Consider the following 230686-nt stretch of genomic DNA (forward strand, 5'->3'; position numbering starts at 1 on the left):
CACCAACACGAAGAACGATCCGAACGCGGTGTTCGCCGGCAGCGTGCCGTATCTGAAGCTGGCGGGTGTCGTCCTGGGCGGCTGGCAGATGGCGCGCGCGTTGCTCGTGGCCGCTGAAAAACGCGCCGAGGATCCGTCGTTCTACGGCGCGAAGATCGCGACCGCGCAGTTCTATGCCGAGCACGTGTTGCCGCTGGCTTCGGCGCTGGAGGCGTCGATTGTCAGCGCGAAGGGTGGGGAGAGTGTGCTGGCGTTGTCGGACGATCAGTTCTGATACTGCCTGTTTCTCGAGTCAGCTAGTAGAAGGAGAAGGCTCGTGCGTAAAAAGACAAACGGCGCCTTGTGGGCGCCGTTTGTCTTTGTCAGGCCGGTCTGTCTGCGATGACGAACCGGCTCAACCGCTCGCGAAGCGTTAAAGCATTAAACCTTATGCATAAGCCGGGCGATGCGCGCCGCCGGTTTCGCCGAGATAGCGATGCACCGACAGATCGTCGGCCTTGATCACCGGCTGCTTGCCTGACATCACGTCGGCCAGCAGTTGACCCGAGCCGCACGACATCGTCCAGCCCAGCGTGCCGTGACCCGTGTTCAGGAACAGGTTCGGCACGGGTGTGCGGCCGACGATCGGCGTGCCGTCCGGCGTCATCGGACGCAGGCCGGTCCAGAAGGTGGCTTTCGACGTGTCGCCACCGCCCGGGAACAGATCGTTCACGCACAGTTCCAGTGTTTCGCGGCGCGCCTCGCGCAACGATTTGTCGAAGCCGACGATCTCGGCCATGCCGCCGACACGAATCCGGTCGTCGAAGCGGGTGATCGCGATCTTGTAGGTTTCATCGAGCACGGTCGAAACCGGCGCTGACGCTTCGTTGACGATCGGTGCGGTGATCGAATAACCCTTGAGCGGATAGACCGGAATCTTCACGAGGCCGGACAGGAATTTCGTCGAGTACGAACCGAGCGCCACGACGAACGAATCCGCGCGCACCAGTTCAGCGCCGCATTGCACGCCGGCGATGCGGTCGCCCGCCATGGCGAGCGCGTCGATCGGCGTGTTGTAGCGGAACTTGACGCCCAGTTCTTCGGCCAGCGCGGCGAGGCGCGTGGTGAACATCTGGCAGTCACCGGTTTCGTCGCCCGGCAGGCGCAGACCGCCCGTGAGCTTGTGCGAGACCGCGGCGAGTGCCGGTTCGGCCTGCGCGAGTTCGGCCGGCGACAGCAGTTCGTACGGCACGTTGGCTTCCTGCAGCACGGCGATGTCTTTCGCGGCGCCGTCGAACTGCTGTTGCGTGCGGAACACCTGCAGCGTGCCACCTGTGCGGCCTTCGTACTGGATGCCGGTTTCGGCGCGCAGCGCCTGCAAACACTCGCGGCTGTATTCGGCGAGACGGACCATGCGGCCCTTGTTCACCGCATAACGGGACGACGTGCAGTTCTGCAGCATCTGCCACATCCATTGCAACTGGAATTGCGTGCCGTCGAGGCGGATTGCCAGCGGCGCGTGTTTCTGGAACATCCACTTGACGGCCTTTAACGGCACGCCCGGCGCGGCCCATGGCGACGCGTAGCCCGGCGATATCTGGCCCGCATTGGCAAAGCTGGTTTCGAGCGCAGGGCCGGCCTCGCGATCGATCACCGTCACTTCATGACCGGCACGCGCCAGATAATAAGCACTCGTCACCCCGACGACGCCACTGCCCAAAACGACGACTCGCATAACTGCTCCAGAGAAAGGTCTGAGGGCGGCGCGCTCGTCGATTCGTTGAATTCGTTCGATTAACGAGGTGTAACGCGGATCGCCCAGTGTTAACCGCTATACTATTAACAGTCAGGCAGGTTTTGTTATTGTATTTTCAAGATTTTCAGCAAAAACACTATGCGTACACAGCGCCAACCGGTCCGGGCTCTCGACAAACTCGATCACAAGATCCTGCGGCTACTGCAACAGGACGGCCGGATGGCAATGAAAGACCTCGCGGAACAGGTCGGGTTGTCAGTTACGCCGTGCATCGAGCGCGTCAAGCGGATGGAGCGCGACGGCGTGATCATCGGCTATCACGCCCGGGTGAACCCGGCTGAGCTGGGTGCTGCGCTGCTGGTGTTCGTCGAGATCACGCTCGATCACAAAAGCGGCAACATGTTCGACCAGTTCCGCCGCGAGGTGCAGAAGATCCCAGAGGTGCTGGAGTGCCACCTCGTGTCAGGCGATTTCGACTATCTGATCAAGGCGCGTATCGGTGAGATGGCCGATTACCGCAAACTGCTGGGGGACATCCTGCTGCAACTGCCTGGCGCCGTGCAGTCGAAGAGCTACGTGGTGATGGAAGAGATCAAGGAAACGCTGACGATTGCGGTTGGCGATTAGTTGGCCACGAAGGTCCTTAGCTGGGCTCGACAAACGGCGTAAACACTGTATATTTATACAGGTGTTTTGCGCCGTTTCTCGTTTTTTACGTGCTCCAGCCGTGACCGATTCCAACCCCGACCCCGACTTCGCGAACGAATTTCCGATCGCTCCGCCCGCGCCTCGCAAGGGGCGCGGCGCGGTAACGAACATGCAGGGCCGCTATGAAGTCGACCAGCGCGAAGGGGTGGACGACGGCTGGGTTTCGTCGTCCGAGGAAGACGGCGAGCCGAAGGTATTGCGCACGCAGGTGTTCGAAGAGCGGGTCAAGACCATTCTCACGCGCAATGCGTCGCCGGATATTCCGTTCAGCGTGTCGTTGAACCCTTATCGGGGCTGCGAACATGGCTGTATCTACTGCTTCGCGCGGCCGACACATAGTTATCTGGGGCTCTCGCCCGGTCTCGACTTCGAAAGCCGCATTTACGCGAAGATCAACGCGCCGGAATTGCTCGAGCGCGAGTTGTCGAAAAAGTCTTATGTACCCGAGCCGATCGCACTCGGCGTGATTACCGACGCCTGGCAGCCGGCCGAACGCGACTTGCGGCTTACACGGCGGGTGATCGAAGTGCTCAGCGAGCGGGAGCATCCATTTGCGGCGATCACCAAATCGTCGCTGATCGAGCGCGATATCGATCTGCTCGCGCCTATGGCGGCGCGCGGGCAGTTCATGGCGGCCATTACTATCACCACGCTGGATGCGGATATTGCACGCACGCTCGAGCCGCGTGCGGCTACGCCTTCGCGTCGATTGCGCACCATCCGTACGCTGAGTGAGGCGGGTATTCCCGTTGGCGTGAGCATCGCGCCGGTGATTCCATTCGTCACCGAGCAGGACATGGAGCGGGTGCTGGAAGCCTGTGCCGAGGCGGGCGCATGCAATGCAAGCTACATCGTGTTGCGCTTGCCGTGGGAAGTGGCACCGCTATTCAAGGATTGGCTCGCGGCACATTTCCCCGATCGTGCTGACCGGGTGATGAGTCGCGTGCGCGATATGCGGGGTGGGAAAGACTACGACTCGAACTTCTCCACTCGCATGAAGGGAGAAGGGTTGTGGGCAGACTTGCTGAAGCAACGCTTCCATAAGGCGGCGCGGCGGCTCGGGTTAAACCGGCGCGATCGCGGCATTCTGGATATGTCGCACTTCCGCCGGGTCGAGTTGGCGCGTGCGGAACCGCCGCCGCGGGACAATCCGCAATTGAGGCTTTTTTAGCGCGATGCGCGGCGGCAGCTTACTGCGACAGCGCTTTGGCGGCCTGAACCTGACTTTCGAAGTAAGTCTGAAACGAGATTGCGAGGCCCGTCATCAGCAGGAACGCACCGATCAGCAGCGAAAAAATCACGATGAAAATGACAGTCCAGCCCGAGCGGCTTTTGCGCTGGGTTTGCGGGTTGAACTGTGCGTCCCATTTTTCATCCGGACGCAGGCCATAGACGATCGCAGCCAGAAAAGCGGAAAGCAGCGAAACGGCGCCGAAAAAAGCCAGTACCCAGCCGAGCATCGAGGCCCGCTCGCTCGCCACCACCAGCATGGCGCCGGGAATCCCGATCAGCGTGCCGAGCAGATGAGCCCAGCCGTAAATGTCGCGCATGCCGTACAGATAGAAGCGGTGAGCACCGAGGCTGCCGAAGAAGAATGCGAGCGCAGCGGTAATCGTCTTGGATCTGAAATGCGAGGAAGTCGAAGCAAGGGTGGACATGGAGGCGAGAGCAGAGTGACAGGCGGCCGAAAGGAGCGGTGCGCCGGTGGGCGCGGACCGTCGGGCATTCTACGCCACGCCGTGTGGTGGTGCTCACGTGACAGGTGAGCGCGTCGATGGTTAAGGCGCGGAGTAGGTCACTCGGTAAACCGCGCCGGCGTAATCGTCGCTGATCAGGAGTGAACCGTCAGGCATCGGTTGCACGTCGGCCGGGCGGCCCCATACCGTTTCGCCGGGCTGCAGCCAACCCTCGGCAAAGACTTCCTGGCGCGCGTTGCTGCCGTCCGGGTTGGTGATCACCCGCACGACACGGTAACCGACCTTTTTGCTGCGATTCCACGAACCGTGTTCGGCGATAAAAATATTGTCCCGATAGGCGGCCGGAAACATCGAGCCGGTGTAAAAGCGCATGCCGAGCGAGGCGACGTGCGCCCCGAGTTTGACAACCGGTGGCGTGAAGGCGCTGCACGGATGATCTTTGCCGAATTCGGGGTCGGGCGTGTCACCGCCATGGCAGTAGGGAAATCCGAAGTCCATGCCGGCGCGTGGCGCGCGGTTGAGTTTGTCGTCCGGTACGTCGTCGCCCATCAGATCGCGGCCGTTGTCGGTGAACCACAGTTCGTGCGTTACCGGGTGCCACGCGAAGCCGACCGTGTTGCGAATGCCGCGCGCCACGACTTCATAGTGGCTGCCGTCCGGGTTCATGCGGCCAATCAGTCCAAAGCGGTCACGGTCTTTCAGGCAGACGTTGCAGGGCGCGCCTTGCGGCACGTACAGCTTGCCATCCGGTCCGAAAGCAATGAATTTCCAGCCGTGATGCGTTTCGGTCGGCAGTGTGTCGGTGACGACGGCCGGTTTGGGCGGGTCGTTCAGGTGAGCGTCGATCGCGTCGAAGCGTAGAATTTTCGACACCGCGGACACATACAGCGCGCCGTCCCGCCATGCGACACCGGCCGGCGTTTCCAATCCGGACGTAATCACGTGACGTGCTGTCACGTGCCCATCGCGCAACTCGAGCGCGTAGACATGGCCGTCAAGGCTGCCTATATAAAGGATGCCTTTCGGCGAGAGCGCCATACCCCGCGCGCTGGGTAGCGCGTCCGACAGAACTTCGATATGGAAGCCCGGCGGCAGTTTGATACGCTCGATCGGCAACGCGGCCAACGCCGGCAGGGCGGTGGCCGCAAGCAACAACGTTGCGCCGACTCGCAGGGTCTGAACGCGGGAGGCGCCCGAAAGGCCGGCAACTAGCGAAAATCCGGTGATTCGCCGAAAGACGGCGCGTGAAACGGAAAAAAACGCAGGTGGCAGCAGGAGTTTCATGGGCGCTCCGTCAGGTAATTCGGGCGTTTCGGCGCGGTCCAAGCCCCCCGCCTGTATGGCCGGCGCAACCCGGTCACTCAGTTTATCCCCGTAAGTGTTTGTTATGGCGTCGGTTTCCCGCTATAATCGCGTGTTTCAGTCGTTCCGCACCCCGGTTTTCAAGGATTCTAATATGGTCATCATCCGCTTGGCTCGTGGCGGCTCCAAGAAGCGCCCGTTCTACAACATCGTCGCAACCGATTCGCGCAACCGTCGTGACGGCCGCTTCATCGAACGCGTTGGCTTCTACAACCCGGTCGCTACGAAGGGTGAGTCGCTGCGTATCGCTCAAGACCGCCTGACGTACTGGCAAGGCGTTGGCGCACAACTGTCGCCGACCGTCGAGCGTCTCGTGAAAGAAGCGCAAAAGGCGCAGCCGGCTGCTTAATGGTAGCTAGCGGGCGTATCGTCGTCGGTTCGGCCGGCGGCTCGCGCAGCTTGCGTGAGCAGTCCGATGCGCGAGTTTTACTGAAGCAGACGTCGAAGTCGGCAGCGAGGTGTTCTTATGTCTGAGCGTGATTCCGGCGGTTCAGGTAGCGTAAAGGCAAAAGCGGCGGCCCCGCGCGCGAAGACGTCTGGTCAGGCGCCGTTCGGTGCATTCGTCCGCAAGCCGGTCGAAGGGGCCGAAGGCAAGGCGAAAGCCAAAGTTGCAAACGCCGCTTCCAGCGCAGCAGAAATGCGGGCGGAAACGGTGGAAAGCTGGCCGGCCGACGCGGTCGAGGTCGGTGCAATCGTCGACGCTTACGGCCTCAAAGGCTGGGTCAAGGTAGCCGCGCATGCGGATGCCGGACATGGCGGAGACGCGTTGCTAAGCGCAAAGCGCTGGTGGTTGCTGAAAGGCCACGAGCGCAAGTCGGCGCCGTCTTTACAGGCAAAAACGCATAGCGACAGTATCGTTGCCCATCTGGGCGGCGTCACTGACCGCGATGTTGCACTGGCACTGCGCGGCACGCGCGTTTACATCAGCCGCAGCGAATTTCCGGCCCTCGGGGCCGATGAATTCTACTGGGTCGACCTGCTCGGCCTGGATGTGGTGAACGTTGCCGGGGTCCACCTCGGCAAGGTTGCAGACATGATCGACAACGGTGCGCACTCGGTGTTGCGCATCGAATATCCGGATACCGACAAAAGCGGTAAGCCGGTCACCGGCGAGCGTTTGATCCCGTTCGTCGGCGTCTTTGTCAAAACGGTGGATCAGGCGGCGAAGCAGATCATCGTCGACTGGGAAGCCGATTACTAAATAATTTCGCTGACTGGAGAGAGCGATGCAGTTCGATGTCGTGACGCTCTTTCCTGACATGTTTCGTGCGCTGACCGACTGGGGTATCACCAGCCGTGCGGCGAAGCAGGAGCGCTACGGGTTGCGTACGTGGAATCCGCGCGATTTCACCACCGACAACTACCGCACAATCGACGATCGCCCCTACGGCGGCGGCCCCGGCATGGTCATGCTGGCCAAGCCTCTGGAAGACGCGATCGGTGCGGCGAAGGCCGCGCAGGCGGAGCAGGGCATCGGCGCGCCGCGCGTCGTGATGATGTCGCCGCAAGGCGCCACACTGAATCACGATCGCGTTATGCAGTTCGCGGCTGAACCCGGTCTGATCCTGTTGTGCGGGCGCTATGAAGCGATCGATCAGCGTTTGCTCGACCGTGTTGTCGACGAAGAAGTCAGTCTCGGCGACTTCGTGCTGTCCGGCGGCGAATTGCCTGCAATGGCTTTGATGGACGCGGTGGTGCGTCAGTTGCCCGGCGTGCTGAACGACTCGCAATCGGCGGTGCAGGACAGTTTTGTCGACGTGTTGCTGGATTGTCCGCATTACACGCGCCCGGAGGAATACAACGGCGTGCGTGTGCCTGATGTGCTGCTCGGCGGCCATCATGCGGAAATCGAAGCGTGGCGTCGGCGTGAGGCTTTGCGTAACACGTTGAACAAGCGGCCCGATCTGATCGTGAAGGCCAGAAAGAACAAGATGTTGAGCCGTGCCGACGAGGCATGGCTTACGAGTCTCGCAAAGGAAGCGTCGAAGGCGTAAAGCCTCGGTCTTTCGAGCGGACATAGGCGGCGCCGCACATGCGTGTACGGTGCCAGATGTGAACCCATCCTCTATCGGGGCCGTAGCCAAGTGTTTTCACGAGGCAGGTACGAACGCCGACAAGATGGACTTAGGAGTCAGTGATGAATCTGATTGCAATACTCGAGCAGGAAGAAATCGGCCGCGCCCTCGGCGAGAAGACCATCCCCGAATTCGCCCCCGGCGATACGGTGATCGTCAGCGTGAACGTGGTTGAAGGTACGCGCAAGCGTGTTCAGGCTTACGAAGGCGTTGTGATCGCCAAGCGTAACCGTGGTCTGAATTCGTCGTTCATCGTCCGCAAGATTTCGTCGGGCGAAGGCGTCGAGCGTACGTTCCAGACGTACTCGCCGTTGCTGGCAAGCATCGTCGTGAAGCGTCGCGGCGATGTGCGTCGTGCGAAGCTGTACTACCTGCGCGACCGTTCGGGCAAGTCGGCTCGGATCAAGGAAAAGCTGGTCGCCAAGAAAGACCGCGCTGCTCCGGAAGCGTAAAAGCTGTAAGAAAAAGCACCCTCGCGGGTGCTTTTTTGTTTGCCAGGTCAAAATAGCGGCATGTCCCCTATCCGCTCATTCCGAGAGACCCGTTGATCCGCCCCGCCTTTGAGCCTGAAACTCTGCCTGTCGAAGCGACGGGTGCCGATCTGCCGCCGGTGGTTGCCGGGCGCCTGACGCCCGATGGTCTGCGCGGGCGGTTCGAGCAGCGTCTCAGCTGGACGCCTGAACCGATTATCGAAGCGCCCTGGCGCGATAAGCACGTCGATCCGCGCGTGGCCGCCGTGCTGGTGCCGCTGGTTGTGCGCGACAACGGTCTCACCGTGCTCCTGACTCAACGTGCCGACCATCTGAACGACCATGCCGGCCAGGTGAGCTTCCCCGGCGGCCGCCACGAGCCGTTCGACGCCGACGCGACCGCCACGGCATTGCGCGAGGCGCAGGAAGAAGTCGGTCTCGATCCGTCGCGCGTTGAAATTCTCGGTGCGTTGCCCGACTATCTGACGGGCACCGGGTTTCGCGTGACGCCCGTCATTGGTCTTGTGCATCCCCCTTTCACGTTGAAAATGGATGCACTTGAAGTAGCCGACGTCTTCGAAGTCCCGCTCGCGTTTCTGATGGACCCCGCGCATCACGAGGAACGCGTGTTTCGTTACGAAGGCGGCGAGCGGCGCTTTTTCGCGATGCCCTATCCGCGGGCTGCGTCGGCGCAGACGGAAGATCGCGAGGGTCAACCGGGCGGCCATTATTTCATTTGGGGCGCAACGGCGGCGATGCTGCGCAACTTCTATCGCTTTCTCGCGGCGTAAGCCACGGCGGTCTGTGCAGTTGTTGGGTGTTTGTCAACGTCTGCGCTCAGTCGCATCCGACCCTGTGCTATCGTTATAAAACAATCGTAAAACTCGAAAAGCACGGCGCATCGCATGACTTTTTTCTCCGTATTGCTGGCTCTGATCATTGAACAGGTGCGCGCGCTGTCGCCGAACAATCCGGTGTCCGCGCTGCTTCAATACCATGCGGAGTCGGCGGCGCACGGATTCGATGCCGGCAAGCCCAGACATGGCCTGCTCGCGTGGCTTGTGGTGGTGGTGCCGTGGACGCTGGCTGTCGCGCTTGTCTACTACGTGCTTTACCACATTCACTTTGCACTGGCCTTCCTGTGGAACGTCGCCGTGCTGTACTTCACGCTCGGCTTCCGGCAGTTCAGCCATTACTTCACCGACATCCACCTCGCGTTGAACAACGACGATGTGCCGCGCGCGCGTGAAATCCTGAATGAATGGACCGGGCTCGACACTGTCGACATGCCCGTTAGCGAAATCGTGCGCCATACGCTGATTCATGCGGTGGTGGCCTCGCATCGGCACGTGTTCGGGGTGTTCTTCTGGTTCCTGATTCCGGTCGGGCCGGCGGGCGCGGTGCTGTACCGGATCGCCGAGTACCTGGCGCGCACATGGGCACGGCCAGTCGACGACCGCACGGTCGCGTTTTCGAGTTTTGCGCAGCGGGCCTTTTTCGTGATCGACTGGGTTCCGGCGCGGCTCACGTCGCTGGGTTTCGCGATTGTCGGCAATTTCGAGGACGCGATTTATGCGTGGCGCAACCACGCGCGCCAGTGGCCGGATGCGAATGACGGCGTGCTGCTGGCTGCGGGCAGTGGGGCGCTTGGCGCGCGTTTGAGTGGGCCGCTCGCTGAGCAGTCGAGCCTCGACGCGCTCGCCACAGGCGACGGTGGCCCGATGCAGGTCGGTGACGATTGCACGCCGCGCACGCTGCAATCGGCAGTGGGTCTCGTGTGGCGCGCGGTGGTGCTATGGATGATTTTGTTGTTGATGCTGACGATCGCGGTATGGCTCGCGTGAGTCAGCGCGCCGCTAACGCGATGCAATAAAAAAAGCCGGGTTCTTACCCGGCTTTTTTGCGCTCACCGCAGTGGCCTCACTACCTGCCACCCGAACCCGACTGCGTCACCCATCCAGCGGATCCCGTGCCGTTCCGCACTGCCAGCACACCGTGAACTGCGCTTCGAGCGTCTCCCCACACTGATGGCATCGCCATGAAGGCGAACCTGGCGCTGGTCCATGCGCAGCTGCGTCGATCAATCGTCGCGCCATCGCCTCGTCGCGTTCGTCGACAAGCCACAACTCCGGCGCGCACTGATCTGCCGGAATATCGCCGAGCGCGCCGTTCAGGTAACGGTTGTGCAACTCGCAAGCGATGCCCGCCGTCTCCAGCACATTGACCCAATGCTGTCCGATGATCAGATTCGGCGCGCGCATCAGTTTCATCGTGAATCCGTGGGTTGAAAGCGACGCGCGTTAGCGCACGATCTGACTGGCTTCATGCACGAGTTGCGCATACAGTGCATGCCGTTCGCGCCGGATCCGGCCATCGGCAACCGCTTCGAGAATCGCGCAACCCGGCTCCTGCAAATGATGGCAATTGTAGAAGCGGCAGTTTGGCAGCAACGGCCGGAACTCGGGAAATGCGCGTTCGAGCCTGCCTTCGGTCAGGTGATGCAGACCGAATTCCTGGAAACCCGGCGAATCGATCAACGCGCCGCCGTCGGCACCGGGTAAAGGATAGAGCCGCGTGAAGGTGGTGGTATGCCGGCCGCTGTTCAGTGCGGTCGAGATCTCACGGGTGGCGACTTCGGCATCTGGAATCAGCAGATTCACCAAGGTCGATTTGCCCATGCCCGACTGGCCGAGCAGCAGCGTCGAATGACCTTGCAGATGTTCCAGCAAAGCAGGTCGTGCGGTATCAGGTTGCGTCTTGATCGAGACTTCGACCACGGTGTAGCCGAGCGCACGGTACGGTTCAAGCCGTTTGCGCGCGCCCTCCAGCGCACCGGTCACGTCGATCTTGTTGAGCACGATCAACGGCTTCAGTTCGTTCGCTTCGGCGGCGACCAGCGCACGGCCGAGCAGGTCTTCGCTGAAATGCGGCTCGGTCGCGAGCACGATCAGCAACTGATCCAGATTCGCGGCAAACAGCTTCGACTTGTACTGATCCGAGCGATACAGCAGATTGCGACGTTCGCCGATCTCGACGATCACGCCCTGATCCGCTGAAGTCGGCTCGTAAATCACGCGATCGCCGACCGCCACCTCGCTGCGCTTGCCGCGCGGGAAGCACTGGAGCATCGGGCCGCCGTCTTCCGGGGCGACCAGGTAGTGGCGCCCATGCGCGGCAATCACGAGCCCGCCTACGCGGGTGCTGGACGGCGCGCGCGGCGCTTTCGGGGAGCGGCCGCTCATGCGTGCCGCAGCAGGCGGTCGATCCGCTGCGACGCCGGCGGATGCGAGTAATAGAACGCGGTATAGATCGGATCGGGCGTCAGGGTCGACGCGTTGTCCTCGTATAGCTTGACGAGCGCGTTGACGAGGTCTTGCGCATCGGTTTGCGTGGCGGCGAAGGCGTCGGCTTCGAACTCGTGCTTGCGCGAACTGAGGCTGCCGAGCGGCGTGACAAAGAACAGGAACACCGGCAGCGCGAGGAAGAACAGCACCAGCGCGAGGCCGCTATTGCCGCCGATCAGCGACGGCCGCACGCCTAGTCCTTCGTAGAACCACACGCATTGCGTCAGCCAGCCGAGCAGGGCGAGCATCACGAGACTGATCGCGAACGTGACGATCATCCGTTTGATCACGTGACGGCGCTTGAAGTGACCGAGTTCGTGCGCGAGCACCGCTTCGATCTCGCTGCCCGACAGGCGCGCGATCAGCGTGTCGAAGAACACGATCCGCTTGGCCGCGCCGAAGCCGGTGAAGTAGGCGTTGCCGTGTGCCGAACGGCGGCTGCCGTCCATCACGAACAGGCCCTTCGCGGCGAAACCGCAGCGCTGCATCAGTGCTTCGATGCGGCTTTTCAGCGCTTCGTCCTTGAGCGGTTCGAACTTGTTGAAGATCGGTGCGATAAACGACGGATACAGCACCAGCACGAGCATCTGGAATGCGACCCAGACGATCCACGTCCACAGCCACCACAGGCTGCCGGCCTGGTTCATCAGCCACAGCACGACGAACAGCAGCGGCAGGCCGAATGCGGCGCCGAGCAGCAGGCCCTTGAGACGGTCGAGGAAGAAAATACCCTTGCTCATCCGGTTGAAGCCGAAGCGCTGCTCGACCACGAATTGCCGGTAGTACTCGAACGGCAGATCGATCACGCCGGTGATCGCGATTACCGCTGCGACCAGTACGATCTGGCCGACGTAGCCGCGGCCCAGCCAGTCCGAGATCGCCAGATCGAGTGCCTGAACGCCGCCCAGCAGCGTCAGTCCGATCAGGACGGCAGCGCCGACGACGACCTCGATCATCGCCAGCCGTGTGCGTTCGATGGTGTAGTCGGCGGCGCGCTGGTGCGCGGTGAGCGCGATGGTGCCGGCAAACTGGCTCGGCACCTGCTCGCGATGGCCGGCGACGAAGCGGATCTGCCGCGACGCGAGCCACAGTTTGGTGCCGACCATCGCCACGACGGCGACGACGAACAGGACGGTGAAGTACAGGGTGGGCATCCGGGGATTCCGTGGTAACTATGCGAGAATTATATGTTTCTTCCCGCCTCGTGGCGGGAGGGTAAGTCCAAAACTGGACAAAACCGGCCCAGGCCGGCACAAACCAATCTCATACGAACAATCGGCGCGGCCATTCTGCTTCCTGCGAAGCGATTTGCCGGGCCCTCAGGGTTGCCCTCATGACTGACATCCTCGCATCCACCGAACCGCCGTCGCTCGTGCGCAGCGACATGAATCTCGTCTGGCTGGACATGGAAATGACCGGGCTCGAACCGGACACCGACCGCATCATCGAAATCGCGGTGGTGGTGACGAATTCGACGCTCGACCGGTTGGTCGAAGGGCCGGTGCTGGCGATTCATCAGAGCGACGAAACGCTCGCCAGAATGGACCAGTGGAACCAGAACACGCATGGCCGCTCGGGCCTGATCGACCGGGTGAAGGCGTCGACGGTGAGCGAAGCCGATGCTACCGAGCAGATTCGCGAGTTTCTTGGCGCTTATGTGCCGCCGGGCAAGTCGCCGATGTGCGGCAATTCGATCTGCCAGGACCGCCGTTTCATGGCGCGCTGGATGCCGGATCTGGAGCGCTTCTTCCATTACCGCAATCTCGACGTCAGCACCCTGAAGGAACTGTGCCGCCGCTGGCAGCCCACGATCTACAAGGGCTTCCAGAAACGCGCGATGCACACGGCGCTGGCCGACATCCACGAATCGATCGACGAGCTGAAGTACTACCGCGAGCACTTCCTGATTCCGGCGGCGCCGGACGCAGCGGCTGCGGAGTAATACCGCTGCGGCCCGGGGGCCGCGGCGGCGAAAGTCATGCTGTCGCGGCTTCGGCGATGCTTGCAGTGCAAATACACGGCCACCGCCGCAGCTTCGGCCTCAAGCCTGCTGGGGCGCGCGTACTGCGTTTTTCGGCCGGAACGCTTTCACCACATCGGCATTCGTTTCCACATACGGGCCGCCGATCAGGTCGATGCAATAGGGCACCGCGGCGAAAATGCCCGGCACCTTCACCGCGCCGCCTGCTTCGGCGTCGCGCAGCCCCTCCAGCGTTTCCTTGATCGACTTCGGCTGGCCAGGCAGATTGATGATCAGCGCCGCGTGTTCCGCAGTTTCGCGAATTACCGCCACCTGACGCGACAGAATCGCGGTCGGCACGAAATTCAGGCTGATTTGCCGCATCTGCTCGCCGAAACCCGGCATTTCCTTCGTCGCAACCGCGAGAGTCGCTTCCGGCGTCACGTCGCGGCGCGACGGGCCGGTGCCACCGGTAGTCAGCACCAGATCGCAGCCGGTTTCGTCTACCAGTTCGACCAGCGTGGCGGAGATCGTGGCCGCGTCGTCCTGAATCAGGCGCGTGACCACCTGAAACGGCGAACTCAGGGCGGCGCCGAGCCATTCCTGTAGTGCCGGAAGGCCTTTGTCCTCGTACACGCCGGTGGATGCGCGGTCGCTGATCGACACGAGGCCGATCACGATTTCATCCGGATGCTGACGTACTGCCTTATGCGTCGCGGTCGTCATCGTCGTCTTCCAGAGCATCTTCAGCATCGGAATCGGTGTCGGCAGACGGCCCGTCGGCGTTCTTGATCCATTGGAACAGCTCGCGGAAGTAGCGCGGCGGCTTGCTTTGCTGCGCTTCCTTGCGGGCATTGCGGATCAGCGTGCGACCCTGCTGCGGATCGGCGTTCGGGTGCTGGCGGATGAATTCGGTCAGCGCGGCGTCGTCGGCGAGCAGTTTCTCGCGGGTGCGCTCGATCCAGTGCAATTTGGCCGTTTCCGCCTTGTTGACGCCGTTATAGGTGTCGAGCGCGGTGCGCAGCGCGGCGGTTTCTTCTTCCAGCAGCGAGCGCATCACGCGCCCGACGTACTGCACCTGGCGGCGCTTGCCTTCGTGGTCGGTGATGCGGCGCGCCTCGCGCACGGCGTCGTCGAGCTTTTCGGGCATCGGCATGCGCTTGAGCGCGTCTTTGGGCAGGGCGATCAGCGCCGAGCCCAGTTCCTGCAGCTCGTGCATTTCGCGCTTGAGCTGGGACTTGCTGGGACGGTCGTAGCCGTTCTCGTCGACTTCCGGCTCGGCGGATTCGATGGGTTGAATGCGGGTTTTGCGTGTCATACCGATATTGTAGCGTGCCGCGCCCTTCGAACCCGCCGTGCTGCTGTGCACAAGGCTTCTGGCGGGGTTTTTCGCATGCACGGCCAGGCCGGCTCCAGCACGAAACCGGAGCCGGGCCACGACGGCGTCACACGGCGTCACAACCACGTCACGACGGCGCCGCAACCAGGCCGAGGCAACGCAAGGCTCAGCGAATGCCAGGTACAGCTTCGCGTACCTTGCTATGATCGCGGGATGCGTGACTACGCAAATGAGCAGGCAAATGAGCACGTGAATGGCGCCCGTAAAATGCGAGCGCATGCGTGTGGCATGGGCGAACACACAGGGCCGCTCGGCCCCGAACAGGACGGCAACGACAATGGCAGCAGACATGGACGTCAAGCAGCGCTTTTTTCCGCATACCCAGGATGAACTGAAGGAAATCGCCTCGGACATCCTTCGTCACGCGAAGTCGCTCGGCGGTACCGACGCGGCAACCGAGATTTCCGAAGGCGACGGTCTGTCCGTCTCCGTGCGGCGCGGCGAAGTCGAAACGATCGAACACAATCGCGACAAGATGGTCGGCGTGACGGTGTTCATCGGCAACAAGCGCGGCAATGCGAGCACTTCGGACTTTTCGTCGCAGGCTCTGAAGGACACGGTCGCGGCGGCGTACAACATCGCCCGCTTTACGGCTGAAGACGATTGCGCGGGTCTCGCCGAAGCCGACCTGCTCGAAACCGCACCACGCGATCTCGATCTGTATCACCCGTGGAATCTGACGGCCGACGAAGCGGTGGAAATCGCCCGCCGCTCGGAAGACGCCGCTTTCGCCACCGATCCGCAGATCAAGAACTCTGAGGGCGCGAGCGTCTCGGCGCAGCACTCGCAATTCGTGCTGGCCACCTCGCGCGGCTTTCTCGCGGGCTATCCGTACTCGCGCCACTACATCGCCTGCGCGCCGATCGCCGGCAGTGGCCGCAACATGCAGCGCGACGACTGGTACACGTCGACCCGCAGCGCGTCCGACCTCGCCGACCCGGAAGCAGTAGGCCGTTACGCGGCGCAGCGGGCGTTGTCGCGCATCGGTGCGCGCGGGCTCGATACGCGCAAGGTGCCGGTGCTGTTCGAAGCGCCGCTCGCCGCCGGGATTCTCGGCGCGTTCGTTCAGGCCACCAGCGGCGGCGCGCTGTACCGCAAGACCTCGTTCCTCGTCGATAGCCTCGGCAAGCCGGTGTTCGCGCCGCACATCCAGGTGGTCGAAGATCCGCACGTTGCGCGGGCCATGGGCAGCGCGCCGTTCGACGAAGAAGGCGTGCGCACCAAACAGCGCTCCGTGGTGAAGGACGGTGTGGTGGAAGGCTACTTCCTGTCCACCTACTCGGCGCGCAAGCTCGGCATGCAGACCACCGGCAACGCCGGCGGCTCGCACAATCTGTCGCTGCGCAGCTCGAAGACACGTCCGGAAGACGACTTCGAGGCAATGCTGAAGAAGCTCGGCACGGGTCTGCTGCTGACCGAACTGATGGGGCAGGGCGTGAATTACGTGACGGGCGATTATTCGCGCGGCGCGTCGGGCTTCTGGGTCGAGAACGGCAAGATCCAGTATCCGGTCGAGGAAATCACCGTGGCGAGCACGCTGCAGGAGATGTTCCGCCATATCGTCGCGATCGGTGCGGATACGATCACGCGCGGGACCAAGGAAACGGGCTCGGTGCTGATCGAACGGATGACGATCGCGGGCCAGTAAGCGCTCGGCAACAGCGTTGAAAGCAGCGCTGAAAACAGAAACGCCACGCAGTTGCATGCGTGGCGTTTTTTTATGCGTGTGGGGCGGCGGGAGGCGAAAGATGAATGCGCGAATCCCGGCGCCAGATGCATGAACCGTCAGTTAGTCAGTCAGTCAGGCAGGTGCGGCGCGTGACCTTCACGCGCCCTTACGCTTATAAGTCACGAAGGCGTAATCGAAGTCGTTCGGTGCATCCGCGCGATGGGTTTCATGCGCGACTTCTTCCCATTCGTTTTCATCGAGCTCCGGGAAGGTGGCGTCGCCTTCGAAATCCGCGGAGATTTCGGTGACGATCAGCTTGTCTGCCTGACGCAAGCCTTCCGCATACAGTTGCGCGCCGCCGATCAGAAACGCTTCCGGCGCCTGGTCCTGGGCGGCGAGCTTGAGCGCGTCTTCGAGCGTGGTGGCTGCGTCGCAGCCCTGAAAGCGCCGCGTGGCGTCCCGTGTCACGACAATGTTGCGGCGTCCCGGCAACGGCCGGCCGATCGATTCATGCGTCTTGCGGCCCATGATGATGGGCGCGCCCATCGTGGTGCGCTTGAAGAACGCGAGGTCTTCGGGAAGTCGCCAGGGCAACTGGTTGTCGCGGCCGATCACGCCGTTATTGGCGCGAGCGACGATCAGGGTGAGCGTCGTCATCGAATGGAAAGGGGAACGTAACCGGGATGATTCTACCTGAGGCGAAAAGGGGCGCCCCGGTCGGGTGCCTGGTCAGGTGTCCCCGACCAGGCGCTCCTGGCTACGCGTCCCGCTCATTCGTGCGCGGGCTCATCGGCGGCGAGCGCCTCAAGCGCCGCTTTCTCGTCGGCCGCGCTGGGATCCCGCAAGCCGTGCTGACCCATTAGCCGGTATAGCGTGACGCGCGAAATGTTCAGATCGATCGCCGCCTCGTTCAGCCGGTGGCGATGCCGCAGCAGCGCCGCTTCGATCGCGCGCTTCTCGGCGGCTTCGCGTGCCTGCGAGAGGCTCATGGTCTGTTGCCCGGTGAATTGCGCGAGGTCGAGGTCGTCGGCGGAAATCAGCTTGTTTTCCGCCATCACGATCGCGCGGCGCACCCGGTTGATCAGTTCGCGCACATTGCCAGGCCAGCTGTAGTTGTACATCGCCTCGATCGCAGACGGCGTAAAGCCGCGGATCTTGCGCGCGCTGTCGGTCTTGAACTTGTGCATGATGTGATGCGCAAGAATCTCGATGTCCTTGCCGCGAGCGCGCAGCGGTGGTTCGTCGACCCGCAGCACGCACAGACGGTGAAACAGGTCGGCGCGGAATCGTCCTTCGCGCATCGCGATTTCGAGGTCCACGTGAGTCGCCGAGATAATGCGCACGTCCACCTGGATCGATTCGCGGCCGCCGAGCCGCTCGATCTTGCCTTCCTGCAGAAAGCGCAGCAGGCTGGCCTGACTTTCCATCGGCAGATCGCCGATTTCGTCGAGCAGCAAGGTGCCGCCGTCCGCGGCCTCGACCCGGCCGATCTTGCGCTGGTTCGCGCCGGTGAACGCACCGCGTTCGTAACCGAATAGTTCGGACTGCAGCAGATGATGCGGAATCGCGCCGCAGTTGATGGCGATGAACGGCGCCTTGCGGCGCGGCGAGCGTTCGTGGATCGCCAGCGCGGTGAGTTCCTTGCCGGTGCCGGATTCACCCGAGATAAACACGCTGGCGTCGGTATTGGCGACTTTGCGGATGGTGCGGAACAATTGCTGCATCGCTTCGCAGGTACCGACCATTTCGTCTTCGTCGTCGGCCGCGGTGGGCGCGGCAGGCGGGATCTCATCGGCATCGCACAAGGTCACCATGCCGAATGCGTGGCTGACGAGATAGTCGATCGTGGCGTTGGCTACCGGCGTCTTGACGTAGTCGAAGCAGTAGTGGCGGATCAGGCGGCGCACGCCCGGGTCGGCGAGGCGCTCCGGCGTGACGAGCGCAATCCAGCCAATCTGCTGTTGACGCAGGCTCGCTTCGAGGCCGCCCAGGTCGCGCGGCGCAAAGCTCGCCAGGTCGGCGATGCCGGCGCACACCACGTCGGGCTTGAGCAGGCGCGTAACCTCATGCGCCGAGCGGGCCACCAGCACGTGCCAGCCACGGCTCTGCAGATGGGCGCTCAGCGTCTCGTCCGGCGTGCGCGCGACGTAGAGCAGGGTCCGCTCGGTCTGCGCGTGCGGCAGACCGCCTCCTTTTGCGGCGGAAGAGGGCTCATGCAAGCGCTCCACAACAGCCTCCTGAGGACGCACCAAAGAGACTTCCGATGGGCGCCCCCCGAGGACGCCCGTTGCTCGTGTCACAGGACCTTCCGGCGCCCGGGCAATCGACAGATGAGCGCCGGAGGGCGGTGTAACGCTGCTCAGATGGGGTGATTCGCGCACGATCAGCCTCGTATCGTTGGCACGTCAAAAAGTGTAGGGAAAGCGCACACCGATCACGAAGTTCGGCGTGTCGGGCGTGAGGCCCACCGACACCGAACCGTTGATCGTCAAGTGCTTGTTCACTACGTGATTCAGGCCGAAGGTCAATGCGGCCGCCGTGGTTTCGCTGCCCGGCACCTTCGAATAGGTTCCGCCTGGCGCCTTGGTTTGCGATTCGGGTTCCAGCGCCATCGTGTACGAGATGCTGGCCGAATCCTTGTCCGAGAACGCGAGCGCGACGCCACCGCCGAACTGCACGACGTCGCCGATCTTGACCGTCGCCGGCTCGGTCTGGCCGATCACCGACGAGATGTCCGAGAACGAGCGGGCAATGTTGTAGGTGTACGAAACGCTGCCGAACAGCACGACCGGATCGTAGGTCTTCAATACCGACAGACCCGCTGTGATGTTCCAGAAGCCGGTGCCGGTGGGCAGCTTGGTGGGCGCGACGAGGTTGGTGTTGTCGGCATCGACCTGTTGCAGCTTGATGCCGAACGGCGACGTGCCGGTCGGCGCCTTGATGCGCAGGCTGCCCACCAGGTCCGGCAGGCTGTTGGTTTCCTTCAGGATCTGGTAGTAGATCCCGAAGTTGACGTCGCCGATGGCGCTCGAATTCGCCGAGGCGTCCGAGACCGTATTGGCGGCTCCGCCGGCGCCGCCGACGATAAAGTTGCTGTGCCGGTAGACATAGGGCACGTCGACGTCGACGCTGATGCGGTCGGTCAGACCGTAGCGCGTGTCGAGGTCGGCCATCACCTGGTGCGACTTGGTTTCGCCGAGGTTGATGTTGCCGAGGAAAATCGCATCGAGCGCGAGGAAGCCGGACAGTTGCAACTGGCGGCGGTCGTAGTAGGTATCGCTGATGCCCCAGTCCATGGTCAGCTTGTGCTCGAACAGCGGCGTGTGCTGCTGGTTCTGCACCACCGCGTCTTCGGCTTGCGTGCGCACCGGCTGCGCGGCTTTCTGGGTCTGGCCGACCGCGCCGCTGCCGTCGGTCGCGGCAGGCAGGCTGCCTCCGCCGCTGTTGTCCGGCACCGGCGGATTGACCGGCACGCCTGTCGCGGTGCCCGTCGCGCTGCCGGGCGCGGGGGTGCCGGGGTTCACCTGAGCCAGCGGCGGCAACGGCACAGGCAGGCCGTCCGCGCCGGGTTGCTCGGCGACCGCGGCGTCGCCGGTCGGCTCGCCGTAGCCCGGCGCGCCGCGGCCGCGCTGCGCCATCTCGAGATTCGTGACCTGTCGTTCGAGTGAGACGATCTGCTTTTGCTGCTCGCTGACGACACGCATGAGCGTGTTCAGCCGGTCTTCAACCGATTGATCGGCGAGCGCCTGCGCGCTGGCCCCCTGCGATAACGCGAACAGCATGACTGCGGCCGGAATGGCCGCTAACGCCATGCGTGGCGTACCGGTCCTTGAGAATCTGATCATTTTTGTTCCCCCGGTATTCTGACCGTGCGTCGCATGTCTCCTATGCTTCGCACGGTCGTTTTGGTACTGCTGTGATACTTGGTCTTGGTCCTGAGCGGGTGGCGGCCCGTGTTATCTCCTTACGGTGTTTTGCAGGGCTTGTAGGACACCCAACTGGCGCAGCATCGAGGCCGACATCTGCTGTGTCTGCAAATGCAGTTGCAACTGGTTGGCGACTTGCTGGTTATTGCCTGCGATCTGCAAGAGTTGGGCGATCATCCCGGCTTGTTGCGCGCTGCTCGGCGCGATGCTTTGCGTGGCGATACCGGCCGGCGTTTGCAGTGCGATCGAAATTCCGCCGTTGGCGAGACTGACGGAGGCCTTTATCGAGCCGTTCGCATTGCTGGCGGCAGCCGAGCTTGCGTTGTTATAGGTACCGCCGGTCAGACTGCCCGGCGAGGCGTCGAAATCGATCAGTGCCTGGTTGGTGCCGAGGTTGCCGTTGCCGGCCACCTGAGCGATCTGCGAGACGCCGTTGACGCTGACGTTCTGCCCGCCGCTCGCGCTGGCGTTGTGGTTGGCTCCGCTACCCGATGGCGCGTTCGGGCTGGTCACGGAGGCCGATGAATTGAACTGCACGCTCGGCGTGTTGAGGGCGTTGGTGACGATGGCGAGCGCGCCTGAGGCGACAGCGGTGGCGCCGTTCGGCAGCTGCCATTGCGACAGCAGGTTGATGACGACGCCCGAGATGATGTCCCCGACAATTCCCTTGCCGGTCTGGCTGGCGAGGATGGTGTCGTCGACGGGTTGCAGCTTGAGGGCGCCGACGTCTTCAAACACCGTCGGCGCCTGCTCGGCAGCCTGCGCGGCGGATGCGAGGCCGCACGTCGTGACACACAACGCACAGCCAATGGCGATTAAGTTTCGGTCCATGATGAGTTAGAACAACTCTGCCTTGATCAAACCGTATTCAACAAAGGGAGTCGCAGCCGTGCCGTTTTCCAGCGCGCGTTCGCGCAGCTTGAGCGCGAGCGACTCGTTGCCTTGCAAGAGCGGAGAATCCTCCTTGAATGGCTTGCCGACGACCGCGAACACGAGGCCGTTCCACTTCTTGACGAAGTCGTCTTCCATGACGATGCGGTTGCCGAGGGCGGGGTCGGCAATGAAGATGCGGCCGTCTTCCGCGTGCTTGACGATGACGAAGTGCTCGTAGCCGTCGCTGTTCATCAGCACGAGCACGGGAATCTGCAGGTGATAAAGCGCTTCGGCCGTGACACGGAAACCTCGGCCGCGCAGGCCGATCGTTTCGACGAACTTCTTCATGTCGAGCATCGAGAAGCCGTTCTTGACCACCACCTCGGGTGTCGAAAACACCATCATGCGGCGGATCATTTCGGTTTCGGGAATGTCGATGCCGTAGCCGTACTTCAGCAACGTGGCCAGAGCGGCCGAGCCGCAGCTGTAGTCGTAACGCTGCGAAACGATGTGGTTGTAGCGTAGCTCGCGAATCGAGCGCACGTTCACGTCGAACGGCACGCCCGCTGCGGCATTCATGGAAAGGGCACTCTGCGCGTGACCCGTTTGTGACAGCACGAGTCCAGCGAAGAGCGCCGCAAAAAAGCCATGCGTTGCCCTGCTCACCCCGAACATGGTCTATCCCCCCCTGGGGAGACACCGGTCAGCCCGAAGGCTGACCGGTTGTCTTCCTGCTATACAGCTTTAATTACTGATTACGGACTGCTGATTACTGATGCGACACGCTGGCAACTGCGAGGCCGTTGTGTTGCAGGTTGCCTACACCCGACGCGATATTCACACCGATGTTGCCGTCAGCGTGGTTGAGCGCACCCGAGCCGAGCATCGCCGAGCCGGTGAACTCGCCAGTGACGCCTGCTGCAGCGGTCTGACAGTTCTGGTCGCTGGCGATGACTTCGCCACCTTGCATGCCGCCATGCCGGCCCGCCGTGCTGCTGTCGGTCGTAGCCGATGCTGCCAGGCTGTTGTTTTGCACGTTGCCCGCACCCGAAGCCACGTTCACGCCGATATTGCCCGTCGCATTGGCCAGCGCGTTTGCGCCGACGGAAGCCACAAAGTTGAAGTCACCCACTGTCGCCGAGCCGCTCGAGGCCTGGGTCGAGTAGATCTGGGCGCTGCCGAACACGGGGCCGACATCCATGTTCGACAAGGCGGCGTCGTTGGACTGGGCGTTGTTTACGCCGGTGGAGATGTTGACGCCGATGTTGCCGCTTGCGGTATCCAGCGCATCCTTGCCGATGCCGGCGGACATCGTCGTCGGCTTTTCGGTGTCGATGTACTGGGTCACAGAGCCGGTCACCGTGACGGTGCCCTTGTTGTCTTCATAGTTGTGAGCCCATCCGTAGGCGTGGCTGCCTTCCGAGTAGCTTTCGCTCACCTTGCCGCCATAGCCGCTGCGGGTTTCCGTCGCCGTACTCTGGCTGGCCGCTGCGTAGCCGCCATACGCCACGCCGTAGCCGGCTGCCTGCGCTTCGAGCCCGGCACCGAAATTGTTCGCGACATGGGTGTTCAGCGCGCCGGCGAAGCCTGCTGCGATACCGCCGACGATCACGCCAGGGCCGACGCCGAGACCGGCGATAACGCCCGCGGCGAGGAAGCCGTTCGCGGAGGCATGCGTATTTGCGTAGTTGTAGCCGTTGTATGAGGCTTCGATGCCGGTCGCGAAGCCGCCGCCTGCGATAAACCCGGCGCTCGACGAAGCCGTATTGGTTTGCGTGTTGCTCTTGTCATAGGCCCACGCGTTGGTGCTATACGACTGGCTCACGCCCCAGCCGCCACCGCCGCCGCTTGCATTGTTCCAGCTTTTGGAGGCGTTGATGGACGTGGTCACCGCACCGGCGGTGTAGCTCTGCGGCGGCGTCTGCATGTTGACGCCGGCGACGCTCACGTTTTGCGTATTGTTGACCGTGGCGCCGGAGCTGCTCGATACGTTGACCCTGCCGCGCAGCGTGATGAAGCCGAACTCGCCGATGTCGGTGTAGATGTTCGTTGCCGTAAAGAGCTCAGCCGGGTCGCAACCGGCCGTGCATTCGGCGTAAGCCGAGCTTGCTGCCATCGTCGACAGGACAGCCGCTGCAATGATAGTGCGCTTCATGATGACGCTCCGATAAAGAGTGTGGCTCGTTAGAAAAAGGTGCCCGCCGGGGGACGGAGCACAAAACTGTTTGAACTGACGTTACCTGAGCCGGCAGTCTGGTTGATCTGGACGATTCCACTGACGCTCTTGAGCGCGTCCGCACCGATGGACACCTCGCGCGCGTCGTGGTTATTGCCAGACTTTCCCAGCCCGCCTCCCTTGGCGGTCGTAGCGGATAGCACCCCATCCGCTACGATCTCCGCTTCAACCGGTCCAGAACCGATCACGGCGCTGTTCCGCTGAAGATTCCCTACACCCGCCGACTGATTCACTTCGATAAGGCCAGAGGTGTTTGAAAATGCGTTATTGCTGATCGTGCTTTTCGCAGCCGTCGTTTTGGCGTTGGTGGACGCGCTCTGCGAACTGCCGATCAGATTGAAAGGGATTTGCCCGTTGGTGAGCACACCCTGATTTGCTTGCACGTTGTCCAGACCCGCCGCCTCGTTGATGGCGACGACCCCAGTTGCACCATTGACCGCGCCGTTGCCGATCACCGACTGCACGTCGACGAGCGCGGACGGCGTTTGAGCGTGTGCCGCGACGCTCGCAAGGCCTAGGAAGGCGCAGAGCATCAGGGGCCAGCGCGGCTGCTTGCGTGACGGAAGGCGCTTCGCTGCCGGTGCGTGTGTGGTCTTCATTTCATCGCTCCCAACGCAGCGCCGAGGGGTGCGAGGGCACCGTTGACCGACTGGGCGATCGAGCTGCCGATTCCGCCGGCGCCGCCGAAGCTGGCGCCCGCGCCAACCGGGACGGTGTTGCCGGCCCCTGCGAGCATGTGCTGGATGCCGTTTGCGCCGACCAGCGCCGGCATGAAGCCGTTGCCGGCGATGCCGCTGGTGCCGTGCGCGCCGTTCAGGTCGAGATCGCTCGCCATCGCGCCGATCGCGCCGTCGAAGGCTGCGCTCGGGAAGGTTTGGACCTGCACCGAAATCGGATCCTGGCTCTTCGGCACCGGCACGAACGCATCGCGCGGTGTGATGTCACGCTCGATGATCAGATTGCCCGGCTGGGTCGCCTGCTGCGCGGCGGCACTCGTGACGGCACCCGCAGCGAGCACGCCGAGCAGCGCGGACAGCAGGGCCGCGCGTGGGCGGCGGCTGCTCGGCATCTGGGTTGAGGCGTTCATGTCAGCTCCTTGCTGGCGGACGATCGGCCGGTGCGGTCTTGGGCAGCGAACGGATCGCCGCGCTAATTTCTCTGATAGCTTGTGACGTTGCCTTGCGCAGAGCGGGCGACGTCGACGGGCACCGGCAACTGCGACGGCGGAGCAATTTCGTCCCACAGCGTCACGCCGTTGCCGCCGCTGTTGAAGCTGCGCATCATTTGCGGGGTGGCCGCGACCATCAACATGCCGCTGAAGCCGCCGCGCTGACTGGACAGCGCCTGGTCGTCCAGCACGAGATCGCTCACGGACGCGGTGTCGGCGGCAATGCTCAGCGCGTTGCCGGCCAGATCGCTGCGCGACGTGGCGCTGTCGATCGTGTCGGCTGCCTTGTTGTCCGCCACCGCGTTGTCCATCGAAGCGGCGCTCGCCGTATGGATGGCCGCCATGTCCGGCGTTGCCACCGCTGCGAGCGTCGTGCTCGCGAGGGTGGCGGAACCGGTATCGGCGGTTTCGGCCACCGTGGCGGATTGAGGCAGGGTGAATTCCTGTGCATTGACGCCGGCGGGCAGCACGATCAGGACCATCGCGACGGCGCACAGTGCGGCGCAAGGTGCAATGCTGTTCAGGTCGATGCGGAAAGCGAGTCGCATGATGTGTCTCCTTGGTGCACAGCATTTAGCGAAACGTGTGCCATGAGTCGCAATCCATTGATGCGTCTGGAGGCGACCCGCATACCGCGGAGAAAGAACTGAGAAATCGGACAAAAACGTTTCAGTGCTGAAACGGCAGGCAGAAAATACCTGTAATTCGTTAAATCGGACGGTATGAACTACCTTGGGGTGAACGCCAGGAAAAGCGCTTCCACAATGCTTTTATTCGTAAGTTGAATAAGATTGGATCGCCCGCCCGGCCTTGCTGAGAAAGGAGTCCCCGATTAAATTCGCATAATTGTTTTCCAAGTGGCGCGTGTATAGTAAGCTCTCGAAAACAGCTTCAGATTTAAAAAAGCCCGCTAACGGGCCGTCTCAAACACACACGCCGCTTTCTTGGGGATCAGCTGTCCGCACGGAATGGAATGACCGTTCGGGTTTTGCTATTTCGCGAATCCCGAATGAGTCAGCGTGTCTGAACCGCGGTTCAGGTGCGTACGTCATCCTTAACGTTCGTTGACGAGAGGATCTGAATAATGGAACCCGCAACGCGGCAACTGATTTACGTTTCACGCGATCCGAGCGCGGAACTGAATACACGCTTCAATCAGCGCGGCTGGCATGTCGAAGTCGTGGGATCGGCGCGCGACGTGCGCCGTGCTGTTCGCGCCGGCATGGCGGCGGGCGGCCTGCTCGACCTGTCTAGCGAATTTCAGCCACACGAAATCGCCGCTTTCGAGTCCTGTCTGACCATTCCGAATGTTGGCTGGGTTGCGGCCACCACACCTGGGCAACTGCAGGACGCGGCCTTGCGCCGGCTCGTACGGGACTATTGTTTCGACTATGTAACGGTGCCTTACTCAGGCGACAGGATCGTCGATTCGGTGGGGCATGCGTACGGCATGATCTCGCTGGGAGAGCCGGCATCGAATGACGGCTCGCAAGGCGCAGAAGGCGAAATGGTCGGTTCGTGCGACGCGATGCTCGCGCTGTTCCGTTCGATTCGCAAAGTGGCGATGACCGACGCGCCGGTATTTATCTCGGGCGAATCGGGCACGGGCAAGGAGCTGACCGCGGTCGCGATCCATGAACGCTCGGCGCGCCGCAATGCGCCTTTTGTGCCGATCAACTGCGGCGCAATTCCGCCACATCTATTGCAATCCGAACTATTCGGTTATGAGCGCGGCGCGTTCACTGGCGCCAGTCAGCGCAAGATCGGCCGGGTGGAAGCGGCCAACGGCGGCACGCTGTTTCTCGATGAAATCGGCGATCTGCCGCTCGAAAGCCAGGCGAGCCTGCTGCGTTTTCTGCAGGAACGCAAGGTGGAGCGGCTGGGCGGTCACGGTTCGATCGACGTCGACGTGCGCATCATCTCGGCCACGCACGTGGATATGACGGCGGCGATGATCGAAGGGCGGTTCCGCTCCGATCTATATCACCGCCTGTGCGTGCTGCAAATCGACGAACCGCCGTTGCGTGCACGTGGTAAGGATATCGAACTGCTTGCGCGGCATATGCTGGAACGTTTCAAGAAAGATGCAAGCCGCCGTCTGCGCGGTTTCGCGCCCGACGCCATCGCGGCGCTGCATAACTACGGCTGGCCCGGCAACGTACGCGAGTTGATCAATCGCGTGCGGCGCGCGATCGTGATGTCGGAAGGGCGCGCGATCACGGCACGCGATCTCGAGTTGGCCGAATATGTGGAGATCGTGCCGGTGTCGCTCGCCCAGGCGCGCGAAGCGGCCGAGCGTCAGGCAATCGAGCTCGCGCTCCTGCGCCATCGCGGCCGTCTCGGCGACGCTGCCCAGGAACTCGGCATTTCGCGCGTGACACTGTATCGCCTGTTGTGCTCCCACGGCATGCGCCATATGGAAGGCGAACCGCTGGCTACCCCGCACGGCGAGCTGCCGGCCTCGGTGCCGCATCTCTAGCAGGCTTTCCCGCCGATATTTTCTGCGCCGCGCGCCCCAATCGGGCGCCGCGCGGCTGCGCTTGTTAAAATCGGGTTTTCCGCTCACTCTCCGTGGCGCATGCTCCCGACTGAAGGGCGCGCTGCGTCGAAGGAACCCGCATGAAACAATATCTCGACCTCGTCCGCACGATTCTCGACACCGGTACGTGGCAGGAGAACCGCACCGGCATTCGCACGATCAGCATGCCGGGCGCCATGTTGCGCTTCGACCTCCAGCAGGGCTTTCCCGCCGTCACCACGAAGAAGCTGGCGTTTAAATCGGCAGTTGGCGAACTGGTCGGGTTTCTGCGCGCTTCGCGCAGCGCCGCGGATTTTCGCGATCTGGGCTGCAAGGTGTGGGACGCGAACGCCAACCAGAATCCGCAATGGCTCGCCAATCCGTATCGTCAGGGCCCGGACGACCTCGGCGACGTGTACGGCGTGCAGTGGCGCCAGTGGCCGGCTTACAAGGTGCTGGACGCAGGCGCCGGCGCGCAACTGGCCGACGCCACCGCGCGTGGCTTCCAGGTGGTGACGGAGTTCGACGAGGACGGCAGCCGCAAAGTGCTGCTGTACAAAGCGGTCGACCAGTTGCGGCAGTGTCTCGACACGATCATGCAGAACCCCGCCGACCGTCGAATTCTGTTTCATGGCTGGAACCCCGCCGTGCTGGATCAGATCGCGCTGCCGGCTTGCCACCTCCTTTATCAGTTCCTGCCGAATGTCGCGCGCCGTGAGATTTCGCTGTGCCTGTACATTCGCAGCAACGATGTCGGCCTCGGCACGCCGTTCAATCTGACTGAAGGCGCAGCTTTGCTGCATCTGGTTGGCCGCCTGACGGGCTACACGCCGCGCTGGTTCACGTACTTCATCGGCGACGCGCATATCTACGAGAACCAGCTCGATATGTTGCAGCAACAACTCACGCGCGAGCCGTACGAAAGCCCGGCCTTTGCGATTTCGGACCGCGTGCCGGACTATGCGAAAACCGGCGTGTACGAACCGGAATGGCTCGAGAAAATCGAACCGTCGGATTTCTCGCTGATCGGCTACCGTCATCACGAACCGCTTACGGCGCCGATGGCAGTCTGAGTAGGGTCAGAGCGCCGGCTTGCAGTCTGCTCAAAGAAAAACCCCCGCGAGGTAAGTCGCGGGGGTTTTTTTATTGCCGCCTTCCGACGGTCACGTTGCGCGCGCATCTAGCCGCGCGCGTCATCGTTAGCTTTTGTGATGCTCGTCACGATTGGCGCTGCTCGAGTGCTGCTCCTCATGCTGGGGATGCGGCTCCGGGCGCGGCTGCTGCACCTGCTGCGGACGCGGTTCGGGGCGTGGCTGCTGCACCTGTTGCGGACGCGGTTCGGGGCGCGGCTGCTGCACCTGTTGCGGACGCGGTTCAGGACGCGGCTGCTGTGCCTGTTGCGGCTGCGGACGATATTCCTCACGCGGTTGCTGCTGCGGCTGGGCGTGTACTTCAGGCGCACGCGGCGGTTGCGCTTCCGGCTGACGCTGGGCCTGTTGCTGCGGCTCAGGACGGCCCTCCGGCTGACGTGCCTGCTCTTGCGGGGCGCCATGTTGCTGCGCCTGCTGAGCCATCGGCGCATGCGGCTGCGTCCATGCCGGCTCACGCCGTGCTTCCGCACCCGCTTGCTGACCCGTTTGCCCCGGCGCACCGTGCTGCTGTGCGTAAGCGTTCGGGTTGGCGCCGTTAGCTTGCGGCGGGTGCGGCACGCCATTCGACTGACGTGCTGCTTCGCCGGGCTGCTCGTGCAGATTGGCCATTTGCGGCGGCGTGCCCGGCCGGGCTTGCGGTTCGCCGCCACGCTGCGGTTGAGCGTTCGGCGCTGCGCCGGGCCGCTGACCGGCCTGTTGCATGCCCTGTTGCATGCCATTAGGCGCACCCGGTGCTGCACCCGGCATCCGCCCGGCCATATGCGATTGCACGACCCGCACGTTCTGCACCGGCACGGCTCCTGGAGCGCCCGCCATGTGCGCCGGCACCGAGGTTCGCACGATCGGCTCTCCCGCGCCCGGCACCCGTCCGCCGCTCTGCGCAAAGCGCTGCGCGAGCGTGTCGTGGTACGCAGCCGGTACGGCCGGGCTGCGCGTGGCGACGACCGGGCGCGCCATCACGGCGGCCGGCGGACGATAGTTCGCGTTACGCAGGCCCGGCCCGAAGCTTTGCTTCACCGGCGCGATCCCCGGACCGCCCGGATTGATCTGCGCGTTGCGCCATTGTTGCGGATCGACCTTCTGCGCGAAGCGGCCAACCGGTTGACCGTGCACGAAAGCCGTCGCCGGCACCGCGGTTACGCCACCCGGCGCGCGATAGTTGATGTACGTATTGTGAATGTTGGTCACATTCACATTCGTCACGTTGATGTTGCGGTTGTAGTTGTTGACAACCGTCGTGTTGTTGACGCGATTGTAGTAACCCGGGCTCCAGTTATTGTGGCCACCCCAGTTCGGGTGCCACGGCTCGCCAGGGCCAAGCGGGAACCACGCGACACCGGCTGCGACAGCGCCGCCAATCGCCAGACTGACCCCCCAGTTGACTCCGCCGCCGCCACCGCCCACGAAGGCAACCAGTGCCGGTGCGTAGACCGGCGGCGCGCTGACCACGATCGGCCCAGGCACCCACGCCCACGAGTCGTCGACGTAAGCCCAGCGGCCATAGTGGTAGGGTGCGAAACCCCACGGCGCGTCGTCTACCCAGGTCCAGCCCCACGGTGCCTGCCATACCCAATGGCCGTCGTGATACGGCGCCCAGCCGGCCGGGGTTGCGCGCGGCACCCATACTTCACCGTACTGCGGGCTGCTCTGCCACGTGCCGTTGGCGTCGAGATCCTGATAGCCGGGGATGTCGCGCGACACGTAGCGTGCCGACACCGAGCGGTCTTCCGCTGCGTCGCGGCTTGCCGCCCATTGGTCGAACGGGTCGAGACCGGGTGCGCCGTTGTCGGCGACCTGTTGCAGGTTGGTGCCGGCAAAGCGGATCTGCTGACCTGCCGCGACCGGCACCTGACCGCTGTCGCCGTACACCGTCGCGCTGCCGCTGCGTACGGTGACGGTGGTGCTGCTGCCGTCCGGCGCGACGTCGACGCGATAGTCGCCAGGGCCGCTCAGGCCGAGCGCCAGATTCGGCGTGTCGATTTCATAGGAGGAACCGGGCGCCAGTTCGCGCACCCGCGTCGACAACGTGCCCTGCGCGACTTTCAACTGCGCGCTGTTGTCGTCGAGATTGAGGATGTCGAGGCTGGTGGACTGGTCGAGCCGCAGCGCGGTCGAGCCGATATGCAGTTCGGAGCGCGCATTCTGATCGTTCCACAATTGATCGCCCGTGGTGAGCGGGCGATTGATTTGCGCGTACGACCAGTCGGTTGCGCCGGCCGGCTCGGTGGTCACGGCGCCGGCCGTATAGTTCAGACGCGCCACGCGCCCCGGCGGATCGGTATTTTGCGTCGCTGCGCCCGGCGGTGCCTGTTCGGCTTCCTGTGCAAAGGTGGCTTGCGCGGCGAACAGAAATGCCGCGGCAGCGATCAGCGTGTAGCCGGTCATCTGGCGTTTCGAGTGTTGGGGTGTGGTCACTGTTCTCATGGTTTATCTCCGACGGACGCGGCATTGTGCCGCAACCGTGAGAACCACTCTACCCGTACGGATTGTTTCAAGGCCCCCAGTTTTGTAAGGCTCTCTCGCGAGCGTGTAACAAAAGGTCTCGATAAGGCGTTTCGTAAGCTGATAGAACAAATTTTGTAATTACGTCAATCAGTTAGGCGCGACTCAGGCGGCGAGGAACGCGTCGAAATGACGGTGGCCCGCGGGGGTGATTCGCAGGATTCTCGGGCGCTCCGTGCGCTCGACCCAGCCATGCGTCGACCATGAATCGAGCAGTGCCGCGCCGAGCGCGCCACCCAGGTGGGGACGCCGTTCGCTCCAGTCGGGACAGGTACAGGCGAAGCGCCGGCGGCGGCTCTTCTGGGCGGACATGTCGATGCCCCAATCGGCGAAGCGCGCGGCGCCGTTAGCGGTGGCTTCAAGCGACGAACCGTGCAGCGTCAGCAGACCGCCCTCGACCATCCGCTCGAACACCCGCACCGACAGTTCTCCCGCCATGTGGTCGTAGCAGGTGCGGGCGTAGCGCATGTCGACTGGCACGGTGCGCACCGGACGCGGCACCGCCCGCTGCGGCGCGCTGACCTGTGCGACGTTGGCGAGTGCTTCGATCGACGCCGCGATATCCGGCGAGGCGATCCGGAAGTAACGATGCCGGCCGCGCACTTCGAGCGCGAGCAGGCCACCGTCAGTCAGGCGCGCCAGATGAGCGCTGGCCGCCGACGGCGAGAGCCCGGCGATCATCGTCAGTTCGCCGGCCGGGCGGGCGCTGCCGTCCATCAGCGCCCACAGCATTGCGGCGCGGCCGGGGTCGGCGAGCAGCGCGCCGATACGGCTCAAGCCTGGAAAATGGTTTTGCTCGTCTGCGAGGTTCGCGGGCATCGTGCGTCTCCGGTTGGTGGCGCGGGCAGAGCGCCATGCAGTCCACTCTATAGGGTTGCTGCATTCGATGTTTCAGCTTAGCGTGAATTGTCGAATGCAGTGGCTACGAAAACCTGGCGGCGATCAAGGCCGGGCAGCGTGTGCATCATGGCCGCTTCAAGGCCGCTTCAAGGCCGCTTCTGAGCCGTCTCGGGCGGCCAGGCTAAAATCGAAGCCTGTCCTTGCAGGAACACGCTGTCATGAAATTTCTTCTTGCCGCCACTGCCGCGGTTCTGCTGTTCAGCGCATGCGCGCAGGGCGGTTCGGGTTCGAGCTCGGGTGCGGGTACGGGCAGCATCACGATGTACGGCACGATCGACGAGGGCATTACCGTCCACAAGTAGTCCGGAGGCGGCTGCGGCCGCTTTTTCAGGCGGATGAGTGCCGTGGCTGGAATTGATGCATCATTGGCATTCCTGCCATCACCGGCCATGTGACGATCTGGGCATCGCCACTTTCGCCGACCGAGGCCTACCGATGCCGCCCGCTGCTTCTTCCCCACCTTCCACCGCTGCCCCCTTTGCCGCCAGTCAAACCGGCTCCGGCCATTCAGATCCCAACGGCCGGCGCGCCGCGCGCGTGCTGGCGATCTGCCAGGCGCTCTATACCTCGTCTGTCTCAATCGATCTGACTTTGACGGGTCTGGTCGGCTACACGCTTGCCGACGACAAGGCGCTCGCGACACTGCCGTTCTCGCTGATCACCGTCGCTGCCGCGTTGACCACGATCTTTGCTTCGTTCCTGATGGCACGCATCGGCCGGCGCGCGGGCTTCGTGCTGGGCGCGGGCGTCGGCGCACTGGGCGGGGCCGTCTCCGTCTGGGCGATCTTTCATCACAGTTTCTGGGCGTTCTGTACGGGTACAGCGACAGTCGGTGTGTTTCAGGCGTTCGCGCAGTATTACCGGCTGGCGGCCGCGGATGCCGTCGGCATCGAAGGTAAGAGCCGGGCGATTTCAACTGTGCTCACCGGCGGCGTGGTGGCCGCTGTCTGCGGGCCGCTTCTCGCCGCCTGGAGCAAGGACTGGCTCGCGCCGGTCGCTTTTGCGGGCTCCTATGCGCTGGTCACGGGCTTCGGGCTCGTATCGATCGCGATGCTGGCGCTGCTGTATCGCGACGCCGCGCCGCACGCGAGCGCGGCCCTGACTCACGAAGCGGCCCGGCCGCTCGGCGAAATCGTCCGGCAACCGATTTTTGCCGCGGCACTCGCCAACAATGCACTCGGCTACGCCGTGATGATGTTCGTGATGACCGCGACGCCGATTGCGGCGGTCGCGTGCGGCCACACGATCGGCGACGGCGCCGAGATCATTCAATGGCATCTGGTCGGCATGTTCGCGCCGTCGCTGTTTTCCGCGCGACTGATCCAGCGCTTCGGCGTGCTGCCGGTGATCGGCGCGGGGATCGTGCTGTCGGCGATGTGCGGCGTGCTGGCGTTGCGCTCCACCGATCTGCCGCACTTCTATGCGGCGCTCGCGTGTCTTGGCGTGGGTTGGAATTTCATGTTCGTCGGCGGATCGACGCTGCTCGCGCAATCGTACCGGCCGTCCGAGCGCGCCAAGACGCAGGCCACCAGCGAGTTCACGACCTTTGCGTTTTCCGCGTTGGGCTCGCTGTTCGCCGGGCAATTGCTGGCGCGCTTCGGCTGGGCGACGATCAACGCCGCGATTTTTCCGCTGCTCGGGATCGCGGCGTTGGCCACGCTGGGCTATGCGTGGTCGAGCAAGCGGCAACTCGCAAAAGGGGTTTCCTGATGGTTGCACGTCATATCGTTTTCGCGGTGGCGCCTGAACTCGTGTTGCTCGATGCCTGCGGTCCGCTCGAAGCGTTCTGGCGTGCCGAGTTGACCATGGCGGCTGCGGCAGGCGCTGCGACCCGTACCACAAACTCAGTCGGCAACCCTGCCGGACCAGTTGCCTATCGCACGACCGTTGCGTCGATCGACGGTGGCGTGTTGCAAACTTTCCCGGGCCTGCCGGTTGTCACGGAACGGCTCGATTCGCTCGACGACCAGCCGATCGACACGTTGATCGTCCCGGGCGTTCCGATCGACGAGGCCTGCACCTTGCAGCCGGAACTCGTCGCGTGGATCCGACGCCGTGCGCCGCAGGCGCGGCGCGTGTGCTCGGTCTGCACGGGCGCTTTCTATCTGGCGGCCGCGGGCCTGCTCGACGGCCGCCGCGCAACCACCCACTGGCGCGAGGCGCCGCATCTGGCGCGCCGTTTCCCGAACGTGCAGGTCGATGCCGACCCGATCTTCATCCGCGACGCGGGGCGCGGGGAAGATGAGAGCGTCGTCTGGACATCGGCGGGCGTCACGGCGGGTATCGATCTGGCGCTCGCGCTGATCGAAGAGGATGTCGGCCACGCGGTCGCGATGCAGGTGGCGCGGCGGTTGGTGGTGTTCATGAAGCGGCCCGGCGGGCAGTCGCAATTCAGCGCCGCGTTGGCGGCCCAGGCTTCGGCGCGCGGACCATTCGAGGCGCTGCATAGCTGGATGGCGGCCAATTTACGCGACGATCTGTCGGTCGAGCGCCTGGCCGCGCGCGCGCGGATGAGCCCGCGGACTTTCGCGCGGCGCTACGTCGACGAGGTCGGCCGCACGCCGGCCAAAACCGTCTCGGCACTGCGGCTGGAGGAAGCCGCACGGGTGCTCGCCGAATCGCACCGGCCGCTCAAGCGGATTGCGCTCGATTGCGGCTTCGGCAGCGAACAGAACTTGCGGCGCGCATTTGTGAGGCGTTTCGGCGTGTTGCCGCTCGAGTATCGGGAGCGGTTCGAGTCAGCGGTCGCGCCACGGCGCGAATGAAAGCTCGACGAAAGCATGGCGGCCGCCCCGGCGGAAATTCCGCAAGATAACCCGGTCCGACTCGCGACGGAGTCAATATTGCGCTCGTATAATCGCCTCCTTTAATGCATCCGATTGACCGGAGTCAAGATGAGCACCCCTGCCTTAGCGCCGCTGGACCGTTCCGAAACCACCTTTCGCTTTCTCGCCGAACCCAGTTCGGTCAACTTCGGCGGCAAGGTGCATGGCGGCGCGTTGATGAAGTGGATCGACGAGACCGCCTATGCGTGCTCGGCGGTATGGTCGGGGCGCTACTGCGTGACGGTCAGCGTCGGCAATATCCGCTTTCGCCGGCCGATTCTGGTCGGCAACCTGGTCGAGCTGCGCGCGCGGGTCGTGGCGACGGGCCGCACCAGCATGCACATCCACGTGTCGGTGCAGGCGGGCGATCCGAAGGGCGGCGAGCTGTTGCAAACCACGGACTGTCTGGTGGTGATGGTGGCCGTCAACGAGAACGGCCATCCGGTGCCGGTGCCGGCATTCGTGCCGGAAACGGATGAGCAGAAGCGCCTCGCCAAGTACGCGATGGACGTCAAGGAAGCGCTCGACGCGATCGTCGAGCTGAAGCCGGAAGAAGTGGCGCAGGGAAAGGTTTAAGCCGCGCCGGCAGGCCGCGCGATCGTTGCATTCGCGGCCTGCTGTACAACCCGCGTCGGGAAACCGGTCACCGGGCCCAATGCCGCCCGGTGACGTAGCCGGTCATTTGGCCGGATGCCCGACCATATCCTTCGGCCGTACCCATTCGTCGAACTGCTGCCCGGTGACATAGCCGAGCGCGAGCGCCGCCGCCTTCAACGTGGTGCCTTCCTTATGCGCTTTCTTCGCGATCTGCGCGGCCTTGTCGTAGCCGATGTGCGGATTGAGCGCCGTCACCAGCATCAGCGATTCGTTGAGCAGCGTATCGATACGCTCGCGATTCGGCTCGATGCCCACCGCGCAGTTGTCGTTGAAGCTGTGCGCGCCGTCGGCGAGCAAACGGATCGATTGCAGCACGTTGTGCGCGATCATCGGCCGGAACACGTTCAATTCGAAGTTGCCGCTCGCGCCGCCGATATTCACCGCGACGTCGTTGCCGAACACCTGTGAGCACAGCATTGTCAGGGCTTCGGATTGGGTCGGATTGACCTTGCCCGGCATGATCGAGCTGCCGGGTTCGTTTTCCGGAATCGACAGTTCGCCGAGCCCGCAGCGCGGACCGCTCGCGAGCCAGCGGATGTCGTTGGCGATCTTGTTCAGGCTGGCCGCCACCGTCTTCAATGCACCGTGCGCGAACACCAGTGCATCGGCCCCTGCCATGACTTCGAATTTGTTCGGCGCGGAGACGAACGGCAAACCGGTTAGCTTGCCGATCGCGGCCGCCACGTTGTCCGCGAATTGCGGATGCGCGTTCAGGCCCGTGCCGACCGCCGTGCCGCCCTGTGCGAGTTCGTACAGATGCGGCAGCGCCGACTCCAGATGACGGAGGCCATGATCGAGTTGCGCGACGTAGCCGGAGAATTCCTGGCCGAGCGTCAGCGGTGTAGCGTCCTGCAGGTGCGTGCGGCCGATCTTGACGACGTCGGCGAAGGCTTTGGCCTTGCTGTCGAGCGTATCGCGCAGCGTTTTCAGCGCCGGCAGCAGATGCTTGACGATCGCGTAGGCAGCGGCTACGTGCATCGCGGTCGGAAAGACGTCGTTCGACGACTGGCCACGATTCACGTCGTCGTTCGGATGCACTTTGCGCGCTTCGCCGCGCTCGCCGCCGAGCAGTTCGCTCGCGCGATTCGCGATCACCTCGTTGAGGTTCATGTTGGTCTGCGTGCCGGAGCCGGTTTGCCAGACCGCGAGCGGAAATTCCTCCGGATGCTTGCCGTCGATGATCTCGTCGGCCGCTTGCATGATCGCCTTCGCCTTGCTCTCGTCGAGTACACCGAGACCCAGATTGACTTCCGCGGCGGCGCGCTTGATGACGGCTAGCGCGGTGATCAGTTCGGGCGACTGTTTCTCCGACGAAATGCGGAAATTCTGCAGTGAGCGCTGGGTTTGCGCGCCCCATAGACGAGCGTTCGGTACGGCGATTTCGCCGAACGTGTCGCGCTCCATTCGTACGTCTTCAGTCATGGTTCAACTCCGCTTCTCAAAGTGGTGCGATCAAAGTTGTGCGTTAACCGGTAATAAGGAGAATAGACCGGTTAGCGCGTTCCGGTAAAAACCCGCTTGCGGATCGAAGATATAGGTACGGCGCGTGCCGTCCTCGACGTCGGTCCAGACCAGAGGCGAAAGGGGCGCGCCGATCGAGCGCAGATAGGCGAGTTGCGCCGGATCGGCTAGCGTGACGCGGTAGCTCGCGTCGGGCGCGATGGCGCGCTCGAAGATTTGCGCGACCTGTTCGGCAAGCGCGGGGCTATGGATGACCAGCGTCTGCTCAGTGTTCAGATTGGCCGAGCGCGGATCGAGATTCATCGAGCCGATCACCAGAATCTTGCGGTCGATCACGTAGGTCTTGGCATGCAGGCTGGCGCGCGAGTGAGATCCGGTGAAGCGGACGCGAGCCGTATTCTGCTGCGGTTTGAATTCGTACAACTCCACGCCCTGTTGCAGCAGCGGCACGCGAAAAGGACTGTAGCCCGCTTGCACGGCTACCGCGTCGGTTGCGGCGAGCGAGTTGGTCAGCACGGCGATGCGCACGCCGCGATGCGTGAGTTCGCCGGCCGCCTTGACGCCGCTCTCGTGCGGTACGAAGTAGGGCGAAATGATCAGAAAGTCTTTCTGTGCGTCGCGCATCAGTTCGGCGAGGCGCTGCATCGGCGGACTGACGTAGTCCGGCGACGGATGTTCGATTTTCTCCGGCAGGTCCGCCTTGAATTCAGCGGGTGCCCACGTCAGGCCGAGTTGATCCTGGGCGATCTGCGAGGCGAGCGGTGTGGCGTTCAGCGGCTTCGCGTTGTAGGGGTCGGCGTTGGTGCGCCAGTGTTGGCGTAAATCGTCGCGTGTCTGGTCGAGCTCTTTCGCATCGAACTTCTGTTTGTTCAGCACCTGCAGCGGATAGGCGATGCTGCTGTTCCAGTAGTCGTCGAAACTCGCGGAGACGTCGGCGGTAATCGGGCCGGCGGCGAGCACGTCGAGGTCGCGAAACTGCAGCGTTTCGCTGGCGCTGAAATATTCGTCGCCGAGGTTGCGGCCGCCGACGATCGCCAACTGGTTGTCGGTGATCATCGACTTGTTGTGCATGCGTCGCGTGAAATGATCGATCTGCGTGAACAGGTTGGTGGTGCGTTGGAACACGCCCTCCTGCGCGCTGCCGAACGGATTGAAGACGCGGATCGCAATGTTGGGATGCGAGTTCAGACCCGCCATCGTGCGGTCGATGTCCTTGAAGTTCAGATCGTCGACCAGCATGCGCACCCGCACGCCGTGATCGGCCGCGTAGAGTGCGGCGCCGAGCAGCAGCTTGCCGGTGGTGTCCTCATTGGCGATGTAGTACTGCATGTCGAGGGTTTTCGTCGCCGCGCGCGCGAGGGCAATGCGCATCTGCAAGGCGTCGGTGCCGCTCGGCAAGAGCCGGAAACCGGACTCGTTCGGATGCGCCGCTTCGAGCGGCGCGAGGGCCGTGCGAAGCGGCGTTGACTCGGTGACCGGCAGTGCGTGGGTGACGGGGCGCTCGAATGCGGTGGCGGGAGGCTTGGCGGCGCAAGCGGTCAAACATGCCGCCGCGCAGCACAGCAGGAAGAAACGTATCGTTGTCCAGCCATCCCGCGATTCCCTACTGAAACTTCCTGCGCGGCGCGGCGCGTCCTTCGGCGTGGAGGGCTTCCCCATGGGCGTGCTCAAAGCGGACTTGCGATGCAGTGCGGTCTGATTCTTGTCTTGATGCCACGACACGCTGTTTCTCCCGTTGGCAGGCCTCTCATGGCGGCAGCGCGTGTGGCTTGATCGCGCTGCCGAGAAATGCATTCTAAGGGGAATCAGACGGGCGGGCTTTCGTTCCTGGCTTTGACGGTAACGCGGGACCTTGGTCTGCTTGCCTGCGTGATGGTGTCGGGCCGGTGTCGGACCGGTGTCTGACGGTATCTGCCGGCACGCTGTGAACGTGAGGGCAGATACCGTCAGATAAAGCCAGCGGCGTGAGAGCCGTGGCGCCCCGGCCGCCGCCGGGTTGTAACTTGCTGGTCGCTTGCGGGTGCTTATCCGCGTTCGGCGTTCAACGCGCGCTGGCCATCTGGGTGCGTCGACCCTTTCGCGGGACGTCCCGCCCAGTAACCCGCGAGCAGCGAGCCTGAGAGGTTGTGCCATACCGAAAACAACGCGCCCGGCAACGCTGCGATCGGCGTGAAATACAGCTTGCCGAGCGTCGCCGCGAGTCCCGAATTCTGCATGCCCACTTCGATAGCGAGCGTGCGGCAGACGGCTTCGTCGAAGCCGAGCAAGCGGCCGCCCCAGTAACCGCCGAGCAGACCGATGCCGTTGTGCAGCACGACGCCCAGCATCACCACGAGGCCCACCGACGCGATGCTCTTCTGCGTGCCGCCGACCACCGCGCCGATGATCAGCAGAATCGCCACCATCGAGATCAGCGGCAGGATCGGTTCGACCTTGCGCACCGCCTTGTTGAACAACTGGTTGACGACGAGCCCGACCACGATCGGCAACGCGACGATCTGCAGGATGCTCATCAGCATGCCGTGCACGTCGACGGCAATCGATGCGTCCACATAAAGACGCGTGAGCAGTGGCGTCGCGAATACGCCGACCAGTGTCGACAATGCGCTGATCGTTACCGACAGCGCCACGTCGCCGCGTGCCAGATAGATCATGACGTTCGACGCCGTGCCGCTTGCCACGCTGCCCACCAGCACCATGCCGGCGGTCAGATCAGGCGGCATGCGCAGTGCCTTGGCGATAACCCACGCAGCGAGCGGCATCACGAGGTAATGCAGCACGATGCCGGCGATCACCGGCGCGGGGCGCGTGAAGACGCGCTGGAAATCGGCCACCGAGAGCGTGACGCCCATGGCCAGCATGATGATCGTCAGCAGCGTGGTGACATGCGGCGCAATGCTGGTGAACGAGGCCGGCGAGGAGTATGCGGCGATCGAGACGAGCACGGCCCAGAGCGGAAATAAACGGGTGACGCGGGCAAGCATGACGGGTGGTCCCTGGTTGTGTTTTATGGCGAGAATTGAAGGTCGGCCGAACGGCACGCGGCAAGAAGCGGTGCATGTTCGAGGTGCTGTTCGCGAGAGCGGTATGCCCCGACGTCAGGTGTCGAGCCGTCGGGTGACGCGGGCCTTCGTGAGGCGCGCGAGTGGCGTTACGCGGGTGCGCGCAGTGTCGCCAGAGTACGCATTTTACCGTTGACGGCAGCTTTTCCGGGAAACGATGGTTGCGGGCGCAACCATCCGGGCGTTACCTGGACCTGGTTCAGAGCGGCTCGCTCCAGGCTCAGGCGGACTTCACGTCAAACTCAGGCCGAGGTGGCCGGCGGCGCGCCTGGCGTGACCGGCACGCGCCGCAAGCTTAGCTTGTGAAAGCGCAAGGTCATCAGCAGCGCCACGCTTGCGAGGCCGGCCGCGAGACCCCACCACAAACCGCGCGCGCCTAGCCCGAAGTGAAAGGCCAGCACGTAGCCGGTCGGAAAGCCGATCACCCAGTACCCGAACGTCGCGGCGATCATCGGCACGCGCGTGTCCTTCAGGCCGCGCAGGCAGCCTGAGCCGACCGTCTGCATGCCGTCGACGATCTGGAAGATCGCGGCCACGCCGAGCAGCGAACTCGCCAGCGTGACCGTGGCCGCGTTGACCGGGTCGTCGAGATGCAGATACAGGCCCACGATCCAATGCGGTGCCGCGATCAGCACGATGCCCGACAGCGTCATGAAGCCGACGCCGAGCGCGAGCGCGACGAAACCCGCGTGGCGCGCGGCGAGCGGCTGCCCTGCGCCGGACCAGTAGCCGACCCGCACATTGGCTGCCTGTCCGATCGCGAGCGGCACCATGAAGGCGACGGACGCGACGTTCAACGCGATCTGATGCGCGGCCAGTTGCGACTCGCCGAGCAGGCCGACCATCAGGCCGGTGGCGAGGAACAGGGTCGACTCGACACCGTAGGTAATCGCGACCGGCCAGCCGATGCCGAATAGCTCGCCCATCAGCGGCACGTTCGGCCGGGTGGCGACGACAAAGTGTTTATAGCGTGGCCGCAGATGCAACAAGGCCATCAGCACGAGCGCGCTCAGCCAGACGGTGATCGAGGTGGCCGCGGCCGAACCGAGAAAGCCCAGGCGAGGCAACCCGTAGACGCCATGAATCAGCCCGTAGTTGAGAAAACCGTTGAGGAACACGCTGACGAGCGACACCCACAGGAGCCGTTTGGCCGCGCCGATGGCCGGCAGGAACGAGCGCATCAGGCCGACGCCGATCAGGCTGCCGAGCGAGCCCCAGCGCAGCACCGCCGCGTATTCGCCGACGTTGTGCGCAAGCAGCGCGGGTTCGCCGAACGCCAGCAGGATCGGCGTGGCGAACGACAGCAGGAAGAACGCCGGCACCGAGAGCAGGACGGATAACACGAAACCGGTCCAGTAGATGTGCGGTACGCGGCCTTCGTCCTGCGCGCCGCGCGCATGCGACACGCTCACGCTGACGGAGGTCAGCACACCTTGCAGCAGCGTGACCACGACGAAGAACAGATTGGCGCCGAGGCCGCCGGCGGCAAGCGCGTCGGGGCCGAGCGAGCCGAGCAGGATCGTATCGGTCACGCCCATCGCCATTTGCGACAGTTGTGCGATGGCGAGCGGCGCCGCGAGCCGGGCGGTATCGGCGGCGTGGCGGGACAAGGTCGGCGGCCGGGCGGCCACCCGGGTGAAGCCGGATTGAGTCATGGAGCGCCTGGAGGCGGAAGGGATGACAGCGTGGCGGCGGGCATAAGCCGCACGGCGCATGCGACTCCCGCGGCTTGCGTGCCGCCGGCGGGGTGGCGCGTAGGCGGCTCACCGGGGCGTAGGGCGGCTGTCAGCCGATTGTTTGTCTGTCGAAACTGACAGCTTATTGCTTCAGCACGGGGATGTCGATGGAGGAAGCACGATTTTGGTGCGTGCGGTCTTCCGAGTTCTCGGAATAGTTTTCAGACTCCGCGTGCGTCAGGCCTCGTGCACCGCAATTCGCGTATCGCCGAGCAGCACGACCTGGCCCGCGCGGATTTTGCAGGTTTTACGCGTTTCGACCCGGCCGTCGACGGTCACCGCACCGTCCGCGACCATCATTTTTGCAGACCCGCCACTGTCGGCAAGCCCCGTTATCTTCAGAAGATTGTGCAGTTCGACGTAGTCGCCGGTCAGTGTGAAATCGAGGTTGGGCATGACGTTTGCGCGTTGAAGCAAAGGGTTCGCATCATAAGCCAGAAGCTTGACTTGAATGAAAGTCCCGGTGGGTTTGGACCTTGCACCGCCAATTGCAAGCAGTTGTTATGTGAATGTTGTACTTTTGTCAGAAAATGAAACGTTCCGTAACACTGGTCGTACATAACGAACTTCACTCGTAAAGTGCGGGTCTGTAGGAAAGCCTGCTGAATTTTTCCAGCAGCGAATAGACCGGGCGAGGTGGGCATGAATCGCTCATCCCTATGCAGCACCGGATACGGCGCCCGTGTCACAACAATTTTAGAGAGGATTTCGCCATGACTCAGATTCGTACGCTCCTGATCGGTACCGCCCTGACTGCTTTTGCCGCTACCGCTGCTTTCGCGCAGACCGCGCAACCGGCCGCGGGTATGAATGGCCAGGCACAAGTCCAGACCCAGGGTGCCGTTGACGCGCCCGCAGCACCGGCCGCGCAGGGTGTGCAGCCGGTCACGCCGGCGCCGACGCGCCTGACGGCATCGGGTTCGACCGATCCGCTGGTTCAGAAGCGCGATGCCAACGCGCAGGCTAATGCCGAATACAAGGCGTCGAAGAAGGCGTCCAAGACCGAGCTGAAGCAGCAGCAAAAGGCTGCCAAGTCGCAGTACAAGGAGCAGGTGCATGACGCCAAGATCAACCAGAAGGCTGACAAGCAGACCGCCAACAACGAAATGAAGATGAACATGCAAGGCCAGGCTGCTGCCCAGGACAACGGCGCCGACGTGAAGCACTAAATCCACACGTCCTCTGCGGCCCGCTTCACCCAGCTTTCTGCGGAGTGAAGCGGGGCTGTGCAAGCTGTCTGATTGACCCGCATTCCCGTTGTACGGAGGTATCGCATGAACATCACCCAGCCGATGAAGAACCGGATTTACGCCGCGCTGATCGCCGGTTGCCTGTCGTCAGTCGCGTTCGCGCAGGCGAGCGGGCCGGCCGCCGCGCCGGTGACCCACGCCGACAAGAAAGCGGCGAAGGAACAGTCGAAGGCTGACAAGAAAGCCTCGGTGGCGCAAGTCAAGGCCGACAAGAAAAAGACCGATGCCCAGGCCGACGCCGACAAGGCGAACGCCGATGCCAGTCTGAAGGACGCGAAGAAGCAGTAAGAGTGTTTCGATGGGAGGCAAGGCGTCGCGAACGCGTTGCCCGACGCCGTCGCCAAAATGGCCCGGAGCGCGTGTGCGCCCGGGTCATTTTTTATGCTTGCTTTGCTTGGTCGACCGGCCGCGACGCTCATTTCGCAAGACCTCGCGGTGCCTGGCGTTGTTGTTAAAAAGGGTCGCTTGTCTCAGTGGGTTGTATGGATATACAGTATGCGTCGCCGCGTCCACTCCCTCTCAGGCCCGAATCCATCGTGCTCTCCGTCGCTGAATCTCCGTCACCGGTCGATGCCGATTCCGGGACCCATTCCCATCCTGATACCGCCGACTGGCTGGCCAAACTCAACGACGCGCAACGCGAAGCCGTCGAATACGGCGCCGATAGTCCCAACGCGCCGCCCGGTGCGCTGCTGGTAATAGCGGGGGCGGGTTCCGGCAAGACCAATACGCTGGCGCATCGGGTCGCCAATCTGGTGGTGAAGGGCGCCGATCCGCGGCGTATTCTGCTGCTGACCTTCTCCCGCCGCGCTGCGCTCGAAATGACCCGCCGCGTCACGCGCATCGCCGGCGCGGCGCTCGGTACGCGGGCTGCGTTGGCGCAAGGGCTGACGTGGTCCGGAACCTTCCATAGCGTCGGCGCGCGGCTCTTGCGCGAATACGCGGACCTGATCGGCCTCGCGCCCGCCTTTACGATCAACGACCGTGAGGATTCCGCCGACCTGATGAATCTGGTGCGCCACGAGCTCGGTTTGTCCGCGAAAGAGCGGCGCTTTCCGGCCAAGGGCACCTGCTTTGCGATTTACTCGCGCGTGGTGAACACCGGCGCGTCGCTCGCCGACGTGCTCGACAGCGCGTTCCCCTGGTGCCGCGAGTGGGAGGCCGATCTGCGCAGGCTGTTCGCGGCATACGTCGAGGCCAAGCAGAAGCAGAGCGTGCTCGACTATGACGATCTGCTGCTCTACTGGTCGCATATGGCCGCCGAGCCGGCCATCGCGGCCGATCTGTCGGCGCGCTTCGATCACGTGCTGGTTGACGAGTATCAGGACACCAATCGCCTGCAGGCGTCGATCCTGCTCGCGCTAAAACCCGACGGCCGGGGCCTGACCGTGGTCGGCGACGACGCCCAGTCGATCTATTCGTTTCGCGGCGCGACCGTGCGCAATATTCTGGATTTTCCGGCGCACTTCGATCCGCCCGCGAGGCAGATTACGCTTGAGCGCAATTACCGCTCGACCGAGCCGATTCTGGCGGCGTCGAATGCGGTGATCGAGCTGGCCAGCGAGCGCTACACGAAGAATCTGTGGACCGACAAGGCCTCGGCGCAGCGCCCGCGTCTGGTGACCGTCGCCGACGAAGCAGATCAGGCGCGCTATATCGTCGAGCAGGTACTCGAAGCGCGCGAGCAAGGCATGAAGCTCAAGTCACAGGCGGTGCTGTTTCGCGCGGCTCATCACAGCGCGGCGCTCGAGATCGAATTGACCCGCCGCAACATTCCGTTCGTGAAGTTCGGCGGCCTGAAGTTTCTCGATTCGGTGCATGTCAAGGATGTGCTCGCCGTGCTGCGCTGGGCGGAGAATCCACGCGACCGCGTCGCCGGTTTTCGGGTCGTGCAATTGCTGCCGGGCGTCGGTCCCACGACCGCCGCGAAGGTGCTGGACGAGGTCGTGGCGCGGGCGGGTGCCGGCAATCCGGTCGACTTCGCCCAGAGCGCCGCTGGTGCGCTGGCTGCCTTTGCGCCGCCCGCCCGCGCGCGGGAAGACTGGCATCCGTTCGTCAAGCTGATGTCGAGCGTGTACGGGCGCCAGACGCCGTGGCCGGCCGAGTTCGAAATGGTGCGGCGCTGGTACGAGCCGCATCTCGAACGCAATCATGAAGACGCGGCGATCCGTCATGCGGACGTGCTGCAGATGGAAAGCATCGCGGGCACGTACCCGTCGCGCGAGCGTTTTCTGACCGAGTTGACGCTCGATCCGCCAGACGCCACCAGCGACGAATCCGGCGTGCCGCTGATCGACGAGGACTACCTGATCCTGTCCACGATTCATTCGGCGAAGGGGCAGGAGTGGCGCAACGTGTTCGTCTTGAATGGCGTCGATGGCTGCATTCCGTCCGATCTCGGCACCGGCAGCGAAGAGGAAATCGACGAGGAGCGCCGCCTGCTATACGTGGCGATGACGCGCGCGAAGGAGGACCTGCATATCGTCGTGCCGCAGCGTTTTTACGTGCACAACCAGACCCATCTGGGCGACCGTCATGTATGGGCGTCGCGCACCCGGTTCATTCCGGCGCATCTGATGCCTTTGTTCGACGCCTATGCGTGGCCGCGTGTGCCGGTGCCGAGCGCGCCGACGGCAGCGGGGCTGGCCGCGGCGGCGCAGGCGAAGATCGAAATTGGCGCGAGGCTCAGGAAGATGTGGGACTGAGCCGGTTTTTACTGCGATTACCGTGACTGCCGCTGTTGTTGCTGCTGTTGCGGCGCCGGACGCGGCGGCACAAAGAAATTGCGCAGCCATGCGGCGAGGCGTGAGAACACGTCATACGGTTCTTCGATGAAAATCTCCGGCTTCAGCAAGCGCAGGTACTCCATGATCTGCTGCGCTTCCTGCTTCTGGAACGAGCCATGCGAAATTCCCAGGCGCAGCAGCCCGCGCAACTCACCGAGCTTTTCGCGCGCCGTGCTGCCCACGCTCGTTTCGCACGCCACCTTGGCTTCGTAGACACGTTGACGCAGCGATTCCACCAGACGCCAGGCCGGCGTCTGCATGATTTCCTCGAGCGCCTGGATGTCCTGCGCCGCGCTTTTGATCTGGGCCGCGAGCGGATCGATCAGTGCAGCGTCGCCTTCCGCTTCCTTGACGATGGCCGCGGCCCAGTCGCGGCAGTGCTTGGCGAGCTCTTCAGGCGTCCATTCCGAGCGGGCCGCAAAGCCGAAACCGAATTCCTCCGCCTGCCGCATCAGAATCGCCACGACGTCGGGGAACTCCTTGTCCAGCGTGCGTTTCGCCCATGCGTACTGGCCGCCTTGCAGCATCCGCTGAACCGCGTGCTCCGTCAGCGGCACCATATTGTCGAGCAGCTTGGCGCGCAAAAAGTCCTCAAACGACGGCGTCGCGAACTGCGGATCGAGCTTCAGCGAAACCCGCAGAAACGCTTCGAAGTCCTTGCGCAGCGTCGCAATGGTCTCGTCTTTGAGCGTGAGGGTGATTTGACCCATGTGTTATCCCGTTTGGTCCTGCCGCGCGGCCTCGTCGCATCGCCCGATCGCATCCGGGCCCAGTGAGACGCGACGCCAAATGCCGGCGCGGTTGATTCCTGCCTGTTGCCGCGTAACCAGCGGGGGGTATCCCGATGAGCGGACCTCGACTGCATATCGGCGGAATTAAGGGAAACTTAAGGGTAGGCGACGTTTTGGCGGCGGCTTTAGAGGGATGCGCCGCCAGAGCGCGCGGGGCATGCCTATTTCAGCACGACGCCTTGCCAGACAAAAAAGACCGTCAGGCCGACCGCGATGGTCAGGAGTGGCCGCCGCGTCAGCGCGCTGACCGCAATGGCCGCCAGCGCCCCGACCAGCTGTGGATTGCGCCAGGTCAATTCGGCCTGGGTGCCGTGCGGCGAGACCGCCATCGGGACGATGATCGCGGTCAGCACGGTAACGGGGACGAAACCGAGCGCGGTGCGCATGAGCGGCGGAAAGACCAGCCGGTCGCCGAGTACGAAGACGGCGGCGCGGATCACCCACGTAATCGCGGCCATGCCGAGGATCAGAACGACGTAGTTCATCGCGACGCCTCCATGGTTTCCTGCGAGGGTTGGCGCGGGGTTCCCCGCGGGGTTTCCCGTCGAATCGCCTGCGAGTTATCGCGCGAGGCGTCCGGGGACGATTCACGATTTCCCTGCGCGCCTCGCCCAAATCGTGGCGCCGACAGCAGGACACCGATTGCCACACCCGCGAACACCGCGCCAAGCAGGCCGAGCTTGTACGGCCAGGCTTGCCAGAAGAAAGCCAGCGTACCCGCGGTGACCGCCGCCGCGATATAGCGCAGCGCGACGAGTTGCGGCACGACGATCGCGATGAAGGTCGCGACCATCGCGAAGTCGAGCCCGAGCGACTGCAGTCCCGGAAAGGCTGCACCGAACAGCAGGCCGGCGACGGTCCAGATTTGCCAGTTCAGGTACATGGCCAGACCCGCGCCAAAGAAATAGTGCGGGCCGACGGTGCCGGGCTCCCGGTGCCGGTAATGCTCCCACGCGACCGCGAAGACTTCGTCGGTGAGCAGCGCGCCGAGCGCCCAGCGCCAGCGCGCGGACAGATGCGCGACGTGCGGCGCGAGCGTCGCGCTGTACAGCACGTGACGCAGGTTGACGACGAGCGTGGTCGCCCAGATCACCGCAAAGCTGGCGTGGCCGGCGATCAGGCCTAGCGCGATGAATTGCGCCGAGCCGGCGAATACGACGAGCGACATCAGTTGTCCGTGCCATAGATGCAGCGGGCCGGATGCGACGAGGGTGCCAAAGATCACGCCGAAGGGCGCCGCGCCGACCATCATCGGGATGATGTCGCGCGCGCCGGCGGTGAATTCTTTTAAGTGGCCTGTGCCCGAGGGCTGACCGGGGTTGGAATGGGTCAATCTTGCCTCCTTGATTGGGCAAGCATAGCGACCGCAGGCGGCTGGCGCTTGTACGTTCTTGCGGTGGGAGATGAGGCGGTGCGGATCGTGTGCTTCCGGCGCTCAGGCTGCGTTGGCGGCGATTGCGCGGATGGGGCCTGAATGCCGGGGCGCTGCCGGGGTTTGAGTGCCCCAAGGGCGCTTCGCGTCAGGTTCCTTGCCAGCGTCCTGGCGGCACGCCGAACATGCGCCGGAAATGGCGCGTGAAATGGCTCTGATCCGTGAAACCGGAGGCCGCGGCGACCTCCGTGACGGAGACGCCGGCCCGTAGCGGTGCGAGCGCGCGTTGCAAGCGCACCTGATTGCGCCATGCATGCGGCGGCAAGCCGGTTGTCTGCGTGAAAAGGCGGGCCGCGTGAAAGGACGACAACCCCGCGGCCTGTGCGACTTCGGCGAGCGTAACCGGCTCGGCGAGGTCGCCTGTCAGGCGCTCCTGCATTGTCGCGACACGGGCGTCGTCGGTGGCGGGGCGCGACGCTCCCGGACGCGATTGGGCGTACCGGACCAGCAAGGTGGACAGCGCGTCGAGCATCGCGGCTTCGGCGGCGAGCGGGTCGTCGCCGGCCTCCAGCAAACGGTGCGCGCGCGCCAGCCGCCGCGCCAGATCGGGATCGCGGATCACACCCGGCGCAAACCACGGCAACGCTTGCGGTTTGCCGGCGACCTCGCTGGCGAGGTCGTGGATGAAGGGCACAGGCGCGTACATCACGCGATACCGCCAGCCTGCCTCGATAGCTTTCGACCCTGTATGCAACTCGCCGGGATTGATGATCGGCACGCTGCCCGCTTCGGCGACATAGTCCGAGCCCAGATACCGATAACACTCCGCGCCCGCGACAATCACCGGAATCGTGTACGCATCGTGCCAATGCGGCGTGAACTCGTGATCGTGATATTCGGCCGTGAGCAGATCCGCGCCGGGCAGAAGCGGCGTGCGCCAGTAGCGGGCGGAATCCTGGAAGTGATGGGCGGTCATGGTGAAAGTCCGTGGTCCGGCAAACCAGCTGCTGGCGGGCATACCGGTGGCCGGCAGGCCGGTCGGCTGGACCGCTTAGTGTAGCGCGGCGTGGCCGCCGCGGGTGCCGTCACGCATCTGACCCAAGCCTTTACGCAGTGAGTTTTGCCGTAGGCTCCAGCGCTTACTTGACCGGGATCGTCGTGCCGGCCGGCATCGCCACGGCGGTCACGCTGTTTTTCGCGCTGCCGCTCACGACCCGGTCGCTATAGGTCATGTACACGAGCGTGTTGCGCTTCGTGTCGACCACGCGCACCACATGCAGCGATTTGAAGATCAGCGACATGCTCACTGAGAACACGTCGGCCTGCTTTTTCACTGGCCCCGTGAAGTGAATCTCGCTGACCTGGCGGCAGGCGATCGACGCTTCGGTCGGATCTTCGGCGATGCCGAGCGTACCCTTGACGCCGCCGGTGCGCGCCCGCGACACGTAACAGGTCACGCCCTGGACCAGCGGGTCGTCATAGGCTTCGACGACCACGCGGTCGGAGCCCGTGACGCGGAAGTTGGTATTGACGCTGCCCACTTCTTCGCTGTGTGCCGGGGACAGCAGCAGGGCGGTGGTGGCTGCAAGCGCGATGCGCAACAAGGTCGATTTCATGATCTGGCCGGGAAAGATGGAGGGATTGAGCGCGAGGGGGCGTTGCGCCGATAAAGCAGCATCGTATAACGGCGTGGGTGTCAGAGGGCCGGTGCAAATGCCCTGGATCGTGCGCTATTTTCCAGCTGGAGAAAAAGGGCCGACCCCCGAGTTCAGCCACCTGATCCGGGGTTGACGCAGGCAGCGCCAGGAGGTTTGATCAAAACGTGCAGCCAAAACAAAAAGGCCCGCACGAATGCGGGCCTTCTAAATTTTTTGGCTCCTCGACCTGGGCTCGAACCAGGGACCTACGGATTAACAGTCCGGCGCTCTACCGACTGAGCTATCGAGGAACAGCAGTACAACTTGATCTACATAAAAAAGCCCGTATTGGTTAACGGGCTTTTGCAATTCTTGGCTCCTCGACCTGGGCTCGAACCAGGGACCTACGGATTAACAGTCCGGCGCTCTACCGACTGAGCTATCGAGGAACAGAACAACAAACAGCAGAGAAGCGAAATTGTAGGGGCAGCTTAGGAGCCTGTCAATACCTTGCGTTCATCTCGATTCGGGTCGAATCAGGCAAGGCGGCAGGCAGGGCGCGCCGCTCAGCGTGCGAGCAGGGCCAGCTTTTCCTTCACGTCCTTGAATTCATCAGCTTCCGGCAGCGGTGCTTTGGTCTTGGTGATGCTCGGCCAGTTCTTCGCCAGATCGGCATTCAGCTCGATGAAGTTCTGCTGGTCGCCCGGCACGTCTTCTTCGGCATAAATGGCATTCACCGGGCACTCGGCCACGCACACGGCGCAGTCGATGCATTCATCGGGGTCGATCGCGAGGAAGTTGGGACCTTCGCGAAAGCAGTCCACCGGGCACACATCGACGCAGTCGGTATAGCGGCACTTGATGCAGCTTTCGGTCACAACGTGAGTCATTCAGGCAGCTCCTGCATGCGGAATCAGGGGAGGCGAAACGCCAAAAGCGCTATTGTAACGTAACGTCAAGAGCCGCATATGGCATCGCACAACGGCTTTTATACGTTTTTGTGATTAGTTTATGGGGTCCGGCACAGCCGCCCGGCGGCACGCTGAATCCGGGCGCATTCGGGTAACATGCCGTCAGACCGGTGCGCACGGGGCGCGCCGCACGCGCATGGGTTGACGTGTCTGGTCGAGCCAAGCCTTCCGTTTTACCTGCAGTCCAGTTCGCGCCATCATGATTATTACTTCGCTGCTCGACACCGATCTGTACAAGTTCACGATGATGCAAGTGGTGTTGCATCACTTTCCCGCGGCGAATGTCGAGTACCGGTTTCGCTGCCGCACGCCGAATGTCGACCTCGTGCCGTACATCGGCGAGATTCGCGAAGAAGTGCGCAAGCTGTGCGATCTGCGCTTCGCCGACGACGAACTCGATTACCTGCGGCGCATGCGCTTCATCAAGGGCGACTTCATCGAGTTTCTCGCGCTGTTCCATCTGAACGAGAAATACATTTCGATCGAGCCGTCGCCGAAGGGCAATGGCGAAATCGACATCGAGATCAAGGGGCCGTGGCTGCACACGATCCTGTTCGAGATCCCGATGCTCGCGATCGTGAACGAGGTCTATTTCCGCAACACCCAGCAAAAGCCTGACTACAGCGAAGGGCGCGGCCGTCTCGTCGAGAAGATCAAGCTGCTGGGCGCGCGCCCGGAATTCGCCGACTGCAAGATCGCCGATTACGGCACACGCCGCCGTTTCTCGAAGCAATGGCACGAGGAAGTGATCCTCACGCTGAAAGACGGCCTGGGTGAGCAGTTCGCCGGCACCAGCAACGTCTTCTATGCAATGAAGCACAGTCTCACGCCGCTCGGCACGATGGCGCATGAATACCTGCAGGCATGTCAGGCGCTCGGTCCGCGGCTGCGCGATTCGCAGATCTATGGCTTTGAAATGTGGGCGAAGGAATATCGCGGCGACCTGGGTATCGCCCTGTCGGACGTGTACGGCATGGAGGCGTTCCTGCGCGACTTCGACATGTACTTCTGCAAGCTGTTCGACGGCGCGCGCCACGATTCCGGCGACCCGTTCGACTGGGGCGAGCGCCTGCTCAAACACTACGAGGCGAACCGCTGCGACCCGCGCACCAAGATCCTGGTGTTTTCCGACGCGCTCGACATTCCGAAGGTGCTGCAACTGTACGAGCGTTTCCGTGGCCGCTGCAAGCTGGCCTTCGGCGTAGGAACCAATCTGACCAACGATCTCGGCTATAACCCGTTGCAGATCGTCATCAAGATGGTTCGCTGCAATGGCCAGCCGGTCGCCAAGCTGTCGGATTCGCCGGGCAAGAACATGTGCGAGGACAAGGCTTATCTGGCGTATCTGCGCCAGGTGTTCGGTATTGCGCAACCCGAGGAAGATGGCGCTGCGAAGTGACGCCGCGCCATCCCGGCCCATGGGCGACTCATGGGCCGATACCTCACGGAGATCGCGCTCGCGGCGGGCTTGATACGCGGCGCCAGGCCGTTCGGCCAGGGTGTTCGCGCGCAGGGTGGCCGGTATAATCCTCGCCATATCGCACGGCTGTCGACACGAGGATTTCGCATATGGATACATCGATTGCCCGCCGTAACATCCTGGCGCGCATCCGCGCGGCGCAAGGGCGCGAGCCTGAGCCGGCCGCTTCCGAGCGCGAGGCGGCCGCTGATTATCTGGCGCGCCATCCCCAAGGTCCGCGTCCCGAGATGCCGGCCGATCTGACCACGCGTTTCATTGAAGAAGCGCAAAAAATGGCAACCACGGTCGATACGGTCGAAACGCTCAGCGAGGTGCCTTCAGCCGTGCATCGCTACCTCACCGAACATGCCTTGCCGCTGCAGGCGATCGCCTGGCAAACACTACAAGATCTGCAATGGGCCGAAGCCGGGCTCAGCGTCGAATTCCGCAAGCCCGAAGACGGCGACGTGGTCGGCATCACCGGCTGCTTCTGCGCGACCGCGGAGACAGGCACCCTTGTGCTGCTGTCCGGGCCGCAAACCTACGCATCGGCTGGCTTGCTGCCGGAAACGCATATTGCGATCGTGCCGGCTTCGCGCATCGTCTCTGGGCATGAAGATGCCTTCGCGCTGATCCGCAGCGAACGCGGCGAACTTCCGCGTGCGGTCAATTTCGTCTCCGGGCCCTCGCGTACCGGCGATATCGAACAGACTATCGTGCTTGGCGCGCATGGACCTTACCGGGTCCATGCGATTGTCGTACGCGGCGCCTGAGCGCGGTGCACGTCGGCGTATCTTCACGGCGCGAGCCGCCGCCGTTATAACAAGGACTTCAAAGATATGAAACGACATGCCGTAGGGGCGAGCATGGTGCTTGCCGCCGCACTGACATTGGCAATGTGGCCTCAACTGGCCGCGGCAGCCACGCTCGACGGCGCGACGTTGTCGGCGCTGTGGGGCTTGCCGTTTGCGGGCGTGTTGTTGTCGATCGCGGTGTTCCCGCTGGTCGCGCCGGCATTCTGGCATCACCATTTCGGCAAGATCGCAGCAGCGTGGGCGCTGCTGTTCCTGGTGCCGTTTGCGCTGACCTTCGGTACCGGCATTGCATTCGGCACGCTGGTCCATGCATTGCTCGAAGAATACATTCCGTTCATCGTATTGTTGACGGCGCTCTACACAGTCGCGGGCGGCATCTGCGTGCGCGGCAATCTGCACGGCACACCGCGGCTGAATACCGCCATTCTTGCGCTGGGCACCTTGCTGGCCAGCATCATGGGAACGACCGGCGCGGCGATGCTGCTGATTCGCCCTTTGCTGCGCGCCAACGACAATCGCAAGCATGTTGTTCACGTGGTGGTGTTCTTCATCTTTCTGGTCGCGAACGCGGGTGGCTCCTTGTCGCCACTCGGCGACCCGCCGCTCTTTCTCGGCTTTCTGCAGGGTGTCAGTTTCTTCTGGACCACCACGCATCTGGCGTTGCCGATGCTATTCGTCTGCGTTGTGCTGCTCACCGCGTTCTATGCGCTGGATTCGTACTATTTTCATCGGCGTGAAGAAGAGCGCTCGCGCTTTCTCGATCCGACGCCGGATTCGCCGCCGTTGGGTATCGACGGCAAGATCAACTTCGTGCTTCTTGTTGCGGTGATTGCGCTGGTTCTGATGAGTGGACTGTGGAAGTCGGATGTCGTGTTCGATGTCTTCGGTACGCATGTCGCGTTGCAGAATGGCGTGCGCGATGTCGCGCTGATCGGCGTCACTCTGCTTTCGCTCGCGTTGACGCCGCGCGCCGCACGCACGGGCAATGACTTTAACTGGGCGCCGATCGAAGAAGTCGCCAAGCTGTTCGCCGGTATTTTCGTGACGATCGCGCCGGTCATCACGATCCTGCGGGCCGGCGAGGCGGGTGCGTTTGCCGGTATCGTCCATCTGGTCAATCCGGCCGGCCAGCCGCACGACCTGATGTACTTCTGGGCGACCGGCCTGCTATCGTCGTTTCTCGACAATGCACCGACCTACCTGGTGTTCTTCAACCTGGCCGGCGGCGACGCGCAGACGCTGATGACCGCCGGCGCCACCACGCTCGCGGCGATCTCGGCCGGGGCGGTGTTCATGGGCGCCAACACGTACATCGGCAATGCGCCGAATTTCATGGTGAAAGCGATCGCGGAGTCGCGCGGTATTCGCATGCCGAGCTTTTTCGCGTATCTCGGCTGGTCGGTCGTGGTGCTCGTGCCCGTGTTTCTCGTCACCGGCTGGCTGTTTTTTTGACGCCTGGTTTCCCGCTTATTTTGACGCCGGGGCCATTGAACCCGGCGCGCTATTCGGAGAATTGCAATGCAGAAGATCCTCGTCGCCCGTCCGATCTTTCCCGATGTAATCGAACGGCTCAAACAGTATTTCGACGTCGACTGGAATCAGGGCGATGTGTTGTCCGCCGAGGCACTGACACGCCGTCTCGCGGATAAAGACGGCGCGCTGACTGCGGGCGATCCGGTCGGTGCGGCGACGCTTGCCGCGGCGCCGCGCCTGCGTGTGGTGTCGAACATGGCAGTGGGCTACAACAACTTCGACATGGCCGCCTTTAATGCGGCCAACGTGCTCGGTACCAATACGCCGGACGTACTGAACGAATCGACCGCGGATTTTGGCTGGGCGCTGATGATGGCCGCGGCGCGCCGCGTTGCCGAATCGGAGCACTGGCTGCGCGCCGGCAAATGGCAGAAGTGGGCCTATGACGGCTTTCTCGGCACGGATCTGTACGGTTCCACACTGGGCGTGATCGGCATGGGCCGGATCGGGCAGGCGCTGGCTCGTCGCGCGAAGGGCTTCAATATGCAGGTGATCTATCACAACCGTTCGCGCGTCGCACCGGAGATCGAGGCGGAGTTGAACGCCGAATACGTGTCCAAGCCGGACCTGCTGAAACGCGCCGATCACGTGGTGCTGGTGCTGCCGTACACGAAGGAAAATCATCACACGATCGGCGCGGCCGAACTCGCGCAGATGAAGCCGACTGCAACGCTGACCAACATCGCACGCGGCGGTATCGTCGACGATGCGGCACTGGTCGAGGCGCTGCGCACGAAACAGATTGCCGCGGCGGGTCTGGATGTCTACGAAGGCGAGCCGAATCTGAATCCGGATTTGCTGACCGTGTCCAACGTCGTGTTGACGCCGCACATCGCCAGCGCAACCGAAGCCACGCGCCGCGCCATGGCGAACCTCGCCGCGGACAATCTGATCGCGGCCTTGGGTGAAGGGCCGCGCGCCGGCCGGCCGCCTAATCCGGTCAACCCCGAGGTCATCGGCAAGGCGCGTTCATGACCATGATTCTGGTGGCGGCCGTTGCTGTGCTGGCGGTCGCCTTGGTCATCGCGTTGGCATTGCTGATGCGCGGCAGCAGTCGCGCTGACGCAAACGAGCAGTTCGAGATTCTCGGCGAGCGTATCGACGCGGCAGCGGATGCGCAGTCGCATGCCTATGAGCGGCTCGAGCGGCAACTGCGTAATGACATCGCCGAAACCGCGCGCGTTTCGCGTACCGAGCAGAGCAGCGGTTTCGCGCAGTTTCAGCAAACACTGGCATCGCAATTCAGCAGTATGACGACGGTGCAGGCCGGCAAGATCGACGGTTTCGCGCAGCAACTCGATACAGTGCGCCACAGCCTGCAACAGCAGGCGCAGCAGGCACGCGATGAGCAGGGACGCACGCTCAAGCAGTTCGGCGAAACGCTGGCCTTGCAGTTGGGCCAACTCACCGAGGCGAACGATCGCCGCTTCGCCGAGGTGCGCGCGACCATCGAGCAGCGTCTGAAAGACATCGAGGCGAACAATTCGACCAAGCTCGAAGAAATGCGCCGCACGGTCGACGAAAAATTGCATGCCACGCTCGAACAACGCCTGGGAGAATCGTTCAAGCTGGTGTCGGACCGGCTGGAACAGGTACATCGCGGTCTGGGCGAGATGCAGACGCTGGCCGCGGGCGTCGGCGATCTGAAGAAGGTGCTTACCAACGTCAAGACGCGCGGCACCTGGGGCGAAGTGCAGCTTGAGGCATTGCTCGAACAATTGCTCACAGCTGATCAATATGCGAAGAACGTCGCGACGGTGCCGAAGAGCGCTGATCGGGTCGAGTTCGCAATCAAACTGCCGGGCCGTGCTGAGACGGGTGCTCCTGCCACGCCGGTCTGGCTGCCGATCGACGCCAAGTTTCCGCGCGAAGACTACGAGCGGCTGATCGAAGCACAGGAACGCGCCGACCCCGTTGCGGTGGAGGAGGCGTCGCGCGCGCTCGAAGCGCGGATACGCGCGGAGGCGCGCACGATCGCGGAAAAGTATGTGTCGCCGCCGCACACCACGGATTTCGCACTGCTGTTCCTGCCGACCGAAGGGCTGTACGCGGAAGTCCTGCGCCGGCCGGGTCTGACGGACCTGCTGCAACGCGACTACCGCGTGACGATTGCCGGCCCGACCACGCTCACTGCGCTGCTCAATAGTTTGCAGATGGGGTTCCGCACGCTGGCAATCGAGAAGCGTTCTAGCGAGGTGTGGCAGGTGCTCGGCGCGGTTAAAACGGAGTTCGGCAAATTCGGCGACGTGCTGGCGAGAACCAAGGCACAGCTTGAAACTGTCACGCGTTCGATCGAGGCCGCTGAAACACGCACCCGCGTGATGGGCCGCAAGCTGCGTGACGTCGAGGCATTGCCGGGGGAAGAGGCGAGCGGGTTGCTCGGCGACGCGCTAACGGGTGTGGACCCGGACGAGCAGTAGAGCTGCATGGTTTTCTGGACTGACTTTTTTCGACACGAAACGAGAGCCGGGCCCGGGCCCGGACGCCGGGCCAGCGCGAGCTCAGGAAGCAGCGTCTGCGGCCAGTCGTTCCAGCGCCTCGCCCGTTAAGCGCACAACGCGCCAGTCCGGCATGACCTTGGCGCCCAGCTTTTCGTAGAAGCTAATGGCCTGCTTGTTCCAGTCGAGCACGGTCCATTCAAAGCGCGCGCATTTGCGCTCGACTGCCAGCGCCGCCAGCCGGGCGAGTATCGCGGCGCCTAGCCCGCTGCCGCGTTGACCCGGTTGAACATAGACATCTTCGAGATACAGCCCGCGCTTGCCGGCGAAGCTCGAGTAATTGTGGAAGAACAGCGCGTAGCCGACGATGTGTCCTTCGTTTTCCGCCACCAGCGCTTCGACGGAGGGCCGCGCGCCGAACAGGGCGTCACGCAAACCGTCTTCAGTCGCGGTGAATACGTGCGTGAGGCTTTCGAATTCGGCCAGCTCGTACGTCAACGCGAAGATAGCGCCCGTATCTTCAGGCGTCGCGGCGCGGATCGTCGCGCTCATTACGCCTCTTCCGGCGCGTCGGTCAGCTGGATTTCGATGCCGCCGAAGCGCGAGGCCACCCAGTTGTACGCGTGGCAGGCGATCCACAGCAGAACGAAGCCAAGAATCGCGTTCAGCAGCAGCGCGCTGAACACCGTGCTCAGTTCGACCTTGCCGTAGCGGATGAACGCCACCAGCACGCCGAGCAGCACGATCGGCACCGAGAATGTCAGGTACACGAGGATAAGCGCTTTGGCGGTTTGTCCCGGTGCAATGAACGAGATCTGTTTTTTCATGTAAGTCAAACCCGTGTGTCTTAGTGGTAATGGGTAGGGCTGCAAAGAAGCCGCAACGGCAGCGTTGCCTCAGGCATCAGATGAGACCGTCGAACAGCATGATATCGACATGCTCGCCCTCGGCAATGTCGGATTCATCGTGCCCGAGAACGATGAAACAATTGGCTTCGCTCATCGAACTCAGCACGCCTGAGCTTTGCGAGCCGGTTGGCGTGACATGCCATTGGCCGTGCGCGTCCTGCTCGGCGACGCCGCGCTGGTACTCGGTGCGCCCGGCGCGCTTGCGGATGAGCTGGCGGCTGGCGGCCCGCAGCAACGGCAGCGCCTGCGGCGTTGCGCCGGACATCAGCAGCAGCGCTTCGCGCACGATCTGGTAGAACGTCACCATCACGGCCACCGGATTGCCGGGCAAGCCAAAGAATAGGGCGGGCAGCCCGAGACCCGGATGGTCGCCCGACCAGACGCGGCCAAAAGCGAGCGGCCGGCCTGGACGCATCGCGAGACTCCAGAACGCGACGTCGCCGAACGTCTGCAGCAATTGCCTCGTGAAATCCGCCTCGCCGACCGAGACGCCGCCCGAGGTCAACACCACATCGGCGCTGGCGGCGGCGCTGCGCAACGCGGCTTCGAGCGCGGCGGGTTCGTCGCGCACCACACCGAGATCGAGCGTATCCATATTCAGGCGCCGGAGCATCGCAAATAGCGTGTAGCGATTGCTGTCGTACACCGAACCCGGGTCGAGCGGTTCGCCGAGTGAACGCAGTTCGTCGCCGGTGGAGAAAAATGCGACGCGCAAGCGCCTCCGCACGTAGATTTCGCCAATGCCGAGCGACGCCAGCAAGCCGAGATCCGACGCACGCATGATGCGGCCGGCGCGCAGCGCGGCATGGCCGCGGGCGAGGTCTTCGCCGGCCAGGCGCCGGTTCGCGCCGGCCTGCACGGCGTTGGCCGCAAAACGGATCGAGAGGGAATCGGTACTGCGCTCGACAAGCTCCTGTGGCACGACGGTGTCGCACTCAGGCGGCATGCAGGCGCCCGTCATGATGCGTACGCATTGTGTCGCGCCGACGTGGCCCGCGAACGGATGACCGGCCAGCGCTTTGCCGACGATCGTTAAAGCGACCGTGGACTCGTGCATCGCCAATGCGGCGCGATTGAACGCGTAGCCGTCCATCGCCGAATTGTCGTGCGACGGGACGTCGATTGGCGAGACGATGTCGGCGGCCAGTACCCGGTCGAGCGCATCGCGCAAGGGCACTCGTTCGACCGCCGTGACGGGCGCGGCCCATTGACGGACGATCGCCTGGGCGGCTGAAACAGGTAGCGCGTGAGGATCGTACTGCGCGACGCAGCGGGAAAATTCGTTAAGCGTGGTCATGGAGGGCTGAGCGTCGCGACCGGGGGCGGGTGTGGCTGGCTGTTGCCGTGAGGCCGGAGCAGGATTTCAACCGGGGCCTCAACAACGCTGGAGGTCGGCGAGTTCTTGTAACGAATTGATATTGTAAAACGCGCGCTCGTCGGCAAAGGCGACTTCGACCGTCTTGTGGCGCGCGTACCACGCGCGCACTTTGCGCTCACCGGCATCCAGAAAGGCCGCAAGGTCGTCTGCGAGACTCGTGCGCAGCAACGCGAAGACAGGGTGGAGCGAGACCTGACCCGCAGTGTCGGTCGTCGTGACGGTGGCGATATCGGCTTGATTCGATTCGAGTGCCTGTGCGAGGCGCTCGGCGAGTTCTGCGGGCAGCCCGGGCGTGTCGCAGGGCGCGCTCAGCATGTAGGCGGTGCCGGCTGCGCGCAACCCGGCAAGCAGCCCGGCCAGCGGTCCGGGAAAACCGGGCAGGGTATCGGCCAGCACCTTGGCGCCGAACGGCGCACCGAGCGTGCTGTAGACGTCAGGGTGACGATTGGCGCTGATCAGCAGGGTGCCGGTCTGCGGCGCGAGCCGCTTCAGCACATGGGCGGCGAGCGGCTCGCCGTGCAGCATTTGCAGCCCCTTGTCGACGCCCCCCATGCGCATGCCGCGCCCACCCGCGAGGACCAGGCCGGTGATGTGTTCGCGGGTCGGATTCATGGATTCGGGCTGTCTTAGCCGCCGATATACGACATTTCGACGCGACGGCCGTCCTGCTCGCGCGGTGCGGCGGCGCCGCTGCCACGTAACTGCGAATAGCGGTCGCGGCGGTCTTGCCAGATTTCGGCGACGGCGGTGGCGATATCGGCGTCGCTCGCCCCGCTGCGCAGCAACGCGCGCAGATCGTGACCCGACGATGCAAACAGGCACAGGTACAGCTTGCCCTCCGTCGACAGACGTGCGCGCGTGCAACTGCCGCAAAACGCGCGTGTCACGCTCGAAATCACACCGATCTCGCCGCCGCCGTCCACGTAACCCCAGCGCTGGGCGGTCTCAGCTGCGCTGTGCGCTTCGAGCGGCGCGAGCGGGAAATGCTCGGCAATGCGCGTCACGACATCGGCGGAAGGCAGCACTTCGGTCATGTTCCAGCCGTTCGACGTACCCACGTCCATGTACTCGATAAAGCGCAGTACTGTGCCCGAGCCTTTGAAGTGACGCGCCATCGGCACGATCTCGCCGTCGTTGGTGCCGCGTTTGACGACCATGTTGACCTTGACCGGCGCGAGCCCCACCGCATGGGCCGCGGCGATTCCGTCCAGCACGTCGGCGACCGCGAAGTCGGCGTCGTTCATGCGGCGAAACAGGGTGTCGTCGAGCGCGTCGAGGCTCACTGTCACCCGGGTCAGGCCGGCGTTTTTCAGGCTGCGCGCCTTGCGCTCCAGCAGCGAGCCGTTGGTGGTCAGCGTCAAGTCGAGGGGGCGGCCTTCCGGCGTGGTGAGTTGCGCGAGCCGTTCGATCAGGTGTTCCAGATTCTTGCGCAGAAGCGGCTCGCCGCCCGTAAGGCGGATTTTCTCGACGCCGTGTGCGACGAAGAGCCGCGCCAACCGTTCGATTTCTTCGAAGCTGAGCAGGGCGCTGTGCGGCAAAAACGCATAGTTCTTGTCGAACACCGCGCGTGGCATGCAGTAGACGCAGCGAAAGTTGCAGCGATCCGTCACCGAGATGCGCAGATCACGCAACGGGCGCGCCAGCGTGTCGTGCAGCACGCCGCTGGGCGCCTGCACGGGGCCGGAAATAACCGGCACCGCGCTGAGATCGGCAACAGGGATGATGCGTCGGGACATGAATTGCTTCGTTTGATGCTTCGTTTTGGGCTGCTAAGGTGCTCTAACCGCTGCTGCGATTGACGCTCAGATCTTCATTCTAGCGGAAATGTACCCGGTCGCTGCCGGCCTCCGGACGCCGTCCGGGTATATGGGGAGTGACATGCAACTTGTAATCCGGGCGGCGCGCGATGCCATAAAACAAAAAGCCCGCCGGTGAAGGCGGGCTTTTTGCATGGGGGCAGTTCGCTTACTGCGGGTGCTTACCGGTTTCCACCATTTGCATCGGCGCGGTTTCGAGCGGCGGCAACGCCTTACGCTCGCGACCTACGCGAACCGGCCTGGCTGCCTGCGCTGCCGCTTCCTGCGCGGCCCGCAGCTTGTCGGCGTCGGTGTTCACCCAGACGAGACCGGCTTGTTCCAGCACCGGCTTCAGGGTTTCCGCCGACACAGCGGCGCTGCGCGGTGCTTGCGGTGCGGCTTCGACTGGCGCCGGGGCGACGATCGCTTCAACTGCCGGAGCAACGGCCGCGACGGCCGGTTGTGCTTCGACGATCTCAGCTTGCGGCGCCGGTTCGGCGGCCGGTGCTTCGACCACGGCCACGGGGGCTGCGGTTTCTACCGGAGCCGGTGCGGCTTGCGTTTCGACGACCGGGGCTACTGCCGGTGTTTCGATCCGCGCTTCAGCGGGGGCTTCGACGCGAGTCTCGACTGCAGTTTCAGCCACAGTTTCGGCATGAGCGACCGGTTCGACGAGCGAAACCGTTTCGCTGACAGCCGGCGCAACTTGCGCGGCTTCGACCGGCGCGGCAGCGGCTTGCGCCACCGGCGCTTCCACAGCTTGCTCGACCACAACCGGTGCTTCCGCGACCGGCACAACCGTTTCCGTCTTCGCCGCCTGCTCGACCGCCAGAGCGGGCGTTTCGGCTACAGCATGCAGTTCGCTGACGACAGCGGTTTGCGTCGCGACAGCAGCGACAACCACTTCCACCGGCTTGACGTCGTTTGCTTCGTTGACTTCAGCCTTGTGCTCGACCGGCTGATGCGCGGTGCGTACCGGTGCTTCGTCGGTCACGTTGGCGGTGTCGCTTTCGCCTTCCGCGACGTCTGCAGCCAGGTTGCCGTTGACGTCTTCTTCGCGCTCACGACGGCCACCACGACGGCCGCGACGGCGGCGACGGCGCTCTTCACCTTCACGCGCCACCGCTTCCTGATCGACCGGCGCACCGTTCTCGCCCAAGGCGGTCTGGTTTTGCGCCAGATCTTCCGCTGTTTGCGCGTCGTTTTGCGTCAGTGCCTCTGCTGCTTCCGGCTGCTGTTTGCGGCGTTCGCCACGTTCAGCACGCTCGCCGCGCTCACGGCGCTCGCCGCGTTCGGCACGCGGTGCACCGTCGACGGTTTCCGCACGGTCGGCGCCACGATTTTCGCGGGCTTCACGACCTTCACGCGGCTCACGAGCCTCGCGCGGTTCGCGGCCTTCACGGGCCTCACGCGGCTCGCGCTGCTCACGGTTAGCACGCGGCTCACGCGATTCACGAGCCTCGCGCGGTTCACGCCCTTCGCGAGTCTCACGACCTTCACGCGGTTCGCGTTCCTCGCGACGCTGCGACGGCTGCTGGCCCTGAGCCTGACGACCGCCACTTGTGCCGTCGCCACGACCCGCTGCATCGCGTGCGCCTGCGCCGCCACGGCGATTGCGGTTGCGATCGCCGCCGTGTTCGCCGGTGCGCTCACCGCGCTCCGTGCGTTCGCCGCGTTGCGGACGCGCCTGCTTCTCAGTGGTAGCCGGTGCGACAGGCGCCGGCGCGGCCGGCTGCATGCCGAACAGATTCTTCAGCCAGCCGATAAAGCCGCCGGTGGCCGGAGTAACAGCGACCGGAGCCGGGGTTGCCGGACGGACCGGCGCGCTCGGGGCCGGCTTCTCAGGCGTGATGCCCTTGACCGCGGCTTCCTGTTTCGGCTTCACTTCTTCAGCGCGCTTGCTGTAACCGGTTTCCGATTCCAGTTCGCGGGCCGCTTCTTCGGCCATCTTCCACGAAGCGCGCGGCTCGTCGAGGCGCGCGTCGTCGTGACGCAGGCGCTCGAGCTTGTAATGCGGCGTGTCGAGGTGCTTGTTCGGGATCAGAACGACGTTGACCTTGAAGCGCGACTCGATCTTGTTGATTTCCGCGCGCTTTTCATTCAACAGGAAGGCGGTCACTTCGACCGGCACCTGGCAATGGATCGCCGCGGTGTTTTCCTTCATCGCTTCTTCCTGAATGATCCGCAGCACTTGCAGCGCGGACGATTCGGTATCGCGGATGTGGCCCGTGCCGTTACAGCGCGGGCAGGTCACATGGCTGCCTTCCGACAAGGCCGGGCGCAGACGTTGACGCGACAGTTCCATCAGGCCGAAACGCGAGATCTTGCCCATCTGGACGCGCGCACGGTCATGCTTCAACGCGTCTTTCAGGCGTTGCTCGACTTCGCGCTGGCTCTTGGCCGATTCCATGTCGATGAAGTCGATCACGATCAGGCCGCCCAGGTCGCGTAGGCGCAACTGGCGGGCCACTTCGTCGGCGGCTTCGAGGTTGGTGCGCGCAGCGGTTTCCTCGATGTCGGCGCCCTTGGTGGCGCGCGCCGAGTTCACGTCGATCGCGACCAGTGCTTCCGTGTGGTCGATCACGATAGCGCCGCCCGAGGGCAGCGGCACCGTGCGCGAATACGCGGTTTCGATCTGGTGTTCGATCTGGAAGCGCGAGAACAGCGGCACGTCGTCGTGATACCGCTTCACCTTGCTGACATTGTCCGGCATCACGATATCCATGAAGGCGCGGGCCTGGTCATGAATTTCGGTGGTGTCGATCAGGATTTCGCCGATATCCGGCTGGAAATAGTCGCGAATCGCGCGAATCACGAGGCTCGATTCGAGATAAATCAGCATCGGCTGGCCGCTCGAACCGCTTTGCGACGCGGCCTCGATGGCGCGCCACAGTTGCATCAGGTAGTTCAGGTCCCACTGCAGCTCTTCGGCGCTGCGGCCAATCCCGGCCGTGCGCGCGATGATGCTCATGCCTTCCGGCAATTGCAGCTGCGCCATGGTTTCGCGCAATTCCTGACGGTCGTCGCCTTCGATCCGGCGCGACACACCGCCGCCGCGCGGGTTGTTCGGCATCAAAACCAGATACCGGCCGGCGAGCGAGATGAAGGTGGTGAGGGCCGCGCCCTTGTTGCCGCGCTCTTCCTTTTCGACCTGAACGATCAGTTCCTGACCTTCTTTCAGGGCGTCCTGGATGCGCGCGGAGCGCATGTCGACGCCGTCACGGAAATACTGACGGGCGACTTCCTTGAACGGCAAAAAGCCGTGGCGGTCTTCGCCGTAGTTGACGAAGCAGGCTTCGAGTGAAGGCTCGATGCGGGTGATGATGCCCTTGTAAATATTGCCTTTGCGCTGTTCGCGCCCGGCGGTTTCGATGTCGATATCGATGAGTTTTTGCCCATCGACGATGGCAACGCGCAGTTCTTCCTGCTGCGTCGCGTTGAACAACATTCGTTTCATTGAACGGCTCCAGAGCGGCTTAGCCAGACCCCCTGGCTGCGCGGTTGTCAGTCGCGAGAGCCAGGCGGGCAGCGGCATGCCGCGCCTTATTGTGTTTTCACAAGCACGCTGGAGCGGGAAAAATGGCGGGAGAATTGCCTGAGAGGGCCCGGCCCCATTAAAAAATGGGCACGGTGCCGCAGGGCACATGCGAACACGGCTTCAAATAACGACCCGACACGCCGCGGGTTCTGCCAGCAGACCTTCATAAGCCTTGCGTCCACTCGCGCCGGTGCGCCAACTGGGCGCGTGACCGGAGGGTCGAAGGCTGCGGTCATGCCGCAGCGGGAAGTTCGCGCAGTCGGCGCGTCTTTTCTCGCTGGGGGTGTCTCGCCTCATTTTGACGTCGCCATGTCTTGTACTTTCTACAAGACGCCTCGGGCGCACGCCGTATTTTCGCAACTCGCAGCTTCTTACAGCAGGGCGTCAGACCGCCCGATACCGAAGCTGAAAGTTAAATTCTTTTTTACCAAAATTCCGTTACCGTCGAAGCCGACCTTGACCGAACGCGCCTGTGGGCGCCGTCCCTGCCGGGTACTGACCTCGTGCGTGCAACATGTTGCATCTCATTTTCAGGGTGAGCAACCAGACCCCGGCGCAAGTAAAATAACGGTTTATCGCTTGCGCCTGCGCAATCCGCCCGAATTCCGGACACTGCGCCGGCCGCCGCAGACTGCTGGGCAAATTATATTCATAATGAAAGAGTTAGGCAAAATATCCCAGAAATCGGTCGCAAGCGACCAGGTCTCGATGATCGAGATCGACGACAGTGCGGCCGGCCAGCGCATTGATAACTTCCTCCTGCGCGTCTGTAAGGGCGTGCCAAAGAGCCATATTTACCGCATCCTGCGCAGCGGGGAAGTGCGGGTGAATAAGGGCCGGATAGACGCGCAGTACCGCCTCGAACTGGGCGATCTGGTGCGCGTACCGCCCATTCGCGTCGCTCAACCGAACGAAGCCATCGCCCAGGCGCCGGTGCCGAGCGCCGATTTCAAAATTATTTTTGAAGACGAGCATATGCTCGTGATCGATAAACCGGCTGGCGTGGCGGTCCACGGCGGCAGCGGCGTCGCGTTCGGCGTGATCGAACAGATGCGCGAAGCACGGCCACAGGCAAAGTTCCTCGAACTGGTGCATCGGCTGGACCGCGAGACCTCCGGCATCCTGATGCTCGCCAAGAAGCGCTCGGCGCTGGTCAATCTGCATGAGCAGATTCGCGAGAACAAAATGGATAAGCGCTACTATGCGTGCGTCCACGGCGAGTGGGCGAGCGACTGGGGCCGCCGCCGCGCGGTCAAGGAGCCGCTGCACAAGTATCTGACTGCGGACGGTGAAAGGCGTGTACGCGTCCAGGCCGATGGCCTTGCGTCGCACACGGTTTTCAATCTGATCGACCGCTGGCCGGAGTACGCGCTGCTCGAAGCGGAACTGAAGACCGGCCGCACGCATCAGATTCGGGTCCATCTGCAACATCTGGAACTGCCGATCGTCGGTGACGCCAAGTACGGCGACTTCGCGCTGAACAAGGCGCTGGCCCGGGCCAACGCCAGGCCGGGCCTGAAGCGCATGTTCCTGCACGCATACCGTCTTAAGCTGACGCACCCGGCAACCGGTGAGCCCGTGCAGTTCGAGGCGCCGCTGCCGGCCGAATGCCGTAGCTTCGTCGCGCAGCTCAATGAATTACGTGAATCACGAAATGGGTCAAACCCGGAGACGACACCGCATGGCTAGAGAGCAATTTGATCTGATCGTCTTCGACTGGGACGGAACGCTGATGGATTCGACCGCGCACATCACGCGCAGTATCCAGTCGGCATGCCGCGACCTCGGTCTGCCGGTTCCCGCCGATGAGGCTGCCAGCTATGTGATCGGCCTCGGCTTGCGCGACGCGCTGCAAATCGCCGCGCCCACGCTCGATCCGGCCGATTACCCGCGTTTGGCGGAGCGCTATCGTTTCCACTATCTGGTGAAGGATCAGACCACCGAGCTGTTCACCGGTGTGCGCGAGATGCTCCAGGACCTGCGCGATCAGGGATATCTGCTGGCGGTCGCGACCGGCAAGAGCCGCGTCGGGCTGAACCGCGCGCTTGATCAATCACGGCTGACGAGCCTGTTCGACGGCACCCGCTGTGCGGACGAAACCTTCTCGAAACCCCATCCGGCCATGCTGCACGAGCTTACACGCGAACTGGGGCAGGATCCGGTGCGCACGGTAATGGTGGGTGACACGACGCACGATCTGCAGATGGCGATCAACGCGGGCGTTGCGGGTATTGGTGTCACATACGGCGCGCACCCTGCGAGCTCGCTGACTGCGCTGTCGCCGAAATTCGTCGCTTCCAGCGTCAGCGCGCTGTCTGGCTGGCTGCGAGAGAACGCATGAGCACGAGTGTGACCGAGGCGGCGACCGAGGCGGTTCGCATTTGCGCATCCGACGAGCTGGTCGACGGCGGCGCGGGTGTGCGGCGCGCGGCGAGGTTCGGCGGCGGCGACGTCGTGGTATTTTTTGTTCGCTATGATGGCCGTGCATACGGCTATCTGAACCGTTGCGCCCACGTGCCGATGGAACTCGACTGGGCTGAAGGGCAGTTCTTCGAATCGTCCGGTTTATACTTGATGTGCGCTACACATGGCGCGATTTATGCGCCTGATACGGGCAAATGTGTCGGCGGCCCGTGCCGCGGCGGCCGTTTGCGTCCCGTCCAGGTCGACGAGCGGGACACACCTGAAGGCCGCGCCGTATTCTGGCTGCCGGACGGGGAACTACGCCCGGTCACGCCCTGATTTTTCTCTTCTTCGACCTTTCCACTGCACCGCATGTCTGACAATTTGACTCCCGAACCGAAGGAACCGTCCTTGACAGGCCGCCCCCGCACGCCTGCCGATGAGCCGGGCTGGGAGCGCGCCGCTCTCGAGCGTATTGCGCTTGCGGCCATCAACGAGCAGCGTGCGGCACGTCGCTGGAAGATCTTCTTCCGCTTTGTGTTCCTGATCGTTCTGCTGGTGGCGGTATGGGGTGCATTCGATTTCTCCGGCGACAAAGTTTCGACCACTGGCCGGCATACGGCAATGGTCACGCTTGACGGCGAAATCTCCGCTGATACGAACGCGAACGCGGAAGATATCAATACCGCGCTGGAAAGTGCGTTCGACGACGCGGGTACGGCCGGTGTGATCCTGCGTTGTAACAGCCCGGGCGGCAGTCCGGTGCAGGCGGGCATTATCTACAACGAGATTCGCCGGCTGCGCGCCAAGTATCCGTCGATCCCGTTGTATGTGGTGGTCGGCGATATGTGCGCATCGGGTGGCTACTACGCGGCGGCGGCGGCAGACAAGATTTACGTGGACAAGGCGAGCATCGTCGGTTCGATTGGCGTGCTGATGGACAGCTTCGGTTTCACCGGTCTGATGGATAAGCTGGGGATTCAGCGTCGTCTGCACACTTCGGGTGAGAATAAGGGCTTTTTCGATCCGTTCTCGCCGGAAACGCCGAAGATGGACGAACATGCGCAGGACATGCTCGATCAGATCCATGCTCAGTTCATTGACGCCGTGCGTCAGGGCCGTGGCAAGCGCCTGCATGAGACGCCCGACATGTTCTCCGGACTCTTCTGGACTGGCCAGAAGAGTGTCGAGCTGGGTCTGGCCGATGGTTTCGGCGATGCGGATTACGTCGCGCGCGACCTTTTCAAGGCGCCGGATATCGTCGACTACACGGTCAAGGAGAGTATTACGGACCGCGTGGCGCGCAAGTTCGGTGCGGCGGTCGGCAGTGGCGCCGTTCATGCAATGGCGCTCGGCGGGAAGATGAGCCTGCGGTGATCGGGTGAGAAAAAGCCCCGTGCGGTCGATTTTTTCGATCGCACGGGGCTTTTTGTTTTGCGCCGCCAGCTTGGGGCTCGGCAGGCTGATCCGCTTGAGGCGCGGCAGCGATCAGGCAGCGATCAGACGGCGATCAGACGGCGAGGATCAGGAAAATTGCCGGCCGCTTGTTCAGATCGATAGCTGGTTTCTTCCTCCAGTCGGCCACGCTGCGGCTGGCGATGGTTTCCGTCTCCAGTGTCAGATCGACGGCGACGCAAACGAGCGTGGAGGGTGCGCACGTTGCCAGCAAGGTATCGAGCAGCGGCTTGTTCCGATAAGGCGTTTCGATAAAAATCTGCGTTTGCCTGGCTTTGCGCGACTGTTGCTCCAGCTCGCGCAGGCGTTTGGCCCGTTCGGTGGCGTCGACCGGCAGATAGCCGTGGAATGCAAAGCTCTGGCCGTTCAGGCCGGAGGCCATCAACGCGAGCAGAATCGAGCTCGGCCCGACAAATGGCACGACCTTGACGCCGCGCTCATGCGCGCGACGCACCAGCAGGGCGCCCGGGTCGGCGACCGCGGGGCAGCCGGCTTCGGATACCAGGCCGGCGTCCGTGCCCACCAACAAAGGCGCGAGCAGCTTGTCGATCTCGCCGGCCGGCGTATTGACGTTCAATTCGCGAATCTCGATTTCCTGAATCGGTTTTTCAGTGCCGACCTTCTTCAGGAAAGCGCGCGTGGTTTTCGCGTTTTCGCCGATGTAATAGTGCAACGACGCGGCGCGCGCGCGCACTGGCGCGGGCAGGACAGCGTCGAGGGCGTCGGCGTCGCCTTCACCGAGCGTGTTCGGGATCAGGTATAACGTGCCGCTCATGATGCCCCCAAAAGTGGATAACCCACTGCGAGCAGCATGCGCGACAGTGCGATCAACGGCAGCCCGACCAGCGCGGTCGGGTCGTCCGAATGAATGGCTTCGAGCAGTGCGATGCCGAGGCCTTCGGATTTGGCGCTGCCCGCGACGTCGTATGGCGTTTCGGCGCGCAGATAGGCGTTGAGCGCGGCGTCTGGCAGATCGCGAAACTGCACGCGAGTGATGACATCGGCGGCTTGCGCCACCCCCGAGCGGCTGTCGAGCAGGCAGAGTGCGCTATGAAACAGCACCTCGCGGCCGCGCATGGCCTGCAACTGGGCGAGCGCCTTGTCGTGCGTGCCGGGCTTGCCGATCTGCAGGCCGTCATAAGTGGCCACCTGATCCGAGCCGATCACGAGCGCGGTTTCACCGGCGCCAAGTCCCTCGGCTACCGCCCGGGCTTTTGCTTCGGCGAGGCGCAGGGCGGTTACTTCAGGCGATTCGCCGGCGAGCGGCGTTTCGTCGATTGCCGGCACGACGACATCGAACGGAATGCGCAGGCGCTCGAGCAGCTCGCGACGATAAGGTGAACTCGACGCCAGGATCAGGCGTGGCGGGCGATTGAGGGAATCTGACATGTGCAACCAACGGCTAGAGAGGCGGGTCGTACGGGCTTGTGCGGGCATCGCACGTGTACGGGCTTAAGTGTTTGACTCGAAAAGACAAAACGGATATGATTTCGGGCTTTTCATCGGTATGCTATTGCACAAGCGGTCGCGCAGGCAGGCACCGCGTGGGCAGTCCGTGTGGTTAACATGCGGCAGCGCATGAGTTCCGCGGGCTGCTTTCAAACCGATGCTTTGCAAACCGATTTACCCCCGGCGAAATCCTTGCCGACGCAGGAGCGCACATGACTCAACATCCTGGCAACCCTGCTGGTCTGTCCGACCCGCACGATATCGATCTGTTCGAATTTGCGCGGAGTGGGCGCCAGGCCGCGGGTGTCGTGCGCGTCTCGCAACTGCCGCGCATGTTAAACGAAGTCCCGGCAGAAGCGCCAGACCGCGATACCGCGTTCACCTGGCAAGCCGAAGGGGCGACGCAGCCGGAATTGCAGGACGACGGCACCGAGGGTCCGCAGCCTTATTTGAGGCTGGCGATTCACGGCGCTGCATGGCTCGAATGTCAGCGGTGCATGACACCGTATTTACAGTCGTTCAATGTCGACGCAACTTACCGGATCGTCAACACTGAGGCGGAAGCCGAAGAGTTTCCGCTCGACGAGGATGAAGTCGAAGTGATCGTAGGCTCGCGCCAGTTCGATCTCATCGACTTGATCGAAGAAGAGTTGCTGCTTTCCTTGCCGCTCGTGCCCAAGCACGAGGTGTGTCCCGAAGTGCACGAGAGCCTCGTCTCTGGTGTGGCCGGTACAGAAGGCGAGGGCGACGAGGCTGCGCCGGACGAAGCTGCTGAGGGTGGTGAGCCCGAACGGCCCAATCCGTTTGCTGCGCTCGAAAGTCTCAAGCGCGGTGAGCCGGGCGACAAGAAGCACTGAACAGTTGCATGGGAGCGCGAAGCGGGCGCATTGGCCATTCGGCCGATGGCGGACACCGGGTCGGGCTGTGTTAGAATTCGGAAAATTTTTAGGAGTTAGTCATGGCAGTTCAACAAAATAAGAAGTCGCCGTCGAAGCGCGGCATGCACCGTTCGCACGATTTCCTGACGACAGCGCCGCTGGCCGTGGAGCCGAGCACGGGTGAAGTGCATTTGCGTCACCACATCAGCCCGAACGGCTACTATCGCGGTAAGAAAGTCGTCAAGACGAAGAACGACTAATCGTTTCACTGCGTTGCGCCCCTTGGCGTTTCGCGTGGCGATCGGCTCGCTTGACATTTTCCCGGCTCGGCAAAAAGGCGGCATTCATCTGCCGCTTTTTTGTGTCGATCGCAATTGGCGCTTTGGCGCTTACTGCGGTTCCATGCAGGGAGCCTGAAATTCGTCGCACTCCATGACAGTAAAGCTCACGATAGATTGCATGGGAGGCGACCACGGCCCGTCCGTGACCGTTCCCGCTGCCGTCAACTTCGTTCGTTCGCATCCTGATGCTGAGCTGTTGCTCGTCGGCATTGAGGGTGCGATTCGTGCGCAGCTGAAAAAGTTGAAGGCTCAGGACCTGCCGGCGCTGACCGTCGTACCTGCTTCCGAGATCGTCGCCATGGACGATCCGGTCGAAGTCGCGCTGCGCAAGAAAAAAGACTCCTCCATGCGCGTGGCGCTGAATCGCGTCAAGGAAAACGAGGCGCAAGCCTGTATTTCCGCCGGCAATACCGGCGCGCTGATGGCGGTCTCGCGCTATGTGCTGAAAACGCTGTCGGGCATCGAACGCCCGGCCATCGCGTTCGCACTGCCCAATCCCGATGGTTACACGATGATGCTCGATCTGGGCGCTAACGTCGACTGTGAGCCGCAGCATCTGCTGCAGTTCGCGGAGATGGGGCACGCGCTCGTGTCCGCGCTCGAAAGTAAGGAGCGGCCCACCATCGGGTTGCTCAACATCGGCGAAGAAGTCATCAAGGGCAACGAAACCATCAAACGAGCCGGCGAACTGCTGCGCGCGAGTACACTTAACTTTCACGGCAACGTTGAAGGCAACGACATCTTCAAAGGCACGGTTGACGTAATCGTCTGTGACGGGTTTGTCGGCAATGTCGCGCTGAAGACGTCGGAAGGTCTCGCGCAGATGCTGACCAACATCATCAAGGAAGAGTTCGGCCGCTCTTGGCTCACCAAGGTCATGGCGGTGCTCGCAATGCCGGTATTGATGCGTTTCAAGAAACGGGTCGATCATCGGCAATACAATGGTGCCGCGTTGCTGGGCCTGCGTGGGCTGGTGATCAAGAGCCACGGCTCGGCGGATGCCTACGGGTTTGAGTGGGCTATCAAACGCGGGTATGATGCCGTCAAAAACGGCGTGCTGGAGCGCCTTGCGCGAGCAATGGAAGAGAATGCAGGTTCTCTCGAACAGGCGGCGCGCGACGCAAGCGGTGCGGGCCACGCAAGCCCGATCGCAGGCCAGCCGGCCGAGCCCTACGCTGCGCAATCCTCGAAGGCATAATGGCTCAATCAACAATTTATTCCCGCGTGCTGGGGACCGGCAGCTACCTGCCGCCCGGACGCGTCACCAATCAGGATCTGGCCGAACGTCTCGCCAGAGAAGGCGTTGAGACCAGCGACGAATGGATCGTTGCCCGCACGGGCATCCACGCGCGCCATTTCGCTGAACCCAATGTCACCACCAGCGATCTCGCGCTGATCGCCTCGCAGCGTGCGATCGAAGCGGCTGATATCGATCCGCAATCCATCGATCTGATCATCGTTGCAACCTCCACGCCCGACTTTGTGTTTCCGAGCACGGCGTGTCTGTTGCAGAACAAGCTCGGTATCAAGAATCACGGCGCGGCATTCGACGTGCAGGCCGTCTGTTCGGGCTTTGCTTATGCGGTTGCCACCGCGGACAGCTTCATTCGCAGCGGTCAGCATCGCACGGCGCTCGTGATCGGCGCGGAAACTTTCTCGCGCATTCTCGATTTCAAGGACCGCACCACCTGCGTGCTGTTCGGCGACGGCGCCGGTGCGGTGATCCTGCAGGCGTCCGAAGAGCCGGGCGTATTGGCTAGCGCTTTGCACGCCGACGGCAGCCACTCGAACATTCTGTGCACGCCGGGCAATGTGAACGGCGGTGTGATCGAGGGCAGCGCGTTCCTGCATATGGATGGGCAGGCGGTGTTCAAGCTCGCGGTCAATGTGCTCGAAAAGGTCGCGGTCGAAGCACTCGCAAAAGCGAATCTGTCGGCCGAACAGATCGACTGGCTGATTCCGCATCAGGCCAATATCCGCATCATGCAAAGCACCTGTCGCAAGCTCGGCTTGCCGCAGGAGCGCATGGTCGTCACGGTGGGCGAACACGGCAATACGTCGGCTGCGTCCATTCCGCTCGCATTTGACGTCGCAGTGCGCGACGGCCGCATCAAGCGCGGCCAGAACGTGCTGATCGAAGGTGTCGGCGGCGGCTTCACGTGGGGCGCGTCAGTTATCCGCTACTGATAGCGGCGACGTTATGGCGGGCGCTCCTCGTGGCGCTCCATTACGCTTGAGCGCGCCCGCCATCAACCGGGCGTGCCACCCACATCTGACAACATCGATTTTGGGGACGATATGAAATTTGCGTTCGTTTTTCCTGGGCAAGGTTCGCAGTCGGTCGGCATGCTCAATGCATTCGCCGATCACGCGATCGTGCGTGAGACGGTTCAGGAAGCATCCGATGCGCTCAATCAGGACCTCGGCAAGCTGATTGCCGAAGGCCCCGCCGAAGATCTGAACCTCACCACCAATACCCAGCCTGTCATGCTGACCGCCGCGTATGCGATTTATCGCGCGTGGCAACAGGCGGGCGGTCCGAAGCCGGCCATCGTCGCCGGCCATAGCCTCGGCGAATACACGGCGCTGGTCGCGGCGGGCGCGATCGCGTTTCGCGATGCTGTGCCGCTCGTGCGTTTTCGTGCGCAAGCCATGCAAACGGCGGTGCCGGTCGGCGTTGGCGGCATGGCCGCGATTCTCGGCCTCGATGACGATACGGTGCGCGCGGTTTGCGCCGAAGCGTCGGTCGCGGGCATTGTTGAGGCGGTGAATTTCAACGCGCCGGCGCAAGTCGTGATCGCGGGTCACAAGGCCGCAGTCGAGAAGGCTTGCGAAGTCGCGAAGGCAAAGGGCGCAAAACGCGCGCTGCCGCTGCCGGTTTCGGCACCGTTTCACTCGTCGCTGCTCAAGCCGGCCTCGGACCAATTGCGCGAATATCTGGCTGGAGTCGACGTGCAAGTGCCGTCAATTCCGGTGCTCAACAACGTCGACGTCGCAGTGGTCAACGAGCCGGCCAAGATCAAGGACGCGCTGGTGCGCCAGGCGGCAGGTCCGGTGCGTTGGGTCGAAAGCGTGCAGGCAATGACGGCGCAAGGCGTCACGCACGTGATCGAATGCGGTCCTGGCAAGGTCCTCGCAGGCTTGACGAAGCGCATCGATGGCAATCTGGTCGGCGCTTCGGTGTTCGACCCGGCTTCGCTCGAAGAAACGCTCAAGCTCGTGACGGCGGCCTGAACGCCGCTTCATACGGCGCAGGCTCGACCTCAAGAACCAATCAGCCCTCCGAAAGGGCATCCGGACTGACAGATGGAAAAGACTCTCGACAAGCAAATCGCAATCGTGACGGGCGCGTCGCGCGGCATTGGCCGTGCGATCGCGATGGAACTGGCGCGCCAGGGCGCGACGGTGATTGGCACGGCAACTAGCGAAAGCGGCGCGGCGGCGATCAGCGAAGCCTTTAACGCAGCCGGTGTGAGCGGCCGCGGCGCGGTGCTCAACGTGAACGACGCTGCCGCAGCCGAAGCGCTGATCGACGGCACCGTGAAGGAGTTCGGCGCGCTGCACGTGCTGGTGAACAATGCCGGCATCACGCAGGATCAGCTCGCCATGCGCATGAAGGACGACGACTGGGACGCGGTGATCGACACCAATCTCAAGTCCGTGTTCCGTCTGTCGCGCGCGGTGCTGCGCCCGATGATGAAAGCGAAGGGCGGCCGTATCATCAACATCACCTCGGTGGTCGGCTCGGCTGGCAACCCGGGGCAGGTCAATTATGCCGCCGCGAAAGCGGGCGTTGCGGGCATGACGCGCGCGCTGGCGCGTGAGATCGGCAGCCGTGGCATCACGGTGAATTGCGTCGCGCCGGGCTTCATCGATACCGACATGACCAAGACCTTGCCGGAAGATCAGCAAACCGCGCTGAAAACGCAGATTCCGCTCGGCCGCCTTGGCAGTCCGGACGATATCGCGCACGCCGTGGCGTTCCTCGCGTCGCCGCAAGCGGGGTATATCACTGGCACGACACTGCATGTGAACGGCGGAATGTACATGTCGTAACCAAATTCGGTTACTATCCGCGCCTTGATGCGTTTGCAAAAGCGTAAGGCGCATGCCTTGACAGGAACCCGATGCGCCGCTTTTTTGCCGGGTCAAACCTGATAAAATGCGCGCACCTGTATTTTTGAACTTCTTTTCCCTTGGAGGGGTAATGGACAATATCGAACAGCGCGTCAAGAAGATCGTCGCAGAACAACTGGGCGTTGCAGAAGCTGAGATCAAGAACGAAGCTTCGTTCGTGAACGACCTCGGCGCCGACTCGCTCGACACCGTTGAACTCGTGATGGCCCTCGAAGACGAATTCGGCATGGAAATTCCGGATGAAGAAGCCGAGAAGATCACCACCGTTCAACAAGCGATCGACTACGCTCGCGCGAACGTCAAGGCCTAAAGTCATTCGCGCCTGCGTTTCTGCGTTGGCGGCGTATGACGCCCTGCCGTGCCGGTTTCCGGCGCCAGCAGGGCTGGCGCTTTTTGCCGCGCCGGTTGCCATGCAGGAGCAAGCGATGTTGACAGCGCATTTTTCCGCGCGATTGCCGAGATAAACAGCCACAGGGCACACAGGGCAAGTTCCTGTGGCCGCTGTGGCTTTTGCTTTTGTCATCTATGAAAAAGGGGTTACCGTGAGCCGCCGTCGTGTTGTTGTTACAGGCCTGGGGCTGATTTCGCCTGTTGGCAATAATGTTGCCGACGGCTGGGCCAATCTGGTCGCCGGCAAGTCGGGTATTGCCAATATCACGAAGTTCGACGCGTCGAACTTTTCGACTCGTTTTGCCGGCGAGGTGAAGGGCTTCAATATTGAGGACTACATCCCCGGTAAGGAAGCGCGCCACATGGATACGTTCATCCATTACGGCGTCGCAGCCGGCATCCAGGCGATGCAGGACAGCGGCCTCGAAGTCACCGACGAGAATTCGGAGCGCATCGGCGTGGTGGTCGGTTCGGGCATCGGCGGCCTGCCGATGATCGAAGTGACGCAAACCGAACTGCTGAACCGCGGCCCGCGCCGTATTTCGCCGTTCTTCGTGCCGGCGTCGATCATCAACATGATCTCGGGCCATCTGTCGATCAAGTTCGGCATCAAGGGTCCGAATCTGGCGATCGTGACCGCGTGTACCACGGGTCTGCACTGTATCGGCGAGGCTTCACGCCTGATCGAATACGGCGACGCCGACGTGATGATCGCCGGTGGCGCGGAATCCACCGTGTCGCCGCTCGGTATCGGCGGCTTTGCGGCGGCGCGTGCGCTGTCGCAACGCAACGACGATCCGGCAACGGCGAGCCGTCCGTGGGACAAAGACCGCGACGGTTTCGTGCTGGGCGAGGGCGCCGGCGTGATGGTGCTCGAAGAGTACGAACACGCGAAGGCACGCGGCGCGAAGATTTACGCCGAAGTCAGCGGCTATGGGATGAGCGGCGACGCCTATCACATGACCGCGCCGCTGGAAGACGGCGACGGCGCGCGCCGCTGCATGCTGGCCGCGATGAAGAACGCGGGCATCAATGCCGATCAGGTGAATTATCTGAACGCGCACGGCACGTCCACGCCGCTTGGCGACCTGGCTGAAACCACCGGCATCAAGCGTGCTTTCGGCGACCACGCCAAAGACATGGTCGTGAATTCGACCAAGTCGATGACCGGTCACCTGTTGGGCGGCGCCGGCGGTCTGGAGTCTGTGTTCACCGTGCTGGCCGTGCATCATCAGGTGTCGCCGCCGACGATCAACATCTTCAATCAGGATCCGGCCTGCGATCTCGATTACTGCGCCAACACCGCGCGGGAGATGAAGATCGACGTCGCGCTGAAGAACTCGTTCGGGTTCGGCGGCACGAACGGCACGCTCGTCTTCAAGCGCGCCTGATCGCCTGATCGTTTGGTGATACGTCAGTCGAAAACGCCGGCTTGCCCGGCGGTTTCCCCCGGATCGGCAACGTTCGACGGAGCGTCGCAACGGATTGCGTTGCGGCCTTCCGCCGCCATGCGCGCCGCTTCGGGGGTGTTCATCCTGATCGCGACGCTGGCTGCCTATCGCTGTTTCGCCTCGCATCTGGGCGGGTGGCAGGCGGTTCCGTTGACGTTTGCCATGTGGGCGCTGCTGATGCTCTGCGCGGTAAAACATGAGCGTGCGCAACCTGTCGCGCTGAAAATCGGCCCGGACGGTCTGTCCGCCTGGGACCGGGCAGGTGGTTTGCTGACGCAGGGCCGCATTGCCGGCTGTTCGCAATGGAGCGGGCGCCTGCTCGTTCTGGCGTTGGCGTCGGACCACGGGCGCTCCCGCACGCTACTCCTTGCCGCCGACGCGCTTCCAGCGCCCGTTTTCCGGGAGCTCGCCGTGCTGGGCCGGCGTGGCGCCGGTGCGTGACTGTAACGACTGTAACCGCTGTTACCGGAGTAACGTGCCGAGTTGATGGGGACGCTACAATGGTCCCCCGCCATGCGCCCTATAGTTAACGGATTTATCAGGTGAGCGAAAAAGAAATTGATCAGGTGCTGGTCGAGCGCGTCCAGAAGGGCGACAAGGCCGCGTTCGAGCTTCTGGTCTCCAAATACCACCGTAAGATTCTCCGGCTGATCTCGCGCCTCGTGCGCGACCCGGCCGAAGTGGAAGACGTCGCCCAGGACGCCTTTATCAAGGCGTACCGGGCGTTGCCGCAATTTCGTGGGGAATCGGCCTTTTATACGTGGTTGTACCGGATTGCCGTCAATACGGCCAAGAATTACCTTGCGACCCAGGGGCGGCGCGCGCCGACTTCGACCGAAGCAGATGCTGAAGAAGCTGAAACTTTCTCGGACGCCGACCAACTAAGGGATATCAACACGCCTGAGTCGATGTTGATGAGCAAGCAGATCGCTGAGACGGTCAATGCTGCGATGGCGGTTTTACCGGAAGAGTTGCGCACCGCCATTACTCTTCGTGAAATTGAAGGTTTGAGCTACGAGGAAATCGCTGAGATGATGGGTTGCCCAATTGGCACAGTCAGATCACGAATTTTCCGCGCTCGCGAAGCCATTGCGGCAAAATTGCGTCCGTTGCTTGACACACCTGAAGGCAAGCGCTGGTAAACACTGGCTCGCCGGGCGGGGCGCGGGTGCAATATCTGGATTAGTGGTGTCACTACGGGGTATTCGTAAGATGGGGAGCATCATGGGGTCGGTCTCGATGCAATCGCAAGCCAGCTCGCGCGGCGAGCGTCTGTCCGCTTTTGTCGACGGCGAGTTGTTCGGCGAAGAGCATCTGAACACGTTTGTTTCTGAACTGAACGGCGAGGATCGTGCCGCCTGGTCGTGCTATCACCTGATCGGCGACGCGCTGCGTTCCGACGATCTGGCGGTCAGCCCGGCGGCGAGCAGCGCGTTCCTGAGCGGGTTTGCTGCCCGTTTCGACAACGAGCCGCACGTGCTCGCACCGGCTGCCATGCCGGTTGCGCGCCGTTTGCTGGCGCTGCGCCGCCGCGTTGTACCGGCCTTTGCTGTTGCCGCTGCCGCTGCCACGCTGACGTGGATCGTTGTGCCGCAACTGCAAGGCGTGCCGGGCGGTCCCGGCGTCGCGCAGGTCGCGTCGCTGCAGTCACATGGCGATTCGCTGCAACGCGTGGCTATGGCATCGGTGCCTGTCGCGACGGTCCAGCCGGTTGCGCAAGACGCCAACATCATTCGTGACGCAAGTCTCGATCAGTATCTGGAAGCTCATCAGCAATTCGCGCAGCAGCCGGTCATGCCGGGCTCGATGCCGCTGATTCGCGCTGCCGCAGTTTCTACGCAAGGCCAATAGTTTGATGCAGACTCCGCGGTTGATTAAAACGACTATCTGGGGGCGGCTGCCGGCATTTCTGTTCTGCGCAGCCGTATTGTTGTCCGCTACACCGCGGGTCTTTGCCCAAACCGACGATCCACTCGTCGCCCGTCGCACGGCTGCCGAGCTGCTCGATCGAATTCATCAGGCCGCCCAGCAGCAGAACTACGAGGGCGCGTTCGTCTATCAGCGCGGCAATTTCGTTCAAACGTCACGGATCTCGCACTACGCAACCCGTACTGACGGCGAATTCGAGCAACTCGAAAGCCTCGACGGCAAGCCGCGCAAAATGCTTCGTCATAACGAAGATCTCTACACGTTCGTACCTGAGCGGCATCTGTGCGTGGTCGAGAAGCGTCAGAACAAGGATTCGTTCCCTGCATTGCTGGCCGTAAGCGGCGAGCAGGTGCTGTCCGTGTACGAGCCGAAGCTGCTCGGCGACGACCGCGTCGCGGGTATCGACAGCCAGGTGATCGAGCTCGACCCGAAAGACGCATACCGTTTTGCTTACAAGCTGTGGGCCGACAAGAAGACCGGCCTGCTGCTGCGCGCGCAAACGCTTGACCCGAACGGTCAGGTGCTCGAGCAATTGTCGTTTTCGCAGATTCGCATCGGCGTGCCGGTCGACAAGACTCCCATTGTCAACGGCATTCGTAATCTGACGGGCTGGACGGTAGTGCGGCCGCCGGTCGAGCCGGTCGATATGGCCGCGCAAGGCTGGCAGATCACGCCGACCGTGCCGGGCTTCCACAAGATTCGCGAGTTGCGTCGCCCCATGGCAGCGCGCGACGCGGGCCAACCGACCATTCCGGTCGATCAGGCAGTATTCTCCGACGGCCTCGCGGCCATTTCGGTGTTCGTCGAGCCGGTCGAGAACAATACTCGCAAGGAAGGGGCGGGCAGCAGTGGCGCCACGCACGTGCTAGTCAAGCGGCGCGGCGACTTCTGGATTACTCTGCTTGGTGAAGTGCCCCAGACCACATTGCAGCAATTTGCGTCTGCCATAGAATATAAAGCTCCGAAGTAATCTTCCGAATCACACGAATCCCTCGGCTTGCTACGATATGACGACTTTCTCGGTGCGCAAATTCCTCGCGACCGCGGTGGTAGTGGCGTGTTTGCCGCTCATGCCGCACACGGCGTCGGCGGCTCCTGCAGCAGCTAATCTGCCCGACTTCACTGACCTCGTCGACAAGGTCGGCCCAGCCGTCGTCAACATTCGCACGACCACGCGCGTGTCGAACAGCGGTACCCGTGGCGGATTGCCGCCAGGCATGGACGACGGCGATATGTCGGAGTTTTTCCGTCGCTTCTTCGGCATTCCGTTGCCACAGTCGCCTCAATCGCCGGGTTCGCCGCGCGGTGGCGATAACGGCGGGAGCGGTAGCGGCGGCAGCCAGGACTCTCCGGATAACAGCGATGCCGAACAGAACAGCGGCGTTGGCTCAGGCTTCATTCTGTCGGCTGACGGTTACGTGATGACCAACGCGCACGTCGTAGACGACGCGGATACCATCTACGTCACCCTCACCGACAAGCGCGAGTTCAAGGCCAAACTGATTGGCGTGGACGATCGGACCGATGTTGCCGTCGTGAAGATCAGCGCCGCCAATTTGCCGACCATCACGATCGGCGATTCGAACAAGGTCCGGGTGGGCGAATGGGTGGTCGCGATCGGTTCGCCGTTCGGCCTCGAGAACACGGTGACGGCCGGTATCGTCAGCGCCAAAGGGCGCGACACGGGCGACTATCTGCCGTTCATCCAGACGGACGTAGCCGTCAATCCGGGTAATTCAGGCGGTCCGCTGATCAATATGCAGGGCGAAGTAATCGGCATCAATTCGCAGATTTATAGCCGTACCGGCGGCTTCATGGGTATTTCCTTCGCGATTCCGATCGACGAGGCGATGCGCGTGGCAGATCAGTTGAAAACCTCAGGTAAGGTCGTGCGCGGCCGGATCGCTGTGGCGATCGGCGAGGTGACGAAAGACGTGGCCGACTCGCTCGGTCTGCCGAAGGCGCAGGGCGCGCTGGTCAGCAGCGTCGAGCCGGGCGGTCCGGCGGACAAGGCCGGCGTGCAGCCTGGCGATATCATCCTCAAGTTCAACGGCCATTCGGTCGACACGGCAACGGATCTGCCGCGCATGGTTGGCGATACCAAGCCGGGCACCAAGTCGACCATTACGATCTGGCGCAAGGGTCAGACGCGCGATTTGCCGGTCACGATTGCCGAGATGCAGCCGGACAAGACCACCAAGGCGGATGATAAAAAGCCGCCGGCGCCGAAGCAGCGCGCCACGAACGTGTTGGGTCTTGCCGTCAGCGATATCCCGGCTGACCAGATGAAGGCGCTGAAGCTGCGCAATGGTGTGCAGATCGACGCGGTAGATGGCCCGGCGGTGCGCGTCGGACTGCAAAAGGGCGACATCGTCTTGCGTGTGGGCGATACGGATATCACGAGCGCGAAACAGTTCGACGAAGTGATTTCGCACCTCGACTCGCAGAAGATGGTCGCGCTGCTGGTTCGTCGCGGCGAGAACACGCAGTTCGTGCCGATTCGCCCGCGCAGCGCCCAGAAATGACGGGGGTGGCGCCGCTCACGCTATACGGGCGCGCGTGGTGCCACCTGTGCGACGAGATGCGTGCCGCACTTGAGCCTTTGCTGGTTGAGTTCGGCGCGCAGGTCGTCGTGATCGACATCGACACCGATCCGGTGCTGGAAGCCCGTTATAACGAACTGGTGCCGGTTCTGGTCTGCGACGGCGTCGAACTGTGTCACTATCATCTTGATGCGGCGCGGGTTCGTGCCGCGCTCGCCGCACGGTTTGTGGCGGCGCCTTCGGGATCCGCGCGTTAGGAGCCTTGCATCTGGCTGGCTTCCACGTATTTGGAGTCCATGCATCTGAAGCCGGATTAAGGGCTCAAACCAGACGCGAACATGCGTCGTTCACACCCCGTTTCACGCCTCTCCTGAGCCGTCTTTTCCGCCCGAGCCTCGCAAGATGCGCCGGGCGACAGCCTTTTCGGCTAAAATAGATAGGTTTTTCACCTACTTACAAGGCGTGCTCCGCTATTGTCCGAGCGCGCCTTTTTTGCTTGATCGGCACTGAATGGATCATATTCGTAACTTCTCGATCATTGCGCACATCGACCATGGCAAGTCGACGCTCGCCGATCGCATCATCCAGATTTGCGGTGGTTTGTCCGACCGCGAGATGGAATCTCAAGTGCTCGACTCGATGGATCTCGAGCGCGAGCGCGGCATCACCATCAAGGCGCAAACTGCAGCACTAACGTACAAAGCCCGTGACGGGCAGATCTACAACCTGAACATGATCGACACGCCGGGCCACGTCGACTTCTCGTATGAAGTCAGCCGCTCGCTGTCCGCCTGTGAAGGTGCGTTGCTGGTCGTCGATGCAAGCCAGGGCGTGGAAGCGCAAACCGTGGCCAATTGCTACACGGCGATCGAGCTTGGCGTCGACGTGATTCCGGTGCTTAACAAGATCGACTTGCCGGCTGCGAATCCCGAGAATGCAATCGCAGAAATCGAAGACGTGATCGGCATCGACGCAACCGACGCCACGCATTGCAGCGCGAAGACCGGCCTCGGTGTGGAAGACGTGCTCGAAGCGCTGATCGCCAAGGTGCCGCCGCCCAAGGGCGACCCGGAAGCACCGCTGCAAGCGTTGATCATCGACTCCTGGTTCGACAACTACGTGGGCGTTGTGATGCTGGTGCGTATCGTCAACGGCACGCTGCGTCCGAAAGACAAGATCCGCATGATGGCGACCGGCGCGCAGTACCCGGTCGAGCATGTCGGCGTGTTCACGCCGAAGTCGAAAAACCTCGAATCGCTGTCCGCCGGGCAGGTGGGCTTCATCATTGCCGGTATCAAGGAGCTGGCCGCCGCGAAGGTGGGCGACACCGTTACGCTGGTGAATCGTCCTGCTCCCGAGCCGCTGCCGGGCTTCAAGGAAGTGAAGCCGCAGGTGTTCGCCGGTCTCTATCCGGTCGAAGCGAACCAGTACGACGCGCTGCGCGATTCGCTGGAAAAGCTGAAGCTGAACGACGCCTCGCTGATGTACGAGCCGGAGGTGTCGCAGGCGCTCGGCTTTGGTTTCCGCTGCGGCTTCCTTGGCCTGCTGCACATGGAAATTGTGCAGGAGCGGCTCGAGCGCGAGTTCGACATGGACCTGATCACCACGGCGCCGACCGTGGTGTACGAAGTCCTGCAGCGCGACGGCACGACCATCATGGTCGAAAATCCGGCCAAGATGCCGGAGCCTTCGAAGATCGAGGAAGTGCGCGAGCCGATCGTCACCGTCAATCTGTATATGCCGCAAGACTACGTCGGCTCGGTGATCACGCTGTGCACGCAAAAGCGCGGCACGCAGATCAACATGCAGTACCACGGCCGTCAGGTGCAGTTGACCTATGAAATCCCGATGGGCGAAGTCGTGCTCGATTTCTTCGATCGTCTGAAGTCGATCTCGCGCGGTTATGCGTCGATGGATTACGAGTTCAAGGAATACCGCGCGGCGGATGTCGTGAAGGTCGACATGCTGATCAACGGCGACAAGGTGGATGCATTGTCCGTGATCGTGCACCGTTCGCAGAGCCAGTATCGCGGCCGCGAAGTGGCGTCGAAAATGCGGGAACTGATTCCGCGTCAAATGTACGACGTCGCGATCCAGGCGACCATCGGTGCGAATATTATCGCCCGCGAGAACATTAAAGCGTTGCGTAAGAACGTGCTGGCAAAATGCTACGGCGGCGATATTAGCCGTAAGAAGAAACTGCTGGAAAAGCAAAAGGCAGGCAAGAAGCGAATGAAGCAGGTCGGGTCCGTCGAGATCCCGCAAGAGGCTTTCCTCGCGATTCTGCGTGTCGAAGACAAATAAGACGAACAACGGAACCCTATGAATTTTGCGCTGATTCTTTTTGTGCTCGTCATTTTGACGGGCGTCGCATGGGTCGCAGACAAACTGGTTTTCATGCCGCAACGGCGCCGTGCGGCGGAGGCTGTGGTCGCCGAGTTTGACCGCCAGCAGGCACGCGTCGGCGAACGTTTCGCCGACGAAAACGCGGCGCAAACACGCGCCCGTCTGCGCGACGACAAACTGCGTCAACCGTGGTGGCTCGAGTATTCGGCGAGCTTCTTCCCGGTGATTCTGGTGGTGTTCGTGGTGCGCTCGTTCGTGGTCGAACCCTTCAAGATTCCGTCGGGCTCGATGGTGCCGACGCTGCTGGTGGGCGACTTCATCCTCGTCAATAAATTCGACTACGGTCTGCGTCTGCCGATCACCAACACGAAGGTCACTGAAGGCCGCCCGCTCGAGCGTGGCGACGTGGTGGTGTTCCGCTACCCGAAAGACGAGTCCGTCGACTACATCAAGCGCGTGATCGGCCTGCCGGGCGACACGGTCGCTTATCAGGACAAGCAACTGACGATCAACGGCAAGCCCGTGCCGGAAACGCCGCGGCCTGACTATCTCGACGAAGAACGCCTCGGCTACGCCAAGCAATTCGAAGAAGATATCGACGGCCGCAAGAACGCGATTCTGAACAACCCGGCCGTGCCGCCGTTCATTGTCGGCGCAGAAGATTATCCGTATCGCGATAACTGCACGTACAACGCACGCGGCGTGATCTGCAAAGTGCCGCCTGGCAATTACTTCATGATGGGCGACAACCGCGATAACAGCGCGGATAGCCGCTACTGGGGTTTTGCGCCGGACAAGAATATTGTGGGTCGCGCGTTTTTTATCTGGATGAACTTCAGCGATCTGAAACGCATCGGCCCATTCCACTGAGCACGCATGCCTTGATTGCACGACACGCCGCGCAGGTGGCCCACACTTAGGGCACATCGGTCGCGGCGTGTTAGCACGCTACTTTAAGAATCTGCGGTAACGTCGCTTCACCACGCTTTTTCCGCTGGCCGTCCCGCGTTTTCGCCGGGGCAGGCGCCCGCGTTATACTCTGCCCATGCCCCTATCTCCGTTGGAAAGCCGTCTGCGCTACGAATTTCGCAATGCGGAATTGTTGCGCCAGGCTTTAACGCACCGCAGTCATAGTTCCACGCATAACGAACGGCTCGAGTTTCTCGGCGACTCCGTCCTGAATTGCGCGGTGGCTGCGCTTTTGTTCCAACGTTTCGGCAAACTGGACGAAGGCGACCTGTCGCGCGTCCGCGCCAATCTGGTCAAGCAGCAATCGCTTTACGAAATTGCTCAGGCCCTCAATATTTCCGAAGGCCTGCGCCTTGGTGAAGGCGAATTGCGCAGCGGTGGCTTCCGCCGCCCGTCGATCCTTGCGGACACGCTGGAAGCCGTGCTGGGCGCGGTGTTTCTCGACGGTGGCTTCGATGCCGCGCAAACGGTCATCAAGCGTCTTTACGTGCCGATTCTCGATCACATCGACCCACGGACGCTCGGCAAAGACGCCAAGACGCTGCTGCAGGAATATCTGCAGGGTCACAAGATCGCGTTGCCTACGTACACGGTTGTTGCAACGCATGGTGCGGCGCACAATCAACAATTTGAAGTCGAATGCACGGTGCCCAAGCTGGACGTCAAAGTGTCCGGTTCTGGCGCGAGCCGTCGTGCCGCCGAGCAGGCTGCGGCCAAGAAGGCGCTTGACGAGGTGATGGCCGCGGCACCTGCCGTGGTTGCCAAGCCTAAGCGTTCGAAAAAAGGCGCTCGTGCTGCGAAGAACGCCGAACAGGAGATCGTGCCCGGTGTGACCGGCGTACAGGCTGCCCTCGATTTGCGCAGCCCGGATCGGAAGAACGAGCGTGGGGCTGGGCGAGGCGAGGCCCGTACTGCGCCGGTGGCTGAGCCCGCTGCTGTGACCTCTGCGCCGCTGGCCGTGATTCGAGCCGCACACGTGGAATACAGCGGACAGGACAAGTCGGAGCGCACGGATAGGTCGGAAAGAGCGGACCGGGCAGCGGCCCACGTGAGTGACAGACCTGCTGACAAAGCAGCGGTGGATAAGTCAGTCGACAAGCCAGCCGACAAGCCAGCCGACAAGCTGGACGCCAAATCCGCTGAAGCCAGATCCGAGGGCGCAAAGCCTGCAGAAGCAAAACCCGCTGACGCCAAACCGGAAGCCGCCGTCCGCATTGCCGACAAACACCGCAGCCGGGACACCACACCCGGCGCAGCCGTGCCCACGCCCGCCGTGCCGGCACCCATCGAACACGAACCCGGCGTAGCCGACGCGGCGCAAACCCGCGTCGCCGATGCGGGCCATTGAATGCCATCGGCACGCCAATCCGCGCGCGTCGATCTGAACTTGCCGTAGCCCGAATATGAACGCTCCCACTCCCACTGGTTTTCGCTGCGGCATGGTCGCGATCGTCGGCCGCCCGAACGTCGGCAAGTCCACGCTGATGAACGCGCTGGTCGGCCAGAAGGTCAGTATCACGTCGCGCAAGGCGCAGACTACCCGCCATCGCATCACCGGCATTCATACGTTTGAAGACGCGCAGTACATCTTCGTCGACACGCCGGGTTTCCAGACCAAACACAGCGGCGCGCTGAACCGCTCGCTCAATCGCGCGGTCACGTCCACGCTGAGTTCGGTCGACGCGATCCTGTTCGTGATCGAAGCCGGCCGCTTTGGCCCGGACGACCAGAAGGTGCTCGACCTGATTCCGCCGTCGGTGCCCACGCTGCTGATCGCAAACAAGCTCGATCGCGTGACGGATAAGGACTCGCTGTATCCGTTCATGCAGCAGGTGAGCGCCCTGCGTCAGTTCAACGAGATCGTGCCGCTGTCGGCGAAGAATCCGGACGACATCAAACGTTTGCTGGCGACGATCAAGCCGTTCCTGCCGGAAGGCGCGCCGATCTACGGCGAAGACGACCTGACCGATCGTAGCGAGCGCTTTCTTGCCGCCGAAATCCTGCGCGAAAAAGTGTTCCGCTGGACCGGCGACGAACTGCCGTACACGAGCACCGTGCTGATCGACAAGTTCGAAACCGAAGGGCGTCTGCGGCGCATTTTCGCGACCATCCTGGTGGAGCGCGATACGCAGAAAGCGATGATCATCGGCCAGAAGGGCGCCAAGCTGAAGCAGATCAGCACCGAAGCGCGCCTCGACATGGAAAAGCTGTTCGACGGCCCCGTGTATCTGGAAACCTTTATCAAGGTGAAGAGCGGCTGGGCTGACAACGAAGCCGGACTCCGTGCGTATGGGTACGAATGACGCGTGGATGACGCTGAATCCCGACGCTGACCCGGACGACGCGGCGCCGGCAGTGCCGGCGCGCGAGCCGTCCAAACCCGCGCGCAGTGCCAAAAAAATTTCCTCGGGTGCCAGAAACACTCAGGGTGCTCAAAGCGCTACCCAGGGCGCCGAAGGCGAGCCGCGCAAAGCGCCCGCACGCCGTGCACCGCGCAGTTCCGCTTCCGATTACCGGGTCGCCGAGCAACCCGCTTTCGTCCTGCATAGCTATCCGTACCGTGAGACCAGTCTGATCATCGACGTGTTGTCGCGCGATCACGGCCGGCTCGCCCTCGTCGCGAAGGGCGCGAAGCGTCCGCACTCCGCGTTGCGCGGCGTGCTGCAGACCTTCCAGCCGCTCGCGTTGTCCTGGTCCGGCAAATCCGAAGTGCGCACGCTGACCGGCGCCGAATGGGTCGGTGGCATGTTGCCTTTAGCGGGCGACGCGTTGCTCTGCGGTTTCTACGTCAACGAATTGCTGGTCAAATTCTGCGCACGTGAAGACCCGCATCCACAACTGTTCCATCACTACGTCGTCACGATGACGCGCCTCGCGCATGACGAACCGCCCGTGCAGGTGCTGCGTTCGTTCGAACGTGTGCTGCTGCGGGAAACCGGTTATGCAATGGCGCTCGATCGCACGGTCTCGCGCAAAGCCGTGCAGGCCGACGGCCGCTATGTATTCGACCCGGAGCGCGGCGTGCGCGAAGCATCCGACGATCTGCCCGCGCAATGGCCGGTAATCGCCGGACAGACCTTGCTCGATATGGAAAAGGACGATTACCATCGAGCGCAGACGGTAGCGCAAAGCAAAACGCTGATGCGCTTTCTGCTCAACACTTACCTTGGCGGCACGCCGCTCGCGACGCGCCAGATACTGATCGACTTGCAGAACTTATGAGCTTCTTTCTTACGTCGCCGAATGTGATTGACCTGGGCGTGAACATCGATCACGTCGCAACGCTGCGCAACGCGCGCGGCACCTCTTATCCGGATCCGATCCGCGCCGCGTTGATGGCCGAAGAGGCGGGTGCCGATGTGATCACGCTGCATCTGCGTGAAGATCGTCGCCATATCGTCGATGCCGACGTGCGCAAGCTGCGTCCGCTGTTGAAAACCCGCATGAATCTGGAGTGCGCGGTCACGCAGGAGATGCTCGACATCGCGTGCGAGGTGCAGCCGCACGACGTATGCCTTGTGCCGGAAAAGCGTCAGGAATTGACGACTGAAGGCGGCCTCGACGTTGCCGGTCAGTTCGAAGCCGTGCGCGCCGCATGCAAGCAACTCGCCGCTGCGAACTCGCGGGTGTCGCTCTTCATCGATCCGGACGAAACGCAAATCCGTGCCGCGCACGAAGCAGGGGCGCCGGTGATCGAATTGCACACCGGCCGTTATGCCGAAGCGCACGATCCTGCCGAGCAACAGCGCGAGTATGAGCGCGTGGTGCGTGCGGTCGAGTTCGGCGCCACGCTCGGCATCAAGGTCAACGCGGGTCACGGCCTGCATTACACCAACGTTCAGCAGATCGCCGCGATCGAAGGTATCGTCGAGTTGAATATCGGCCACGCGATCGTCGCGCATGCGATCTTCGCGGGCTGGGACAACGCCGTGCGCGAGATGAAGGCGATCATGGTCGCCGCGCGTCTCGGCGCAAGCGCGTAACGCCGCGGCGCCGCCCATGACGATCTACGGCATCGGTACGGACATCGTTCAGGTCAGCCGCGTGGCCGCCGTGATGACGCGCACCAACGGCCGCTTTGCGGAGAAAGTGCTCGGTCCGGACGAACTGCGCGTTTATCACGCTCGCCATGCGCGCTCAGCGGCCCGTGGACTCGCATTTCTCGCCACGCGATTCTCGGCCAAGGAAGCATTTTCGAAAGCGATCGGCCTCGGCATGCGCTGGCCGATGACGTGGCGTGCGCTGCAAACGCTCAACAAGCCGAGCGGCGAACCGATGGTGGTGGCATCGGGCGAACTGGCTGAATGGCTCGACGCGCGCGGCATCACGGCGCGTGTAACGATCAGCGACGAACGCGATTACGCCGTGTCCTTCGTGATTGCTGAAACAGGAGCGGTGGTGCAACAGCCCACCGCCCCGCGCGCGCCCGCTAGCGACGAATAAAAAATCTTGAACGCGGCGCACGTCGGCCGTGTCTTTCTTTGCTCTCAGGCTTTTTTCTAGCGAAAACCGATGAAAACCACTCCCGGACCGGTCATGCTCGACGTGGTCGGCACCACGCTGAATCACGACGACAAACGCCGCCTTGCGCATCCGATGACCGGCGGCGTAATCCTGTTCGCGCGCCATTACGAAAGCCGCGCGCAACTGATCGCGCTCACCGATTCGATTCGCGCGATCCGCGACGATTTGCTGATTGCGGTCGACCACGAAGGCGGCCGCGTGCAGCGCTTTCGCACCGACGGCTTTACCGTGCTGCCGGCGATGGGCAAGCTCGGTGCATTGTGGGACAGCGACGTGCTGCACGCCACCAAAGTGACCACCGCGGTTGGTTATATCCTTGCGGCTGAATTGCGCGCGTGCGGCATCGATATGAGTTTCACGCCGGTGCTCGATCTGAATTACGGCCAGTCGCAGGTGATCGGCGATCGCTCGTTTCATCGCGATCCGCGCGTCGTGGCCTTGCTGGCGAAGAGCCTGAATCACGGCCTTGCGTTGGCCGGCATGAGCAATTGCGGCAAGCATTTTCCGGGGCACGGCTTTGCGCATGCGGACTCGCACGTTGCCATGCCGGTCGATGACCGTTCGCTCGAAGCAATTCTGCGCGAGGACGTGGCGCCGTACGACTGGCTCGGCGTGTCGCTCGGCGCCGTGCTGCCCGCCCATGTGGTTTATCCGCAAGTCGACTCGAAGCCGGCGGGTTTCTCGCGTGTCTGGCTGCAGGACATCTTGCGCAAAAAATTGCGCTTTGAGGGCGCTGTATTCAGCGACGATCTCTCGATGGAAGCCGCGCGCCAGGGCGGCACGCTGACGGAAGGCGCGAGCGCGGCGCTGGAGGCCGGCTGCGACATGGTGCTGATCTGCAATCAGCCGGACGAGGCGGAAAAGGTGCTGGATGCGCTGCGCTTCAGGCCGTCGAAGGAGTCGCAGCAGCGGCTTAAGCGCATGCGCCCGCGCGGCAAGGCGCTCAAGTGGAGCAAGCTGGTTGCCGAGCCGCAATATCTGCAAGCGCAGGCCTTGTTGCGCAGCGCGTTCGCATAAATCCACGTGCGCAACCGGTAACCAGCGGACCAGCGTCTCGAGCGTCTGCATCGAGCAAAAAAACGGCGCCTTTTTTAAGGCGCCGTTTTTTATTCAAACCTGGCTAGCCACGCAGCCAGCCCGGCCTCGTCAGTTCAACCGCATCCGTTGCAGCTTGTTATACAGCGTCTTCGGACTGATCCCCAGCAGCGATGCAGCGCGATGGCGCGTCCCGCCGACTGCGTCGAGCGTCGCGCGGATCAGCATTTCCTCGACGTCCGCGAGAGGGGTGCCGACGGTGACCTGCACACGGCTGCCGTTCAGATCGCGTCCGTTTGCCGAGCCCGCTTCATCGGCGCGCAGCGATTCCAGCACGTCACCCGAGGCTTGATACGCCCGGCGCACGCGATCCTGTAACTCGCGCACATTGCCCGGCCACTCGTACGAAAGACACTCGCGCAGGAAATTCGGTCCGACCTGCTTGGCCACCTCCGGCGTACCACGCGAGGTTGCTTCGTGATTCAGTTCATCGACCACGGCTTGCGCGATCAGCGCCGGATCGTCGCCGCGCTCGCGCAACGGCGGCAGCGTGATAGCCGCCGCTTCGAGACGCAGCGCGAGGTCCTGATGCAAGCTGCCGTCGGCAACCGCCGCGCGCGGGTTTTTGCGTGTCGATGCGATCAGCCTGAAATCGGTCACCACCTGATTCGTGCCCCCGACGCGCATGAAGGTCTGCGAATCCAGTGCGCGCAGCAGCGCTTCCTGCTGGGCACGCGGCAGCTCGGCGATTTCTTCGATGAACAGCGTGCCGCCGCTGGCTTGCTCGAATAGCCCCGGTTCGCGCTGGTCGGCGCCGCTGAACGCACCGCGCTCGTGGCCGAACAGCAGACTGTCGAGCGAGCGGTGCGCCGCGAGGCTGCCTGCGCTCCGGCAATCGAATGTGACAAACGGCCCTTTGCGGCGCCGGCTCATGTCGTGCAGCGTGCGCGCGGCAATCTGCTTGCCCGTGCCGGTTTCGCCGGAAATCAGCACGGCGGCTTCGGTCGGCGCGATATGCTCGATCGTGTCGTACACATGCTGGACCGCGCCGCTGCGGCCCAATAATGAGCCGAAACGGCCGAGTTGACGCAGCGACGCACGCAGGGTCTGGACTTCCTCGGTCAGCTCGTATGGACGCGGAATCCGGGCGAGCAGACTGCGCAGACGCGGGATATTGACCGGCTTGAGCAGGTAATCCCAGATGCCATGCCGCAAACCCTCGATCGCACTTTCGACTGTTGCGTTGCCGGTCATCACGATCACGGGCAAGGCGCCACCGGGCGGGTGCGCGGGCAGGTGCTGCAGCACATCGAGCCCGCTGCCGTCCGGCAGATTCAGGTCGACCAGCACGACATCGGGAATAAAGCGTGTCAGCGCGGCCCGGGCCTCGGCGATGGTGGTCGCGGTGTCGACGGAGAAGCCGTCGGCGGCGAGGATGGCGGACAGGCCAGACAGGCTATTGGGATCGTCTTCAACAATCAGGGCATGTGGCATGGCGAGCGCTATTTTTAGATGGACGGAATACCCGGGACGCCGCGCCGGTACTCTGGCGCGCGAACTGGGCGCGATGGCTGGCCGGTAATGTTGTCGGTCGAACGCCGCACCGCGCGAGCAATGTCTGCCACCGCGGCGCAACCGCTGCGGGCCGACTTGCATGGGCGTCGCGCAGATCGTGGGACACGATGTGCACGCAGAGTTGGGGCGATTCGACTCATTTAGTTTTCTGGGTCCTTTGCTTTTCAGTGGATGTCCGCCCTGATGCGATCTGGCGAGTGGGCGGGCACCGGTATTTCCTTCATTCGACAGGTCAGAAATCCCGCTCACCGTCGAAGAAGCGTCCTATCTCAAACTTCACCTTTCTTCAGCGATGTCGTGATTCATGTCGCATCTCAAGAGTTGGGGAAATAAAGCCTTAGTGACCTAAGTCGGAGAGAAGCATGGATTATGCCAAAGCCAATTACTTAAGTTTATCAATGGTTTGTTTGACGCAGAGACGGAAGGTAAACGGAGCGGACAGGCATTTTTTAGAAGATTGCCGGTAAAGTTTTCCTCCACCATACACGGCGGCACAAAAAAGAAAAAGCGCCCAGTGCGGGCGCTTTTTTTGCCATTTTTTTCACTGCGCCGGACTTGGCTCCCGCGCAGGCTGCAGGCGCTTAGGCGCGGCTGCGGTACTCGTGCGTACGCGTGTCGATTTCGATCTTGTCGCCGATGTTGCAGAAAAGCGGCACTTGCAGTTCGAAACCGGTGGTCAGCTTGGCATTCTTCAACACCTTGCCCGACGACGTGTCGCCCTTGACTGCCGGTTCCGTGTAGATGATTTCACGGACCAGCGTGGTCGGCAGTTCGACCGAGATGGCTTTCTCGTTGTAGAACACGACTTCGCAAGCCATGCCGTCTTCGAGGTAGTGAAGGGCGTCGCCCATCATTTCGCCTTCGACTTCGAACTGGTTGTAGTCGGCGTCCATGAACACGTACATCGGGTCGGCGAAGTACGAATACGTGACTTCCTTGCGTTCCAGCACCACGACGTCGAACTTGTCGTCTGCCTTGTACACGCTTTCCATGCCTGCGCCGGTCAGCAGGTTCTTGAACTTCATCTTGACGACGGCGGAGTTGCGGCCCGATTTGTTGTATTCGGCCTTTTGCACGACCATCGCGTCTGCGCCGATCATGACTACGTTGCCGGTGCGGAGTTCCTGTGCGGTCTTCATAAAACTGTCCTGTACGAAATAAGTAGCTTCAACTGTTGCTCAACGGCATACGGCGCAAGCGGATTGGCCTGCAGGGTTTGCCTCGCGAATTAGTCAGGCCAGCTAGCCTGGCGAATCTGCCAGACCAATTCGCGAGACGAATTCGAATTTACCAGACGAATTTGCCAACAAAATCGCTGCGATCGGGTCGCGCTTGTGTCGTCGGCCGTTGGATAACCGCTTATTTTAACTGAGTTTTTGCGAACAAGGCCAGATTTCCGGCGAGGTCGCCTATCAGGGTCAGTTCGCCGGCCCATTCGGCTGCGCGCCGCTTCAACACCGCGCGGTGACGCTGGAATTCCGCCCAGTCAGGCTTGCCGGCGCCGTTCCATGCGTGCCAGAAACGCGCAAGGGCGTTCCGGGCATCGCCGGGCAGGCTGCGCGCATAGTGGGCGAGCGCGGCGTCGAGCTTGGGCAGATGGGCATCGTCGGCTTGCGGGTAGATGTGCCAGACAAAGGGTTTAGCGGCCCATTGGGCGCGCACGAACGAATCTTCGCCGCGCACGAAATTGACGTCGCTCGCCCACAGCAACGGGTCGTAGCCGGCTTGCGCGGTAAATGCGAGCGCGTGGGCACTGAGGCTGCCGCGCTCGGCGTGCGAACCCGCGGTGAACGACGGCAGGCCAAAAAAGCGCGCGACCGCGCCCGAAATGCGGCCTTCCGGCACCAGCAGAACAACCGCTTCGGCGCCGTCGCGCCATTGTTCGAGCAGGCTGTCGGCGGCGGGGTTTTCGTAGGCGAACAGTGAAATGACGGTGGCGGTGGCCGGGGGCGGCGCGCGGCCGGTGGTTTCCAGCCACCACGCCTCGCGCGCCGGTTGCGACGCCTCGAAGGCCATGCGCGCCGCGTCGAGATGTCGTTCTTTCAGCACGCCGCCCGTGCCGGGGCCGAGTCCGGGGAAAAAGAAGGTCTTGGTCAGCGGGTAGCGCGGGTGCGGCGACGGCCGCAGATGGAAATCCGCAACCCAGTCTTCGGCGCTCAGATATTCGAGGTTCAACCAGACCGGCGCGCGCTCACGCCGCGCCATCGCGGCGACATAGATCGGCGGCAACTCGCAGGCGAATGCCTCGATCACGACGTCAGCCACCTCGAGCGTATCGCCCGCATGGGCCGGTTCGCGCCAGTGTTCGATGACGATGCCGCCGATCGCCTGACGCGCGCGATCCAGTGCCAGCGACGGGCACAGTTTCTGGAACGCGTGCAGGTCGTCGACGAATACGCGCACCAGCCAGCCGTGCTCGCTTGCCAGCTGGCGAGCGAGGCGCCAGCACACGCCGATGTCACCGAAATTGTCGATCACCGCGCAAAAGATATCGCAAGCGATCACCGTGGGCGCGGCAGCGGGTTGGGCGGACGGCGGTGTAGCGGAGGACATGGTGGCGTGGGTTTCAGAGTGACACGGGTGGCGTGGAGAGGGCGCAAGGTCTTGCGGGCGGGCGGGCCAGGCGGGTCATGCAATCAGTTCAGCCGCCGGCTCGGCACCGCACCATCGCACCGTTCGATGCAGCAAGGTTCGAACACGCGCGGAATGCTCTAAACTGGCGATTCTAAAGCACTCATCCGCGGTTTCGCGTCTAAACGACCGCTTGGCGCGCAACACGCGGGCAGAGGCTTCGCAACACTGTCCCAGCCAATCGATTCTGCATGACCGAACCCGAAGCAACTGACGTTTTCGAGCCGAAGAAAGTGCTCGCCCAATTGCCGCATCTGCCTGGCGTCTATCGCTATTACGACACGCAGGGCGCGGTGCTTTATGTGGGCAAGGCGCGCGACCTCAAGAAACGCGTCTCGAGCTACTTCACGAAGACGCAACTGTCCCCGCGTATCGCGATGATGGTGACGCGCATTGCGCGCATCGAGACGACCGTCACGCGCTCCGAGGCTGAGGCGTTGCTGCTCGAAAACAATCTGATCAAGGCGCTGGCGCCGCGTTACAACATCCTGTTTCGCGACGACAAGTCCTATCCCTATCTCAAACTGACCGGCCACAAGTTTCCGCGCATGGCGTATTACCGCGGCTCGGTGGATCGCAAGAATCAGTACTTCGGACCGTTCCCGAGTGCGTGGGCGGTGCGCGAGAGCATCCAGATCCTGCAGCGTGTGTTCCAGTTGCGCACGTGTGAAGATTCCGTGTTCAACAATCGCACACGGCCCTGCCTGCTGCATCAGATCGGCCGCTGCACGGCGCCTTGCGTCGGGGCCATCAGCGAAGAGGATTACGCGCGCGACGTTGCCAATGCGTCGCGCTTTCTGCTCGGCCGGCAAGGCGAGGTGATGAACGAACTCGAGCAGAAAATGCATGCGTTCGCGAGCGAGCTGAAGTTCGAGCAGGCCGCGGCGGTGCGCAATCAGATGAGTTCGCTGTCGACGGTGCTGCATCAGCAGGCGATTGAAGTGGGTGGCGACAGCGATGTGGATATTCTCGCGGTCGTGGCGCTCGGCGGGCGCGTGTGCGTGAATCTGGCGATGGTGCGCGGCGGGCGGCATCTGGGTGACAAGGCGTATTTCCCGGCGCATGTGGAAAGCGCCCTGACGATCGGCGAGGGTGGACTTGAAGAGGGCGGCGACGATGAGTTGCTAGCCGATGTCGCGGCTGGTGAAGGCTTGGTGCTGAACGAGGGCGACAACGGCGCAAACGCAGCGTCCGATGCAGGTGACGCGCTCGCGATTGCTGAGGAGATGCCGTCCGAAGAAGCCGATGACGAGGAAGACGAAGACGCTGCGCTCGACGTAGAGACGGATGACGCGGGCGAGTCCGGGTCTGAATCCGGAGCTCCAGCGCCGCGCAAAGGCCGTGCAACTACCGGCGGCATCGAATCTGAAGTGCTGGAGGCGTTCATCGCGCAGCACTACATCGGCAACCGCGTGCCGCCGGTGCTCGTGGTCAGCCACGCGCCGGCCACGCGCGAACTGGTCGACGTGCTGATCGAGCAGGCCGGCCACAAGGTGACGGTATTGCGCCAGCCGCAAGGTCAACGGCGCGCGTGGCTCGCGATGGCCGAGCAGAACGCACGGCTCGCACTCGCGCGCCTGCTTTCGGAACAAGGCTCGCAGCAGGCCCGCACGCGCGCGCTTACCGACACGCTCGGCATGGAGTGCGACGATCTCGCGCATCTGCGTATCGAGTGCTTCGACATCAGCCACACGATGGGCGAGGCGACGCAGGCGTCGTGCGTGGTGTATCACCATCACAAGATGCAGTCGTCCGAGTACCGCCGCTACAACATCACTGGCATTACCCCGGGCGACGACTACGCGGCGATGCGCCAGGTGCTGATGCGCCGATACGAAAAGATGGTGGCGCAAGCGGCCGCGAACGCGGCGGATGAAGCCGCCGAATTGCAAACCGACGCGGCCGTGGACCCGTCGCTCGCGGCGGATGCCGCGGAACCGGCCGCGGCGGGCGGCATCCTGCCGACCATCGTGCTGATCGATGGCGGTAAGGGACAGGTCGAAATCGCGCGTCAGGTGTTCACCGAGCTGGGTCTCGATACCGGCATGCTGGTCGGCGTCGCGAAGGGCGAGGGGCGCAAGGTGGGGCTGGAAACCCTGATTTTCGCGGACGGCCGCGCTCCGCTCGAACTCGGCAAGGAAAGCGCGGCGCTCATGCTGGTCGCGCAAATCCGCGACGAGGCGCACCGTTTCGCCATCACCGGCATGCGTGCAAAGCGCGGCAAGACCCGTCAGACCTCGCGGCTCGAAGAACTCGAAGGGGTGGGCGCGAAGCGGCGTCAGCGGTTGTTGGCGCGTTTCGGTGGGCTGCGTGGGGTGGTTGCGGCAAGCGTCGAGGATCTGGCGAGCGTCGAAGGGATTTCGCAGGCGCTGGCCGAGCAGATCTACCGGCAACTGCACTAATTGCACTGCTCGCGGCACGCCAGGCGGCACGGAGGCGCGGCGGCGAGCGGTCGACGAATGACGCAAAAGCGGCCGGCAAGCAGATGCCAGGCGGCTGATAAGCGTTGCTCCGGCGTTGCGCGTGCCAAGCTCCGCGCGCCGCTTTGCTTGTGGCAGGCCTTGCGACACGGCACAATTGCATCTCCCTTGTCAGACGCTGCGCCTGCCCATGCCGTTTAATTTTCCGATTTTCCTGACTTGGCTGCGGATCGTTCTGATTCCGCTCGTCGTCGGTGTGTTTTATTTGCCTGACATGATGATGAGCCCGGCACACCGCAATCTGGCGGCCGCGACGATCTTCATTCTGGCAGCGCTCACCGACTGGTTCGACGGCTTTCTGGCCCGTAAATGGAATCAGACCTCGGCGTTCGGCGCGTTCCTCGATCCGGTCGCCGATAAGCTGATGGTGACGGCTGCGTTGCTGGTGCTCGTGCAACTCGCCCGGATCGATTCGGCAATCGCACTGGTGATCGTCGGGCGCGAGATCGCCATCTCGGCGCTGCGCGAGTGGATGGCGCAGATCGGTGCGTCGAAGAGCGTTGCGGTGAATTCGCTCGGCAAGTTCAAGACCGTGTGCCAGATGGTCGCGATTCCGATGCTGCTGTTCTACGGGCCGTTGCCGTTCGGCGGTGGTGTGTCCGTCGATACGCGAGTGTGGGGCTTGTGGCTGATCTATCTGGCTGCGTTCCTGACGATCTGGTCGATGCTCTACTACATGAAACTCGCATGGCCGCAGATCCGCGAGCGGGGCGGCGTGGCCTGATTGTGTCTGATCGAAGATCAAGCGAGACGCGAGAGACGCGACGCCTCTACAACTCACGCTTGTTCGAACGTCGCGCAAGCGTGAGTGAAATCTTTTCAGTTAAAGACATTCGCAAAAGGGGTTGACACGTTTCGGTCGTTTCTCCATAATCTCGTTTCTCCGATGCACGCAGTTCGAAACGTCAAAGGCAGCAACGGAGACAGTAAGCGTGTAGTTGCAGTAACAAGGCAGCAGTTAGTAGGGCAAAAGCAGCACAATGCGGGAGTAGCTCAGTTGGTAGAGCGCAACCTTGCCAAGGTTGAGGTCGCGAGTTCGAGCCTCGTCTCCCGCTCCAATTTTTGAAGCAACGCGTTGTTTGGCGAAGTAAAAGTGCAAGGCGTTGTGAAGTAGGGCAATGCGGGAGTAGCTCAGTTGGTAGAGCGCAACCTTGCCAAGGTTGAGGTCGCGAGTTCGAGCCTCGTCTCCCGCTCCAATCATAAGGGGAAGCAGTGCTTCCCTTTTTGTTTGATGGGCCGGTCCTTATGGTGGCTCACCAGACAAATCTGAGAATCTGCAGCTAGATTCCAGTCCGCTTGCGGCGCGATAGCAAAGCGGTTATGCAGCGGCCTGCAAAGCCGTTTAGGCCGGTTCGACTCCGGCTCGCGCCTCCAGTAGTTGATGTAAAGAAAAGCCCCGACTTGTCGGGGCTTTTCTTTTTTCAGTGTCGTGTTATCTCGCACTTGGTGGCCCTGCTCCCGGCCGATATGCAACTGTGTCCAGCAGTGTGCTTTGCTCTGCGCAACGCTATAGTTCGCAGACTCCCCCTCGCATCGACATCATGCGCATCCCGGATACCGAACGCCGCTCCTTCTATCTACGCCTGATCTACGCGCTGTGCCTGTGCGGCGCCACCTGGACGCATCTGCAAGTGGCCCTGGTTCACGGGCTCTGGTGGGACTACGGTGGCGCGGCACCGCTCACGCGAATCTACTGGACGTCGCTGCTCTTCATCGATCCGCTCACCGTGCTGCTCCTGCTATTAAGCCCGCGGGCGGGGCTGATCCTTTGCGTTGCCGTCATCGTGACGGACGTGGTGCACAATTCATGGTTCGCATTCCATCATCCAATCCGTATGGACCTGTATCTTTCGCAGATCGTCTTTCTGCTGTTTGTCATGTTCACGATACGGACTGCCTGGCGCGGAGCCGTGAGACGGTCTGTCGCGCTGCGCACAGTGGATTGAATTGCGCCCGTCCACTTGAGGTTGCATGTACCTACAACTCACCGGCACCAACGTCCGTCTGCTCGGCTCAATGCATCTGTTCCCTGCGACGAGTCGCAGAACGCCGCCATGGATTGCCGAAGCGTATGACTGGGCCGAATCGCTGGTCTTCGAATCGGATCCGCCGACGATTCTGCCGTTTCTGAAGGCTCCTCCGCAGGGTGGTGCCGATCAACTGCAGCCGTTGCTATCCGCCGATGCCTGGAATCAGCTACAAGCCGTGTGGCCTGCAGAAGGGCCGTTGGCGCCGCTCGTCGAGCTGCGTCCGTGGGCCACGCTGATCGTCGCGCCAACATTGTTCCAGCAGGTCGTCGAAGGTGTCGAGCCGCGCATGCTGCGCTCAGCGCTGGCGCAAGCCAAGCCGTATGAGTATCTCGAGACCGCAGAAGACGTGGCGGCATCGCTCGAGTCGATTCCGCTCGAAGCAGTGGGCGCCGCGCTCGGCATGCTGATGTCCGATCTCGGCGAACCGCAGCGCACGCTCGAGCGGATGCACACCGCCTGGTTACACGGCGATTTGCAGGCCGTGCACCAGATCGCCGTCGAGTCGCCGATGTTCAACCTGCCCGGCATCCGCAACGCCATTCTCGATGCACGCAATCGCGCGTGGGCGGCGCGAGTGAAGGAATTGGCCGGACGGCCAGAGCGGATCTTGGTCGTGGTGGGCGCGCTGCATCTGTGCGGGCCCGGTAACCTGATCGAATGTCTCGCACAGCCCGTCGAGCCGGTTTTCGTCGGCAGCTAGAGGGGTTTGCCAGCGACATAGCCTAAGAGCGCCACGCGCGGCATAATTCTCCTTTGCCGCCTTCCGTTAAGGGGCGCTTCCTTTGAAGATTTCCATGACTGAACCGCAGCACACCGCCGCCACGCGACTGGCGCAACTCGAATGGCGCTGGAAAGCGTTCGACGACCTCACGACCGCGGAAGTCTATGCGATGCTGGCCGCCCGCAGCGCCGTGTTCGTCGTCGAGCAGAACTGCGTATATGGCGACATCGACGGGCTCGATTCAGAGGCGTGGCATTTGCTCGCGTTTGGTCCCGGTAGCGCATCCAGCACCAAAAATGCGCCGCTCGCGGGCTATCTGCGCGTGTTGCTGCCGGACGCCGACGACACCGATATCCGCATCGGCCGTGTTCTGACCACCGCGGAATTCCGCGGCATTGGCCTGGGCAACGCGATGCTCGAACGCTCGCTCGCGCATATCCGGGCACAGTGGCCTGGTACACCGATTCGCTTGCATGCACAGGCTCATCTGCAAGGCTTCTACGGTGCATTCGGCTTTACGCCGGTGTCTGAGATTCACGACGAGGACGGCATCCCGCACGTGTGGATGCGCTCGGCCTAACTCAGTCAGATGGGGCAACGGGGATGGCAACCGGACCCGGCGCATGCGCCGACCGGCTGCAAGCGCCGCGGCTTCTTCAACAGATTCGGAATCTCAGCGGTGGCCGCTCGCAGGCGCTGTTGCAGCTTGCGCCAGGCCTTGCGCCGTCTTTACGCGCCGCTCGCCACGCAGACGCCCGCGTGCCGACAGCCGCATCCAGTGACGCAACGCCACCAGCGCGCCGATCACGCTCATCATCGAGCCGGGAATCCACAGCAATAATCCGCCGATCTGCTGATCGCGCATCGGGCTTAGCCACGTGAAGGCGCGCCCGCAAATCGAGTAGATCGGATAAAGCTCGCGCGGCGTAAAGAAGATAAACGCGCCGAGCATGATCTGCGGCGGAATCGCGGCGATCACAACCAGCACGCGCTTGCCGGGCGACAAACGCGCCGGCGGCGCGGGCCGCGGATCGAGCACGAGCCACCAGAACAGCAGACCGTCGATCACCATGCTCCAGTTCATCACGCGATAGAGCCGCCAGTCGAGCATCGCCACGAAATGGATCGGCGACATCAGCCAGAAGTAGATCAGCCCGACGAACAATGTGACCGCAACCACCGGATGCATCACCACGTCGAGCAGCTTGCGTACTACCGGAGTCTCCAGCGCGGGCTGCACGAAGCGCTGCCGCCATCTGAACGGAATGCCCGCGCGCAACGCGGCGCCCGGATACGACAGCGCGATAAAGAACGGGCCGAGGTGATGCAGCACCAGATGCTGCAAGCGATGCATGAAGAACTCATGCTCGAAGAAATAATCGAGCCGCGTATGCAGCGCGACATACAACGCGACCAGCCCGAACCAGAAGGAAATGCGCCGGCGAATCGACAGTTTCGCCTTGTGCGCGCCACGCACGAAAAGGATCGCCGGCACCAGCAAGGCGATCACGACAGTCGGCGAAAACTCCCAGGGGTCGAGCCAGTAGAGCAGATTCATCGCGGCGTGTTACTTGGTCTGGGCGGGTGACTTGACGGCGAACGGCGTATCGAGCGTTTCGCCGTCGGAGAACTTCAGCGTCAGATGCACGGTGTCGCCCGGCGCGATCTTGTGCTTCGCGTCTTCGAGCATCACGTGATAGCCGCCCGGCGCAATCGCCACCTGGCCGTGCGCGGGCACCGTCAGCTTGTCGACCATCACCATCTTCTGCGTCGAGCCGTTCGACACGGTTTGATGCAGCATCGCGTCGCCGTAGTCGTTGCTGGAAATATCGACGAGGTCGACCGGCTTATCGCTCGCGTTCACCAGCGTTGCATAGCCGGCGGCAGGGAGGTTGTTCGGCAGCCAGCGCACCCACGCGTCTTTGACGCTGATCGCGTTAGCACCAGCGGCAAACGCGGCGGACGTGAAACCGCATGAGAGGGCGAGGGTGCAGCTCAGTGCGGCGAACGTTTTGATCTTGATCGACATGAATGAACTCGGGAAAGGTCAGGAACGGTCATCAATGATACGGCGCAGGTCTTGTGCGATCGCATCGGGAGTATCGTGATCGGTGGCGAGCAGGCGCGCGTGGCCCTGTTGATCGAACACGTAGACGGCCGAGCTATGGGTGACTTCGTAGTTGCCGTTGGGGTCGCGCTTTTCCATCTGATAGGCGACCCGGTAACGTTTGGCGAGCGACTCGATCTGCCAGGCGGTGCCGGTCAGGCCTTCGGCGTGTTGCGAGTCGAAGGCGCCCACGTAGTCATGCAAGGCTTTGGGCGTGTCGCGTGCCGGATCGACGGTAATGAACAGGATGCGCACCTTTTGCGCGTCCGGGCCGAGTTTGCCGAGAACCTGCATCAGGCGGCCCATCGTCTCGGGGCAGACATCCGGACAATGCGTATAGCCAAAGTAGACCAGTGAGGTGCGGCCTTTGAGCGAATCACCGGTTACGGGGCGGCCGTCGTCGCCGGTCAGTGTGAAATCGAGATCCGGCAAGTGGCCGGTCACGTTGGTCAACTGGAACGGTTCGTCGGGATGCGTGCAGCCGCTCAGTGCACCGAGCGCGCCCACCATGACGGTTAGCGTGGCCAGGCGCCTAAGCCACGGCCGGCGGGGCGTTACGAGATTCGGCTGGCGGCGGGACGAGATAATGGGGAACAAAGCAGGGTTCAATTACTCGATTGAAGAGCGGCGCGTGACGCTGCCCGTGAATGGACGCAGCGTGGTTCGTGCAAAGCGCGCGGCCCGTCATAGTGTGCAAATATGGTCGTCACTGCAATGGTCTGCGTGGCTGCGACTGTATCGCAAAATCTCCGACGACGTCGCGCAGCGCCCGCAGGCGCGCGCTTTGCGAGGCAATTTGACGCAGGCGGATGAAAGCTGGTTGAAGCCGGATTGTTCTCTTTTTGAACGCAATCGTGAGCGGCATTGGCCGTATCGCCCGGCCGCGCTTAGGTCCCAGCTTACTTTCTCGAAAAATTGACGGATGCGCGGTAAGATGCGCACACTTTTCCGGCCGCAGAAGGCCGAAAGGCAAACTTAACCGATGCAAGCACTTCCGGCTGTCCTGTCTCCAGGTGAGACTGCATTTTTCTTCGACTTCGACGGCACGCTTGTCGAACTCGCGCCCACGCCGGACGGCGTGCTGGTGCAACCGCGCGTGATCGGCTTGCTGACCGAATTGCGCAATCTCACGAATGGCGCCGTCGCGATCGTGTCGGGCCGCGGCATTGACAGCATCGACAGTTTTCTCGGCATGCCCGATCTGCCGATTGCCGGTTTGCATGGCGCCGAGCGGCGCGACGCGAACGGCGACACGCAGCGCATTGGTTTTCACGACGAACGGCTCCTGCGCATGGAGCAGGTGCTCGCGCAAGTCGTCAACGAGCACCCCGGCATGCTGCTCGAGATCAAAGGCGCGGCGCTGGCGCTGCATTACCGTAACGCACCCGACCGCGAGCCGGTGGCACGCGAGGCGACTGAGCGGCTGGTGGCCGATTATCCCGGCTCGTATGTGTTGCAGCCGGGCAAGATGGTCTACGAAATCAAGCCGAAGGATGTCGACAAGGGCCGCGCAATGCGCGCGTTCCTGGATGAACCGCCGTTCGTCGGCCGCACCCCCGTGTTTGCCGGAGACGACCTGACCGACGAGAAAGGCTTTGCCGTCGTCAACGAGCGCGGTGGGCTATCGATCAAGGTGGGCGCGGGCGACACGATGGCGCATACACGCGCCGGGTCGGTCACGGCGCTGCTCGACTGGCTGGAATCGATTGTCGCGGCCGCGCGCGGAGCGTGATGGTGACACCGTATCGCCCAACGACTATGACTTACTGCATCGGGAATCGCGCTTCATGAGCCGACTGATCATCGTATCGAACCGGGTCGCACCGATCTCGGAGGGTGGCCCGGCGGCGGGCGGCCTCGCAGTCGGCGTCTACGACGCATTGAAGGAAACCGGCGGCATGTGGTTTGGCTGGAGCGGCGACGTGCTCAGCTCCGGCCAGCCGCAGATCAAGGTGGAAGAGCGCGGGCCGGTGACCTTCGCGACCATCGCGTTGATGCGCCGCGACTACGACCAGTACTACCGCGGCTTCTCGAACGCCACGCTGTGGCCGGCGTTCCACTATCGCGCCGATCTGCTGCAATACGATCGGCACGACTTCGGCGGTTATTGCCGCGTCAATGCGTGGCTCGCGCAGCAGCTCGTGCCGCTATTGCGTGAAGACGACGTGATCTGGGTCCACGACTATCACCTGATTCCATTCGCCCAGGCGTTGCGTGCGGCCGGCGTGAAAAATCGGATCGGTTTCTTTCTGCATATCCCGTTTCCGGCCTCGCAGGTGTTGCTGGCGGTGCCGCCTCATCGCGAGCTGGTTGAAGCGCTCTGTTCGTTCGATCTGCTCGGTTTCCAGACCGCGCCTGATTTGCGGGCGTTCTGCGACTACATCGTCAACGAGGCGAACGGCACGGTCGACGTGTCGGCCAGCGGTCCGCTGACTGTCCATGCGTTTGGCCGGACTCTGCGTGCGGCGGCTTACCCGATCGGCGTCTATCCGGACGAAATCGCCGAGCTGGCGAAAGCGGGTGAGCGGGGCAAGCCGGTGCGCACGATGAAGGCCACGCTGCATTCCCGCAAGCTGATCATGAGCGTGGACCGGCTGGATTATTCGAAGGGCTTGGTCGAGCGTTTCCGTGCGTTCGAGCGTCTGCTCGAACATTCCACGGCACAACGCAACAAGGTGTCGTTCCTGCAAATTGCACCGCCCACGCGTGCCGACATGCACGCGTATCAGGACATTCGTCTGCAGCTCGAAGGGGAGTCAGGGCGCATCAATGGCCGCTTTGCCGAACTCGACTGGACGCCGATCCTGTACATTCATAAGCAGTACGAGCGCTCGGTGCTGGCCGCGCTGTTTCGTACGGCGCATGTCGGCTACGTCACGCCGCTGCGCGACGGCATGAATCTCGTTGCGAAGGAATATGTGTCGGCGCAGGACCCGGAGAATCCCGGCGTGCTCGTGCTGTCACGTTTTGCCGGCGCGGCGCAGGAGCTGGGCGGCGCGTTGATCGTGAATCCGGTCGATATCGACGGCATGGCCGAAGCGCTCGCGAGCGCGCTGGCGATGCCGCTTGCGGAGCGCCAGGCGCGTCATCGCGACATGATGGCGCAGCTGCGCGAGAACAACGTGTCGGTGTGGCGCGATAACTTCATGCGCGATCTTCAGAGGGCGCAGGGTGCGAAGAGCCCGCGAACCGTGAAGGTGCGGGCCGGGTCGGGTAAGCGGGCTGTGCGTGAGATCAGCGTCGGATAGGTGGCGATCAGTCCGGATCAGGCCGGATGTCCATTCGCAGGGAGAAACAAAAAAGCCGCTTTCGAGCGGCTTTTTTGCTGGTTACCGGCCTGGTGAAGGAGCGGGCCGTGCGTTGTTCAGACCACGTGCTGCTCGTCCACCTTCTTGCCGCCGACATGCAGTGTCGCGCCCTTGCCGTACTGCTTCGAGAGCAGATCGCGATACAGGCCAGGTCGCAGGCGCAACTCTTCCGGACTGCCGTCGTCGATTACCTTGCCCTGGCTCATCACGATGATCCGGTCGAAGTTGTTCAGCGTCGACAGCCGGTGCGCGATCGCGATCACCGTGCGGCCCACCATCAGCCGGTCGAGCGCCTTCTGGATCGCTTCTTCCGACGCACTATCGAGCGCCGAGGTGGCTTCGTCGAGCAGAAGGATCGGCGCGTTCTTCAGAATCGCGCGCGCAATCGCGATGCGCTGGCGTTGTCCGCCAGACAGTTTGACGCCGCGGTCGCCGACGATCGTGTCGAATCCCTCCGGCATGGCGTCGATGAAATCGCTGCAACGGGCTTCACGCGCGGCGGCGATCACTTCATCCCGGCTCGCTTCAGGGCGGCCGTAAGCGATGTTTTCGTACACCGTGCGGTGGAACAGCGAGATATCCTGCGGTACCAGCGCGATTGCATGGCGCAGGCTGTCCTGGGTGATGGTGGCGATGTCCTGGCCGTCGATCTTGATGGCGCCGCCCTGCGTCTCGTAGAAGCGTTGTAGCAGCGCCAGCACGGTGGATTTGCCCGCGCCCGACTTGCCGATCAGGCCAACTCGCTGGCCCGGCTCGATATGCAGGTCGAAGTGATCGAGAATCGGCCGGCGGCGCGGGTAGGCAAACGTCACGCTTTCGAAATCGACCCGGCCGCCTTGCGGCACGAGTTCGGTAGCGCCGTCGCGGTCCGGCATGCCGTGTGGCTCGAGCAGGGTGCGAACAGCCTCCGCGAGCCGCGCGACGTGCTGGGTGACGTCGACCAGCGCCACGGCCAGGTCGCGCGTGCCGTGCAGGATCGTGAAACCGAGCGAGCTGACCAGCACGATGTCGCCGGAGGTTGCCTTGCCTTGATCCCACAGCCACAGCGCCCAGCCCAGCAAACCTGCAGATAGCAGGGCGGTGATCACCGCATGCAGCAGGCGCAACTTTTCCAGATAAAGCAGGCTCTGCTGGCGGGCTTCCATTTCCGCCTTGACGGTCGCACCGAAACGCTGCTGCTCGCGAAACGTCATGCCGAAGGCGCGCACCAGGCCCATGTTGCTGATTACGTCGACCAACTCACCGTCCACTGACGCTGCTTTGGTGGCGAAATGATGATGCCGCGCCGAGCCACGCCCGGCCAGCTTGTAAAGCACGACCGACAGGATGGCCGAGCACAGCATCAGGCCGCCCGCCATCAGCGGATTCACCGCGATGATCATGACGATCGCGCCGAGCACCGCGATACACGGGGGCAACACGTTCCAGGCGGTGGTGTTTTCGGCGGTGTAGACCGCGTTCGACGTTGCCGTGATGCGGCTCGCCAGCATACCGGGCTGCTTTTCCGAGTAGTAAGTCGGCGAGTGGCCGCTCAGGTACTGGAACAGGTCGCGCCGCAAGTCGCCGGTCACGGCCACGAAGGTGTGCGCGGCAACCCAGCCACCGACCCGCCACAGCAGGTTGTCGGCGGCAATCAGGCCGACTAGGATGGCAAACGCGCCCCACAGCGGACCGGGGTGATGGCGGCCTTCGCCGAGCACGTCGATCAGATGCTTGATTGCGTATTGCGAAGCGAGCGCACAGCCCACGGCCGCAAACACGCTGCACAGGACGATCGCGTGCGCGAGCGGATGGCGGCGAATAAAGCGGAAAAGAAACGCAAGCGGCCTATGCGCATAGCTCGCGAGCTTTGCGTTCTGGGCATTACGCTGGGCGATGGTTAAGTGTTCCAATTGATTGTGAGGTCGGTGTGTTTCAGGTTGTTCATGCAAGGCACGGGCCACAGCCAAAGCGTTCGCCGCGAAGCCGATGCTTCGCATTGTAAACATGCAAAAGCGATTGCGCCCTGTGTATCCGGGCGATGGCGCGACTGATTTCGCGATAGACGACCGCGACCTATTATTGCTCGACCCGCCAATGGAGCGGCGGTTCACACAGGCTGCGGAAAATTTCGAGATATAATTACAAATTGCATTCAACTGCGGTGCGGCATTTCTTCAATGTCTACCGGCAAAGTTGACATAGGCGCTTAGCGCCGCCACCGTCGGGTCAGCGTCGCAAGCCAGTTGCTACTGTAGAACTGTCTTATAAAACAAGGGTTTGTAAAGTGTTTCGCCTTTGTAACAACGTAAAGACTTTGAAATGTTGTGGTGCAGCGAGGCGGCCGGCACCGATAATGCATGCTCTGTTGGCCCACCGAAATTTCTGACAGTTTGTCAACGTAGGTGCCCTGTATGCGTTGTTTACCGGCACATGCGCAGACAGCGAACTGTTGATCTGGGCTCATTACCCAAGCGATCCATCGCAGGATTTCTCGAAAGAATCAGGCCCGCGCCGGCATATCCGGCCAGACTGCCCTGGCGAGCAAGCGAGTCGCTTTTACCAAACGCAGCACTTTTGCCTGATTTTTTACGAGGAGTTCTTCATTATGCGAATCGCTCAAATCGCTCCCTTGCACGAGGCGGTTCCTCCCAAGCTTTACGGCGGTACGGAACGCGTAGTGTCCTACCTGACCGAAGCGCTGGTTGAACAGGGCCATGACGTCACGCTTTTCGCAAGCGGCGATTCGCAAACCTCGGCGAAACTCGAAGCTTTCTGGCCGCAGGCGCTGCGCCTCGACCCGACCATCCGCGACGTAATGGCGCCGCACATGCTGCTGCTCGAAGAAGTGCGCCGCCGTGCGGACGAATTCGACGTGCTGCATTTTCACATCGATTACTACCCGTTCTCGCTGTTCGCCCGCCAGCCGGTGCCGTTCCTGACCACGCTGCATGGCCGTCTCGACCTGCCGGAACTGCAGCCGATTTTCAACACGTTCAGCGACGTGCCGGTGGTGTCGATTTCGGACAACCAGCGCATCCCGCTGCAACAGGCGAACTGGCTGCAAACCGTTTATCACGGTCTGCCGGAAAACGTGCTCACGCCGATCAAGGACGTCGAGCCCGGCTACCTCGCATTCCTTGGCCGCGTCTCGCCGGAGAAGGGTCTCGACCGTGCGATCCGAATCGCCGGCCAGGCAGGCATGAAGCTCAAGGTCGCCGCCAAGATCGACAAGGCCGACCGTGCCTATTACGAAGAAGTGATCAAGCCGCTGATGGCGCTCCCGCACGTCGAATACATCGGCGAAATCGGCGAAGCCGAAAAGCGTGAGTTCCTCGGCAACGCGCATGCACTGGTGTTCCCGATCGACTGGCCGGAGCCCTTCGGTCTGGTGATGATCGAAGCAATGGCTTGCGGCACGCCGGTGATCGCGTTCAATCGTGGTTCGGTGCCGGAAGTGATCGAAAACGGCGTGTCGGGTTTCGTCGTCGAAGACGAAATCAGCGCGGTCGCCGCATTGAAGCGTCTGCACACGCTGCCGCGCGCCAAGGTGCGTGCCGCATTCGAAGCGCGCTTCTCGTCGAAAGTGATGGCGCAGAACTACGTCGCCGCGTACGAAGAGTTGCTGCGTCAGAAGCATCGCACGGTGCTGCGCGAAGTCAACGCCAGCTAACGCGCGGTAATTGTAGTAAACGCAGTCAGGCCGGCTTGCCGGAGAGGTTTCAGCCAGGTGCCCCCGGCTAGGCGCCCCCGGCGATTTACCGGTCCGGCTTTGGCCCCGCAACGCCCCACGTGCACCTTGCCCGCGGGGCGTTGTTGCATATGCGCCGCGTTTTTGCCCGTGTGCGCTAGAAAGTGCGGGTTTGAGACCGGCAAGAATGAGCCAGTCTCCGTAATATCCCTATAATGGCCGTGCCGCAAATTTGGCTGCGGCGCCGCCGACGACAGGAGGATGCCTTGGCGAGAACGAAAGAGACGCGTGCGAACGCGGCGCCCGGCGCCGGAATGATTTTCGCGCTGCGCGCCATCGGTCTCGTGCTCCTTGCTCGCTGGCTGTTTTCGATGGCGCAGATGGACCTGGGTGCGTCGCTGTCGGCAATGGTGTCCTCGCCCTGGGCGTGCATCAACCTCGTCTTCCTGTTCCTGCTGATCTTCCTGCCGGGCGCGCGCGCCGTGGCCGAGCGTCCGCTCCATCCGCTGCCGCAATGGCTGCGGCAGGCGCTGCGTGTGTTTGCTTTCCTTGGATTCCTGTTTGCGGCCTGGTCGGTCGGCGCGTTTGCCACGAGCGCGGGTTGGCGTCGTGCGGTGCAGGCGGTGGCGGCCACCAATGGCTGGCTGGTAGCAGCGCCGGCGTTGTACGCGGCGGTGATGTGGATTTGCCGGCCACGTGCGCTATGGCGAACCAATATCGCCGCGCGTCGCTTTGCGATAGGCCGCTATGCGGTCGCGCTCGATCCGGCTACGCGCACGGTGGTCGTTTGGGCCGAGCGTCGCAAGGTGGGTCAGTACGACGCGCGTGAATTATCCGTGCGATGGGCGGCGGCGCCCGGCGCGAGCACACCGCCGACACCCACTCCTGTCGTGGCGTTTGGTGTCGCCGGTGAACCGTCCGGCCCCGTGGCGCAGGCCGGCGCGCCTGCGCTGGCCCGCGGTACCTTCGGCCGGCGTCCAAAAATCGAATTGCTGTGGGATTCGCCGGCTGCGGCGGGCCACAATCGGCAAACCGTGTTCCGCACCGCGTTGACGACCGAGGGCGACCGGGTCGCCGCGCGTGCGCTCGACACCTCGTTGCGGCAAGTCTGAATCTGTCGCTTTGTACCGTAGGCCACGCCCCACGGTCGAAGCAGGCGTCGTAAAGTACGGGGTAGCTGACAATAAGACGTGTCACCCGCATGCAGCCCGGCGTTTCAGAGGTGGGTGAGACATACATCGATCGTATTGCGTCGTTTCCAGGAGTCGCCATGCTGGTTCGCTGGTTGCTTGCCGCCATTCATCTGCTCGCTTATGGTTTTGCCCTCGCGTCGATTCTCCGGCGCACCTGGTCATTGCGACGAGCCAGCGTGCCCGCTGCTTTGCGCTCCGTATTTCGCTCCGATGCCCGGTGGGGTCTTTCTGCATTGGTGTTGGTCGTCACCGGTCTGATGCGCGCCTTCGGTGGTTTTGAAAAGGGCGCCGACTATTACCTTCATGAGCCGCTCTTTCACGTCAAGATGACGCTGCTCGTGCTGATCCTGATTCTCGAAGTCCCGACGATGCTCGGCTTGATACGGTGGCGTGCCGCGATCAGAAACGGCACCCCGCCCGATTTAAAGAAAGCGCGTACGTATGCGCGTTTCAGCGTGATCCAGACCGTGCTGCTCGTGTTGATGGTGTTCGCGGCTAGCGGCATGGCGCGCGGTATCGGGCTGCCCACAGGCGTGGTTTAGTCGCGCGTTGAGGTGTTTGTGAAGGCGTGCGTCACGCCAGCGGAAAACGCCGGTAACAACCGGCGGCTTCCGCATGACGCTCCGCATACTTCCCGGCAATTTACTGCTCGACTAGCAAGCTCGAATCATCCGGCAGATTCGCCTTTGCGTTATCGGTCTTGCGCGTGACCTCCGAATCGCCCAGACCTTTGATCAATTCCAGCGCCTGACGTTCGAACAGCCGCCTGTAAAGGCCGTTCTCGAGTCTGATCAAGGCATCGTGGCTGCCTTCCTCGATCACCTTGCCCTTGTCCAGCACCAGCAACCTGTCCAGCGCACGCACCGTGGAAAGACGGTGCGCCACCACCAGCGTGGTGCGGCCCGTCATCAGCCGCTCCATGGCTTGCTGGATCAGCACTTCGCTTTCGCTGTCGAGACTCGAGGTCGCTTCGTCCAGAATCAGGATCGGCGCGTCCGCAAGAAACGCCCGTGCGATTGCCACGCGCTGACGTTCGCCGCCGGAGAGCTTGATACCGCGTTCACCCACCAGCGTGTCGTAACCTTGAGGCAGCGTCGCGATAAAGTCGTGCGCGCTCGCGAGCCTCGCGGCGCGTTCGATCTCGGCGCGGCTCGCACCGGGTCGTGCATAGGCGATGTTCTCCGCCAGCGAGCGGTGAAACAGTACCGGCTCCTGCTGAACGATCGCGATCTGGCTGCGCAACGACGCCTGCCGCACACGGGCAATGTCCTGGCCATCGATCGTGATCCGGCCTTCCGAAATGTCGTACAGCCGCTGGATCAGCTTGATGAAGGTCGTCTTCCCGGAGCCCGAGTGCCCGACCAGCCCGACGCGCTCTCCCGGCGCGATGCGCACGGAGAAATTCTCATAGAGCGGCGTGGCTTTCGCACCGTAGTGGAAAGTGACGTGCTCGAAGCGAATTTCGCCTTTGCCGATCGCGATCGGACCCGCGCCGGGCCGATCTTCGATGCCCAGCGGCTGACTCTCCAGCGACACCAGTTCTTCCATGTCGTTGATCGAGCGCTGCAGGTTACGGATGTGCATGCCCACGTCGCGCAGATAGCCTTGCAGCATGAAGAACATCGTCAACGCGAACGTGATGTCGCCGACACTCGCTTCGCCGCGCATCCACAACAGCAGCGCGGCGCCGAGAATGGCGGCCTGGATCGCCACCAGCATGCCGCCTTGCAAGCCGCCGTTGATCGTGCCGCGAATCCATGTACGGCGCGTGCGGTGACGCCACTTGACGATCACGCGGTCGAGCAGGGCTTCTTCGCGCTCTTCGGCGCCGAACGCTTTCACCACGCCGTTGCAACTGACTGCGTCGGCGAGGGCGCCGCCCATACGGGTGTCCCATGCGTTAGCGAGGCGCGCGGCGGGCGCGACGAATCCGAGCGACACGATCACGGTGACCGCGATATACAGCACGGACCCGACACCCACGACCGCGCCCATCATCGGCCAGCGCCAGCCGAGCAGCACCGTTGAGCCGACCAGCATGACTACCGAGGGCAACAGCGCGACCAGCAGCGTGTCGTTGAGCAGATCGAGCGCCCACATGCCGCGCGTGATCTTGCGCACCGTGGATCCGGCGAAGCTGTTGGCGTGCCAGTCGGTCGAAAAGCGCTGCACGCGATGAAATGCGTTCGACGCGATTTCGCTCATCATCTTGAGCGTCAGCCTGATGAGATTGAAGAACACCCCTTGGCGAAGCAGTTCGGCGCCGAGCCCAAGTGCGCTCAGTACGCAAAAGGCGGTGATCGCCGCGCGCCACGCGAGCGCGTCGCCGGCAGAACCGGACGCGATTGCGTCGACGAGCCGTCCGGCGAACATCGGCGTGAGTACGTCGGCCAATGCCGAGAGCAGCACCAGCGCGGTAATCGCGCAAATGCGCCAAGGCTGTTTGGCCCAGTGACGGAAGGTAAAGCCGAGGACATTCCTGAAGGCGTGTCCACGAAGGTCGAGTTTTTTTATGGTCATTTGCCACGACTCGGTGACGCGTGAGCGGACCGAGGTTCCAGTCAGAAGCGAAAGGAAGAGACAGTCGAGCGAGCCGGAAAATGTCGATAACGACGCCGGCAATGGGACGACGGACTGTCTGGGATTTTCGCGGACGGCCTGTTCAGGCAGAACCGCGTGAGCGACGACGCGACGGAGTTAAGGTCGCGAAAATGGCCGTGAGGCCATCCCAGGGATGGCGATATGCACTGCGAACATGTGACGCCTCCCTGTAGTCGAAAGAGGTGGAAAAAGTAGACGGGGCGTGTGCCCGAAAACTGACTATATCAGCAGTATTTGGCGGCCGCAATCGTACGAAAGTTCGGTGTTGACTTCGAAACGAAGCGGGCGCTTGTGCGCGAGAGGGTACGTGGTGCGTATTAACGTGCGTACACCTGAGCGATTGATCTGCCGCGCGCATACAAAGCCGAGGCAAAAACAAAAAAGCCCTCGACTCAAGTTCGAGGGCTTTCTTTTGCGGTTCTTCGGAAACCAGCGAATCTGGTGGGTGGTACAGGGATTGAACCTGTGACCCCTGCCGTGTGAAGGCAGTGCTCTACCGCTGAGCTAACCACCCGAAGAGAGCCGAATTATGTCAGGGATTTTTCTGCTCGTCTAGTGTTTTTTAAGCGGTTTGCCCATCCGCGGCCGGCGACGGATCAAGGCGCCACACGCTCGTGCCTTTGACCGCTTTGTCGAGACCGTCGAGCACCGCCTGATGTTCGGCGACTTCTTCGTCGCTCGCGGCAATCACCAGCAGATTCAGCGAATCGATTGCGATGCGCGGGGCGTGCGAGTCGCCGCCGCCGTGCGAGTCGCCGAGCATGTCGATGACGAGGCTTTCCTGGCCACGGGTCATCGCCAGATACACCTCAGCGAGCAGTTCCGAGTCGAGCAGTGCGCCGTGCAACGTGCGGTGCGCGTTGCTGATGCCGAAGCGGTCGCACAGCGCGTCGAGCGAATTGCGTTTGCCTGGGAACATCTGCTTGGCGCGCGCCAATGTATCGATGATCTCGCCGCAGCAGGTTTTCACCGGCGGCAAACCCAGCAGCGCAAATTCGGCGTCGAGAAAGCCGATGTCGAAAGGTGCGTTATGAATGATCAGATCCGCGTCCTGAATGAAGTCGCGAATCTGATCGGCAATCTCGGCGAATTTCGGCTTATCGCTCAGGAACTCGGTGGTCAACCCGTGAACGGCCAATGCGCCCGGATCGCTGTCGCGTTCCGGGTTGATGTAGAAATGCAGGTTGTTGCCAGTGAGCCGGCGGTTCACCATTTCGACGCAACCGAGTTCAAGAATCCGGTCGCCGGTTCGTGCATTCAGGCCGGTGGTTTCGGTGTCGAGGATGAGTTGACGCATGTCGGATTAGCCTGCTCTAAAAAATCAGCAAAAGAAGAAGGGCGCGCGCGTCGGTGTCGCCGCGGGCATGACGGCGCACATCACACTTGTGCGAGTGACGCGACGCCGCGATTAGCCAGTTGATCCGCGCGTTCGTTTTCCGGATGGCCGTTGTGACCGCGCACCCAGCGCCATTCGATTTCGTGCTGCGCAACGAGCGCATCGAGCCGCTTCCACAGATCGGCGTTCTTCACCGGTTGCTTTGCAGCGGTGATCCAGCCTTTTTTCTTCCAGCCGTGAATCCATTCGCTGATGCCTTTCTGCACATACTGCGAGTCGGTATGCACGACGGCTTTGCAGGGACGCTTGAGCGCCTCGAGTGCAGCGATCACCCCCATCAGTTCCATGCGGTTGTTGGTGGTGTTGGGTTCACCGCCGAACAGTTCTTTTTCCTGGTCGCCAAAGCGCAGCAGTGCGCCCCAGCCGCCGGGGCCGGGGTTGCCCTTGCAGGCGCCGTCGGTATAAATATCGATGATGTCGGAAGTCATTGAGTATGGTTGCGTGTGTTCGGGGTGGCGGGCGCGAGGCCCGCGGCAAGGACCGGTTTCTTCACTTTCAGCGGGCCGACGAGGCGCATGCCGCGCACGCGCTTGATCGCCTTGATCATGTAAGTGGCGCCGAAAATTGGCCACCAGCGGTCGCCTGCGGCCTCCATGAATCCATAGCGGGACAGCCACTGTTCGCTGGCGAGCGGCGGACGATAGCAGCCGAAGCGCCCGCGTTCAAGGTCGAAGCCCAGCAGCTTGATCCAGTCTTTCAGGCGCGTGAAGGCAATCAGATCGACTGCCGCGGGCACGAACGGCCGGCCGGTCATCTTGCCGACCGATTGGCGCGCGCCCCACAGCGACAGCGAATTGAAGCCGAGAATGATCAACTGGCCTTCGGGCATCAGCACACGTTCGGCTTCGCGCAGCAGACGGTGCGGGTCGCTCGTGAATTCCAGCGTGTGCGGCATCACGATCAGATCGACGCTTTGTGCTTCGAACGGCAGGTCGAGCAGATCGCACCAGACCGTGCTGCGCCCGAGCGGCGCCGGCAATCCCGCGGGCAGATCCTGCGCGGCACCGCTTCTCAAGCCATTCCCTGCGCCATTCCCGGCACGCCCCAAGCCGCGCGGCAACGTGTAGGGCGCACTCGCGCCGCTTGCCGCGTCGAGCACGAGTCCGCGGCACGGCATGCGGTTCTCGCGCAAGGCGTCCAGCTGCGGCAGGCCGAGTTGCAGCGCATGGTAACCGAACACGTCGGACACCACGCGATCGAGCTGGGTTTGTTCCCACTCGAGTACGTAGCGGCCGGGTGGCGAATCGGTCCAGGCAGGCCAGTCTATAATCGCTCGGTCAGTCATATCAGAGAATGCGTCGCCTATGAATGCGCTCGAGTACGTACCGGTCCCGGCGTTTGAAGACAATTACATCTGGGTCGTTTCCGACGGGCATCATGCGGTGGTCGTCGATCCGGGTGAGGCCGCCCCCGTGCGCGCATATCTCGCGAAACGGGGTTGGCGGCTGAGCGCTATTTTACTCACGCACCATCACCAAGACCATGTCGGTGGGGTCGCCGATCTGCTGAATGGCCAGGCCGTGCCCGTTTACGGCCCCGCCGGTGAAGCGATCCGGCACCTCACGCACCGTCTTGAAAACGGCGATCATGTGACGATTGCTGCGCCCGCACTCGAATTCGACGTACTCGACGTGCCCGGTCACACGAGCGGCCATATCGCCTATTTTCAGCCAACCGACCCGCGCGGCACGCCGCACGTGTTTTGTGGCGATACGCTGTTCGCGTGCGGCTGCGGCCGCTTGTTCGAGGGTACGCCAACGCAGATGCTGGCGTCGCTGGATTCGCTGGCCGCACTCCCTGGCTCGACCGAAGTGCATTGCGCGCACGAGTACACGTTGTCGAACATCCGCTTTGCGCTCGCCTGCGAGCCGGGCAATGCCGAACTGCAAGCCTGGCGTGACAAGGCGAGCGAATTGCGCGCGCGTCACGTGCCGACCCTGCCGACCACCATTGCCCACGAACGCGCCGTGAACCCATTTTTGCGCGCGGATAATCCGGCGATTCAAGCAAGCTTGCAAGAGCAGCTGCATGAAAAAGTGCCCGATCGTTTGACGGCATTTACGCTGATGCGCGAATGGAAAAACCGCTTCCGTTGACCCGGCCGCCATCAGGGTATTCCTCACGCGAAGAATCGGAAAAATTCGCCAAGCCTTAGATTTCCTTGATTTTTTTCGTCATTTTCCGATTGACGTAAACGTTGCCGTTTCGTACTATCGGCTGCAAATTCCAGCCCTTGTGGAAGCCGAGACGTTCATGCGATTTATCTTTAGTGCGTTATTGGTCCTGACACTCGCCGCCTGCGCGAGTCAAGGACCGACAACGAATAGCCCTACCACCGCAACTAATCCCGCCAGTCAGCAAGCCGTCGCTGACGCCCTTCGCAAGACAGCTACTGCCAAAGAGACGATCAATGTCGACCAGGGTTCAGTCGATCAACTGACGAGCCCGGACGCCGATCTCTGGAGTCGTATTCGCCGTGGTTTTCAAATGCCGGATCTGCAAACCGACCTCGTCGACATGCAGGTCAACTGGTATGCGCAGCGCCCGGACTACGTGCAGCGCATGACCGAGCGCTCGCAGAAGTATCTGTACCACATCGTCGAAGAGCTCGAAGCGCGTCACATGCCAACCGAGCTTGCCTTGTTGCCGTTCATCGAATCCGCGTATAGCCCGCAGGCGTTGTCGGTGGCGAAGGCCGCCGGCATGTGGCAGTTCATGCCGGGCACGGGCCGCACCTACAACCTCAAGCAGAATATGTGGCAAGACGAGCGCCGCGACGTGCTGGCCTCCACCAGCGCCGCGCTCGACTATCTGTCGCGTCTGCATGACATGTTCGGCGACTGGCAACTGGCGCTCGCTGCCTACAACTGGGGTGAGGGCAACGTGCAGCGCGCGATCGCGCGCAACGAAGCGGCAGGGCTGCCTACCGACTACCTCAGCCTGCGCATGCCGAACGAGACGCGCAACTATGTGCCCAAGCTGCAGGCGGTGAAGAACATCGTCATGAACCCGCAGATGTACGGGCTCACGCTGCCGTCGATTCCGAACCACCCGTATTTCGTCACGGTCACGACCTCGCACGACATTGACGTGGACATGGCGGCGAAGCTCGCGAATCTCTCTCCAGACGAATTCCGCTCGTTGAACCCGTCGTTCAGAAAGCCGGTGATTCTCGGCGCCACCCAGCCGCAGATTCTGCTGCCGTTCGACAACGCGAGCGCGTTTGAGCGCAATCTGAAGGCCTACTCCGGTTCGTTGTCGTCGTGGACCACGTACACGGTCACCGAGCGTGCTGCGCCGGCGGCGATCGCGCAAAAGATCGGTGTCGACGCTGACACGCTGATGGAAGTGAACAAGATTCCGGCCGGTATGCGCCTGAAGCCGGGCTCGACGATCGTGGTGCCGCGTGGTTCGGACGACGACGAAGACATCAGCGCCGACGTCGCCGAAAGCGCGGTGCTGGCCATGGAGCCTGACGTTCCCGACACCCGCAAGATGTTGATCCGCGTGCGCCGTAATCAATCGATGGCCGCCATCGCGGTGCGTTACGGCGTCTCGATCGGTCAGTTGAAGGCGTGGAATCGCACGCATCGCGATCAGGTTTCGCGTGGTCAGGTGATCGTGCTGCACGTGCCGGTTGGTAAGGCCATGCCGAGCGAACCAGGTCCGGAGCGCATCGCGACTGACGTGCAGGGTGGCGGAGTCGAGAAGATCGGCACCCGCGTCGCAGACACGAGAAGCGAATCGCGCTACGATAAGAAGAAGGGTCGTGGCCGCACCGCCGTGGTGAAGGTGTCTGAGCCGGTGGGTAAAGTCAGCAAGCCGACAACGTCTAGCGCCAGCAAGGGCAAGGTGACGAAGGTGTCGGCTTCCACGTCCAGCAAGGCGTCGAAGGCCGCGGCAGATAGCCGCCCGAAGACCGCGGCCAACGCGAAGAAGGGTAAGTAGACCAAAAGCGGCCATCACGGTAGTGACCATATGCGTTGCGGGGGCAACGCGTGAATTGCGCTCCGATCACGCACCGTGTTATTCCGACGCCGTCACCAGTGGTGACGGCGTTTTTCATTCTGCAGACCAGTCGAGGCGAAATTCGCGCGTTTCGTTTATCTTTCGGGCCTGGGCCAAACCCGGCCGCTTATTTCAAAACTTATGTCGTCGACTCAGCTGCGCGTTTTTCTCCTGTTTTCCGCCGGTTACTTCGTTTCTTATGTATTTCGCGGCGTCAATCTCGGCTTTGCCCCTTTCATCACGCACGATCTCGGCTTGTCGGCCACGGATCTCGGTCTGCTGACCAGTCTGTATTTCCTCGGCTTCGCGGGCGCACAGATTCCGGCCGGCGTGTTGCTGGACCACTTCGGCGCGCGTCGGGTGACGGCGGTCACCCTGCTGTTTGCGGCGCTGGGAATCTGGGTGTTCGGCGCCGCGCACAGCGTTGGCATAATGATGGTTGGGCGCCTGCTGATTGGTGTGGGTGTGTCGGTGTGTCTTGGCGCCGCGTTCAAGGCGTTGGCGCAGCATTTCGCGTCGGCACGGTTGCCGTTGATGAACGGTTTGGTGATGGCGATCGGCGGTTTCGGCGGGGTGATGGTCGGTTCGCCGCTTACGTGGGTGTTGGGTTTTGCCAGTTGGCGCACGGTCTGTATCGGTCTGGGGCTGCTCACGGTACTGGTGGCGGTGGCGCAATGGACGCTCACACCGGACAGCAGGGAAACTCACCATCAGGCGAGTATCGGTGTCCAGTTCAAAGGGACGCTGCATATTCTGAAGAGCGCGGCATTCTGGAAAATCGGCTCATTTTCAGTCCTTACGCAAGGCGTGTTTTACGCGATGCAATCGCTATGGGTCGGCGCCTGGTTGCGCGACGTGCAAGGCTTCGCGCCGCGTGAGGCTGCCGCGCTGGTGTCGATTCTCGGCTTTGCAATGATGGCCGGCTGCGTGGGCTTCGGCGCGGCGGCGCGCAGCCTCGAGCGGCGCGGGGTCTCGCTGTATGCGTTTTGCGGCATCGGTATGGCGCTGTTCGTCGTTACCCAGCTATTGATCATGTTCAACGCGCCGCTGCCGGCGAGCCTGCTGTGGGCGGCGTACGGGATCTTCGGCGGGACGGGAATTCTCAGTTATGCGGTCATGGCGCGCCATTTCCCGGCGCAGATGATCGGCCGGGTGAATACCACCCTCACGCTGATCATTTTTCTGCTGATTTTCGGTTTCCAGATCGGTGTCGGAGCGGTGCTGTCGCGCTGGCCGGCCAGTGGCGGCCATTATCCGGCGGCCGCGCATCTGACCGCCTGGGGTATTCTGGTGGCGCTTCAGATATTGAGTGCGATCTGGTACGTACTGCCGGGCCGGACGCAGCCTCAGCCGGCGCATGTGCAAGCCGGACAGCAGGTCTAAGCTTGCCGCGCGGGGCTCGCAGAAAGGGCATGAGATTCACCGGCTCTATCCCGATTCAGCCCCGTGTAAATTGTGCCAAATCGCTTCCGAGCCATACACGGCAAGGCTTGAGCCTGATTCGGGCGGTACCGGGCTACGCTGACGCCTCATCTCGGATTTGGAGGGAAGGGTAGTTTCGCGCTATAATTCCAAGGTTTGAGCTTATCAACCCGCACCCTAGCGCCTACCTCTCCCATACCGTTCATCCGCCGCGCGCTTTTGACGCCCCGCACCCCAGCCGATCCGTCCACACAATGGACCCATCGCGCTCCTTGCGACGTCACCAGCAGTACGCGAGCGAGTCTGCGCGCGCATCCTGTCGATGCGTTTCGCTGCGGCTCGCAGTCGGATAGACAGGTCGGCAACAGGGTGTTCCCCAAGGAGTCTCCCGTGTTGCCGTCATTTTCTCCCGCTTTGCTCGCACTCGCCGACGGCACGGTCTTTCGTGGTTACTCGATCGGTGCCCCCGGGCATACGATCGGCGAAGTCGTGTTCAACACCGCTATCACCGGCTATCAGGAAATCCTGACCGACCCGAGCTACGCGCGCCAGATCGTGACCCTCACGTATCCGCATATCGGTAACGTCGGCGTGAATGCCGAAGATGTCGAAGCCACGAAAGTCCATGCCGCCGGCCTGATCATCCGTGATCTGCCGGTTCTCGCGTCGAATTTCCGCATGGAGCGCACGCTCCCGCAATACCTGAAGGACGAAGGCGTGGTCGCCATCGCCGGTCTCGACACCCGTATGCTGACGCGCGTGCTGCGCGACAAGGGTGCGCAGAACGGCGCCATTCTGGCCGGTTCGAATGACGAGGCGAAGGCAATCGAACTCGCACGCTCGTTCCCAGGTTTGTCGGGCATGGACCTCGCGAAGGTCGTGTCCACCAAAGAAACCTACGAATGGACCCAGACCGAATGGCGTCTGGGCACCGGTTACGGCAAGCAGAACGCGCCGAAGTACCGTGTCGTCGCGTTCGATTACGGCGTGAAGTACAACATTCTGCGCATGCTGGCCGAGCGCGGCTGCCACGTCACCGTGCTGCCTGCAGAAGCCTCCGCGGCTGACGCACTGGCGCTCAACCCGGACGGCATCTTCCTGTCGAACGGTCCTGGCGATCCGGAGCCGTGCGATTACGCGATTGCCGCCACCAGGGAGTTGATCGAACGCGGTATCCCGACCTTTGGTATCTGCCTTGGCCACCAGATCATGGGCCTCGCTGTCGGCGCAAAGACCATGAAGATGAAGACCGGCCACCACGGCGCGAACCATCCGGTGAAGGATCTGGGCGATGGCCGCGTGGTCATCACGTCGCAGAACCACGGTTTCGCGGTCGACGCCGACACGCTGCCGGCCAACGCCAAGGTCACACACATCTCGCTGTTCGACGGCACGCTGCAAGGCTTCGCGCTGACCGACAAGCCGGCATTCTGCTTCCAGGGCCACCCGGAAGCGTCGCCGGGTCCGCACGACATCGCGTATCTGTTCGACCGCTTCACCGCGTTGATGGACGCGCAGAAGGCCGGCAAGACCGCAGCGGCATAAGCAGGTTGTGAAGCGCCCAGGCGGCGCGCGGCTCGCAACGCGATTGGCGCGCCACGCGCGAAGCCGGGCGAGCCGCACACAACACAACACAGCGCGCGCAACGTTTGAACGGCGCGCGCCGACGGAAAGAATTCAGGAATACATTAGCGAGAGCGTTATGCCCAAGCGGACAGACATTAAAAGCATTCTCATCATCGGCGCGGGTCCGATCATCATCGGCCAGGCGTGCGAGTTCGACTACTCGGGCGCGCAGGCATGCAAGGCGCTGCGTGAGGAAGGCTACAAGGTCATTCTCGTCAACAGCAATCCGGCGACGATCATGACCGACCCGAACACGGCCGACGTCACCTACATCGAGCCGATCACGTGGGAAGTGGTTGAACGCATCATCGCCAAGGAGCGCCCGGACGCGATCCTGCCGACGATGGGCGGCCAGACCGCGCTGAACTGCGCGCTGGATCTCCACGCGCATGGCGTGCTGGAGAAGTACAAGGTCGAGCTGATCGGCGCGTCGCCGGAGGCGATCGACAAGGCGGAAGACCGTCAGAAGTTCAAGGACGCGATGACCAAGATCGGCCTCGGTTCGGCCAAGTCGGGCACCGCGCATTCGATGGAAGAAGCACTGCAGGTGCAAGCCGACATCGCTGTGCAAACGGGTAGCGGCGGCTATCCGGTCGTGATCCGTCCGTCGTTCACGTTGGGCGGTTCGGGCGGCGGCATCGCGTACAACCGCGACGAATTCGAAGAGATCTGCAAGCGCGGCCTCGACCTGTCGCCTACGCGCGAGTTGCTGATCGAAGAATCGCTACTCGGCTGGAAAGAGTACGAGATGGAAGTGGTCCGCGATAAGAAGGACAACTGCATCATCGTCTGCTCGATCGAAAACCTGGACCCGATGGGTATTCACACCGGCGACTCGATTACCGTCGCGCCGGCGCAAACGCTCACCGATAAGGAATACCAGATCCTGCGTAACGCATCGCTCGCGGTGCTGCGCGAGATCGGCGTGGACACGGGCGGTTCGAACGTGCAGTTCTCGATCAATCCGAAAGATGGCCGGATGATCGTGATCGAAATGAACCCGCGTGTGTCGCGTTCGTCGGCATTGGCTTCGAAGGCGACCGGTTTCCCGATCGCGAAGGTCGCGGCTAAGCTCGCTTGCGGTTACACGCTGGACGAGTTGAAGAACGAAATCACCGGTGGCCAGACCCCGGCATCGTTCGAACCGACGATCGACTATGTCGTCACCAAGATTCCGCGTTTCGCCTTCGAGAAATTCCGCGAAGCCGATTCGCGCCTGACCACGCAGATGAAGTCGGTCGGCGAAGTGATGGCCATCGGCCGTACTTTCCAGGAGTCGTTCCAGAAGGCGCTGCGCGGTCTCGAAGTGGGCGTGGACGGTCTGGACGAAAAGACCGACAACCGCGACGAGATCATCCGCGAGATCGGTGAAGCCGGTCCGGACCGCATCTGGTATGTGGGCGACGCGTTCCGTATCGGCATGACGGCCGAAGAGATTTTCGAAGAGACCTCGATCGACCCGTGGTTCCTCGCGCAAATCGAACAGATCATCCTGAAGGAAAAGGCGCTGGCCGGCCGTACGCTGGCAAGCCTGTCGAAGGAAGAACTCAAGTATCTGAAGCAAAGCGGCTTCTCGGACCGGCGTCTCGCGAAGCTGCTCGGCGCGAAGCCGGCAGAGGTGCGCCTGCGCCGTATCGAACTGAACGTGCGCCCGGTCTACAAGCGTGTCGACACGTGCGCCGCCGAGTTCGCCACGAAAACCGCCTACATGTACTCGACCTACGAGGAAGAGTGCGAAGCGAACCCCACGAACAACAAGAAGATCATGGTGCTGGGCGGCGGCCCGAACCGGATCGGCCAGGGCATCGAGTTCGACTACTGCTGCGTGCACGCCGCGCTCGCCATGCGCGAAGACGGCTACGAAACGATCATGGTCAACTGCAACCCTGAAACCGTTTCGACCGACTACGACACGTCCGATCGTCTGTACTTCGAATCGCTGACGCTCGAAGACGTGCTCGAAATCGTCGACAAGGAAAAGCCGGTCGGCGTGATCGTGCAATACGGCGGTCAAACGCCGTTGAAGCTCGCGCTCGATCTCGAAGCGAACGGTGTGCCGATCGTCGGCACATCGCCGGACATGATCGACGCCGCGGAAGACCGCGAGCGTTTCCAGAAGCTGCTGCAGGACCTCGGCCTGCGTCAACCGCCGAACCGCACCGCGCGTGCTGAAGACGAAGCGCTGAAGCTCGCCGAGGAAATCGGCTATCCGCTGGTGGTGCGTCCGTCGTACGTGCTGGGCGGCCGCGCAATGGAAATCGTTCATGAGCCGCGCGACCTCGAACGCTATATGCGCGAAGCCGTGAAGGTGTCGAACGATTCGCCGGTGCTGCTCGACCGCTTCCTCAACGACGCGATCGAATGCGACGTCGATTGCATCTCCGATGGCGAGGCCGTGTTCATCGGCGGCGTGATGGAACACATCGAACAGGCGGGCGTTCACTCGGGCGACTCGGCTTGCTCGCTGCCGCCGTACTCGCTGTCGAAGGAAACCATTGCCGAGCTGAAGCGCCAGACTGGTGCAATGGCCAAGGCGCTGAATGTGGTCGGCCTGATGAACGTGCAGTTCGCGATCCAGCAGGTGCCGCAGGCCGATGGTTCGAAAGAAGACATCATCTACGTGCTGGAAGTGAATCCGCGCGCATCGCGCACGGTGCCGTACGTGTCGAAGGCGACCAGCCTGCCGCTCGCGAAAATCGCGGCGCGCGCGATGGTCGGCCAGAAGCTCGCCGATCAGGGCGTGACGAAGGAAATCGATCCGCCGTACTTCAGCGTGAAGGAAGCCGTGTTCCCGTTCGTCAAGTTCCCGGCAGTCGATCCGGTGCTCGGACCGGAAATGCGTTCGACCGGTGAAGTGATGGGTGTGGGGCAGACATTCGGCGAAGCGCTGTTCAAGTCGCAACTGGCGGCGGGTTCGCGTCTGCCGGAGTCGGGCACGGTGCTCCTGACCGTGATGGATGCTGACAAGCCGAAGGCCGTCGAAGTCGCGCGCATGCTGCACGAACTCGGCTATCCGATCGTCGCGACCAAGGGCACGGCTGCCGCGATTGAAGCGGCCGGCGTCCCGGTCAAGGTCGTCAACAAGGTGAAGGACGGCCGTCCGCACATCGTCGACATGATCAAGAACGGCGAAATCGCGCTGGTCTTCACGACTGTCGACGAAACCCGTGCGGCGATCGCCGACTCGCGCTCGATCCGCATGAGCGCGCAGGCAAACAAGGTCACGTACTACACGACGATGTCCGGTGCACGGGCCGCAGTTGAAGGTTTGCGCTATTTGAAGAACCTGGAAGTCTATGATTTACAAGGACTCCACGCTCGCCTAAACTAAGGCTTCGAATACCTGTCCAAGATGTAAGTGCCGCGGTTAAGCGGCGTTCCGCAGGTGCTGTGGCCCGGCTTTTTGCCCGGAGCGTCAGCCCCGCGGAATGCACTTAACCGCGGTGATTTTTTTTACGGCTGTTTTTTGCATAGAGTTGTTTATGAGCACTGTTCCATTGACGAAGCGCGGCGCGGAAATGTTGCGCGATGAATTGCAGCGCCTGAAATCGGTTGAGCGTCCGTCGGTGATCAATTCGATCGCTGAAGCGCGTGCCCAGGGCGATCTGTCGGAGAACGCGGAATACGACGCGGCGAAGGAAAAGCAGGGCTTCATCGAAGGCCGGATTGCCGAAATCGAATCGAAGCTGGCCGGCGCGCAGGTGATCGACCCGGCCGCGGTCGAAGCGGACGGGCGCGTGGTGTTTGGCGCGACCGTCGAGCTGGAGGATCTGGATTCGGGTGCGCCGGTCAAGTATCAGATCGTCGGCGACGACGAAGCGGACATCGACCACGGCCTGATCTCGATCAGCTCGCCGATCGCGCGTGCGTTGATCGGCAAGTCGGAAGGCGACGTTGCATCGGTGCAGGCACCGGGCGGCGTGCGCGAATACGAAATCATCGCGGTGAGCTACGTTTGAAGGCGGCGCCGGTGTCCCTGATGCCGCATCGTTTCTTCCGCCTGTTGACGGTGGTGTGGGTCGGTAGTCTCCTGACGATCGGCTATGCCGTCGCGCCAGTGCTGTTTACGTCGCTCGACCGCATGACGGCAGGTGCCGTGGCGGCGCAACTGTTCCGCATCGAAGGCGTGCTGGGCGCGGTGTGCGGTATTTTGCTGCTGGTTCTGGCGAACATCCTGATTCGCCGCGGCAGCGAGGCTTATCGCCGGTTGCGCTGGTTGATCGCCGGTATGCTGGTGTGCGTGCTGGTGGGGTACTTTGCGTTGCAGCCGTTCATGAACGCGATGCGCATTGCCGCGTTGGAAGCGGGCAGTGATGTCGGGCATTCGGCTTATGCGACACGCTTCGGCATCCTGCACGGCGTGTCGAGTCTGTTTTACCTGATCGAAAGCCTACTGGGCGTGGCGCTGGTATGGAAGCTGCCGGCGAGCGTCGGCGTTGTGACTGCGGAGCAGGGCGCTCGTAGCGCCACCGGGAAAGTCACCGGCTGAGTGGTGCGAGGCCAGGAGCCGGCCCAGGCGGTTTTGTCTGTCGCGCTACGGATTGCCTAAGCGGCGTTGCCCAGGCGATCTGAGCAGTTCACGCCAAAGTGCGGACACCGCCCGCACTTCTCATCATTCGCTTATTTCGACGACTGATGCGCGCGTTTCGCGCTGGTCTGGCGTTTCTTGGCACGCTTGATGTTGCCGCCCTGCGTGACGCGCTCATTGCCGCGCACCACGACTGCCTTTGCCTTTGGCTTGCGCATTGGAACTTCGCTGGGTTTCACCACCGTGACCACGCGCGGTGCGCGGCCCTTGCCCGGTTTGGCTTCGACAGCCGCTTCGCGGGCGCTCGGCAGGGCGCCGCGCTTGGCCTTCACCGCTGGCTGCGCCGCTGCTTCCGGCTTCCAGATTACCAGCAGCTTGCCGATATGCTGGATCGGCGCGGCGTTCAGCTGGTCGCAGATCTGTTCGTAGATGGCGATGCGCTCTTCGCGTTCGTCGCCAAATACGCGGATTTTGATCAGTTGATGTGCGCCAAGGTGAACCTTGATCTCCGACAGCACAGCGTCGGTCAAGCCTTCGGCGCCGACGAGCACGACCGGTTTGAGCGCATGTGCCTGGGAGCGCAATTCGGCGCGTTGATCGGAAGAGACTTTAAGGGCTGGCATGGAAAGTGGGAGACTCGACTAAAATGGCGGCACCTGCAGTCCGGATAGATTCGGACCATGGCGCAGGGCGGCGCGTCAGAACAACAGAATCGCGGATGACTGCCAGTTTTGGCGGTGGCCGCGCGAATTAACCGCGTATTATCCCCTAAAGCGCGACATCACGCAGCAAGAGTTCTACCATTAATGGCAAAAAACAAGTTCAACACCGCGTGGCTGCACGATCACATCAACGACCCGTACGTAAAAATGGCGCAGCGGGAGGGTTACCGCGCCCGCGCTGCCTATAAGCTGAAGGAAATCGACGAGCAGGACAAGCTGATCCGGCCCGGTCAGGTGATCGTCGACCTCGGCTCCACGCCGGGCAGCTGGAGTCAGTACGCCCGCAACAAGCTGGCCAAGGGCGCGCAGCGCGACGCTGAGCGCGAGGGCGGGATCGACGGCACGATCATCGCGCTGGATATGCTGCCTATGGAGCCGATCTCCGACGTTCACTTCATTCAGGGCGACTTCCGCGAAGACTCGGTGCTTCTCCAATTGGAAGAATTGGTCGGAGAACGACAAGTTGATCTTGTAATTTCGGATATGGCGCCCAACCTGTCGGGAGTGGCGGTGGCGGATGCCGCGCGAATCGAGCATTTGTGCGATATCGCGATGGAATTTGCGCAAAACCACCTGAAGCCGGATGGCGCCCTTTTAGTCAAATGTTTTCATGGCAGCGGTTATAGCCAGATTGTCGAAAAGTTCAAGCGCCAGTTCAAGGTGGTGGCGGCCCGCAAGCCGAAAGCTTCGCGGGACAAGTCGTCAGAAACGTTTATTTTAGGTAGGCACCTCAAGCGGCCCGCATAGGGGCGCTGCAGGAAGGTTCCGCATCTGCCGATAATGTGCCCAGGGCGCCGGAAATTGGCGCTCCGACAGCCCGCTACGCTATTTATGTGGTAGCGAAACCTTATGGCAGGGGTCTGCGGACTGGATTAGAATGCTTTCGTGGTGCCGCAAGGAAAATGTAGGCGCCCGTCTAAGTGAAGGAGTGGTGCTTTGAACAACAATATGTTTTCGAAAGCAGCAGTGTGGCTGGTTATCGCACTGGTGCTGTTTACGGTGTTCAAGCAGTTCGACAAGCCCCGTGTCCAGGAAGGCGTTTCCTATTCGCAGTTCATGGACGACGCAAAGAACGGCAAAGTCAAGAACGTCATTGTCCAGGGGCGGAACCTCACGGTCACTCCAGCAGACGGCCAGAAGTACCAGATCGTGTCGCCCGGCGACATCTGGATGGTCGGCGATCTGATGAAGTATGGCGTTCAGGTGAGCGGCAAGGCTGATGACGAACCGAATGCGCTGGTGTCCGCGCTGTACTACCTCGGACCGACGATCCTGATCATCGGCTTCTGGTTCTACATGATGCGACAGATGCAGGGGGGCGGGAAAGGCGGTGCGTTCTCGTTCGGTAAATCCCGTGCACGTCTGATCGACGAAAACAACAACGCAATCAATTTCACCGACGTCGCCGGTTGCGACGAAGCCAAGGAAGAAGTCTCCGAACTGGTCGACTTCCTGCGCGATCCGCAGAAGTTCCAGAAGCTGGGCGGGCGCATCCCGCGCGGCGTGCTGCTGGTCGGCCCGCCGGGAACGGGTAAGACGTTGCTGGCGCGGGCTATCGCCGGCGAAGCCAAGGTGCCGTTCTTCAGCATTTCGGGTTCGGACTTCGTGGAAATGTTCGTGGGTGTCGGTGCGGCTCGTGTGCGCGACATGTTCGAGCAGGCCAAGAAGCATGCACCTTGTATCGTGTTCATCGACGAAATCGATGCGGTCGGCCGTCATCGCGGCGCCGGCATGGGCGGCGGTAACGACGAACGCGAACAGACCTTGAACCAGATGCTGGTCGAGATGGACGGTTTCGAAGCGAACTCGGGCGTGATCGTGATTGCTGCCACGAACCGTTCGGACGTGCTGGACAAGGCGCTGCTGCGTCCGGGCCGTTTCGACCGTCAGGTGTACGTCGGTTTGCCGGATATCCGCGGCCGCGAACACATCATGAAGGTTCACCTGCGCAAGGTGCCGATTTCGAACGACGTCGACGCAGCGGTTATCGCACGCGGCACGCCGGGCTTCTCGGGCGCCGATCTGGCGAACCTGGTCAACGAAGCAGCGCTGTTCGCGGCTCGCCGCGGCAAGCGCATCGTCGAAATGAACGACTTCGAAGACGCGAAAGACAAGATTTTCATGGGCCCGGAGCGCAAGTCGGCCGTGATCCGCGAAGAATCGAAGCGTGCTACGGCGTATCACGAATCGGGTCACGCGGTCATCGCCAAGCTGTTGCCGAAGGCCGATCCGGTGCACAAGGTCACGATCATTCCGCGCGGCCGTGCGCTGGGCGTCACGTGGCAGTTGCCGGAGCATGACAACGAAACGTATTCGAAGGACTACCTGCTGGACCGCCTCGCGATCCTGTTCGGTGGCCGTGTCGCGGAAGAATTGTTCCTGAACCTGATCAGCACCGGCGCATCGGACGACTTCAACAAGGCAACGGCTACTGCCCGCGCCATGGTGGCTCGCTTCGGCATGACGGACGCACTCGGACCGATGGTCTACGTCGACGACGAAAACGACGCAACACCGTTTGGCCGCGGCTTCACGCGGACCATTTCGGAAGCGACGCAGCAGAAGGTCGACGCGGAAATCCGCCGCGTGCTCGACGAGCAGTACAACCTCGCCAAGCGCCTGCTGGACGAGAATCGCGACAAGGTCGAAGCGATGACCGCCGCGCTGATGGAGTGGGAAACGATCGACGCCGATCAGATCAACGACATCATGGCAGGCCGTCCGCCGCGTTCGCCGAAGAGCTCGCCGCCGTCGGCAAGCGACGCCTCGTCGGGTGGCAGCCCGGGCACCGAGGTCAAGCCGGGCAGCGCGACCGCGCCGGCCTGATAGGCGACCAGTAGAAAGTGCGGGCCGGTGTGTTTCACACCGGCCCGTTTTGCATTTATCTGTTTTACGTGATTGACCGCTACGTGCCGAAAGTCGAATTCCCCTCTCTTCCTATTCCCGAACCGCTGCAATGCGGCCGCTTCAAGCTGACCTTCGAACGCCCGTTGGTCATGGGCATCCTGAACGTCACCCCCGATTCTTTTTCCGATGGCGGCCAGTACGCGATGCGCGGCGATGCGCTGCGTCAGGCCGAGCGCATGCTGCTCGATGGCGCGGACATCATCGACATCGGCGGCGAGTCGACTCGCCCGGGCGCGCCGCCCGTGCCGCTCGATGAAGAACTGGAGCGGGTGATTCCGCTGATCGAGCAACTGCACGGCGCGAACGTGCCGCTGTCGGTCGATACGTACAAGCCGGAAGTGATGCGCCGCGCGCTGGCCGCGGGCGCCGATCTGATCAACGACATCTGGGGTTTCCGGATGCCCGGTGCGATCGATGCCGTGCGCCACAGCGAGTGCGGTTTGTGCGTGATGCATATGTTCGGTGAGCCGCAGACCATGCAACTTCGCGAGCCTGATTATCAAGACGTGGTGAGCGAGGTGCGGCAGTTTCTCGAAGAACGGGTGACGACGCTGAAGCAGGCCGGTATTGCCCGCGCGCGCATCAGCGTGGATCCTGGCTTTGGCTTCGGCAAGTCGGTGGTCGAACACAATTACGCGCTGCTCGCGCATCTGCCGGACACGGCGCCGCAGGCTGAGCCGCCATACCCCATTCTCGCCGGCATGTCGCGCAAGTCGATGGTCGGCGCGGTCGTCGGACGCCCGGCGCCGGAGCGCGTCGCGGGCAGCCTCGCCGCAGCGGTGTGCGCCGCCGAGCGTGGCGCGGCCATTTTGCGCGTACACGATGTCGCGCAAACAGTGGATGCATTGAAAGTATGGGCGGCCATGCGCGACGCGGCACACCACAGCCGCGCGCGTGGCTGACCCAAAAAAGCCAAGGAGGAACATAAAAGATGGCACGTCGTTATTTCGGAACGGACGGAATTCGGGGCAAGGTTGGCGAAGGGCCCATTACGCCCGAGTTTGTATTGCGGCTCGGCTATGCCGCCGGCAAAGTGCTCGCGGGCGCGGACCGCTGGGCCAAAACCGGTACGCGTCCCACGGTGCTGATTGGGAAAGACACGCGGGTGTCGGGTTATATGCTCGAAGCCGCGCTCGAAGCGGGTTTTTCCGCGGCCGGCGTCGACGTCATGCTGGCTGGGCCGATGCCGACCCCGGGCATTGCGTATCTGACGCGCGCCCTGCGGCTCGCCGCCGGCGTCGTGATCAGTGCGTCGCATAACCCGTACTACGACAACGGCATCAAATTCTTCTCCGCCGATGGCAACAAGCTGCCCGACGAAGTGGAATTGCAGATTGAGGAACAACTCGATCTGCCGCTCGCCTGCGCCGCCTCCGAGCAACTCGGCAAGGCACGGCGCCTCGACGACGCAGCCGGCCGCTACATCGAATTTTGCAAAAGCACTTTCCCGGCAGCGTTTGACTTGCGAGGCATGAAGCTGGTGGTCGACTGCGCGCACGGTGCCGCGTACGACGTCGCGCCGCACGTGTTCCATGAACTCGGTGCCGATGTGATTCCGATCGGTGTCGCGCCGAACGGATTCAACATCAATGATGGCGTCGGTGCGACCGCGCCGGACGCGCTGGTGCGCGCGGTGCGCGCGAACCACGCGGACCTCGGCATCGCGCTCGACGGCGACGCCGACCGGCTGCAGGTCGTGGACTCGGCCGGCCGGCTGTATAACGGCGACGAGTTGCTGTACGTGCTGGTCAAGGACCGCATGGCGACCGACGGCAAAGTGGAAGGCGCGGTCGGTACCTTGATGACCAATATGGCAGTCGAAGTCGCGCTGCAGGAATCCGGCGTGAAGTTTGTCCGCGCGGCGGTGGGCGACCGCTATGTGCTCGAGCAGTTGCGTGAGCACGGCTGGCAGTTGGGCGCGGAAGGCTCCGGCCATATTCTCTCTCTTGACCGCCATTCGACCGGCGACGGCATTGTGTCGGCCCTCCTGGTGCTGGCCGCGATGAAGCGCAGCGACAAAACGCTCTCGGAGCTGCTCCGTGGCGTCACGCTGTTCCCGCAGAAGCTGATCAACGTGCGGATGCAGCCCGGCGCGGACTGGAAGGGCAGCGCCGCAATTCGCGGCGCGATCAGCAAGGCCGAGGATGCGCTGAACGGCCGCGGCCGCGTGCTGATCCGTGCGTCCGGCACCGAGCCCGTGTTGCGCGTGATGGTGGAGGCGGAAAACGTCAACGACGCGGTTCGCCATGCCGAAACGATCGCTGACGCAGTGAAGCAGGCTACGGCCTAAGCCAGCCATACCGTCGTGACGGCGAGGGCGGCGAGGCGGCTTTGAGCACACAAGCCGTCCCGTCGTCAGTCGGCCGCTCCCGGTGCGGTATTGAGCCGCAGTGCGGAGCTTTCAACGAGATAACGCACCTCGCATCATCTCGCAATCGCATGCACACTCCCACGCAAACGTTCGCGCCCCATCTTTTTCGCCTAATCTGTAGAACGGCGCCCGCAGCTCCGCTAAACCGGCAATTTCACCGCGTGAACGCCTTTCACCTCGTAATCCCACTGTCACATCCGTTTCACGGTTAGTCACGTTACTGTCACAAAGAGACCCTAAGCTTCGCGGTGTTCGTGTTATTCGCTCACACCGCTCACACCCTTGGAGGTCTCATGAAATTGATGCAAACCGTGTTCGCTGGCGTCGCTGGCGCGCTTTTCGCGATCGCAGCGCAAGCCGCAGACATCACCGGCGCGGGCAGCACCTTCGCAGCACCGATTTACACGAAGTGGGCTGACGCCTACCAGAAGTCGGGTGGCGGCAAGGTCAACTATCAAGGTATCGGCTCGTCGGGCGGTATCAAGCAGATCGAAGCGAAGACTGTTGATTTCGCAGGCTCGGACGCTCCGCTGAAGGACGATGAACTCGCGAAGGCAGGTCTGTTCCAGTTTCCGACGGTGGTCGGCGGCGTGGTGCCGGCTGTCAACGTGCCGGGCGTGAAGGCGGGTGAACTGACGCTGTCGGGCGAAGTGCTCGGCGACATCTACCTGGGCAAGATCAAGAAGTGGAATGATCCGGCAATCGTCGCGTTGAACCCGAAGCTCAAGCTGCCGGATACCGACATCGCCGTGGTTCGCCGCGCTGACGGTTCGGGCACCACGTTCATCTGGACGAACTACCTGTCGAAGGTCAATGCGGACTGGAAGGCGAAGGTCGGCGAAGGCGCAACGGTCAGCTGGCCGACGGGTACGGGCGGCAAGGGTAACGACGGCGTCGCCGCTTTCGTTCAACGTCTGCCGGGCGCAATCGGCTACGTGGAATGGGCATACGCGAAGCAGAACCACATGACGTACGCAGCCATGAAGAACTCGACGGGCGCCGTGGTCGAGCCGAAGACGGAAACGTTCAAGGCAGCGGCAGCGGGCGCGGACTGGTCGAAGTCGTTCTACCAGATCCTGACGAACGAGCCGGGCAAGGACGCATGGCCGATCGTCGGCGCAACCTTCGTGCTGCTGCACACGGCGCAGGACAAGCCGGCGCAAGGCACGGAAACGCTGAAGTTCTTCGACTGGGCGTTCAAGAACGGCACCCAGGCTGCAAACGATCTGGATTACATCTCGCTGCCGGATTCGGTAACGGCTGAAATCCGTTCGCAGTGGAAGTCGAAGGTGAAGGACGCCACGGGCAAGGCTATCGCCGAGTAAGCGAGGCGGTAAGCAGTAGGCATGCAGCAAGACATTGGCCGTCCTCATTCGAGGACGGCCAATGGCATTACCCCGACACTACGTCAGCTTTATCCGCCGCACGACAAGTGTCATACGGCAACTGGAAACAGGTCCATCAGGCTCTCATGTCCGATATCCAACTAGCGTCTGGCGCGTCGAGATCGACACCGCCTGGCAGCGCGTCGCAGCAGAAAGCCCCCAGTCGCGCCGGCGACGTCATCTTCGGCGGCCTCGCCCGTCTCGCCGCCATCATCACGCTGTTGCTGCTCGGCGGCATCATCGTTTCACTGGTCGTCGCCTCCATGCCGTCGATCAAACAGTTCGGCCTCGCGTTTCTGTGGACCGCCGACTGGGATCCACCTAGCAAACAATTCGGCGCGCTGGTGCCCATTTACGGCACGATCGCGACCTCGCTCATCGCACTTATCATCGCGGTGCCCGTCAGCTTCGGCATCGCGCTTTTCCTGACCGAACTCGCGCCCGCGTGGCTGCGCCGTCCGCTCGGTATCGCCATCGAACTGCTCGCCGCGATCCCGTCGATCGTCTACGGCATGTGGGGTCTGCTGGTGTTTGCACCGATTTTCGCCACGTGGTTCGAAAAGCCGCTCGGCACACTCCTTGGCGGCATTCCTATCGTCGGTGCGCTGTTTCAGGGTGCGCCGATCGGGATCGGCATCCTGTGTGCCGGGGTCATTCTTGCGATCATGATCATCCCGTACATCGCCTCGGTGATGCGCGATGTGTTCGAAGTCACGCCGGTCCTCCTGAAGGAGTCGGCGTACGGCATCGGCTGCACGACCTGGGAAGTGATGTGGAAGATCGTACTGCCCTTCACCAAGAGCGGTGTGATCGGCGGCGTGATGCTCGGCCTCGGCCGCGCGCTCGGCGAGACGATGGCCGTCACCTTCGTGATCGGCAACACCAATCTGCTCGACAACGTCTCGCTGTTCTCGCCGGGTAACAGCATTACCTCGGCGCTCGCCAACGAATTCGCGGAAGCGGATCCGGGCCTGCACACGTCGGCGCTCATGGAACTCGGGTTGATTCTCTTTGTGATTACTTTCATCGTCCTCGCAATCTCGAAGGTCATGCTGCTTCGCCTGGAAAAAGGGGAGGGCGCGAAATGAGCCAGCCTACCTTGAATATGCCGGGTTCGAACGACGCCGCTGCGCTCGAAGCAATGCGCGTGCGTCTGCAAGGCCGCCGCCGCGCGAAGAACGCGGTGGCGCTGACCATGTCGCTCGCGGCCATGGCCTTCGGCCTGCTGTGGCTGGTGTGGATTCTCTATACGACGCTGCGGCTGGGCATCGGCGGTTTGTCGATCGAATTGTTCACGCAATCCACGCCGCCGCCGAACACCGATGGCGGCGGTCTCGCCAATGCGATTGTCGGCAGCGTGATGCTGGTTGCGCTGGCAACCTTCGTCGGCACGCCGATCGGCATTCTGGCGGGGGTGTATCTCGCCGAGTACGGTCAGAAGGGCTGGCTTGCCAGTCTCACGCGCTTCATCAACGACATTCTGCTGTCGGCGCCGTCGATCGTCGTGGGCCTGTTCGTCTACGCGCTCGTCGTTGCGAAGATGGGGCACTTCAGCGGCTGGGCCGGCGTGTTCGCGCTCGCGCTGCTGCAGATTCCGATCGTGATCCGTACCACCGAAAACATGTTGAAGCTGGTGCCGAATGCACTGCGCGAAGCCGCTTTCGCGTTAGGTACGCCGAAGTGGAAGATGGTGCTGTCGATCACGCTGAAGGCATCGATCGCCGGTATCGTCACGGGCGTGCTGCTCGGTGTCGCGCGCATTGCCGGTGAAACCGCGCCGCTGCTGTTCACCGCGTTGTCGAATCAGTTCTTCTCGATGGACATGAACCAGCCGGTCGCGAACCTGCCGGTCACGATCTACAAGTTCGCGATGAGCCCGTTTGCGCAATGGCAATCGCTCGCGTGGGCCGGCGTCTTCCTGATCACGCTCGCGGTGCTGGGATTGAACATCCTCGCGCGCACGATCTTTTCGAATAAGTAAGGGCGGAGTGTAATCCGATGAATATGGCAGAAACTCAACTCAATCCGACCGCGCGTCCCACGGCGCCCGCCGGTTTCGATCCCGCCCAAAGCGGCCAGGCGCAAGCGCCGTCGCGTCCGAAGATCGAGATCAACGATCTGAACTTCTTCTACGGCAAGTATCACGCGCTGAAGAACATCAACCTGCGCATTCCCGAAGGCAAGGTGACCGCGTTCATCGGCCCGTCGGGTTGCGGCAAGTCCACCTTGCTGCGCACGTTGAACAAGATGTACGCGCTTTATCCGGAGCAGCGCGCCGAAGGCGAAATCCTGATGGACGGTGAAAACCTGCTGACCTCCAAGCGCGATATTTCGCTGCTGCGCGCGCGGATCGGCATGGTGTTCCAGAAACCGACGCCGTTTCCGATGTCGATCTACGACAACATCGCGTTCGGTGTGAAGATGTTCGAGACACTGCCGCGCTCGGAAATGGACGACCGCGTGGAGTGGGCGCTGACCAAGGCCGCGCTGTGGAACGAAGTGAAGGATAAGCTGGGCCAGAGCGGCTACGGTTTGTCTGGTGGCCAGCAGCAGCGTCTGTGCATTGCGCGCGGTATTGCGATCCGTCCTGAAGTGCTGCTGCTCGACGAGCCGTGTTCCGCGCTGGACCCGATTTCCACGGGTCGTATCGAAGAGCTGATCGCTGAATTGAAGAGCGATTACACGGTGGTGATCGTCACTCACAACATGCAACAGGCCGCACGCTGTTCGGACTACACTGCCTATATGTACCTCGGTGAACTGATCGAATTCGGCGATACCGAAAAGATCTTCATCAAGCCGGTCCGCAAGGAAACCGAGGACTACATCACTGGCCGCTTCGGCTAAGCCGCCGCGCAAAACAAAGGGGTACGACATGTCCGATAAACATTTGTCCAGCCAGTTCGACGCCGACCTGAACCTCGTTTCCTCGAAGGTGCTCGAAATGGGCGGCCTGGTCGAGTCGCAGATCGTCAACGCGATGATCGCGCTCAACAACTTCGACCTCGACGTCGCCGAACAGGTGATCGCGGCCGAAGAGCGCCTGAACACGATGGAAGTCGAAATCGACGAAGAGTGCAGCAACATCATCGCGCGCCGTCAACCGGCCGCACGCGATTTGCGCCTCCTGATCGCGATTTCGAAGACCATCACGAATCTAGAGCGCGCCGGCGACGAAGCCGAAAAAATCGCCAAGCGCACCAAGCGTCTGATGGAAGACGGCGCGTCGCGCACTATCAATATCGCCGAGATCAAATTGTCGGGCGAAATGGCGGTGTCGATCCTGCGCCGCGCGCTGGACGCATTTGCGCGCCTGGACACGGTGGCCGCCGCGCAGATCGTGCGCGACGACAAGGCGATCGACGAAGAATTCCGCGCTTTCGTTCGCAAGCTGATTTCGTACATGACGGAAGATCCGCGTTCGATTTCGGTGGGCCTCGATTTCCTGTTCATCGCCAAGGCGATCGAACGGATCGGCGACCACGCGAAGAACATCGCCGAATTCATTATTTACATCGTCAAGGGCACCGACGTGCGGCACAAGTCGCGCGACGCGCTCGAACGCGAAGCGCTAAGTTAATCCAGAGATAAGGACCAGAGGTGCCGATGCCCAGCAGCATTCTCGTCATTGAAGATGAGCCCGCCATTTCCGAACTGATTTCGGTCAATCTTCAACACGCCGGACACTGCCCGATTCGCGCGTACAACGCGGAGCAGGCGCAGAACCTGATCAGCGACGTGCTGCCCGACCTCGTCCTGCTCGACTGGATGTTGCCGGGCAAGTCAGGCATTGCGTTCGCCCGCGATCTGCGCAACAACGAGCGCACGAAGCACATTCCGATCATCATGCTGACTGCGCGTGGCGATGAACAGGATAAGGTGCTCGGCCTCGAAATCGGTGCGGACGACTACGTCACCAAGCCGTTTTCGCCGAAGGAACTGATGGCGCGTATCAAGGCGGTGTTGCGCCGCCGTGCGCCGCAGTTGACCGAAGACCTCGTGGCGATCAACGGTTTGAAACTCGACCCGGCAACGCATCGCGTCGCCGCGCATGCGGAAGGCAGCGAGATCAAGCTCGATCTCGGCCCGACCGAGTTCCGTTTGCTGCACTTCTTCATGACGCACCCCGAGCGCGTGCATAGCCGCACGCAATTGCTCGATCAGGTGTGGGGCGACCACGTGTTCGTCGAAGAGCGCACGGTGGACGTGCATATCAAGCGTTTGCGCGCGGCGCTCAAGCCGGCCGGATGCGATGCTATGATTGAGACGGTACGCGGCAGCGGCTACCGGCTCGCGAAGAGCGCCTGACGCCTGAGTTCGCGGTAGTACCTTTCTCTTCGATCGCTAGAACATGAACATCATCTGGGCACGTTCCATCGTGTCGGTCGTGCTGCTGGCTGTTCTGTGCGTGGTGGTCGGCGCACTCGTGAACGTCAAGGCAGGACTGATTCTCGCGATCGTCATGCTGCTCGCGCAAAGTCTCTTCAGCACCTTCCACAAGCAGCGCTTGTGGCGTTTGCTCGATGCGCCGGTCTACGGCGAAGTGCCGAGCGCCCCCGGCATCTGGGGCGAAATCTACTACCGTCTGCATAAGCTCGCGAAGCGCTGGCACGCGCAGGTGCGCCAGGTCGAGCAGCAGCATTCGCGTTTCATCCAGGCGATCCAGGCGTCGCCGAATGGCGTGGCGATGCTCGACGATCACGATCAGATCGAGTGGTGCAACGCGATCTCCGAACTTCATTTCGGGCTCGACGCGAAACGCGATCTGCGTCAGCACATCACGCATCTGGTGCGCCAGCCGGATTTCGTGCGTTACCTGAATTCGCAGCGCTACGAACAGATGCTGATTATGCGCGGCATGGGCGACAAGCGTCAGAACGTGCTGTCGGTGCAGGTGTTTCCGTACGGTGAAAATCGCAAGCTGGTGCTCTCGCAAGACATCACCGAGCTGGAGCGTACCGACGCGATGCGGCGCGACTTCGTCGCCAATGTCTCGCACGAATTGAAGACGCCGCTGACCGTGCTGTCCGGTTTTCTCGAGACGATGCGGGAATTGCCGCTAGGCGAAGCCGAGCGTGCGCGCTACCTCGAGTTGATGGAGCAGCAGGCCTCGCGCATGCGCCATATCGTCAACGACTTGCTGGTGCTCGCGAAACTCGAAGGCGACAACAAGCCGCCGAGCGATCAGATGATCGATATGCGCGCGGTGTTGCGCCATCTGAAGGACGACGCGCAAAGCCTGTCGAGCGACCATCACAACATTGTGTTCGACGCCGACGAAGGGCTCACCGTCACCGGCGTGGAAACGGAAATACTCAGCGCGCTCGGCAACCTCGTGACCAATGCGATTCGCTATACGCCGGACGGTGGAGCAATCACGGTGACCTGGCACGGCAACGGCGGCAGTGCGGTTTTCTCGGTCACGGACAGCGGCCTGGGGATTCCGGCCGCGGACATTCCACGTCTGACCGAGCGCTTCTATCGTGTCGACCGCAGCCGTTCGCGGGATACGGGCGGGACGGGCCTCGGTCTCGCCATCGTCAAGCATGTGCTGCAACGGCACGATGCGCAGCTCGACGTGAAGAGCGAGGAGGGGCGTGGCAGCACGTTCACCGTGCGCTTCCCGGTATATCGTACGGCGCGCCGGCAACCAGCGCCGGTCTAGGAGTCGTGGTCCGAAAAAAAGCCCGCCTGTAGCAAAGGCGGGCTTTTTTACGCACGTCGCCGCTGCAGCGGCGGCCGAACGCGATTACTCACTCACGAACAGAATTTCCCCAGCAGACTCATCTGCGCATTGCGCGAGGATTTGCCCGGCCGCCGGCGCCGATAGTGACCGTCGCTTTGCATGAGCCACGCGGACTGGTTGTCGCCGAGAAACGCCGATAGGCCTTCGGCAATCACACGCCGTTTCAGGCGACGGTTGTTGATCGGAAACGCCACTTCCACACGCCGGAAGAAGTTGCGGTCCATCCAGTCGGCGCTCGACAGATACACCTGTTCCTTGCCGTCGTCGTAGAAATAGAAAATGCGATGATGCTCGAGGAAGCGCCCGACAATCGAACGCACCGTGATGTTCTCGGACAAACCCGGCACGCCCGGCTGTAACGAACACACGCCGCGCACGATCAGATCGATCTTCACACCGGCCTGCGAGGCCTCGTACAGCTCGGCGATCACGGTGGGTTCGAGCAGCGCGTTCATCTTCGCGACGATGCGCGCCTTTTTTCCGGCGCGCGCGTGAGCCGCTTCCGCGCGAATCGCCTCAACCAGTTTCGGATGCAGCGTGAATGGCGACTGCCACAACTCGTGCAGCTTCAGTTCGCCGCCGATACCGGTCAGTTGCTGGAATACGTGGTGCACGTCTTCGCAGATCTGCTGATCGGCGGTCATCAGGGCGAAGTCGGTATAAAGACGCGCGGTGCGCGGATGATAGTTGCCGGTGCCCAGATGCACGTAACGCTTGAGCGTTGTCTTGCCGCCCGACGATACCCGCCGCACGATCAGCATCATCTTCGCGTGGCATTTGTGACCCACCACGCCGTACACGACGTGCGCACCCACCGCTTCAAGCTGCGACGCCCAATTGATATTGGTTTCCTCGTCGAAGCGCGCGAGCAGTTCGACCACCACGGTCACTTCCTTGCCGTTGCGCGCCGCCTGCATCAGCGCGTCCATCAGCGGGGAATCGGTGCCGGTGCGGTAGATGGTCTGCTTGATGGCCATCACGTTCGGGTCTTTAGCCGCCTGCAGCAGCAATTCGAGCACCGGCTGAAAGCTTTCGTAAGGATGATGGAGCAGCACGTCGCCGTGGTCGATCACATCGAACATGCTCGCACTGTTGGCGATCTGCGCCGGAATCGCTGGAATATGCGGCACGAATTTCAGATCGGGCCGGTCTACCATCTCCGGCAACTGCATCAGGCGCACCAGATTGACGGGGCCGTTGGCGAAGTAGCAATCCTTGGTGGTCAGGCTGCTTTCGTCGAGCAGGCGCCGCACGACGTGCGTGGGCGTATCCGCCGACACTTCGAGCCGCACCGCGTTGCCCAGATGCCGGGCCGGCAGTTCACCTTGCAATGCGACCCGCAGATTGGTGATTTCGTCTTCGTCGACGAATAGTTCGCTGTTGCGCGTGATGCGAAACTGATTACAGGTGCGCACCACCAGATTCGGAAACAGCTCGCCGACAAAGCGCTGCAGCAACGAGCTCAGCAGCACGAAACCATGCGGATAGCCCGACAGTTCCTGCGGCATGCGCACGAGCCGGGGCAGGGCGCGCGGCGCCTGCACGATGCCCATCATCGCCTGACGGCCGAACGCATCCTTGCCTTCGAGTTCGACCACGAAGTTCAGGCTCTTGTTGAGCACGCGTGGAAACGGGTGAGCCGGATCGAGGCCGATCGGCGTGAGTACCGGCAGCAGTTCGTCGAAGAAGTAATTACGCGCCCATTCGGTCTGCGCTTCGTTCCACGCTTCGGTGCCGTGAAAATAGATACCTTCTGTTTCGAGCGCGGGGAACACCGTGTCGTTCAGCATGGTGTACTGACGATGCACGAGCCGCTGCGCGCGCTCGACCACGAGGTCATATACGTGCTGCAGCGACATGCCGTCCGGCGACATAGCGCCGGGGTTGTCGCGCATCTGTTCCTGCAGTCCGGCCATGCGGACTTCGAAGAATTCGTCGAGGTTGCTACTGGTGATGCAGATGAAGCGCAGGCGTTCGAGCAAAGGGACGGCGGGGTCGGCAGCTTGTGCCAACACACGCTCGTTGAAACCCAGAATGCCCAGCTCGCGATTCAATAAGGGGTAGCGGATGGACATCGGCAGCGAGAATGGAATGTCAGGAAGGGAGACGAAAAGACGCTCGGAAATTCTCACAGTATGATGACGTTGTTATGACATTCGGAATGTTATAAATTCTACGCCGTAATCGTCACGTGTCGTAATTGTGACGCAGTGCGTGTGGGACCATAGGGCACCCCCATCACTGCGAGGCGACATCGTGAGGCCCGGTACGCTTAGAATGGCGTCTTTCAACAGCGCGGCCGGCCATAAGGCGCCCAAGGCACCGAATGGACATCCGGCACCTTCCGCATCCAACGCCGCCGCACACGCGCGCACGGAGTTCGCTTACTCGATGGTCAATACTCCACAACTGCTTGCTGCCGTCGACCTCGGCTCGAACAGCTTCCGGCTGATCGTCGGCCGGGTAGAGGAAACCGATGCAGGCAGCCAGATCTATCAGGTCGACGCGTTGCGCGAGCCGGTACGTCTTGCCGCCGGTCTGTCGCGCGACAAGATGCTCGACCGCGCCTCGCAAGTGCGCGGCTGGGACGCGCTCAAGCGTTTCGGTGAGCGCTTGCGCGACTTTCATCCCGATCACGTTCGCGCCGTCGCCACCAATACGCTGCGCATAGCCAAGAACGCCAGTGAGTTTCTCGGTGAGGCGCAAGCGGCACTCGGCTTCCCGATCGAGGTGATCGCCGGGCGTGAAGAAGCGCGTCTGATCTATGCAGGCGCAGCACACTCCGTGCCTGCCAGCGCGGGCAAGCGTCTCGTGGTGGATATCGGCGGCGGTTCGACGGAATTCATCATCGGCTCGCACTACACGCCGATCAAGATGGAGAGCCTGTATATCGGCTGCGTGAGCCATAGCCGCGCGTTTTTTCCCGCGGGGAATGTCGACGAATACACGATGCGCCAGGCTGAACTCGCCGCAAGCCGTGAAATTCAGATCATTTCCGCGGAGTACAAAAAAACCGGGTGGGAACAGGCCATTGGCTCGTCGGGCACCGCGCGGGCGCTTGCCGAACTGGTCGAGGCCAACGGCTTCAATGATCCGGGCATCACGCACGGCATCTCGCGCGGTGGGCTCGAGCGTCTCAAACGTGCGTTGATCAAGGCGGAGAACGTCAATCGTCTGAAGTTGATCGCGCTGAAGGCCGATCGCATTCCGGTGTTGGCAGGCGGTCTGTCGATCATGATCGCGGTGTTCGACGAACTCGGCGTGGATTACGTCGATACGACAGACGGCGCGTTGCGCCTCGGCGTGCTGTACGACTTGCTGGGCCGCGCGCAGCACGAGGACATGCGTACGCTGACGGTGGAAGGCTTCATGCGCCGTTATGGCGTGGACCGCGCACAGGCCGGGCGTATCGGTGAACTTGCGGTGCGCTTTTACGATCAGTTTGCCGAGCCGGATGAGGAGCGGCGTACCGAGAACCGCATGTTCCTCGGTTGGGCTGCGGCCTTGCACGAAATCGGCTTGTCGATTTCCCACAGCGCCTATCACAAGCATTCGGCCTATATCGCCAGCAACGCCGATATGCCGGGGTTTTCGCGCACCGACCAGGCGCGGCTTGCCGCGCTGGTGCTCGGTCACGCCGGGAAGCTCGGCAAGCTGTCGCAAACGCGCGAAGTGGAATGGCCGCTGTTGTTCTGTCTGCGGCTGGCAGCGCTGCTGTGCCGCCGGCGTGCGGATGTCGGCCTGCCGGGTATCGCGGTTGCGCAGGTCAACGGCGGTTATGAGGTGCGCTTGCCGAACGAGTGGGTGGCTAACAATCCGCTGACCGATTACAGCCTGATCCAGGAGGCTGCGGAGTGGGAGAAGGTTGGCATTCCGTATCGTGTGGTCTACACCGACGATTGAAATCGACGCGCTGTAAATGAAAAGCCCGGCGGATTCGCTGGGCTTTTTTTATCTGTATCGCCAGCCGGCTGAAGCTGCCGGCTGGTGTGCGCGGGCTTGCTCGATGCTTACGATGCTTAGCGCGGTGAGGCGTCGCCGAGGAAGTGCCGTGCGTAACGCGCGTTGATATCCGTCAGGCGCAACAGCGTTAGAAAGTCCGCTGTATTGAAGTCGGGATCCCATGCCGGCGCGCCGCAGATCTTCGCGCCGAGGCGCAGATAACCTTTCACGAGCGGCGGCGGTGCAACGTCGGCGCCGGTCTGCAGTTCTTCGACCGGCAACGGCGTGTGCGGAAACGCGCGATATTCCGGCGCCGTCAGCGCGTTGTCGCGCAGCGAGCAGTAAAGATTCGCTGCGTAGTGGCCACCGTCGACCATCGCGACGCTCGCGCAGCCGAGCATCGTCTCGTAGTTGTTGTGCTGCATGTACGCGGCGAGCCCGGCCCACAGCGACATGATTACCGAGCCGCTGCGATAGTCCGGGTGTACGCAGGAGCGGCCCACTTCGACCATTTTTGCGCGCAGGTGCGTGAGACGCGACACGTCGAATTCGCTTTCGGCATACAGGCGCCCGATACGGGCGGCCTGGTGCGGCGGCAGTGCGCGATAGGTGCCGACCACCTTTAGCGTGTCGAGATCGCGCACCAGCAGGTGATCGCAGTATGAGTCGAACGCATCGACGTCGAGGCCCGCCGGACCCGTCAGGCGCGCACCCATTTCATCGGCGAATACACGGTAGCGCAGACGCTGGGCCTCGCGCAGTTCCTCGTCGGTGCGTGCCCATGTGACTTGCAGGCGATGCTGGGCGGTGACCGTCTCCTCGGCGCGCGGCAGACGGCGCGTTTCGAAGATGGAAGCCAGGGGCAGGGTGGGCGTCGGCAGTTCTCGCATGTGGCGTCCTGGTCGAAAAGAGGGAGATTTCTTTTTTCGCCAATGTAGTAACGCCTGGTGACGCTCGCATGGCAAAGCCATGACGATTAGGTGACGGCCCGTAAGCTGCGTGCGCGCGGCTTGTAATGTCGTGGGCCGCGCGGGCCGTGTTCGCGGTATGTGTTGTTTCCGCGCGACCGGCCTAGACCAGATCCGGGCTCATCGCCGCGCGCAGCACGGCTTGGTCGTCGCCGTCGCGTTCTCGGCTTTCGATCCACCACAGGCCGGCTTTCTTCAGCGGCCAGCTCGCTTCGCTGTTGCCGAGCAGACGCGCCGCAACATGGCCGAGGGTCGGTTGATGGCCGACGATCACAACGGTCGGCGCAATGCCTTTTGACCAGCCGGCGGCCGTGAGCACGTCGTCCGCGCTGGCGTTGGGCGCGAGTTCGCGCACCACGCGATACTGATCGCTCAAGGTTTCCGCGGTCTGGACGGTACGCACGGCGGGACTCGCGAGGACGATGGCATCGTCGGGCAGGCGGGTGCGTAGCCATTTGGCGACGTTTTGCGCCTGTTTGCGGCCCTTCGTGGTCAGCGCACGGGCGAGATCGCTCGGGGCGAAATCTTCGGCTTCGGCGTGACGCCAGAGAATCAGATTCATGCGTGTCTCCTTGACGCTGGTTGCGGCGTGAATAGCGGCGCCGGATATCAATCACTGTCGCATGCGCGCTCGTGAGGGCGCAAGGCGGTGGCGCGGGTGAGGAGTATCGGTGCGGGCGTATGCCGCCGACGGCGCCTATAAGGAGGTGAGCATGAGGCAGCAAAGCAATCGCCCCTGGGTACCGGACGCCAAAAAGCAAAAACCCGCGAAGCCGGAGGCGACGCGGGTTTCGTACTGCTTTTTTCGTGGTCGGAGCGAAAGGATTCGAACCTTCGACCCTCTGATCCCAAATCAGATGCGCTACCAGGCTGCGCTACGCTCCGACGAATCCGAGATTCTACGTGGCATTAGGTGCCAGAGTCAACCACGAATTGCGTCGGAGTGAAAAAAGGCCTAACCGTCGACGAAGTTTGTCCTCTCAATGCCGGCGGCGCATCCAGTGCGGCATGTGCTGGTGCGCGATCCAGTGGTGCAGTAAGCCTTCGCCGTCGTGTTCGCGCCTGTAGGTCCTCGCTTCGAAAATCGACAGGGCAAGCAGCACGAGCAGACCTATTGCAAGTCCGATCAGACCTGCGATCGATTCAGCGTCCATGGCAGTCTCCTATGACACGCAACTGTGCCTTTATAGTAGGTCACGCGTAACAAAATGGGAGGTGGGAGACTGCTTACGGCGACTTCGTCGAATGCGAATTGCAGGTAGACTCTCGGCGCTTCATTGCCGTTATCGTCATTCTGTATCGAGAGTCTATGAACCGCGTTTTATTGTTTGCGTTGATGCTGACCGCCGGACTCGCCGGCTGTGCCAACGATGCTTCCGGGCATCATGGCGGCCCGCCGCCGAAAGATCCCGTCGATTACCACGGCGTACCTACCGACGACCGCCCGCCTGTGATAGCGCCAGCGCCCTGAGCGCCTACTGGTAACAAAAGCGAAGCGCCGGCGCGGGCACGCCGGTGCTTCTGACCCGCGCAGACTGTTTGCGCGGAGAGCGCGGGCTGCAGTTATTCTAGGGCGCGGTGCGCGCGCGATATGTGTGCGCTTGTTTCAAGCCGTAAGTAACCGTGTACGGCGCTGCGGGAATGAACGCATAGCGTGCCGTTCATCCGTGGCGGATCGAGCACGACGTGCGCGTTCCTAAGACAAAACCATGCACCGTCGGCACGCCGGACGCTGCAGCAAAGGTCATGCGGCGACGCCTGCCATGCCACGTACAACGCCGGGCAGGAAGCGCGCAAGCGTGAGGCCGCGCGCCGCCATGAAGATCAGCATGGCGGCCCACAAACCGTGATTGCCGTATAGCGCCAGCAAGGCCCACGAAGCCACGACGAACACCGCAAACGACACCACCATCGACGTCATCAGTTCATGCGTGCGCGTGGCGCCGATGAACACGCCGTCGAGCAGAAACCCCCAGACGGAGATCACCGGCAACAGCGCGGCCCACGGCAGATAAGTCTCGGCCGTGGCACGCACCGCTGCCTGATTGGTCAGGCCGCCGATGATCCATGATCCCGCACCCCAGTACACCAGCGAGAAGCCCAGTGCGCCGAGGGCGGACCACAGCGCCGTCACCCTGATGGCCTGCGCGAAAGCGTGCCGGTCGCGCGCGCCGATCGCAGCGCCTACCAGCGCTTCGGCAGCGTGTGCGAAGCCGTCGAGTCCATAGGCCATGAAGGTCTGAAAATTGAGCAGCAGCGCGTTGGCGGCAAGCGTGACATCACCCTGCCTCGCACCGAGATGCGCGAACCAGCCGAACGACGAAAGCAGGCAGAGCGTGCGCACAAAGATATCGCGATTCAGCACGATCAGACGCTTGAGCGCGGCAGCGTCGAACAGGGCGGCGCGGTTCAGCGCAGGCAGGCCACGCGGTCTGCCGTGCCACAGCAATGCCGCGCTGAGGACGAAGCCGAGCGCGTCGGCCGTGGCCGTGGCCGCGCCGATGCCGGCCACACCCCAATCGAATACGTACACGTACAGCAGCACCGCTGCGATATTCACGCTGTTGATGAAGACCTGCGAGAGTAGCGCGAGCCGAACCTTCTGCGTGCCGAGCAGCCAGCCGAGCGCCACATAATTGCCGAGCGCGAGCGGCGCGGCCCAGATGCGCGCGTGACAGTAGATTTGCGCGTGGCGTTGCACTGCATCGCTGCCGCCGATCGCGCGCAACGCGTAGCCGATCAGCGGCATTTGCAGCAGAAGCACCGCTGCACCGATCACTGCCGCGAGCAACAGTGCGCGTACGACGGTGTTGCGCAATTCGGTATGGTCGCCCGCGCCGTGTGCTTGCGCGACGAGACCGGTGGTGCCCATGCGCAGGAAGCCGAAGCCCCAGAACACGAAGTTGAAGAACAGGCCGCCGAGGGCCACGCCGCCAAGATAGGAGGCGCCGTTCAGATGGCCGGCAACCGCGGTGTCGACCGCGCCGAGAATCGGCTGCGTCAGATTGGCGAGGACGATGGGGAACGCCAGCGTCAGCACCCGGCGGTGCCAGCGCACCGGAACCGCGGGTGGCGCCGCGGCCGCGCCGCCCGCCAGGGGGGCTTCGTTCGGGGCCTGCGCCGGGTCGCTCAATTACGTTCCTGCACGCACACCCATGGCGAGACGACCACTGCCCACAGATCGGGATCGCGCGCCGCGAAATCGGCGGCGGTTTCCGCCTGCACACGCTCGACGAGGCCGGCCGACAGCCATTGCGTGACTTGTGTGGTGTCGTCGCTGGCAATGGCCTCCGCGACGCTCACCAGATCGATATCGCGCGCAACGCGCAGCAGTATGCCGCGCGCAAAAAAGCGTTCGAGTTCGACCCAGCCGATCTTGGCGGTTTCGGCGAGCAGCTTGGCATACAGCGGGCTATGAGTGGCGTCGTTGGAAGTCATCGTAAGCGGGTTCTGACGGGGCCGTTACTATAAACCATCGGCACGGGTCGCCAAGGCGGCGCGCGTTCCGGTACGCTTGAGGTCTTTCGAAATTCATTCTGAACCTTCATGTCACTGGATTCAACGGCGCCGGCTTCGGGCGCACAAGCGCACGTGCTGGCCGGCGCCACACTCACGCGCTCCGACGTGGAGCGCCTCATCGCCGCGAGCGCCGCGGGGACTAAAGAGCCGCTCCATTTCACGGATTGCGATTTCGAAGCCGCCGATCTGTCGCGACTCGATCTGCGCGGCGCCGAATTTCATCGCTGCACGATTGTCGAGACGTCATTTTTCGGCGCGATGCTGTCCCACACCCGCTGGGTCCGGTGTCGTGGCCGCGAGGCGGATTTCGCGTCGGCCGATCTGGTCGACGCGGCGTTTCAGTCGAGCGACCTGAACAACACCAGTTGGCGGCGCACCAAGCTTGCCTCGGCGTCGTTTCACAGTTGCAAGCTGACTGGCGCCAACTTCGAAGCCTGTACGGCGCTCGGTTTGAGCTTCGTCGAAACCTTGCTGGTAGGGGCGCATTTGCGCGGTCTGTCGTTTCGCAAGGCCACGCTGCAGCAACTCGATTTCTCCGATGCCGATCTGGCCGGTGTCGATTTCCGCGAAGCGATCTTCGACGGCGGCAGCCTGAAGGATGCGCATCTGAAAGGTGCGCGTTTTGACGGTGCGGACCTGCGCGAGGCTGACCTGAGTGGCGTGCGGCTCGTCGATGCTGCGCTTTTCAAAGGCGCGACGATTTCGCATCAGCAGGCGGCGGTGCTCGTGACCGAACTGGGTCTGCGAGTCATGTGATCGCTATTTTGAGTTGGCCGGGTTTAGCCATTCGGCCAGCTTGAACGAATGGCGACTCGCGCCTATCATCCGATTTATCGATTCATTAATCGCGGCTGATTTTAAGCTTTGCATTTGTCAGTTGATCTGACAATTCTTTTAATATATTCGCCGTTCGCGAATACGTTGACGGAAGTGCGGCTTCTTATTCATATCGCCCGATATTCGCTAATACGTCAGTATGGTGCGTTGGCGCACTAAAGGTTCGCAATGCATAAAGCGTCCGGATCATACTGGGCAGGGCTAGCGGGAATTGGCCCAAGGGCTTTCGTCAGGCCTTTCCGATAGCGTGCGGGCAGGTGATTGATTCATAAGGTCTTGCAGGCAACGCATGGCTTTTTTTGACGGCCGTTTGCATGCGGTTTCGTCCGGAATGGATCAGGGTATTTACCCCGCTTATTTCCGACATTTTCCTTCACGTAATGCGGATTCCGTACGCCGCGTCACATTTTCAGCGAAATTAATAGATTGCGCTTGTAAAAGCAGGTTGTTAGATTCCGTTTTGGCGCATGGTGAACCGGTCCTTTGCCGATATGCGCCGAACCCCCGTTCGCCCGGCCTCGTGCCGGGCTTTTTTTTCTGCCCGGTCACAGCCGTTTCAAACCGGCGTCACCACGGATTCACACGTGGCGCGGATCATTGAAAATTACTCTTTGCTTTCAATGATCATGACCTGGCTGACCATCTTTTTTGGCATCTGGCCGATTGCGCTCGGCCTGCTGTTCGCGTTCGCCGCACGCATCGACCCGCGTTCCGGACGCTGGCGGCGCCGCTCGCGCTAGCGTCGGAGCACCGTCACTATTGCGTTCTATCCCGCCTTCACTGCTTGCAGCGAATCACCATCGAGCGGTTCTTGACGTTCGCTCCGAAAATTCCGCCGACCGTACCGCCCGAGGTAGCGCCGTTGTCGACGTCTTTCGAAATGACGTCGTAGCCATAGTTGCCGCAGACCTCGCCGGCGCGCTTGTAGCACTCGGCCCAACTGGCGCTCGCGTCGCTGCCGCTGCAGTTGATCGCAAAGCCCGTGTCGCCGCTCGGCAGGTAGGTCATCGTGGTGGTGCTGGAGCAGCCGCCGAGGCTGCCGAGCGTCAGTAGACCGAGGCTGATCGCCGCGGCCGTCGTTAATGACGCGAGTGCGCTCTTCATTGCAGATTCCTTACAGATGACGGGGAAAGACGTGGCGCGAGGCCACGTCGTGCATAGGATTGAGCGTTTTACAGCGCGCCCGGTTCCCTCGACTGTGCAGGGCGCGTGCCTGAGGCCGCGGAAGGCTAGCGCGGCGGCAAGGCCCGTGACGGGTCGATCGAGCGGCCCTGATAGCGCAATTCGAAGTGCAGCATGACACGATCGGTATCGGTGTCGCCCATTTCGGCGATTTTCTCGCCGCGCGCAACGGACTGCCCTTCTTTCACCAGCAGTACGCGGTTGTGCGCGTAGGCGGTCAGATACTCGGCATTGTGCTTGATGATCAGCAGGTTGCCATAACCGCGCAAGCCGTTACCCGCATAGACTACCGTGCCGGCCGCCGCGGCGACCACCGGGGTGCCCGCTGCCGCCGAAATGTCGATGCCCTTCGAATTGCCGCCGTCGAAGCGCCGGATTACCGTGCCGTCGGCCGGCCACACCAGCGAGATTGTCGAAGCCGGCGCGGGCGACGGCGAGCTATCGGCAGGCGCCGGGCGCGGCGCCGTTGAAGCGCTCGCGCTACCTGCGCCGCTGCTACGCACCGCGCCGCTCGTGGACGATGCAGCATTGCCCGGCGGCACGACGCGCAGCACCTGGCCAACCTCGATGCTGTCCGGGTTGGTCAGATTGTTCCAGCGCACGATGCTTTGCACCGATTGCCGGTTGCTGCGCGCGATCTTGGACAGCGTATCGCCCCGTTCGACGCGATAAAAGCCAGGCCCCACCGGAGCGGACCCACAGGCGGCGAGCACCGCTAACAACGACGCGCAGGCGAGCCGTTTCACCATTCTTGTTGTGTTAAGCATTGGACCTCGCAAAGCGCTGCCACGCGCCGATCCTGATCACGCGGCAGGTAAGTGCAAAGCGTCCGATTCTAACGGTTTTGCGCTGCAGCACCCGAAAAACGGATGTCGAGGCGGGTGCGCACACCGGATTACGCGGCGAATGCCGCGTAATCCGGCACGTGGCAAAGTGCGGAAAACCTGCAATCAGCGCGGCTTGCCGGCGTTCTCAGCGACGTTCTCGCTGACGGTGATACGCAGCGTTGCCGTTTCGGTTTGGCCTGCTTCGAGCCAGCGCAACCCCATGCCGTTGTGGATCGCGTCTGGCAGGCCCAGCCACGGCTCGACGCAGTAGAAGTCCGAATCCGCGGCTTCGGTCCATGTCGTGACCGCGTACCAGGGCAGCGAGTCCGGCCGTTGCAGATCGATCGTGATGAGCCGGTTCAGACCTGGCGCGACCACGCGCACGGGTTGGTCCGGCGCACCGACGAGACAATGGAAGCGATCCTGAATGCGCGCCTCGTCGAACGTGTAGCGCGCCGCGCCCGGCTCGGCGGCACTGATCGAGCCATCGTCCTGCTGATAACGCAGCTCGGTGCGCGGCAGTTCCAGCGAGGTTTCGGCGCGTTGCGTGTGCGGCAGCGTGAAATAGAAGTGATGACCCGCGTAATAGGGCAGCCGCGTGTTGCCGGTGTTGGTCGTGCTTAGCGTGACGTCCAGCGTATGCGTATCGGCAAGCCGGTAGATTGCCTCGAAGCGGAAACCGAACGGATAGCCGGCGCGTGTCGCGTCGCTATCGGTGAGGATCATGCGCAAGCCGGCGCCGTTCACGTCCGCGTGGGCTTCGAAAGGCAGATCGCGGGCAAAACCGTGCATCGGCAGTGCGCGCACCGTGCCTTGTGCGTCACGCCAGTAACCGATCTTGCCGTCGACACGATGCCGGCCGAGAAACGGGAAGAGCAGCGGGTTGCCGCCACGAATTCTCGCGGGTTGGCTCCAGTCGGCGTTTTCGGGCCAATGGATCACCTCTTTGTCGTCGATGGTCCACGACAAAAGACGGCCACCGGCTTGCGGCGCGAAACGGAGCACGGAGGTGTCCTGGGCGATCTCGAGAATGTCCTGTTGCGGGGAGAGCGGCATGGTCGGTGGGCTGGTTGATAAAGGGTTGAGGGTGGTTTGAAGGTGGTTCGGCGGCGCGATAAATGTGGGCGAGCGTGACTCGAACGCAGGTTGAGAACGTCCGGGCGGCGCTGCGCGGCAACTCGCGACGGGACGATTCTGCGCTGCTTTGCGCTACGGGGAAACCCTTCTGGGGAAATTGCGGGTGGTCTGGAAGCCCCAACCTTGCCGATAATCCGTTGACTGCCCGGTAACATTGACGATCGGGCGAGACCGGCTCAGGAGGTGTGATGGATCTGGCAATGGCAATGGGGCTGACGCTGTTCGGCATGTTCGCGGCAAGCACTGTCTACTTCTTCTATAAGCTCGAGCGTTGATCCGGTCGTAGCCCGCCGCATTTTCTGCCGGGCTATCGACATGAGCCCGGCGTGAGTCAGGCGCGTCCAGCGCATTGAATGCCTCGTGATGGCAGGGCGGCCGACGGCGGCGCCCGTTTCTTTGCCCGTTTCTTTTCCGCGGCGTAACAACGGTTTCCAGTTGTGACGCAGCGCGTCAATATTTCCCCGAATGTGGCCCAAACGCTTGGCGCTGACTTTGCAGCCAGGCATAATCGGTGCGCTTTTGACGCGCCGTCGACTTTCTATTGCGGCGCGCTGTTCCCCGACATTTTCCTTACAAGGACCGCCGCGTGAACCTGTCGTTTCTGATTTTCCTGAGCGTGCTGCAAGGCGTCACCGAACTGTTCCCGGTCAGCAGCCTCGGCCATACGCTGCTTGTGCCCGCATTGTTCGGTATGCATATCGACAAGCATGCGCCGCAATTGCTGCCGTTCCTCGTCGCGTTGCACCTCGGTACGGCTTTCGCGCTGCTGTGGTACTTCCGCAAGCGTTGGTGCGAGTTGGTGCGAGGCTTCTTCGCGTCGCTCGGCGGCCGTCCCAACGACAACGCACACATGATGTGGGCGCTCATCATCGGCACGATTCCGGCGGGTCTCGTTGGGTTGATCCTCGAGAAACGTCTCGAGCGGATTTTCCACGATCTGCGCATCGTCGCCATCGCGCTGATCGTGAACGGCGTGCTGCTGTGGTTCGGCGATCGCCTGCAACGTTCGCGCGCGCATCAGCCGCCGGAGAAGCTGACCTTCCGCCAGGCATTTTTTGTCGGCCTCGCTCAGATTGGCGCGTTGATTCCGGGTTTCTCTCGCAGCGGTCTGACGATGATCGCCGGCAATGCGGCCGGCCTGACGACGGAGAAGGCTGCGGAGTTCTCGTTCCTGCTCGGCACGCCGATTATCTTCGCGGCCGGCGTACTCGAATTGCCGAAACTGTTTCATGCGCCGGGCCAACTCGCCGATGCATTGCTTGGCGGCGTGCTGACTGCAATCGCCGCCTATCTCAGCGTGCGTTTCCTGATGCGTTATTTCGAAGGCCGCGGACGTCTGGCTTCGTTCGGCGTGTATTGCGTGATCGCGGGGATCGTGTTCCTCGGCTGGTTTATGCTGCATCCGCAGCCGGTCTGATTGCGGCCGATTGATCGTGCCCGATAGGCGTGCGGCTGTCTGCTGAGTGCTGATGCGCGACTAGCGGGCTACTAGCGAGCAAGAAGCGATCGGTTATAATCCGGGCCCGGCTCAACTCGCCGGGCCCGTTTGTTTTGCGATGTCCCGGCACTCGGGGTCGCTGGGCCGGAGCGGATTTCCACAGTCTGCGGCCCGGTCAGTTAGAATTTCGGTATGTGACAGGAGCCTGTGGCAGCGATATTGCACAGGTTCCAATGCCCGATTCGGGTTCCCATTGCGGGCGATGCATGTTGTACACGTTCGTGTAGCATCGCCTCACTTCATTACGGCAGTAGCTCAGCTGGATAGAGCATCGGCCTTCTAAGCCGAGGGTGGGGGGTTCGAGTCCCTCCTGCCGTACCACCAAAATCAACGCGTGATCCTTTTTCTGCGGACTTCAACCCGGATTGTGCGCAGGTCTTCGTAGACATCGCGTTGCGGTATCCCGGAAGTTTCCCTTTGCGCCTCTCGCGAAACTTTATCCGTCGGCTTGACTGAGTCGATCAGCCCTTCCGCGTCGGCAGCATGGGTTGATGGCGAGATCGCGACTCTAGCCAGTTCATCAATCAGGCGGGTACGTTTGTCAGCAACCGTGCGAAGGAAGCGGATGCCGCGAAGAAAGCTGCCAATGATCCGAACCTGACGCCAGACCAGCGCGCAGCGGCGCAGCAACAGGCGGACCAGCTTTCGGCCGAATGGGGGCCTGGCGGATCGTATCGCCAGATTCTGACAGCTCTCACGGTAGCTGCTGGAGGCAACGTAACGGGCGGCATGGGCCAGTTTGCGCAAAGTGCGGCGGTGGCATATCTGCAGGAGCTTGGTGCAAACCAGGTCAAGCAAATCGCCGACCACCTTCAAAGTGAAGACGCACGTGCCGCGCTCCACGCAATTGTCGGCTGCGCAGGCGCAGCGGCCAGCGGCCAGAGTTGCGGCGCAGGCGCAATGGGTGCTGCGACCAGTTCCGTGATCGGAAGTCTGCTTGCACCGGCAGGCAATCTGACGGCGTCGGAACGCGAAGCGCGCGACAATTTGGTGACGAGCCTGATCGCCGGTATTGCTGCAACGTCGGGCTTAAATGCCGCGACGGCGACTGGTGCAGGCAAGATTGAGGTAGAGAATAATCAGGTTTCGCTGACAACGACCACAGGATTCCGGCTACCACCGATTCCAGGGTTCAAGGGTGAAACCGCCAGCAAGGGCGACGGCGTCATTGCTGACCCGGCGACGGAGCTAGATCCGTCGACTAAGCCAGGTTCATTGATTTCACCGTTGCCGGATGCCAAGACAGTCGGCGACTGGATCACGGCTATCATTCCGGATCAGGCCAAGGATTTAGTAGATTATTTCTTCACTGCCGTCAACTCACGTCCATCGGGCTTTAGGAAACAAACGATCCAAGATGCCTGGGATAAGGCGTCAGACGGCTCACAACCTGACACCAAAGCCTGTCCGACATGTGGGAGGGATGTGGCCGTCGCTCCGGGGCAAGGCCCGAGAGACTGGGATGTCGACCATCAGCCACCGTGGAGCACGCGAGATACTTCAGATATGACGAGAAGCGAAGTTATCGACGAGTACAATAAAGACACCCGATTGGAATGCCCGGGCTGTAATCGTTCACGCGGCGCTAAACCAACAGGACAGTAGGATGACTATCATTGATCACTTTGAAAAGTACTTAGGTACCATCAAACAAGGGTGGGGAGGTAAAGATACATCAGAAGAAAAATCAAGCGTAATGGTTGCGCGCTTCTCAAATGTACCGTTTGACGGAGCATCTACATACGCAACTATAGGATTAAGTGATACGGTCCTTGCTTTGACAAACGATCGGCAGGTAAGGCAGGAACTGATGTTCGCAGCGCACGACATCTATTCGGCCGATGCCATCGCATCGTTCCTTCTTACTTTTTCTGACTATGTGCGCTCGAAATCTTGCGCATTAGCTCGCGGTGACGTAGTAGGCCCGAGTTCCCCATTAATTCCAGGTGTTATATCGGACGCGATTTATACATGCCCACCGGTTATCTTTCCAACGGGCATAGATTTTTACAGCGGGTCGTCGCCGTCTACCATTATTGCCTGGCTTGTCCCTTTGATCGGAAATGAAAGTTCGGTCGCAAGGCAAAAAGGGAGCGACTATTTTGAAGGACTATTGGAGGCCCAAGATCCAGACCTTCTTGATTTAAATAGAGTCGCAGTGACGCGTTGAGACTTAGAAAAAACGAATCCTTCCTTGGCGACACACCGGCGCCTGAAGCGACACCGGAAGCGTGATGCCGTAGACGGAGAACACAGGATGCGCCAGTTCGACCGTGCACTGCGCTGGGCTTCATCAGGCGAGATGTCTGGCGAAATCGTGGAAGACGTGTTTACGGAAATCGTGATGTGTATTGCCGTGCAGGCCGACGCCCAAATCGTTTTGGAGGCGAACGGCGGCAGTTGTATCCCGCACTGGGTATCCAAGAAAACATCATGACTGATCTCGCCAATATTTCTCGTTTGGGAGTCGCCAGGGAATGGCCAAGTCGCGCCGCTGTTATCAGAAGGATCGAAAAAACAACGCCTTGGTCAATTGAGCCAGCGATTGCCTACAACGCTCGAATGGATCGTGAAAATGAAGCAAACTCTCCACAGAGAGGCGCGTATATCGGCGTGGGTGCTCGACTACTCGGAGACGCGCAAGCACGAGCGCTGCGTGGGGACAAATGGGAGCACGACGCAATCAATGCTCTAGGCTATCTTTCATTTGCTGCATAGCTCGATCTGTTTTGGCATGTTCAGTTTCGATCATTGTTTCCCAGCCACTCGAGGCCTCTACGAATGACAGATTGGGAGTTGATGACGGAAACGATGTCGATGCTTTTTATTCTTGGACGTGTCGAGGAAAGTGTCTATCAAGGCTACCTTACGCATGCTGCTCTCAATCGAACGTACCAATTACAGTTTTCGTACGATCAACGCCACCGGCGAGTACATGCATTTGTGCTAAGGCTTTTTGCAGCCTGGCGAGGCGATGTGCACCATGAATGGCCGTCGTTCGCATATAGCGAACCCCTCTACGAAGGAATCCTCGAAAGGTGGCATGAGACAAATCCGAAAGCGTTGACGCCCTGGTTGCTGGCGGCCTGCGACCGCCATACTCACGAATCGACGCGCGATAGTGAGACCAAATTTTTCGACTGTTCCGCGTTTCCGCGAACGCCGATCGAAATCCTCTTTCTGTTTCGTTTGCGAGAGCTGATCGGCTTGAAAAACCCCGTGCTCAATCATCCTTTGATGGAGCCGCCTTTCGAAAAACTACCGGAGCCGCAGTCGCCATACATTCCAGACGCACTTGTTGAAGGAACGCTTGCGCGTGTACGAACAGACTGGCCTGAGTTTGATCGTATTGTGTCACTTGAGGCACTGAAGACCGCAGGATAGGAGGACGCACCGGGTATGACCACAGCCTGTTCGCTGAGCGCTTGAACAATCTCGGCCGCAAGGCTCTCTTGCCCACGCGCAGGGCGAGTTTCGCGAGGCGGTCGGCCGGGCTCTTCTCGCTGGTTGCCGCAAGCTCGGCGGGCGACTGGTATCGCTCAAGCAGATCTCGCTTATATGCAGGAGTCGGTCGTGCGTGAACAGGCGCACGGCTCGCGCAACTTTAGGGCCCGCAATTTGCGTAAGCCTGTGCGGCGCTTGTCGGGCCGCCGCGATTCGAGCTTGCGGGCTTAGTGAGCGGCTTGCCGCTCGGCCTTTTCCTCGCGTGGATTTATGTGTCTATCCATTAGAGCCTTTAGCCGCGCCGCCTCCTGTCGTGCGCCTATTCGTTCTATCTTTTCTCCGGTGGTGTGGTCGGTCATGACGTACCGCTCGAGTGGCCGCGCGTCGGGGGCGCCAAGTGGTGAGCGTACCGTCTTCCCGAACAGACGACCTTCAAAAACGTACGCCTCGCGCATCGCGCCTCACAGCCGCGGTGCGCGCCTGACCCTTCCTTCATCCCGCCGGCTTCACTTCGATAGAATCGACCCGGTTCGGATAGAACGCCAGATGCTGCGCGATCTCTTTCACGGGCGCGTAGGGCGATTCGTAGGTCCAGACCGCATCCACCGTACGCTCGCCGCCGCTCGGAATGCTGTAATACGCGCAATCTCCCTTGTACGGGCAATAGGTTGCGTGATCGGTGCGCTCCAGCAGTGTCATCTCGACGTCGTTGCGCGGAATGTAATACACCGGCGGATACGACGCCTCACGCAGTACGAGCGCATTGCGTGTATCCGCGATCACGCGGCCGACTACCGTCACCACCACGCGAGCCTGGGCTGGCTCGACTGTGATCGGATGATCGGGCCCGGGGACCTTGATGATTTTCTCAGTCATGCTGTCGAACTCCTGGATGAGTGGGCAAATCCACAACACGCTGCTAAGGGGCAAGCGGTTGGGAGCGATTGCAAGCGGCCATCGGCGCGAATGGTCGCGTCCTGCGTCGAAGCATACGCCGCTCACGAAAATGCGTTGTGTCGCCGCTCGATCTACGACACGCCGCGTATGCCGTCTTGCGCTGTCCTGTTCTTCGCGCGACGAAAACGAAAAAGGGCAGCCGAAGCTGCCCTGTCAAAGTCCCGTCATCAAGCGGACTGTTGCTTACCGACTTTGCCTGTCTGCGAATCGTGAATCGCGAACCGCTTACTGCTTGATATTCAACGCAGCCGTCAGATCGCCCATCGGCTTGCTGCCGTTGCTGACCAGTGCCGCATCGCGCGTGGCGATACCCGGCAGCGTCGGCAGCGAATAACGGCGCGTGATGAAGCGCAGAATCGACGTCGTGTCGTATTGCGTGTGATCGACAAAACCCTTCTTCGCGTACGGCGAAACGATCAGCGCGGGAATGCGGGTGCCCGGACCCCAGCGATCGGCCTTGGGCGGCGAAACGTGATCCCAGAAGCCGCCGTTTTCGTCATACGTCACGACCACCAGCATGTTGTTCCACTGCGGGCTTTTCTGCAGATGCGAGATCACGTCGGCAATGTGCTGGTCGCCCGATGCGACGTCGGTATAACCCGCGTGCTCGTTCAGGTTGCCCTGCGGCTTGTAGAACGACACCTGGGGCAGCGTGCCTGCGTCGATTGCCTTGATGAACTCGGAGCCTGCGAGACCGCCGTCGAGCAAGTGCTGCGAACGGTTGGCCGAGCCTGGTGCGAGGTCGGCGAAGTAGTTGAACGGCTGGTGATGGGGCTGGAAGTTCGGCGCCGTCAGATTCGCGCCGTAGACCACGTTCGACGTGCCGTTCTGCACCGCCGAGACTGCCGCGCCCCATGCGCCGCCGTACCACGCCCACGACACCTTCGCGTTGTTCAGCAGATCGCCGATGTGCTGTTGCGTCTGGGCCGGCAGCGTGCTGGCCGCGCTCGGATCGGCGAGGTTCGCGTCGCCGCCCGAAGCCGGCTTGTTGCCGCTCGGCTGATACGGCGGCTGCATCGTGTTGATCGCGTAGAAGTCAGGCGTCAGGTTGCCCGAATTCACGTACTTGGGCGCGCCGGTCAAGGCCGAGGCCGGCGAGTTGGTCGCCAGCTTCAGCGTGACGCCGTCGCTTTCGACCGCGGAGATCGAACTGGCCGCCGGGCTCTTGTCCGCGTTCGGATAGGTCGGCGTACACGCGCAGACCAGCCACTGGTGATTCAGGAACGAGCCGCCGAACGCGCCCATGAAGAAGTTGTCGGCCAGCGTGTATTGCTGGGCGATTTTCCACAGCGGCAGCTTGTCGGCGTTGAGCGTGTAGTGACCCATGACGAGGCCGCCCGAATCCGCCCACGCGGCGAACTTGTCGTTCTTGCCGCCGTTGATCTGCATCTGGTTTTCATAGAAGCGGTGATACAGATCGCGCGTCGTGGCCGTAATCGGCGTGTTGAAGCCATTCGGATCGTCGATGGCGAACGGGCTGTTCGGCAGATTGGCCGTCATCGCTTGCGTCACCGCCGGCGTCACGCCGGTTTGTGTCAGGCCGTTCCACACTTGCGGCAGCGTTGCGAGCGGCGTGCCGTTGCGGTCGACCTGCGTGGCGCTTGCCGCCGTCACATTCTGCAGACCGTTGGCGCCCGGGAAGTTGCCGTAGAGATTGTCGAAGCTGCGATTCTCCGCATAGATCACCACGACCGTTTTGATCGACGTGATGTCCGGCTGAGCTGTGACATCGCCGCCGCCGCACGCATACAAGCTCAGCGCTGCTGCGATCGCGATAGGCGTCGCGCAGATCAGTTTTTTGTTCATTTGGTATGTGTTCTCTCTCTCGCGTTGGGGACCGGTCAGGCGCATTACTTACACGACTGACCGCGAGCGAAAGTTTGAATAAGGAATTTGACAGAAAGATGTAAATAATTACGAATTGCCTCTGTTTTTAAATTTTCGTCGGCTGTATGTCATTTTGGCGACATGCGGATGAAATACGCTGCGGGCTTCAATATCGCAAATTCACATCATTCATATGCGGCTTGGTCTCACGGGGATTCGGAAAACGGCGGCTCAACCGCAGGCGCTGCGGGGCGCGGTGCCAGCGGGCACAGGCATGGGGCTTGCAAAACTGACGCTAGCGCTCGCGGTAATGGCCATGAGCGTGGCGGCATGCGACGCTGGTTCGTCGACAGGTAATAGTAAGAATAATGAAATTAATAGTAATGTTAATGAAAGAATAAATGAGCAAGTAAATACCGTGGCGAATCCGAACGCCAGTGCAAATGTGGGTATTGAGGCCAAAGCGAATGCATTGCCTGCGGCTTCCGCTGTGAAAGCAGCCACGCAGGAAGCTGGCCAGACCCGCGCGCAAGTCTATGAATCCGTGCGGAAGATGACGGCGGTGGGCAAGCAGTTGTTCTTCGACCCATCGCTATCCGGCTCGGGCAAGCTGGCGTGCGCGTCGTGTCACAGTCCCGATCACGCTTTCTCGCCGGCGAATTCGCTGGCGGTACAACTGGGCGGCAACGACATGCACCGCACCGGCATGCGTGCCGCGCCCACGCTCAAGTACCTGCAATCGGTGCCGGCGTTCGCCGAGCATTACCACGAGTCGGACGACGAAGGCGATGAAAGCGTCGATGCCGGGCCGACCGGCGGTTTGACGTGGGACGGCCGGGTCGATCGCGGCTCGGACCAGGCGCGCATTCCGCTGCTGTCGTCGTTCGAAATGGGCAGCTCGCCCGCAAAGGTCGCGGCGGCAGTGAAGGTTTCTCCGTATGCCGACGCTTTCCGCGCGGCCTTCGGCGAACATATTTTCGATAGTGACGAAGCCACCTTCAACGCCGTGCTGCAGGCGCTGGAAACCTTCGAGCAGACCCCGGAGATTTTCTACCCGTACACCAGCAAGTACGACGCGTATCTCGCGGGCAAGGCACAGTTGACCAAGGCCGAACTACACGGTCTGGAAGTGTTCAACGACGAAAAGAAGGGGAATTGCGCGAGCTGCCACATCAGTCAGCGCACCATGGACGGCGCGCCGCCGCAGTTCAGCGACTTCGGTCTGATTGCGATCGGCGTGCCGCGCAACCGTGCACTGCCGGTGAATCGCGATCCGCATTTCTACGACCTCGGCGCATGCGGCCCGGAGCGTACCGACCTGGGCGGACGTGCTGAGTTTTGCGGCATCTTCCGCACGCCGACGCTGCGCAATGTTGCGTTGAAGAAGAGTTTTTTCCACAACGGCATCTATCATTCCCTCGATCAGGCCGTGCGTTTTTACGCGCAGCGCGACACCAATCCGGAGAAGTTCTATCCGGTCTCGAAGGGCAAGGTGCAGAAGTTCGACGACCTGCCGCAGCGTTACTGGGCCAATCTGAATACCGAGCCGCCGTTCGATCGTAAACCGGGTGACAAGCCGGCACTCGACGAGGCTGAAATCAAGGACGTGGTGGCGTTTCTGAATACGCTCACGGATGGGTACAAACCGGAAGACAAGCAGGGAAACAAGCCGGAAAAGACCGCGGCCGCGAATTGATTATCGGGCGCTGACCGCGCCGCAGTGCGGACGGTTAGATGCCTGCGCCGGCAAGGATGCAATAGCAGGCGGCCAGCAGTAGTGCGAACGAGATCAGAAGGCATGCAACGCCTGCGCGCGTCAGCAGATTCGGCCAGCGTGCGAGTGGGAGCCTGTCCATTCGCACGATGCGCCGCGCAAGACCGGGATCACGGCCGATGGCGAACGGCACCAGCGCGACGCAGAAGAACGCGAGCGCGACGGTGACGGTTTCGAGAGCAAGTGAGATGTCCATAAGGCGGGTCTGAAGCTTGAGCAGCGCAGTAGCGCGACAGACTTATCTTAGAAAGACGTCTCATAAAAAAATATGGGACTGGTCCTAAAAGTCCTGCTGCCCGTCCGTCTGCCCGTCGGCTCGTCGGTTTCTGAGCGGGCGGAGCGGGCCGCGGCACGCTGCCGCGTCGTGCCGCGACGCGGCATCCGCAAGGCCATTTCGGGAACGACATGCTATGCTTTTGGGGTCCAGATCACGAGCCGCCGCGAGCGCGCTCGATAGAGCCGAACCACTCTTCGAGGAGAACCCTTCATGTCGATGCGAACCCGTGCCCTGTTTCACTTGACCGTCGGTGGCCTGCTGCTTGGCGGCGCGATCGGCGCACAAGCGGCGAACCTCGGTTTTCTGAACGACACGCCGATCAGCTACATGAAGCAACGCGATGTCGATTCGATCAAGGGCGCCGTCATCGGTGCGTTGAATGACAAGCAGGACGGCGAAAGCGCGAGCTGGGTCAACGAAGGCACCGGCAACAGCGTCAAGATCGACGCAACGATCACCATCGCCAGCACCGCGAAGGACGGCGAGCGCACGTGCCGCGACGTCGGCGTCGTACTGAATGCGAAAGGGCAGTCAATGACCCTGCGCCCGCAGTTCTGCAAGCAGGGTAGCGGTAACTGGCAATTGCAGAAAAAGCGCTGAGCGTGCGGGCGGGTATGACCGTGCGTGTCGGCTTGCTGCCGGCGCGGCCTGAAGCTATGCGTCCTTGCGGCGCATTGCGTCGATGAGCACGCGGGTCGTCTCGTGTGGCGTCGTGCTGCTCGACCCGCAAGGGCGGGTGCTGCTCGCACACGCCACCGAAACCTCTCACTGGGACGTTCCCAAAGGGCACGGCGAAGAGGGCGAGGCGCCTCACGTCACAGCGCTGCGCGAGATGGTCGAGGAGACCGGTATCGTGATCGAACCCGAGCGTCTGAAGGATCTCGGACTGTTCGTCTACCGGCGCGACAAGGATCTGCATCTGTTCGCTGCCCGTGCAACTGCCGGCGAACTCGATCTCAGTGCGTGCACCTGCACGTCGCTGTTTCCGCGCCGCTCTGACGGCACGCTGATTCCCGAAATGGATGCATACCGCTGGGTTGCGCCGGACGAAGTCGAGCGGTATGCGAGCCGCAGTCTCACAAGACTCTTTGAGACCACGCTTTCGCTCGCCGAACTGCATCGAACGCTATAGCAGATCGCAGCACGGGCGTGTCGCCTGCGTGTTCAGTCGAGTGCCCGGTCGTTCGGATGAGCGAATAGTGTGCGGTTCTGTTCCGACAGCGGAAAATTCAGATTGATGCCGCGCGGAGGAATCGGCTGCGTGAACCACTGGTTGTACAAACGTTCTGCGTCACCACTAGTCTGGCCGCGCGCGATCACCCCGTTCACCAGCGTGCGGAGCGGCTCGTCACCCTTGCGAAACATGCAGGCGTAAACCTCGGAGCCGAGTGGCGCGCCGGTCACCACGAAATCTTCAGGGTGCGGATCGGTCGACTTGAAACCGTACAGGATCGGTTCGTCCATCACGAAGGCCACCGCCCGGTCGTCCTTGAGCGCGGTGAAGGCTTCCTGATGATCGCGCGCGCTCATGATGCGCATGTTCAGATGTTTCTCGGTATTCAGGCGGCGTAGCAGACGCTCGTCGGAGGTGCCCGCGGTTGTCACCACGGGCTTGCCGGCTAGGTCAGAAAAATCCGTAATGCCGCTGCTCTTGCGCGCGATGATGCGTACCGCGTACTGGAAGAAGCTGTTCGAGAAGGCGGCGACGCTTTCGCGTTCTACCGTATGCGTGGTCGAGCCGCATTCCAGATCGATCTGGTTGTTCAGCAACATCGGCGTGCGGTTCGACGAGGTGACCGTGATTTCGTGCACCTTCAATTGCGGCAGGCCGAGCGTTTTCTTGATTTCGTCGACGATCTGCAGCGCGATGGTTTGCGAATAGCCGACCGTGCGCTTGCCGTCGAAGTACGAGAAGGGAATCGACGCTTCGCGCACGCCGAGCACGACCACACCGTCGTCGTGGATTTTCCTCAGTGTGCCGGTGAGTTCGTCCGCGTGAGCGGTGCCGGCGAGCGACGTTGCGCTGAATGCGGCCAGCGCAGCGAGTGTGCGACGGATGCTTTGCGCGACGCGCGCGGCGCGATTGATGCGCGCTGCAGGCGTAGTATGTGCGTGACGCGTGCCTTCTGCCGTGCTCCCCCATGTTCTCGCCCCGCTGCGGGCTGCAACTTTCATCGGGCCTCCCGGACTGGCGCGGGGATGGTGGCCGCGCTGTCACATGTCGATGGAACGTCGATGCAACGAAAAGGCGTGCATCCCGCTTGCGAAATGCACGCCATGTTCAACGTCAGGTAAGCAACGTTAAATGCGTAACGTCAAATACGCAACGTCAAATGTACTTCGCGTCGCAGTGACTTCAGCTTACGCCGGCTTGCCCCAACTGTCGCGCAAGCTGACGATGCGATTGAACACGGGTTTGCCCGGTTTCGAATCGACGCGATCGGCGACGAAATAGCCGTGGCGTTCGAACTGATAGCGTTGTTCCGGCAGCGCGTCGCGCGCACCCGGTTCCAGGTAGGCGTTGACCACGCGCTTCGAGTCCGGATTCAGCGCTTCGAGGAAGTCGCGGCCACCGGCATCCGGCTGCGGTTCCTTGAACAGACGGTCGTAGATGCGCACTTCGGCCGGGACCGCGTCTGCCGCGCTGACCCAGTGAATGTTGCCCTTGACCTTATAGTTGTTCGCGCCTTCGGTGCCCGATTTGCTGTCCGGGAAGTAATTGCAGTGGACCGCGACGATGTTGCCGTTCTCGTCTTTGTCTGCACCGATGCACTCGATCACATAGCCGTAGCGCAGGCGCACCTTGTTGCCCGGGAACAGGCGGAAGTAGCCCTTCGGCGGCGTTTCGTTGTAGTCATCGCGTTCGATCCACAGCTCGCGCGAAATCGGGAACTCGCGAACCCCCATTTCCGGGTGATGCGGGTGGACGGGCGCGTTGCACGGCTCGGTCGCGCCTTCGGCGAAGTTGTCGATGATCAGCTTGACCGGATCGAGCACGGCAGCGGTACGCGGCGCCTTGTCGTCCAGATCGTCGCGCAGCGCGCCTTCGAACACGCTCATGTCGATCCACGAATCGACCTTGGTGACGCCAACGCGCTCGCAGAACAACTGGATCGCTCCCGGCGTGAAGCCACGGCGGCGTACCCCGACGATGGTCGGCATGCGCGGATCGTCCCAGCCGTCGACATGGCCTTCGGTCACGAGTTGCAGCAGCTTGCGCTTGCTGGTGATCGCATAGGTGAGGTTCAGGCGCGAAAATTCGATCTGTTGCGGCAGCGGGCGCGTGAAGATTCCGGCCTCGGCCAGCTCGTTCAGAATCCAGTCGTACAGCGGACGGTGGTCTTCGAACTCGAGCGTGCACAACGAATGCGTGATGTTTTCCAACGCGTCCGAGATGCAGTGTGTGTAGTCGTACATCGGGTACACGCACCACGTGTCGCCGGTGCGGTAGTGATGCGCAAAGCGGATACGGTAGATGACCGGGTCGCGCATGTTGAAGTTCGGCGACGACATGTCGATCTTCGCGCGCAGCACGTGCTCGCCTTCCTTGAACTCGCCGGCTTTCATGCGGCGGAACAGGTCGAGGTTTTCCTGCACCGAACGCTCGCGGAAGCGCGACGGCGTGCCGACTTCGGAGGCTGAGCCGCGGTTCGCGCGCATTTCTTCGGCCGACTGGCTATCCACATACGCCTTGCCGCGCTCGATCAGCAGTTCGGCGAATTCGTACAGTTTGTCGTAGTAGTCGCTGGCGAAATAAAGCTGTTCCTTGCCGTCTTTTTGCCATTCGAAACCGAGCCAGCGCACGGAATCAATGATCGAGTCGACGTACTCGACGCTTTCCTTTTCCGGATTCGTATCGTCGAAGCGCAGATGGCACACGCCGCCGTAGCTGCGCGCCACGCCGAAGTTCAGACAGATGCTTTTGGCGTGACCAATGTGCAGATAGCCGTTCGGTTCGGGCGGGAAGCGCGTTTCGACGCGCTGGCCCCATTTGCCGGTGCGGTTGTCTTCGTCAATGATGTTGCGGATGAAATTGGATGCCGCTGGCGCGTCGTTGCGTTCGGTATTCATGCGAGAAGGTGAATGTCGGTCGGGGGTGCGCAATGCGCCCACTTATCTGTCAATTCTACCTGACGCGTTCGCTCACGGCAGGCGAGTGCGGCGCGCAGCCAACGTTTGAGCGGTTTCGGCTGGTTTTTGGGGTCAGGCGGGACCCTGCAAGCTGCGTTTAAGGTGCTGTAACAGGAGGTAAAACGTTTTGTTGACGCATGCGCCGGCGACTTAGGATGCGGGCGGCACACTTGCCACCCGCGCGCCGCTCGACCTTTTCCGGGGTAGCGCAAGCCCACGCCCATGCCTTGCCGCGCAACGCGTGCCCGCGTAACCGTGGTCCGGCCACACGGTCCAGTCAGGCCTCGCTCCCTTTTGTCGTTTTGCATGAGCCTCCGCCGTTCGTGCAACATGACGCCCTTAGTTCCCGGAGTTTCTCGGATGTCCGTTTTGTCGCATAGCGCGCCTCGCGTGCCTTTCGCCTCTTTGTCCTTCGCCCGGATCGTGACGGCCACGACCGTGTTCGCCGCGCTCGCGGGCAGCTTCGTGGCGCCCGCACCCGCGCTCGCGAAAACGCCCCCGCCCAAGGCCGTGCTGGACGCGTCGGCAGTCGCCGTGCCGGATCGCTACAGCGCCGACGCCGCGCAACAGATCTTCGCCGCCGGCGGCAATGCGGTTGACGCCGCTGTCGCGATCGCCTTCGCGCTGGCCGTGACCTGCCCGGACGCTGGGAATATCGGCGGCGGCGGCTTCATGACGGTGTTCATGGACGGCAAACCGTATTTTCTCGATTATCGCGAGCGCGCACCGCAGCAGGCGACCCGCGACATGTATCTCGACGACAAAGGCAAGCTCATACCGGGTATGAGTCTCGTCGGCCATCGCGCGGTGGCGGTGCCGGGCACCGTCGAAGGCATGTGGGAAGCGCAGCAGCGCTTCGGCAAGCTGAAGTGGAAGCAGGTGCTGGCGCCCGCGATCCGCTACGCCACCGGCGGCTTCCAGGTCGAACCGGGCTTGCAGCAGCGACATGACGCGGCGGCGAAGAATTTCGCCGGCAAGACCAATTTCGACGCCTACTTCTCGAACCTGAAGGCGGGCGCGACGCTCCGTCAGCCCGAATTGGCGCAGACCCTCTCGCGCATCGCCAGCGACGGCGGCCGCGAGTTTTACGAAGGCCGCACCGCGGATCTGATCGCTCAGCAGATGTACGGCCACGGTCTGGTCACGAAGCAGGACCTGATCCAGTACAAGGCCGTGTGGCGCCAACCGCTCATCGCCGACTGGAACGGCTACAAAGTCGTGACCGCGCCGCCGCCGAGTTCAGGCGGTATCGGGCTGATCCAGATGCTGAAGATGAAAGCCGACCTGAAGCAGGCGTTCGACGGACTGGAACTGAATTCCGTGCCGTATATCCATCTGGTCGCGCAGATCGAAGATCGTGTGTTCGCCGATCGCCAGCAATACATTGGCGACCCCGATTCGTACCGGATACCGGCCGATAAACTGACTGACGACGCCTACCTCGCCCAGCGCGCCGACGAAGTGAAACCCGACGAGGTGCCGGGTGCGACGCCCGTTAAAGGCGGTCTCGGCGATTCGCTGCCGGAAAAGACGCAAACCACGCATTTCTCGGTGGTCGACAAGTGGGGTAACGCCGTTTCGAACACCTACACGCTGGACGGATCGTTCGGTTCCGGTGTGGTGGTGGACGGCGGCGGCTTCCTGCTCAACGACGCGATGGACGACTTCGAGACCAGTCCGGTTGCTGCTGGCGCGCCGGGTGCCACGGCGAATGACCTGAATACCGTAGCGCCGGGACGCCGGCCGCTTTCGTCGATGACGCCGACCATCCTGTTGCAGGACAACAAGGTTTCGCTCGTGATCGGCACGCCTGGCGGCTCGCGAATTCTGACGTCGATTTTCCAGGTGATGACTAACCTGTACGATTTCGGTATGACGCCGGCCGACGCGTTGGCCGCGATGCGATTCCATCATCAGTTGCTGCCGCCGAAGACGATTTACTTTGAGCCGTATCATCCGATTACGGGCGAGTTGGCCGATCAGTTGAAAGCCAAGGGTTACACGCTGGAAGGGCAGTCGTTCAACGGCGACGTGCAGATGATTCGCGTTGAAGGGACGAAGCCCGAGCCGGCGGCCGATCCGCGCGGCACAGGCGTGGGGCGCGTGATGCCTTGACGCGTAGTTTCCGCGGCCCGGCGAAGCAGATCATGGGGAAAGTGGACTGCTGAGGCGGCCTGTGGAAACGCGGTGTGGAAGCGCACTTGATGAACGCGCTTTGAACGCGGCTGAAGAACGAACTTTGAACGTGCCTGAAGAACGAACTTGAAGAACGAACTTGAAGAACGAACTGCGGGGAATGCGATGAGCGGACAAAAATTAAACGTACTCGTGCTGCCGGGCTACCAGAATTCCGGCCCGGGGCATTGGCAGACGCGCTGGGAAGCGCTTGACCCCGCCTTTTTGCGCGTGCAGATGCCGGACTGGGACCGGGTGGAGCGCGACGCGTGGTGCAGCACGCTCGACGCCGCGGTGGCTGAGGCAGACTCGCCCGTGGTGTTCGCCGCGCACAGCCTTGGCTGCCTGACCACCGCCTTCTGGGCGTCGCAGTATGCAAGCGCCGCCCAACTCACGAAGGTGGCGGGCGCGCTGCTGGTGGCGGTGCCCGATCCTTCCGGTGCACATTTTCCACAGGACGCCCACGGCTTCGCGTCGGTGCCGCTGACGCGCTTGCCGTTTGCGAGCATCGTGGTGGCGAGCAGCGACGATCCGTACGGCAGCGTGCCGTTCTCGCAAGCTTGCGCCGAGGCTTGGGGCAGCCGCTGGATCGATATCGGGCCGCGTGGCCACATCAATGCCGACAGCGGGCTCGGCGATTGGGACGAGGGGCGGCGCTGGCTGGCTTCATTGGGCGAGCGGTGCTGAACCTTCATTTCCGCTGATTTCCGTTGATTCGGCGGCCGTACCCGGGCAGCGGGTGAACTGGCGCTGTCGCTGTCGCCGGCGTCACTGAAAACCTCCACCTCAGCCATCCTTAAATCACCGACTGGTCCCGCAGTCGGGCAATCTGTGCTTCGTCATAGCCGAGCACGTCGCGCAGGATACTGTCGGTGTGCTCGCCGAGCATAGGCGGATGAGCCAGCGCTTCGGGCGGCGTGCCGGTCATGTTGATCGGATTGCGCACCAGTTTGACCGTGCCGCCCGACGGATGTGGCAGATCGACCCGCATGCCGCGCGCCACCACCTGCTCGTTTTCGAACACCTCGCCCAGATCGTTGATCGGCCCGCACGGCACACCCGCCGCTTCCAGCGCGGCGATCCATTGCTGCTTGCCCTGCAGGCGCACCATGTCGGCCAGAATCGGCACGAGTACGTCGCGGTGGCGCACGCGCGCCGGATTGGTGGCGAATCGCGCGTCGTCCGCGAGTTCGGGGCGGCCGCCCGCCTCGACGAACTTGCGGAACTGGCCGTCGTTGCCGACCGCGACGATGATCCAGCCGTCGCTGGTCTGGAAGGTCTGGTAGGGCACGATGTTCGGATGAGCGTTACCCCAGCGCACCGGTGGCTGGCCGCTCGCCAGGTAATTCGAATTCATGTTGGCCAGCATGGCCACCTGCACGTCGAGCAGCGCCATGTCGATGTACTGGCCTTCGCCTGTTCGGTCGCGATGCGTGAGTGCTGTGAGCACGGCGATGGTCGAGTACATACCGGTCATCAGGTCGGCGATTGCGACGCCGGCCTTCTGCGGGCCGCCGCCCGGCTGGCCGTCGCGCTCGCCGGTAATGCTCATGAAGCCGCCGATGCCTTGCACGATGAAGTCGTAACCGGCGCGCTGCGCATACGGCCCGGTTTGCCCGAAGCCGGTTACCGAGCAGTAGATCAGATCGGGCTTCACTTCCTTGAGCGACGCGTAATCGAGGCCGTACTTCTTCAACTGCCCAACCTTGTAGTTCTCCAGCACCACGTCGCTGTGCGCGGCCAGTTCGCGGATGATCCGCTGGCCTTCGGGCGAGGCGATATCGACGGTGACCGAGCGCTTGTTGCGATTCGCCGCGAGGTAATAGGCGGCTTCGCGGGTGTCGGCGCCTTCCGGCGTTTTCAGGTACGGCGGCCCCCAGTGGCGCGTGTCGTCGCCGACTTCGGGTCGTTCGATCTTGATGACGTCGGCGCCGAAATCGGCGAGCGTCTGTGCGCACCACGGCCCGGCGAGCACGCGTGTGAGATCCAGCACGCGGATATGACTGAGAGCGCCCATATTCTTCAATGTCTCCAATGTCGGCCGGACTTGGCGCTTTAGCGCTTAGTCCGGCCCCATGCAAAGCGGTCGGCCGGACTTAACGCTTTGGCGCGTACCCCGGCCCTCTGCAAAATTTGCGAGTGATGACGCAGTGCGCATGTCGCAGCGAATGGGGGCAATCTTAAGCGATTCCCGCGCGCCGGCGCAGTCAGCCGAACATCATAGGACGGCCGGCCCACCTTGCGGTGTCACCCGTTACCCGGTCAAACCTGGCTGAATGGCTAACGCGACGAGGCCGGGGCGGGGCCGCTGCCGCGCACGGGCGCCGATCCCGTATAATCAGTCGTTTAAGAAACAAACAGTTGGCGCATCCCCTTGATGCCGCCGGTAACAGCCAGGGAACTGGCAAACCCGTCCCCCGCACGCTATGAAAGCCGCCGAAATCCGCGAGAAATTCCTCAAGTTCTTCGAATCGAAGGGCCATACGATCGTTCGCTCGTCGAGCCTTGTGCCCGGCAACGACCCGACGCTGCTCTTCACTAATTCGGGAATGGTGCAGTTCAAAGATGTGTTCCTCGGCGCGGAATCGCGTCCGTATGCGCGTGCCACGACCGCTCAGCGCAGCGTGCGCGCCGGCGGCAAGCACAACGATCTGGAAAACGTCGGCTACACCGCGCGTCACCACACGTTCTTCGAAATGCTGGGCAATTTCTCGTTCGGCGACTACTTCAAGCGCGACGCGATCCACTACGCGTGGGAACTGCTCACGGGCGTGTACCAGCTGCCGAAAGACAAGCTGTGGGTCACCGTCTATCACGAAGACGACGAAGCGCACGACATCTGGGCGAAGGAAGTGGGTGTGCCGGTCGAGCGCATCATCCGCATCGGCGACAACAAGGGCGCGCGCTACGCGTCGGACAACTTTTGGCAGATGGCCGACGTCGGTCCCTGCGGCCCGTGCTCGGAAATCTTCTACGACCACGGCCCGGACGTGTGGGGCGGCCCCCCGGGGTCTCCTGAGGAAGACGGCGACCGCTACATCGAGATCTGGAATCTCGTGTTCATGCAATTCAGCCGCGACGCGCAAGGCAACATGACGCCGCTGCCCAAGCAGTGCGTCGACACCGGCATGGGTCTCGAGCGCATCGCCGCGGTTTTGCAGCACGTTCACAGCAACTATGAGATCGACCTGTTCCAGGCGCTCATCAAGGCTGCGGGCCGCGAAACCGGCGTGAGCGATCTGACCAACAATTCGCTGAAGGTGATTGCCGATCACATCCGCGCCTGCTCGTTCCTGATTGTCGACGGCGTGATTCCGGGCAACGAAGGCCGCGGCTACGTGCTGCGACGTATCGTGCGTCGCGCGATCCGTCACGGCTACAAGCTGGGCAAGAAGGGTTCGTTCTTCCACCGCATGGTGCCGGACCTCGTCGCGCAAATGGGCGCCGCCTATCCGGAACTGAAGGACGCGGAGCAACGCGTGATCGACGTGCTGCGCCAGGAAGAAGAGCGCTTCTTCGAGACCATTGAGCACGGCATGTCGATTCTCGAAAGCGCGCTGGCCGATCTGGAAGCGAAGGGCGGCAAGACGCTCGACGGCGAACTCGCATTCAAGCTGCACGACACCTACGGTTTTCCGCTCGATCTGACGGCAGACGTCTGCCGCGAACGTGAAGTGACGGTAGACGAGGCTGCATTCGACGAAGCCATGGCGCGTCAGCGCGAACAGGCTCGCGCGGCCGGCAAGTTCAAGATGGCGCAGGGCCTCGAATACTCGGGCGCGAAGACCACGTTCCACGGCTACGAAGAAATCGTCTTCGACGACGCCAAGGTGATCGCGCTGTATGTCGATGGCGCCTCAGTGAAGGAAGTGAATCACGGCCAGCAAGCCGTCGTCGTGCTGGACCACACCCCGTTCTACGCGGAGTCAGGCGGCCAGGTCGGCGACCAGGGCGTGCTGGCGAACGCGAGCGTGCGCTTCGCGGTAACCGACACGTTGAAGGTGCAAGCCGACGTGGTCGGCCACCACGGCACGCTGGAGCAGGGCACGCTGAAAGTCGGCGACGTCGTGAAGGCGGAAATCGACGCGGTGCGTCGTGCCCGCACCGAACGCAATCACTCGGCCACCCACCTGATGCACAAGGCGCTGCGTGAAGTGCTCGGCTCGCACGTGCAGCAGAAGGGTTCGCTGGTCGATGCCGACAAGACCCGTTTCGACTTCGCGCACAACGCGCCAATGACCGACGAGCAGATCCGTCAGGTCGAGGCGATCGTCAATGCGGAAGTGCTGGCGAACGCGCCGGGCATCGTGCGGGTCATGCCGTTCGACGAAGCGGTGAAGGGCGGCGCGATGGCGTTGTTCGGCGAAAAGTACGGCGACGAAGTGCGCGTGCTCGACCTCGGTTTTTCGCGCGAATTGTGCGGCGGTACACACGTGCATCGCACGGGCGACATTGGTCTCTTCAAGATCGTGATGGAAGGCGGCGTGGCTGCCGGTATTCGTCGCGTGGAAGCGATCACTGGCGATAACGCCGTGCGTTTCGTGCAGGATCTCGACGCGCGGATCAATGCGGCTGCCGCCGTGTTGAAGGCGCAACCGTCGGAGCTGACGCAGCGGATCACGCAGGTGCAGGATCAGGTCAAGTCGCTGGAGAAAGAGCTGAGCGCGTTGAAGTCGAAGATGGCTTCGAGCCAGGGCGACGAGCTTGCCGGTCAGGCAATCGAAGTGGCCGGCGTGCATGTGCTGGCTGCAACGCTCGAAGGCGCGGATGTGAAAACCCTGCGCGAGACCGTCGACAAGCTGAAGGACAAGCTGAAGAGCGCGGCGATCGTGCTGGCCTCGGTCGAGGGCGGCAAGGTTAGCCTGATCGCCGGGGTGACGGCGGACGCCAGCAAGAAGGTCAAGGCCGGTGAACTCGTCAACTTCGTTGCCCAGCAAGTCGGCGGCAAGGGTGGCGGCCGGCCGGACATGGCGCAAGCCGGCGGTACCGAACCGGCGAATCTGCCTGCGGCGCTGGCAGGCGTGAAGGCCTGGGTCGAAACCCAGCTTTGATTCGGGTTTGATCGGGCCACGCGGGACGCCGGTGTTTTTTGCGTCCCCGTGGCCCAAGTTGTTTCTGGACTTCGCGTGCACTGCCGCGTATCCACTTGGCCGATTACCGCGGGGTTAGCGTTCCCCGCCACGCTGGCCACGCACCAGACATAAAACCAGGCATAAATTCAGGCATAAATTCAAGCAACACCCACCTTTGCAGCAGGCACCCCCACCGCATCCCCTCCCGACACAAGCGTTTGCCGCAGCGCATTGAGCGCGGACGAAAAATGCCCCCGTCGCCAGACGAGAAGCGTCTCGATTGCGCCAATATCGGGAAGCTCGTGAACCGCAATATTGCTCGCATCGGTTTGCAGATTGAGCACGGATCGCGGCGCCACGGCCACCCCCGCGCCGGCGGCGACACAAGCCACGATCGCGTGATACGAGCCAAGCTCCAGAACGCGAGCCGGTCTCACATCATGCTTCAGATACCACTTCTCGATATACGACCGGTAAGCGCAGCCACGCTCGAACGCGATCAGCGTCGATAACGCAATATCCCGCACCTCGTGAATCGGCCGATGGCCGCGCGGCGACAGCATCACCAGTTCTTCGCGGAAAACCGGCACCGTCTCGAACAATTCACCGAGCGCGGCAGGATCCAGCGGCGTTGCCATCAACGCTGCATCCACTTCGAATTCACGCACCCGCTCGATCAGCTTGCCGGTTGTGCCGGTTTCGAGTTCCAGCGCCACATCCGGCCACTGCTGGTGATAGCGCGCGAGCAGGCCAGGCAGGCGCGTTGCCGCCACGCTTTCCATCGTCCCCAGACGCAGGCGCCCGCTCGGCCGATCCTCACGCAGCGCATGACGTGCCTCGTCGGCGAGCGCGAGCAGACGCTCCGCGTAGGGCAGCAGCGTCTCGCCGGCGGGCGTCAGAACGAGGCGCCGGCCATCGCGGATGAACAGGTCGGTCCCCAGTTGCTCCTCGAGTTGCTTGATGCGCGTCGTGACGTTCGATTGCACGCGATTGAGCTTGGCAGCGGCGCGGGTCACGCCGTTTTCACGCACGACAGCACGAAAAATGGTCAAGGCGGCCAGATCCATGGTTCTCTCCTGGCGATGGTTGGTATCCTAATTATTCATTTTTCATGATCCGAAGGTCAAGTTAGTATGGATTGAAGAAACCGGCGACCGCCGGTGCGAATCCCTTTACTGTCTACTCATGAACAGCCTCGCTTCCAGCGCGCACGACACCTCTGCTGAACGCCACGCTGCCCGCCGCGCGGCGCTTGCCTGCATGGTGACCTTGGCCGTGGTGCTCGGGATTGGACGTTTCGCATTCACGCCGCTCCTGCCGCTGATGCTGCACGGCAGCGCCTTCGGCCAGCCGCAGATCGATATCCAGCATGGCGGCTGGCTCGCCTCGTTTAACTACGCGGGCTATTTCGTCGGAGCACTCACCTGTGCGGCACTGCGGGTCGAACCCGCACGCATGGTGCGCATGGGGCTTGTGGGGACAGTTTTGCTGACGTTGGCCATGGGCGCAACAAGCCAATTCTGGCTTTGGGCTGTCGTGCGTTTCGTCGCCGGCGCGATCAGCGCCTGGACCTTCGTGTTCGCCTCGCAGTGGGGCTTGCGGCGGCTTGCCGAACTGGGCGCGCACGGATGGGGCGGGGTGATCTATACCGGGCCGGGCGTCGGCATTGTCGGGACGGGTTTGCTGGTCAGTGCTGCGGGCGGCTACGGCGCAACAGCGGGTTGGATTGGTTTTGGGCTTATTGCTGCCGTGCTCTCGATCACGGTTTGGCCCGTGTTCGGCACAGTGCACCACATTGCCGCAGAAGGCGCCGCGGCTGCCACGGGCAGCGCAACCGCGGCCACCCGTGCGGGCCCAAGCTCCGCCGCCGGCCAACGCGTCCCCACGAGCCATTCCTCCCATCGCGCCGATGCCCTTTGGCTGGTCCTGTTGTACGGCGTGCCCGGCTTCGGCTACATCATCACCGCGACGTTTCTGCCGGTAATCGCGCGCCACGCGCTGCCGGGCTCGCCCTGGCCTGATCTGTTCTGGCCGATGTTCGGCGCGGCATTGATCGTCGGGGCATTGCTCGCGGCACGCCTGCCGGCGCATTGGGACAACCGTACGCTGCTCGCCAGCTGCTACGTGCTGCAGGCGGCCGGCATTGCGCTCGGCATCGTCTGGCCGACGGCGGGCGGTTTCTCGCTGGGCAGCATCCTGATCGGTCTGCCGTTTACGGCGATCACCCTGTTCGCAATGCGCGAAGCACGGCGTTTGCACGGCGACAATGCGGCCGGTCTGATGGGTTATGCGACCGCGGCGTATGGCGTAGGCCAGATCGTCGGCCCGCTGGTGGCCGCACCGATAGCCGAACACACAGGGTCTTTTTCGCCGGCTTTATGGCTCGCGACAGCAGCTTTACTGCTGGGTGCGGTCGGGCTGATCATCGTGGCACGCATGCCGCGTGGCCGTGGCCGGATGCCCGATTACGGCTGCAACTAACGGTCTTCCCGTTCGGCGCAGGGGCGCTCGCCCCGCCAATCCTCACGGTTGAAAAACAAATTAGCCACCAGCGCACTAAAATGACCGCTTTCCGGTCATCACAGTGCGCCTCTCGCCGGGCGCGCCGCCCGCCATGCAACATTTCGCGTCCGACAACTATGCCGGCATCTGCCCCGAAGCGCTCGCCGCGCTGATCGCCGCCAACACTAGCGGCCACGAACCGGCGTATGGCGACGACTCGTGGACCAACCAGGTCTGCGATCGTCTGCGGGATCTGTTTCAGACCGATTGCGAAGTGTTTTTCGTGTTCAACGGCACGGCCGCCAATTCGTTGGCGCTGGCGTCGCTGTGCCAGTCGTATCACTCGGTGATCTGCCATGAACTCGCGCACATCGAAACCGATGAATGCGGCGGCCCCGAATTCTTCTCGGGCGGCTCGAAGCTGCTGACCGCGCCGGGCGTTAGCGGCAAGCTCACGCCGGATGCGATCGAAGCGGTCGTCACGCGCCGCGCCGATATTCACTACCCGAAGCCGAAGGTCGTCACGCTGACCCAGTCGACGGAAGTAGGCACGGTCTATACCGTCGAGGAAGTGCGCGCGATCGCGGCGATCGCCAAACGGCGTCAGCTGAAAGTGCACATGGACGGTGCGCGGTTCGCGAACGCGGTCGCCGCGCTCGACGTGCATCCGTCCGAGATCACGTGGCGCGCGGGCGTCGACGTGTTGTGCTTCGGCGGGACCAAGAACGGTTTGCCCGTCGGTGAAGCGGTGGTGTTCTTCGACCGCTCGCTCGCCGACGATTTTGCCTACCGTCTGAAGCAGGCCGGCCAACTCGCGTCGAAAATGCGCTTCATTTCCGCTCCGTGGCTCGGTCTGCTGGATAACGACGTCTGGCTGCGCAACGGGCGTCATGCGAACGCGATGGCGCAACTGTTGCAAACGCGGTTGCAGGAAATCCCCGGCGTGAGCATCATGTTCCCGACAGAATCGAACGCGGTCTTTGCGCAATTGCCCGCGCAGGCCGCCAAGGCAATGCGCGCACGCGGCTGGAAGTTTTACGAGTTCATTGGCGCGGGCGGTTGCCGGCTGATGTGCGCCTGGGACACGCAGCCGGAAACCGTCGAGCGTTTCGCGGCGGAAGTGCGCGAGTTGTGCGTGGCCTGACACCACGTTGCGTCCGCGCTGGAACAAGACAATCAGACACAGAACATAAGAAACGACCCACTCGCCATGACCGATTATCAATTTTGTCCGCGTTGCGCCAAGCCTTTGATCGAGCGCGCCGATGCCGAACACGAAGGCGGCCGGATTCGCCAGAGCTGTCCCGATACGGAATGTGGCTACGTCCACTGGAATAATCCGTTGCCGGTGGTGGCCGCGATCGTCGAATACGAAGGCAAGATCCTGCTCGCGCGCAACGCCGCCTGGCCCGAAGGCATGTTCGCGCTGATCACCGGCTTTCTGGAAAACGGCGAGACGCCGGAAGAGGGCATTGCTCGCGAAGTGCTCGAGGAAACCTCGCTGCACGCAGAGACGGTCGAGTTGATCGGCGTGTACGAATTCATCCGCAAGAATGAACTGATCATCGCGTATCACGTGAAGGCGTATGGCACGGTCGCGTTGTCGCCGGAATTGCTCGAATACCGGCTGATCGAACCGGCCAAATTGCGGCCATGGCGCGCGGGCACCGGTCAGGCGCTCGGCGAATGGATGCGGCGGCGCGGCTTGCCGTTCGAGTTTGTCGAAAAGCCGGGGCAGTAAGCGATGAACAAACCCGCCCCCGCCGCGCGCAGCGCCTACCCGCATTTTCTGCCGATCACCACCCGCTGGATGGACAACGACGTCTACGGCCACGTCAACAACGTTGTCTACTACAGCTACTTCGACACGGTGGTGAACGAGTATCTGATCCGCGCTGGTGTGCTCGACTTCGAGCACGGCGCGACGATTGGCCTCGTGGTCGAGACGCACTGCAATTACTTCACACCGCTGGTGTTTCCGGAACGGGTCGAAGCGGGTCTGCGAGTGGTGCGGCTCGGCACCTCGAGCGTGCGCTACGAAGTGGGTCTCTTCAAGGAAGGCGAAGATCAACCCGCCGCTCAGGGCCATTTCGTGCACGTGTATGTGGATCGCGTGACACGCCGTCCGGTGACGTTGCCCGCCGGTCTGCGCGCGGCGCTCGAACCGCTGAGCGTCGCTGTGCAGGCGGAATAGGCGCGTGCAGTCGTTCGTCATCAATCTGCTCAACGGTGTCAGTTACGGCCTGCTGCTGTTCATGTTGTCGGCAGGCTTGACGCTGATCTTCAGCATGCTCGGCGTGCTGAATTTCGCGCACGCGAGCTTCTATATGCTCGGCGCGTACGTCGGCTTTTCGGTGGCGGCGCATGCGGGTTTCTGGAGTGCGCTGGTGATCGCACCGCTGATCGTCGGCGTAATCGGCGCGGCGCTTGAGCGCTGGCTGCTGTGCCGCGTGCGGGTGCACGGCCATCTTCCCGAGTTGCTGCTGACATTCGGCGCCGCGTATCTGCTTGGCGAACTGGTCAAGCTCGGCTGGGGTCTTAGTCCGCTTGGCGCGACTGTGCCGGCCGTGCTCGACGGGCCGCTGTTCACGGTCTACGGTGCGGCGTTCGCACGTTATCGCGCCTTCATGATGGCGGTATCGCTGGCGATGCTGGCGGTGCTCTATGCGGTGCTGCGCGTCTCGAAGGCGGGGTTGATCGTGCGTGCCGCGCTCACGCATGCAAGCGCGGTCGAAGCGCTCGGCCACAACGTGCCGCGCGTGTTCACCGGTGTGTTCGCGGCGGGCACCGCGCTCGCCGCGCTGGCCGGCGTGATCGGCGCGCCGATCTTCGTCATTGAACCGGCGATGGCGGATTCGCTCGGCTCGATCGTATTCGTGGTGGTGGTGATCGGAGGCCTCGGCTCGCTGAGCGGGGCGCTGGCGGCTTCGCTGATCGTCGGTTGTGTGCAGACTTTCGCGGTGGCGAGCGACGTGTCGCTGGGCGATCTCACCGCGGTATTCGGCGACGCGCTGCCGCCCGCATGGGACACGCTCACGCTTGCGCAACTCGCGCCGCTGATTCCGTATCTGCTGCTTGTCGCGATGCTGGCGCTGCGCCCGCGGGGACTGTTCGGCCGGCGTGACGATCATGCGTGAGCCGCTTGAACAGGTCGCCACACCGGGGATCTCGACTCGCTCAGTGGTGCGTAGCTTCGCGCCATGGCTTGCGCTTGTCCTGTTCCTCGCCGTGCCGCCCTTTGTCTGGCCGCAAAGCTGGCTGCTCGCCTATCTCGCGCAGACCGCGACGATGATCGTGTTCGCGCTGTCGTACAACCTGCTGCTTGGCGAAACCGGGCTACTGTCCTTTGGTCACGCCGCTTATTCCGGCCTCGGTGCGCTCATCGCGGCGCAAGTGTTCAACCGCGTTGGTGTGCCGCTCGTACTGCTGCCGTTGATCGGCGGCCTCGGCGGCGCGCTGTGCGGGATCGTGTTCGGTTTCGTGTCGACGCGGCGTGCCGGGACGGCTTTCGCGATGATCACGCTCGGTATCGGCGAACTCGTCGCCGCGGCCGCGTGGACGCTGCCTGACTGGTTCGGCGGTGAGGCCGGTGTGCCGATCGATCGCACGAGCGGGTCGATGCTCGCAAGCTGGAACTTCGGCCCGGCGCGCGAAGCGTATGCGCTGATCGCGCTGTGGTGTGTGCTGGCGAGCGTGGCGATGTTCGCGCTGTCGCGCACGCCGTTCATGCGGCTCGCCAACGCCGTGCGCGACAACCCGGCGCGCGCCGCGGCGATCGGCTGCTATCCGCGTCGCATCCGCTATGGCGTGGTGGTGATGTCGGCGTTCTTCGCGGGTATTGCCGGCACCCTGGGGCTGATCAACGTCGAACTGGTGTCGACGGAAAGTGTCGGCATGATGCGCTCCGGCGCCGTGCTGATCGCGACGGTGATCGGCGGTACCGGGGCATTCTTCGGGCCGGTCGCGGGGGCGATAATCCTGACCTTTTTCAGTGTCGCGGTGGCGAGCGTCACCCGGGCGTGGCTGTTTTATCTGGGGCTGTTCTTCATCGCTGTCGTGGTGAGCTCGCCGGATGGCATAGCGGGTTTTGTGCGGCGGCATTCGGCTCGCGTCGCTGCCTACGGCTGGCGCGCGTGCGGTAAGGCCTATCTGTGGGGAGCGGCGTCAGCGATGCTGTGGACGCTGGCCGTCGTGCTTGCGGTGCAATGGGCGTACGCCGTGCAATTTGGCGCGGACGACGGCACGTTTTTCAGCGTTGCCGGCGTACCGCTGGAGACGGGCTCGCCGCATCTGTGGCTCGGCGCTGTGGTGTTCTTGTTGGCCGCGCCGGGAGCACTCGCCGCACGCTACGCGATTCGCGCCCAGGCACGCCTTGCCGTTCGCACCGTTGTCACGCCGATCGCCGGAGGCGCGCGATGATTCCAGCCCTCGCGGTCTACGGCATCGAAAAACGCTTTGGCGGCACGCGGATTCTGAGCGGCGTCGATCTGGCGATCGAGCCCGGCGAGCGCCACGCATTGATCGGCCCGAACGGCGCGGGTAAGTCGACGCTTTTCAATCTGATCGCCGGGGGCGCGCGGCCGAACGCTGGGCGCATCGATCTGTTCGGCGCGGAAATCACGCGTCTCGCACCGGCCGCGATCACGCGCCGGGGCCTTGCGCGCAGCTTCCAGACCACCAGCGTATTCGCTCGCCTCAGCGTGTTCGACAATCTGCGTTGCGCGGCCATGCTGGGCGAACGCGACCGTACGCGCTGGTGGCAGCGTTTCAGCGGCTCACGCACGGTCGACGCGCGCGCCGAGCAGGTGCTCGAAGCAGTCGGTTTGAGCGCACGGCGAAATAACCTCGCCGGCACACTGAGCTATGCCGAGCAGCGTGCGCTCGACCTCGGCCTCGCGCTCGCCGGCGGCGCGCACACCTTGCTGCTCGATGAGCCTACCGCCGGCATGAACCGCGCCGAAGCGGCGCGCGCCATCGAACTGATTCGCTCGACCACTGCGGGGCGCACGCTTCTGATGGTCGAGCACGACATGGACGCCGTGTTCGCGATCGCCGACCGCATTTCCGTGCTGGTGCAAGGCCGCATCATCGCGACCGGCACGCCGGCGGCGATTCGCGCGGATGCGGCCGTGCGCGCGGCTTATCTTGGCGACGGTTTCCCTACATGAGCGCTTTGCTCGACATCCGCCAGCTTGACGCCTGGTATGGCGCGAGCCAGGCCCTGCATGGCGTCACATTGCAGATCGAGCCGGGCGAAGTCGTCGCGCTGGTCGGGCGCAACGGCTCCGGGCGTTCCACGCTGGCGCGCGCGATCATGGGGCTCGTGCGCAGCGAGGGCGAGTTGCGTTTTGCCGGCCATGCGCTCGGCGGCTTGCGCACCTTCGAGATCGCCCGCCTGGGATTGGGTTACGTACCCGAGCATCGCGACGTCTTCCCGGCGCTGAGCGTCCATGAGAATTTGCAACTCGGTGTGGCACCGCGTGCACGCGAGCGCATCTCACGCTTTACCTTTGACGACGCCTACGAACTGTTCCCCGTCCTGCGCGAAAGAAGGCGCACGCGCGCCGGCGCGTTATCGGGCGGCGAGCAGCAGATGTTGACACTCGCGCGGGCCTTGCTCGGCGACCCCGATCTGCTGGTGGTCGACGAACCCGGCGAGGGGCTGGCCGGTCAGGTGATGGGGCAGGTCGCGCAGTGTCTGCGGAGGTTGCGCGATCGAGGCGTGGCGATGCTGCTGATCGAACAGCGGCTGGTGATCGCGCAGGACATTGCCAGTCGGGTGGCGGTGATGGGGCACGGCGAAATTGTCTTCGATGACGCGCTCGCGTCGTTTGTGAGGCGGCCGGATGTGATGCAGGAATGGCTCGGCGTGGGTTAGCCGGGCGTACCGCACCGCGATTGCTATTCCGCTAGCGCATTTCTGGAGCGTCGTCGTGCGTCACGTGCCCCCGTGCCCGTTCAACCGGCGAGCGTCGGAACCGCGGTTTATTGCAGCGCCGCATTAGAAATTGCGGCCGTTTTGTCGCCCTGAAGTACACCTCACACGCCACGCAATGCGCGTGCACCTCACCGCGCGCCCAGATCGCTTCCAGGATGCCGTTTGAATCCCGTTTTCGCGTGGGCTGCTCAAGCCCGACGCGTGGGGCTCTTCGGCGATTCGGTGGAGCGATTCAAACGCTTGATCGTTTGGTGAGCGTCCTCCAGAAATCTTGTCGGCAGCGCGCCGACAAATCAAGACAATCAGGTTAAAGGCGCGCAACGGCGGCGCGGTGTTTAAAGCCGGCGTATGTGCGACGAACCATGCCGTGCCGGATACGCGAGAGACGCGCCGCGGCTCAAGGAGGAGACATCATGAAAAGAACAGGCGCATTGGGCGAACGATCGGCTAATGGCGTGCCGGCGCAGGCTTCGTTGCGACCGCTGCAAAGGATGCTGCCGCTTCGAATGGCGCAAGCGCCGCTTCGAGAAATATGGCGTACGCGTGCCGGGGCGGGTACTGCGCTGGTGACTGCCGCCCTGCTGATGTCCGCATGCGCCGACGCGAGTTCCACGACCGGCGACGCGGCATCCGCGCCGTCGACGCAAACGAGCGCGAGCGCGAACGTCGTGAGCAACAAGGATAGCCCGCTGACTGCAAAATCGCAGCCGGACGTGGGACTCGTCGCCAACGCCGCGGGTGCCTCCAACGGCGCCGTCGCGAGCGCTGCTCAACCCGCCTCCGCATCGCGTCCCACGCTCGAGGTTGTCAAAGCGAAACAACTGGCCGACGAGCAGCGTGTCGCTGAGCGCGTACCGTCTGCGAGCGGCATGACCGAGAAGCGCAGCCGTCCGTTGACGCTGCGCGATTCCGGTATCGACGGTTCGTTGATGTTCGCGCGCGATGTCGACTTTCGCGTGACCGGCGACATCGGCTTCATGATTCACGACATGGCGGCGACGCTGACCCCGGCGCGCGCCGGCCAGCCGATCGTGTTCGACGACCCGACCAGCGTGACGATCAACGTTCACCGTGGCGATGTCACGCTCGACAGCGCCAGGCTCACCGCGATTTTCGACCGTTACCTGTTCCAGTACCAGGGCTCGCCGCTGCGCAATATGCGCGTCATGCCGCAAGATGGAGGGACGCTGCGCATCACGGGCGAAATGCATCGCGACACGTGGGTGCCGATCGTGCTGACTGGATCGCTGTCGATGCGCAACGCCGACGAACTCGTGTTCCATGCCGATCACGTCGAGGTGGCCGGGGTCGGTGCCGACAGGCTGATGCAGGCCGCGCACGTGAAGATGGCTGACCTTTTGAAAGTGGACACGCCGATCGCGCGTCTCGCTGGTGACGACGTCGTGATGCAGGTGGCCAAGCTGACGCCGCCACCCGCATTGCGCATGACGATCACGCGGATCGACACTAGTGCCGCGGGCGTGCGCTTCACGCTCGACGACCATACGGTGCAGAAGATCGATTGGCCCGCGACGATGCCGCCGCGCGGCATGCTGGTGCAGGGCGGCGACGTGAAGTTCATGCGTTCCATGCCGATGAACATCGACATGGCGTTGATCCCGCTCGATACCAACGCGCCGTTCGTGCTCGATCTGTACCACTATCGCGACCAGATGGCGGCCGGCTACTTTACTTTCGACGAAGCGGGCGCTCTGGATGTGCATCTGCCGTCGTATCCGACGCTAGCCAGCGCGGCGAAAGACGCGCCGACGCAGATGGGCAGTGCGGGCGCGCGTTATAACGACAGCTTCATTCGTGCGCAACAGGCGTCGCTCGCGCAGGCGCGTCTCGTTTGGCAACACGTGCCGCAGACCATGCGGACCGCGTCGGCTGCACATGCGATTCCGGTCGGCACACGGGCGGCGTTTTCCGGGCAGAGCATGTCGACACCGGGTTCTGCGATCGTCGACGAGCGGCACTCGCCGGGACCGTCGCCGTTGATTCACGTCGAGAATGTCGACTTCTACGTATCAGGTCGAATTGGTTTTCATGTGCGTTCGCTGGATGCGCAGATGGTGCCGAAGAAGCCGGGTCAACCGGTCGACCTCGACGACCCCGACCAGTACGACATTCGCATCATTGGGGGCGAGGTGGTGGAGCCGTGGCCCGCGATGGCGGCGTTGTTCAACGATTACCTGCTCGACTATGAGCCGCGTTCGCTGAACGATTTGCAGTTGAAGCCGGTGGACGGCAAGTTGGAAGTGACGGGCGGGATCAAGTTGTGGAATCACTTTCCCGGTGTGTGGCTGCCCACGACGATGAGTGGCACGATTGTGGCGAAAGATGAGCGGCATCTTGTCTATGAGCCCACGTCCGTGAAGGTGTTGGGTGTGCCGCAGGCGGGGTTGTTGCGGGCGTTGGATATTCCGTTGGCGTCGTTGACGCCTTTTACGCGCAAGGGTGTGGCGTTGAAGGGTAACGAACTGGTGTTCGATCAGTACACCGTGTTTCCGCCGCCGGTTCTGCAGGGGCGGCTGGCTAGCGCGACGGTGACTGATGAGGGGTTGGTGTTGAAGTTCAAACGGGATAGTTCGGTTGTGGCTGCGAGGCCGCCTGCTGGCGCGGCGAAGAGCTTTGTGTGGATCGAGTCTGGGGACGTGAAGATGTTTAATTCGTTGGTCACGAATGCCCGGACTTTTATTCGGGATAGTTCTAATCCTGGGGTGATGAAGTTTGATCTTTATGGGTATCGGAGGGATGTTTCTAAAGGGATTGTCAGGATGGGGGTGGATGGGGGGTTAGAGGTTGATCTGGCTGCCAGGAAATAACAGAAAGGGTTGGATTTTCCTGGCGGTGCCTTGCTGTGTTGTTTTGTCTGTTCTGGGGGTGGTCTTTTGGCCTTTCCTTGTTGTGTTGGTGGTCTATTAGCGTTGCCCCTGTGCGGGGCGGCACCTACTTTTCTTTGCCTGCCGCAAAGAAAAGTAGGCAAAAGAAAGCGGCTCACCCCGCTAGCTCATAAGCGGGTCCCCCGCACAGTAGCGGTAGTGGTGCATCTGGAATCTGTCGCCTCGCACATTCGGCGCTAGTGACAAGGCCGTCATACCTCCGGCGGCGCTGCGCCGCCGAAACCCGGTTCCGAAAACCATCAGTTATACAAAGCGCCGGCCTGGTTTCCCTGGCAGACCCATCCGCGACGCACGCAGTGCGGAGTGGGAGCTGATGAGCGCTTTGTCACGAACGCGGAGTGTGCGAGGGCCCGGATTCCAGATGCACCACTACCGCTACTGTGCGGGGGACCCGCTTAAGAATTAGCGGTTTGAGCCGCTTTCTCTTGCCTACTTCTCTTTGCGGCGGCAAAGAGAAGTAGGTGCCGCCCCGCACAGGGGCAACGCTAATAGACCACTAACAAATCAAGGAAAGGCCAAAGAGCCAGATCAACACCAAAACCCGCCGATCAGGCAAAAACCTCACCCATCCTTATTAATAATCCACTCATGCGCCGGATCATTGCGAAAATGCCAAACTCTCTGCCCCCCAGCCATAACATTCAGATAGTAAGACTCATACCCGTAAGGAACAACAACCGGATGATACCCACGCGGCACCATTACAACATCGTGATTCTCAACCGCCATCGATTCATCGATATCCCGCATATCGGTATAAACACGCTGAAAAGCAAACCCCTGCGGCGGATCGAGCCGATGATAATAAGTCTCCTCGAGCGAACTCTCATGAGGCACATTATCGGTATCGTGCTTATGCGGCGGATAGCTTGAAGCATGCCCCCCAGGCGTGCGAACCTCGACCACCAGCAAAGACTCCGCAAGCTCAGTCTGCGGAAGAATATCGCATACGTATCGCGTATTTAGCCCCTTCCCACGCGTGGAACGCTTCATCGTAGACGGCTCGATTAACCTCGCCGGATACTCACCCTTAGCGGGCGCGCTAGCCACGCCAACCTCCGCATCGCGACAAGCCCGAACCGTCGCCCGCACGCCAGGCGGCAAATACACCGCATACGGCGCAGCATCCTCGAACACACTATCGCGCGAACCCAGCGAACTCCATGTGGCGTCAGCCGTTTCAATATCCACCGCGCCCGTGAGCACCACAATGCAAACCTCCCGCGACGGCTCGAACACGTGAACAACTTCACTCGCGCCCAGCCGGTAAGCGGCAAACCCCACATACCGCCAACACGCCGACTCAGGCGTCACCCGCACGATCGTCTGGCCCTCGCGCTGCGCCTTCACCAATAAACTCATGCTGCCTCCTGCGTCGCACCGCCCGCGTCGAGCGGTGCATCGACCAATGCTCGCAGCGTTTTGAAACCCCGCTGCGCATACTCGTACGACGGCGCCACCACCGGATCCTGTTCCGCTTCAACCACCAGCCAGCCACGATAACCGTGTCGCTTCAACCGGTCGATAAGCGCCGGAAAGTTCACCGCGCCATCGCCGGGAACCGTGAATGCACCGTTAATCACCGCGTCGAGAAAACTCCAGTTGCGATTGCGCGCGAGCTTCATGACCGCCGGTCGAACGTCCTTGCAGTGCACATGACATACGCGGTCAATGTACCTGTCGAGTACCGCGAGCGGATCGCCGCCCGCAAACGTAATGTGCCCCGCGTCGAACAGCAGGCCGACGGCGTCGCTCGTACGCGACATCAGCTGATCGACGTCAGCCGGCGTCTCGACATACGCGCCCATGTGATGATGGTACGCCAGCCGCACGCCGCGACTCAGCGTATAGCGCGCGAATTCGTCGACGCGCGCCGCATACGCGGCCCACTGCGTGTCGCTGAAAAAACGTGGACGTTGATACAGCGGTTGTGGTGCCCCCTGAATCGAATCGGCCACTTCACCGTAGACCATCGCGGTCGCGCCGTTCTGCGCCAGCAACTCGAGATGCGGTCCGACCGCGGCGATTTCCTCTTCCACGCTGCGTCGCGCGAGTCGTCCGGAGTACCAGCCGGACACCAGCGCAAGATCGTATTGCGCGAGCAGCGCCTTCAATGCCTGCGGCTCACGCGGAAACTTGTTGCCGAGTTCGAAGCCCTGATAGCCGATCTGGCGCCCTTCGGTCAGCGCGACTTCGAGCGGTGTTTCGCCACCAAGCGATGGCAGATCGTCGTTCATCCACGACAAGGGATTGATGCCGATACGTACGTCGAAAGCAGTCATGCGAGCATCCTCATTCGTTGTCGATATGGCGTGGGCGGTCGCCCGGATCCGTCGGCGCGGCGCGTGCGGCGAGTTGCGCATCGTATTGCGAACGCGCGGCCCGCACGGCGTCGCGTGCCGATACCTCGGGTACGGCGACTTCCCACCACCAGCCGCCCTCATCAGTGGTGCGGGCCGGATCGGTGTCGATGCTGATCACGTAGGTGCGATCGGCGGCGCGCGCCCGCTGCAGCGCGCTTTCAAGTTCGCCGATGTTCGCGACATGCTCGGCCTCTGCGCCGAGCGCGCGCGCATGCGCGGCGAAGTCGATCTTCGGTGCGCCGAGCGGGCCCTGCATGCAGTCGTCGAGCAGGTTGTTGAACGGCGCCCCACCGCAGGCTTGTTGCAAGCGGTTGATGCAACCGTAGCCGCGATTGTCGAGCACCACCACGATCAACTTCGCGCCGATCATCACCGAAGTCGCGATCTCGCTGTTCATCATCAGATAGCTGCCGTCGCCGAGGATCACGATCACTTCACGCGCCGGCCGCGCGAGCTTCACGCCAAGCCCACCGGCGATCTCGTAGCCCATGCACGAGTAGCCGTATTCGACGTGATACGCGCCCGGTTTGCCGGCGCGCCATAGCTTGTGCAATTCGGCCGGCAAGGTTCCCGCCGCGCAAACGACGATGTCGTCCAGCGCGGAGCGCGTGCTCGAACGCTGCACCGCGCCGATCACGTCGCCTTCATAAGGCAGCACGGTGTCGCGTTGCGGCGCGTGCGTGAGCGTGCTCACGGTGTCGCGCCAGCTCGCCGCGAGTTTGTGCGCGCGGGCGGTCCATGAGCGGTCCGCGTGCCAGCCTTGCAGGGGTTCGGCGAGTGCATCCAGGGCAAGACGTGCGTCGGCCTCGACCGCCAGCGCGCGATGCTTGATGCCGTCGAACGGATTGGCGTTGATGCCGATCACATCGGCCTGCGTGAACAAGGTGTTTGAACCGGTGGTGAAGTCCTGCAGGCGCGTACCGATGGCAAGCACGCAGTCGGCGTCGTGGGCCAGCGCGTTGGCGGCAGGCGAGCCGGTCACGCCCAACGCGCCTGCGTTCAACGGGTCGTTCCACGCGAGCGAACCCTTGCCGGCTTGCGTTTCCGCTACCGGAATACCGTGCGCGGCGGCGAAGCGGTGCAGGGCATCGGTCGCGCGGCCATACAGCACGCCGCCGCCGGCAACGATCAGTGGACGCCTGGCGCGGCGCAGACGGGCAACCGCCGCGTCGATATCTTCGGCACGCGGGGCAGGAGAGTGAAAGGTGACAACGCGTGGCGCAAAGAAGTCGGCCGGGAAATCCCACGCCTGCGCCTGCACGTCCTGGGGCAACGCGAGCGTGACAGGACCGCACAACGCAGCGTCGGTCAGCACACGCAAGGCGCGCGGCAATGCATTGAGCAACTGCGCCGGATGTACGATGCGATCGAAGTAGCGCGACACCGGTTTGAACGCATCGTTAGCAGAGACGCCGCCGTCGTGGAAATCTTCGACCTGCTGCAACACCGGATCGGGCGCGCGCGAGATGAACACGTCGCCGGGTAACAGGAGCACGGGCAGACGGTTCACATGAGCGAGCGCGGTGGCAGTAATCAGATTCGTCGCGCCGGGTCCGATCGACGTCGTGACGGCCATCATGCGGCGGCGGAAATGCGCCTTCGCATAGGCAATCGCGCTGTGCGCCATCGCCTGTTCGTTGTGCGCTCGCAGCGTGGGCAACGCTTCGCGGTGCTGATACAGGGCCTCGCCGATGCCGGCCACATTGCCGTGCCCGAAGATCGCGAACACGCCGCCAAAAAGCGGCTCGGTGCCGGTGCCGTCTTCGGTTGTAACCTGTTGCGCGGCGAGGTAGCGAACCAGCGCTTGAGCGGTCGTCAAGCGGACGGTACCGCCTGACGGCACATGTGCCTGGGTGGCGTCGTTAGCGGACGCCGCGTCATGGTGCAATACACGCTGATTCATGCCGCCTGCTCCTGATGTGCCTGGCTCGCCGTGGTGGATTGCGCGCTTGCCGCTCCGCGCGTCGCACGCCACGACGCGATCAGCGTTTCGAACGTGCGACGCACCCGTGCGATCAGTTCGTCGTCGCCGATCTCACCGGCGAGCCACGCGTGGCTCGGCTCGTGAAAGATCGTGCGGCCCACGGTAAAGCCACGGCATGTCGCCGATTGCGCAGCTGCGCGAAAGCCTTCGTTCAATTGCTCGACACCCGCCGACAAACCGAGCAGCACCACGCCCCGGCAGTACGGATCGCGCTCGGCGATCAGCGCGTCGACGGCCTGCCATTGTGCGGCGTCCATTGGTTCGAGCTTCCACCATTCCGGATAGATGCCAATGTTGTACAGCCGCTTCAACGCGCGATAGACGATGTCCGGCGCCTGCGGCAGATGCGCGTGCTTCGGCGGAATGACTTCAAGCAGCAATTCGTGGCCGCTCGCTTGCGTCGCGTCATAAAGCGCACGCAGTTGGGCTTCCTGTTCGAGGCGTTGTTCGACCGGTTCGTCGGGATGGAATTGCACGAGGCATTTGACGATATGTTCCTGCGGCCACGCGACCAGCGTTGTGCCGACCGAACGGCCGTGGTCGAACACGAGCGGCACGGAGCCCGGCAGCTCGACCGGCCGGCCGATCCACCAGCCGCGGCCGGTGGCGGCGTTCAACGCGTCCTGACCGTAGCGGTCGTCGCTCAACATGCCGATGCGGCCCTGCAGCCCCAAGGTCGCCTCCGTCTGCGCAACGGCTTCGACAAACAGGCTTTTCAGTTGCGCGATACGTGCTTCGTCTGCACCGGTCTGCTGCGCGAGTTCGAAGAACTGGTTGCGATGGTCGAACGCGAAGCCGAGTACTTCGTCCCATTGTTTGCGGGCAGGGGAGACGCGGTGCAGGCGTGCGAGCGTTGCGTCGCGGTCGGGGCGGCGCATGCGTTGCGGATCGGCCTTGGCTTCGCGCAGGAAGTAGTCGAGTTCGGCGGGTGTCGGCATCGCGGGCGCGCAGCCGTGACGCGAGACGACGAGCGCGCCGCTCGCATTGGCCGAGCGCGCGCATGCGTCGAGCGGCTGATCGCGTAACCATCCGGAGAGGAAGCCCGATGCGAAGGCGTCGCCCGCGCCGAGCACGTTCAGCACTTCTACTTCGACGCCGCCATGAACCGGCAGGTCATCGAGCGTTGCAGGCACTGTGCCATCGATGATCTGACAGCCCATCGGCCCGCGCTTCAGAACCAATGTGGCCGGCGTCACGGCGCGCACCATCGCGAGGGCTTCGACGAGTTCGGTCTTGCCGCCTGCGATGCGGAATTCTTCCTCGGTGCCGATCACCAGATCGAACAACGGCAGAATGCGTTGCAGATGCGCGGTCACGCCTTCGCTCGCGACGAAGCGGGTTTCGCCATCCGCCTTGCCCGTGAGACCCCACAACACCGGGCGATAGTCGATATCGAGCACAGTGCGCACGTTATTGCGGCGTGCGTAATCCAGCGCGCGGCGGCTCGTGCGGTTCACCTGCTCGGTCGAAAAGTGCGTGCCGGTAATCAGCAGCGATTTCGACGACGCGATATACGCCTCGTCGAAATCCGCTTCATCCACGGCCATATCCGCGCAGTTCTCGCGATAGAAGATCAGCGGAAACGTATCGCGATCCTTCAAACCGAGCAGCACGAGCGCGGTCAAACGCTCCTGATCGACGCGGACATGACTGACATCGCAGCCTTCCTTTGTCAGGGTTTCGGTCAGAAAACGGCCCATATGATCGTTGCCGACACGCGCCAGCATCGCCGCCGCAAGCCCAAGCCGCGCGCAACCGAACGCGATATTCGCCGATGAACCGCCGAGATACTTCGCGAAGCTCGACACGTCTTCGAGCCGCGCGCCGACCTGCTGCGCGTACAGATCGACGGCAAGACGGCCGAGACAGATGATGTCGCGGCTGCGGTCCGGCGCGAAGCGGCTGGCCGTCGCCGCGACTGCGGACGTGGACGCCATGCTGTTCGTGTTGCCGGTCGCGCTGGATGTGCTGGAATGATCCATGAATATTCCTGAATAGCTGAACGCGGGCGTGAGACGCGGCAAGCGCCGGAAACCCGCGCGAATGAATCAGATCGTCGCGCCGTCGAGTTCGCCGATCATCTTCTGCATTTCGGCGCCGCCGGCCATCATGTCGAGCACTTCGTCCTTGCTGATGGTTTCCTTCGTGAACGTGCCGAGCGATTTGCCGCGATTGAGCAGCGTGAACGAATCGCCGATCGGATACGCGTGATGCACGTTGTGCGTGATGAAGATCACTGAAATGCCTTTCGCGCGCGCCGTGTGTATCAGTTTCAGCACGTTGAAGCTCTGCTTGACGCCGAGCGCGGCAGTCGGTTCGTCGAGAATCAGCACGCGTGCGCCGAAATGAATCGCCCGCGCGATCGCCAGGCATTGCTTCTCGCCGCCGGACATCGTGCCGATGGGCTGATGCGGGTCGCGCACGTTAATACCCATTTCGGCGAGCTTGTCGCGTGCGGTGGTTGCGCTGGTTTCGAGGTCCATCACGTTGATGAAACCGAACAGTTTCTTTTGCGGCTCGCGGCCCATGAAGAAGTTGCGTGCGACCGAGAGCAGGGGCACCAGGGCCAGATCCTGATAGACGGTGGCGATGCCGAGGTCGAGTGCGTCTTTCGGCGACTCGAACAGCACGGGTTTGCCGTCGACCAGATATTCGCCTGAAGAAGGTTTATGTACGCCGGCCAGCGTTTTGATCAATGTCGATTTTCCCGCGCCGTTGTCGCCGAGCAGGCAGTGCACTTCACCGCGCTTCAGGCGCAAGGTTACGCCGCTCAGCGCGATGACCTGGCCGAAGTACTTGCTGACGTTTTCGAGTGCGAGGATCACGTCGCCCTGTGGTTCAGCCGGGGTGTTCACGGTATTCGTATCGGACATGGTGGTCTCCTCGTTACGATTGCGCGACGCGGCGGCGCACGTAGTGATTGAACAGCACGGCGATCAGCAGCATCACGCCGAGGAACACGCGGAACCAGTCGGAGTCGACATTCGTGTAGGTGATGCCGATCTGCACGACGCCGAAGATCAGCGCGCCGAAGCAGGCGCCGATCACCGAGCCGTAACCGCCGGTCAGCAGCGTGCCGCCGATCACCGCGGCGATGATGGCTTCGAATTCGGCCTGCAGGCCGCGGTCGGCCGCGGCGGAGCCGATATCGCACACTTGCAGCACGGCGAACAGGCACGCGCAGAAAGCGGTCAGCACGAACAGCGAAATCTTCACGCGCCGCACCGGCACGCCGACGTTCTTGGCCGCGTTGGCGTCGCCGCCGACCGCGAAAATCCAGTTGCCGAAGCGGGTCTTGGCAAGGGTGAACGCGCAGACCGCAGCGAGCGCGAACCACCACAGCAAGACTTTCGGAATGCCCGGCACGAGCGGATTGCCGTTGTCGAGCAACTTCACGACGCCGATGTGGCCGAGCCAGACGAACAGGCCCTTGAACGCGACGCCCTGGAACAAGGTATGAGCGAGCCAGTCGTGAGCGGCGACGTCGCCTACGCCGGAGATGATCGTGCGGTCGGCGAACATGACCGACAGGGCCAGCGTGAGACCGCGCAGTATGAAAAGAAACGCCAGCGTCACGATGAACGACGGCAGCCGCGTGCGCATTACCAGATAGCCGTTGAGCGCGCCGAGCAGCATCGATCCGGCGAACGCGAACAGGATCGACAACGCAATCGGCCAATGGAAGTACATGGTGGGCAGCGCGACCATCATGCCGGAGAAGCCGATCATCGAGCCGATCGACAGATCGAACTCGCCGGCAATCATCAGCAGGCACGCACCGACCGCGATCAGGCCGAGATAGGCGGCCACTTGCGACCAGTTCATTACGCCGTCGAGGTTGAACATGCCGGAGTTGCCGGCCGCTATGCCAAACACGAGGAACACCATCACGGTGCCGGCGAGGGCGGCGAATTCCGGACGGTTCAGCAGATGCCGGAACCACGATTCCTGACGCATACGCTCATCGGCCGCCGCTGGCGCACCACCGGATGTCGACCCTGGTGTGGTCCCCGTGCCGGAAGGGGGTTGCTTGCGGGGATGAGGATGGAAGGGGTTGGCTACGCCCATTGAAGCTCTCCTTGATGCGCCTGGGGATGGCAGTCGCTAGCGGCCCGAATCGAACCGCTGTGACCCCTGGCGCGGAATACACGTAAAGCGCACGTAAAACGCACGTAAAGCGCACGCAAAGCGCACGTAAAACGTAACGAACGCGGACGTGGGGCGGCCTGGCCGGTTGCGGCCGGCCGCTTCCACTTTCTTCATACCCGCCGGAACGGTGCTCCCGTGTCCGCACTTCCAGCGAAATGCGTTAGCGATACTGCCCGGCGTACTTGATCACCTTGTCGATATTGGCCTTGGTGATGAAGCCCGGGCCGGAGCCGATATTGCGCGGCCCATAGGCGGGTGCCAGGCCGTAGGTGGCGAGGCGTTGCTGGAACTTCGGATTCGCCTGCAGGATCTGGCGGATCTTGGCCGGATCTGTGGTGTGCTCCTTCTTCACGATCGCCAGCACGGCAACCGGGATATAGCCTTGCAGGTAGGGTTGCTGGTCGATCGCGAACTGGATCGTGCCGTCCTGGATGCCCTTCGCGATGTCATTGTCGAAATCGAACGTCGCGAACCAGATCTTGCCGGCGAGGCCCATCTGCTGCAGCGCCTTGATCGTCGGCGCCGCCGACAGCGGACCGAGCGTGAGCACCGCCTGGGTGTTCGGGTGGTTGCGCAGATACGCGCTCACTTTCGACTGCACACCGGTCGGGTCCTGGCCGGCGTCGAGCGTGGAGGACTTGAAGTCGACACCGATCGCGTCGGCAAAGCCTCGGCAGCGTTCGAAGGAAGCCGGGTTGGTCGCGTAATGGTTGACGCACAGGAACGACTTGATGCCCGCTGCCTTCGCCTTTTCGCCGGCCGCCTTGCCCGCGGTGTATTCAGGCTGGCCGACGTGCATGATTGCGCCAAGCTGCGCGCTTTGCTCTTCGGTGCCGGAGTTGATCGTGACGAGCGGAATGTGTTTCTCGGTCACTTTGGAGATCGCGCTCTTGAGCACGTCGAAGTCAGCGATCGAGACGATCACGCCGTCGTAATTACGCGCGGCCGCCTGTTCGATCAGGCGCGCCATGTCGGCGATGTCGCCATTCGGCGGATTGCGGTAGTCGGTCTCGACGTTGAAATCTTCGTCGGCCTGTTTGATGGCGTTCTTGATGGTGTTCCACCACGAATCCGAATCCGGCGCGTGGCTGATCAGCACGAAGTGAGCGTCAGCCGCGCGGGCGGCGGATGCCGCTCCGAATCCCATCGCCAACGTTAATGCCGTCGCCAGAATCCTGAGCGTAGCCTTGCCCTTGCAAAGTCTCATTGTCTCCACCTTTCTCGGTCTGTCGTTATTGAAGGGAGCGTCTGGCGGGCGGCCTTCCGACTGCGTGCGTTGCGGCATGCGTCAGCCGATGCGTCATCGCTCACGATCAAGATTAGGCGATCTTCCGAAGCGTTGCAATGAAAATTTCATAACAAATAAAAATAGAAAATACGTTCCATTTGATGCCGCGCCTGCCTATAATCGGCAGCGTCAGGAGGCTGTGCGGCGGGCGCTGGAAGCGCTTTGCGCACTGCAATAAAGCAAGGAAGAAAGAGCCATGGCGGAAGAGAGCACCGAAGATTTGCCGAGCGTCGAAGAATTGATGCAGCGCATCGCGGAAAACTACGAGACGCTGCCGCGTCAATTGAAGAATGTCGCGACGTATATCGAGCAGCATCGCTCGAGCGTGATGGTGGATCGCACCAGTGACATTGCCGCGAGCTGCGGCGTCCATCCGTCGGCCGTGGTGCGCTTTGCACAGCGCTTCGGCTTTTCCGGCTTCTCCGATTTGCAGTCGGTGTTTCGTCAGGCTTATACGGGCCAGGGCACCTCGTCGCCGAGTTACCAGCAGCGGATTCGCAAGCTGATCGACGAGAAGCCCGGCGCGTTATCCGGTGGCGCGGTGGCGCGCGAATTCATCGCGGCCTCACGTGGCGGACTTGAAGAACTCGAAGCCGGTCTCGACGACCAGCAGTTCGATGCTGCCGTGAAGATGCTGCAGCAGGCCGACAACATTTATGTGATCGGCGTGCGGCGCTCGTTTCCGGTGGCGAGCTATATCGTTTACGCGTTGCAGCACACGCCCAAGCGCGTGCATCTGGTGTCCGGTTTCGGCGGAATGTATCGCGAGCAGATTCGCAGCGTGAAGAAGGGCGACGTGGTGATCGCGATCAGTTTCGCGCCCTACGGCAAGGAAACGCAGTACTGCCTGCGTGTCGCGCATCATCACCAGGCGAAGACGCTGGTTATTACGGATAGCCAACTTTCTCCGCTGGCGCGTTATGCCACGACTCAACTGTATGTGAAAGAGGGCAGCGCGTTCGCGTTTCGCTCGCTGACCAGTACGATCTGTTTGTGCCAGGCGTTGTTCATCGCGCTCGCGTACAAGCTCGAACTGAACGTTGAAGAATCCAAAGACACTGGAGGATACGATGACTGACGCGGTAAAGACGATTGACGTGGCGGTGTTCGGCGCGGGAAGAATCGGCAAGATTCATGCGGCGAATCTGGCGCGGCAACCGGGTGTGCGGCTCAAGTATGTGGTCGATGTGAACCGCGAGGCGGCCGCGGCGCTCGCCGCTGCGCACGGCGCGCAGGTTGCGGATATCGATGGCGCGATGGGCGATGCGTCGATCGGCGCGACGGTGATCTGTTCGAGCACGGACACACACGCGGATCTGATTATCAAATCGGCCGCGCAGAAGAAGCATGTGTTCTGCGAGAAACCGGTCGATCTGACTTTGGAGCGGGCGCGTGCCTGTGCCGCGGCGGTGGAAAGTGCGGGCGTGGTCAGCATGATCGGCTTTCAGCGCCGCTTCGACCCGACTTTTTCCGCGTTGAAAGCGCGCATCGACGCAGGCGAAATCGGCACACCGGAGATGCTGGTGGTGACGAGCCGCGATCCGGGCGCGCCGCCGGTTGAGTACATCAAGCATTCGGGCGGCATTTTCAAGGACATGCTGATTCACGACTTCGATATCTTCCGCTGGATTCTCGACGACGAAGCCGACACCTTGCACGCCACCGGCAGTTGCCTGTCCGACCCGGCGATCGCCGACGCGGGCGATATCGATTCGACTGCGGTGACGATCCGCACGAAGCGCGGCCGGCTGTGCCAGATCAACACGGCGCGGCGTGCGGCCTATGGGTACGATCAGCGCTTCGAGGTGCTCGGCAGCACCGGCATGCTGCAGGCGGGCAATGTGCGGCCGACTGAAGTCACCGCGTATTCGAAAACCGAAGTGTCGAGCGACGTACCCGAGGCGTTTTTCCTCGAACGGTATCGTGCGGCGTACGCCTTGGAGATCGCGCATTTCTTCGATGCCGTCACGCATGGCAGGCCGGTGCGCACGACCGTTGCGGACGGCCTGAAAGCGCTCGAACTCGCCGATGCCGCCACGCGCTCGTGGCGCGAGGGTCGCGCGGTGAAACTTGGCGAGGCGCTGTGATGACGACGGCTTCGTCTGGGAGTGGGCGGCTTCGTTTGGGTGTGGTCGGCTTGGGGCGGCTGGGCAAGCGGCATGCGGAAAATCTGGCATATCGGGTGCCGGGGGCGTCGCTCGTGGCCGCTTGCAGTCCGGTGGAAGAGGAGCGGGCGTGGGCGCGCGAGGCGTTGCCCGAACCGCGTCTCTATGACGACTATGCGGCGTTGCTCGCGGATCGCGACGTGGATGCCGTGTGGCTCGTGACGCCGTCGTCGTTGCACGCGCAGCAGATTATCGATGCGCTGCGCGCCGGCAAACATGTGTTTTGCGAGAAACCTTTGTCGCTGGATATCGCCGAGTGCGAGCGCGTGTTGGCTGAGGCTGCGCGCCATCCGCATCTGCTGGCGACGATTGGCTTCATGCGGCGTTTCGATCCGAGCTACAAGGATGCGTTCGACAAGATTCAGTCGGGCGCGATTGGCAGACCTTTTCTTGTGCGTTCGCAGACCACCGATAAGAACGATGAAGACGGCTTTTTTGTGCGTTTCTCGGCGACTTCCGGTGGGATCTTTTTGGACTGTACCGTGCACGATATCGATGTTGCGCGTTGGCTGCTTGGGAAGCCGCGGGCCAAACGCGTTTTTGCGGCGGGCGCGGTTGCGTTGCACGAGGGTTTGCGTGAGTTCGGCGACGTCGATAACGGTGTGGCGATCTGCGAATTCGAGGATGGCAAGCTTGCGATGTTCTATGCGTCGCGCACGCAGGCGCATGGGAATGATACGCATAGCGAAGTGATTGGTACGGCGGGTGCGTTGGCCATTGGGCGCAATCCACGCGCGAATCGCGTTGAGATTTATGATGCCTCCGGCATTCGGAATGAATGTACGCCGAGTTTTTTTGATCGGTTCGAGGAGGCGTTCTTGTTTGAGGCGCGGGAGTTTGTTGCTGCTGTGGCTGGCACTGGTGCGTGTGCCGGTGCGCAAGCGGGGGCCACGCTGGCTGATGCGCTTGAAGCTACGCGGATTGGGATGGCACTGCGGCAGTCGCTGCTGAGCGGGGAGGCTGTGGGGTTGTAGGCTAGGGAGGGTGCCTGCGGCGGTGGGGTTGGGCTTGTTCGGCGGTTTTGTTGTTGATATGGATTTTAGGCGTTGCCGTGGTGGGTTCGTGGTCTGTTCTGTTTTTGGTCTTTTGGTCTTTTGGTCCTTTGGCCTTTCCTTGCTGTGTTAGTGGTCTATTAGCGTTGCCCCTGTGCGGGGCGGTACTTACTTTCTTTGCCGCCGTGTATAGACCGGAGACATGGTTGACAAACGTGCGGAGACATCATTGACACTTTATGGTCAGTGATTGTCGCTCCTCAGGTCAAGGGTGAGGATGCGGTGATGGGCAAACCAGAATTCAAATACGCCGTCTTCGCCCGGCTTTGCGCGTGCCGCAACCGGCAGTCCATAAAGTGCATTCGAGACCTTGAGGTGCCGTCCTTCAAAGCGTAGCCGGCCATCCGATTTAACCAGCAGCACCACGTCATCCGGGCCGTACTCCGGCTCCGGCAGGATCGATGGATACGCCCGGGGGCTCGGCCGGTAACGGCTGATGGGCGTGTCCATGCCGATCGCCTCATGCGGGCGCTCGCAGTTATATACGGTGCGCCAGCGGTCCAGTTCCTGTTGCACGTGCTGCTGGGTAGCGAAGCTTCGTCCGTTCAGTACTTCAGCCTTCAGCGTACGGTGAAACCGCTCGTCCTTGCCGTTGGTCTGCGGGTGGTAAGGCCGGCTGTAACTGATGCGGATACCCAGCCGGATCAGCCAGACGGCCAGCTCGGTGAGCTGACCCGGACTGCCAGGCGAACCCCACGGCGAGCCGTTATCGGTATTGATGCGTAACGGCAGGCCATAGTGTCCAAACGCCTCCCGTAATCCCGTCTGCACGGTAGCGGTGTCGGTGGGTCCACAGGCGCGCAGCAGGATGCTGAAGCGCGAGTGGTCGTCGAGTACCGTCAGGGGGCTGCAGCGCCCCTTCCCGAGGGTCTCAAAGTGCCCCTTGAAGTCCATCTGCCAGAGTACGTTAGGCTGCTCGTGCTCAAAGCGCTTCCAGGGTTGGCTCATCGCTGAATCGGCCGGCAGGATCAGGTTGTGCCGGTGCAGGATGTCGGTCACGGTGCTGGGCTGCGGCACCGCCTCAAGGCCCAGATCACGCAGGCGCCGGCTGATCTTGCGTCCGCCCCAGCGCGGATGGGTCTGGCGCAGCCGTACCACTTCCTGCTCCATCGCAGTGGGGGTCTTCGACGGACTGCTGAGCGGGCGTCGGGATTGATCTGCCAGCGCATGCTCGCCGCGATGGAGCCATTTGTAGCCGGTCTGCCGGCTGATGTTAAAGCGCTGGCACAGCTCGGTCATCGTCAGCGTGTCCTGACTGGCCAGATGAACAAATTCCTGTCGGAGGCTCATGGTGTCTCTTGCGTTCCAGGGCATGGTCGGGACCGGGCGTTTTAGGGGGGTGTCAGAATTTCCGTGTTTAAGGCGTTTGGAGAATTACACGGGTGATCTGATGAAGCGATCCTGATAGAGGATAGCGAATTGGTTCATGGCCGTCTTCCAGTCGTGAGCGGCATGTCCCCAGTTCGCCGTGATATTTCGCAAGGCCAGCCAGATGAGCTTGGTGGCGGCCTCGGCACTCGGGAAGTGGCCGCGGGTCTTGATGATCTTGCGCAACTGGGCATTGATGCTCTCAATGGCATTTGTGGTGTAAATAATCTTGCGTATCGCGGGGGGAAACGCAAAGAACGGGATCACGCGGTCCCAGGCACTGCGCCAGGCCATGCCAATCATCGGGAGTTTCTGGCCCCATGGCCCATCGGCAAACGCGTCGAGTTCAGCTTCGGCCGCTTCCGCGCTGGGTGCCGTGTAGATCGGACGGATCGCTGCGGCCAGTGCCCGACGATCTTTCCAGCTCGAATAATCCAGGCTATTACGGATCAGATGGACGATGCAGGTCTGCAGCGTGGTGGCCGGGAACACGGCGGCCAGTGCTTCGGGCATGCCCTTGAGACCATCCGTGACGGCGATCAGGATGTCGTTGACGCCGCGCGTCTTCAGATCATTGAAGACCTTCATCCAGAACTTGGCGCCTTCGGTGCCTTCGATCCAGAGTCCGAGAATGTCGCGTGTGCCGTCCGGCAGCACGCCCAGTGCCAGATAGACCGCCTTGTTGCGTACCACGGCGTCTTCGCGGATCTTGACGCGCAAGGCATCGAAGAACACGACCGGATACATGGGCTCGAGCGGCCGGGTTTGCCAGGCGCTCACTTCGGCCATCACCTCGTCGGTCACCGAGCTGATGAAATCAGGCGAGACCTCGGTGCCGTACTGCTCTTGCAGGAAACCCTGAATCTCCCGGACCGTCATGCCACGCGCGTACATGGCCACGATCCTGTCGTCGAAGCCGGTGAAGCGGCGTTCATGCTTGGGGATCAATATCGGCTCGAAGCTGCCATCACGGTCGCGGGGCACCTCGATGCGGATTGGACCGTCTTCGGTCAGAACCGTCTTGGCACCACGGCCATTGCGCTGGTTCGTGGCGTGGGCCGGCCTGGCGGCGCCCGACGGATAGCCGAGATGGTGGTTCATCTCGCCACCCAGCGCACGCTCGATCAGGGCCTTCTTGAGCGCCATCGTGGCGGCATTGATGGCTTCGGCCGTCATCGGGCCGTTGCCGAACTGTTCAAGCAGCTCGGCAGGAATTGCCGGCAGGTCTACCGGCTTGGCTTTCGGTTTGCGAGGCATAGTCACTCCTTGGCGACATGTTATGCCTCAAACACGAAATTACTGACAGGCCCCGTTTTAGTACCCGGAAGTGTCAACCATGTCCCCGCACACCTGTCAGCTATGTCTCCGGTCTATACACGGCGGCAAAGAAAGTAAGTGCCGCCCCGCACAGGGGCAACGCCAATAGACCACTAACGCAGCAAGGAAAGGCCAAAAAACCAGGAGGGCAACCCCAAACAGACCACGAACCCAGCAAGAAAAGACCAAAGCACCAAAGAACCACAAAGAGCCAGATCACGAAAACCGCCGAACAGGCCCCAAACCATCCCCCAAAAGCCCGCCGCGCCCAGCGCCCCTTATAATCGAGCATTCTTTGCATCCACCAGCAGACCGAAAAATGAGCGAGACCCCGAGCGACCCGACCTCTACGCTTGCCAAAAGCTTCGAGCCCCACACCATCGAAGCCCACTGGGCCCCCGAATGGGAAAAGCGCGCCTACGCGGCGCCCACCTTCGACGAGAACAAAAAAGACTTCTCGATCCAGTTGCCGCCGCCGAACGTCACCGGCACCCTCCATATGGGCCATGCGTTCAACCAGACGATCATGGACGGCCTCACCCGCTATCACCGAATGCTCGGTGAAAACACCCTGTGGGTGCCGGGCACGGACCACGCAGGCATCGCCACGCAAATCGTCGTCGAACGCCAACTGGACGCCCAAGGCATCTCGCGCCACGATCTCGGCCGCGAAAAATTCACCGAACGCGTCTGGGAATGGAAGCAGCAATCCGGCTCGACCATCACGAATCAGGTGCGCCGCCTCGGCGCGTCGATCGACTGGTCGCGCGAATACTTCACGATGGACGACAAAATGTCGGCCGCCGTGCGCGATGTGTTCGTACGCCTGTATGAACAAGGCCTGATCTACCGCGGCAAGCGCCTCGTGAACTGGGATCCGGTGCTGCTCACCGCCGTCTCCGACCTCGAAGTGGTCAGCGAAGAGGAAAACGGCCACCTCTGGCACATCCAGTATCCGCTCACGGACGGCTCGGGCCATCTGACGGTCGCCACCACGCGCCCGGAAACCATGCTCGGCGACACGGCCGTGATGGTCCATCCGGAAGACGAGCGCTACGCGCACCTGATCGGCAAAACGGTCACGCTGCCGCTGTCCGGCCGCGAAGTCCCGATCATCGCCGACGACTACGTCGACCGCGAGTTCGGCACCGGCGTCGTCAAGGTCACGCCCGCGCACGATTTCAACGACTATCAGGTCGGCCTGCGCCACAAGCTGCCGATGATCGAAATCCTCACGCTCAACGCGAAGATCAACGACAACGCGCCGGAAAAATACCGGGGTCTGGACCGTTTCGAGGCCCGCAAGCAGGTCGTGGCCGATCTCGAAGCGCTCGGCGCGCTCGAATCGGTCAAACCGCACAAGCTGATGGTGCCGCGCGGCGACCGCACGGGCGTCGTGATCGAGCCGATGCTGACGGATCAATGGTTCGTCGCGATGAGCAAGCCGGCGCCGGAAGGCACCTTCAATCCGGGCAAATCGATCGCCGAAACCGCGCTGGACGTGGTGCGCAGCGGCGAAATCAAATTCGTGCCGGAAAACTGGAGCACCACCTATTACCAGTGGCTCGAAAACATTCAGGACTGGTGTATCTCGCGCCAGCTCTGGTGGGGCCACCAGATCCCGGCCTGGTACGGTGAAAACGGCGAAATCTTCGTCGCTCAAACCGAAGAAGGCGCGCGCGAGAAGGCGGCGGCGGCCGGTTACACGGGCTCGCTCAAGCGCGACGACGACGTGCTCGACACGTGGTTCTCGTCCGCGCTAGTGCCGTTTTCGTCGCTCGGCTGGCCTGCGCAGACGCCGGAACTGAAGCACTTCATGCCCTCGTCGGTGCTGGTTACCGGCTTCGACATCATCTTCTTCTGGGTCGCGCGCATGGTCATGATGACCACGCACTTCACCGGCAAGGTGCCGTTCGACACGGTCTACGTGCACGGTCTGGTGCGCGACGCCGAAGGCCAGAAGATGTCGAAGAGCAAGGGCAATACGCTCGATCCGATCGATATCGTCGACGGCATCGACCTCGACGCGCTGGTCGCCAAACGCACCACCGGCCTGATGAATCCGAAGCAGGCTGCGTCGATCGAAAAGAAAACCCGCAAGGAATTCCCGGACGGCATTCCGGCCTTCGGCACGGACGCACTGCGCTTCACGATGGCGTCGATGGCCACGCTCGGCCGCAATGTCAACTTCGACCTGGCGCGTTGCGAGGGCTATCGCAACTTCTGCAACAAGCTGTGGAACGCCACCCGTTTCGTGCTGATGAACTGCGAAGGCCACGATTGCGGTTTCGGCAAGCCGGAACAATGCGGCGAATGCGGCCCGGACGGACACCTGAATTTCTCGGCGGCCGACCGCTGGATCGTGTCGCGCCTGCAACGCGTGGAAGCGGAAATCGCCAAAGGCTTTGCCGACTATCGTTTCGACAATGTGGCCAACGCCCTATACAAGTTCGTATGGGACGAATACTGTGACTGGTATCTCGAACTCGCCAAGGTTCAGATCCAGACGGGTCAGCCGAACCAGCAGCGCGCAACACGCCGCACGCTGCTGCGCGTGCTCGAGACAGTGTTGCGGCTTGCGCATCCGGTGATTCCGTTTATTACCGAAGCGCTGTGGCAAAAAGTAGCGCCGTTGGCCGGCCGTTACCCGCAGGGCAAGGCAGAGGGCGAGGCGTCCATCATGGTGCAGCCTTACCCCATTGCCGAACCGTCGAAGCTCGACGAAGACGCGGAGCAATGGGCGGCCGACCTGAAAGCAGTGATCGATGCGTGCCGGAATCTGCGTGGCGAGATGAATCTGTCGCCGGCGGTCAAGGTGCCGTTGCTCGCGGCTGGCAACGCCGAGCGCCTGCGCACCTTTGCGCCGTACGCTCAGGCATTGGCCCGTTTGTCGGAGGTGCAGATCATTGCCGACGAGGCAAGCCTGGACGCGCAAGCGGATGGCGCGCCAATTGCTATCGTAGGAAATGACAAGCTTGTGTTGAAGGTGGAAATCGATGTCGCCGTTGAGCGCGAGCGTCTGTCAAAGGAAATCGCCCGGCTTGCAACGGAAGTCATCAAATGCAACGCAAAATTGCAAAATGAAAGCTTTGTTGCAAAGGCACCACCGGCGGTCGTTGAGCAGGAGCAGAAAAGGCTGGCAGAATTTGAAACGACTATCGGCAAGCTGAAAGCCCAATTGGCTCGTTTGCCGGCCTGATCGACGCTCCGCGCCTGCCCCGTGGGCGGGTGCGGATCAAAGCTAAACCAGAGGATTCAGGGTAATCACATGCTAAAAGTTACAAAGGCAGTATTTCCGGTAGCAGGTCTGGGCACCCGGTTCCTCCCTGCCACGAAGGCAAGCCCGAAGGAGATGCTGCCGATCGTCGACAAGCCGCTGATTCAATATGCGGTGGAAGAGGCAATGGCGGCCGGCATCACTGAAATGATCTTCGTCACGGGCCGCAGCAAGCGCGCGATCGAGGACCATTTCGATAAGTCATACGAAATCGAGGCGGAACTCGAGGCACGTGGCAAGGCCAAGCTGCTGGAACTGGTGCGCAGCATCAAGCCGAGCCATGTGGACTGCTTCTACGTGCGTCAGCCGGAAGCGCTCGGCCTTGGCCATGCGGTGATGTGCGCCGAAAAGCTGGTGGGCGATAACCCGTTCGCCGTCATTCTCGCGGACGATTTGCTGTACGGCACGCCGCCTGTGATGACGCAGATGATCGAGGTGTTCGATCACTATCACAGCTCGGTGATCGGTGTCGAAGAGATCCCGGCTGCGGAGACGAAGTCGTACGGTATCGTCGACGGCAAGGAGTGGGAAGACTCGATCATCAAGATGTCGGGTATTGTCGAAAAACCGGAGCCGAGCGTGGCGCCGTCGAATCTCGGCGTGGTGGGCCGCTATGTGCTGAAGCCGCGGATTTTCGAGCATCTGCGCGCGCTGAAGCCGGGCGCGGGCGGCGAATTGCAGCTGACGGACGCGATTCAATCGCTGCTCGCCGATGAGCAGGTGCTGGCGTACAAGTACCACGGTACGCGTTTCGACTGCGGCAGCAAGCTGGGTTATCTGAAGGCGACGGTCGAGTTCGCTCTGCGTCACCCGGAAGTGGCAGCCGATTTCGAAGAATATCTGCGTACCCGTTCGCCGGTGCTGGAAGGCTGAGGAACTGGGCAGCTGCGCGCAGCTTCCTGCGCTGTTAGCCTCTCGCGATGGGCGTCAGTCAGGCGTAAAAAAGGCGCTGTGTTCCACATTCGTGGGCGCAGCGCCTTTTTGTTTGTTGTTTGTTCTTTAGCGGCGCTTCATCAGAAAGGTAAAGACCTTGTCATGCGCCGAGCTTTCGACGATTTCGTTGCCGGTTTGCTTCGCGAACGCGGCGAAATCGCGTTGTGAGCCCGGATCGGTCGCCAATACCTTGAGGATCTGGCCGCTTTCCATGTCGGCGAGCGCCTTTTTGGCGCGCAAAATGGGCAGCGGGCACATCAGTCCGCGTGCATCGACTTCCTTATGAACCTGAATTTGCATCGACGATGACCTTCGGGGGGAGACGCTGAAGCGTTGGATTTTACAGTAGGTGGCGGGGGGGCGCCTGAAGGCGGTTTGGGTTTGGTTTTTTTGTTGATCTGGTTTTGGGGTGTTGCTTTGCTGTGTTCGTGGTTTGTTTGGCGTTGCCCTTTTGGTCTTTTGGCCTTTCCTTGCTGTGTTAGTGGTCTATTGGCGTTGCCCCTGTGCGGGGCGGCACTTACTTTCTTTGCGGCGGTGTATAGACCGGAGACATAGCTGACAGGTGTGCGGGGACATGGTTGACACTTCCGGGTACTAAAACGCCCGGTCCCGACCATGCCCTGGAACGCAAGAGACACCATGAGCCTCCGACAGGAATTTGTTCATCTGGCCAGTCAGGACACGCTGACGATGACCGAGCTGTGCCAGCGCTTTAACATCAGCCGGCAGACCGGCTACAAATGGCTCCATCGCGGCGAGCATGCGCTGGCAGATCAATCCCGACGCCCGCTCAGCAGTCCGTCGAAGACCCCCACTGCGATGGAGCAGGAAGTGGTACGGCTGCGCCAGACCCATCCGCGCTGGGGCGGACGCAAGATCAGCCGGCGCCTGCGTGATCTGGGCCTTGAGGCGGTGCCGCAGCCCAGCACCGTGACCGACATCCTGCACCGGCACAACCTGATCCTGCCGGCCGATTCAGCGATGAGCCAACCCTGGAAGCGCTTTGAGCACGAGCAGCCTAACGTACTCTGGCAGATGGACTTCAAGGGGCACTTTGAGACCCTCGGGAAGGGGCGCTGCAGCCCCCTGACGGTACTCGACGACCACTCGCGCTTCAGCATCCTGCTGCGCGCCTGTGGACCCACCGACACCGCTACCGTGCAGACGGGATTACGGGAGGCGTTTGGACACTATGGCCTGCCGTTACGCATCAATACCGATAACGGCTCGCCGTGGGGTTCGCCTGGCAGTCCGGGTCAGCTCACCGAGCTGGCCGTCTGGCTGATCCGGCTGGGTATCCGCATCAGTTACAGCCGGCCTTACCACCCGCAGACCAACGGCAAGGACGAGCGGTTTCACCGTACGCTGAAGGCTGAAGTACTGAACGGACGAAGCTTCGCTACCCAGCAGCACGTGCAACAGGAACTGGACCGCTGGCGCACCGTATATAACTGCGAGCGCCCGCATGAGGCGATCGGCATGGACACGCCCATCAGCCGTTACCGGCCGAGCCCCCGGGCGTATCCATCGATCCTGCCGGAGCCGGAGTACGGCCCGGATGACGTGGTGCTGCTGGTTAAATCGGATGGCCGGCTACGCTTTGAAGGACGGCACCTCAAGGTCTCGAATGCACTTTATGGACTGCCGGTTGCGGCACGCGCAAAGCCGGGCGAAGACGGCGTATTTGAATTCTGGTTTGCCCATCACCGCATCCTCACCCTTGACCTGAGGAGCGACAATCACTGACCATAAAGTGTCAATGATGTCTCCGCACGTTTGTCAACCATGTCTCCGGTCTATACACGGCGGCAAAGAAAGTAAGTGCCGCCCCGCACAGGGGCAACGCTAATAGACCACTAACACAGCAAGGAAAGGCCAAAAGACCAAAAGACCAAAAACAGAACAGACCACTAACACAGCAAGGAAAGGCCAAAAGCCCAGATCAACAACCCCAAACAGACCACGAACCCACCACGGCAACGCCCAAAATCCATATCAACAACAAAACCGCCGAACAGGCAAAAAAACCTGATCCCCTCCCGGGCATATAATGCCGATTGCCCTCGCCGTCCTCCCAAAAAATGCCCGATCTGCTAGCCAATCTAAACCCCGAACAACACGCCGCCGTCACGCTCCCCAACGAGCCAGCGCTGATCCTTGCAGGCGCGGGCAGCGGCAAAACCCGCGTCCTCATCACGCGGATCGCGTGGCTGATCCAGCACGGTCTGGCGTCGCCCGCCACCATCCTCGCGGTGACCTTCACCAACAAAGCCGCCCGCGAAATGATGTCGCGTCTTTCGGCACTCTTGCCGATCGACACGCGCGGCATGTGGATCGGCACCTTCCACGGCCTGTGCAACCGCATGCTTCGCGCGCACCATCGCGACGCGGGCCTGCCGTCCACCTTCCAGATCCTCGATACCGCAGACCAGCTCTCCGCGATCAAGCGTCTGATGAAGGGCCTGAACATCGACGACGAAAAGTACCCGGCGAAAAATCTCCAGTACTTCATCAACAATTCCAAAGAACAAGGCCTGCGGCCGAAAGACGTCGACGCTACCGACAACTTCAACCGCAAATTCGTCGAGCTCTACGAAGCCTACGACCAGCAATGCCAGCGTGAAGGCGTGGTCGACTTCCCGGAACTGCTGCTGCGCTGCTTCGAACTGCTCGCGCACAATCCGCCACTGCGCGCCCACTATCAGGCACGCTTCAGGCACATTCTCGTCGACGAGTTCCAGGACACCAACAAGCTGCAATACGCGTGGCTGAAACTGCTGGCCGGGCAAACCAACTCGATCTTCGCCGTCGGCGACGACGACCAGTCGATCTACGCGTTCCGCGGCGCGAACGTCGGCAACATGCGCGACTTCGAACACGAGTTCAACGTCCGGCACATGATCAAGCTGGAGCAGAACTACCGCTCGCACGGCCATATCCTCGACGCGGCCAATCAGTTGATCGCCAATAACTCCCGGCGTCTGGGCAAGAATCTGCGTACCGACGCGGGGCACGGCGAACCGGTGCGTGTCTACGAATCCGCCACCGACACGCAGGAAGCCGGCTGGATCGTCGAGGAAATCAAGGCGCTGATCAGCACCGGCACCTCGCGCAGCGAAATCGCCATCCTGTATCGCAGCAACGCGCAGTCGCGCACGATCGAACACACGCTGGTCAATGCGGGCATCGCGTACCGGGTGTACGGCGGTCTGCGCTTTTTCGAGCGCCAGGAAGTCAAGCACGCGCTAGCCTATCTGCGCCTGATCGACAATCCGAACGACGACACCGCGTTTGCCCGTGTCGTCAATTTCCCCACGCGCGGTATCGGCGCGCGCTCGATCGAGCAGCTTGCCGACGCGGCGCGTCTGTACAACTGCTCGATGGCCGCGGCGATTCCGTATGTCGCGGGTAAGGCAGGGTCGAGCCTCGCGAGTTTCGCGAACCTGGTCGGCAAGATGCGCGCGGAAACGCAGCAGATGAGCCTGCCGGAAACGGTCGAATACGTGGTCCGCACGAGTGGTCTCACGGAGTTCTATCAGAACGAACGCGAAGGCCAGGACCGGCTGGAGAACTTGCAGGAACTGGTCAATGCGGCCGCTGCTTTCGTCAGCGAAGAAGGCTACGGCATGGATACGCCGGCGCGCTCGATTCCGCTGCGCCCAGGCGCCACCGCGGCGCCCGAGTTGGCTGTCGCCACCGACGATCCGAATACCGTCGTGCTGGACGCACCCAGTATCGACGATCCGGCACAAAATCCGGACACGATGACGCCGCTCGCCGGTTTCCTGTCGCACGCATCGCTGGAAGCGGGCGACAACCAGGCGCAAGCCGGTCAGGAAGCCGTGCAGTTGATGACGGTGCATGCGGCCAAGGGTCTCGAGTTCACGGCGGTGTTCATCACCGGGCTCGAAGAAGGTCTGTTCCCGCATGAAAACAGCGCGATGGAGTCGGACGGTCTGGAAGAAGAGCGCCGTCTGATGTACGTGGCGATCACACGGGCCAAGGAGCGTTTGTATCTGTCGTTTGCGCAGAGCCGGATGCTGCACGGCCAGACGCGCTACAACATCCGTTCGCGCTTCTTCGACGAACTGCCGCAGGAAACCCTCAAGTGGCTCACGCCGAAGGTCGAGGCGGGCGCGCGCTGGGGCGGCCGTTCGGACAACGCCGGTTATGGCCGCGACTGGTTCGCGCGGCCGGGTTACACGGGGGCTTCATCGTCTACGCCGGCGCCGTTGCCGGCGTTCGCCAACGAACAGCGTGCGGCTGAAACGGGTTTTCGCGTCGGCCAGCAGGTATTCCACACCAAGTTCGGCGAAGGCACGATTACCGCGCTGGAAGGCGGCGGCACGGATGCCAAGGCCCAGGTCAAATTCAAGCGGCACGGCGAGAAGTGGCTGGCGCTCGCGGTCGCTAAACTGCAGGCGGTCGAATGAGCGCGGGTGGCATCGATCCAGGCCGCGGCGGCGCACCAGTCTCGCATCGTCCGCTGGGCATTCTGGCGGCCTTGCCGCAGGAACTCGGCGATCTGATCGAAGCGATGCGCGCCGAATCCGGCGTACGCACCATCACGCACGGCCAGCGTGACTATCACCTCGGTACGGTGCATGGCGCGCCTTGCGTCGTGACATTGGCGCGCGTCGGCAAGGTTGCGGCGTCGGCTACCGTCAGCGCGTTGATCCACGCGTTCGATGTCGAAGCGGTGGTGTTTACGGGTGTCGCCGGCGGCGTGGGCGCTGAGGTGCGGGTTGGCGATATTGTCGTCGCCAATGCGCTGATGCAGCACGATCTCGACGCGTCGCCGTTGTTCCCTCGCTTTGAAGTGCCGCTGCTCGGCGTGTCGCGCTTCACAGCCGATGCAGCGCTTGCCGATCAACTGGCTGCGGCATGCGAGCGCTTTGTCGTCGAAGAAGGTGCCGCGTCGGCTGCGCGTTTCGGCACACACGAACCGCGTGTGCACCGCGGCTTGATTATCAGCGGCGATCAATTCGTCGCGAGTGCGACGGGCGTCAAAGCTTTGCGCGACGCGCTGCCGGATGCGCTCGCGGTCGAGATGGAGGGCGCGGCGATCGCGCAGGTCTGCTACGAATACGGCGTGCCGTGTGCGGTGGTGCGCACCATCTCCGACACCGCCGACGATCATGCGCCGCAATCGTTCGTGTCGTTTCTCACCGAGATCGCCGGGACGTACTCGAACGCGATTCTGAAGCGGTTTCTGGAAGCGCGCGGGGTGGCGTGAGGTGCTCGCCGCCTGGGCGCGCAGCGTGTCGATCTGCCTGTGCCTCATAGTAGTCAATCGAACCAGCGGCGCACGAGTGCGTCGCTGGTTCACGGCACGAACGGCCTAGTGTTTCGTTGAGTCTCCGAGAGCCTCGCGCACCTGCTGCAAAGCCGACGGATCCTCGATCGTCGGCAGATCGCCCGGCTCGCGTCCTTCCGCCAGCGCCGCAATCGCACGGCGTAGCAATTTGCCGGAGCGCGTCTTCGGCAGCATCGACACCACCACCACACGCGCCGGCCGTGCAATCGCGCCGAGATGGCGATCGACGGTTGCGGTGAGTTCGGCTTCCAGCTTCGTCCGCGCTTTGTCGTCCGCATAAGCTTGCGCGTCGCGCAGCACGACGAAGGCCATCGCCGCCTGACCTTTCAGCGCATCGTTCACGCCGACCACCGCCACTTCCGCGACCGCCGCGTGGCTCGACAACGCTTCCTCGATCTCGCGCGTGCCGAGCCGATGGCCGGCGACATTGATCACGTCGTCCGTGCGGCCGAGAATCGTGACGTAGCCGTCTTCGTCCTGAATACCCCAGTCGAAGGTCGAGTAGACCTGCTGGTTCGGCACGCTCGACCAGTACGTGCTGATAAAGCGCTTGTCGTCGCCCCATACCGTGGACATGCAGCCCGGCGGCAGCGGGTAGCCCAGCGCGAGCACGCCTTTTTCGCCGGGCGGGCAGGGCTCGCCCGTCAGTTCGTTGCGCAAGGTCAGATCGAAGCCTGCCGACGGTACGCCCGGCGAGCCGAATTTGGTGGGCAAGGCTTCGACGCCGCGCGGAATCGCTAGCATCGGCCAGCCGGTTTCGGTTTGCCAGTAGTTGTCGATCACGGGCTTGCCGAGCGCGCCGGCGATCCAGCTGGCGGTCGGTTCGTCGAGCGGTTCGCCGGCGAGGAACAGCGTGCGCAGGCTCGACAGGTCGGATTTTTTCAGCAGCGCCGGGTCCTGCTTTTTCAGCACGCGCAACGCGGTCGGCGCGGTGAACATCAGATTGATTTTGTGCTGTTCGACGAGGCGCCACCAGATACCGCCATCCGGGCGAATCGGCGTGCCTTCGTACATCACGGTAGTGAGCCCCGCGATCAGCGGCGCATAGACGATGTAGCTGTGGCCGACCACCCAGCCCACGTCCGATGCGGTGAACATCGTGTCGCCGGGCTTGCCCTGAAAGATGTGTTCCATTGACGCCGCCAGCGCCACCGCATAGCCGCCGACGTCGCGCTGCACGCCCTTCGGCTTGCCCGTGGTGCCCGAGGTGTACAGCACATACGACGGCTCGTTCGATTCGAGCCATTCGCACGGCACATGCGCATTGAAGAACTGTTCGCGCAGCGGCTCGTAGGCGACGAGGTAGCTTGCGTTCAGGCGCTCCGGCGCGAGCTGGCGATCGATCAACAATACGTGCGGAGTCTTGTGGGCCGCGCGCGCGAGCGCTTCGTCCACCAGAGGCGTGTAGTCGATCACCTTGCCGCCACGCGCACCGGCGTCGGCGGTGACGATCAGCACAGGTTTCGCGTCGTCGATGCGAGCCGCCAGGTTGGGGGCCGCGAAGCCGCCGAACACCACCGAGTGAATCGCACCGAGCCGCGCGCATGCGAGCATCGCGAACAGCGCTTCGGGGATCATTGGCAAATAGAGCAGCACGACGTCGCCGCGCTTCACGCCCAACGAGCGCATCACCGCGGCCATGCGGTTGATTTCGGCGTGCAGCTCGGCGTAGGTATAACGCCGCTCGATACCGGTTTCCGTCGACACGTACACCAGCGCGTTTTGCTGCGCCCGTTCAGCCAGATGCCGATCCACCGCGTTGTGGCACAGGTTCGTGCGGCCGCCGACGAACCAGCGCGCGAACGGCGGATTCGAGTGATCGAGCACGGTATCGAACGGGGTTTGCCAATGAATCCGCTGCGCCTGCTCACGCCAGAACGCTTCGGGTTGTTCGATCGAACGACGGTGGAAGTCGCGGTAGGTAGTCATCGGCGGCGATCCTTCTGCTGCGTGAGTGAACGGATGGCGAGTCGTACGGCGCCTGGGCGCGGCGAGAGGGCGGCACGACTATCCGCACAAGGATAGTGCAGGCGTGGCGGTGCGGACAACGCGGGTTCACCATGAGCGGGGACAAGAAAAAAGGCGCCGCAGCGCCTTTTTTCTTGTCCCTTCCGGACAGTCAAAGCCATCACGCTTTCGCGCGCTTGCCTTCGACATCCGGCAGGAACACCGTCAGCATGCCGATCAGCGGCAGGAACGAGCAGACCTTATACACATAAGTGATGCTGGTCGCGTCGGCCAACTGCCCGAGCACGGCGGCGCCGACGCCGCCCATGCCGAACGCGAAACCGAAGAAGAGGCCGGCGACCATCCCCACCTTGCCGGGGATCAGCTCCTGCGCATAGACGAGGATCGCCGAGAACGCCGAGGCCAGCACGATACCGATGATCACCGTCAGCACGCCTGTCCAGAACAGGTTGGCGTAGGGCAGCAGCAGCGTGAACGGCGCAACGCCGAGAATCGACACCCAGATCACGTACTTGCGGCCGATCCGGTCGCCGATCGGACCGCCGATCACCGTGCCCGCCGCGACCGCTGCGAGGAACACGAACAGGTGGACCTGCGCGGCCTGTACCGGCAGATGGAATTTGTCGATCAGATAGAACGTGAAATAACTGTTGATGCTGGCGAGGTAGAAGTACTTCGAGAACACCAGCAGCATCAGCACGGCCATCGCGAACATGACCTGGTTGCGCGATAGGGTCGCGTGACCGGCCTGGCTACGCGTCTTCTTCACTGCCGGATGCTGCTTGTACCAGCGGCCGATCTGCGTGAGCACGACGATCGCAACCAGTGCCGCTACCGAAAACCACGCGATGCTGCGCTGGCCGTGCGGGATCACGATCAACGCGGCGAGCAACGGCCCGAGCGACGAACCCGCATTGCCGCCTACCTGGAACAGCGATTGCGCGAGGCCGTGCTTGCCGCCCGACGCCAGACGTGCCACGCGCGACGATTCCGGATGGAACACCGACGAGCCGCAACCGACCAGCGCCGCCGCCACCAGCAGCACGCCGAAACTCGGCGCGACCGACATCAGCAGCAGGCCGGCGAGCGTGAAGCCCATGCCGACAGGCAGCGAATACGGCTTCGGATGCTTGTCGGTATAGCTGCCGACCAGCGGTTGCAGCAGCGACGCGGTGATCTGATAGGTCAGCGTAATCAACCCGATCTGCCCGAACGACAGCGAGAAGTTGTCTTTCAGCATCGGGTAGATCGCCAGAATCAACGACTGGATCATGTCGTTGAGCAGATGCGAAAAGCTGATCGCGCCCAGAACGGAATAGACCGTGCGCTGGACTTTGGCGGCCGGCTGCGCGGCGGCGGGGTTGGCAGCACTGGCGGGAGACGCTGAGGCGCCGGCGAGGGCGCTTTTATCGAGGCTCGTTTCCATACGCTAGATGAGAGAGAAGAAAGGGTGAAAGGTCATGATTTCGGGCTGCCGGCGTTCGGGCTTCCGCGTTCGGGCTTCCGATGCGTGGCCGTTCTTCCGGTTCGCTTGCCTGATAGACGGGGAAGCGAGCGGTGCGGCATTTCGACGCGATATCCGGCTTTGTCAGCTATTTGTCGAAGTTTAATGTGGCTTCGAATAAATGTAAGGACAAGTTTTGTCGCGAATCGGACACTTATGGTTAGCACGGGTGCGATGGCTGCCTGGAAATCGGTCGTCTGGTGCACCGCAGCGGTGCTTTCGGCGAGTGTGTTGCCATTGCCACGCGTGATTGGCAAGCCCTCTGATAAATGCGGTTTCGCGATTTTTGGCCATGTATAAACGGTCGCGGGCGCGAAGCTTACAAAGCGGCGCGTCGAGGACCGGGCATGACGATTGGCATGGCACGAGCGGCGTTAAAGATCGCGGACGTTTATGCCGTAGACCCGGAGAGATAAGCATTAATGCCGGAACCGACCTTTCCGGCAGTCGATACGCGGGGACGAGGAATATGAAAGCAGTTTCGCTGGGTGGCCAGACGGGCGCGGGGTTCGTACCGGACGGGGAGGCGGCGGGCAAGCCGTCGCGCGGGCAGGGCGGCCGTTCGCGTGCCGTGCGGCTCAAGGGTTTGTCGGTGAAGGCGACGCTGCGGCTTGCATTTGCCGTGCTGCTGATCGGCACCCTCGCGATCGGTGTATTTTCGCTGACCCAGATCAGCCGCCTGAACGCTTCCGCGCAATCGATCTACGACCAGGGCCACGTGGCAAGCCGCGCTGCCGAAGAGGCGCGCGGCCACATGCTGCGTGCGAGCCGCGCACAGAAGATGCTTCTCACGGCGACCACGGCCAAGGAGCGTGACGACCTCGGCGCCGACATCGACAAGGGCCTGAGCGGTCTCGGCACGGAACTCGGCACGCTGCAACAGTACGTCGACACTTCCGATGCGAAGGCGGTCGATCAGCAGAAGAAATTTGCCGCGGCCGTTGCAGTGTGGAGTGGCCACTTGCGCGATTTCGTGAAGCTTGTGAAGGCGCAACCGCTCGATCTTTCGCAGATGAACTGGCAGGTCGGCACGCAGGACGTATCGCTGCTGGTCGAGACCGGCAAGCTCGAAAAACTCGTCGACGAACTCGTTGCAGAGCGCGGCACGGCTGCCAAGGCGACGATCGAGGCATCGGGTTTTATCTTCCATTCGTCGTTCGTGATGATCGCCGTGATGACGGTCGGCCTGATTGCCCTGGCGTTCGGCATTAGCGAATGGGTGGTGCGCCGGCTTGCCGGCCAGCTCGGCGGCGAGCCTGCCTACGCCAAGGAAATTGCGAGCCGGATTGCTGCGGGCGACTTATCGAATCAGATCGTGCTGGGCCGCAAGGACAAGTCGAGCATGCTATACGCGCTGCACGACATGCAAAGCGGCCTTGCGACGACGGTTTCCGACATCGCGTCGAGTGCCGACGCGATTGCGACGGCGTCGGGCGAAATCTCGATGGGCAATCTCGACTTGTCGCAGCGTACGGAACAGCAGGCGATGGCGCTCGAGCGGACGGCGAGCAGCATGGAGCAGTTGACCTCGACGGTCAGACAGAACGCCGACAACGCGAAGCAGGCGAGCACCTTGGCCAACAACGCGTCGGAGATTGCGGAGAAGGGTGGTGCCGTAGTAAGCCGCGTGGTGGCGACGATGAACGAGATCAACGACAGCGCGCGCAGCATTGGCGACATCATTGGCGTAATCGAGGGAATTGCATTCCAGACGAACATCCTTGCGTTGAACGCCGCGGTAGAAGCTGCCCGAGCTGGCGAAGAAGGCCGCGGATTCTCGGTAGTCGCGGCCGAAGTGCGCAATCTCGCGCAGCGCAGCGCGGCTGCCGCGAAGGAGATCAAGGGGTTGATCAGTACGTCGGTGGAGCGGGTGAGCAATGGCTCGACGTTGGCGGAAGATGCTGGTCAGACGATGGACGAAGTGGTGAAGGCGGTGAAGCGCGTGACGGACATCATGGGCGAGATTTCGGCGGCGTCGTCCGAGCAAAGCGCGGGGATTGAGGAGATCAATCTGGCGGTAACGCAGATGGATTCCGGCACGCAGCAGAACGCTGCGCTGGTGGAGCAGGCGACGGCGGCTGCCCGATCATTGGATGACCAGGCCCGCGGCCTGAAGCAGATGGTTGGAAAATTCAGGTTATAAACCGACGAAGCCGCAACCAAAAACCCAGGACCGAACTACCGCATCGGCGCGCGCAGCGCCGCCGGAAGTATGACTGCCTTGTCACTGAGGCGGAATGTACGAGGCGACAGATTCCAGATGCACCACTACCGTGGCTGCGCGGGGGACCCGCTTAAGAATTAGCGGTTTGAGCCGCTTTCTTTTGCCTACTTTTCTTTGCGGCCGGCAAAGAAAAGTAGGTGCCGCCCCGCACAGGGGCAACACTAATAGACCACTAAGAAAACAAGGAAAGGCCAACACCCTTCAAGCCCAGCGCAAAACAAGCGCCACCCAGGCAAAAAAAGGGCACCTCAGCTAGGCTTAACAACCACAGTACAGGTAATACCAGCAGCAAGCACAACCCCATCGGGCACAGAATCAATCCTCACCCGCACGGGCACGCGCTGCGCCAACCGAACCCAGTTAAAAGTCGGATTCACATCAGCGAGCAGCTCCCGGCTTTCCGGATTATCGCGATCATAGATTCCTCGAGAGATGCTCTCGACATGTCCTTGCAGCGTCCCCCCACTCATAAGCCGAACTTCAGCCTTATCGCCGATGCGAACATGAGGCAGCTTGGTTTCCTCAAAGTACCCATAAACCCAGAACGAGTGACTATCGACGATCGCCAGTTTGGCGGCCCCAGCCGTGGCATAGTCACCGCGAAAGACGTTCAGATTAGTGACATACCCATCAACCGGCGACACCACCCGAGTCCGCTCGAGATTCAACTTCGCGGCATCGAGCGCGGCCAAAGCCTGCTGATAGGAAGCCTCAGCAGCAGAAGCAGTGTGCGTAGCATTCTCGCGACTCTCTTTGGACACAACCAAAGCATCCATATCCGCCCGCCGCTGCGCATCATCGCGCTTCATCTGCAACTCAGCCTTACGCGCAGCAACGGCAGCTTGCGCCTGCTCAACAGCAATCTGATAGTGCGAAGGATCGATCTGCATCAACAGATCGCCTTTCTTGACCAGTTGGTTATCCTTAACAGGCAAATCAACAACCGCGCCAGACACATCAGGCGCCACATTCACAATCTCAGCGCGCACGCGCCCATCGCGAGTCCACGGTTCATCCATGTAATGAACCCACAACACGCGCCCAATCAAAATCGCGACGATAAAAATAATGGCTGTCGCGACGAAGCCAACAATATTTCGGATGGTCATGTTTCGACTCTGATCAACGATAAACGGCGAGACCCAGCACGCCGCACACACACACGAGCAAGCTGGCCCGGAACAAGGACGGATGCCACACCACGCGATACAGGCCCGTATAGGCAATCACGCGGTCCAACACCCAGGTAAGCGCGGCGCCCGCGATGAACAGCAGCACGATGGCCGGCACGTACGCGTCGAATACGGCGATATCACGTGGCATGACGAACTCCTTCTGACGCGTCGGCACGTCCGTTCACCAGCGGTTCAAGCGGCGATTGCGGATCGAGCAGCGCGGTACGAATGAAATGCAGTTGACTCAGAATGCGTTGCAACTGATGCCGCTCTTCACGCGGCGGCGTGAAGGTCGCCAGCATCAGTTGAACCGCGCCGATAGCGTCGACGGTTGCGGACAGCGCGCGGTCGAAGCGGTCCGCGCGTGGCCGTTCGAACAGCGCGGTCAGCGCATCGCGCATCGCACGCAAGCTGACGCGCCACGGCATCGACCTGGCGTAGCGCGCGTCGGCGGGCAGCGCCGCCACTTCGCGGCGCAGATCGATCATCGCGTTGCCCACTTCGAGTACCGAAAAGAGCCAGCGCAAGGTGTCGCGTTTGAGTTCGGGTTCGTTCTGCGCGAGCGCGTTGATCTGGAACATCAGATCGCGTGCGCCGCTCTCGAAGCGCGAACGCACCCGCCGCATGCCCGCACGGCTCGCCAGCGTGACCTGACGGCGCAGGTCCACCAGCAGACGGTTGCGCAGCCACGGCGTCGAAGGCGGCAGCATCACCGCAAAGGCAACCGCGCAGACCAGCATCGACAGCACCAGCGCGATCGCGTCGTTGATGGTGCCGCTCGGGTCGTAATGAATCAGGTTGTCGGGGCCGGCCAGGAAGCAGAAGAAGATGCAATAGCCGACGCCGTAACCGGCCAGCGCCGGGCGCGTCGTCATGAATACGCCGAGCAGCAGGAATGGCGTGAGCGCCGCGCACAGCAGCGGGAAACCGTCGATGTGCGGATACACGCCGTACACCGCGATCATGCCCATTACCGATGCGACCAGCGTGCCGCCGGCCATCTGGAACGCCGTGCGCTTCGGATTCGGCGACGACGACGCCAGCGCGCATACCGCCGCGGCATCCAGCGTCAAGGTCGAGCCGCTCGGCCACGCGGTCGCGATCCAGAATGCGCCGAGCACGATCATGACGATGGTCGCGCGCAAGCCGGCAACGCTCGCGGCGATCGCGTTGGTCTTCGGTTCGTAACGCTCGATCCAGCGCTCGCGTTCGTGCGTGTCGACCGCAAGCGAGGCGTAGGTGGCCGCGTACGCGTGCAGATCGTCGATGAAGCGGTACAGCAGTTCGGCACCGGTGTCGAAGTCGAGCAGCGGCGCGTCCGGCTGCGTTTCCAGCGCGGCGCGGGTCTCGCGTACCCGCTTGGGCAGCGCTGCTTTGTACGCGTCGAGTTGCGTGGCGGCGTGGGCCGCGTCGGCGGCGCTCAACACCGGTTCGCCGGATTTCGCCAGCAACGGGGCAATTTCCTTGAAGTACGGCTCCAGCGCTTCGACTGCGATGGTTGCGCCGCTCGTATTCGTATCGCGCAGCCGGTTCATCAGTTGATGCAGCGCGTGAAAGCGCGTCGAGGCGGTCATGAATTCGCTGTTCAGGCGCGCCAGACGGCCGCCGCGCATCCGCGAATCGGGGCCTTCGAACACGGCGACACTGCGCGCCGCTTCGAAACCGACGATGTCCGCGACAAAGCCCGCGTTGGTCGCTTCGATCTGCGCGCGGTCGTTGCGGCCGGCCAACGAGGTCGACACATACTCGACGAACGCCGAGAAACGCGCGCGCACCGTGCCGCGCATCTGCAAGCCGGTGAATTGCGGAAACACGAGGCCGCTAACCGCGCCCGCGCAGAGGATGCCAACCACCACTTCGGCCACCCGCGTGAGCGCGCTGAGAAACGCGCCGTCCGGATGCTGTGAAGCCGGAATGCCGATCAGCGCGGCGGTGTAGCCCGCCAGCACGAAACCATACGACTTGAAGTTACGGTTGCGCGCCGCGCCGGCGGTGCAGATGCCGACCCAGATCGCGGTCGTGACGATGAACAGTTCGGGCTGCTGTGCGAACAGGCCGATCAATGCGAGCATCACGACGAGGCCGACGAGCGTGCCGCAGATCCGGTAGAAGCTCTTGGCGAACACCATCCCGCTTTGCGGCTGCATCACGATGAACACGGTGGTCATGGCGGTGCGCGGCTGCGGCAGGTCGAGTTTCATCGCGATACCGAGCGCCAGAAAGCAGGCGGCGAGCGCTTTGAACAGATAGACCCAGGTGAGGCCATCGGTGCGCGCCCAGTCGGCGGCAGCCGAGTAGAGCGCGGCAAACGACGCCGGGCGTGAGGCGGGAGAGGGGGGGGCTGACATGGCCGGCTTCCTTACTCAGCCGCGGGCGCGTTGGTGGACGGCCCCTGTGCGTGCGTGCTGCCGCCCTGGGCTGGCGCCGGCGCGGTGGCACCGGCACGCTCAGCCGAGGCCGTTTGCGCCGATGCGCCCGACGCAGCCGCAGGCGCCACAGCCGCTGGCTGGCCTTTGCCTTTGCCCTGGCCATGCGCCGGCAACGTCTCGTTGGCCTGCGGTCCGTTGGCGGGTTCGTCGAGTCCGCCGCCGAGAGCCGTGACCAGCGACGCGTGCGCCGCGAGCCGCTCAGCCTGAATCTTCGCGACCCCTTCCTGCGCGCGCAGCAACTGACTCTGCGCAACCAGCACATTCAGATAGTCGGTCAAACCGCGCCGATAACCTTCGCGCGACAGATGGTAGTTCTTGCGAGCCGCCGCGACCGAACGGTCGGCGTCCTCGGCCTGGGTGGCGAGTGAACGGATCCGGATCACCTGATCGGAGATGTCCTTCAGCGCGCCGACGATCGACTGGTTGTAGCGATCGACCGCCTCGTCGTACCCCGCCGACGCCGCACCAAGTTGCGAGCGCAGCCGGCCACCGTCGAAGATCGGCAGCGACAGCGCCGGGCCCGCGCTCCAGCTATGCGAGGGGTCTTTCAGGAACTGGAACAGCGGCCCCATGGCCGCATAACCGCCGATCGACGCCAGCAGGTTGATGTCCGGATAAAAACTGGCCTTGGCGACGTCGATGCCGCGCGCTTGCGCCGCGACCGTCCAGCGCGCCGCGACCACGTCCGGCCGATGGCCGATCAGATCCGCGGGCAGGGCACTCGGCAGGGCGGCGGGGGCGTTGTCGAGCGCGAGCGTCGGACGCTGGATCGTGTCGCCGGCGCCCGGACCTTTGCCGGCCAGTGCCGCCAGTTGATTGCGGCCGAGCGCGATCTTTTCCTCGATCGCGTCGATCTGGCGTTCGTATTCCGGCATCGGCGTTTGCGCCTGGCTCACTTCGAGCTGCGTGCCGATGCCGCCTTTCAGACGCCGGTTCGCCAGGTCGACGATCTGCTGCTGTTGCTGCAGCGTGGACTTGGCGATATCGAGCAGCGCGTAGTTCATCGACAGCTCGATGTAGGTGCGCACCACGTTGCCTTCGAGTTCGAGCTGGGCGGCGCGGAAGTCCGCTGCGCTTGCGTGGGCGGCGTCGAGTGCGCGCTCGGCGGCGTTCTTGTCCTTGCCCCAGATATCGAGGTTGTACGACAGACCCAGCGTGCCGGTGTTGTTCCACGACTGCTCGCCCGCGAGCGGGCCCGGGCCGTAGTAGAGGTTGTCGGCCCATTTCTGACGCTGGATCGACAGACTGCCGTTGACTTGCGGTGAGAGCGCCGAACGGGCGACGCCTGCCATCGATACTGCTTCGCGCACGCGCGCCTGGGCGACAGCGAGGCTCGGATTGCCCGCCTGCGCGGCTTCGACCCACTCGTTGAGTTGCGGATCGTTATAGGCGCGCCACCAGTCGGCGGCGGGCCATTGAGCGTCCGCGTTGGCCGCCCGGATAGCGTTGCCAGCGTCGAGCGAGGACGGCTCGATTCCGCGATCTTGCGGTGCGATGCCTCCGGTACTTGCACAGCCGGCGATTGTTAATAGGATCGTAAGAACCGCGGCTGCGGCGATCCCTTTCTGTACCGGAGACTGCACGATTTCCTCCAAAATTGGCTATAGAAGCATGTGCGCCATTATATTTTTTGATTGATTGGGGAATAACCGGTAAAGATGCAAGGCATTTTTACGGAATATGAGACAATCGCCTTTGCGAATCATGTAACAATCGCTGCCGATCATTCGCAATTATGTTGCGACTATGTTGTATGGGACCGGGGTAAGCGCTTTGCGTGGCCGACAGCTAAAGCGCCAACTCCGGATCGACAAGGAAAAGTATGGATACGCTTCAAAACATGCGCGTATTTGTCCGTGTCGTCGAAGCGGGCAGCTTCACGGGTGCCGCGCAGCACCTGAACACGACCACGGCGTACGCGTCGCGCGCGGTTTCCGATCTGGAAGCGCATTTGCGCACGCGCCTGTTGAACCGCACTACGCGCCGCATCGCGTTGACCGAGGCGGGTGAGCGCTATTTGCAGCGCTGCGAGCAGATTCTCGCGTACGTGGATCAGGCGGAAGCGGAGGCCAGCGACGCCCACGCGCGTCCGTCCGGCAAGCTCAAGGTGCATGCGATGACGAGCTTCGGCCAGCATTATGTGGTGCCGGCGGTGGGCCGCTATCAGGAGCGCTATCCGGACGTACATATCGAACTGACGCTCGCGCAGCGTATGCCCGATCTGCTGGACGAAGGTTTCGACGTGTCGCTGACACTGGCAACCGGCCTGCCGGATTCGGGGCTGGTGTCGCAGCGGCTAGGCAGTGCGTTCAGTATCGTGTGCGCGTCGCCGGCTTATCTGCAGCGGCACGGCGTGCCCCAAACGCCCGCGGACCTCGCGCAGCACACCTGCCTGCAGATGGTCACGCCGGTGTTTCCCGCCGACAAATGGACCTTCGACGGCCCGAATGGCGAGGAAACGGTCGCTCTGGGTCCGGCCACCTTCCAGGTAAATGTCGCCGAAGCGATGGCGGTAGCGGCGTGCAACGGCATGGGAATCGGACTGATTCCGATCTATTCGGCGATCAGCGGCTTGCGTAGCGGCGAACTCGTGTGGCTGTTGCCGGAATACACGTCGCAGGAAATGAATCTGTATGCGTTGTATCCGTCGCGGCAGTATCTGGACGCGAAAATTCGCACCTGGGTCGAATTTCTGCGCGACGAATTGCCAGCCACGCTGGCCGTCGATCAGGAAGAGTTGCGCCAGTTCGCGCGGGGTTGAAGCCGCGCCGCGCGGGCGGTTGACCATGATTGACGATGCCACGCAAAGGGGCGTGATAGCCTGTTACATAAGTGCCGCGTCGCAACATTTTCTTACTTCTGCGTCGCGGTCGATTTGCTAACGTGTGGTTTCACGCGCTGCCGCATTCTGCCGGACGCGTTCAATTAGCCGCTGTTCGGCAAACTGCAACAACCGCAACGATTAGGACGAGGAATTCATGGATACGCATCTGATGATCGGCGTGGCCGTCATGCTGGGACTGATTGGAATCGCCGCGTCGCGCGATCTGCTGCGCCGCCTGCGCGACCAGCAGCCGCAACTGGTGCCGGTCAAGGTCGAACGTCCTGATTCGCAGGGGCAACGGCGCGATCGTTGAGGCTTGCCAGTCTGTTTCGATCCGCGTTCCGTACGTTCAAACTAGCGCTTCGATCAGACCCGGTTCGTCGTTGAGCGTGCGGTCCACCTCGAGGCTCACGCGGTGCCAGCGAAATCGCGCGGCGGGTAGACAGGCACCGTGTACGAGTTGTTCGAGTTCGTCGAATTGCAGTGCCGGGTCCAGCCAGCGGCGCGCCGCTTCCGGCGCGAACGCAAGCGGGCGTTGACCGTGTACGTCGACGAGACCCGCGTCGGCGGTGGCCGTCACGATCACCAATCCCATGCCCTCTGTTTGCGGTTCTGTGCCGCGTACGCTCGATAGGGCCGCGAGGTACATCGGTGCATCGCTTTTCAGATGCACAAAATAGGGCTGGCGGACCGTTGCCCCGGCTTCCCCCGTGTTATCCCCGTTTGATGTGCCTGGCGCCGCTTCCATGCGCCACTCGAACCAGCCGTCCGCCGGCACCAATACCCGTCCGGTTTTCCACAAATCTTTGAAGTAGCGCGTGTGCGGCGCGGTTTCGGCGCGCGCGTTGATCGTCTGCGGCAGATGTTGCGCGCGCGCCCAGTCCGGGCAATAACCCCAGTGGATCGCACGCAGCGTTTGGTCTGCGTAAATCGCGAGCGGATGAGTGCCCGGCGCGAGGTTGTAGCCGGGGCGGCGATCGGCGGCGTCGAACAGCATCAGCGGGTCGGCGAGACCAAGCTGCTGTGTGTACAGATGCGGATCGCGGTACTGGCTGATTCGACCACACATGAGCGACACCTCCGGAGATCGCCGGTCCGGCGGGTTTGACCGATTCCAACCCAACCCCGACCCAAACCCGACCCGCATCCGACAACAACCCCAGCGTAGTGCGTGGCGCTCAGCCGCGCTACCCAGATCGGCCCCAAGCCGCCGCTATATCTCGACGACCTTGTCCCACGTGAATTGCGGATTCTCCAACTGACCGGTGCGCCGGTCCAGGTAGCCGCGTGGATTGCACACCACGCGCGTACCGTTCACGGTGTAATCGAACGGCGTATGCGTATGCCCATGAATCCACAGGGCTACAGGCGCGCGCACCAGCTCCGGCAAATGATTGACGAACCCGGCCGATACGTGATCTTCCGCGTAGCGCTCGGCCAGACTCAAGCGGTACGGTGCGTGATGCGTGACGACGATCGTCTTGCCATCGAATGGTCGCGCCAGTTCGCTTTCGAGCCACGCGCGCGCTTTCCGGTGCAACGCGAGGGAATCGTCAGGAGTGAAGTCGCGCGGCGAGTCGTGGGTGTCGTGCGGCCAGTTCATCTGGATCAGGCCGCGGAAGTCGAGCATCACCCGGCGCGATGCGTCGATGCAGCCAGCGAGCGTGTCAGGATCCGCGCCGTATAACGCGAAGTCGGTCCACAAGGTGGTGCCGAGCACGCGCCAGCGGCCTTGCGGGTCGACCAGCGCGGCATTGTTCAGCACATGCACGTTGTCGACTTGCGCGGCTGCATCGTAGAGGGCGGCTTCGAGCGCGCCGAATTCGCCGTCGTAATACTCATGATTGCCGGGCACGTAGACCACCGGCACGGCGCCGTCGAAGGTTTGCGCGGCCCAGCGCGGGCCCGCTGCATGATTATGGATGTCGCCGGCCAGCACGATCAGATCCGCCTGCGCATGCGGGATCAGCTCGGGCTCATCGTATTCCAGATGCAGATCGGACAGCACTCGAATCTTCACGACGACGACTCCTGCAATGGGCCCCGCGCCAATGGCGAAGGCTGCGAACTCTAGCGTAGCACCTTGCCCGGGTTCATCAGGTTCAGTGGGTCGAGCGCGTGTTTGAGCGCGCGCATCATTTGCACCTCGACATCCTGTTTGTAGTGCATCGCCTCGTCGATTTTCAACTGACCGAGGCCGTGTTCCGCGCTAATGCTGCCACGATGCCGGTGCACGCTGTCGTAGACAATCTGATTGATCGGGCTTTGCCAGGTCTTGAGAAATGCCTTCGCGTCGACGCCTTCGGGCGCCTGCACGTTGTAGTGCAGATTGCCGTCGCCGAGATGGCCGAACGTGACCATTCGCACGCCCGGCACGGCTTGCGCGATCGCTGCATCGGTTTCCTCGATGAAGTGGCCGATGCGCGAAATCGGCACTGCAATATCGTGCTTGATGTTCAGACCTTCCTCAGCCTGTGCGAGCGGGATGTGTTCGCGCAGATTCCAGAATGCCCGCGATTGCGTGAGGTTCTCAGCGACCACCGCGTCTTCGACCAGACCTTGTTCGAGCGCGGTTTCCATCAGACGCTCGAACAGGTCGCGCGCGTGCGCCTCGCTTTCGCTGTCCGACAGTTCCAGCAGCACGACCTGCGCGTGCGATTCGGCGAACGGATAGCGCATCTGTTCGAAGTGCCGTCCCACCAGCCGCAGACAGAAATCCGACATCAGTTCGAAGCCGGTCAGCAGCGGCCCGGCGACGCGTTGCGTGAGCGCCAGGAAGTCGAGCGCCGCGTGCGGCGACGCGAGCGCGGCAAGCGCCGTGACACGCGCGGCCGGCTGCGGATGCAGCTTGAGCACGGCAGCGGTGATGATGCCGAGCGTACCTTCCGCGCCGATGAACAGATCGCGCAGATCGTAGCCGGTGTTGTCCTTGCGCAAACCACGCAGGCCGTCCCAGAGTTCGCCTTGCGGCGTGACCACTTCGAGGCCGAGGCACAGCTCGCGCGTGTTGCCGTAGCGCAGCACGCCGGTGCCGCCCGCATTGGTGGCAAGATTGCCGCCGATCGTGCAACTGCCTTCGGCGGCGAGGCTCAGGGGGAACAGGCGGCCGGCTTCTTCCGCGTGCTTTTGCACTTCGGCAAGGATGACGCCGGCTTCGACGGTGATCGTGTTGTTGTGCGGATCGATGTCGCGCACCCGGTTCAGACGCCGCAGACTGATCACGGCCTGCGCGCCGCTCGCATCCGGCGTGGCGCCGCCGGCCAGACCGGTGTTGCCGCCTTGCGGCACCAGCGCGACCCGATGCTCGACGGCGAGTTTGACGAGCGCTGCAACCTCGTCAGGCGCGGCCGGGCAGAGCACCGCGCAGGCTGTGCCGGTGTAGCGGCGGCGCCAGTCGGTGAGGTAGGGGGCGGTGTCATGCGGGTCGGTCAGCACCTGGGCGGTGCCGATGGCGTCGCGGCAAGCGGTGAGGAAAGCGGCTTGGGTCATATTGGTCGGTCAGGAAATTCGGCGGAGCTTGACGGATAGGCTATCTGGCAAGCGGCGTGGGAAGCACGATTCTCATTGCGAGCTTTCCTCGGCCTGCCCGGTGTTCAGTCTGGCGTTCCCGGTTGCGGCTTGCCGCGCCGCCCGTTTTGCCGCGCGCTTGAACGGCGCGACATAGGCGAGCGTGCAGATGAAGAAAACGACGGCGAGGGCGGCTTCGAGCCAGCCGAGGCGGGCGCTCAGACCGGGGTCGCTCCAGCCGCGCACGATGCCCTCCGCAAAGTACAGCAGGATCAGCATCGATGCCCATTGCAGCGTGTAAAGCCGGTGCCGCCACACGCCGGGCAGGGCGAGCAGCAGCGGCACGGCTTTGAGCACCAGCGCCGAGCCGCCCGGACGCAGCGGCGCAAGCCACCATTCCCACGCGACGGACAGCGCGATCAGCGTGAGCAGGCTGGCGGTGGCGCCGAAAGCGGCGGCGCGGTTTTGCTGCACAGGCATGGTGGTTGCGTGCAAGGGAGCGTTCGTTGCTGAATCCGCGGGAGCCGAGCCGGCGTGTTGCGCGTTGCGGCCGCTCACGCGCATCCCGGCATGCGAATCGTTCGAGGCCTTTGGCGTAGTCGGCCCGCTCACGGCCGTTCGCTCATGGACGCCGCCGTCCGGGCAACGCGCGCGCCGAGGGCAATCGCAAGCGTTTTCTCGTCGGCGGAGATGCCTTGTTCGGCCGTGCCCGCGCGCGCGAAATGCGACGCGCCGTAGGGTGTGCCGCCGGTTTGCGTGGTGGAGAGCGTGCTCTCGGTGTACGGAATACCGACGATCAGCATGCCGTGATGCAAAAGCGGCAGCATCATGGACAACAACGTCGACTCCTGGCCGCCGTGCAGGCTGCCGGTGGAGGTAAACACGCAGGCCGGTTTGCCGGACAGCGCACCGGAAAGCCACTGCGGCGTGGTGCCGTCGAGAAAGTATTTCAGCGACGCCGCCATGTTGCCGAAGCGGGTGGGCGAACCGAGCGCCAGGCCCGCGCATTCTTCGAGATCGCGCAGATCGACGTAGGGTGGGCCTTCAGCGGGAATATCCGGCTGGGTCGCTTCGCAAACGGTGGAAACCGCCGGTACGGTGCGCACGCGCGCCTGCATGCCGGGGACGCTGTCGACGCCGTGCGCGATCGCCAGCGCAAGCTCGCGCGTGGCGCCGTGACGGCTGTAATAGAGCACGAGAATGTCTTTCATAGGCCTCATCGGTGAACAGGTATTATAGGGGCTGGGTCCGCTGTAGAGGCCATCCATAGCCATTCGGCCAGGCTTCGCGCAGGGTCCTGAAACACTGTTTGATAAAGCAGGGAGGTAAGAAGGTGGGTGTGTTGTCCAGGGTGCGTTTCGATCTCGACAAGCTCAAACGGCTCGCGCAGTTTGCCGCGAAGCGCAGCAGCGAAGACCGCATTCCGCAGGTGGCCGGCAGCCTCACGTTCACCACCATGCTCGCGCTCGTGCCACTCGCCACGGTCGCGTTCGCGCTGTTCACTGCGTTTCCGATTTTCAGCTCGTTTCAGATGTCGCTGCAGATTTTCCTTGCCGACCATCTGATGCCCGCGCAGCTCAACAGTCAGATTTTCAATTACCTGAACCAGTTCGCGTCGAAGGCGAAAGGGCTGACGACCATCGGCATGATTTTTCTGTTCGTCACCGCCGTCATGACGATGATGACGGTGGAATCCGCTTTCAACGTGATCTGGCGGGTGCGCAAGGCGCGGCCGATCGCGCAGCGCATTCTGGTCTACTGGGCGATCATCACGCTCGGTCCGGTTCTGATCGGCGTGAGCCTGTCGATGTCGTCCTATCTGTTCACGCGCTCCATGGCGTTCACGGCCGCCCAGCATATTCCGCCGGTGATCGACTGGGCGCTGACCGGCGCCGTGCTGCCATTGACGGCACTCGCCTTCACGATGCTTTACGTGTTTCTGCCGAATTGCCGGGTCGAATGGCGCGACGCGGTGATCGGCGGGGTCGCTGCGGCGATCGCCTTCGAACTCGCCAAGCGCGGCTTTGGCTACTACGTACGCCGGATTCCCACCTATACCGCGGTGTACGGTGCATTTGCCGCCGTGCCGCTCTTCCTGTTGTGGATGTATCTATGCTGGTTCATTGCGCTGGCCGGCGCAATGATCGCATCGGCGTTACCTGCGATTCGCATAGGGCAGTTTCACCGGCCGACGTTCGAGGGTAGCGATCTGTTCGATTCGCTTGAACTTCTCGCGCGGCTCTCGGAAGCGCGCGAGGCAGGTAAGCGTGGCTACACGCTGCAGGAACTTTCTCGAATGCTTCGCCGCGAGATGGATACCACGGTCAATCTGCTGCAAAAGCTCGAGGAGATCGAGTGGATTGTGCGCCTGCAGGAGGACGGTACGCGTCCGCATTTCCTGTTGCTGGCAAATCCGGCACAGATTACGGTTGAGCGTTTGTTCGATCTGTTTGTGATCGATCACGCGGAGCTCGAATATCAGCTTGAACTGAACTCCACGCGGGTGGATGGCCAGATGCTTCTGACAGCGCTGGAAAACGACAAACTGAAGGTGACGCTCGCTACGCTGCTGGCGGCGCGTGCTGCTGCGCGGGCGGCGCGCGCTCAGGAAGACGAACAGGGCACGTCTTCAATGCCGCATCAGGCTGCTTGAGCAGGATGTGCCTGATGTGAGCGCAACCTGATTGCTGCCTGATCGCCGCCTGATCCCACCTACAGCGAAATCTTCCCCACACAGATGTCCTTGAACATCACCCAGTCGCCCATCAGGCTATAAAGCGGATGCCGGAAGGTAGCCGGCCGGTTTTTCTCAAAGAAGAAATGCCCGACCCAGGCAAAGCCATATCCGCAGATAACGGCAGCCGGCAGCCATAGCCAGTTACCGGTGGCGAGCGCCATGGCGAGGCAGCCGATTACGCCGAGCGATCCCACGAAATGCAGCCGCCGCGATACCGTATTGCGATGCTCGCTCAGATAGTACGGATAGAACTCCGCAAAACTCGCGAAGTGATCGGTGTGCGCGGTTTGAGCCATTACGGCCTCCGAATGTCGACGCTACTCGATTCCTTGCCCGTCGCTCCCAAGTTACTTCGCCGGGCGCCGGAATGCCCGGAGCGCGCTCGAAACTGGACAGGCTTGACCCATTGTGCGGCTATCGGGCCACGCGCGCAACCTGGCCATCCGGCCGATGGTGCGCGCTTGCCTGTGCGGTTATCGTGACGACTCGCAGCAGCTACTGAACGGCGCTGGCGGCCTTTGAGGCGAAGCTGAACAGCGCGTCGAGCGTGGCATCGGGCTGCTCGGTCATCAATGCGTGGCCGGCTTCGAGCGTGACGGTGTCGACCGGTACGCCGGCTCGGGCGAGCGCGTCGGCGAGCGCTTTGGCCGCGCGCGGCGGCGTCATCGCATCGCGCCGGCCCACGATCAGTCGCGCCGGGCAGCGTACTTCAGTGGCGCGTGCGAGACCGTCCGCATAGCTGTTGCAGGCGGTGAAGTCGGTGTGGAACAACTGCGGCTCGCCGTTTGCCGAGACCCGCTCCATCAGCCGTTGATTCATGCCGTGCAGCCAGAAGCCCGGGCCGGGACACGACGGCTTGGCGGCGAGCGTGGAATGCGACCATTGATTGACCATGCCGATTGCATCGGGCTCGCGATGCAGCGCGGCCTCGAGCAGGGCGTCCGAGACGGCCATCGGCACGGCGGTGGCGAGTAGCGCGAGATGCGTGGCGCGCGCCGCGTAGCGGCCGGCAAAGTCGAGGGCGATCAGTGAGCCCATGCTGTGACCGGCCACGAATGCGCGCTGTACGCCGGCGGCGTCGAGCAGGGCGGCCAGCCAGTCGGCCATGGCTGTCACGGTGGTGAGCGCCGGGCCGGCGCTGCGACAGTGGCCGGGCAGATCGACCGCCAGTACGCCGAAGCCATGGTGCGCGAAGTAACGTGTTTGCAATGCCCACACGCTATGGTCATGCTCGGCGCCGTGAATGAAGACCGCGGTCGGCAGGCTCGAGTCGAATGGTTTGCCGCCGGTGTACACGTAGGCGGGCTTGCCTTGAACGGTGAGGATCATGCGGACTCCGGGCGGGGGGTGGCCGCATTGGCGGGCGGGGCCGATGGCTTGCCTTGAGCCGAAGCAACGGATGAACCGGCGGAACTGTTTTTTGCAGTACTGGACGGAGTGGATTGTCCGCTCGCAGTCGCGCTCGGGCCGCCCGCTTTCTGTGCGGCCTTCAGCGCCCGCTTGAGGTCATCGATCAGATCGTCGGGGTCTTCAAGACCGATCGATAGACGGATCGTGCCTTCGGCGATGCCGGCTGCGGCGAGCGCGGCAGCGTCCATGCGGAAATGCGTTGTCGATGCGGGGTGGATGACCAGTGAGCGCGCGTCGCCGACGTTCGCGAGATGCGAGAACAGCGAAAGCGCTTCGATGAAGCTGCGTCCTGCGGCGCGATCGCCGCGCAGATTGAAGCTGAATACCGCGCCCGCACCCCGTGGCAGCAAACGCTTCGCGAGCGCATGGTCCGGATGCGACGGCAGTTCCGGGTAGGCTACGGCTTCGACGGCAGGGTGGGCGCACAGGAATTCGACTACCTTGCGCGTGTTCGCGACATGCCGCTCCATGCGTAGCGGCAGCGTCTCGATGCCTTGCAGCAGTTGCCACGCGGCCTGCGGATGCAGGCAGGCGCCGAAGTCGCGCAAGCCCTCGCGGCGCGCGCGCAGGAGGAACGGCGCGACGGTGCTTTCCTCGGCGAACACCATGCCGTGAAAGCCCTCGTACGGTTCGGTAAATTCGGGGAAACGTCCGGACGCGTTGAAGTCGAAAATGCCGCCGTCCACCAGTACGCCGCCGATCGTCGTGCCGTGGCCGCCGAGGAATTTGGTCGCCGAGTGATAGACGAAGTCGGCGCCATGCTCGAACGGCTTGAGCAGATACGGCGTGGTAAAGGTCGAATCGACCAGCAGCGGCACGCGGTGCTCATGGGCGAGTTGGGCCACCGCGGCAATATCGAGCACGTCGAGTCCCGGGTTGCCGAGCGTCTCGCCGAACAGCAGGCGTGTATTCGGGCGCAGCGCGGCGCGCCATGCGTCGAGGTCGCCCGGTTTGACGAAGGTCGTCTCGATGCCGAAGCGCCGCAACGTGTAGTGCAGCAGGTTGTGCGAGCCGCCGTACAGCGCGCTGGACGCGACGATATGGGCGCCGGCGCCCATCAGCGTGGCGATCGCCAGATGCAGCGCGGCCTGGCCGCTGGCCGTGCCGATCGCGCCCGCGCCGTTTTCCAGCGCGGCAACGCGCTCCTCGAACACGGCCACGGTCGGATTCGAGATGCGCGAATAGACGTGGCCGGCGCGCTCCATATTGAAGAGCGCCGCGGCGTGGTCCGAGTCGCGGAACGAAAACGAGGTAGTCTGGTAAATCGGCGTGGCGCGCGCGCCGGTGGCTGGGTCGGGCGCTGCGCCGGCGTGCAGCGCAAGCGTGTCGAAACGGTTGGCGGACATCCTGGGCGGCGAGGCCACGGGCGGCCTCGCGAAAGGTGAAAGTGGCGGCCATCCTATCACCGGCGTGAATCGCTTCAAGCGCGGTTTTCCCGATGCGCGCGCTTCGGACGGCACCGCACAGAAGCTGCAAATGCCCGCTGCGCCTTGATGGGCGGGCCGCTTTCCTTTTATGGGCCTTTCCGCTAGGATCGAAAGTCAATCAGGCATTATCAGCTTAGCGGGCATCACGGAGACAGACCATGCGAGTCAGCGACATTCTTAAAGTCAAAGGCAACACCCTTTTCACGGTTACGCCGGATACCACGCTGCACGACGCAGTCAATACCATGGCCGAGCACGATATCGGCTCGCTGGTCGTGATGGAGTACGGCGACCTCGTCGGCATGCTGACGTTTCGTGAAGTTATTCTGACCTTGAGCAAGCATCACGGCAGCCTCGGCACCTCCACGATCCGCAAGTTGATGGACGACCATCCGCTCACGTGCACGCCCGAAACGGACGTCAACGAGGTGCGTCGCATGATGCTCGAGCATCACGTGCGCTATTTGCCGGTGCTGGAAAGTCGCACGCTGATGGGCGTGATCTCGTTTTACGACGTCGCGAAGGCAGTGGTCGAAGAGCAAGGCTTCGAAAATCGCATGCTTAAGGCCTACATTCGCGACTGGCCGGAAGAACAGCAGGAACAGCAATCGGCGCCGCGCTAATTAAAACGCGCGTTGGCTCACTGCGGCGCTCGCGCCGTTAGCGGGAGTGTGAAGATGCGGTCAAGGCGCGCGCGAAAGCGTGCGCTTTTTTTGTGCCCCGCGCTTTCCCGGCCGATTCCCCTTTTTTGTTTCCCTTTAGCCTGTTTTTAGCCCGTTCCCGAACTTCATGAGCGATCGCCCAATACCTGCTGCCCGCCGTCCCGCCCGCTCTCACGAGTCACACGAGTCGCAGTTCCGCCTGCTCAGTCAACGCCGCTTCGCGCCGTTTTTCTGGACCCAGTTTCTCGGCGCAATGAACGACAACGTGTTCAAGATCGGCTTCACGTCGCTAGTCACGTATCAGGCGGCG

At 62.4% G+C, this 230686-nt stretch carries 208 protein-coding genes, 8 tRNA genes and 2 pseudogenes (2 of these 218 only partly in view); 122 read left to right on the forward strand and 96 right to left on the reverse strand.

Annotated elements, in window-relative coordinates; all coding sequences use genetic code 11:
• Window positions 1-274, forward strand: the 3' end of a protein-coding gene (locus GH665_RS04410) for an acyl-CoA dehydrogenase (RefSeq protein WP_153134830.1). The gene continues 1517 nt to the left of window position 1, outside the view; the window shows 274 of its 1791 coding nt (coding positions 1518-1791); the start codon falls outside the window, past its left edge; the stop codon is at window positions 272-274.
• A gap of 153 nt (window positions 275-427) precedes the next feature.
• On the opposite strand, the gene GH665_RS04415 is transcribed toward GH665_RS04410, so the two are convergent.
• The gene (locus tag GH665_RS04415) at window positions 428-1714 is read right to left on the reverse strand and encodes a D-amino acid dehydrogenase (protein ID WP_153134831.1); all 1287 of its coding nucleotides are present in this window, start codon (window positions 1712-1714) and stop codon (window positions 428-430) included.
• A gap of 159 nt (window positions 1715-1873) precedes the next feature.
• On the opposite strand from GH665_RS04415, the gene GH665_RS04420 reads away from it, so the two are divergent.
• Window positions 1874-2362, forward strand: a complete 489-nt coding sequence (locus GH665_RS04420; RefSeq protein ID WP_153134832.1) for an Lrp/AsnC ligand binding domain-containing protein — start codon at window positions 1874-1876, stop codon at window positions 2360-2362.
• Between the two features lie 100 nt (window positions 2363-2462).
• Window positions 2463-3614, forward strand: a complete 1152-nt coding sequence (locus tag GH665_RS04425) for a PA0069 family radical SAM protein (RefSeq protein ID WP_153134833.1) — start codon at window positions 2463-2465, stop codon at window positions 3612-3614.
• Window positions 3615-3633: 19 nt separating this feature from the next.
• On the opposite strand, the gene GH665_RS04430 is transcribed toward GH665_RS04425, so the two are convergent.
• Both GH665_RS04430 and GH665_RS04435 read right to left on the reverse strand, forming a co-directional pair.
• Window positions 3634-4101 (reverse strand): NINE protein, encoded by a 468-nt coding sequence (locus GH665_RS04430; protein WP_153134834.1) that lies wholly within the window; start codon window positions 4099-4101, stop codon window positions 3634-3636.
• Between the two features lie 120 nt (window positions 4102-4221).
• Window positions 4222-5424: a PQQ-dependent sugar dehydrogenase gene (locus tag GH665_RS04435; RefSeq protein WP_246216138.1), complete on the reverse strand. Its 1203-nt coding sequence runs from the start codon at window positions 5422-5424 to the stop codon at window positions 4222-4224.
• 172 nt (window positions 5425-5596) lie between these two features.
• Between GH665_RS04435 and rpsP the strand changes: the two genes are divergently transcribed.
• The 6 genes from rpsP to GH665_RS04465 all read left to right on the forward strand — a co-directional run bounded on the left by rpsP (window position 5597) and on the right by GH665_RS04465 (window position 9891).
• On the forward strand, window positions 5597-5851 hold the full coding sequence (gene rpsP / locus GH665_RS04440) for a 30S ribosomal protein S16 (protein ID WP_006050280.1): 255 nt from the start codon (window positions 5597-5599) through the stop codon (window positions 5849-5851).
• Window positions 5852-5968: 117 nt separating this feature from the next.
• Complete coding sequence (gene rimM / locus GH665_RS04445; RefSeq protein ID WP_153134835.1) at window positions 5969-6703, forward strand: ribosome maturation factor RimM; 735 nt, start codon at window positions 5969-5971, stop codon at window positions 6701-6703.
• 25 nt (window positions 6704-6728) lie between these two features.
• Window positions 6729-7496 carry a tRNA (guanosine(37)-N1)-methyltransferase TrmD gene (trmD, locus tag GH665_RS04450; RefSeq protein ID WP_064268506.1) on the forward strand — a complete coding sequence of 256 codons (768 nt, stop codon included), beginning with the start codon at window positions 6729-6731 and terminating at the stop codon, window positions 7494-7496.
• A 143-nt stretch (window positions 7497-7639) separates the two neighbouring features.
• On the forward strand, window positions 7640-8029 hold the full coding sequence (gene rplS / locus GH665_RS04455; RefSeq protein WP_012433948.1) for a 50S ribosomal protein L19: 390 nt from the start codon (window positions 7640-7642) through the stop codon (window positions 8027-8029).
• A gap of 92 nt (window positions 8030-8121) precedes the next feature.
• A complete protein-coding gene (locus GH665_RS04460; RefSeq protein ID WP_028199262.1) occupies window positions 8122-8838 on the forward strand; it encodes a CoA pyrophosphatase in 717 nt (238 codons plus the stop codon).
• A gap of 114 nt (window positions 8839-8952) precedes the next feature.
• A complete protein-coding gene (locus tag GH665_RS04465; protein WP_153134836.1) occupies window positions 8953-9891 on the forward strand; it encodes a CobD/CbiB family protein in 939 nt (312 codons plus the stop codon).
• A 105-nt stretch (window positions 9892-9996) separates the two neighbouring features.
• On the opposite strand, the gene GH665_RS04470 is transcribed toward GH665_RS04465, so the two are convergent.
• The 3 genes from GH665_RS04470 to GH665_RS04480 are packed head-to-tail and all read right to left on the reverse strand — an operon-like array spanning window position 9997 to window position 12545.
• Complete coding sequence (locus tag GH665_RS04470; protein WP_030101268.1) at window positions 9997-10317, reverse strand: putative signal transducing protein; 321 nt, start codon at window positions 10315-10317, stop codon at window positions 9997-9999.
• 30 nt (window positions 10318-10347) lie between these two features.
• The gene (gene rsgA, locus GH665_RS04475; RefSeq protein ID WP_153134837.1) at window positions 10348-11289 is read right to left on the reverse strand and encodes a ribosome small subunit-dependent GTPase A; all 942 of its coding nucleotides are present in this window, start codon (window positions 11287-11289) and stop codon (window positions 10348-10350) included.
• Window positions 11286-12545 carry a M48 family metallopeptidase gene (locus tag GH665_RS04480; protein ID WP_153134838.1) on the reverse strand — a complete coding sequence of 420 codons (1260 nt, stop codon included), beginning with the start codon at window positions 12543-12545 and terminating at the stop codon, window positions 11286-11288. The genes rsgA and GH665_RS04480 overlap by 4 nt, the downstream gene beginning before the upstream one ends.
• A 179-nt stretch (window positions 12546-12724) precedes the next feature.
• On the opposite strand from GH665_RS04480, the gene orn reads away from it, so the two are divergent.
• A complete protein-coding gene (orn, locus tag GH665_RS04485) occupies window positions 12725-13333 on the forward strand; it encodes an oligoribonuclease (RefSeq protein WP_153134839.1) in 609 nt (202 codons plus the stop codon).
• A 99-nt stretch (window positions 13334-13432) separates the two neighbouring features.
• Here the strand turns inward: orn and mog are convergent, their stop codons facing one another.
• Window positions 13433-14077 (reverse strand): molybdopterin adenylyltransferase, encoded by a 645-nt coding sequence (gene mog / locus GH665_RS04490; RefSeq protein ID WP_153134840.1) that lies wholly within the window; start codon window positions 14075-14077, stop codon window positions 13433-13435.
• On the reverse strand, window positions 14058-14669 hold the full coding sequence (yjgA, locus tag GH665_RS04495; protein ID WP_153138227.1) for a ribosome biogenesis factor YjgA: 612 nt from the start codon (window positions 14667-14669) through the stop codon (window positions 14058-14060). The genes mog and yjgA overlap by 20 nt, the downstream gene beginning before the upstream one ends.
• Before the next feature lie 358 nt (window positions 14670-15027).
• Between yjgA and pmbA the strand changes: the two genes are divergently transcribed.
• Window positions 15028-16398: a metalloprotease PmbA gene (gene pmbA / locus GH665_RS04500; RefSeq protein WP_029674218.1), complete on the forward strand. Its 1371-nt coding sequence runs from the start codon at window positions 15028-15030 to the stop codon at window positions 16396-16398.
• 177 nt (window positions 16399-16575) lie between these two features.
• Here pmbA and GH665_RS04505 read toward each other — a convergent pair whose 3' ends face one another.
• The 9 genes from GH665_RS04505 to GH665_RS04545 all read right to left on the reverse strand — a co-directional run bounded on the left by GH665_RS04505 (window position 16576) and on the right by GH665_RS04545 (window position 25170).
• A complete protein-coding gene (locus tag GH665_RS04505) occupies window positions 16576-17076 on the reverse strand; it encodes a dihydrofolate reductase (RefSeq protein WP_153134841.1) in 501 nt (166 codons plus the stop codon).
• A gap of 113 nt (window positions 17077-17189) precedes the next feature.
• A complete protein-coding gene (locus GH665_RS04510) occupies window positions 17190-18800 on the reverse strand; it encodes a sigma-54 dependent transcriptional regulator (RefSeq protein WP_246216139.1) in 1611 nt (536 codons plus the stop codon).
• 24 nt (window positions 18801-18824) lie between these two features.
• Window positions 18825-20264 carry a hypothetical protein gene (locus tag GH665_RS04515; RefSeq protein WP_246216140.1) on the reverse strand — a complete coding sequence of 480 codons (1440 nt, stop codon included), beginning with the start codon at window positions 20262-20264 and terminating at the stop codon, window positions 18825-18827.
• A gap of 111 nt (window positions 20265-20375) precedes the next feature.
• Window positions 20376-21176 (reverse strand): peptidase C39, encoded by an 801-nt coding sequence (locus GH665_RS04520; protein WP_153134842.1) that lies wholly within the window; start codon window positions 21174-21176, stop codon window positions 20376-20378.
• A gap of 6 nt (window positions 21177-21182) precedes the next feature.
• Entirely contained in the window at window positions 21183-21797 is a 615-nt protein-coding gene (locus GH665_RS04525; RefSeq protein ID WP_246216141.1) for a C39 family peptidase, read from the reverse strand.
• A gap of 190 nt (window positions 21798-21987) precedes the next feature.
• Window positions 21988-23373 carry a hypothetical protein gene (locus GH665_RS04530; protein WP_153134844.1) on the reverse strand — a complete coding sequence of 462 codons (1386 nt, stop codon included), beginning with the start codon at window positions 23371-23373 and terminating at the stop codon, window positions 21988-21990.
• 29 nt (window positions 23374-23402) lie between these two features.
• Complete coding sequence (locus GH665_RS04535; RefSeq protein WP_246216142.1) at window positions 23403-24053, reverse strand: hypothetical protein; 651 nt, start codon at window positions 24051-24053, stop codon at window positions 23403-23405.
• On the reverse strand, window positions 24050-24541 hold the full coding sequence (locus GH665_RS04540) for a hypothetical protein (RefSeq protein WP_246216143.1): 492 nt from the start codon (window positions 24539-24541) through the stop codon (window positions 24050-24052). Before GH665_RS04540 ends, GH665_RS04535 begins: the two co-directional genes overlap by 4 nt.
• A 62-nt stretch (window positions 24542-24603) precedes the next feature.
• On the reverse strand, window positions 24604-25170 hold the full coding sequence (locus GH665_RS04545; protein ID WP_153134845.1) for a hypothetical protein: 567 nt from the start codon (window positions 25168-25170) through the stop codon (window positions 24604-24606).
• A 536-nt stretch (window positions 25171-25706) separates the two neighbouring features.
• On the opposite strand from GH665_RS04545, the gene GH665_RS04550 reads away from it, so the two are divergent.
• Both GH665_RS04550 and GH665_RS04555 read left to right on the forward strand, forming a co-directional pair.
• The gene (locus tag GH665_RS04550; protein WP_028199244.1) at window positions 25707-27101 is read left to right on the forward strand and encodes a sigma-54 dependent transcriptional regulator; all 1395 of its coding nucleotides are present in this window, start codon (window positions 25707-25709) and stop codon (window positions 27099-27101) included.
• A gap of 140 nt (window positions 27102-27241) precedes the next feature.
• On the forward strand, window positions 27242-28213 hold the full coding sequence (locus GH665_RS04555; protein WP_153134846.1) for a thymidylate synthase: 972 nt from the start codon (window positions 27242-27244) through the stop codon (window positions 28211-28213).
• Between the two features lie 126 nt (window positions 28214-28339).
• On the opposite strand, the gene GH665_RS04560 is transcribed toward GH665_RS04555, so the two are convergent.
• Entirely contained in the window at window positions 28340-30715 is a 2376-nt protein-coding gene (locus tag GH665_RS04560) for a DUF6600 domain-containing protein (protein ID WP_153134847.1), read from the reverse strand.
• Window positions 30716-30898: 183 nt separating this feature from the next.
• Window positions 30899-31612: an ArsR/SmtB family transcription factor gene (locus tag GH665_RS04565; RefSeq protein WP_153134848.1), complete on the reverse strand. Its 714-nt coding sequence runs from the start codon at window positions 31610-31612 to the stop codon at window positions 30899-30901.
• Window positions 31613-31851: 239 nt separating this feature from the next.
• Between GH665_RS04565 and GH665_RS38655 the strand changes: the two genes are divergently transcribed.
• The 4 genes from GH665_RS38655 (at window position 31852) to GH665_RS04580 (ending at window position 35094) form a co-directional block, all read left to right on the forward strand.
• Window positions 31852-31995, forward strand: a complete 144-nt coding sequence (locus GH665_RS38655; protein ID WP_167346786.1) for a hypothetical protein — start codon at window positions 31852-31854, stop codon at window positions 31993-31995.
• Between the two features lie 133 nt (window positions 31996-32128).
• Window positions 32129-33403 carry an MFS transporter gene (locus GH665_RS04570; RefSeq protein WP_153134849.1) on the forward strand — a complete coding sequence of 425 codons (1275 nt, stop codon included), beginning with the start codon at window positions 32129-32131 and terminating at the stop codon, window positions 33401-33403.
• Window positions 33403-34458 carry a GlxA family transcriptional regulator gene (locus tag GH665_RS04575; RefSeq protein WP_153134850.1) on the forward strand — a complete coding sequence of 352 codons (1056 nt, stop codon included), beginning with the start codon at window positions 33403-33405 and terminating at the stop codon, window positions 34456-34458. Before GH665_RS04570 ends, GH665_RS04575 begins: the two co-directional genes overlap by 1 nt.
• Before the next feature lie 129 nt (window positions 34459-34587).
• Window positions 34588-35094: an acyl-CoA thioesterase gene (locus GH665_RS04580; RefSeq protein WP_028199238.1), complete on the forward strand. Its 507-nt coding sequence runs from the start codon at window positions 34588-34590 to the stop codon at window positions 35092-35094.
• A 102-nt stretch (window positions 35095-35196) separates the two neighbouring features.
• Here GH665_RS04580 and fumC read toward each other — a convergent pair whose 3' ends face one another.
• From fumC to GH665_RS04605, 5 genes are all read right to left on the reverse strand, one after another.
• The gene (gene fumC, locus GH665_RS04585) at window positions 35197-36597 is read right to left on the reverse strand and encodes a class II fumarate hydratase (RefSeq protein ID WP_153134851.1); all 1401 of its coding nucleotides are present in this window, start codon (window positions 36595-36597) and stop codon (window positions 35197-35199) included.
• Window positions 36598-36627: 30 nt separating this feature from the next.
• Window positions 36628-38295 carry a phospholipase D family protein gene (locus tag GH665_RS04590; RefSeq protein WP_153138237.1) on the reverse strand — a complete coding sequence of 556 codons (1668 nt, stop codon included), beginning with the start codon at window positions 38293-38295 and terminating at the stop codon, window positions 36628-36630.
• A gap of 365 nt (window positions 38296-38660) precedes the next feature.
• On the reverse strand, window positions 38661-39620 hold the full coding sequence (gene panS / locus GH665_RS04595) for a ketopantoate/pantoate/pantothenate transporter PanS (RefSeq protein WP_028199235.1): 960 nt from the start codon (window positions 39618-39620) through the stop codon (window positions 38661-38663).
• 320 nt (window positions 39621-39940) lie between these two features.
• A complete protein-coding gene (locus GH665_RS04600) occupies window positions 39941-41353 on the reverse strand; it encodes an MATE family efflux transporter (RefSeq protein ID WP_153134852.1) in 1413 nt (470 codons plus the stop codon).
• Window positions 41354-41611: 258 nt separating this feature from the next.
• Window positions 41612-41830 (reverse strand): RNA-binding S4 domain-containing protein, encoded by a 219-nt coding sequence (locus GH665_RS04605; protein WP_011489423.1) that lies wholly within the window; start codon window positions 41828-41830, stop codon window positions 41612-41614.
• Window positions 41831-42147: 317 nt separating this feature from the next.
• On the opposite strand from GH665_RS04605, the gene GH665_RS04610 reads away from it, so the two are divergent.
• The 3 genes from GH665_RS04610 (at window position 42148) to GH665_RS04620 (ending at window position 45389) form a co-directional block, all read left to right on the forward strand.
• Window positions 42148-42603, forward strand: coding sequence for a hypothetical protein (locus GH665_RS04610; protein WP_153134853.1), 456 nt, complete (start codon window positions 42148-42150; stop codon window positions 42601-42603).
• A 105-nt stretch (window positions 42604-42708) separates the two neighbouring features.
• Window positions 42709-42972 carry a hypothetical protein gene (locus GH665_RS04615; protein WP_153134854.1) on the forward strand — a complete coding sequence of 88 codons (264 nt, stop codon included), beginning with the start codon at window positions 42709-42711 and terminating at the stop codon, window positions 42970-42972.
• A 248-nt stretch (window positions 42973-43220) separates the two neighbouring features.
• Complete coding sequence (locus GH665_RS04620; RefSeq protein ID WP_425496028.1) at window positions 43221-45389, forward strand: ATP-dependent helicase; 2169 nt, start codon at window positions 43221-43223, stop codon at window positions 45387-45389.
• Window positions 45390-45406: 17 nt separating this feature from the next.
• Here GH665_RS04620 and GH665_RS04625 read toward each other — a convergent pair whose 3' ends face one another.
• The 8 genes and pseudogenes from GH665_RS04625 to fdxA all read right to left on the reverse strand — a co-directional run bounded on the left by GH665_RS04625 (window position 45407) and on the right by fdxA (window position 50160).
• Window positions 45407-46180 (reverse strand): DUF4088 family protein, encoded by a 774-nt coding sequence (locus GH665_RS04625; RefSeq protein WP_153134856.1) that lies wholly within the window; start codon window positions 46178-46180, stop codon window positions 45407-45409.
• 242 nt (window positions 46181-46422) lie between these two features.
• Window positions 46423-46746, reverse strand: a complete 324-nt coding sequence (locus GH665_RS04630) for an AzlD domain-containing protein (RefSeq protein WP_028199229.1) — start codon at window positions 46744-46746, stop codon at window positions 46423-46425.
• 104 nt (window positions 46747-46850) lie between these two features.
• A pseudogene (locus tag GH665_RS04635) lies at window positions 46851-47594 on the reverse strand (AzlC family ABC transporter permease); the annotation flags it as partial.
• A gap of 187 nt (window positions 47595-47781) precedes the next feature.
• Window positions 47782-48609 (reverse strand): helix-turn-helix transcriptional regulator, encoded by an 828-nt coding sequence (locus GH665_RS04640; protein WP_153134857.1) that lies wholly within the window; start codon window positions 48607-48609, stop codon window positions 47782-47784.
• A gap of 163 nt (window positions 48610-48772) precedes the next feature.
• The gene (locus GH665_RS04645; RefSeq protein ID WP_153134858.1) at window positions 48773-49249 is read right to left on the reverse strand and encodes a CreA family protein; all 477 of its coding nucleotides are present in this window, start codon (window positions 49247-49249) and stop codon (window positions 48773-48775) included.
• Between the two features lie 256 nt (window positions 49250-49505).
• Window positions 49506-49581: transfer RNA gene (locus tag GH665_RS04650), tRNA-Asn, on the reverse strand.
• 62 nt (window positions 49582-49643) lie between these two features.
• Window positions 49644-49719 (reverse strand) — tRNA-Asn (locus tag GH665_RS04655).
• 117 nt (window positions 49720-49836) lie between these two features.
• Window positions 49837-50160, reverse strand: a complete 324-nt coding sequence (fdxA, locus tag GH665_RS04660) for a ferredoxin FdxA (protein WP_020069367.1) — start codon at window positions 50158-50160, stop codon at window positions 49837-49839.
• A gap of 280 nt (window positions 50161-50440) precedes the next feature.
• Between fdxA and pncB the strand changes: the two genes are divergently transcribed.
• The 5 genes from pncB (at window position 50441) to GH665_RS04685 (ending at window position 56468) form a co-directional block, all read left to right on the forward strand.
• On the forward strand, window positions 50441-51640 hold the full coding sequence (gene pncB / locus GH665_RS04665) for a nicotinate phosphoribosyltransferase (RefSeq protein ID WP_153134859.1): 1200 nt from the start codon (window positions 50441-50443) through the stop codon (window positions 51638-51640).
• Window positions 51641-51810: 170 nt separating this feature from the next.
• A complete protein-coding gene (locus GH665_RS04670) occupies window positions 51811-52473 on the forward strand; it encodes a LutC/YkgG family protein (RefSeq protein WP_153134860.1) in 663 nt (220 codons plus the stop codon).
• A gap of 66 nt (window positions 52474-52539) precedes the next feature.
• Entirely contained in the window at window positions 52540-53967 is a 1428-nt protein-coding gene (locus GH665_RS04675; RefSeq protein WP_153134861.1) for a sodium:proton antiporter, read from the forward strand.
• A 66-nt stretch (window positions 53968-54033) separates the two neighbouring features.
• On the forward strand, window positions 54034-55023 hold the full coding sequence (locus GH665_RS04680) for a 2-hydroxyacid dehydrogenase (RefSeq protein WP_153134862.1): 990 nt from the start codon (window positions 54034-54036) through the stop codon (window positions 55021-55023).
• Window positions 55020-56468, forward strand: a complete 1449-nt coding sequence (locus tag GH665_RS04685) for a DNA recombination protein RmuC (protein ID WP_153134863.1) — start codon at window positions 55020-55022, stop codon at window positions 56466-56468. Before GH665_RS04680 ends, GH665_RS04685 begins: the two co-directional genes overlap by 4 nt.
• 81 nt (window positions 56469-56549) lie before the next feature.
• On the opposite strand, the gene GH665_RS04690 is transcribed toward GH665_RS04685, so the two are convergent.
• The 6 genes from GH665_RS04690 to GH665_RS04715 form a co-directional block, all read right to left on the reverse strand.
• Complete coding sequence (locus GH665_RS04690; protein WP_153134864.1) at window positions 56550-57038, reverse strand: GNAT family N-acetyltransferase; 489 nt, start codon at window positions 57036-57038, stop codon at window positions 56550-56552.
• On the reverse strand, window positions 57038-57313 hold the full coding sequence (locus GH665_RS04695) for a hypothetical protein (RefSeq protein WP_153134865.1): 276 nt from the start codon (window positions 57311-57313) through the stop codon (window positions 57038-57040). The genes GH665_RS04690 and GH665_RS04695 overlap by 1 nt, the downstream gene beginning before the upstream one ends.
• Window positions 57314-57389: 76 nt before the next feature.
• Window positions 57390-58691 (reverse strand): molybdopterin molybdotransferase MoeA, encoded by a 1302-nt coding sequence (gene moeA / locus GH665_RS04700; RefSeq protein WP_153134866.1) that lies wholly within the window; start codon window positions 58689-58691, stop codon window positions 57390-57392.
• Window positions 58692-58769: 78 nt separating this feature from the next.
• Complete coding sequence (gene mobA / locus GH665_RS04705) at window positions 58770-59384, reverse strand: molybdenum cofactor guanylyltransferase MobA (protein WP_153134867.1); 615 nt, start codon at window positions 59382-59384, stop codon at window positions 58770-58772.
• Window positions 59385-59398: 14 nt separating this feature from the next.
• A complete protein-coding gene (gene moaA / locus GH665_RS04710) occupies window positions 59399-60508 on the reverse strand; it encodes a GTP 3',8-cyclase MoaA (protein ID WP_153134868.1) in 1110 nt (369 codons plus the stop codon).
• A 229-nt stretch (window positions 60509-60737) separates the two neighbouring features.
• Window positions 60738-64025: an Rne/Rng family ribonuclease gene (locus GH665_RS04715; RefSeq protein ID WP_153134869.1), complete on the reverse strand. Its 3288-nt coding sequence runs from the start codon at window positions 64023-64025 to the stop codon at window positions 60738-60740.
• A gap of 735 nt (window positions 64026-64760) precedes the next feature.
• On the opposite strand from GH665_RS04715, the gene GH665_RS04720 reads away from it, so the two are divergent.
• Genes GH665_RS04720 through GH665_RS04735 form a run of 4 tightly spaced genes read left to right on the forward strand, consistent with a single transcriptional unit; the run spans window position 64761 to window position 67886 of the window.
• On the forward strand, window positions 64761-65795 hold the full coding sequence (locus tag GH665_RS04720) for an RluA family pseudouridine synthase (RefSeq protein WP_153138238.1): 1035 nt from the start codon (window positions 64761-64763) through the stop codon (window positions 65793-65795).
• Complete coding sequence (locus GH665_RS04725; protein ID WP_153134870.1) at window positions 65788-66447, forward strand: HAD-IA family hydrolase; 660 nt, start codon at window positions 65788-65790, stop codon at window positions 66445-66447. The genes GH665_RS04720 and GH665_RS04725 overlap by 8 nt, the downstream gene beginning before the upstream one ends.
• Window positions 66444-66848 (forward strand): Rieske (2Fe-2S) protein, encoded by a 405-nt coding sequence (locus GH665_RS04730; protein WP_153134871.1) that lies wholly within the window; start codon window positions 66444-66446, stop codon window positions 66846-66848. The genes GH665_RS04725 and GH665_RS04730 overlap by 4 nt, the downstream gene beginning before the upstream one ends.
• A gap of 33 nt (window positions 66849-66881) precedes the next feature.
• Window positions 66882-67886, forward strand: a complete 1005-nt coding sequence (locus GH665_RS04735; protein ID WP_153134872.1) for a S49 family peptidase — start codon at window positions 66882-66884, stop codon at window positions 67884-67886.
• A 133-nt stretch (window positions 67887-68019) separates the two neighbouring features.
• On the opposite strand, the gene GH665_RS04740 is transcribed toward GH665_RS04735, so the two are convergent.
• Both GH665_RS04740 and GH665_RS04745 read right to left on the reverse strand, forming a co-directional pair.
• Window positions 68020-68739 carry an SAM-dependent methyltransferase gene (locus GH665_RS04740; RefSeq protein ID WP_153134873.1) on the reverse strand — a complete coding sequence of 240 codons (720 nt, stop codon included), beginning with the start codon at window positions 68737-68739 and terminating at the stop codon, window positions 68020-68022.
• The gene (locus tag GH665_RS04745) at window positions 68736-69353 is read right to left on the reverse strand and encodes a Maf-like protein (protein ID WP_153134874.1); all 618 of its coding nucleotides are present in this window, start codon (window positions 69351-69353) and stop codon (window positions 68736-68738) included. Before GH665_RS04745 ends, GH665_RS04740 begins: the two co-directional genes overlap by 4 nt.
• Window positions 69354-69625: 272 nt before the next feature.
• Here GH665_RS04745 and GH665_RS04750 point away from each other — a divergent pair, with 272 nt between their 5' ends.
• From GH665_RS04750 to nagZ, 22 genes are all read left to right on the forward strand, one after another.
• The gene (locus GH665_RS04750; RefSeq protein WP_153134875.1) at window positions 69626-70270 is read left to right on the forward strand and encodes a YceD family protein; all 645 of its coding nucleotides are present in this window, start codon (window positions 69626-69628) and stop codon (window positions 70268-70270) included.
• Between the two features lie 101 nt (window positions 70271-70371).
• Window positions 70372-70551: a 50S ribosomal protein L32 gene (gene rpmF / locus GH665_RS04755; protein WP_018421288.1), complete on the forward strand. Its 180-nt coding sequence runs from the start codon at window positions 70372-70374 to the stop codon at window positions 70549-70551.
• Window positions 70552-70723: 172 nt separating this feature from the next.
• Window positions 70724-71830 (forward strand): phosphate acyltransferase PlsX, encoded by a 1107-nt coding sequence (gene plsX / locus GH665_RS04760; RefSeq protein WP_028199207.1) that lies wholly within the window; start codon window positions 70724-70726, stop codon window positions 71828-71830.
• The gene (locus GH665_RS04765; RefSeq protein ID WP_030101303.1) at window positions 71830-72819 is read left to right on the forward strand and encodes a beta-ketoacyl-ACP synthase III; all 990 of its coding nucleotides are present in this window, start codon (window positions 71830-71832) and stop codon (window positions 72817-72819) included. Before plsX ends, GH665_RS04765 begins: the two co-directional genes overlap by 1 nt.
• A gap of 111 nt (window positions 72820-72930) precedes the next feature.
• Window positions 72931-73866, forward strand: a complete 936-nt coding sequence (fabD, locus tag GH665_RS04770; protein WP_153134876.1) for an ACP S-malonyltransferase — start codon at window positions 72931-72933, stop codon at window positions 73864-73866.
• Window positions 73867-73938: 72 nt separating this feature from the next.
• On the forward strand, window positions 73939-74688 hold the full coding sequence (gene fabG / locus GH665_RS04775) for a 3-oxoacyl-ACP reductase FabG (RefSeq protein WP_028199204.1): 750 nt from the start codon (window positions 73939-73941) through the stop codon (window positions 74686-74688).
• A 151-nt stretch (window positions 74689-74839) separates the two neighbouring features.
• On the forward strand, window positions 74840-75079 hold the full coding sequence (gene acpP / locus GH665_RS04780; protein ID WP_004197638.1) for an acyl carrier protein: 240 nt from the start codon (window positions 74840-74842) through the stop codon (window positions 75077-75079).
• A 232-nt stretch (window positions 75080-75311) separates the two neighbouring features.
• A complete protein-coding gene (fabF, locus tag GH665_RS04785; protein WP_028199203.1) occupies window positions 75312-76550 on the forward strand; it encodes a beta-ketoacyl-ACP synthase II in 1239 nt (412 codons plus the stop codon).
• 135 nt (window positions 76551-76685) lie between these two features.
• Window positions 76686-77051 (forward strand): hypothetical protein, encoded by a 366-nt coding sequence (locus tag GH665_RS04790; RefSeq protein WP_425496029.1) that lies wholly within the window; start codon window positions 76686-76688, stop codon window positions 77049-77051.
• A 101-nt stretch (window positions 77052-77152) separates the two neighbouring features.
• Complete coding sequence (rpoE, locus tag GH665_RS04795; protein WP_006051939.1) at window positions 77153-77752, forward strand: RNA polymerase sigma factor RpoE; 600 nt, start codon at window positions 77153-77155, stop codon at window positions 77750-77752.
• A gap of 82 nt (window positions 77753-77834) precedes the next feature.
• A complete protein-coding gene (locus tag GH665_RS04800; protein WP_153134878.1) occupies window positions 77835-78461 on the forward strand; it encodes a sigma-E factor negative regulatory protein in 627 nt (208 codons plus the stop codon).
• 4 nt (window positions 78462-78465) lie between these two features.
• Entirely contained in the window at window positions 78466-79509 is a 1044-nt protein-coding gene (locus GH665_RS04805; protein WP_153134879.1) for a MucB/RseB C-terminal domain-containing protein, read from the forward strand.
• Between the two features lie 37 nt (window positions 79510-79546).
• On the forward strand, window positions 79547-81064 hold the full coding sequence (locus GH665_RS04810) for a DegQ family serine endoprotease (RefSeq protein WP_153134880.1): 1518 nt from the start codon (window positions 79547-79549) through the stop codon (window positions 81062-81064).
• Window positions 81061-81339 carry a glutaredoxin family protein gene (locus tag GH665_RS04815; protein WP_153134881.1) on the forward strand — a complete coding sequence of 93 codons (279 nt, stop codon included), beginning with the start codon at window positions 81061-81063 and terminating at the stop codon, window positions 81337-81339. Before GH665_RS04810 ends, GH665_RS04815 begins: the two co-directional genes overlap by 4 nt.
• A 253-nt stretch (window positions 81340-81592) precedes the next feature.
• Window positions 81593-83386, forward strand: coding sequence for a translation elongation factor 4 (gene lepA, locus GH665_RS04820; RefSeq protein WP_028199197.1), 1794 nt, complete (start codon window positions 81593-81595; stop codon window positions 83384-83386).
• Window positions 83387-83404: 18 nt separating this feature from the next.
• Window positions 83405-84298 (forward strand): signal peptidase I, encoded by an 894-nt coding sequence (gene lepB, locus GH665_RS04825; RefSeq protein WP_153134882.1) that lies wholly within the window; start codon window positions 83405-83407, stop codon window positions 84296-84298.
• Between the two features lie 175 nt (window positions 84299-84473).
• A complete protein-coding gene (gene rnc, locus GH665_RS04830) occupies window positions 84474-85745 on the forward strand; it encodes a ribonuclease III (protein WP_153134883.1) in 1272 nt (423 codons plus the stop codon).
• Between the two features lie 55 nt (window positions 85746-85800).
• Window positions 85801-86700 (forward strand): GTPase Era, encoded by a 900-nt coding sequence (gene era, locus GH665_RS04835; RefSeq protein ID WP_153134884.1) that lies wholly within the window; start codon window positions 85801-85803, stop codon window positions 86698-86700.
• Window positions 86687-87619 (forward strand): DNA repair protein RecO, encoded by a 933-nt coding sequence (gene recO / locus GH665_RS04840; protein WP_153134885.1) that lies wholly within the window; start codon window positions 86687-86689, stop codon window positions 87617-87619. Before era ends, recO begins: the two co-directional genes overlap by 14 nt.
• A complete protein-coding gene (gene pdxJ, locus GH665_RS04845) occupies window positions 87616-88380 on the forward strand; it encodes a pyridoxine 5'-phosphate synthase (protein ID WP_153134886.1) in 765 nt (254 codons plus the stop codon). The genes recO and pdxJ overlap by 4 nt, the downstream gene beginning before the upstream one ends.
• 16 nt (window positions 88381-88396) lie before the next feature.
• Entirely contained in the window at window positions 88397-88840 is a 444-nt protein-coding gene (acpS, locus tag GH665_RS04850) for a holo-ACP synthase (RefSeq protein ID WP_153134887.1), read from the forward strand.
• Window positions 88841-88909: 69 nt separating this feature from the next.
• Window positions 88910-89938, forward strand: a complete 1029-nt coding sequence (gene nagZ, locus GH665_RS04855) for a beta-N-acetylhexosaminidase (protein WP_153134888.1) — start codon at window positions 88910-88912, stop codon at window positions 89936-89938.
• Window positions 89939-90067: 129 nt separating this feature from the next.
• On the opposite strand, the gene GH665_RS04860 is transcribed toward nagZ, so the two are convergent.
• The 3 genes from GH665_RS04860 to earP all read right to left on the reverse strand — a co-directional run bounded on the left by GH665_RS04860 (window position 90068) and on the right by earP (window position 94084).
• Window positions 90068-91450 (reverse strand): sigma-54-dependent transcriptional regulator, encoded by a 1383-nt coding sequence (locus GH665_RS04860; protein ID WP_153134889.1) that lies wholly within the window; start codon window positions 91448-91450, stop codon window positions 90068-90070.
• Window positions 91451-92112: 662 nt separating this feature from the next.
• Window positions 92113-92670 (reverse strand): elongation factor P, encoded by a 558-nt coding sequence (gene efp, locus GH665_RS04865; protein ID WP_074764902.1) that lies wholly within the window; start codon window positions 92668-92670, stop codon window positions 92113-92115.
• 220 nt (window positions 92671-92890) lie between these two features.
• Window positions 92891-94084 (reverse strand): elongation factor P maturation arginine rhamnosyltransferase EarP, encoded by a 1194-nt coding sequence (gene earP, locus GH665_RS04870; protein WP_153134890.1) that lies wholly within the window; start codon window positions 94082-94084, stop codon window positions 92891-92893.
• 269 nt (window positions 94085-94353) lie between these two features.
• On the opposite strand from earP, the gene uvrC reads away from it, so the two are divergent.
• The 8 genes from uvrC to GH665_RS04910 all read left to right on the forward strand — a co-directional run bounded on the left by uvrC (window position 94354) and on the right by GH665_RS04910 (window position 99973).
• Window positions 94354-96564 carry an excinuclease ABC subunit UvrC gene (gene uvrC, locus GH665_RS04875; protein ID WP_153134891.1) on the forward strand — a complete coding sequence of 737 codons (2211 nt, stop codon included), beginning with the start codon at window positions 94354-94356 and terminating at the stop codon, window positions 96562-96564.
• A 208-nt stretch (window positions 96565-96772) separates the two neighbouring features.
• On the forward strand, window positions 96773-97366 hold the full coding sequence (gene pgsA, locus GH665_RS04880) for a CDP-diacylglycerol--glycerol-3-phosphate 3-phosphatidyltransferase (RefSeq protein ID WP_028199185.1): 594 nt from the start codon (window positions 96773-96775) through the stop codon (window positions 97364-97366).
• Between the two features lie 258 nt (window positions 97367-97624).
• Window positions 97625-97700: transfer RNA gene (locus GH665_RS04885), tRNA-Gly, on the forward strand.
• A 62-nt stretch (window positions 97701-97762) separates the two neighbouring features.
• Window positions 97763-97838, forward strand: a tRNA-Gly gene (locus tag GH665_RS04890).
• A 104-nt stretch (window positions 97839-97942) separates the two neighbouring features.
• Window positions 97943-98016, forward strand: a tRNA-Cys gene (locus GH665_RS04895).
• Between the two features lie 167 nt (window positions 98017-98183).
• Window positions 98184-98588, forward strand: coding sequence for a hypothetical protein (locus GH665_RS04900; protein WP_153134892.1), 405 nt, complete (start codon window positions 98184-98186; stop codon window positions 98586-98588).
• Between the two features lie 25 nt (window positions 98589-98613).
• Window positions 98614-99372 (forward strand): TraB/GumN family protein, encoded by a 759-nt coding sequence (locus GH665_RS04905; RefSeq protein WP_153134893.1) that lies wholly within the window; start codon window positions 98614-98616, stop codon window positions 99370-99372.
• Between the two features lie 94 nt (window positions 99373-99466).
• Window positions 99467-99973: a GNAT family N-acetyltransferase gene (locus GH665_RS04910; protein WP_153134894.1), complete on the forward strand. Its 507-nt coding sequence runs from the start codon at window positions 99467-99469 to the stop codon at window positions 99971-99973.
• A 93-nt stretch (window positions 99974-100066) separates the two neighbouring features.
• Here the strand turns inward: GH665_RS04910 and GH665_RS04915 are convergent, their stop codons facing one another.
• Genes GH665_RS04915 through GH665_RS04925 form a run of 3 tightly spaced genes read right to left on the reverse strand, consistent with a single transcriptional unit; the run spans window position 100067 to window position 102010 of the window.
• Window positions 100067-100951, reverse strand: coding sequence for a cytochrome c oxidase assembly protein (locus tag GH665_RS04915; RefSeq protein WP_153134895.1), 885 nt, complete (start codon window positions 100949-100951; stop codon window positions 100067-100069).
• A 9-nt stretch (window positions 100952-100960) separates the two neighbouring features.
• A complete protein-coding gene (locus tag GH665_RS04920; protein ID WP_153134896.1) occupies window positions 100961-101422 on the reverse strand; it encodes a copper chaperone PCu(A)C in 462 nt (153 codons plus the stop codon).
• Between the two features lie 18 nt (window positions 101423-101440).
• Window positions 101441-102010 (reverse strand): SCO family protein, encoded by a 570-nt coding sequence (locus tag GH665_RS04925; RefSeq protein WP_153134897.1) that lies wholly within the window; start codon window positions 102008-102010, stop codon window positions 101441-101443.
• A 472-nt stretch (window positions 102011-102482) separates the two neighbouring features.
• Here GH665_RS04925 and otsB point away from each other — a divergent pair, with 472 nt between their 5' ends.
• Together otsB and otsA are read left to right on the forward strand one after the other, a co-directional pair.
• A complete protein-coding gene (otsB, locus tag GH665_RS04935; protein ID WP_153134899.1) occupies window positions 102483-103232 on the forward strand; it encodes a trehalose-phosphatase in 750 nt (249 codons plus the stop codon).
• Window positions 103233-103287: 55 nt separating this feature from the next.
• A complete protein-coding gene (gene otsA / locus GH665_RS04940) occupies window positions 103288-104748 on the forward strand; it encodes an alpha,alpha-trehalose-phosphate synthase (UDP-forming) (RefSeq protein ID WP_153134900.1) in 1461 nt (486 codons plus the stop codon).
• A gap of 116 nt (window positions 104749-104864) precedes the next feature.
• Here the strand turns inward: otsA and GH665_RS04945 are convergent, their stop codons facing one another.
• Window positions 104865-106700, reverse strand: coding sequence for an ABC transporter ATP-binding protein (locus tag GH665_RS04945; RefSeq protein ID WP_153134901.1), 1836 nt, complete (start codon window positions 106698-106700; stop codon window positions 104865-104867).
• A gap of 695 nt (window positions 106701-107395) precedes the next feature.
• Between GH665_RS04945 and GH665_RS04950 the strand changes: the two genes are divergently transcribed.
• The 3 genes from GH665_RS04950 (at window position 107396) to GH665_RS04960 (ending at window position 110213) form a co-directional block, all read left to right on the forward strand.
• Window positions 107396-108460: a glycosyltransferase family 4 protein gene (locus GH665_RS04950; protein ID WP_153134902.1), complete on the forward strand. Its 1065-nt coding sequence runs from the start codon at window positions 107396-107398 to the stop codon at window positions 108458-108460.
• A gap of 284 nt (window positions 108461-108744) precedes the next feature.
• Window positions 108745-109590 (forward strand): hypothetical protein, encoded by an 846-nt coding sequence (locus GH665_RS04955; protein ID WP_153134903.1) that lies wholly within the window; start codon window positions 108745-108747, stop codon window positions 109588-109590.
• Between the two features lie 158 nt (window positions 109591-109748).
• On the forward strand, window positions 109749-110213 hold the full coding sequence (locus GH665_RS04960) for a DUF2214 family protein (RefSeq protein WP_153134904.1): 465 nt from the start codon (window positions 109749-109751) through the stop codon (window positions 110211-110213).
• 100 nt (window positions 110214-110313) lie between these two features.
• Here GH665_RS04960 and GH665_RS04965 read toward each other — a convergent pair whose 3' ends face one another.
• The 5 genes from GH665_RS04965 to GH665_RS04985 form a co-directional block, all read right to left on the reverse strand.
• Complete coding sequence (locus GH665_RS04965) at window positions 110314-112191, reverse strand: ABC transporter ATP-binding protein (protein WP_153134905.1); 1878 nt, start codon at window positions 112189-112191, stop codon at window positions 110314-110316.
• 520 nt (window positions 112192-112711) lie between these two features.
• Window positions 112712-112786, reverse strand: a tRNA-Val gene (locus tag GH665_RS04970).
• Window positions 112787-112834: 48 nt separating this feature from the next.
• On the reverse strand, window positions 112835-113569 hold the full coding sequence (gene dnaQ, locus GH665_RS04975; RefSeq protein WP_153134906.1) for a DNA polymerase III subunit epsilon: 735 nt from the start codon (window positions 113567-113569) through the stop codon (window positions 112835-112837).
• 80 nt (window positions 113570-113649) lie between these two features.
• A complete protein-coding gene (rnhA, locus tag GH665_RS04980) occupies window positions 113650-114096 on the reverse strand; it encodes a ribonuclease HI (RefSeq protein ID WP_028199171.1) in 447 nt (148 codons plus the stop codon).
• The gene (locus GH665_RS04985; protein WP_153134907.1) at window positions 114093-114953 is read right to left on the reverse strand and encodes a class I SAM-dependent methyltransferase; all 861 of its coding nucleotides are present in this window, start codon (window positions 114951-114953) and stop codon (window positions 114093-114095) included. Before GH665_RS04985 ends, rnhA begins: the two co-directional genes overlap by 4 nt.
• 19 nt (window positions 114954-114972) lie before the next feature.
• On the opposite strand from GH665_RS04985, the gene gloB reads away from it, so the two are divergent.
• From gloB to GH665_RS05020, 7 genes are all read left to right on the forward strand, one after another.
• Window positions 114973-115764 carry a hydroxyacylglutathione hydrolase gene (gloB, locus tag GH665_RS04990; RefSeq protein ID WP_153134908.1) on the forward strand — a complete coding sequence of 264 codons (792 nt, stop codon included), beginning with the start codon at window positions 114973-114975 and terminating at the stop codon, window positions 115762-115764.
• A 157-nt stretch (window positions 115765-115921) separates the two neighbouring features.
• Complete coding sequence (locus GH665_RS04995) at window positions 115922-117616, forward strand: transglycosylase SLT domain-containing protein (protein WP_153134909.1); 1695 nt, start codon at window positions 115922-115924, stop codon at window positions 117614-117616.
• A 201-nt stretch (window positions 117617-117817) separates the two neighbouring features.
• Entirely contained in the window at window positions 117818-119059 is a 1242-nt protein-coding gene (locus GH665_RS05000) for an MFS transporter (RefSeq protein WP_153134910.1), read from the forward strand.
• 429 nt (window positions 119060-119488) lie between these two features.
• Window positions 119489-120643 carry a glutamine-hydrolyzing carbamoyl-phosphate synthase small subunit gene (gene carA, locus GH665_RS05005; protein WP_153134911.1) on the forward strand — a complete coding sequence of 385 codons (1155 nt, stop codon included), beginning with the start codon at window positions 119489-119491 and terminating at the stop codon, window positions 120641-120643.
• 157 nt (window positions 120644-120800) lie between these two features.
• The gene (gene carB / locus GH665_RS05010) at window positions 120801-124055 is read left to right on the forward strand and encodes a carbamoyl-phosphate synthase large subunit (protein ID WP_153134912.1); all 3255 of its coding nucleotides are present in this window, start codon (window positions 120801-120803) and stop codon (window positions 124053-124055) included.
• Between the two features lie 151 nt (window positions 124056-124206).
• Window positions 124207-124683 carry a transcription elongation factor GreA gene (greA, locus tag GH665_RS05015; protein WP_115780599.1) on the forward strand — a complete coding sequence of 159 codons (477 nt, stop codon included), beginning with the start codon at window positions 124207-124209 and terminating at the stop codon, window positions 124681-124683.
• 20 nt (window positions 124684-124703) lie between these two features.
• Window positions 124704-125213: a DUF4149 domain-containing protein gene (locus tag GH665_RS05020; RefSeq protein ID WP_153134913.1), complete on the forward strand. Its 510-nt coding sequence runs from the start codon at window positions 124704-124706 to the stop codon at window positions 125211-125213.
• A 131-nt stretch (window positions 125214-125344) separates the two neighbouring features.
• On the opposite strand, the gene GH665_RS05025 is transcribed toward GH665_RS05020, so the two are convergent.
• The gene (locus tag GH665_RS05025; protein WP_153134914.1) at window positions 125345-125875 is read right to left on the reverse strand and encodes a YhbY family RNA-binding protein; all 531 of its coding nucleotides are present in this window, start codon (window positions 125873-125875) and stop codon (window positions 125345-125347) included.
• A 183-nt stretch (window positions 125876-126058) separates the two neighbouring features.
• Between GH665_RS05025 and GH665_RS05030 the strand changes: the two genes are divergently transcribed.
• The 11 genes from GH665_RS05030 (at window position 126059) to phoR (ending at window position 138302) form a co-directional block, all read left to right on the forward strand.
• Window positions 126059-126721, forward strand: coding sequence for an RlmE family RNA methyltransferase (locus GH665_RS05030; protein WP_028199162.1), 663 nt, complete (start codon window positions 126059-126061; stop codon window positions 126719-126721).
• 189 nt (window positions 126722-126910) lie between these two features.
• Window positions 126911-128800, forward strand: a complete 1890-nt coding sequence (gene ftsH, locus GH665_RS05035) for an ATP-dependent zinc metalloprotease FtsH (RefSeq protein WP_054036261.1) — start codon at window positions 126911-126913, stop codon at window positions 128798-128800.
• A 170-nt stretch (window positions 128801-128970) separates the two neighbouring features.
• The gene (folP, locus tag GH665_RS05040; protein WP_425496045.1) at window positions 128971-129783 is read left to right on the forward strand and encodes a dihydropteroate synthase; all 813 of its coding nucleotides are present in this window, start codon (window positions 128971-128973) and stop codon (window positions 129781-129783) included.
• Window positions 129784-129812: 29 nt separating this feature from the next.
• Window positions 129813-131171: a phosphoglucosamine mutase gene (glmM, locus tag GH665_RS05045; protein WP_153134915.1), complete on the forward strand. Its 1359-nt coding sequence runs from the start codon at window positions 129813-129815 to the stop codon at window positions 131169-131171.
• 374 nt (window positions 131172-131545) lie between these two features.
• Window positions 131546-132577, forward strand: a complete 1032-nt coding sequence (gene pstS / locus GH665_RS05050; RefSeq protein WP_153134916.1) for a phosphate ABC transporter substrate-binding protein PstS — start codon at window positions 131546-131548, stop codon at window positions 132575-132577.
• Between the two features lie 146 nt (window positions 132578-132723).
• Window positions 132724-133725 carry a phosphate ABC transporter permease PstC gene (gene pstC / locus GH665_RS05055; RefSeq protein WP_153134917.1) on the forward strand — a complete coding sequence of 334 codons (1002 nt, stop codon included), beginning with the start codon at window positions 132724-132726 and terminating at the stop codon, window positions 133723-133725.
• On the forward strand, window positions 133722-134618 hold the full coding sequence (pstA, locus tag GH665_RS05060) for a phosphate ABC transporter permease PstA (RefSeq protein ID WP_153134918.1): 897 nt from the start codon (window positions 133722-133724) through the stop codon (window positions 134616-134618). Before pstC ends, pstA begins: the two co-directional genes overlap by 4 nt.
• Before the next feature lie 17 nt (window positions 134619-134635).
• The gene (pstB, locus tag GH665_RS05065) at window positions 134636-135484 is read left to right on the forward strand and encodes a phosphate ABC transporter ATP-binding protein PstB (protein ID WP_153134919.1); all 849 of its coding nucleotides are present in this window, start codon (window positions 134636-134638) and stop codon (window positions 135482-135484) included.
• Between the two features lie 28 nt (window positions 135485-135512).
• Complete coding sequence (phoU, locus tag GH665_RS05070) at window positions 135513-136217, forward strand: phosphate signaling complex protein PhoU (protein WP_028199154.1); 705 nt, start codon at window positions 135513-135515, stop codon at window positions 136215-136217.
• Window positions 136218-136243: 26 nt separating this feature from the next.
• Window positions 136244-136945 (forward strand): phosphate regulon transcriptional regulator PhoB, encoded by a 702-nt coding sequence (gene phoB / locus GH665_RS05075; RefSeq protein WP_028199153.1) that lies wholly within the window; start codon window positions 136244-136246, stop codon window positions 136943-136945.
• Window positions 136946-136988: 43 nt separating this feature from the next.
• Window positions 136989-138302, forward strand: coding sequence for a phosphate regulon sensor histidine kinase PhoR (gene phoR / locus GH665_RS05080; protein WP_153134920.1), 1314 nt, complete (start codon window positions 136989-136991; stop codon window positions 138300-138302).
• 92 nt (window positions 138303-138394) lie between these two features.
• Here phoR and ppk1 read toward each other — a convergent pair whose 3' ends face one another.
• On the reverse strand, window positions 138395-140458 hold the full coding sequence (gene ppk1 / locus GH665_RS05085; RefSeq protein WP_153134921.1) for a polyphosphate kinase 1: 2064 nt from the start codon (window positions 140456-140458) through the stop codon (window positions 138395-138397).
• Window positions 140459-140660: 202 nt separating this feature from the next.
• Here ppk1 and ppx point away from each other — a divergent pair, with 202 nt between their 5' ends.
• Window positions 140661-142286, forward strand: coding sequence for an exopolyphosphatase (gene ppx / locus GH665_RS05090; RefSeq protein WP_153134922.1), 1626 nt, complete (start codon window positions 140661-140663; stop codon window positions 142284-142286).
• Window positions 142287-142402: 116 nt separating this feature from the next.
• Here the strand turns inward: ppx and GH665_RS05095 are convergent, their stop codons facing one another.
• The 6 genes from GH665_RS05095 to GH665_RS05115 form a co-directional block, all read right to left on the reverse strand.
• Entirely contained in the window at window positions 142403-143215 is an 813-nt protein-coding gene (locus tag GH665_RS05095) for a GNAT family N-acetyltransferase (RefSeq protein WP_153134923.1), read from the reverse strand.
• A gap of 181 nt (window positions 143216-143396) precedes the next feature.
• Window positions 143397-143855 (reverse strand): phosphohistidine phosphatase SixA, encoded by a 459-nt coding sequence (gene sixA, locus GH665_RS05100; protein ID WP_153134924.1) that lies wholly within the window; start codon window positions 143853-143855, stop codon window positions 143397-143399.
• A gap of 246 nt (window positions 143856-144101) precedes the next feature.
• Window positions 144102-144178 (reverse strand) — tRNA-Pro (locus GH665_RS05105).
• 95 nt (window positions 144179-144273) lie between these two features.
• Window positions 144274-144447: a hypothetical protein gene (locus tag GH665_RS38660; protein WP_167530905.1), complete on the reverse strand. Its 174-nt coding sequence runs from the start codon at window positions 144445-144447 to the stop codon at window positions 144274-144276.
• Between the two features lie 590 nt (window positions 144448-145037).
• Complete coding sequence (locus GH665_RS05110) at window positions 145038-146426, reverse strand: MATE family efflux transporter (RefSeq protein WP_153134925.1); 1389 nt, start codon at window positions 146424-146426, stop codon at window positions 145038-145040.
• A complete protein-coding gene (locus tag GH665_RS05115) occupies window positions 146423-146731 on the reverse strand; it encodes a DUF2288 domain-containing protein (protein ID WP_153134926.1) in 309 nt (102 codons plus the stop codon). The genes GH665_RS05110 and GH665_RS05115 overlap by 4 nt, the downstream gene beginning before the upstream one ends.
• Window positions 146732-146839: 108 nt before the next feature.
• Between GH665_RS05115 and GH665_RS05120 the strand changes: the two genes are divergently transcribed.
• Window positions 146840-147568 (forward strand): pentapeptide repeat-containing protein, encoded by a 729-nt coding sequence (locus tag GH665_RS05120; RefSeq protein ID WP_153134927.1) that lies wholly within the window; start codon window positions 146840-146842, stop codon window positions 147566-147568.
• Window positions 147569-148233: 665 nt separating this feature from the next.
• Complete coding sequence (locus GH665_RS39020) at window positions 148234-148389, forward strand: hypothetical protein (RefSeq protein WP_153134928.1); 156 nt, start codon at window positions 148234-148236, stop codon at window positions 148387-148389.
• Between the two features lie 37 nt (window positions 148390-148426).
• Here GH665_RS39020 and GH665_RS05130 read toward each other — a convergent pair whose 3' ends face one another.
• From GH665_RS05130 to GH665_RS05140, 3 genes are all read right to left on the reverse strand, one after another.
• Window positions 148427-148753 (reverse strand): hypothetical protein, encoded by a 327-nt coding sequence (locus tag GH665_RS05130; RefSeq protein WP_153134929.1) that lies wholly within the window; start codon window positions 148751-148753, stop codon window positions 148427-148429.
• Between the two features lie 125 nt (window positions 148754-148878).
• Window positions 148879-149598 carry a peptidoglycan DD-metalloendopeptidase family protein gene (locus GH665_RS05135; RefSeq protein ID WP_153134930.1) on the reverse strand — a complete coding sequence of 240 codons (720 nt, stop codon included), beginning with the start codon at window positions 149596-149598 and terminating at the stop codon, window positions 148879-148881.
• A gap of 183 nt (window positions 149599-149781) precedes the next feature.
• Entirely contained in the window at window positions 149782-150714 is a 933-nt protein-coding gene (locus GH665_RS05140; protein WP_153134931.1) for an aldose epimerase family protein, read from the reverse strand.
• 667 nt (window positions 150715-151381) lie between these two features.
• On the opposite strand from GH665_RS05140, the gene GH665_RS05145 reads away from it, so the two are divergent.
• Window positions 151382-152212: an undecaprenyl-diphosphate phosphatase gene (locus tag GH665_RS05145; protein WP_153134932.1), complete on the forward strand. Its 831-nt coding sequence runs from the start codon at window positions 151382-151384 to the stop codon at window positions 152210-152212.
• Between the two features lie 325 nt (window positions 152213-152537).
• Window positions 152538-152614, forward strand: a tRNA-Arg gene (locus GH665_RS05150).
• Window positions 152615-152620: 6 nt separating this feature from the next.
• Here the strand turns inward: GH665_RS05150 and GH665_RS39765 are convergent.
• A complete protein-coding gene (locus GH665_RS39765; RefSeq protein ID WP_167530882.1) occupies window positions 152621-153136 on the reverse strand; it encodes a hypothetical protein in 516 nt (171 codons plus the stop codon).
• Window positions 153137-153193: 57 nt separating this feature from the next.
• Here GH665_RS39765 and GH665_RS39770 point away from each other — a divergent pair, with 57 nt between their 5' ends.
• The 5 genes from GH665_RS39770 (at window position 153194) to GH665_RS05180 (ending at window position 155677) form a co-directional block, all read left to right on the forward strand.
• Window positions 153194-153898 (forward strand): GH-E family nuclease, encoded by a 705-nt coding sequence (locus tag GH665_RS39770; protein WP_217361859.1) that lies wholly within the window; start codon window positions 153194-153196, stop codon window positions 153896-153898.
• A gap of 1 nt (window position 153899) precedes the next feature.
• Entirely contained in the window at window positions 153900-154463 is a 564-nt protein-coding gene (locus tag GH665_RS05165) for a suppressor of fused domain protein (RefSeq protein ID WP_153134935.1), read from the forward strand.
• Window positions 154464-154550: 87 nt separating this feature from the next.
• Window positions 154551-154730 (forward strand): hypothetical protein, encoded by a 180-nt coding sequence (locus tag GH665_RS05170; protein WP_153134936.1) that lies wholly within the window; start codon window positions 154551-154553, stop codon window positions 154728-154730.
• Complete coding sequence (locus GH665_RS05175; protein WP_153134937.1) at window positions 154727-155011, forward strand: hypothetical protein; 285 nt, start codon at window positions 154727-154729, stop codon at window positions 155009-155011. Before GH665_RS05170 ends, GH665_RS05175 begins: the two co-directional genes overlap by 4 nt.
• A 63-nt stretch (window positions 155012-155074) precedes the next feature.
• The gene (locus tag GH665_RS05180; RefSeq protein WP_153134938.1) at window positions 155075-155677 is read left to right on the forward strand and encodes a hypothetical protein; all 603 of its coding nucleotides are present in this window, start codon (window positions 155075-155077) and stop codon (window positions 155675-155677) included.
• Here GH665_RS05180 and GH665_RS38665 read toward each other — a convergent pair.
• The 3 genes and pseudogenes from GH665_RS38665 to GH665_RS05190 all read right to left on the reverse strand — a co-directional run.
• Window positions 155677-155843 (reverse strand): annotated as a pseudogene (locus tag GH665_RS38665) (IS110 family transposase); the annotation flags it as partial. The gene GH665_RS05180 and the pseudogene GH665_RS38665 sit on opposite strands and share 1 nt — an antisense overlap.
• Window positions 155844-156229: 386 nt before the next feature.
• Entirely contained in the window at window positions 156230-156613 is a 384-nt protein-coding gene (locus GH665_RS05185; protein ID WP_153134939.1) for a DUF427 domain-containing protein, read from the reverse strand.
• 306 nt (window positions 156614-156919) lie between these two features.
• Window positions 156920-158500: an acid phosphatase gene (locus GH665_RS05190; RefSeq protein WP_153134940.1), complete on the reverse strand. Its 1581-nt coding sequence runs from the start codon at window positions 158498-158500 to the stop codon at window positions 156920-156922.
• Window positions 158501-158714: 214 nt separating this feature from the next.
• Between GH665_RS05190 and GH665_RS05195 the strand changes: the two genes are divergently transcribed.
• Window positions 158715-160217 carry a cytochrome-c peroxidase gene (locus GH665_RS05195; protein WP_153134941.1) on the forward strand — a complete coding sequence of 501 codons (1503 nt, stop codon included), beginning with the start codon at window positions 158715-158717 and terminating at the stop codon, window positions 160215-160217.
• Window positions 160218-160251: 34 nt separating this feature from the next.
• Here GH665_RS05195 and GH665_RS05200 read toward each other — a convergent pair whose 3' ends face one another.
• On the reverse strand, window positions 160252-160491 hold the full coding sequence (locus GH665_RS05200; RefSeq protein WP_153134942.1) for a hypothetical protein: 240 nt from the start codon (window positions 160489-160491) through the stop codon (window positions 160252-160254).
• A 291-nt stretch (window positions 160492-160782) separates the two neighbouring features.
• Between GH665_RS05200 and GH665_RS05205 the strand changes: the two genes are divergently transcribed.
• Both GH665_RS05205 and GH665_RS05210 read left to right on the forward strand, forming a co-directional pair.
• The gene (locus GH665_RS05205; RefSeq protein WP_153134943.1) at window positions 160783-161172 is read left to right on the forward strand and encodes an RT0821/Lpp0805 family surface protein; all 390 of its coding nucleotides are present in this window, start codon (window positions 160783-160785) and stop codon (window positions 161170-161172) included.
• Window positions 161173-161254: 82 nt separating this feature from the next.
• Window positions 161255-161704 carry an NUDIX hydrolase gene (locus GH665_RS05210; RefSeq protein ID WP_153134944.1) on the forward strand — a complete coding sequence of 150 codons (450 nt, stop codon included), beginning with the start codon at window positions 161255-161257 and terminating at the stop codon, window positions 161702-161704.
• 32 nt (window positions 161705-161736) lie between these two features.
• Here GH665_RS05210 and GH665_RS05215 read toward each other — a convergent pair whose 3' ends face one another.
• Together GH665_RS05215 and GH665_RS05220 are read right to left on the reverse strand one after the other, a co-directional pair.
• Window positions 161737-162747, reverse strand: coding sequence for a transporter substrate-binding domain-containing protein (locus GH665_RS05215; protein ID WP_246216146.1), 1011 nt, complete (start codon window positions 162745-162747; stop codon window positions 161737-161739).
• 186 nt (window positions 162748-162933) lie between these two features.
• Window positions 162934-164643 carry a glutamine--tRNA ligase/YqeY domain fusion protein gene (locus tag GH665_RS05220; protein WP_153134945.1) on the reverse strand — a complete coding sequence of 570 codons (1710 nt, stop codon included), beginning with the start codon at window positions 164641-164643 and terminating at the stop codon, window positions 162934-162936.
• 420 nt (window positions 164644-165063) lie between these two features.
• Between GH665_RS05220 and ggt the strand changes: the two genes are divergently transcribed.
• Together ggt and GH665_RS05230 are read left to right on the forward strand one after the other, a co-directional pair.
• A complete protein-coding gene (ggt, locus tag GH665_RS05225) occupies window positions 165064-166818 on the forward strand; it encodes a gamma-glutamyltransferase (RefSeq protein WP_153134946.1) in 1755 nt (584 codons plus the stop codon).
• A 186-nt stretch (window positions 166819-167004) separates the two neighbouring features.
• Window positions 167005-167565, forward strand: a complete 561-nt coding sequence (locus GH665_RS05230; RefSeq protein WP_153138244.1) for an RBBP9/YdeN family alpha/beta hydrolase — start codon at window positions 167005-167007, stop codon at window positions 167563-167565.
• A 109-nt stretch (window positions 167566-167674) separates the two neighbouring features.
• Here GH665_RS05230 and GH665_RS05235 read toward each other — a convergent pair whose 3' ends face one another.
• Window positions 167675-168895, reverse strand: a complete 1221-nt coding sequence (locus tag GH665_RS05235; protein WP_153134947.1) for a CaiB/BaiF CoA transferase family protein — start codon at window positions 168893-168895, stop codon at window positions 167675-167677.
• Between the two features lie 409 nt (window positions 168896-169304).
• On the opposite strand from GH665_RS05235, the gene alaS reads away from it, so the two are divergent.
• Window positions 169305-171929: an alanine--tRNA ligase gene (alaS, locus tag GH665_RS05240; protein WP_153134948.1), complete on the forward strand. Its 2625-nt coding sequence runs from the start codon at window positions 169305-169307 to the stop codon at window positions 171927-171929.
• 179 nt (window positions 171930-172108) lie between these two features.
• Here the strand turns inward: alaS and GH665_RS05245 are convergent, their stop codons facing one another.
• A complete protein-coding gene (locus tag GH665_RS05245) occupies window positions 172109-173017 on the reverse strand; it encodes a LysR family transcriptional regulator (RefSeq protein WP_153134949.1) in 909 nt (302 codons plus the stop codon).
• A 118-nt stretch (window positions 173018-173135) separates the two neighbouring features.
• Here GH665_RS05245 and GH665_RS05250 point away from each other — a divergent pair, with 118 nt between their 5' ends.
• From GH665_RS05250 to GH665_RS05290, 9 genes are all read left to right on the forward strand, one after another.
• The gene (locus tag GH665_RS05250) at window positions 173136-174431 is read left to right on the forward strand and encodes a YbfB/YjiJ family MFS transporter (RefSeq protein ID WP_153134950.1); all 1296 of its coding nucleotides are present in this window, start codon (window positions 173136-173138) and stop codon (window positions 174429-174431) included.
• A gap of 133 nt (window positions 174432-174564) precedes the next feature.
• A complete protein-coding gene (locus GH665_RS05255) occupies window positions 174565-175596 on the forward strand; it encodes a threonine aldolase family protein (RefSeq protein WP_030101385.1) in 1032 nt (343 codons plus the stop codon).
• Window positions 175597-175662: 66 nt separating this feature from the next.
• Complete coding sequence (locus tag GH665_RS05260; RefSeq protein WP_153134951.1) at window positions 175663-176193, forward strand: NUDIX domain-containing protein; 531 nt, start codon at window positions 175663-175665, stop codon at window positions 176191-176193.
• Between the two features lie 3 nt (window positions 176194-176196).
• The gene (locus GH665_RS05265) at window positions 176197-176646 is read left to right on the forward strand and encodes an acyl-CoA thioesterase (protein ID WP_153134952.1); all 450 of its coding nucleotides are present in this window, start codon (window positions 176197-176199) and stop codon (window positions 176644-176646) included.
• 4 nt (window positions 176647-176650) lie between these two features.
• Window positions 176651-177589: a branched-chain amino acid ABC transporter permease gene (locus GH665_RS05270; RefSeq protein WP_153134953.1), complete on the forward strand. Its 939-nt coding sequence runs from the start codon at window positions 176651-176653 to the stop codon at window positions 177587-177589.
• On the forward strand, window positions 177582-178871 hold the full coding sequence (locus GH665_RS05275) for a branched-chain amino acid ABC transporter permease (protein WP_153134954.1): 1290 nt from the start codon (window positions 177582-177584) through the stop codon (window positions 178869-178871). Before GH665_RS05270 ends, GH665_RS05275 begins: the two co-directional genes overlap by 8 nt.
• Complete coding sequence (locus GH665_RS05280; RefSeq protein WP_153134955.1) at window positions 178868-179620, forward strand: ABC transporter ATP-binding protein; 753 nt, start codon at window positions 178868-178870, stop codon at window positions 179618-179620. Before GH665_RS05275 ends, GH665_RS05280 begins: the two co-directional genes overlap by 4 nt.
• Entirely contained in the window at window positions 179617-180330 is a 714-nt protein-coding gene (locus tag GH665_RS05285; protein WP_030101388.1) for an ABC transporter ATP-binding protein, read from the forward strand. Before GH665_RS05280 ends, GH665_RS05285 begins: the two co-directional genes overlap by 4 nt.
• Before the next feature lie 473 nt (window positions 180331-180803).
• Window positions 180804-183218 carry a hypothetical protein gene (locus tag GH665_RS05290; RefSeq protein ID WP_425496030.1) on the forward strand — a complete coding sequence of 805 codons (2415 nt, stop codon included), beginning with the start codon at window positions 180804-180806 and terminating at the stop codon, window positions 183216-183218.
• A 639-nt stretch (window positions 183219-183857) separates the two neighbouring features.
• Here the strand turns inward: GH665_RS05290 and iolB are convergent.
• The 7 genes from iolB to GH665_RS05325 form a co-directional block, all read right to left on the reverse strand.
• Window positions 183858-184658, reverse strand: coding sequence for a 5-deoxy-glucuronate isomerase (gene iolB, locus GH665_RS05295; protein ID WP_153134956.1), 801 nt, complete (start codon window positions 184656-184658; stop codon window positions 183858-183860).
• Window positions 184655-185578, reverse strand: coding sequence for a myo-inosose-2 dehydratase (gene iolE, locus GH665_RS05300; protein ID WP_153134957.1), 924 nt, complete (start codon window positions 185576-185578; stop codon window positions 184655-184657). The genes iolB and iolE overlap by 4 nt, the downstream gene beginning before the upstream one ends.
• A 10-nt stretch (window positions 185579-185588) precedes the next feature.
• Window positions 185589-187562, reverse strand: coding sequence for a 3D-(3,5/4)-trihydroxycyclohexane-1,2-dione acylhydrolase (decyclizing) (gene iolD / locus GH665_RS05305; protein ID WP_153134958.1), 1974 nt, complete (start codon window positions 187560-187562; stop codon window positions 185589-185591).
• Window positions 187559-189625, reverse strand: a complete 2067-nt coding sequence (locus GH665_RS05310; protein ID WP_174771700.1) for a bifunctional 5-dehydro-2-deoxygluconokinase/5-dehydro-2-deoxyphosphogluconate aldolase — start codon at window positions 189623-189625, stop codon at window positions 187559-187561. Before GH665_RS05310 ends, iolD begins: the two co-directional genes overlap by 4 nt.
• Before the next feature lie 66 nt (window positions 189626-189691).
• Window positions 189692-190516 carry an ATP-binding cassette domain-containing protein gene (locus tag GH665_RS05315; RefSeq protein ID WP_030101394.1) on the reverse strand — a complete coding sequence of 275 codons (825 nt, stop codon included), beginning with the start codon at window positions 190514-190516 and terminating at the stop codon, window positions 189692-189694.
• A 13-nt stretch (window positions 190517-190529) separates the two neighbouring features.
• Window positions 190530-191711: an ABC transporter permease gene (locus tag GH665_RS05320; protein WP_153134959.1), complete on the reverse strand. Its 1182-nt coding sequence runs from the start codon at window positions 191709-191711 to the stop codon at window positions 190530-190532.
• 241 nt (window positions 191712-191952) lie between these two features.
• On the reverse strand, window positions 191953-192999 hold the full coding sequence (locus tag GH665_RS05325; protein ID WP_153134960.1) for a sugar ABC transporter substrate-binding protein: 1047 nt from the start codon (window positions 192997-192999) through the stop codon (window positions 191953-191955).
• 277 nt (window positions 193000-193276) lie between these two features.
• Between GH665_RS05325 and GH665_RS05330 the strand changes: the two genes are divergently transcribed.
• Genes GH665_RS05330 through GH665_RS05340 form a run of 3 tightly spaced genes read left to right on the forward strand, consistent with a single transcriptional unit; the run spans window position 193277 to window position 196219 of the window.
• Complete coding sequence (locus tag GH665_RS05330) at window positions 193277-194158, forward strand: MurR/RpiR family transcriptional regulator (protein ID WP_028199113.1); 882 nt, start codon at window positions 193277-193279, stop codon at window positions 194156-194158.
• Window positions 194151-195167, forward strand: a complete 1017-nt coding sequence (iolG, locus tag GH665_RS05335) for an inositol 2-dehydrogenase (RefSeq protein ID WP_153134961.1) — start codon at window positions 194151-194153, stop codon at window positions 195165-195167. The genes GH665_RS05330 and iolG overlap by 8 nt, the downstream gene beginning before the upstream one ends.
• Entirely contained in the window at window positions 195167-196219 is a 1053-nt protein-coding gene (locus tag GH665_RS05340; RefSeq protein ID WP_153134962.1) for a Gfo/Idh/MocA family oxidoreductase, read from the forward strand. The genes iolG and GH665_RS05340 overlap by 1 nt, the downstream gene beginning before the upstream one ends.
• A gap of 261 nt (window positions 196220-196480) precedes the next feature.
• On the opposite strand, the gene GH665_RS05345 is transcribed toward GH665_RS05340, so the two are convergent.
• Both GH665_RS05345 and GH665_RS05350 read right to left on the reverse strand, forming a co-directional pair.
• Entirely contained in the window at window positions 196481-197611 is a 1131-nt protein-coding gene (locus GH665_RS05345) for an IS481 family transposase (protein ID WP_153134963.1), read from the reverse strand.
• A gap of 60 nt (window positions 197612-197671) precedes the next feature.
• Window positions 197672-198922 carry an IS256 family transposase gene (locus GH665_RS05350; protein ID WP_153134964.1) on the reverse strand — a complete coding sequence of 417 codons (1251 nt, stop codon included), beginning with the start codon at window positions 198920-198922 and terminating at the stop codon, window positions 197672-197674.
• A gap of 379 nt (window positions 198923-199301) precedes the next feature.
• Between GH665_RS05350 and GH665_RS05355 the strand changes: the two genes are divergently transcribed.
• Together GH665_RS05355 and galU are read left to right on the forward strand one after the other, a co-directional pair.
• Window positions 199302-202181: a valine--tRNA ligase gene (locus GH665_RS05355; protein ID WP_153134965.1), complete on the forward strand. Its 2880-nt coding sequence runs from the start codon at window positions 199302-199304 to the stop codon at window positions 202179-202181.
• Window positions 202182-202250: 69 nt separating this feature from the next.
• Window positions 202251-203132, forward strand: coding sequence for a UTP--glucose-1-phosphate uridylyltransferase GalU (galU, locus tag GH665_RS05360; RefSeq protein WP_028199110.1), 882 nt, complete (start codon window positions 202251-202253; stop codon window positions 203130-203132).
• 126 nt (window positions 203133-203258) lie between these two features.
• On the opposite strand, the gene GH665_RS05365 is transcribed toward galU, so the two are convergent.
• On the reverse strand, window positions 203259-203486 hold the full coding sequence (locus tag GH665_RS05365; RefSeq protein ID WP_025600552.1) for a sulfurtransferase TusA family protein: 228 nt from the start codon (window positions 203484-203486) through the stop codon (window positions 203259-203261).
• 321 nt (window positions 203487-203807) lie between these two features.
• On the opposite strand from GH665_RS05365, the gene GH665_RS05370 reads away from it, so the two are divergent.
• The 3 genes from GH665_RS05370 to GH665_RS05380 all read left to right on the forward strand — a co-directional run bounded on the left by GH665_RS05370 (window position 203808) and on the right by GH665_RS05380 (window position 208428).
• Window positions 203808-204938, forward strand: coding sequence for an IS481 family transposase (locus GH665_RS05370; RefSeq protein WP_153134963.1), 1131 nt, complete (start codon window positions 203808-203810; stop codon window positions 204936-204938).
• Between the two features lie 335 nt (window positions 204939-205273).
• Window positions 205274-207625, forward strand: a complete 2352-nt coding sequence (locus GH665_RS05375) for a UvrD-helicase domain-containing protein (protein WP_153134966.1) — start codon at window positions 205274-205276, stop codon at window positions 207623-207625.
• Complete coding sequence (locus GH665_RS05380) at window positions 207622-208428, forward strand: 5'-methylthioadenosine/adenosylhomocysteine nucleosidase (protein ID WP_153134967.1); 807 nt, start codon at window positions 207622-207624, stop codon at window positions 208426-208428. Before GH665_RS05375 ends, GH665_RS05380 begins: the two co-directional genes overlap by 4 nt.
• 105 nt (window positions 208429-208533) lie before the next feature.
• Here the strand turns inward: GH665_RS05380 and GH665_RS05385 are convergent, their stop codons facing one another.
• Both GH665_RS05385 and GH665_RS05390 read right to left on the reverse strand, forming a co-directional pair.
• Window positions 208534-210438, reverse strand: coding sequence for a propionate--CoA ligase (locus GH665_RS05385; RefSeq protein WP_153134968.1), 1905 nt, complete (start codon window positions 210436-210438; stop codon window positions 208534-208536).
• A gap of 199 nt (window positions 210439-210637) precedes the next feature.
• Complete coding sequence (locus GH665_RS05390) at window positions 210638-211903, reverse strand: MFS transporter (RefSeq protein ID WP_153134969.1); 1266 nt, start codon at window positions 211901-211903, stop codon at window positions 210638-210640.
• Window positions 211904-212450: 547 nt separating this feature from the next.
• Between GH665_RS05390 and GH665_RS05395 the strand changes: the two genes are divergently transcribed.
• Window positions 212451-214124: a methyl-accepting chemotaxis protein gene (locus GH665_RS05395; RefSeq protein ID WP_153134970.1), complete on the forward strand. Its 1674-nt coding sequence runs from the start codon at window positions 212451-212453 to the stop codon at window positions 214122-214124.
• 329 nt (window positions 214125-214453) lie between these two features.
• Here the strand turns inward: GH665_RS05395 and GH665_RS05400 are convergent, their stop codons facing one another.
• From GH665_RS05400 to GH665_RS05415, 4 genes are read right to left on the reverse strand one after another with little or no spacing between them, the layout of a single operon-like run.
• Entirely contained in the window at window positions 214454-215314 is an 861-nt protein-coding gene (locus tag GH665_RS05400) for an efflux RND transporter periplasmic adaptor subunit (RefSeq protein WP_028200170.1), read from the reverse strand.
• A 13-nt stretch (window positions 215315-215327) separates the two neighbouring features.
• On the reverse strand, window positions 215328-215528 hold the full coding sequence (locus tag GH665_RS05405) for a DUF1656 domain-containing protein (RefSeq protein WP_063496755.1): 201 nt from the start codon (window positions 215526-215528) through the stop codon (window positions 215328-215330).
• Window positions 215518-217728 carry an FUSC family protein gene (locus tag GH665_RS05410; protein WP_153134971.1) on the reverse strand — a complete coding sequence of 737 codons (2211 nt, stop codon included), beginning with the start codon at window positions 217726-217728 and terminating at the stop codon, window positions 215518-215520. The genes GH665_RS05405 and GH665_RS05410 overlap by 11 nt, the downstream gene beginning before the upstream one ends.
• A gap of 11 nt (window positions 217729-217739) precedes the next feature.
• Window positions 217740-219392, reverse strand: a complete 1653-nt coding sequence (locus GH665_RS05415; protein WP_153134972.1) for an efflux transporter outer membrane subunit — start codon at window positions 219390-219392, stop codon at window positions 217740-217742.
• Window positions 219393-219631: 239 nt separating this feature from the next.
• On the opposite strand from GH665_RS05415, the gene GH665_RS05420 reads away from it, so the two are divergent.
• Together GH665_RS05420 and GH665_RS38670 are read left to right on the forward strand one after the other, a co-directional pair.
• The gene (locus GH665_RS05420; RefSeq protein WP_153134973.1) at window positions 219632-220570 is read left to right on the forward strand and encodes a LysR family transcriptional regulator; all 939 of its coding nucleotides are present in this window, start codon (window positions 219632-219634) and stop codon (window positions 220568-220570) included.
• Window positions 220571-220787: 217 nt separating this feature from the next.
• Window positions 220788-220946, forward strand: a complete 159-nt coding sequence (locus tag GH665_RS38670) for a hypothetical protein (protein WP_167346788.1) — start codon at window positions 220788-220790, stop codon at window positions 220944-220946.
• A 36-nt stretch (window positions 220947-220982) separates the two neighbouring features.
• Here GH665_RS38670 and GH665_RS05425 read toward each other — a convergent pair whose 3' ends face one another.
• From GH665_RS05425 to wrbA, 5 genes are all read right to left on the reverse strand, one after another.
• A complete protein-coding gene (locus GH665_RS05425; protein ID WP_153134974.1) occupies window positions 220983-221702 on the reverse strand; it encodes an SOS response-associated peptidase in 720 nt (239 codons plus the stop codon).
• A gap of 144 nt (window positions 221703-221846) precedes the next feature.
• Window positions 221847-222653, reverse strand: coding sequence for a metallophosphoesterase (locus GH665_RS05430; protein WP_153134975.1), 807 nt, complete (start codon window positions 222651-222653; stop codon window positions 221847-221849).
• Window positions 222654-222703: 50 nt separating this feature from the next.
• Complete coding sequence (locus GH665_RS05435; RefSeq protein ID WP_153134976.1) at window positions 222704-224122, reverse strand: FAD-binding oxidoreductase; 1419 nt, start codon at window positions 224120-224122, stop codon at window positions 222704-222706.
• 72 nt (window positions 224123-224194) lie between these two features.
• Entirely contained in the window at window positions 224195-224620 is a 426-nt protein-coding gene (locus GH665_RS05440) for a DUF2069 domain-containing protein (protein WP_246216271.1), read from the reverse strand.
• Window positions 224621-224748: 128 nt separating this feature from the next.
• Window positions 224749-225351, reverse strand: a complete 603-nt coding sequence (gene wrbA, locus GH665_RS05445; protein WP_153134977.1) for an NAD(P)H:quinone oxidoreductase — start codon at window positions 225349-225351, stop codon at window positions 224749-224751.
• Window positions 225352-225479: 128 nt separating this feature from the next.
• Between wrbA and GH665_RS05450 the strand changes: the two genes are divergently transcribed.
• Window positions 225480-226793: a YihY family inner membrane protein gene (locus GH665_RS05450; RefSeq protein WP_174771701.1), complete on the forward strand. Its 1314-nt coding sequence runs from the start codon at window positions 225480-225482 to the stop codon at window positions 226791-226793.
• Between the two features lie 59 nt (window positions 226794-226852).
• Here GH665_RS05450 and GH665_RS05455 read toward each other — a convergent pair whose 3' ends face one another.
• The 3 genes from GH665_RS05455 to GH665_RS05465 form a co-directional block, all read right to left on the reverse strand.
• Entirely contained in the window at window positions 226853-227173 is a 321-nt protein-coding gene (locus GH665_RS05455; protein ID WP_028200181.1) for an Mpo1-like protein, read from the reverse strand.
• 199 nt (window positions 227174-227372) lie between these two features.
• The gene (locus GH665_RS05460; protein WP_153134978.1) at window positions 227373-228206 is read right to left on the reverse strand and encodes an alpha/beta fold hydrolase; all 834 of its coding nucleotides are present in this window, start codon (window positions 228204-228206) and stop codon (window positions 227373-227375) included.
• On the reverse strand, window positions 228203-229633 hold the full coding sequence (locus GH665_RS05465) for an O-acetylhomoserine aminocarboxypropyltransferase (RefSeq protein ID WP_246216147.1): 1431 nt from the start codon (window positions 229631-229633) through the stop codon (window positions 228203-228205). The genes GH665_RS05460 and GH665_RS05465 overlap by 4 nt, the downstream gene beginning before the upstream one ends.
• On the opposite strand from GH665_RS05465, the gene GH665_RS38675 reads away from it, so the two are divergent.
• The 3 genes from GH665_RS38675 to GH665_RS05475 all read left to right on the forward strand — a co-directional run.
• Complete coding sequence (locus GH665_RS38675) at window positions 229611-229781, forward strand: hypothetical protein (RefSeq protein ID WP_167530883.1); 171 nt, start codon at window positions 229611-229613, stop codon at window positions 229779-229781. The genes GH665_RS05465 and GH665_RS38675 overlap by 23 nt on opposite strands.
• 91 nt (window positions 229782-229872) lie before the next feature.
• Window positions 229873-230337 (forward strand): CBS domain-containing protein, encoded by a 465-nt coding sequence (locus GH665_RS05470; protein ID WP_028200184.1) that lies wholly within the window; start codon window positions 229873-229875, stop codon window positions 230335-230337.
• Window positions 230338-230503: 166 nt separating this feature from the next.
• Window positions 230504-230686, forward strand: the beginning of a protein-coding gene (locus GH665_RS05475) for an MFS transporter (RefSeq protein ID WP_153134980.1). It continues 1755 nt past the right edge of the window; 183 of the gene's 1938 nt are visible here — the first part of the coding sequence; it begins with the start codon at window positions 230504-230506; the stop codon falls past the right edge of the window.

Origin of the sequence: Paraburkholderia agricolaris (assembly GCF_009455635.1) — a bacterium.
In the GTDB taxonomy this organism is placed as follows: domain Bacteria; phylum Pseudomonadota; class Gammaproteobacteria; order Burkholderiales; family Burkholderiaceae; genus Paraburkholderia; species Paraburkholderia agricolaris.

Coding starts and splice junctions, on each gene's coding strand:
- GH665_RS04690 (WP_153134864.1), bottom strand. CDS start 57,038: ATGAGCGCGACGATCCGCGCCGCGACGCCTGAAGATACGGGCGCTATC.
- era (WP_153134884.1), top strand. CDS start 85,801: ATGAACGCTCCCACTCCCACTGGTTTTCGCTGCGGCATGGTCGCGATC.
- GH665_RS05285 (WP_030101388.1), top strand. CDS start 179,617: ATGAGCGCTTTGCTCGACATCCGCCAGCTTGACGCCTGGTATGGCGCG.
- GH665_RS04505 (WP_153134841.1), bottom strand. CDS start 17,076: ATGACGACGCTCACCCTGATCGTCGCTCGCGCCAATAACGGCGTGATC.
- GH665_RS04810 (WP_153134880.1), top strand. CDS start 79,547: ATGACGACTTTCTCGGTGCGCAAATTCCTCGCGACCGCGGTGGTAGTG.
- GH665_RS05435 (WP_153134976.1), bottom strand. CDS start 224,122: ATGACCCAAGCCGCTTTCCTCACCGCTTGCCGCGACGCCATCGGCACC.
- GH665_RS04720 (WP_153138238.1), top strand. CDS start 64,761: ATGAAAGAGTTAGGCAAAATATCCCAGAAATCGGTCGCAAGCGACCAG.
- rnhA (WP_028199171.1), bottom strand. CDS start 114,096: ATGACTTCCGACATCATCGATATTTATACCGACGGCGCCTGCAAGGGC.
- wrbA (WP_153134977.1), bottom strand. CDS start 225,351: ATGAAAGACATTCTCGTGCTCTATTACAGCCGTCACGGCGCCACGCGC.
- GH665_RS04735 (WP_153134872.1), top strand. CDS start 66,882: ATGTCTGACAATTTGACTCCCGAACCGAAGGAACCGTCCTTGACAGGC.
- fdxA (WP_020069367.1), bottom strand. CDS start 50,160: ATGACTCACGTTGTGACCGAAAGCTGCATCAAGTGCCGCTATACCGAC.
- GH665_RS04965 (WP_153134905.1), bottom strand. CDS start 112,191: ATGACCATAAAAAAACTCGACCTTCGTGGACACGCCTTCAGGAATGTC.
- GH665_RS04695 (WP_153134865.1), bottom strand. CDS start 57,313: ATGAAAAAACAGATCTCGTTCATTGCACCGGGACAAACCGCCAAAGCG.
- GH665_RS05380 (WP_153134967.1), top strand. CDS start 207,622: ATGAGCGCGGGTGGCATCGATCCAGGCCGCGGCGGCGCACCAGTCTCG.
- GH665_RS04605 (WP_011489423.1), bottom strand. CDS start 41,830: ATGCCCAACCTCGATTTCACACTGACCGGCGACTACGTCGAACTGCAC.
- GH665_RS04685 (WP_153134863.1), top strand. CDS start 55,020: ATGACCATGATTCTGGTGGCGGCCGTTGCTGTGCTGGCGGTCGCCTTG.
- GH665_RS05470 (WP_028200184.1), top strand. CDS start 229,873: ATGCGAGTCAGCGACATTCTTAAAGTCAAAGGCAACACCCTTTTCACG.
- GH665_RS05345 (WP_153134963.1), bottom strand. CDS start 197,611: ATGCCCTGGAACGCAAGAGACACCATGAGCCTCCGACAGGAATTTGTT.
- GH665_RS04630 (WP_028199229.1), bottom strand. CDS start 46,746: ATGAACTACGTCGTTCTGATCCTCGGCATGGCCGCGATTACGTGGGTG.
- rnc (WP_153134883.1), top strand. CDS start 84,474: ATGCCCCTATCTCCGTTGGAAAGCCGTCTGCGCTACGAATTTCGCAAT.
- rplS (WP_012433948.1), top strand. CDS start 7,640: ATGAATCTGATTGCAATACTCGAGCAGGAAGAAATCGGCCGCGCCCTC.
- GH665_RS04470 (WP_030101268.1), bottom strand. CDS start 10,317: ATGAAACTGATGCGCGCGCCGAATCTGATCATCGGACAGCATTGGGTC.
- GH665_RS05425 (WP_153134974.1), bottom strand. CDS start 221,702: ATGTGTGGTCGAATCAGCCAGTACCGCGATCCGCATCTGTACACACAG.
- dnaQ (WP_153134906.1), bottom strand. CDS start 113,569: ATGCGTCAACTCATCCTCGACACCGAAACCACCGGCCTGAATGCACGA.
- GH665_RS04610 (WP_153134853.1), top strand. CDS start 42,148: ATGACTCAGATTCGTACGCTCCTGATCGGTACCGCCCTGACTGCTTTT.
- GH665_RS04600 (WP_153134852.1), bottom strand. CDS start 41,353: ATGACTCAATCCGGCTTCACCCGGGTGGCCGCCCGGCCGCCGACCTTG.
- acpS (WP_153134887.1), top strand. CDS start 88,397: ATGACGATCTACGGCATCGGTACGGACATCGTTCAGGTCAGCCGCGTG.
- lepA (WP_028199197.1), top strand. CDS start 81,593: ATGGATCATATTCGTAACTTCTCGATCATTGCGCACATCGACCATGGC.
- GH665_RS05235 (WP_153134947.1), bottom strand. CDS start 168,895: ATGGGCGCTCTCAGTCATATCCGCGTGCTGGATCTCACACGCGTGCTC.
- GH665_RS05210 (WP_153134944.1), top strand. CDS start 161,255: ATGAGCACGCGGGTCGTCTCGTGTGGCGTCGTGCTGCTCGACCCGCAA.
- GH665_RS05280 (WP_153134955.1), top strand. CDS start 178,868: ATGATTCCAGCCCTCGCGGTCTACGGCATCGAAAAACGCTTTGGCGGC.
- GH665_RS05130 (WP_153134929.1), bottom strand. CDS start 148,753: ATGAAGAGCGCACTCGCGTCATTAACGACGGCCGCGGCGATCAGCCTC.
- ggt (WP_153134946.1), top strand. CDS start 165,064: ATGTCCGTTTTGTCGCATAGCGCGCCTCGCGTGCCTTTCGCCTCTTTG.
- GH665_RS05165 (WP_153134935.1), top strand. CDS start 153,900: ATGACTATCATTGATCACTTTGAAAAGTACTTAGGTACCATCAAACAA.
- GH665_RS04535 (WP_246216142.1), bottom strand. CDS start 24,053: ATGAAGACCACACACGCACCGGCAGCGAAGCGCCTTCCGTCACGCAAG.
- GH665_RS04545 (WP_153134845.1), bottom strand. CDS start 25,170: ATGCGACTCGCTTTCCGCATCGACCTGAACAGCATTGCACCTTGCGCC.
- GH665_RS05390 (WP_153134969.1), bottom strand. CDS start 211,903: ATGGAAACGAGCCTCGATAAAAGCGCCCTCGCCGGCGCCTCAGCGTCT.
- GH665_RS05220 (WP_153134945.1), bottom strand. CDS start 164,643: ATGAATACCGAACGCAACGACGCGCCAGCGGCATCCAATTTCATCCGC.
- GH665_RS05200 (WP_153134942.1), bottom strand. CDS start 160,491: ATGGACATCTCACTTGCTCTCGAAACCGTCACCGTCGCGCTCGCGTTC.
- GH665_RS05185 (WP_153134939.1), bottom strand. CDS start 156,613: ATGACTGAGAAAATCATCAAGGTCCCCGGGCCCGATCATCCGATCACA.
- GH665_RS05255 (WP_030101385.1), top strand. CDS start 174,565: ATGCAACATTTCGCGTCCGACAACTATGCCGGCATCTGCCCCGAAGCG.
- GH665_RS04590 (WP_153138237.1), bottom strand. CDS start 38,295: ATGGGGAAGCCCTCCACGCCGAAGGACGCGCCGCGCCGCGCAGGAAGT.
- GH665_RS04435 (WP_246216138.1), bottom strand. CDS start 5,424: ATGAAACTCCTGCTGCCACCTGCGTTTTTTTCCGTTTCACGCGCCGTC.
- pmbA (WP_029674218.1), top strand. CDS start 15,028: ATGGCAGCAGACATGGACGTCAAGCAGCGCTTTTTTCCGCATACCCAG.
- GH665_RS04730 (WP_153134871.1), top strand. CDS start 66,444: ATGAGCACGAGTGTGACCGAGGCGGCGACCGAGGCGGTTCGCATTTGC.
- mog (WP_153134840.1), bottom strand. CDS start 14,077: ATGACGACCGCGACGCATAAGGCAGTACGTCAGCATCCGGATGAAATC.
- GH665_RS04905 (WP_153134893.1), top strand. CDS start 98,614: ATGTACCTACAACTCACCGGCACCAACGTCCGTCTGCTCGGCTCAATG.
- GH665_RS05420 (WP_153134973.1), top strand. CDS start 219,632: ATGGATACGCTTCAAAACATGCGCGTATTTGTCCGTGTCGTCGAAGCG.
- moaA (WP_153134868.1), bottom strand. CDS start 60,508: ATGTCCCGACGCATCATCCCTGTTGCCGATCTCAGCGCGGTGCCGGTT.
- GH665_RS05260 (WP_153134951.1), top strand. CDS start 175,663: ATGACCGATTATCAATTTTGTCCGCGTTGCGCCAAGCCTTTGATCGAG.
- GH665_RS04420 (WP_153134832.1), top strand. CDS start 1,874: ATGCGTACACAGCGCCAACCGGTCCGGGCTCTCGACAAACTCGATCAC.
- moeA (WP_153134866.1), bottom strand. CDS start 58,691: ATGACCACGCTTAACGAATTTTCCCGCTGCGTCGCGCAGTACGATCCT.
- GH665_RS04670 (WP_153134860.1), top strand. CDS start 51,811: ATGGATACATCGATTGCCCGCCGTAACATCCTGGCGCGCATCCGCGCG.
- GH665_RS05245 (WP_153134949.1), bottom strand. CDS start 173,017: ATGGATCTGGCCGCCTTGACCATTTTTCGTGCTGTCGTGCGTGAAAAC.
- GH665_RS04740 (WP_153134873.1), bottom strand. CDS start 68,739: ATGAGCGGCACGTTATACCTGATCCCGAACACGCTCGGTGAAGGCGAC.
- GH665_RS04520 (WP_153134842.1), bottom strand. CDS start 21,176: ATGGACCGAAACTTAATCGCCATTGGCTGTGCGTTGTGTGTCACGACG.
- ppk1 (WP_153134921.1), bottom strand. CDS start 140,458: ATGTCCATCCGCTACCCCTTATTGAATCGCGAGCTGGGCATTCTGGGT.
- GH665_RS04900 (WP_153134892.1), top strand. CDS start 98,184: ATGCGCATCCCGGATACCGAACGCCGCTCCTTCTATCTACGCCTGATC.
- GH665_RS05455 (WP_028200181.1), bottom strand. CDS start 227,173: ATGGCTCAAACCGCGCACACCGATCACTTCGCGAGTTTTGCGGAGTTC.
- ppx (WP_153134922.1), top strand. CDS start 140,661: ATGGCGTCTTTCAACAGCGCGGCCGGCCATAAGGCGCCCAAGGCACCG.
- GH665_RS05020 (WP_153134913.1), top strand. CDS start 124,704: ATGCCGCATCGTTTCTTCCGCCTGTTGACGGTGGTGTGGGTCGGTAGT.
- GH665_RS05180 (WP_153134938.1), top strand. CDS start 155,075: ATGACAGATTGGGAGTTGATGACGGAAACGATGTCGATGCTTTTTATT.
- plsX (WP_028199207.1), top strand. CDS start 70,724: ATGACAGTAAAGCTCACGATAGATTGCATGGGAGGCGACCACGGCCCG.
- greA (WP_115780599.1), top strand. CDS start 124,207: ATGAGCACTGTTCCATTGACGAAGCGCGGCGCGGAAATGTTGCGCGAT.
- uvrC (WP_153134891.1), top strand. CDS start 94,354: ATGACCGAACCCGAAGCAACTGACGTTTTCGAGCCGAAGAAAGTGCTC.
- recO (WP_153134885.1), top strand. CDS start 86,687: ATGGGTACGAATGACGCGTGGATGACGCTGAATCCCGACGCTGACCCG.
- GH665_RS05250 (WP_153134950.1), top strand. CDS start 173,136: ATGAACAGCCTCGCTTCCAGCGCGCACGACACCTCTGCTGAACGCCAC.
- GH665_RS04745 (WP_153134874.1), bottom strand. CDS start 69,353: ATGTCAGATTCCCTCAATCGCCCGCCACGCCTGATCCTGGCGTCGAGT.
- GH665_RS04985 (WP_153134907.1), bottom strand. CDS start 114,953: ATGACTGACCGAGCGATTATAGACTGGCCTGCCTGGACCGATTCGCCA.
- GH665_RS05320 (WP_153134959.1), bottom strand. CDS start 191,711: ATGGGCGTAGCCAACCCCTTCCATCCTCATCCCCGCAAGCAACCCCCT.
- GH665_RS04715 (WP_153134869.1), bottom strand. CDS start 64,025: ATGAAACGAATGTTGTTCAACGCGACGCAGCAGGAAGAACTGCGCGTT.
- phoU (WP_028199154.1), top strand. CDS start 135,513: ATGTCCGATAAACATTTGTCCAGCCAGTTCGACGCCGACCTGAACCTC.
- rsgA (WP_153134837.1), bottom strand. CDS start 11,289: ATGAGCGGCCGCTCCCCGAAAGCGCCGCGCGCGCCGTCCAGCACCCGC.
- fabG (WP_028199204.1), top strand. CDS start 73,939: ATGGAAAAGACTCTCGACAAGCAAATCGCAATCGTGACGGGCGCGTCG.
- GH665_RS04815 (WP_153134881.1), top strand. CDS start 81,061: ATGACGGGGGTGGCGCCGCTCACGCTATACGGGCGCGCGTGGTGCCAC.
- mobA (WP_153134867.1), bottom strand. CDS start 59,384: ATGAATCCGACCCGCGAACACATCACCGGCCTGGTCCTCGCGGGTGGG.
- GH665_RS04465 (WP_153134836.1), top strand. CDS start 8,953: ATGACTTTTTTCTCCGTATTGCTGGCTCTGATCATTGAACAGGTGCGC.
- GH665_RS05465 (WP_246216147.1), bottom strand. CDS start 229,633: ATGTCCGCCAACCGTTTCGACACGCTTGCGCTGCACGCCGGCGCAGCG.
- GH665_RS05140 (WP_153134931.1), bottom strand. CDS start 150,714: ATGCCGCTCTCCCCGCAACAGGACATTCTCGAGATCGCCCAGGACACC.
- GH665_RS38655 (WP_167346786.1), top strand. CDS start 31,852: ATGAAATTTCTTCTTGCCGCCACTGCCGCGGTTCTGCTGTTCAGCGCA.
- GH665_RS05205 (WP_153134943.1), top strand. CDS start 160,783: ATGTCGATGCGAACCCGTGCCCTGTTTCACTTGACCGTCGGTGGCCTG.
- GH665_RS05330 (WP_028199113.1), top strand. CDS start 193,277: ATGGCGGAAGAGAGCACCGAAGATTTGCCGAGCGTCGAAGAATTGATG.
- GH665_RS04615 (WP_153134854.1), top strand. CDS start 42,709: ATGAACATCACCCAGCCGATGAAGAACCGGATTTACGCCGCGCTGATC.
- otsB (WP_153134899.1), top strand. CDS start 102,483: ATGCAAGCACTTCCGGCTGTCCTGTCTCCAGGTGAGACTGCATTTTTC.
- pgsA (WP_028199185.1), top strand. CDS start 96,773: ATGCCGTTTAATTTTCCGATTTTCCTGACTTGGCTGCGGATCGTTCTG.
- GH665_RS04575 (WP_153134850.1), top strand. CDS start 33,403: ATGGTTGCACGTCATATCGTTTTCGCGGTGGCGCCTGAACTCGTGTTG.
- GH665_RS04625 (WP_153134856.1), bottom strand. CDS start 46,180: ATGGGTCAAATCACCCTCACGCTCAAAGACGAGACCATTGCGACGCTG.
- galU (WP_028199110.1), top strand. CDS start 202,251: ATGCTAAAAGTTACAAAGGCAGTATTTCCGGTAGCAGGTCTGGGCACC.
- GH665_RS04560 (WP_153134847.1), bottom strand. CDS start 30,715: ATGAGAACAGTGACCACACCCCAACACTCGAAACGCCAGATGACCGGC.
- GH665_RS38660 (WP_167530905.1), bottom strand. CDS start 144,447: ATGGACGCTGAATCGATCGCAGGTCTGATCGGACTTGCAATAGGTCTG.
- GH665_RS04860 (WP_153134889.1), bottom strand. CDS start 91,450: ATGCCACATGCCCTGATTGTTGAAGACGATCCCAATAGCCTGTCTGGC.
- GH665_RS38670 (WP_167346788.1), top strand. CDS start 220,788: ATGGATACGCATCTGATGATCGGCGTGGCCGTCATGCTGGGACTGATT.
- GH665_RS04570 (WP_153134849.1), top strand. CDS start 32,129: ATGCCGCCCGCTGCTTCTTCCCCACCTTCCACCGCTGCCCCCTTTGCC.
- GH665_RS04915 (WP_153134895.1), bottom strand. CDS start 100,951: ATGAATCTGCTCTACTGGCTCGACCCCTGGGAGTTTTCGCCGACTGTC.
- GH665_RS05340 (WP_153134962.1), top strand. CDS start 195,167: ATGACGACGGCTTCGTCTGGGAGTGGGCGGCTTCGTTTGGGTGTGGTC.
- GH665_RS05000 (WP_153134910.1), top strand. CDS start 117,818: ATGTCGTCGACTCAGCTGCGCGTTTTTCTCCTGTTTTCCGCCGGTTAC.
- GH665_RS04530 (WP_153134844.1), bottom strand. CDS start 23,373: ATGAAGCGCACTATCATTGCAGCGGCTGTCCTGTCGACGATGGCAGCA.
- otsA (WP_153134900.1), top strand. CDS start 103,288: ATGAGCCGACTGATCATCGTATCGAACCGGGTCGCACCGATCTCGGAG.
- rimM (WP_153134835.1), top strand. CDS start 5,969: ATGTCTGAGCGTGATTCCGGCGGTTCAGGTAGCGTAAAGGCAAAAGCG.
- GH665_RS04725 (WP_153134870.1), top strand. CDS start 65,788: ATGGCTAGAGAGCAATTTGATCTGATCGTCTTCGACTGGGACGGAACG.
- phoR (WP_153134920.1), top strand. CDS start 136,989: ATGAACATCATCTGGGCACGTTCCATCGTGTCGGTCGTGCTGCTGGCT.
- nagZ (WP_153134888.1), top strand. CDS start 88,910: ATGAAAACCACTCCCGGACCGGTCATGCTCGACGTGGTCGGCACCACG.
- GH665_RS04640 (WP_153134857.1), bottom strand. CDS start 48,609: ATGACCGCCCATCACTTCCAGGATTCCGCCCGCTACTGGCGCACGCCG.
- acpP (WP_004197638.1), top strand. CDS start 74,840: ATGGACAATATCGAACAGCGCGTCAAGAAGATCGTCGCAGAACAACTG.
- efp (WP_074764902.1), bottom strand. CDS start 92,670: ATGAAGACCGCACAGGAACTCCGCACCGGCAACGTAGTCATGATCGGC.
- GH665_RS04960 (WP_153134904.1), top strand. CDS start 109,749: ATGCTGGTTCGCTGGTTGCTTGCCGCCATTCATCTGCTCGCTTATGGT.
- pstB (WP_153134919.1), top strand. CDS start 134,636: ATGAATATGGCAGAAACTCAACTCAATCCGACCGCGCGTCCCACGGCG.
- rpmF (WP_018421288.1), top strand. CDS start 70,372: ATGGCAGTTCAACAAAATAAGAAGTCGCCGTCGAAGCGCGGCATGCAC.
- gloB (WP_153134908.1), top strand. CDS start 114,973: ATGAATGCGCTCGAGTACGTACCGGTCCCGGCGTTTGAAGACAATTAC.
- rpsP (WP_006050280.1), top strand. CDS start 5,597: ATGGTCATCATCCGCTTGGCTCGTGGCGGCTCCAAGAAGCGCCCGTTC.
- yjgA (WP_153138227.1), bottom strand. CDS start 14,669: ATGACACGCAAAACCCGCATTCAACCCATCGAATCCGCCGAGCCGGAA.
- earP (WP_153134890.1), bottom strand. CDS start 94,084: ATGTCCTCCGCTACACCGCCGTCCGCCCAACCCGCTGCCGCGCCCACG.
- GH665_RS05115 (WP_153134926.1), bottom strand. CDS start 146,731: ATGACTTCCAACGACGCCACTCATAGCCCGCTGTATGCCAAGCTGCTC.
- GH665_RS05230 (WP_153138244.1), top strand. CDS start 167,005: ATGAGCGGACAAAAATTAAACGTACTCGTGCTGCCGGGCTACCAGAAT.
- GH665_RS05370 (WP_153134963.1), top strand. CDS start 203,808: ATGCCCTGGAACGCAAGAGACACCATGAGCCTCCGACAGGAATTTGTT.
- GH665_RS05275 (WP_153134954.1), top strand. CDS start 177,582: ATGCGTGAGCCGCTTGAACAGGTCGCCACACCGGGGATCTCGACTCGC.
- GH665_RS05375 (WP_153134966.1), top strand. CDS start 205,274: ATGCCCGATCTGCTAGCCAATCTAAACCCCGAACAACACGCCGCCGTC.
- alaS (WP_153134948.1), top strand. CDS start 169,305: ATGAAAGCCGCCGAAATCCGCGAGAAATTCCTCAAGTTCTTCGAATCG.
- GH665_RS04480 (WP_153134838.1), bottom strand. CDS start 12,545: ATGCCCACCCTGTACTTCACCGTCCTGTTCGTCGTCGCCGTCGTGGCG.
- GH665_RS05310 (WP_174771700.1), bottom strand. CDS start 189,625: ATGGATCATTCCAGCACATCCAGCGCGACCGGCAACACGAACAGCATG.
- GH665_RS05135 (WP_153134930.1), bottom strand. CDS start 149,598: ATGCTTAACACAACAAGAATGGTGAAACGGCTCGCCTGCGCGTCGTTG.
- GH665_RS05170 (WP_153134936.1), top strand. CDS start 154,551: ATGCGCCAGTTCGACCGTGCACTGCGCTGGGCTTCATCAGGCGAGATG.
- GH665_RS04920 (WP_153134896.1), bottom strand. CDS start 101,422: ATGTCGATCAAGATCAAAACGTTCGCCGCACTGAGCTGCACCCTCGCC.
- GH665_RS04580 (WP_028199238.1), top strand. CDS start 34,588: ATGAGCACCCCTGCCTTAGCGCCGCTGGACCGTTCCGAAACCACCTTT.
- trmD (WP_064268506.1), top strand. CDS start 6,729: ATGCAGTTCGATGTCGTGACGCTCTTTCCTGACATGTTTCGTGCGCTG.
- fumC (WP_153134851.1), bottom strand. CDS start 36,597: ATGACTGAAGACGTACGAATGGAGCGCGACACGTTCGGCGAAATCGCC.
- GH665_RS04910 (WP_153134894.1), top strand. CDS start 99,467: ATGACTGAACCGCAGCACACCGCCGCCACGCGACTGGCGCAACTCGAA.
- GH665_RS05395 (WP_153134970.1), top strand. CDS start 212,451: ATGAAAGCAGTTTCGCTGGGTGGCCAGACGGGCGCGGGGTTCGTACCG.
- GH665_RS05460 (WP_153134978.1), bottom strand. CDS start 228,206: ATGATCCTCACCGTTCAAGGCAAGCCCGCCTACGTGTACACCGGCGGC.
- GH665_RS05095 (WP_153134923.1), bottom strand. CDS start 143,215: ATGCGAGAACTGCCGACGCCCACCCTGCCCCTGGCTTCCATCTTCGAA.
- GH665_RS05385 (WP_153134968.1), bottom strand. CDS start 210,438: ATGACTACCTACCGCGACTTCCACCGTCGTTCGATCGAACAACCCGAA.
- GH665_RS05315 (WP_030101394.1), bottom strand. CDS start 190,516: ATGTCCGATACGAATACCGTGAACACCCCGGCTGAACCACAGGGCGAC.
- GH665_RS05355 (WP_153134965.1), top strand. CDS start 199,302: ATGAGCGAGACCCCGAGCGACCCGACCTCTACGCTTGCCAAAAGCTTC.
- GH665_RS04525 (WP_246216141.1), bottom strand. CDS start 21,797: ATGAATGCCGCAGCGGGCGTGCCGTTCGACGTGAACGTGCGCTCGATT.
- sixA (WP_153134924.1), bottom strand. CDS start 143,855: ATGAATCTGATTCTCTGGCGTCACGCCGAAGCCGAAGATTTCGCCCCG.
- iolG (WP_153134961.1), top strand. CDS start 194,151: ATGACTGACGCGGTAAAGACGATTGACGTGGCGGTGTTCGGCGCGGGA.
- GH665_RS04540 (WP_246216143.1), bottom strand. CDS start 24,541: ATGAACGCCTCAACCCAGATGCCGAGCAGCCGCCGCCCACGCGCGGCC.
- pdxJ (WP_153134886.1), top strand. CDS start 87,616: ATGAGCTTCTTTCTTACGTCGCCGAATGTGATTGACCTGGGCGTGAAC.
- glmM (WP_153134915.1), top strand. CDS start 129,813: ATGGCACGTCGTTATTTCGGAACGGACGGAATTCGGGGCAAGGTTGGC.
- GH665_RS05195 (WP_153134941.1), top strand. CDS start 158,715: ATGCGGCTTGGTCTCACGGGGATTCGGAAAACGGCGGCTCAACCGCAG.
- folP (WP_425496045.1), top strand. CDS start 128,971: ATGGGCATCCTGAACGTCACCCCCGATTCTTTTTCCGATGGCGGCCAG.
- lepB (WP_153134882.1), top strand. CDS start 83,405: ATGAATTTTGCGCTGATTCTTTTTGTGCTCGTCATTTTGACGGGCGTC.
- GH665_RS05325 (WP_153134960.1), bottom strand. CDS start 192,999: ATGAGACTTTGCAAGGGCAAGGCTACGCTCAGGATTCTGGCGACGGCA.
- GH665_RS05290 (WP_425496030.1), top strand. CDS start 180,804: ATGAAAAGAACAGGCGCATTGGGCGAACGATCGGCTAATGGCGTGCCG.
- pstC (WP_153134917.1), top strand. CDS start 132,724: ATGTCCGATATCCAACTAGCGTCTGGCGCGTCGAGATCGACACCGCCT.
- carB (WP_153134912.1), top strand. CDS start 120,801: ATGCCCAAGCGGACAGACATTAAAAGCATTCTCATCATCGGCGCGGGT.
- iolD (WP_153134958.1), bottom strand. CDS start 187,562: ATGAATCAGCGTGTATTGCACCATGACGCGGCGTCCGCTAACGACGCC.
- GH665_RS05265 (WP_153134952.1), top strand. CDS start 176,197: ATGAACAAACCCGCCCCCGCCGCGCGCAGCGCCTACCCGCATTTTCTG.
- GH665_RS05030 (WP_028199162.1), top strand. CDS start 126,059: ATGGCAAAAAACAAGTTCAACACCGCGTGGCTGCACGATCACATCAAC.
- GH665_RS04645 (WP_153134858.1), bottom strand. CDS start 49,249: ATGAAATCGACCTTGTTGCGCATCGCGCTTGCAGCCACCACCGCCCTG.
- iolE (WP_153134957.1), bottom strand. CDS start 185,578: ATGACTGCTTTCGACGTACGTATCGGCATCAATCCCTTGTCGTGGATG.
- GH665_RS04995 (WP_153134909.1), top strand. CDS start 115,922: ATGCGATTTATCTTTAGTGCGTTATTGGTCCTGACACTCGCCGCCTGC.
- GH665_RS05405 (WP_063496755.1), bottom strand. CDS start 215,528: ATGCCACGTGATATCGCCGTATTCGACGCGTACGTGCCGGCCATCGTG.
- orn (WP_153134839.1), top strand. CDS start 12,725: ATGACTGACATCCTCGCATCCACCGAACCGCCGTCGCTCGTGCGCAGC.
- GH665_RS39770 (WP_217361859.1), top strand. CDS start 153,194: ATGGGTGCTGCGACCAGTTCCGTGATCGGAAGTCTGCTTGCACCGGCA.
- pstA (WP_153134918.1), top strand. CDS start 133,722: ATGAGCCAGCCTACCTTGAATATGCCGGGTTCGAACGACGCCGCTGCG.
- fabD (WP_153134876.1), top strand. CDS start 72,931: ATGAAATTTGCGTTCGTTTTTCCTGGGCAAGGTTCGCAGTCGGTCGGC.
- pncB (WP_153134859.1), top strand. CDS start 50,441: ATGATTATTACTTCGCTGCTCGACACCGATCTGTACAAGTTCACGATG.
- pstS (WP_153134916.1), top strand. CDS start 131,546: ATGAAATTGATGCAAACCGTGTTCGCTGGCGTCGCTGGCGCGCTTTTC.
- GH665_RS05025 (WP_153134914.1), bottom strand. CDS start 125,875: ATGCCAGCCCTTAAAGTCTCTTCCGATCAACGCGCCGAATTGCGCTCC.
- GH665_RS04950 (WP_153134902.1), top strand. CDS start 107,396: ATGCGAATCGCTCAAATCGCTCCCTTGCACGAGGCGGTTCCTCCCAAG.
- GH665_RS05400 (WP_028200170.1), bottom strand. CDS start 215,314: ATGACCATCCGAAATATTGTTGGCTTCGTCGCGACAGCCATTATTTTT.
- phoB (WP_028199153.1), top strand. CDS start 136,244: ATGCCCAGCAGCATTCTCGTCATTGAAGATGAGCCCGCCATTTCCGAA.
- GH665_RS05350 (WP_153134964.1), bottom strand. CDS start 198,922: ATGCCTCGCAAACCGAAAGCCAAGCCGGTAGACCTGCCGGCAATTCCT.
- GH665_RS05410 (WP_153134971.1), bottom strand. CDS start 217,728: ATGTCAGCCCCCCCCTCTCCCGCCTCACGCCCGGCGTCGTTTGCCGCG.
- GH665_RS04555 (WP_153134846.1), top strand. CDS start 27,242: ATGAAACAATATCTCGACCTCGTCCGCACGATTCTCGACACCGGTACG.
- GH665_RS04550 (WP_028199244.1), top strand. CDS start 25,707: ATGGAACCCGCAACGCGGCAACTGATTTACGTTTCACGCGATCCGAGC.
- GH665_RS04805 (WP_153134879.1), top strand. CDS start 78,466: ATGCAGACTCCGCGGTTGATTAAAACGACTATCTGGGGGCGGCTGCCG.
- GH665_RS05120 (WP_153134927.1), top strand. CDS start 146,840: ATGTCACTGGATTCAACGGCGCCGGCTTCGGGCGCACAAGCGCACGTG.
- GH665_RS04515 (WP_246216140.1), bottom strand. CDS start 20,264: ATGATCAGATTCTCAAGGACCGGTACGCCACGCATGGCGTTAGCGGCC.
- GH665_RS04750 (WP_153134875.1), top strand. CDS start 69,626: ATGACTCAACATCCTGGCAACCCTGCTGGTCTGTCCGACCCGCACGAT.
- GH665_RS04565 (WP_153134848.1), bottom strand. CDS start 31,612: ATGCCCGCGAACCTCGCAGACGAGCAAAACCATTTTCCAGGCTTGAGC.
- GH665_RS05440 (WP_246216271.1), bottom strand. CDS start 224,620: ATGCCTGTGCAGCAAAACCGCGCCGCCGCTTTCGGCGCCACCGCCAGC.
- GH665_RS04800 (WP_153134878.1), top strand. CDS start 77,835: ATGGGGTCGGTCTCGATGCAATCGCAAGCCAGCTCGCGCGGCGAGCGT.
- GH665_RS04675 (WP_153134861.1), top strand. CDS start 52,540: ATGAAACGACATGCCGTAGGGGCGAGCATGGTGCTTGCCGCCGCACTG.
- GH665_RS04430 (WP_153134834.1), bottom strand. CDS start 4,101: ATGTCCACCCTTGCTTCGACTTCCTCGCATTTCAGATCCAAGACGATT.
- panS (WP_028199235.1), bottom strand. CDS start 39,620: ATGCTTGCCCGCGTCACCCGTTTATTTCCGCTCTGGGCCGTGCTCGTC.
- GH665_RS05175 (WP_153134937.1), top strand. CDS start 154,727: ATGACTGATCTCGCCAATATTTCTCGTTTGGGAGTCGCCAGGGAATGG.
- GH665_RS04680 (WP_153134862.1), top strand. CDS start 54,034: ATGCAGAAGATCCTCGTCGCCCGTCCGATCTTTCCCGATGTAATCGAA.
- GH665_RS04765 (WP_030101303.1), top strand. CDS start 71,830: ATGGCTCAATCAACAATTTATTCCCGCGTGCTGGGGACCGGCAGCTAC.
- iolB (WP_153134956.1), bottom strand. CDS start 184,658: ATGAGTTTATTGGTGAAGGCGCAGCGCGAGGGCCAGACGATCGTGCGG.
- GH665_RS04415 (WP_153134831.1), bottom strand. CDS start 1,714: ATGCGAGTCGTCGTTTTGGGCAGTGGCGTCGTCGGGGTGACGAGTGCT.
- GH665_RS04925 (WP_153134897.1), bottom strand. CDS start 102,010: ATGGTGGGCGCGCTCGGTGCACTGAGCGGCTGCACGCATCCCGACGAA.
- GH665_RS05190 (WP_153134940.1), bottom strand. CDS start 158,500: ATGAACAAAAAACTGATCTGCGCGACGCCTATCGCGATCGCAGCAGCG.
- GH665_RS05215 (WP_246216146.1), bottom strand. CDS start 162,747: ATGAAAGTTGCAGCCCGCAGCGGGGCGAGAACATGGGGGAGCACGGCA.